This window comes from Mesorhizobium mediterraneum, from assembly GCF_002284565.1.
In the GTDB taxonomy this organism is placed as follows: domain Bacteria; phylum Pseudomonadota; class Alphaproteobacteria; order Rhizobiales; family Rhizobiaceae; genus Mesorhizobium; species Mesorhizobium mediterraneum.
Genome location: NZ_NPKI01000002.1, coordinates 1 through 223442 on the forward strand (window position 1 = coordinate 1; position 223442 = coordinate 223442).

The window sequence follows — 223442 nt, forward strand, 5'->3', positions numbered from 1 at the left end:
CCGAATCTCCCTGCTCCAACCTTCACCACAGAATCACCGTTCGGCTTCTGTGCAAAGGTCTCCTTGTGGGAGAAGGTGGCCTCGCGAAGCGAGGTCGGATGATGGATGTTCCAGCTTGGCAATAGCAAAGATCCACCGCCTCATTTCTTCCAACACCCCTCATCCGTCTCGACACTAACGCGCCGATCCACCTTCTCCCACAAGGGGAGAAGGGGCGCTAAGCTATCGCTCAATCTGAAAATCCGCTGCTATAGCTTATCGCAGGCACCTGGCGTGCGCAGGTGCCTTGACGCGGACACTAAGCCCGCCGCACTATCCCCATTGCAGGCGAAGGGAGGCCAGTCGCCTGCGGGAGGATATACCCATGACGGAAGCGATCAGGCTCTACTGGGGCCGGTTCGGACATGTTTCTGTCCTGAACGTCGCCAGCGACTTCGTCACCCATGCCCATGTCGAGGCGCACATCATCATCTGGCTGGAAGGCACGGCCGGCGAGATGACCATCGGCCGCGAGACGGTGCGACTTGGACCGGGCACCGCCGCCGGCATCAATTCCTTCCAGCCGCACAGCCACGCTCTGTCCCGCGACGGCCGGCCCGGCCTGTTCCTCGCCTTCTACATCGATCCGGACTGGGCGCGACGACGCCGCGATCTGCCGTCCGCCGCGCCGCTGTTCTCGACGCCGGCGATCGTGCTGGAGCCATGGCTGCACAAGGCGGCGGCCAACCTTCTCGACCATCTCAGCGACAATGAGAGCATCGACGACATCGCCAATTACGAGATCGAGCGTTTTATCGACAGCCTGCTCGATGCTGCTGACGCTTCGGCCCCGCCGGTGACGCGCGCCCGCGTCCATACCATGCAGGACTTCCGCGTTCGCAAGGCGATCCAGCTGATGAAGGCCAATGTCTGCGAGCGCATCTGCTTCGATGACGTTGCGCGCAGCGTCGGCCTGTCGCGGCCGCATTTCTTCGCGCTGTTCAAGGAGCAGACCAATCTGACGCCCAACGTCTATTGGAACACGCTGCGCATGGAAGAAGCGGTGCGGCAGTTGCAGTGGTCGCAGGAGCCGCTGATCTCAGTGGCCTGCAATCTCGGCTTCACCACGCAGGGCAATTTCTCGCGCTTCTTCCGCGACCATGTCGGCGTTCCGCCGACACTCTATCGCGAGGCGGCGCGGGCCATTTCCTGAACCATTTTCAGACTATTTGATAGGTGTTCAAGACGCATTGATAAGCGCCGCCGGGCTCGCCGCCCTACCCTCGCGACACACATATTTGCAAGGGAACGATCATATGGCGAAAGTCACCATCTCCAGCGTCATCGACGCACCGGTCGAAAAGGTCTGGGCGCGCATACGCGACTTCAACGGCCTGCCGAGCTGGCACCCGCGCATGGTCGAGAGCCATATCGAGGACGGCAAGGATGCCGGCACGATCGGCTGCGTGCGCAATTTCGAGCTCGCCAGCGGCGCCCGTATCCGCGAAAAGCTGCTCGACTTCTCCGACGACAATTTCCTTGTCAGCTATTCCATCCTGGAGACGCCGCAGCCGCTCACCAATCACAAGGCGACACTGCGATTGCGGCGGGTGACCGACGGCGACCGCACCTATGCCGAATGGACCGCCAGCTTCGACGCTGCTCCGGAAGAGGCCGACAAATTGGCCGAGGGCATGGGCGCCAACGTTTTCCAGGGCGGCTTCAACGCCCTGAAGAATCATTTCGCCGGTCAAGGTTGAACTGAATTGGGCTGACAAACAGGAGCGTTCCATGGCGCTTGCATTGCAGACTTTTTCGACGGTGAAGGACGCGAATGCGGCATTGAAAGCTGCCGGCACCCGCTATCTCGGCGGCGGCACGCTGGTCGTGCGCGCCGCCAATGAAGGCGATGTCTCGGTCTCCAGCCTTATCAGGTCGACCGAACCGGTGCTGTCGGCCATCACCGTTTCCGGCAGCGAGGTCCACATCGGCGCTTCGGTGACCATGGCGGCGATCGCCCGTCACCCGGATCTCGCTGCGCTTAGCGGCGCGGCGCGCGCCGTCGGCGGCCCGGCGATCCGCAACATGGCGACAGTCGGCGGGAATCTCTTCGCCCCGGCGCCCTATGGCGATTTCACCGTCGCGCTGCTGGCGTTGGATGCCAGCGTCAGCACCGATGGCGGTGACCTGCCGATCGAAACCTTCCTGGCAAAACGCGAAAGCCACCACGCCATCGTCACCGCGGTCGGCTTCAGCTTGCCAGTAGATGGCGGCTTTCGCTTCCTGAAAGTGTCGAGGGTCAAGCCGAAGGGCGTCTCGGTGCTCAGCATCGCCGCCGTGCTGGAGCAGGCGCCGGACGGCACCGTGTCTTCGGCGCGGATCGCGCTTGGCTGCATGGCTGACCGTTCGATGCGCGCCAAGGCGGCAGAAAAGGCGCTGCTCGGCAGGAAACTCACCAGCGATGGCATCGCGCCAGCACTTGCCGCAGCCAGCGACGGGACCTCGCCCGTCACCGATCCGATCGCCAGTGCCTGGTATCGCAACGAAGTCCTATCGGTCCATCTCGGCCGGCTGCTGCTCGGCTGAAATTGCTCATTGGGGCGCGCGCTTGCTTGGCTGCGCGCAAGGAGGAAAACATGGCAAAGGTCCCGGTTCAGTTCACGCTCAACGGCGCGGAGAAGGCCGAATTCATCGACAGCGGCACGACGCTGCTTCATGCACTGCGCGACAAGATCGGCGACACCTCGCCGAAAGGCGGCTGCCATCAAGGCACATGCGGCGCCTGCTCGGTCATCATCGACGGTGAGCTCCGGCTTTCCTGCCTGACGCTGGCCGAGACCTGCAACGGCGCGACCATCACCACGACGTCAGGGCTTTCGGAAGGCGGCGTGCTGCATCCTTTGCAGCGCGCCTTCCTCGACGCCTTCGCCACGCAATGCGGCTTCTGCACGCCGGGCATGATCATGGCGGCCAAGGTTCTGCTCGACCACACGCCGAACCCCAGCCGCGAGGATGTTGTCGAGGCGCTGTCGGGCAATATCTGCCGCTGCACGGGCTACGAGCCGATCATCCAGGCGGTGCTGACCGCCGCACGGTCCAATTCGCAGCATGCGGCTTGAGGGGAGTAAAAAAAGATGGAACTCCGCAAGAGCTATTTCGCCGACCAGCGCAAGGACGATCTGCACGAGATCGGCCAGCCCCGGCCGCGCTCCGATTCACCCGGTCATGTCACCGGCAAGACCGCCTATTTCGCCGACCGCAACTTTCCCGGCATGGTGCACCTGAAAATGGTGCGCAGCCCGCACCATCACGCCCGCATCCGCAGCATCGACATATCAGAGGCGGAAAAACATCCAGGCGTCGTCAAGGTGCTGACGGCTAAGGATGTGCCGCACAATGTCTACACCATCCTGATCCTGATCCAGATCGGGCCGGAGGACGAGACGGTGCTGGCCGACGGCAAGGTGCGCTGGAAGGGCGAGGCGGTGGTGGCGGTGCTGGCAGAGACCGAGCGTGCCGCCCAGGAAGCGGCGGCCAAGGTCAAGGTCGACTACGAGGTGCTGCCGGCCGTCTTCGACATGGAGGAGGCGCTAAAACCCGGCGCGCCGATCGTGAACGAATATCACGGCCAGAACTATTACCTCTATGACAGCGGCGAATGCCGAAAGGTGCGCTTCGGCGATGTCGAGGCAGGCTTCGCCGGCGCCGACCATGTCCTGGAACAGACCTACCAATCCTCGCCGATCGAGCACGCGCCGACCGAGACGACCGGCTGCGTCGTGGCGCCGGAGGGCAATGACCGCTTCACCTGCTATACCAACACGCAGGCGATGTTCTTCACGCTCGACAACACTTCGATCATCCTGCAGATGCCCGGCAACAAGCTGCATTTCGTCGGCGGCACCGTCGGTGGCGGTTTCGGCGGCAAGGTCGACGTCATCGTCGAGCCAATCGCCATCCTCGGCGCCAAGCTGACCGGGCATCCGGTCTCCTTCATCTACAGCCGCGAGGAGGAGATGCAGATCTCCTCGCCGCGCGCGGCGGAAAAGGTCGTCATCAAGGACGGCGTCATGAAGGACGGCCGAATCGTCGCCCGCAAGGTCACCGGCTACACCGATGCCGGCGCCTATTCGCGCCATTCGCCCTATGGCGCGCAGAAGGGCGCTGGCCACTATCCCGGCCCCTATACGATCCCGAATGTGTGGATCGACACCTATTGCGTCTACACCAACCGCACGCCCTCCTCCGCCATGCGCGGCTTCGGCGTCACCATTGGCGATTTCGCGCTGGAGGTGCAGATGGACAAGCTTGCCCGGCTGATCGGGATGGACCCGCTCGAATTTCGCTTCATCAATGCCTACCGCGACGGCGACATGAAAGCGCATCGCCAACCGACGGAAGGGGCCGCGCTGATCGAGTGCATGCAGGAAGCGTCGCGCGCCGCCAACTGGCCGGTGGCGGAAAAATATCTGGCCATGTCCTCCTACGCGAAGGGAGCTTGAGATGGCGATCAGGCGCGGACGCGGCGTGGCCGCGATCAACTACCCGACCGGCATGAATCTCGGCGGCGACCCAACCCAGGCCCTGGTGCATTCGACCCCGACCGGCAATTTCATGGTCACGCTTTCCAGCGTCGATCTCGGCCAGGGCATGAAGCAGATCATGGCGCAGATCTGCGCCGAGACGATCGGCGTGCCGACCGACCGCGTCGTCGTCGACACCGCCGACACCGACACCGGTCCGCACTGCATGGGCACCTTCGCCTCGCGCGGCACGCATCGGGCCGGCAACGCCGTCATCCAGGCGGCCAGGGAAGCCCGCCAGGTGATGCTGGAAGTGGCGGCCGAGGAGCTGGAAGTGAATGCCTCGGACCTCGAGACCGACGGCTTGGGCAACATCCTGGTCAAGGGTGCGCCGCAGAAATCGATCTCGATCTTCGATGTCGCGCTGTCGGCGCATTTCAAGCGCGGCCGCTCGATTTCCGGCCGCGGCATGTTTTTGATCCCCCGCTCCTACCCGGAGAAAGAAACCGGCGCGATGAAGCCGTCGACCTGCTATGCGCATGCCTGCACGGTGGCGGAAGTCGAGGTCGATGACGAGACCGGCGAAGTCACCGTGCTGACGGTCAAGAACGTCTTCGAGATCGGCCGCGCGCTCAACCCGAAAATGGTCGAGCAGCAGCTTGTCGGCGGCTCGTGGATGGGCATCAGCCATGCGCTCTATGAGACGACCGAACCCTATTACCCAAGTCGCGATCATGGCGGCACCGATTTCAACCAGTACCTGATGCCGGGCCCGGGTGATCTCGCGCAAACCGAGATCATCGTGCTGGAACGGCCCTCGGCCGATGGGCCGTACGGCGCCAAGGGGCCAGGCGAAATGTGCGCCAACCCGCAAATCCCGGCGGTCGCCAATGCCGTCTTCGACGCCGTCGGCGTGCGCATCGACACGCTGCCAATCACGCCGGAGCGCATCCTGCGGGCGCTGAAGGCGCAAGCCGGCGCGCCAAACTGAGTGTTGGAAATGCCCAAGAGAAGCGCCGAAACTGTCGCGACCTCGCCGGAGGCGGTGGCGTCGCGCCTCGCCGCCTCGCGCTATCTGGCTGATGAAAGCCTGGCCACCGCCATCTTCCTGGCGATCCGGCTGGGCAAGCCGTTGCTGCTCGAAGGCGCGCCCGGCGTCGGCAAGACGGAAGCGGCGAAGGCGATAGCCGAGCTGCTCGGACGCGATCTGGTGCGGCTGCAGTGCTATGAGGGCATCGACGCCGCGCACGCGCTCTACGAATGGAATTACCAGCGCCAGCTGCTTGCCATCCGCCATGCCGGCGAGCATGAGGTCGACATCTATGACGACCGCTTCCTGATCGCGCGGCCGCTGCTGCAGGTGCTGAAGGCGCCGGAAAAGCGCGTGCTGCTGGTCGACGAGATCGATCGCTCGGACCACGAGTTCGAAGCGCTGCTCCTGGAATTCCTTTCCGATTTCCAGATCAGCATCCCCGAGCGCGGCACCATCCGCGCCACGGCGCAGCCGATCGTCATCCTGACCTCGAACCGCACCCGCGAACTGGCGGAAGCGCTGCGGCGGCGCTGCGTCTACCACTGGATCACCTATCCCGGCGCCGAGCGCGAGGCCGAGATCATCATGCTGCGCGCCGGTGAAGTCGCCGAGGCGACCGCACGTGCCGTGGCTTCTGCCGTGCGCGACATCCGCGCCCGCCCGCTGGCCAAGCCGCCGGGCATCGCCGAAGCGGTCGAATGGGCGAACGCCGCGACGATCCTCGAAAAAGGCGGCAGCCCGTGGCCGGAAGCGTTCCGCCGCGCCATCGGCGTGCTGATCAAGGACGAGGAGGATCTGTCCTACATCGCGCCTGAGCTTGGCCGGATCGTCGAGGAGGCACTGGCGTGAGCGCCACAGCCTTGCCCCGGGCGGCTGCGCCCTTGCTCGGCTTCGGACGGCTGCTGCGCCGCTATGGCTTTCCGGTGGCGCCCGAGCAGGTGTCCGGCTTCATGCAGGCGGTGACGCTGCTTGGCCCGCGCTCTATGGCCGATATCCGCGAAGCAGCCCTTGCCACGCTTGCGCCGCCGCCCGACCGCCGCGATGAATTCGAGGCTCATTTCCAAAGCCATTTCTATGGCAACACCGCGGCTGTGGTCGAAGGCGAGGCCGACGAGGAAACCCGTATCAAGGACGACGGCGGCACCAGAGACGAAGAGAGCGAGGTGGCGCGCCAGGAGGAAGGTGGCGAGCTATCGTCTGGCGCCGAACAGTTGAGCGCCCGCGACTTTCAGCGCGACGGCAACGGGCTTGCTGCCTTCCGCCGCAAGCTTTCCGCCGCCCTGCCCGCTCGCCGCTCCTTCCGCACCGTGCGCACGCACGCGCGCGGCAAGCTCGATCTGCGCCGGTCGCTGCGAGAAATCGTCAGCGCCGATGGCGATGTGCCATCGCCGCTGCTGCGCCGCAGGCAGACCGTGCCGCGCAAGCTGCTGATCCTGATCGACGTGTCGGGCTCGATGAAGCTGCATACATCGGACTATCTCAAACTGGCGCATGCGGCGGTGCAGGGCGCAGACCGGGCTGAAATTTTCACCTTCGGCACGCGGCTGACCCGCATCACCGGGGCGTTGCGCATCCGCGACCGCGACCAGGCGCTGGCCCGCGTGGCAGCGCTGGTCGACGACTGGGACGGCGGCACCCGGATGGGACCGACGCTGCTCGCCTTCCTGTCGGTGCCGCGCTTTTCCGCTTTCGCGCGCGGGGCAGCGATTGTCATCCTGTCGGACGCGCTGGAGCGCGGCGATCATGCCGAGCTGGAAATGGCGATGCGCCGGCTGAGCGCCCGCGCCTTCCGGCTTTCGCTGGCGACGCCGCTGGCCGGCGACCCGCGTTTCCAGCCGGCCACGGCAGCTCTGCGCGCCATCCTGCCGGTGCTCGACGATCTGGTCGATGGCTCGTCTATCTCGTGTCTTACCGATTTCATCCTGTCGCTCGCCCGCCCTGCCCCGGCGGCCGCAGCAATCTGGAAAAGGGCTTCATGATGCAAAAGGCGGTCGACGCGCATTTCCACATTTGGCGCCAAGAGGATCAGCCCTGGCTGCGCGGGCCGATGGTGCCGCGCATCTTCGGATCTTATGAACCGATCCGCCGCGACTATCCGATCGAGGAATTCCTGGCCGATCAGAAAGGCTCCGGCGTCGAGAAGGCGGTCTATGTCCAGACCAACTGGGCGAAGGAGGATTTCGAGACCGAAGTCGCCTTCCTGCAGAAGACAGCTGACGAAACCGGCTGGCCGCATGCCATCGTCGGCTATGCCGACATGACGGTGGACGATGTCCGCCCCCAGATCGATCGCTTAAAAAAATATCCGCTGCTGCGCGGCGTGCGCATGCAACTGCATTGGCACGAAACGCCGGCCTTCCGCTTCGCCGCCTCAGCAGATCAGGTCATCGACCCGAAGGTGCGGGCCAATGTGGCGCGGCTAAAAGACTACGGCCTGTCCTTCGACCTGCAGCTTTTCCCGGCCCAGATGAAGGACGGGCTGACGCTTGTCGCAGAGAACCCGGAAACGAATTTCATCCTCACCCATGCCGGCATGCTGATCGGCATGGACCCGGAGACCACGGAGGCCTGGAAAGCCGGTCTGCGCACGCTTTCAGCCGCACCCAACCTCTACGCCAAGCTCTCCGGCCTCGGCACCTTCGTCCACCGCAACGACCCGGCGCTGATCGCTTACATCGTCGACAACGCGATCGACATCCTCGGCAGCGATCATCTGATGTTCGGCTCGAACTTCCCGATCGAGAAACTTTGGACCAGCCATGCGGAATTGATCAAGGCGCACCGGAAGGCGGTTGCGAAGCATGGCGCGGCGGCAGAGGCGGACATTTTTTGGAACACGGCGGAGAAGGTATATCGGCCGGTGTAGCGCGGCGCCCTTTCCTTCTCCCCTTGTGGGAGAAGGTGGCCGAGCGAAGCTCGGTCGGATGAGGGGTGCTGGAAGGATCGCTACCTCGAAGACGTAAGCACTTTAAATTCCCCGATATTTGCGCGTCGCATTTCTTCCAACACCCCTCATCCGTCTCGGCGCTACGCGCCGATCCACCTTCTCCCACAAGGGGAGAAGGAAAAGCTCCCCGCCTCCGCCGACACAGGACGGACAACTGCCACCGGTCTCAATTCCGCGGAATATGACCCGAGACCTCGGCGCCCGCGGCCGGTGGCAGCGCCAGGAAGCGGAACGAGGCCGCGAGCCCGATAGCGCCGATCGCCAGGAAGGCGAGGCGGAAGTCTATGAGGTCGAGCGCCGGCCCGCCCCTCGCGATCTGCGACAGGTTGAGCAGCGCCGCGGCGATCGCCACGCCGAACAGCATCGCCACCTGCTGCAGCATGCTGGACAGCGTCGCCGCCGAGCTGCGCTGCGGCGGGGCCACATCAGCGAAGGCCAGCGTGTTGAGCGCAGTGAACTGCATCGAACGCGACAGTCCGGCGATCAGCATCAGCGCCACCACCAGCTCTTGCGGGGTCTGCGGCGAGATCGCCGCGCAGGCCATGATCGACAGCGATGCGATCACGCCGTTGATGACCAGCACAGAACGGAAGCCGAAGCGCTTCAGCGTCGGTGTCGTCACCGCCTTCATGCCGAGATTACCTAGGAAATAGGCGAGGATCAGCATGCCGGCATCCACCGGGCTCAGCCCGAAGCCGACCTGGAACAAAAGCGGCAGCAGGAACGGCGTGGCGTTGATGGCGATCCGGAAAATGGTCCCAGCCGACAGCGTCGATAGGGCGAAAGTCTGCACCTTGAACGCTGTGAGATCGAGCAGCGGATTTTTTGTGCGCGCGAGATGCCGCACCGCCAGCCAGCCGACCAAGGTGCCGGCCACAAGCAGCGCCACGGTCGGCAAGGTGCCGTCTTCCGCATGCGCGATGCGCTCGAGACCGTAAAGCAGACAAGCAAGCCCGACCGAGGTCAAAAAGAAACCTGGCCAATCGAGCGGTTTGGTCTCGGACTCGCGGTCGCCGGGGATGAAGCGGGCGACCAGCGCCAGGCCGGCCACGCCGAGCGGAATGTTGATGAAGAAATTCCAGTGCCAGGACAGATAGGTGGTGATGAAGCCGCCGAGCACCGGCCCGATCACCGGCGCGAACAGCGCCGGCCAGGTGATCAGCGCCGTGGCATTGAGCAGCTCGGACTTCGGTGCGTTGCGCAGCACCAGGATTCGCCCGACCGGCGTCATCAACGCACTGCCCAGGCCTTGCACCGCACGCGCGGCGACGAACTGGGTCAGGTTCTGCGAGATGCCGCAGGCGATCGAGGCCAGCGCGAACAGCGCGATCGCCACGAGGAAGATGTTGCGCGCGCCGAAGCGGTCGGCGAGCCAGCCCGACAGCGGCACGAACACCGCCATGGTCAGCATATAGACGGTGATGCCGATGCTCATCGCCACCGCCGGCACGCCGAAAGATTCTCCCATCTGCGGCAGCGATGTCGAGATGATCGTCGAATCCAGAAGCTGCATGAAGAAGGCAACGGCGACGATCAGCGCCACGCGACGCGCCTGTGTCGCGCTTTCGGGCAAGGCTTCGTTTTCGGGAATGGCGGTCATGCGCAGAACTGTACGAGAGTTTTTCCCGTGCCACTGGGAACCAGGCAATTGTCCGGCAAATCGATGACGCACCGGTTTGAACAGCATTTGGGCGGCGCCGTCCAGACATGGCCCAACAAACTTTCGTGTCGTATCGCGACCTGTTATGCGATGACTGAACCTCGCCATCGAACCTCTTCTGACTTAGGAATTGTGTGCGCATGAAGCCCATCTACATCGATTATCTCAACGCCCTCGATATCGAAGCGCTTGATATGACCGATGCAGAAATCATCGGAGCGGTCGAGGCCGGGCTGGTGGCGCAGGGCAACGGCCAGACGGTGATCGAGCCGCGCGTCCATCTCGAGCCGGACCCGTCCTTCAACGGCCATTTCAACGTCCTGCGCGGCTACGTCGCTCCGCTCGATGCGGCCGGCGTCAAGATCGTCGGCGACTATGTCGACAATTACCTGCACGGCCTGCCGTCGGAATTCGGCATCCTCAACCTGTTCGATCCGCGCACCGGCACGCCGCGTGCCATCCTCGATGCCACCGTGATCACCGATATGCGCACCGGCGCCGTCACCGCCATCGGCGCAAAACATCTGGCGAAAAAGACATCGAAGATCCTCGGCCATGTCGGCGCGCGCGGCACCGCGTACTGGAACGTGCGCCTGCTCGACCATCTCTTCGATTTCGACGAGATCCGCGTTCATTCGCGCCGGCCCGAAAGCCGCGACGGCTTTGCCGCAAAGCTATCCGCCGATCTCGGCAAGAAGGTCACGGCGGTCACCGACTGGCGCGCTTGCGTCGAAGGAGCCGACATCGTCGTCGAGGCCTCGCGGCTGCTGGAACCGCAGCCGTTGCTGAGGACGCAATGGATAAAGCCCGGCGCGCTGGTGATGCCCTACGGCACGATGAGCGCGGTGGAATTGTCGCTGACCGACATCATGGCCAAGATCGTCGTCGACGACTGGGGCCAGTGCAAGGACGGCAAATTCGGCTCGCTGCGCGCCCACGTCGAGACCGGACGTCTGAGCGAACAGACGCTGTACGCCGAGCTTGGCCAGATCGCCGCCGGCCTCAAGCCGGGGCGTGAGAGCGACGACGAGACGATCCTGTTCTGGCATCGCGGCCTGTCGCTCTCCGACATCGCGCTGGGCAAGGCGATGCTGGCCAAGGCGCAGGCACAAGGCATCGGCCAGCGGCTGCGCTTCGCATGAGTGCGCTCATCCTCACCGGGGCCGACATCAGGGTCGAGGATGTCGCGGCGGTTGCCCGCGACGGACGCAAGGTCGAGGTGGCGTCTGTCGTCCGCGAGAGGCTGGACAGAGCGCGAAAAGTGCTCGACCGCGCCGCCGCCTCCGGCCAGCAGATCTACGGGCTCAACACCGGGCTCGGCGCCAATCTCGGCACGTCGGTCAGCGGCGACGCCAGCGCCTTCCAGCGCCAGTTGCTGGAAGGGCGCAGCGGCGCCGTGGGGGACGCGCTGCCGCAAGACATCGTGCGGGCGACGATGCTTGCCCGGGCGGGCATGTTTTCGGCCGGCGGTTCGGGCATTTCGTCAGAGGTTTTCAACGCACTCATCGACGCGCTCAATGCCGGCGTGCATCCGGTGATGCCGTCGCTGGGCTCGATCGGCGACAGCGACCTGGTGCTGATGGCAACGCTCGGCCGCATGCTGACCGGCGACGGCGAAGCCGACTTCCAGGGCCGGCGCATGCCGGCGGCCAAGGCGCTGGCGATGGCGCGCCTCGCCCCCGTCAGCCTCGCCCCCAAGGACGGGCTGTCGCTGATAAGCGCCTCGGCGGTGTCCGCCGGCAGCGGCGCGCTGGCGGTGGCCGACGCACTGTCCGCTTTCGCGCAACAACAGCAGGCGGGCGCGTTGACCATGGAAGGCATCGGCGCCAACCAGACGATCCTTGATCCGCGCTTGCATGCGGCACGACCGGCCGCTGGCCAGCAGCGGGCCGCGCAAGGCTTGCGCGATCTGCTGGCCCGCGACAAGGCGCCGGCGCCGGCCACCTTGCAGGACCCACTATCGATCCGCTGCATGCCGTCGATCCATGGCGCGCTGTTGCAGGCAATCGATCAGGCCAGGCAAGCCGTCGAGATCGAGCTCAACGCCGCTGCCGACAACCCGCTCGTGCTGGGCGACGACGCCATTGTGCTGTCGACCGGCAATTTCCACACCCCGTCGCTGTCGCTTGCCTTCGAGACGCTTGGCCTCGCCATAGCTCAATGCGCGGCCGCCTCTGCCGCTCGTTTCATCCAGCTTACCGGCTCAGGCCGCAACGGCCTGCCCAGATATCTATCGCCGGTCGGCGGTGCTTCGGCCGGTTTCGTGCCGCTGCAAAAGACGGTGAGCGCGATCCTCGCTGCCATCCGCCACAAGGCCAACCCGGTGACGCTCGACTTCCTACCGGTCTCGGAGGGCGTCGAGGACCATGCGACGCAAGCACCGCTGGCCGTCTCCAAATGCGCCGACATGATCGTGCTGTGGCAGCGGCTGATCGCCTTCGAGCTGATGGCGGCCGCACAGGCCGTAGACCTGCGCAACGGGCTGACGTTGGCGCCGGCAACCGCCGCGATTCATGCGGCGGTGCGCGCGCTTGTCCTGCCGCTCAAGGAGGACAGGCCACAGGGCATCGATGCCGAGGCGATTTACGCAGCGCTCGCCAGCGGATCGTGGCAGGCGTAGCGCCGAGCGACCGCTCGTCAAAAGACGATTGTCTTGTGGCCGTTGAGCATGACGCGAGCTTCAAGATGCAGCTTGACGGCCCGCGCCAGCACGCGGCTTTCAATGTCGCGGCCGACGGCCACGAAATCCTCCGCGCTCATCGCATGGGTGACGCGCTCGGTCTCCTGTTCGATGATCGGGCCTTCGTCGAGATCGGATGTCACGTAATGCGCTGTCGCGCCGATCAGCTTGACGCCGCGGTCGAAGGCCTGGTGATAGGGCTTTGCGCCCTTGAAGCTCGGCAGGAAGGAATGGTGGATGTTGATCGCCCGCCCGTAAAGCCGATCCGAAAGGCCCTTCGAAAACACCTGCATGTAGCGCGCCAGGACGACGAGCTCGGACCCCGTCTCCTGCACGAGATCCAGCAGCTTCTGCTCCTGTTCGGCCTTGTTTTCCCTGGTCGTCGGCCAATGGTGGTAGGGGATATCCTCCATCTCGGCGAAGCGCCGGGCGTCTTCATGATTGGAGACGACGGCGGCGACCTCAGCATTCAGCCAGCCGACCCTGATCTGGTAAAGCAGGTGGAGAAGCGCATGGTCGAATTTCGAGACCATGGCGATGATCTTCGGGCGGCGCGCCTGATCGACCAGCGCGGTCTCCATCCCGAACCGGTCGACGGACGATTCCAGGGCTCGCTCCAGATCGTCCTTCGTCGAGCCTGCCGGGCTGGTGAACGCGATCCGCATGAAAAAGCGATTGCTCTGCCGGTCCCAGAACTGACTGCTTTCGGCAATGTTGGCGCCGTTCGCGGCAAGCTCAGTGGTGACCGCGGCGACGACCCCCGGCCGGTCTTCACACGATAGAGTGAGAATATGAACCGGCTTCACATTGCCAGTTGCAGCATTGCCGTCAGGTTTCACGCGCCGTCGACCCTTTTCATGAACAGACCGAGTTGGTCCGGGTCCATATGCACCACATGTTTGTCTTCGGGATAGGCCAAGCTGTTCACGTCGGCGACATATTCGGAAAAAGCGGCGATGCGTTCCGCCTGCAGGCGGTCATATTCAGCGGCGAAATTGCGGTAGACCTTGGAATGGCGGGGCATGTGGCCGCGGTTCTGGCCAAGGATGTCGTCGGCGAACAGATACTGCGCGTCGCAGCCGGTGCCCGCTCCCATCGACAGCATGATCAGCGACGTCCGTTCCGAAATCGCCTTGGCCACCTCGACCGGCACCACTTCGATCTCGGCGCCGACAGCACCTGCGGCCTCATACTGCTTGACTGCCTCGAAAATCTGCATGGCGCTGTCGGCGGTCTTGCCGACGGCCTTGAAGCCACCGGTCCAGGTCGCGCGGGATGGAATGAGTCCGACATGGCCGATCACCGGTATATTGTCATCGGCCAGCCGTTTGACGGTGGCATAACCAGCGCTGCAATAGACCGCGTCGGCGCTCGCCTTGTAGAGCCGGAACGCCCAGCGCACGAAATCGTCGGCTGTGCCGATCTCGTAGAAATTGTCGCCCGGCATGGTGAACAGGCTGGGTGCGGCATCGCGGTATTGCGGGTTGAGCACCAGCTCCGGCGGCACCGAGACGATATCGATCCCAGCCCTTTCGGCGGCCTCGGCCTCATCCATCGTCAACACGCGCAGCATGGTCAGTTGCCGCTTGCCCTTCATGGCGCGCAGATCGGCGATCGTGGGTCTTTTACGGCTCATCGAGTTTGGTCCCTTTGTTGCGTGAATGGAAGGCCGGTCAGGCGATCTGGATCATCACCTTACCGGCCTCGACCTTGACCGGGTAGGTCACAAGATTGACGCAGACGGGAGCCCCCTTGGCCTGGCCGGTCTTGTAATTGAAGCGGCCATTGTGCTTGGGGCATTCGATGATGTCGTCCATGACAAGCCCGTCGGCCAGATGGGCCTTCTCATGCGTGCAAAACCCGTCGGTGGCGAAGAATTCGTCGTCAGGGGAACGGTAGATCGCGAAGGTGCGGCCGCCATGGTCGAAGCGGATGACATCCTCTTCTTCGACATCGTCCACGGCGCACGCTTCGACCCAATCGGCCATCTCTACTTCTCCTGAATTTTCTGTAATGCGGCGGGTGTGCAGTGCCTATTCCGCCGCCGCTGACATGTTCACCTCGTGGAACTCGCCACGATAGGGCCGCGCCGTCGGCGGCAGCTCACGCTTGAGGAAATAATCCTCATATCTGAGCTGCCTGAGGAGGACCGGCCAAACCTCGCGATAGGCATGCCACATCGACGGGTTCGGCTCCGGCAAATCGTGCTTGATCAACTCATGCAGCCTGGGCAGCGCATGATAGGGCACCATCGGGAACATGTGATGCTCCACATGGTAGTTCATGTTCCAGTAGATGAAGCGGCTAATCGGATTCATGTATACGGTGCGGGTGTTGAGCCGGTGGTCGATCACGTTGTCGGCCAGGCCGATGTGCTGCAGCAGGCCGGTCAGCACCATGTGCCAGGTGCCGTAGAGGCGCGGCACGCCGATGAGCACCAGCGGCACCCACGACCGCATGGTGAGGGCGAGCGCAATCGTGGCGACATAGATGGCGACATGCCAGCGCGCGGCGATGACGGCCTTGTGCTGTTCCATCTCGGGAACGTAGCTTTTCTCGTCGGGCGTGAGCTTGCCGAACGCTTGGCGTACCAGCGCCGGAAGCGAATAGCGAAAATCAAGGATACCGGTGAAAGCGAGCGCTGCGCGCAAAAGGTCCGGCGGGCGCATCACGGCGATCTCGGCATCGCGTCCGACGATGATGGTATCGGTGTGGTGTCTGGCATGGCTCCAGCGCCAGGTCACGGGATTGCGCATCAGCATGAAGCTGGCGATCTGGTAGACCACATCATTCATCCAGCGCGTGCGGAAGGCAGTGCCATGGCCGCATTCATGCCAGCGTGAGTCGCTGGAGGAGCCGTAGAGCACGCCGTAGACGAAGAAGAACGGCACACACCACCAGGTGCCCCAGAAATAGACGCCACCGGCCGCCGAGCCCAGAATGGCGACGATCCAGATGATCGTGTCGCGGATCGCCGGGCCATCCGACCGTTGCATCAGCTCCTTGATTGCCTTGCGGGAGACGTCGGTGTGATACCATTCGGCCGAAGCCAGCCCTGTCTCGATCGCCCTGCGTGTGCTCTCGCCGACCAGGCTGTAGTCGCGCTTCACTGTGCCAGCCATTGTGACCTCCAAATCCTGATGGGCCGCGAGCCCTCCCCGCTCCGACCGGACCCAGCCTCCCAACTGGTGCTTCGCATCGTCCTCGCCATCATCACGACCTGTCTCCGAGCACCGGAAAATTGCCTGACGGCTGCGGATAATCTTGCTGCGGCTGCCTGGCGATGTCAGTGATCCGGCTTTCGGCCGCCGCAATCTCGTCGGCACCGTCAAGGACCCGGAACACCGCATTGTAGGAGCGGCTCTCGCCATGCTCCAGCCAGATCATCTCGCCGCGTTCGCGCGCGGCCAGATTGCCGAGCACATGATGCGTCGACGGTTCTATGCCCAGCGCATACTGCCCTGCCTGGAAATTCTGCCACTCGTAGGCGCAAGGCAACTGGTCCTTGCGGGTGACGACTTCAAGGCCCAGGCCAAGACGGTCGTTGACCACCGCCACCGGCACCTCGCCCTTGGCGTCGGCGGCGAGCTCGTGCTGCCAAACCTGTTCCTGGAAACCCAATTGCGGCGCCGGCACCGTGCGATAGCCGACCTTCTGCGCCTCGTAGCGCTCGCCGGCATGGCCGGCCCAGACGACGTCGCGGATCGGCGCCAGATAGCGAGAGCCCTCGTCGAGCACCGGATGGCTGACATTGATGTGGTAGAAATACATATGCGGCGTGCGGTTGAAGCCGTGATTGACGACCCGGTCCGAAAGCCGGATCTCGTTGCCGCCGACATCGGCCTCGATCCGCCGCAGCAGATGCAGGTCCTCGCCGAACACCGTCGACTGCTGGACGATAGCCTCGGCCCACAGCACGCAGCGGTCGCCGTCCCATGTCTCGCCATAACCGGTCAGCCGCGCCGGAATGGTGCTGACGCGGCCATGCAGCGAATGGCGCACCGTCTTCTTCGCCGGATAATTGTAGCTGTCGGCCGGCACTTCATCCATGAACAGAATATGATCTAGACCGCAAGTGAGCAGCAGTCCGGAAAATGACCGCGCCCAGGCGAGCCCCTCCTCGCCTTCGTACTCGTGCAGGCCGGGATGGCGAAAGCCGCTCGGCGAATGCCAGCCGATCGCCTGTCCCCTAAAGTCGCAGTCGGCGATATCGAGCGCCCGGTCGACGAGCGCGGTGAAGCGCAATCCCGAGCCGGTGCGAAATTCGAGCATGCGGATGCCTCGCTCCACGCCGTCGCCGAGCGTCATCAGCCGCACGCCGGCGAATTGCGACAGCATGCCGGAGCGTTCCGAGACCTGCCGGCGCGAAAGCGTCTTGCCGTAAAGCTCTACCATGTGACGGCCAATTCCTTCACTTCGCTCTCGTCTCTTTGAGCAGGGCCGACATGTCGGCGCCGGTGATGATGCTCTCCACCGTCAACAGGTCGGTATCGGCGACCGTCTGCTCAGCGACAATCTCGCCGCGGCGCATGACGATGATGCGGTCGGCGACCTGGAAGACATGGTGGATATTGTGGGTGATCAAAAGCACCGAATGACCGGCTGCGCGGACCTCCTTGACGAAGCGCAGCACGCCATGTGTTTCCTCGACACCGAGATTATTGGTCGGCTCGTCGAGGATGATGACCTTGGCGGCGAACTGCATGGCCCGCGAAATGGCGATCGACTGGCGCTCGCCACCCGACAGCGTGCTGACCAGCGCATCGGCGTCGAGCTTTTTCGAGATGCCGACGCGCTTCAAAAGTGCCGAGGCGGCGTCGCGCAACTTGGCGAGGTCGAGCGGCGCGAACACGCCCAACCATTTGAGATTGACCGGCTCGCGACCGAGAAACAGATTGCGCGCGATGCTGAGATCCGGCGCCAGCGACGTATCCTGGTGGATGGTCTCGATGCCGAGATCCATCGCGTCGCGCGTCGAGCGGATGGAGACCTTCTGGCTGCGCACATAGATCTCGCCGCGGTCAACAGGGAACACGCCGGAGATCGCCTTGATCAGGGTGGATTTGCCGGCGCCATTGTCGCCGAGCAGAGCCACCACCTCGCCCTCGTTGAGTGTGAAGGAGGCGCTCTTCAGGGCGCGGACGCTACCGAAGGACTTTTGCAGGTTCTGCAGCCGAAGCACTTCCATGATCAGCTCCTGGCGGCGTTCTTCTGCAGCAAAGCGTGCAGGATGAGCATGGCGAGGATGATGACGCCGACGAAGATGTTGTAGGCGAGCCCCGGCACGCCGATCAGCACGATGCCGTTGCGGATGCTGCGCAGCATCAGCGCGCCGACGATCGTGCCCAGGATCGTGCCGCGCCCGCCGGTCAGCGCCGTGCCGCCGACCACCACCATGGCGATCACTTCGAGTTCGTAGCCGGTGCCGGCCACCGGCGAGGCAGCCGAGATGCGGAAGGCGCTGATCATGCCGGCCAGACCCGCCAGCACCGAGGTCAGGATGAACAGCCAGATCTTGACCGCATCGGCCGGCACGCCGCGCGCCACCGCCGCATTCCGATTGGAGCCGACGGCGCTGATCCAGTTGCCGAGCTTGGCGTAGTGCAGCACGTAGATCGCCAGCAGCGACAGGCCGACGAACCACCACAACGAGGTGTAGAACCGGAATGAGCCGATGTTGAAGCTCCCAGCCAGCAGCGTCACGAAAAAGCCGGGCTGGTCCCAGGATTTCAGCGGGAAGCCTTGTGTGATGTAGAGCGCCGCCCCTCGCACCACAAGCAGCATCGACAGCGTCACCAGGAAGGAGGAGATACCGATCTTGGTGACGATCAATCCGTTGATGGCCCCGATCGCCACGCATAACAACAGCCCGGCAAGCAGCGCCACACCGATATCAACCTGGCCGCTCTGCACCAGAAGCATGACCACGACCGGCGCGAGCCCGAACACGGCACCGACCGAAAGGTCGAATTCGCCCCCCGTCAGAAGCAGCGTCATGCCGAGGGCGATGATGCCGAGCTCGGGCAGGAACGCCATCATGTTGGAGATGTTGAGCGGCGACAGGAAGTTGGCGTCGGCGATAGCGAACGCCGCCAACAGCACGACGAGGATGACGAGCGAGGAGAATTGCGGCGAGCGGATCAGGCTCGACCTGCGCTTGACGCCCGGCATTTCCTCTTCTGCGGCAATTGTCATAACGGTTTGAACCATATCGTGGAGCGACGTCCGCCGCCTGCGCGGCGGACGTCAATTTCCATCACTTGTTGTAGAGTTTCAGGATCGGCTCGACGCTTGTCGCGTCGTAGAGGCTAAAGGTGTGGATGTCGTAGCCGATCGGTTCGCCCGAGGCGGCGAGACCGAGCAGCGCGACCGGCATAAAGCCTTGCGCCGACGGGAACTGCCAGGCGGCCGCGTTGACGAAGCCGGCCTTGACGGCTTCAGCGGTTTCCTTGGAATTGCCCCAGCCGACGACCGGGATCTTGCCGGCCGGCACGCCAGCGCCGTCGAACACCCGCTTGATGCTGGCCGCCACGGAATCGCCGAGTGCGATGATCGCCGGCGGATTGTTGGCCACCATATAGTCGGTCATCTTGGCGATGATGCCGGCTGGATCGGTGCCGCAATCGACCACGTCATATTTGATGCCAAGCGGATCGAAGACGCTGGCGATGCCTTCGGTCTCGAGCTGCTGATAGCTGGCACCCGGCACCTCCACCGGCAGGAACACCTTGTCGCCCTGCTTCACCATCTTGTTGTCGACCAGATACTTGGCCCAGATGACGCCGGCCTCCTTGAGGTCGGCGCCGACATACGCCTGCCGCCCGGTTGCCGGATCATCGGTGTTGAAGAACACGATCGGGATGCCCGCAGCCTTCGCCGCCTTGACCTCCTCGGTCCACAGGCCGGGCTGCGCCGATGTGGTGCCGATACCGTCGGGCTTGGCGGCCAGTGCCGAGTTGAAGGCCTCCTTCTGCGCCGCCATGTCGCCGCCGCTGAAGGAGATCTTGCAGGTCACCTTGAGCTGGTCGCAGGCCTTGGTGGCGCCGGCATTCCAGTCGAGCCAGAATGCATCCGATGGGCCGCCATGCGACAGGAGATAGAACGTCTTCTGGCCGTCCTGTGCGAATGCCGGCGAGCCCAACCCTATCCCTGCCAACAAAGTCGCGGCCGTCGCCAGTTTCAATCCGAATTTCAACATTTCGCTTCCTCCATTATATTTCCTCCCGGTGGAAAGCGCCGCCGCATAGCGGCGACGCAGGACTCCTATCAGAGGCCGTTGGCGCGGAACTTGCCGTCGAGGAATTTCTTGGCGCGCGGCACGTCGTCTTCCGAGAGATGCTCGATGATGACCGGAATGTTCGGGTGCTTTTCGGCAAGCCGCTTGAGATAGAGGTCGTAGTTGAGCGAACCGAGGCCGGGCGCCGGCAGCTCGATCTCGCCGACACCACGGAAAGTGTGGCTCTCCAGCGCGTCCTCGTCGCCGATATCGGCGTGCTTCTCCGACTTGTCGCCGCCCGATCGCTTGACGTCCTTGGCGTGCGCGATCTTGATCTTGTCGGTCAGCGTGTCGAACACTTGGTTCAGGATCTGGTCCATCCTGTCGATGTTATGGGTCTCGAAATAGTTGGTCGGATCCATCAGAAGGCCGAGGCCGGGATGGTCGACCTGCGCGAACATCTTCACCGTCTCCTCGACCGAGCCGACGACATTGTTGACATAGGTTTCGAGCAGGAAGACCGCCCCGTGGTCGTAGGCCGTCTGGGCAAGGTCGGCGATGACCTTACGGCATTCCTCGAAACCTTCCTCGGTCTTGTTCTTGGGATGATGGACCCAGTCGGACTCGGTGTTGTAAGTGCCGGTTTCCGAGATCACGTAGGGCGAGCCGAAATCACGGGCACTGCGGATGATCTCCTTGAGATAGCCGACGCGCTTCTCGCGCTCCGCTCTGTCCGGATGGATGATGTTGGTGTAGCCCGACACGCAGCACACCGGCAGATTGTGGTCGCGGAAGACGTCGCGAACAGCCCGGGCCTTGTCCTTGGTGATCTGCCCGGCCGACAGGTCGACATCCCTGAAATGCAGGTCGAGCTGCACCGTGTTGAAATCGAGCGCGCGGATCTTCTGCGCGGTTTCCTTGAGGCTGTACGGGAAATAGCCCGTGAAAATACCTGCCTGCATCATGATATGAAGTCCTCCCTGTAAGTGATTCAGCTGATTGGGTTTGTCGAGATTTCGGAAAGCTTGACCGTGCGGCCCTCGTCGATCGAGCGGTAGCCGGCTTCGATCAGCGCCATGGTCTTGACGTTGTCGGCGACGGAAAGCGCCGGCGGCTCACCCGTCTTCACCGCGTGCTGGAGCTGCTCCATCACGCCGATGAAGGCATGCGGGAACCACATCGTGCCCCAGCTGGGTGTCACCCATTCGCCGCCAGTGGTTTCGGTCGAAGCATAGGTGAGCGTCGAGGCGGAACCAGTCGGCCAGCCAATCGTGCCCTTGGCGACGCCCTTGGTGCCGTCGACGCGCCAGTTGATGTGCTGGTCGTCCTTGTAGCCCTCCTGGCGCGGGCCGGACCAAACATCCTCCAGCGACACGGCGAGCACGCCGGACGGGAACCGCAGCGTCGAAACGGTGATGCCGTCCGAATGATCGAAGCGGGTGCGCGGATCCTTGCGGGTCAGCGTGGTGATCTCCAGGGGATCACCGAACAGGAAGCGCAGCACGTCGAGGTGGTGGACGCTCATATTGGCGAGCGTCAGCCGATCGTAGTCCTCGAGGAAGCTCTGCCAGTGCGGGATCGCGTGCATGTCGATCTGCGCGAAGACGATGTCGCCGAGCGCGCCGCTGTCCATGATCTGCTTCAGCACGCGCATCGACTGGTCATAGCGCATGTTCTGGTTGACCGAGAGGATCTTGCCGGCCTTGGCCGCCTCGTCGCGCAGCTCGATTGCATCCTTGAGCGACAACGCCAGCGGCTTCTGCGCCAGGATCGCCTTGATGTGCTTCTGCTTCAGCGCATGCCGGATTAGCGCCGGCTGCTGGTCCGGCGGAAAGGCAAGGTCGATGATCTCGACATTTTCGTCCTCGATCAGTTGTTCAGGCATGCCGTGGACGGTCGGGATCTCCCAGCGCCTTGCGACCTTCTCGGCGCTGGCTTTGGTCCGCGAGGCGATCGCCACCACCGGAAAGCCGGCATCGTGATAGGCAGCAAGATGGCATTCGGCCATGATCATGCCGGCGCCGACGCAGCCGATTCTATACTCTTTCGTGCGGACCTTCACGTCCGGCTCGAACCCGTTGTTTGCCATCTGATCCTCCCGAAGCTCGTTTCTTGCAGCCGCCGTCATCGTGCCAGCGCTCCGCCGCTTTGCCCGAAATAATGCACTCTGGCCGGCTCACAGGATATCGCCACCATGGCGTCCGGCCTTATGTCCGGCTGGCCACGCAGCAGCGCCCTCAGGCGCGCCTGCCCGGCAGCGAGCGTCACCACGGTGTAGCCGCCAAGCGGCTCGACCTCGAACACCCGCGCCGGGCGGCCCGCGCGCCCATCCGATATTTCCCCATCCAGCCATGGCCGGACCTTGATATCTTCCGGCCTGAGCCCGATCTCGACGGCATCGGCCGGAGCAGCCTTGTCCGCGATACGGATCGCGCCTTCCGCCGCCTCGACGCCGCCCTCGCCGCGCACCGATTTCAAGATATTCATCATCGGCGAGCCGAGCAGCCGCGCCACATAGGTGCTGGCCGGGCGATCATAGATCTCGGCCGGCGCGCCGATCTGCCTGATCTTGCCATCCTCCAGGATGGCAATGCGGTCGGCGACCGACATCGCCTCTTCCTGGTCGTGGGTGACATAGATCAGCGTCTTGCCGAGCTCGCGCTGGATGCGCTTCAGCTCGACGCGCGTCTCCTCGCGCAGCCTGGCATCGAGCGCCGAGATTGGATCGTCCATCAGATAGGCATTGGGATCGCGCACCAGCGCGCGGGCGATCGCCACGCGCTGCCGCTCGCCGCCCGACAGCTGCGCCGGCGGCTTGTGCAGGATGTGGCCGATATGCAGCTTGGCCGCGACATCGGCGACACGCCTTTCTATATCGGCCTCGTCGACCCGGCGTTCGACCAGGGGAAAACGGACATTGTCGCGCGCGCTCATATGCGGAAACAGCGCCAGGTTCTGGAACACCATGGCGATGTTGCGCTCGGCCGGCGACACGGTGCTGACTGGCCTGCCGCCGATCAGGATTTCACCCGCGTCAGGCGTTTCAAGCCCGAGCACCAAGCGCAGCACCGTCGACTTGCCCGACAGCGGCGGGCCGAAGAAGCAGAAGAACTCATTGTCGTCGACAGTGAACGAGGCGTCGTCGACGGCGAGCGTGTTGCCGTAGCGTTTCGTCACATTGCGGAAGACGATATCGGCCATGGTCTCAGCCCGCTATCATCGCAAGGCCGGTCGCGGCGTCGAAGACGCGCACCGACTGCACGGCCGGCGCGACGACTGCCGTTTGTCCGATGGCCAGCCCAACATCGTTGTCGAACACCGCCTTCACCGCGCTCTCGCCCTGGCCGAGATGGACGATGGTGCGCGCGCCGATGCGCTCGACGAAGGTTACCGGCAAGGAGAGACCTTGGCCGCCTTCAACCAGCGTCGCCTGTTCCGGTCGGAAGCCGTAAAGCACATCGCCCCGCGCGCCCCGCACGGCGGCTGCGATTTCTGCCGGCAGCGGCGGCGTCGCGCCGAGCGGCCCGAGATCGATGACCAGGCCACGGTCGCTTTCCGCCGGCCTGCCCCTGAGCAGGTTCATGCCCGGCGCACCGATGAAGCGGGCGACGAAGACATTGGCCGGATTGTTGTAGACCTCGAGCGGCGTGCCGACCTGCTGCAGCACGCCATGGTCCATCACCGCGATACGGTCGGCCATGGACATGGCTTCGAGCTGATCGTGCGTGACATAGACCATGGTTTGCTTGAACTGGCGCTGCAACTGCTTCAGCTCGGTGCGCATGACCGCCCGGAAGGCTGCGTCGACGTTGGACAGCGGCTCGTCGAGCAGGAAGATCGCCGGCTCCATGATCGCCGAACGGCCGATCGCCACACGCTGCAAGATATTGACCGACAGCCGGTCGGCCTTGCGGTCGAGCAGCGGCGTCAGTTGCAGCATCTCGGCAATGGCGCCGACGCGGCGATCGATCTCGGCCTTTGGCGCGCCGCGCATTTTTGGGCCGTAGGCGAGGTTCTGCCGCACCGTCATATGGGTGAAGATCGCATAGTTCTGGAAGACGAAGCCGACGCCCCGCCGCCCCATCGGCACGCCGGCCATGTCGCGCTCGCCAAACAGGATCTTGCCACCCGTCGGCTCTTCCATGCCGGCGATCATGTTCATCGTTGTCGACTTGCCGCAGCCGGACGGCCCGAGCAGCGCCATGAACTCGCCATCAGCGATGGCCAAATCCATCGTCTTCAGCGCGGTGAAGTCGCCGAATTTCTTGACCAGGTTCTGCAGATGGATGGCGCTCATGCCGTCACCTCGCGTGCCCGGGCCATGCGCTTCATGGTAAAGACCGCGGCGATGGACAGCACGATCAGGATCGCCAGCGCGATCGCCGCGACATAGCCCCAGATCAGGTCCTGCGTGGTGAGCTTGTAGATGTAGACGGAGATCGTCTCGGTGGCGACACCGGGGCCGCCGCCGGTCATGATGTAGAGCGTGTCGAATATCTTGAAGTTCTCGATCATCCTGATCGCCAGCGCGATGATTATGATAGTCTTCATCTTCGGCAGCACGATGGTGACGAAGCGCTGCCAGGGATTGGCGCCGAGCAGCGTCGCCGCCTTGATCTGGTCCTCGGGCACGCCGACGAGGCCGGCAAGCAGGATGAGGAACATCAGCGGCGTCCACTGCCAGATATCGGCGACCATTACGGCGATGAGCGCCAGCGTCGGGTCCGAAAGCCAGGCGATGGTGACGGGGAAGCCTGATATCGATGACAGGATGTCGTTGACCGGTCCACCGGACTGGAACAGCATGAAGAACATGTAGCCGGCCACAGCCGGCACCACCATCATCGGCATCAGAAGGATCGAGTAGAAGATCCGCTTGCCGGGAAACTCGTCGGCAAACAGCGTGGCGAGCGCGAGACCCAGCAGGAATTCCGCCGGCACGCAGACGATCATGACGATGGCCGTGCGCTTCAGCGCGCTCCAGAAGCGCGCGTCGACAGCAAGGTCGGTGTAATTGGCGAAATTGTTCCATAGCGACCAGGCGCTCCACCAGCCGAGGCCCGAAAGCGGCGACCAGTCGGTCAGGCTGATGTAGAGCTGCATCAACAGCGGGAAGACCGCGATGAACAGCACCAGGATCTGCGCCGGCAATGTCAGCCGGAAGCCGAGCTTTGCGCCCTCGTCCCGCAAGGCTGGCTTTGCCTGGACGGTCTTCATCACGTCCTCCGAAATCGTCGCAGTCACCGCGCTCATTGCTTGAGCGCCCCGAACGTCAGCCCGCGCACCAGATGACGCTGGATGGCGATGCCCATGATGACCGGCGGCACCGCGGCGATCAGACCGAGCGCGGCCTTGGCGCCATAGAGCTGTCCGGTCATCGAGGAGGAGAGCGACGCCATGTAGACGGGAACCGTCACCCATTCGCGCGTCGTCAGAAGCAGCGCGATCAGATAGTCCGACCAGTTAAGGATGAAGACAAACAGCGCGGCGCTGGCCAGCGGCGCGCGCATCATCGGTAGTGTGATGCGGGTGAAGACTCGCAACCGCGAACAGCCCTCGACCAGTGCTGCCTCCTCGATCTCGCGCGGCATGTCGTCGAAGAAGGTCTTCATCAGCCAGAAGGCAAAAGGCAGCGTGACGATGCCGTAGATCAGCGACAGCCCCCACCAGCTGTCGGTGAAGTTGAGGAAGGCCCACATGATCATCACCGGGGTCATGACCGCCATGGGCGGAAACAGGCGAAGCTGGATCAGTGCCAGCGGCAGGTTCTGGCCCGAGCCGAAGCGCGATAGCCCGTAGGCCGCTGCAGTGCCCGCTGACATGGCGATCGCCGTCCCGAATACCGCCGACAGCAGCGACGACAGGATCGGCTTCAGGGCGGTGCGGTCGAGCGCGACGATCAAATTGTTGGTCGATTCACCGAAGACGAAGCGGAAATTGCTGAGTGTCGGGTTCTTCGGCCACCAGGTCAGGTCAGCGCCGGTCGCCGACCATTCGGCGATCGGCTTGAAGGCCATCGACACCATCCACAGGATCGGAACCAGCGTCACCGCCATTGCCGCTGATATTGCGGCATAGCGGAATATCTCGAAGGGAATTGAACGCTTCATCTTGCAGCTTTGCTGGTACCATCGTTTGCGGAGGGGAAGAGCAACTCTTCCCCTCCCTTGGCGCGATCCTGGGAGGATCAGCTGATCGGATCGAGAACGGTGGGCCATGCCTCCTTGTTGGTCTTGATGGCTTCGAGAAGCTTCTCCTCGCCGGTCCGGCGCGCGATCTTCTTCCACTCGGCCTCGGTGTCGGCCATCGCCTGCTCGGCGGTCTTTGCCTTGGTCAACGCGGCGACGAGGTTCTCGTCCAGCGCATTGTGGAAGGCGGTGGCACCGGGGTAGTTGATGGTCGGCACGGTGCGGGCGACCGTCTCGCGCACCACATCCATGTGGTAGGCGTGGTAGGTCTGGCGGACCAGCGGGTCGGAGAAATCCGACAGGCGGAACGGATCGAAATAGCCACCCGGATTGGCGGTCATCCAGGCGTAGATGCGGCTCGATCCGAGCCATTGCAGGAACAGGTAGCAGGCCTCCGGATTCTTGGCCTGCGAGGAGACCGAAGCCGACAGATTGAGCCAAAGCACCGAACGGCTGATCAGCTTGCCGTCGATCTCGCGGCCCGGCGGCAGCATCGAGCCGATCTTGCCGGTTACAGCTGAATCCTTGTTGCCGGCATTGTCGAGGAATTTCGGCAGGTTGGAGAAGGCGCAGGTCATGGCGGCACCGCCCTTGGCAAAATTGCCGTACTGTTCCGGCCAGCCCCACGAGATCGCATCCGGGGAATGGTGGACCAGCGATGCAATGTACTCGTTGGTCGCCGCGATACCTTGCTCGGAATTGATCAGCGCCTTGCCGGTGTCGTCGAACAGGAACTGATTTGGCGAAGCCATTGAGACATAACGCTGGTACCAGTTGGTGTAGCCCCAACCCTGGTTGCGCAGATCGGTCGAGCCGAACAGGCCCTTGTCCGGGCGCTGGAAGAAGGCCGCGATCTCGTCATGCTGCTTCCAGGTCTTCGGCGGCGCCAACTCGTAGCCATGCTTGTCGGAGAAGGCTTTCTTCTCGGCCGCGTCGCCGAACAGATCGGTGCGGTAGACCCAGGTCTGGAAATCGCCATCCAGCGAAACGCCATAGGTCGAGCCGCGATACTGGTTGAGCAGCGACACGCCCTTGGCGCCGTTGACATAGCCGCGCTCGGGGTCGTCCCATTCCGGCTTATGCTGGGCGACGAAGTCGTCGAGCTTCAGGATGCCGCCGGTTTCGGCTAGGTCACCGAGGCGGTTCCATTCGACCGCGTAGATATCATAGGCCCCACCCTTGGTGGAGATGTCCTGCATCGTCTTGGTGAATTCCTGGCCATTCGGCACGCCGACGATCTCGAGCGGAATGCCGGTTTCCTTTTCCCACAGATCCTTGATCGAAGGCGCGCCGGCGGGAAACGGCTGCGTCAGCTGGCCGATCGAGCCGTCGGACAGGCCGAGCACAATCTTGGCCGGCGCCTTGCCGGCACCCTTCATCGCCTTGGCCGCCTCGATGGCGCGGCCTTCCGGCGTATCTGGGCCATACTGATAGCGCTCCGAGCCGTCGAAGCCCGTGGGGCCGCCGATCATGCCCGGCGCGAGTGCGTCGGCGGCGTAGGCGCGGCTGGGACGGATGAATTTTGGCGCGATACCTGCTGCGGCAACAAGCACTGCCGCCTTTCCACCGGACGCCAGCAAACGGCGCCGCGACATGCGGATTAAATTCGACATTGGAAATCCTCCCTCGGGCCTTGTTCCTCCATGGCCCTCGTGATGGATATTGACGGCACTGGGATAAGGCTGTCAACATCATAAATAATCAAAACACGTCATAACATCGCAATCGAGGAGGAAAAATGCATTCTGCTGAGATCACCATACAGCATCCGATGCTTGCATTTGAGGGAATCATGCACCACGCCAGCAAGTTGTGGTCCGCCCAGGCGATTTGGTGTAGCGCGCCGGCTTGCGCATCGGCTAAGGCCGGATACATCATTTCCCATCAGAATCGCGGATGGCAATGAAATCATCGTCCGGCATCCGTCCGTTAAAATCCGTGATTTTGATGCGCCCGTAGCGCCCTAGCATGAGGTGATCGACTGTGCGGTCCACGCTGACAGACATAGCCCGGGAAGCCGGTGTTTCAGCCGCCACGGTCGACCGTGTGCTCAACAACCGCGCCGGCGTCAGGGCGCGCACCCGCGAAGTCGTGCTCGAAACGGCGCAGCGGTTAGGCTACATCGCCGAAAATTCGAACAGCCCGAACTCACGTACGGCGCTGCCCGGCGATGTCATGCGGCTCGACTTCGCGCTGCCCGCCGGCACCAATTCCTTCATCAAGATGCTGCACCGGCATATCGAAGCGCAGGCGCAGGCGCGGCCCGATCTCGACGTGCGCGTCGCCACGATTGAAGGCTTCAATCCCGACCGGCTCGCCCGCCTGCTGCAGGACTTGCATGGCCAGACGCAAGGCGTCGGCGTCATTGCGCTCGACCATCCGACCGTCCGCGAAGCGATCCGCTCGCTGTCGGCCAGCGGCGTCAAGGTCGTCACCATCGCGTCCGACATCCTGCACGTGCCGAGGGTTGCCTATATCGGCATCGACAATCGTGCCGCCGGCCGCCTCGCCGGCTATCTGCTCAACCGCTTCATGGGCACTGATCGTCCGGGCAAGGTCGCGTTGTTCGCCGGCTCGCTCTCCTATCGCGGCCACGAGGAGCGCGAGATGGGCTTCCGCCACATCCTGACGGAGGAATCGCCCAATTTGCAGATCGTCGAGATGCGCGAAATGCTCGACGACCGGGAAAAGGCCTATTCAGAGGCCTCCGCGCTGCTGGACCGGCATCCGGATCTGGCCGCGATCTACAATGTCGGCGCCGGCAACACCGGCATCGCCAGGGCGCTGAAGGAGCGCGGGCGCGCGCTATCGACCGTGTTTCTCGGCCACGAGGTGACGGAAGGCACCAAAGAGCTTCTACTCGACGGAACGCTCGACGCGGTCATCGACCAGAACCCGCGCGTCGAGGCCCGCGAAGCACTGAACACTTTGAGCCACGCGGTCAGGGGCTTGCCTTACGAACTGCACCAGCCGCGCTTGCAGGTGATCTTCAGGGAAAGCATCCCGGAGATCTGAACGGAACCTCAGGGATGAGAGAGAGGCCGCGCGGGCTGGCGCAGCCCCGCAGCATTTTCAACTAAGTCTACTGGACGGCGGCGACTTCCGTATAAGCACCATCGACAAAGCTCTTGTCGACCCATTTGCTATAATCGATCGAGCCTTTCAAAAGCCCGGCGCCGGCCATGAACTTCTCCTCGCCCTTGAGCGCCGCGATCGCATCGTCGGTGAGCTTCGGATCCTGGTAGAACAGGCCCTGGCTGTAGGTCTTGCGGACGGATTTTTCCGACGATTTGGTCGCCTCGACGAAGGTCTTGATCGTCTCGTCGGGATGCGCGTCGGCCCAGCGCGAAATCTCGATATCGACCTTCAGCAGCCGCTTGACGAGATCGGGGTATTTCGCCGCGAAGGCGCCGTTGACGGAGATGACGTTCGGCACGTTCCATTCCGGACGCGTGCTGGTGTCGTAGAGCACGCGGGCCTCGCCGGTGTCGACCAGCTTGGCCGCCGTCGAGTCAGTCTCGACAATGGCATCGATGTCATCGCGCAGCAGTGCGGGCCCTGACGCCTCGAAGGGTAGGTTCAGCCCTTCGATGTCGCTGGTCGTCAGGCCGACGCTGTTCAGCGCCTTGCTGAAATTCGAATGCCGTACCGTGCCGGTGAGATAAGCGACCTTCTTGCCCTTCAGATCCTGCAGCGTCTTTAGCGGCGAGTCGGTCTTGACGATGATGGAGGAGCCGCCTGCCTTCACATAGCTCGACACGCCGATGAGCTTGACGTCGGCGCCGGACGCGGCGACGCGCAGCGCTGGATTGTTCCCGGTATAGGTGACCTCGATCGCTCCGGTCGCCAATGCGGTGGTCGCCTCCGAGCCGCCGTTGAAGGTAACCAGTTCGACCTTGATGCCGTCCTTGGCGAATTCCTTTTCCCACCAGCCATGCTGCTGGGCGAGGATGAATTTGAGATGCCCCGGTGCGGTGCTGCCGATGCGGATGACTTCAGGCTTGTCCTGCGCGAAGGCGGGAGCGACAACGACAGAGCCGCCGACGGCCGCGGCTATGGCGCCCTGCAAGAGCAATCGGCGTAATGCACTGAAAGATATCCTGGGCATCTGAAATTCCTTCCTGATTGGCATGAACTGCTTGGTTGGTTCAAATCATTGAGGCTTCCGACTGGCCTTTCCAGGCGGTTGCCCAGCGTTCGAACCAGACGAGCAGGTAGTTGACGACGAGGCCGATGACGGTGAGCGTCAGGATGCCGGCATACATGTCGGCCGTTTCCATCATCAGTTGCGAGTTCTGGATGAGAAAGCCGAGACCGGATTTGGCGGCCAGCATCTCGGCGCCGATCACCGCGAACAGCGAGGATTTCACGCCGAGCCGCGCGCCGGCGACGATCGAGGGAATGCTGGCCGGCAGGATGATTTTCCTGAACATGTCGAAGTCGGACGTGCCCATCGAGCGCGCCGCCTTGATCAGCAGCGGATCGACCGACTTGACGCCGCTGATCGTGTTGACGAGGAGGAAGAACACCGATGAGTAGAAGGTGATCGCCACCTTCGATTCCTCGCCGATACCGAGCAGAAGGATGAACACCGGCAGCAGCGCGAACTGCGAAGTGTTGCGCAGCGTCTGCACCAGCAGATCGGAGACCTTCTCGAACAGCGAATAGCGCCCCATCAGCAGGCCGAGCGGGATGGCAACGACCACGCCCAGCGCGAAACCAATGGCCGCGCGTTGCAGGCTGATACCGATATGCTCGACCAGCACGCCCGAGGCGAGCAGATCCCACCACGCGACCAGCACCTCACTCAGCGGCGGGAAGAAGATGCGGTTCAGCCAGCCGAGCCGTGGCGCGATCTCCCAGGTGAGAAAGAACAGGCCAAGCAGCGGCAGGCCGTAGATGAACGTGCCGAAGCCGGCTCCTCTCCTGCGCCTGACGGCCGGGGTAGCGCTGCGGGCCTTGATTGCCGGGACCCTGGCGGCGGCCACCGCTTCACCGGCTCCGGCAAACGGATGAAAGCCGCCGGCAGGGCCGAACTTTTCGGTCAGATAGGCCATGCCAAACTCCTCAGTGGCTGAACGCCGGCGACAGCGTCCAGTCCTTTTGCGCCTTGTTGACTTCGTCGCGCAGCACTTCCCAGACGCGGGCGCGGTGATTGTTGAAGGCCGCACTTGCGCGGATATCGCCGTCGCGCGGCCGCGGCAGGTCGATGTCGATGATCTCCTTCACCGTGCCCGGGCGTGCTGTCATGACGACGACCCGATCGGCCAGGAAAATCGCCTCGTCGATCGAATGGGTGACGAAGATCACGGTGGTCTTGATCTTGCCCCAGATCCTGAGCAGCTCGCCTTGCAATATCTCGCGCGTCTGCTGATCGAGGGCGGCGAACGGCTCGTCCATCAACAGCACTTCCGGATTGCTGGCGAGTGCCCGGGCGATCGCCACGCGCTGCTGCATGCCGCCGGAAAGCTGGTTGGGGAAGCGGTCCTCGAAACCGGCAAGGCCGAACAGCGACAGAAGATGGCGGGCCGTGGCGGTGCGCTCCGATTTGGGCACGCCGCGCACTTCCAGCGCATATTCGATATTGGACAGCGCCGTGCGCCACGGAAACAGCGCATATTGCTGGAACACATAGCCGGTCTTCGGGTCCGGCCTGGTGATCCGCCTGCCATCGAGCTGGACACCGCCACTGGTCGCCGACGTAAGCCCGCCGATGATATCGAGCAGCACCGATTTGCCCGAGCCGCTCGGCCCGACCAGCGTGATGAACTCGCCCTTGCGTATGGCGAGATCGATGCCGTCGAGCACGGTGACGCGGTCGGTCGTCTCGCCATCGACGGTGATGGATTGTCCCGGCTTGAGCCGAAAAGTCTTCTTGATGTCACTGACGACGATGCGGTCCATGTCTGTCTCCGATCGTTTCACTGCGCCACGCGGATGCGGTGCGTCGGGTCGAATTGCGAGCCGCCAGCCTTGCCCCGCCTCCAGCCGAGCGCGCGGGCATAGCCGCCGAACAAATGACGTGCCTCGACCTCCGCCTCGCTGATGCCGGTCGGACCTTCGGCGACCTCGGCCACGTAGAGCGCATCGGTCGGGCAGTAGATCTCGCAGAGAAAGCAGGTCTGGCAGTCTTCCTGCCGCGCGACCACCGGCACGCCGCCCGTCGCGTCGAAGACATTGGCCGGGCAGACCTTGACGCAGATGTCGCATTCGACGCACCGCGTGGCCGAGACGATCTCGATCATGACGCCAGCTCCGCCAACCGTTCGGGCGCCCCAGCGATACGGAAATCATCAACGCCGGTGATCACCAGCCGGTGCGCGAAGGCGGGGTTCTTGCCCGGCAGATCGGTGCGGCGATGCATGCCGCGGCTCTCGTTGCGATAACGTGCGGCAGCGATCGACCAGCGCCCGGCGGCAGCAATCGACGCGGCTTCGCGCGTGCGGATCCGCTCCAGTCCCTCGCCTTGCAGGTGATCGCGCACGTCGCGCCACAGCGTCTCAAGCCGCTCGCCGCTCTTTTCCAGGCCGGTGTCGCTGCGGAAGAAATTCTTGTCGAGCGGTGTGACCTCATTGCGCACGGCTTCTATCACCTCGCCTGCGGAAACATCGGCACGCGGCGAAGCCGCCGGCCGCAGACCGGCCTGGCCGAGCGGCTGCACCTCGCTGCGGAACGCCTTGCCGCCGCGGCGCCTGGCGTGGGTCGAGGCACCCTTGCCCGCCCACCAGCCGCTGGCCAGCGCCCAAGACGAGTTGACGGCACCGCCGCCCGACACCGCACCGGTCATGATCTCGCGGCTGGCCGCATCGCCGGCAGCGTACAGGCCGGGCACGCCGGTGGCGCAGTCGTCGGAGACGATGTCGATGCCGCCGGTGCCGCGCACCGTGCCTTCGGCGCGCAGCGTGATGCGGAACAGATCGTTGAAGGGGTCGATGCCGGCGCGGTCATAGGGCACGAAGCAATTCGGCTGTCCCTGGCGCAGCCAACCCTGCAGCGCGGGTTCGGCCTGATCGAGCCGTGCATAGACCGGCCCCTCGATCAGCGCACGCGCCACTTCCTCCTCACGGTCGCCGATGCCGTTGCGGAGCGGCTCGCCGGTCGGGCCGAGGATGGGCGAACCGTCCTCGCGGTGGAACGAGGCCCAGCGGAACGGCAGGCCCTTGTTCAGCGACGAGCCATGCGGCGCCAGCGTGTATTTGCCGGTGAACTCCATGCCCGACAGGCTGGCGCCGGCTTCCGCAGCCATCAGATAGCCGTCACCGGTCAGCCCGGTCGAGCCGAGGATGCGTTCGCGGAAGGCGCAGCCGCCGGTTGCCAGCACGACCGCCCTGGCATCGACGCGCCAGTCGCGCTCGACCTGGCGGCCGACCCCAGCCGCACCGACGATCGCATCGCCGTCGGACAGGAGTTCGAGCGCCGGATGATGATCGAGCACGGTGACGCCGGCCAGAAGCACCCGGCGGCGCATGAAGCGCATATAGTCCGGCCCGCGCAGATTGGCGATGTAGAGCCGCCCGTCATCCTCGCTCGGAAACGGATAGCCCCACTCAGAAAGTTGCAGCAGGTTGCGGTAGGCGGTGTCGACGCAGCGCAGCATCCAGCGCTGGTCGGCGAGTTCGCCGGTGCGCTGCCAGCGCCGCTCGACCACCGCATGCCTGTTGTCGCCCGGCGGCACGCACCAGGTGCCGGTGTTCGACGGCGCCGTGGCGCCGCTGGTGCCGAGATAACCCTTGTCGGCCAACACCACGGTCGCACCGTTCTCAGCCGCGGCGACCGCCGCCCAGGCGGCCGACGGACCACCGCCCAGCACCAGCACATCGGCTGCGAGGTGCAGCCTTTCGGGAGCGGATCGGACGGCTCTGGCAGTCTTCGGCATGATCACTCACGGAAAGGGGAATTGGTGGCCGGCCGAGGGCGGCAGGTCGGGCTTTCAGGCCACCCTGGAGAACCAGACCGGCTCGTTGCCGGCGCTCCACTTGATGTTGCAGCCGATCGACGGCACCTGGTCGGCGGCCGGCGTTTCGCCCTTCAGCACCGCGTCGACGGCGGTGCGCAGATCAGCACCCGTCACCGGCCTGCCATTGCCCGGCCGCGCATCGTCGAACTGGCCGTGATAGGCGAGCCGCCGGTCGGCCGCGAACAGGAAGAAATCGGGCGTGCAAGCCGCTCCATAGGCTTTCGCCGTCTGCTGTGAAGCGTCCTTGAGATAGGGGAAGCCATAGCCGAATTTCTCCGCCTCCTCGCCGATCCGGGCCAGCGTCTCCTCGGGATGCGCCTCATGGTCGTTGGCGTTGATCGCCACCACCTGCAGCCCCTTGTCGGCATAGTCGTTGGCGAACGCCGCGAGAGCCTCGCGGATCAGCACGACGAACGGGCAGCGGTTGGAGATGAAGGCAACGAGCAGCGCCGGCTTGGCGTCGAAATCGGCGAGCCGATGCAGCGCGCCGTTGGCATCCGGCAGCAGGAAATCGGCGGCACTGGTGCCGAGATCGATAGGATTGGAGTTGGTTTTCGGCATCGATGCTCTCCCTTTGGGCGTCTGGCATTGCGGCATTCTCACCTTGTTAGGCTTGGTCGCGAATGCCACGGCGTCTAAATTCACTTAATCTATGAATTTAGTAGAATTATAGGCTGGAGAGGCCGTTCGCGGTCAAGCGGGCGGACTAGAATATCATGCCAATGTTTGTGCCGGCCCGGCAACTTTGTTCGGCCGGCAAGCGCCTCTGAGAAAACAGTGCGCCGGCCGAGAAGTGGCAGTGAATCAGAGGTCCGGCTGGATTAAGCGGCCATGTGGAGACTCAGATCAGGCCGGCATCATCAAATTAGCGGCGTTCCTCAATCCGCGTCCGCGACCTCTGGATACAGCGCCTGCGCCAGGTCGCGGATCGCGTCGGCGGTGCGTGGGCCGAAGCCGATCATGTAGGCGCCGTCCAGCACGATCAGCGTCTTTGTCTTCGCCGCCGGCGTGGCGCTCAGCGCGCGTGTGCCGAACACCTGCTCGGCGGTCGGGCCGCCCTTGCCGTCGCTCATCATCAGGATGACATCGGGCGCCATTTCGACCAGCTTCTCCTCCGACGCCGGCTTGTAGCCCTTCACGACAGCCATCGGATTGATGCCGCCGGCATAACGGATGATCGCATCGGCCGCCGTGCCGGCGCCGGCCGCGCTGAGCCGCACGAGGCCGTGGAAGAACACCACCTTCTTGCGGCGCTCGGCCGGTATTTTTGCGGTGAGATCGGCGGCTGCCCGCAAGGCATGGAGCACGCGCCTTGAAACCTCCCTGCCCTTGTCCTCAAGGCGAAGCGCTGCGGCGATCAGGGTAATCTTGCGCTCGATGCCTTGTGGACTGTTGTCTTCCGGCACGAAGACGACGGGGATCGCCAGCGACTTCAGCACCTCGACGGCCTCCGGCGGCCCGCTGTCTTCGGCCGCCAGGATCAGATCGGGACGAAGCCCGACCAGACCCTCAACCGAGAGCTGGCGCCGATAGCCGACATTGGGCTTTTGCGCGACGGAAGCGGGATATTTGCTGCCGCGATCGACCGCAATGATCCGCTCGCCGGCGCCCAGCGCATCGACGATTTCGGTAACGTCGGAACCGAGCGTCAGGATCCTGGTTGCCGGACCGGTCGCGACTGTCCGCCCTGATGCATCGACGACCGTCTCGGCGGCCAGCGCCTTGAACCCACAAGACGGCGCAAGAACAGAAAACGCCAACAGCAGCACCGCCATACTGCCCGGCCGAAACCAGCGCATTTGCCCGCACCCGCTATCACTGCCGACCATGCCATTTCGCTCCTGTGGTTAAAAATCCTGGAAGATGGTCGTGGCCTATAAAATTAAAGTTGACTAATGTCATCATGTTTCAATAAGTAGCCCTGCCCGACCGCCGGTCGAGGCATCTCCATCATGCCAGCCAGGGCCGACGGCCGCCGCCAGCAATCTTGCTTTTTCCGGGGGCGGCATCGCTATGAGACTGACAAGCAACAAGACCTTGATGGCGAGCACCGCGCTCGCCTTCGGACTCGGCCTGTGTGCCGCGCCGCCCGCCGCCGCGCAGGAGGAGCAGAAGCAAGGCGCCGCCGCCAAGGCCGACCGTCCGCCCAAGCCCTCCCAGGCCGAAGCGAACGAGCCGACCGTGCTCGATCTGATCACCATTTCGGCGACGATGATCAAGACGGCTGTCATCGACTCGATGGCAGCAATCAGTGCCGTCGATCAGGAAGAGCTCGAGCGCATCCAGCCCGACACCGCCGCCGACATCTTTCGCACCACCCCCGGCGTTGCCGCCTCGATGAACGGCGACGATCCGGCGACCGCCATAAACATTCGCGGACTGCAGCAGTATGGCCGCGTGGTGGTGACGCTCGACGGCGCCCGCCAGGACTACTGGCGCGTCGGCCACGGCTCGGGCTCGTTCTATGTCGAGCCCGAATTGATCAAGGATGCGACAGTCATTCGCGGCCCGGTCTCGAATGCCTATGGCTCGGGCGGCATCGGCGGCGTCGTCTCCTTCGAAACCAAGGATGCCGGCGATTTCCTCAAGCAGGAGGAACGCTGGGCGCTGAGCGAGAAGCTCGGTTATGAGAGCAATGGCGACGGCTTCACCACCAGCACCACCGGTGCCTACCGCTTCAGCGACGACGCCGACATCATCGGCAATCTCATCTATCGCGACCGCGACAGCTACACCGACGGCAATGGCGACACGGTGCCGTGGACCGGCGAGCGCATCACCAGTGGCTATATGAAGGCAACGCTGCGGCCGGCCGACGGTCACGAGCTGAAGCTTGGCGCCATCCTGCAGCGCTACAGCGACCAGATCACCGGATCGAGCGGCTCGACCTCGCCGACGCTCAGCCGTTACGACACCGACACAACCAATCAGACCTACACGGCCGCCTACACCTGGAAGCCGGACGACAACGAGCTGATCGACTTCAGTGCCAATGCCTACCACAACCGCACGCGCGCCGAGCAGACACAGGTCTGGCCGACTTCCGCGATCGGCAACTTCCGCTACTATGACGTCGCCACGACGGGCTTCAACGTGAAGAACTCCTCGCGCTTCGACGCCTGGGAGATGGCACATACGCTCACCTACGGGCTCGACTACTACTATCTGGAAGCCTCGTCGGAAGCCGCACATTTCGGCGCCGGCGAACAACAGGGCTATGGCGGCTTCCTGCAATGGCAGGGCGACTATGATAACTGGCTGCAGCTCATCGCCGCCATGCGCTATGACGGCTACCAGCTCGACGGTGAGACAAAGACCGTGCCGCCGGAGGAAGCCTCGATGTCGGGCGACCGCTGGTCGCCGCGCCTCACCGTAGGCGTCACGCCGCTCGAAGGCTTCCAGCTCTATGGCACCTATTCCGAAGGCTACCGGGCACCGGGCCTGCAGGACGTCTATCGCGGCGGCGGTGCGCACGGCTCTGGCGACACCTACGTGCCCAATTTGCTTCTTCAGCCCGAAACGGCGAGGAACTGGGAAGCCGGCGTCAATTTGAAATATGACGACATACTGGCCGCTGGCGACCTGTTTCGTGCCAAGGTCAACGTCTTCCACACCGATGTCGAGGATTACATCGAAGTCGACCTGCGCCCCGACGTAACGCGCACGGCGATCAATATCGGCGACGCCCGGCTGAAAGGCATCGAGGCTGAGGCGGTCTATGACTATGGCTGGGGTTTCGTGAACCTTGCCGGCGCCCTCATCGACGCCAAGGTCGTCAGCGGCGTTTACTCCGGCCAGGCGCTGACCAACACGCCGCTCGACCGCTTCTCGGCAACACTCGGCTTCAGGATGCTCGAAGACCAGCTCACCGTCGGCGCGCAATATCTCAGCGTCGGCAAGATCACGCGCACCAACCGCACCCAGCCGAACGAGCCGACAATCGTCGATGACGGCTTCGATCTGATCAACGTCTTTGCCAACTGGCGGATCAACGACCACGCCAAGCTCGATTTCGCTGTCGATAACGTCTTTGACACCGCCTACACCGACCCGCAAAGCGCATGGTCGACGTCGGCGGCGACGGAACAGGGCAAGGGCCGCACCTTCAAGGTGGCGCTGACCGGCAGGATCGGAGGTTGAGCGTGAGCGAAGCATCGGCAAGCGGACTGGCCTGCGAAGCGCGTCTGAACCTGCGCAACCTGCCGCTTTACATCGACCGTATCAGCGACCGGCTGCAGAGTTTCGATGCCGATGCCTCGCAAGAGGGGCAGCGGCTTGACTTCCGCTTCGCCTTCGGCGGCGCTTCCTTCGACATGGAGCGGCTGGTGATGCGGGCCAATGCCGCCGACCGCGACGGCCTTGCCCGCATCAAGGACCTGCTGGCCACCGCGGTCCAGGTCTATGCTAGGGAAGAAAACCCGGAGATCGTCTGGACCGGCGATCTCGCCGGGGAAACCCGTCTCGCCCAGTTCCGCGAGATGGTGGTCACCCATGTCGGCGATCTCACACCGCACATGCGCCGCATCCGCTTCGCTGGCGAGGATCTTTCTCGTTTTGCGAAATTCGGCGGCATGCATATTCGCATGCTGTTCCCGACCAGCGAAGTGCCCGATCCGCTCTGGCCCATGCTCGGCAGCAATGGCCTGCCGGTCTGGCCTTCGGACGACAGGCGTCCAGCGGCGCGCGTCTACACCATCCGCACGCTCGATATGGCCAACGGCGTCATCGACGTCGACTTCCTCGTCCATCCCGGCGAAAGCATCGGCGCTGCGTGGGCCATACAAGCGGCACCCGGCATGAAGGTTGGCATCATGGGGCCGGTCGGCCGCCCGGTGCGGCCGGCATCATGGTATCTCATGGGCGCCGACGAAACCGGCCTGCCGGCGTTGGCGCGACTTCTGGAGACGCTCCCCACCGAGACCAAGGGCGTGGCCTTCGTCGAGATCGCCGACGATGGCGAACGACAGGAGATCGACAACGCCACAGGCATTGAGCTGCACTGGCTGACACGGGACGGCGTTGCGGCCGGGCTCAGTGACAGGTTGGCGGATGCTGTCCAGTCGGTTGAATGGCCGCAGACCGGCTCGGCCTTCGGCTGGTTCGCGGCGGAAGCCGCCGCCGCCAAGATCGTTCGTGAACATTGGCGCGGTCAGCTTTCACTCGGCCGCGACCAGACGTTGGCCGCGGCCTATTGGCGCCGAGGTGCCGCCGGATTGATGGCCGGCTAGGTCAGGCTCACTATCGCTTGCCCATCCTCGTCGATGTCGATGGCGATCCGGTCGCCGGATACAATGCCCGACGTGTCGCAAACGACCAGCGGCATGCGGATGTCGTAGAGGAATTCGGCGACGATGGCGCCGACGGCAAGGATTGGGTCCGGCCGCTCCAGGATGATGCCGGCCGGCGCCGTACCCTTGCGGATCGCCTCGGCAAGTACCGACGAGGTGGACGACGAGCCTCGCCCACTCGCCATGACCAGGATCCGGTCGGCGACATTGCCGCCCAGAGCCGGGTGCGAATGGTCAATGATATCGCCCGTCTCGGCATCGACGCCGCCCCAGAAGCTGAGCGCTTGCGACAGCACCAGCGCTGAGCCTTGCGCCCTGCCGGCAAGCTGGAAAATGCCAGTTCTGTCCAGCGCTCGCCTGTCCTGCTCGCTCATCGCGTGCCCCGTACGACATGGCCGCCCGCGGCCGAGCGGATGCAGTCTTCCATGTCCCCGAACGCCACCGACACGCCGATATTGCCCGGTGCGTAATGCGCCCATTTACCGGAATTGGTCATCACCGCGCCATCGAGGCGCTCAAGGATCGACGTGACATAAGTGCAGGTGTCGGCGACCGGAATCAGGCCGAACGCGCCCATGCCAGCCAGAGCGCCCTCGTCCTGAAGCCGCGTCAGCGTCGCGCGCCCGGTGTTGACATAGATCGGGATGCCCCTGCCCGGCGCCACCTCGCGCAGCATCGGCAGCAGGCGCATCCACTCGTCGTGCGAGAAATGCGGCGTGCCTAACGAGACGGCCGCAAGCGGCGCGCCGTCGGGGACGCTCGACAGCTTGGCCAGCGCATTGTCGATGTCGGCGCGAGAGATCCGGATCGTCTCCTCCGGCGCCAGGCCATGCAGTGCCTCGTCGAGCGTCTGCGCCTCCGGCGTGATGCCGACGGCATGGAACAACGCCACGGCTCCGGTCGTTGCCGCCGCCGCGCCAAGCGCCTTCAACTGATCCTCGTCGCGGGGCTGCGGCAGGCCCGATATGACCGGGATGCGATCGCCGCTCCTTTGCCCGACAAGTAGTCCCACACCCACGAACAGCGCGTCGCTCGGCTCGATACTGCCAGTCAGCTCGAACAGGATCTGGCCGCGTCGATTATCGCTCAGATGCAGTCCCCAGGCCGGCGCGCGCCCGGTCATCGCGCAGCACAAGTCGATGAAATCGCCATAGCGGTTGGTCCGCGCTCCAATCACCGAATTGGCAAAGACGATGGCGTTGGACTCGCCCCAGGCGATCTGCTCGCCAAGGGCCGGCCGGAACCGCGTCTGATAGGGCGCGCAGGTGAAGGTCGCCTGGCAACCGAGTTCCAGATGCGCCTTCATCAAACGGCGTGCCGGCGCCTCTTGTGACGGCGGCATCTTCACCAGTCCGGGATGGATGAGGTCGAACGAGCCGACATTCAGCGTCGTCGGGACCCGAACGTGGCCGCCGCCCTCGATCAGCCTTTCGACGAAATCGAGGCTGGCCTGGCCGTGATACAGGCAGCCATCGATATGAGCACCGGCAATGTCTAACAGCTCGCGCGCACCGACCGCCTTCGAAAAGGCGACTAGGATCTTCATCGCGGCGGCCACGGCCGGGCCCTGCTCGCCCTGCAGCATCGACTGGTCGCCCGCATTCAGCTCAAGCATCATCAGGTATTTCGCTTTTCCGCATTGTGCCCGACCATGCTCTCACTGATTGCGGTCCGCCTGGCAAGATCAGTTCGCGGCGATCAGCACCGTACTCTCCGGCGACCAGCGCAGCACCACCTCTTGTCCTTCCGCCAACCTTTCAATGCCTGTGTTCTGCACGATGACCTTGAGCGTTTGCCCGTCGCGTTCGACGAAATAGGTGCTGTTGTTGCCGGCGAAGATGCGTTTGGAGATTTGGCCACGGAGCACATTGGCGTTCGGATCAGACGTTCCGGAATCGGTGGCAATGCGGATGCGTTCGGGCCGAACCGCGCAGCTAGCTTTGGCGCCGGCGGCAAGCGTCGCGCCTGCCCCGGCGGCAATCGCGGTGCCATCGACCAAGCGGATACCGGTACCGGTGGTGTCGCCGCGCAAGATGTTGGCGTCGCCTAGGAAGGTGGCGGCGAACTCGCTCTTCGGCCTGTCGTAGATCTCCTCGGGCGGTCCCTCCTGTACCAACCGGCCGTCGCGCAAGATGCCGATACGGTCGCTCATCGTCAGCGCCTCCTCCTGGTCGTGGGTGACGAAGATGGTGGTGATGCCGATCTCGCGCTGGATACGCTTCAGTTCTATCTGCATATCGACCCGCAGCGCCTTGTCGAGCGCGCCGAGCGGCTCGTCGAGCAAAAGCACACGCGGCTTGGTGACGATGGCGCGGGCCAGCGCGACCCGCTGGCGCTGGCCGCCGGACAGCTGATGCGGCCGGCGGCCACCGAGCTTGCCGAGCTGCACCAGGTCGAGCGCGCGCTGCACCTCGCTGGCGATAATTGCCTTGGCCTCGCCACGCACCGACAGGCCGAAGGCGACATTGTCGGCAACGCTCATATTGGGAAACAGCGCATAGTTCTGGAACACCATGCCGATGCGCCGCTTCTCGACCGGCACCCGCTCGACGCTCTCGCCGCCAATGGCGATGCGGCCGGAGTCGGGAAAATCGAAGCCGGCGATCTGGCGCAAGAGCGTGGTCTTGCCGCTGCCCGACGGCCCGAGCAGCGCATAGAAGCCACCGTCGGCGAAGTCGATGGAGACGTCGTCCAGCGCCTTGTGCGCGCCGAAACTGCGCGACAAATTCGATACCTGCACGCCGGCCATTATTTTTCTCCGCCGAATTTGAAGAACCGTGCCGTGAGCAGCATCAGCGCCATCGAGACGACGATGATGATCGTCGAGACCGCGTTGATCTCGGGCGTGAAACCCTTGCGGATCGCGGCGTAGATTTCGACCGGCAGCGTCGTCTGGCCCGGCGTCGACAGGAAGTAGGACACCACGAACTGGTCGAACGACACAGCGAAGGCGAACAGCCCGCCGGCGATGACCCCCGGCATGATCCACGGCAGCGTCACGCGCGAAGTTACCTGCCATTGGTTGGCGCCGAGCGACCGCGCCGCCTCTTCGAGTTCCGGTGCAAACGTCTGCAGCCGGGCCGAGACGACGACGATCACATAGGGCAGCGCCAGCGCCACATGGCCGAGCAGGATTGCAAACAGACCCCGCCCGATACCAACGCCGAAGAAGAAGATCAGCATCGCCGTGCCGGTGATCAGCCACGGAATGGCGATCGGCGGAAACAGCAGCGCTTGCAGGAATTTCTTGCCGCGAAATTCGTAGCGGAAAAGCGCTAGCGACGCCGCCGAGCCGAGCACGACGCAGATGATGGTGGTGATGATCGCAATTTCGAGGCTGTTCCAGGTGGCCGAGATCAACTGATCATTCTGCCACAACGAGGCGTACCACTCTTTCGTCCATTCGAACGGCAGTTGATAGAAGGGCGAGACGTTGAACGACATCAGCGCCATGATGATGATCGGGAGGTAGAGGAAGGCGAGCAGCACCCAGATGTAGAGCCGGCCGAGCCATTCCAGGATACGGGTCGTTGCCATCACGCAGCCCTCCGCAGCACCGGCGACGCCAATGCCAGGATGACCAGCACGACGGCCAACAGGATGAAGGAGAGTGCTGCACCCAGCGGCCAGTTGAAGACGGCAACGAACTGGTCCTCGATGACCGTGCCGTAGAAGGTGCCGGTGCGCCCGCCTAGGATACGCGGCTCCATGAACGAGCCGACGACGGGCACGAAGATCAGCGCCGCTCCGGCGACCAGCCCCGGCATGGACAGCGGGATGATCACCCATCTCAGCATTTGCAGCCGCGAGGCGCCGAGCGAGCGCCCTGCCTCGATCAGCGAGTCATCGATGGCCTGCAGCGTGAGGTAACAGGTCAGCACCATGTAGGGCACGTAGGAGTGCACCAGGCCGATGATGACGGCCGGATAGGAATACATCAGGTCGATGTTGATCTTGAACGGCAGCACGGCGTTGAGCGCGGTGTCGAGAATGCCGCCTTCGCGCAGCACCATCGCCCATGAGAAGATGCGCACCAGCCCGTTCGACCAGAACGGCAGGATGACAAGCAGGAAGATCGCCTCGCGGCTGCGTCCCTTCAGCACCTTGGCCAGCACATAGGCCGCGGGATAGCCGATGAAGACGCACCACAGCGTCACCTCGAGCCCGAGCCGGAGCGAGGCCAGCAGCAGCGTCCAGTAGAGCCCTTGCGAGAAGAAGGTGGTGTAGTTCTCCAGCGTGAACGCCCACGCCTTGCCCGACAGCGGCAGCTCGGTCATGAAGGAAAAGAAGACCATGGCCGACAGCGGCAGGAAAATCGCCACCGTCAGCCAGAGATAGGCAGGCAGGAGCAGGGGCAAAGCCGATCGCAATCCGCTCCTCGAACCGCTCGCGACCTGTCCAGCCATATGCCCTCCTCCCCGAAAAGCCGGCCGCTACTTCACATTCACCTTCAGTTCCTGCCATAGCGCCAGATAGGCTTCGCGCTGCGCATCGGTGATCGGCGCCTGGAACTGGATGCGCTTGGCCACATCGGGATCCCCCATCACCTTGCGGTTGAAGGCATCTTCCGGAAGCGCCGCGACCGCTTTGGTGTTGGCCGACACCGGCGCGCCAACCTTGGTGACCCATTCGACATAGAAGGACGGGTCGATCATGTAGTTGATGAAGGCCTCGGCGCCGGCGACATTCTTGGAGCCGACCGGAATGGAAAAGGCGTCGAGCCAGGCGACGGCGCCTTCCTGCGGGATGACCAGCGCGACCGGCAGCTTGAAATGCGTCTTGGCGCGGTCGGCCGAGCCGCTCCAATAGGTGCCGATGTCGATTTGGTTGGAGGCGACCATCTGGTTCCAGTCGTTCTCAGAACTCCAGAATGTCTTGATCTGCGGCATCAGCGAGGTCAGCTTCGTCTTGACCGCTTCCATGTCCTTGATGTCGTTGATGTCCTGGCCGGTGGCGATGGCGCCGAATTGGACCGCTTCGACAGCGTCGTCGCGAATGACCACGCGACCCTTATGGGCCTCGTTCCACATTTCGGTAATGCTGGTCGGCGGCGTCTCGAAGGCCTTTTCGTTGATGGCGAGCGCGGTCAAGCCCCACACCCATGGCACGCCATAGACCTTGCCGTCGCGGGCGAGCATGGGCGAGCCTGCCTTGTCCGGGCTGATGTCGGCATAGTTGGGGATCTTCGAAACATCGATCGGCTGGATCAGTTTTTCCGCCATGGCCTGGTCGTTGAAGGCGGCGTTGATCATGACGACGTCGTAGAGGCCGGGATTGGTCCTGAGCTTGGTCAGCATTTCCTGTTCGGAATTGAAGAAGTCGTTGACGACCTTGTTGCCGGTCGCCTTCTCGAAGGCCGCGATGGCCCAGGGCTCATCGGCCCCGTAGCCCTTCCAGTTGAGCACATGCACTTCGGCGGCAGTGGCGGCCAGCGTGAATACGGAGGTGACGACGGCAGTCGCCGTCAGGAAAGCAGTCAGTTTGGGCATGCGCATGTTCGTTCCTCTCATTGTTTGCCCGGTTGGCGGGGCTTGTTACGTCTTTAGGCTGTCAGGCCTCTTGCTCCCGGCCGTGCACGGTCGTCATTCGATCGTCATGGCTGAGGAATGTCTGGATCTCCTGGTCGGTCGGCGCGGACGACCCGCCATGGCGGGTGACCGAGAGCGCCGCCGCCGCATTGGCGTAACTTGCCGCCTCGAAGGGCGGCACGCCGCGCGACAGTGCGCTGACGAAGGCGCCGATATGCGTGTCGCCGGCGCCATTGGTGTCGACGGCGGCGACCTTGAAGCTGGGCACGGCCTGCCTGCTACCGTCTGCCAGCCGCACGAAGCAGCCTTTTGCCCCGGCGCGGATGATGACCCCGTCGGCGCTCGGGCAATGATTAGAAAGAAGCCCGGCGGCAATGGCCTCGACATCGCCGGCACCGGCGATCTGGACCGCTTCGGCGGTGTTGCAGCTCAGCCAGCTCGTGCGCGCAAGCACCCGATCGAGAATGGCGCGCGGAATGTCTGATATGACCGGCGTCGGATCGAAGACAAAGGGAATTTCCGCCGGCAGCGCCTCGATCCAGTCGGCCAGCGCATCGCGGCTGCCGGGATAGCTCAGCGTGTAGCCGGAGGCGAACACCCAGTCCCCCGGCGCAACCCGGACAGACGCCATCATGTCGAGATTGAGCATGCTCTCGGCGCCAGGCCACGACACGAAGGTGCGCTCGGCGTCGCCGCTGATCATGGCGACGCAATTGCCGCTATCTATCACTGGCGATGGTGGCGTCAGCGTTGCGATGTCTTCGGCGGCGAAGGCGGCCCGCAGGAAATCGCCATTCGGCCCGCTGCCGAGCTGGCCGCCGAAGGCGACCTTCATCCCGGTGCGGCTGGCCGCGACCATCATGTTGAAGCCGCCGCCGGCGACCTGGGCATAGCTCGATGCGGTCTTTTCGGTGCCGGGCGCCGGCAAGGCGTCGATGCGGTAGACATAGTCCACCACCGCGCTGCCGACATGGAGGAGACGGCCGCTCATGCCGCCGCATCCTTGCCGGAGCTGCTTTTCGCCATCCGCATAGCGACCAAGTCGGCGGCAAGAGCGCGCACCTGAGCAATATCGAGGCCTTTCAGCCGGGCGATGTTTTCCTGTGGCAATCGGGAAAAACCGGCGCAGGCGCCCGCCATGCCGGCGGCGATGGCCCCGATCGTGTCGGTGTCGCCGCCGAGATTGGCGCTGATGACGGCCGCCTGCCAGGGATCGCCGCCGGCGATTTCCAGCACCGCGAAGGCCGCAGGAACCGATTCCTGGCTGGCGACGCCGGTGCCGACCAGATCGACGATCAGCCGGATTCCGTCAGCGACAGCCTTGCCGCGGACGAGGTCCCTCCCCCAGTCGATGCGTGCGGCAATATCACCGCCGGTGACCCAGTGTCCGAGCACTGCGCCGCGCCTAGCCGCCGCGATAGCTCGGTCCGAAGCTGCGCGCCAGCCGCCGCCGGCAACGCCGCAACTGACAGCGGCGGCGACGGCAGCGGCCGAGGCGATGGCGATCGAGGTGTTGTGCGTGGCGCGGCAGGTTTCGGCGACCTTGGCGACCAGCGCGTCGAGCGGCTCGGCTGGCATCATGATGCCGACCGGCGCGATGCGCATGGCCGCGCCATTGGTGTCACCGCCGCTTCCGGCCTCCTCAGCCGGCACGCCGTCATTGATGGCATCGATGGCGCGCTTGGTCGAAGGTCCGAGCAGATCGTAGCTGCCGCGCGCCTTCACGTCGCGCTCCCAGTCGAGCAGTGCGTTGACCCAGCGCGTATGGTCGAAGCTATCGCCTGAAACAACTAGGATACGGCCGAGCAGCAGCGCCTGTTCGGTGTCGTCGGTGACAGTGCCGGCGACCAAGCCTTTCGATACCGGATGGTCGACGACGGGCGCAACGAAATCCTCGACATTGCCGTAGAGCTCGGCGATGCGGGCCGGCGACAGCAGCTGCGTCGGCATGCCGAGCGCATCGCCCAGCGCACCGCCGATAAGCGCCCCCATCGCTCGGTCGATCGCCTCGGCGGCGTCCATGCTCAGAACTCCAGGTGAAGGGCGAAATGCGCCGGATTGAGCAGGCTGGTGACATATTCGATGGCGCGGCCATCGGCGGCGCGCGTCAACCGCCGCGTGCGCAGGAACGGCGCGCCGGGCGCGCAGTCGAGAATGGCCGCGTCCTCGGCGCTCAGCATCTCGATATCGACCCATTCCTCGCCATGGTCGGGGACAAGCCCCGCCCCGCGCAGTGTCTGGTGCAGCGAGCCTTCGCGCAGGCCGCGCAACGGCACGTCCTCCAGTTCGGGTGACAGCGGCAGGCGGCTGCGTTCGATCGAGATGGCGTGGCCGTCATCGGCGTTGGAGCGCACCCGGTCGACGGCGATGAAGAACGGGCTTTCGACGCCCAGCCTGGCGGCGAGCTCGGCATCCTGCATGACTTCGAGCCTGAGCGTGCGCGTCTCGGCATTGGCGCCGGCATTGGCCAGCGCGCGCGACCAGCCAACGGCGTCGTCGACCGGCATGCCGTCGAAGGTGACGAACGAGCCGATGCCGACCTTGGTGGTGATCAGCCCACGGCTCGACAACTCCTCAAGACCTTTGCGGATGGTGTTGCGGCTGACGGAGAAGCGCTGGACGAGTTCGTTCTCGCTCTGCAGGCGGTCGCCGAAACCGAGCACGCCGGAGCGGATCTCGTGCTCGAGGACGGTGGCGATCCGTTCGGGCTTGCCCGTTCCGGGAGATGACAGAGCCGTGCGACGCGCCATGGAATACCTGTTCAGTGGACCTGTATAGTCCTGTTCAATACTGTGACGTGGCCGTCATGTCAACGGCTCATGGCCAGCACGCTTGTTGAGTTCCCTGGCGTCCTCCATGCCGGGCAAGATCGCCCTGCTGATCACGAACGGTTCGTCGCAGGCCGGAATTTTATGGGAACCTTCACCACCCCCGAGCGGTTTTTTCTATAGTCGCAAATGCGGCGACAATCGAAAAAATGGAGACAAATGGAGACAAGCTATGCTTACGAAAATTCTCGCAGCGTCCTTACTCGCCGCTGGTCTGGCGACCTCTGCGATGGCCCAGAATGCCAGCGACCCAGACGCTGACATGGGTACCGGCAGCGACAGAAGCGTCGTCACCGACCCGGCCCCGATTGATCCGAACCTGGCCGAACCGAATACTGTCGATCCCGGGATTACTGGTAGCATTATTGCGGGCCCTGACGGTTTGAATTCCAATGCCGATCAGAACTGCCCTATAGGCCCGCAGGGCGCGATGCCCGATGCAACGAACAAGGCTCCCGGCACGGTTTCACCGACCGTCAACGACAATCACTGCGGCAAGTAACCGAGATCGATTTCGGGAACTCACGCTTTTCGGCCGCGGCACGGACAGAGCTTCGTCCCGCGGCCGAAGCGCTATATGTTCTAGCTCGCTGAAGCCTTGCGCGGCCGGGCAGCCTTTGGCTTAGTGCCCTTGGGCTTGCTATCCTTGGCCGTGCTATCCTTGGGCTCGGCGGCCGCCGGCCCCTTCGGCCGAGCCGCCTTCGCTTTCGGCTTGCTGTCCTCACCGTCGATCTCGGCTGTGGCCTGGTCCCAGTGCTGCTGATGCGCACCGTCGGGCCGGCCGGCTTGTTCCCAGATCGCGTGGGCCCGCTGACGAATGCGTTCTTGCCTGTCGTCCGTCACTGTTGCCTCCATCGGCTCGAATCCGTGAGCGGCAACTGTTTTAGCTGAAATTTCGATCGGCGTCTTGAGCGGCTTCAGCCCTAGTCGGATAGAACCGCGACACCGAGGAGTGCTGCCTTCTTGGTGATCAGCCCCGCCAGATCCGCGTCCGAGCGCTCCGTTCCAGTTCGCTCACGCACCGCTGCAATCAACTCCTTCATCGACAACAGGGCAGTGCCCCGTTCAGCAAGCAATTTGTCGACAGATGCGGCCACATTGACATTGGAAGACTCGACATGCGGCAACATGGAAATGGCTCCTTCCCGCGACAAGACGATCAACAGCCGGCTGCCTGCCGGCGAGCCGCCGCTCCCTCTTGCGTCTTCCCGAGAGAGCGGCGGGTGAAGGTCAGTCGATGACCTGCACGATCCTGCGGGTGCCGGGATCGACCAGCACGGTGCGATCGTCGACGACCACGTATCTGTATTCCATGTCGGGAACGTCGATCGGATGAAGCTCAACCGTGTCGGGCAAGGTGGAACCGACATTGAGCTCCACTCCCAGAAGGCTGATCGACGCCAGCGGGTGCCTCTGCACGTATTCGCGGACGACTGTCTGCTGCTCGGGCGTGATAATCACCTGGTCTGCGGTGGCCACGCCGACACCGGCGAGCAGAACCAGCCCGGCGGCGGCAGGAACAAGGTGGATTTTCATCGTCTTCTCCTGTCTGGTTTGCGGACTCCGCCTTCCACAGTCAGGAACGGCAAGCCCAGATTGCAAAACGCCCACGCAACCTTCTTGTTCCGTGAGCGGCCGCTAATCGATCGCCGCATTGGCGCAGCCTTGATGCGTTGCTGCGAGAAATCGCAGTGGCCCGCGTTCCTGTCCGCAGGCACGCGGGCCGATCGGATCTCCCGATCAGCAGCGATACCGGAGGGGGGTGATATCGACTGCTTCGACAAGAACAATTAGCAAGAACTAATGTTCCGGGCCGCAAGCGAAAAAGCCTGCGAACCGCCGCGAGACGGCGAGCGCGGCCTATTGTTTCGGCGGCTGCGCCGGCACCTCGCCGGGCTTGATCACCGGCGTCCTGCCTTCGTCCGGCGGCGGTGCGGCCATGCCCTGATCGCCCGTCGGCGGCGGCTGCAGCACGCCGTTGCAGGGATCAAGCATCTCAGTCAGGCTGTTGTTGATGGCCGGCGGCTTCTGCTGCTGGCCGTTCTGCGGTTCGGCCTGGCAAGGGCCGGCGGGCGCCTGGTCGGGTGTCTGGTTATCCGTCTGGGCGGCAACCGGCGCCGCCAACGCCAGTGCGCCCAGCATCAACATGCTCGGCAAGAGTGCGAAAGGTTTCATATCGAACTCCTTTCCTGCGAAGGACCATCTCCTAGCCAAAGCAGTGGGCGGCGATTGGTTCCCGCATGCGGCAACGCGCCCAGCCCCATGCTGGTTCAGGAAACGCCCGCAAATTCATGAGCTCCGTTGCTATTCGACCGACACGATAGTTTTGAGCGGCAATGCGGATGACATCCGTTGAAGACGCAAAAAAACCGCCCCGTTTCCGGGGCGGGCGCGGCATGTTGAGGAATCGTTAATCAGCGATTGCTACTATAGCGAGATCATGACCAAGAACCTCGGAAACGCCGTCAGGAACGCCCCAAAGGAACCGGCAAGGAACTCCGTGCTCAGCCGGCTGGCGCCGGCCTTGTTTCCCCTGGCGGTCGTCGCGCTGGGGTATCTGCTCGGCCGGCAATTCTTCGGCTTCTAGGGCATCCGGTCCCGCGGCTTCACACGAAAAACCTTGGATCGAGCGCCGGCTGCTTCTCAGTCCGGGAAATCGAAGACCGGTTCCTCGCATCGATGGACACGACATTGACCGTCACGCGTCCGGATATAGGAGGTGACAGGCACTTCGGGCCAGTCGCATTCATTGCCGAATTGGCGGACATATCGATCATAGGTGTTGCGGCCGGTGGTCAGGACGACTGCACGCCGACTCTGGATCAGAAGTTGCGTCTGTTCGCATGTCATGGTGCGCGCATCCGGCCGGGCGTAAGCCATGCTTGTGGCGGCGAGCAGGATCGCTGCGGCTGTCGAGACGATTGGGCGAGCTGGCATGGGTACATCCTCACAAGGGTCGTGCCTAACGCGCACCTTCGCCCGTGGTTCCGCAATCTTCACCCCGAGCGGTATCTCCCGCGGGAGACTGTTTACCGCGGCGCAATAAGACAGGCGCAATCACTCCTCCTTCCCCGGCTTGAACCGCCTCACCACCACCTCGAAGACGATGTCCGAGATCCACATCGCCGAGACGCCGATGAGGAACGCCGCGGCCAGCGTCGTGGTGTCGTCGTCAGGCGACGGAATCGGCAGGCCGGTGGCGCGGAAGTAGTGCACCACTGGCAATGTCAGGTAGGCCGCCGCCAGCGCGCCGCAGATCGGCGACGCCACCATCTCGCGAACCTTGTAGCGGTGGCGTGACAAGGCTCGCAAGATGCCGCCGGAAAGGCCGGCGACCACCACCGGCGCCTTGATGCCGAGAGCATCGAGAAGCTCCTGTATCATGGCTTCCACCCGCACCATCTGGCGCCCTTCCCGTTGTAGGCATTCACCTCGTCGAGCTCGGGTCGCGTCATGGCTGCGACGACCGCCACCGACGGACGGCGCTGCTGGTTGTGTCGCACCAGACCTGACGCGCCGGCGAAACCGGCGTTGTGCATCCGGCGAGCAACAGGCAGAGGATCAGTGCTTTGCCCATCGCATCGCCTCCCGCCGTGCCGCTTCGTCCGGCAGGTCGCGCGCCGCGCGTTCGGCATCGGTCGCCTCGCGGCCCATTTCGAGGCGATCCTGCGCGGCGGCGAGTTCTTCCGCCGCTCGCCTGGCCGCGTCCTTCTTGGCCCGGCTGATGCCTCCGGCGACATAGAGCCCGACGCCGCCAACCAGCGCGGCGAAGATCGACATGACCGTCTTGTTGCCGGCGAGCGCGCTCAGCATGGAAAGCACCCACATCTCAATTGCCCTCCACGGCGGGCTGCTTTTTGACGAGGCCGGCGACGCCGTCGGGGACGACATTCATCAGGATCTTGAGCAGGGTCAGCACCCCGGCGATCTTGAGCGCCAGGGCGGCGTCGATGCCGAACATCGTCCAGTCGAAGCCGACCAAGCTGGTGAGCAGCAGGATCAGCACATTGATCAGATTGTGTGCGGCATTCGTATTGAACCACTTCATGGTTTTGCCTTTCGAAACAAAGAGGGGACCTTTCGAAACAAGGGAAGGATTGCGGCGACCAAGGAGGCCACGACTACGGCCCAGGGCCGGACTCCAGCCTTGCCCGGCTCTGCCTTCGGAGCCGAAGGCGTGGGACCTTCCGGTTGTGGAGCCTGTGGGATCGGGACAGGCGCTGGAGGCTGCGCTGGGGCAGCGGGCGGCCACGGCGTGTCCTTGATCCCAGACCATTTGCGGAACGCGTCGGCAAGCCGGGTGTCATAGGCGTTCTTCCTGTAGGACGCGCCGTTGTAGCCCTTGGCAAAGCCGGCCGAATCATGCTTGCGCAATTTGTCGTCGAGCCGGTTCGCGGCGATGAAATTGACCGCCGCCGCCAGCTGCAGCGCCTCGTCCTCCATCATGGCTTCGACCATGGCCTGCACGGTGAGGAAGCCGGCCGCCTCGAAATTCTCGCCGAGAACCTGGCCGAGGCCCCATGACGCCGATCTGAGCGCCGCCGTCTCGTCGATCGCGCAGGCGGCTTTCAGGCGCGGATAGCTGTCCCGGGGATAAGGCTTTTCGCCCCACCTGACATAAGCAAGGCCAGCCGCGACAGCTTGTGCCCGCGCCGTCCCCGACAGGTTGCGAAAAAAGACATGCGGCTCGAACAGGATGATCGGCCGGCCCTGGGCGTCGAAGCCATGCCCGCTGGTCTCGACATCGAGGAAGGCATGGATCTCATCCTCGCCGACGCCGATCCTGGCGCCAAGCCTCGGCAGATCGAGATCGGTGAGGCGCCTGGCGGCGCCCTTGAACGTGGTGTCCATGGGTTTCCTTTCCGCCCTCGCGGGCAGGTTGATGTTTGCAAGCGATTGTGTGAAATGAGCCCAAAGGGGAGGATGGGCCCATGTCGCAAGATGACGGAACGGCCGCGGCGCGCTGGACGGTGAAGGCCGAACTATGCGCGGTCGGCCGCGATAAGCCGTTGCTTGTGGCTCTGGCAGCGATCTTCTGCCTCTATTGTGGGGTGGTCGCCGGGCCGATCCTCTATGCGTTCCTGGCCATCCGGGGCATGGCGGATTTCTTCAAGTGACGGTGTCGACCATTTGAGAACAGCTCGATCCGTCTTGCCAACTCAAGCGAAATTGCTTAGCCGGGATGAAACTGCTCCCATGAACCGTTCGTACCTTGTGGGACACAGGGTGCGGGAGGGCACGTGACAATAAGGATCAGGCTTCCGGGCGGGACGTTGAAGATCAAGAAAAGGGACGAGCTTCGCCGCCGCGAGCAGAAGCGCGAAGTCCCGGTCTGGCAGGTCGGAAAGTACTTCATCGTCTGGTGGCCGAGCAGCATGTCGCCGTCCGGGCGCCCACCAAAACAATGATCCCGAGCCTGCGACCCGAACCCTTCTGGAACCAGTTGCAGAAATAGCCCCAGAAATAGTCAACGACCGGCCATTGACTATTCCGCTGCGGAAGCTCTCTAATTGCTGCACTGCACAATGGGGATTGGGCTGATGACGGTTCGTATCAAGCTGCCGGGCGGCACCTTGAAGATGAAGGTGTATCGGGAATTGCGCGAGCGCGAGCGCGCCCGCCGCGTACCGGTTCTGAAGATGGGTTCGCTGTATTTCACCTGGTGGTCGAACCGCCAGCGTCCTTTGAACGGCCAGCCGGGTGCACCGGACGATCCTGACCGGCCCCAGGCAATGCGTTGACACCCTGGACCGTCATCGGGCGCCTGCGCTCAAATCCTTCCGGAATAGTCAAAGAACTTGCCTATCGGCTGTTGACTCTTCCCTGGGGGAAGTTCTCTAATTGCTGCATTGCACATCATCGTTGCGTTGCACGGCGGGAGTTGAACCGATGGCAGTGCGTATCAAATTGCCAGGCGGCACCCTGAAGATGAAAGTTTATCGCGAATTGCGGGTGCGCGAACGCGAGCGCCGCGTGCCGGTCATGAAGATAGGTTCGCTGTATTTTATCTGGTGGTCGAACAGCCAGCCTCACAATAAGCCGCAAGACAACCATCAATAGCTGTTGCGCAGAAAAATCATCGACCGACAAGACGCAGCCGCTCTCTACCTGCGATGGCGAAGTGTCTGCGCAGCCTCCTTGCCAGAGACCCTGTCGAGCCAACGAATTAGAGCGTGAATGCCTCACGATCACGCTTGCAAAGCGGAGGTGCTTGCCGCAAATGATGGGCAGGTGGGCAGGTGGGCAGACGGTCGAGGAGTCGATCTATGAGCATCCGATCCCGTATGCACACCTTACTTCGCGCGAGTCCTCTCCGCTACTATTATCACCTCATCAAGGGGCAGATCGGCGGAGCCCCTCAGTCCGATGAAAGCGTAATTTTGTCCCGGATTGCCGGACAATGCCCCCGCACCTTCTTGGAATTTGGGTTCCATCCCACAGAATACAATTGCATCGGGCTTCGAGACTTTCAGGGCCTTCTGGTGGATGGGGACGCACAAACTGTTCGATTGGCTCGTTCCCTCCTTCCGAAACATATCGAAGCACGCCAGAGTTTCATCACTCTCGACAACATCAACAACCTGGGGACGCACTTTCCGACGCTTGGGGTGTTATCGATAGATGTTGATGGAAACGACTACTGGTTTCTCAATGCTCTGTTGCCGGTGCGACCGACTGTCATCGCCGTCGAGTACAATGCCAGCTTTGGTCTTCACCCGATCACCGTGCCCTATGATCCGTCGTTCGATCGGAAGCAGAAGCACGACAGCGGCTGGTATCACGGCGCTTCGATCACCGCCCTGACGAAGCTCTGCAAGGATCAGGGATATAAGCCGGTCGCCGTTTCGGCCGCTGGCGGCAACGTCTTCTTCCTACCTCAATCATCAGACCTACCCGAATTAGAGCCTGCGCAAGCCTATCGCGAAAGCACTCTGCGCAATCGCTGGTCCGGCACGACGGCGAAGGACCAGTGGGAGCGCGTTAAGCACATGCCTTTTGTCGATGTGCCCTGAGATCGAGACGAACAATGAACGGTGGCCCACCCCCTTCGCTTCACAATCCACGCGATTGATCAGCAGCGACAAATTTCCATGCCGATCGCCATGAGCGTGGATGAGGGAGAGATGCGCGAGCATTTCAAAGAGGTTTGCAGCGAAATGCCGCACATGCATGTAGCGCTCTACGATGGCGCAGTGCTCATTGATGAGCGACAGCCAAACGCATCATTTCACCAGTCGCGGCTCAGGCCGGACCAAAGCGTCGGCCGGGACGTCCGAACGCACGATCGAGCCGGCAGAAATTACCGCCCGGTCGCCTATCGTCACCCCTTTCATGATCATGGCGCTGTTACCGATCCAGACATCATCTCCAATCGTGATCGGTGCTGAGCGGATGCCTGGGTCGACGCGCGGATGGCCTTCGCGAAAGATGGCCTGCATCTGCGCGAAACGCTTCTGCGGGTCCATCGGATGCGAGTTGGTATCGTGGATCGCTACCCCCCATGAGACGTGGACATGCTTGCCGATCTTGATTCCCACTGGGTCAGACGACCAAATCGTCGAGCCTGGGCCAAGATAGAACCAATCATCGATCTTGATCCGACCCTCGTGGGCGAAGACCTGCAAATGCCCGTCCAAATGGCTGTCGGACCCGATTGAGACCCGAGACCGGTCGCCGTGGATGTTGAAGATTTCCGCCCCGGCGCCAAACTTCGTGCGCGACCCGATGATGGCATTTTCCCTTGCAGCGCCGGTAGCGATCCATGACCAAAAGCGGCGGCGAAGAGCGAGGATGGCGGAGAAGATGCGCATTCGCGAACATCTGCCACACACCACCGTTTCAGTCTAGGCACCGAAAAGGCCCCGCCGCGCCATCTGACGCAGGCACTCGGCGTCGTAGGTGGCGTGGCGCAGGGAGCCAGCGGCGTTCGGGTGCAGCTCGTCAGCCATGTAGAGTGTCGACGTGAGGTAGCCCATGCCGCTCTGGGAGATGTCGATGAACGGAATGCCAAGCGCGTGAGCTACCTCGCGCTCAGCCTTGAAGAACTGATCCATCGTGTTGCCCTGGCCGTTGACGCGACCGACACGGTGGGTCGCGTGACCGGGACCGCCGCTGTAAGTTCCGATCATGACGATCTTGGCGTTCGGTGCCTGTGCCCGAATGGCGACGCATGCCGCCCACAGCGACCCGTAGTGGGTGGCGTAGGTCGTGTCGCCAAAGGCACCGAGAGGCGTCTCCTGCGCACCAAAGGCGTTCGGACCAGGCTCCAGGGTGACGAACTCCGTGTCGGCCGGAATGTCGACGATCTTGTTCGACATTCCGTAGCTAGGGTAGGCGGTAGTGCTCAGTCCCAGTGCCGAGCCACTGGCGCCGAGGTTGGTCAGGACCATGCCCGTCTGGCCTGCGAGCAGCGTCGCATAATAGGCGCCGATCGTGATGCTTGATCCCAAAGCTGCCCATTTAAGGCCAACCAGGGCTTCGCTGCCATCGTCGTAGGGATCGCCACCAATGTTGGACGGGTCTGCTAGGAGGCCGAGATACAAGGCGGCATTCGGGGTGACCGTGAGACCTGCGCTTTTCGACCAAGAAGAGGTGGACAGGTCCTCCGAGGAGAAGAAGGCATCCGTCCCGCCATTGATGCGGAATTCCGACCGCTGGATGTAGAGGCCGGACACACCATCGCCTACGTAAGGGTGCGTCCCAGTATCTTTGAAGATGCGGTGCTGCCAATTAGAGGAAGCCAATGCCGTTGCTGTCGCCTCGACCGTGCATTCAAACCAACCGTTGCCAAGAGCCAGAACGCTCGCCGCAGTGACCGCCGCGCCTCCCTGTGAGACAGTTCCGAGTTCCAGATCGAAGGTGCAGTCGATGGCCGCCGCGCTATTGGAAAACAGGTTGAGGCGTTTTCTCTCGGCCCTCTTGGCGATCACCTTCCAGACAATGAGGTCCCCGACGGCAACAGATTTCGCCTGCCAAGTCGAGGGACTTCCCGACACAGCCGGCTCAACGACCCTCGATGCCGTCATGCGGCCTCTGACGATCACGTCTAGGTCATCAACAATCGGAGACAGAGGGATTAGGACCGGTTCATACGGACTGGTCGTGGTAGTCACAGTCACGCTCTGCTTGGTGAAGGCAGCATTGGCTGGGTCGCTGCTCGGGAACAGGTTGGCCGTCAGGCCCTGTTTGCGCAGCACGATGCTTCGGATGTACATGCCGCTCACACCGTCAGCCGCGTATGGCAAGGCGCCGGCGGCGGACATGCGGGCCTGCACATTGTTCGTGACGTTGGCGGCGACAAGAACGACGGCCTTGCACTCATACCAACCTCCGCCGAGATCTGCCATGGCTGTGCTGACCAAATTCGCTCCCGAACTACTGGAGACGAGACCTTCTTCGAGGTTGAAGTTGGCTGTGTAGGATGCTCCAGCCGCAGCGTGGATAAGCTGCAGGGCGCTTCGCTCTCCAGCCTTGGCAACGACAACGTGCTCGATCGTCTCGCCCGACACAAAAGAGTAGGATCGATAGACGGACGGGCTGACCGACCCGGCCGCCTCTACGAGCTTGGCGGTCGGAACGCTTAGGCCTTCGATCATCGCCAAGCTATCGATGTTCGAAAGCAGCGCGGACGTTGCCGCCCTGACGCCGGTGTCGGTCGCTGCCGGGCCGGCCGTCACATTGTAGAGGCCAAGAACGCCGGTCGAAACTTCGGTCCAGAAATATTCGCCAACTGCCGCATTTGTGCCGAGCACGACAGCGGCGGCCGCGCCTGCCAACCCCGCCGATGCCGCGAAATTGAAGCTCGGCGCCACTGTGTAGAAGCCCGGCGCTGTGACCAGGATCTGCGTCAGGGCGCCGCCGGCGACCACGAACCGCCCGGCGGCACCCGAACCGGCGCCGCCGGTAAACGCCAGGTCGAAGGCACCATCAGTGCCGCCGGAGCCCGCCGCGATCGCACCGCTGCCGACGACGCCAAGGCCGATCGCCGCCGCGATCGTCGGAAAGATACCCTTGCCATACAAAGATGCGTCGCGCGCCGCCTGGGCGCTGGCCAGATTGGCCGCGGTAGTGACGACATCGGCGGCGGTTTGTCCGGCATTGGCGGCGGAGGTGGACGCGCTGGCGGCTGCCTGGCCGGCACTGGCCTCAGTGGCATCCTTCAGCACCTGCGTTTCATCGCGCAGCGCTTCGACCTCATCGACAACGTCAGAAATGTCGGGCGGCACAAACGGGATAATCGCAATGGCATCGGTGCCCACGACCGGCTCGTCCGCCGTAAACTGGAACACCCGGTCGGAATTGGCTGACCCGACCTGCGTGTGAACCGTCGTTCCCTTCTGCAGGGTGCGGGCGGTGCGGGCGTCGGCGGCGCGGAACCATCCGCCTTCGCTCACCGTGTAGATGCCGTTCTGCGTCGGGTCGGCCTGGTCCTTGACCAGCACCCGGTCGCCGACCGCCGCCGGCACATCGTCGATGGTCTGCAGGCCGTAGAGGATGACATTGACCGTGGTCGCCAGACGCACGGGTTCGCGTTCGCCGGTCAGAAGTCGAACGGCGGCAGTTGCAGGTCGGGCCATCAGGCTTGCTCCATGAAAAAAGCCCCGCGAAAGCGAGGCTGGAAAGTGTTCTGAGATTTCGCCCACGGGACGTGCGGTCCATGGCGTATCGGGGGAAGGTTCCGGCCCTTGGGGCGCGGAAGAAACGCAGCTGGCCTAGCCGGGGTGTCCGCTGCGGCCTATGTCAATCCGCCAACGCGCCTCTTTGTCCAGCCTGCGATTGTCAGCCCGCACGCCATGCCGGCGCAGTCGGCAACCCAGTCGAGCACATCCATATCGCGCCCTATCAGTTGCGCGCCCTGAAGAACCTCGATCGCCGCGCCGGTCAAAGCGAGGAGAACAATCAGCCTTGTCTTGTGTTCCGGCCAGCCGAGGCTTCCCAAGGCCGCCAGCACGACGAAGGCGATGGCGTGGTTGAGCTTGTCGTCATGAAACGTGACCGCCATGCCGAGATCCGGCAGGAACCGCACCGGCAGAAGAGCAAGCAGGAGAACGCCGGTCAACGTGACCAGAAAAACGATCCTTGCCATGATCGGAAAAGAGTCTACGCGTAACAAGATAGGTCAGTCCTTCATCTGAAAAGTCTGGCTCGCCTGACATGGTCCCGACAGGGAACTACCAGCTCGCGCAACATCCGAGCCTGCGGCACGCCATAGGCTACCATCATGACCATAATCAGACCACCGGCCGGTGCGCGCACGATTGGCCGCGCTTGTCGGCGAGCCCAGTACATCACTCTCGAACTTCCGGCAGAACCTTTTCGTCGAGGAATTTGAGACGGCTGCCCAACATTTCAGCGTAGCGGGATTCGCCGGCACATTGACAGGGGTCAACTTCGCCACCGACTTCCCCTGCCGCGCGGCCTCAACCCATTCTTCCATGGCGCCGATATATCCGTCCAGCGCCTCATAGGGATTCTTGGCGTCGTCACAAGGTATATATGTTGGAGGCACATCGCCAACGATCACCCATATCCACTGAGCCACATCGGGTCTGCCGGGCACGATCTCGAACAAAAAAATGTAGATTATGCCATCGGCGCCGTATCCGAAGGATTCACCTTTGATGGCTGAAACCCAATCATAGAATTCAAGATATTTCCGGGCTTCCCGACGTGCAGCATCAAGCTCTTCATCGCCTGTGCTTTTGTCGGTCGACGGCAGGCGGGTGACGCTGCTTAGGTCTGGGATGGCAGTGTTCATGTTATTTCCTAGGATTTCCCAACGTTGCAAAGGTTCAGCTACGGTCAATGCAATGGACGCCCGAACAAGATTGCACCTTAGAGCCCACAGAATTTTCGGGGCAACATCTCAAACAACTCGGTGATCATCTGCCACCCGGACCTTGTCGTTATCTAAGGTTGATACGAACGGGTGTTCCCGGTGGCAGGTCTTTAACTTGAACTATCAGTTGGCCCATGAAGTGCCAATAGATCTCCAAGTCCGATAGTTCCAGATTTTCGATTTCGTCCTTGCCGTTCAGAAATAGTGGTTCTTTATAGCCTATGCATTGGTTATACGCAGGCTCGGCGCCGCCCGCGCCCCGCCAATCTGCGTACATGTTGGCGGCCAGCGCTGCCTCTTCGTCCTCCATAAGTTCGACTTCGTGGAAGGTCCGGATATTGGCAGGTATCTGAAGGGCCTGTCCCGTGCCCGGTTCGAACATCACGACACCTGGTTCCCCCTGCTCTAGCCGCCACGTATCGGTGGCGAATGCGGTCCCCTGCCAATCGTAACCAAAGCAGGTGATCCGCCCAGTGAATTTAGGGAAACCCAGGCAGACACGTTCATTCCAATCCGCCACCTCTGACGCACGAATGATGCGGTACAGACCATGCTTGAACGAAGCACCGCCGAAACTGGAGAGCAACTCGCTCAATCCGTGGATTTTCGAATCCAACGGGAAATTGCCACTGTCGGTCGGTAACCTGCCGTCCATTGGAAAGTTTCGAATGAACCTCTCAAACACTAGCGATCTCCAATCGTCACTTTGTTGATTCTCGTCCCGTAGGGGAGATTCTTGATTTGGTTCTTTATCTGGGCGCCAATACTCCGATTCACGCTCAGATCTAGGCCGCTAAAGTTAGATAGTGTTTCTTGCCCATTTAATTGCAAATCAACTATATGATCGACGTCCTCGTTAGGCGCGACCTCGTTGCCAGCCTCAATATACCTGCGGCGAGCCGGTTTCGAATCCCGAACCGAGTGATGGTTTACAGAGGTCTCACGATCAGTCAGCCGCTGGGCTTTGAGGCTTGCTGCTTCTCGTTGCGCATCATTCCATTTTCGCATGTAGCGCATGCGCAAGTCATCACCAACGGCGATGTGGCTGCCGCCGCCGGCGACGCCCTCGCCCTCCATTGTGAGCGGCTCTGGAACAGCCTCCGAAACCAGAGAATTTGTAGGTTCCGGGCTTGCGGCAGGATCAACATCGGCGGGCCGACCGGTGAGCCTTGCCACCACCTGGCTGCCAATTGCACCGAGCCCCTCGGCAAGGAGATTGCCGCCAGCGCCCCAAAGCGCGCCGTTGGCAATCCCCCACGGAACGTTCTCGCCTGTGTTGAAGGCGTATGCCCCGCCATAAGCGCCACCCGCCACGCCCCCTACGCCGGTTCGGGCGGCAATGCCGGTCAAGCCGGTCTCCGCCGCCGCGCCGATGCCTGCCGGCCTAGCAAACCGATTGCGCCCTTTACCAGGCCATATCCGCTCAAGCCGGCGCCGAAGGCCTCGGCTGCCCAACCGGCCGAGCCGGCCCGGTCCTCGGCGTCCTCGGTCTCGGCCCGCTCATTTTTGAGAAGGTCCTCGTAATTCCCACCCGACAAAGCGGAGTCCAGCTTGGCGGAGATCGCATCCGCACCTCCGGCGGCCGCGCCCTTAGCCGTGAGGCGACCGACATCCGAGAACGCCAAGCCGAATTGCTGTAGCCACGGCATGGTGCTGTACTGAGCCTGCGCCGGATGTTCCCCGATCCACGCCAGCCCATTCTTGAGCACCGCAACCTGGGCTTCCAACAACTCTGACGTGACGTTCGGATCTTGGGCAGCCTTGGCTCGCCATTGGGCTTCCGCCGCCAAGGAAATCTGTTCGGCCATCGCCTTGCGTGCATCCGGGTCACGAACCGCCAGGACAATCGAACTCAACTCGGCAAGACGCGTTTCGAACGGCACGCTTTGGTCGATATATTTCGCGGCCTGTTGGTCAGCTGCGGCCCAGGGCAGCGGCAGCATCCCGTCGAAGCCCATCTCTTGTTGGGCAGCGACGGCCCAGGTTACGGCAGTCTTGTAGTCGTCCGGAGTTGAGACCTTCCTCCAGTCGGGAGCCTTGTCTTGGAATAGTTGGCTGATATAGCCGACGGGGTCGGCGCGTCTGGCACCCAGTACCAATTGCGCGGCGCCGGCCTTTATCTCGTATTGCTCGCGCTCTTCTGGCGAACCGTTTGGGCCGGGTTCAAAATCCCGAAGCTCAGCATGTATTGCTTGGTTCGGCGCCGAGCGCATGTCGAAGACCGCACCGGCAATGCCAGCCGTAATGTTGAATTTCTGGAAATGCCTGATGCCCTCTTCGGCACCGTAAATGTTGACGAAATCCTGCTCGGTCGGCTTCTTCTCGGGATATTTGCCCGTGGTGGCGATGACGGCCGGGGCATTCTGCTCTGCGAGTTGCACCTCGGCGCGGGCATCGACGAGTTGCGCGGCATTCGCCGTGTTGGCCTGATTGCGTAGCGCTTCAACTTCGCCGGGCGCCAGGTAGGTGATGGCGTCGATGGGTGCGGTGCCAGTCCCGTCGCCCTTCAGAGCCACCGCGCTGGAGCTACCGCTCGATGCATTGGCGGCACCGGCGACTTGGGTGATGTCGCTGCCAGAGGAATTCGCTGGCTGCACCACGCCGAACATTTCGAGGGCCCGCGTGGGATCCTTGGCAATCAACGCCTGGAACCGGGCCTTTGCCGTGGTGCTGAACCAGTCTTTCACGATCTGCTGCCTGATCTGCGGGTCGAGCCCCATCTTGTCGATCAGGTTGAGCCCGTCCTGCCGGGCCGCTTCGAATGTGATGGTATCGTCCGGGTCGCTCTGCGCGATGGCGGTAGCGTTGGTTTCCAGCACCGTGCTGAGCTCGGTTTGCTCATAGTCCTGGCGGCGCTGAACCTGTTTCGCCGCGATGCGCGCCGAACCGGCCGCGCGCAGGATTTCCTTCTGCTTGATAAAATTCGCGCGCTGGCTCTCGGGTATCTTCGGCAGGATGCCGTCGAACAGCGTGTCAAACAGGCCTGGCTTGACTACCTGGCCAGTGCGTGGATCGACCTGGCCATACATGCTGTCATGCAGGCCGCTGCCGTCTGCCGGCGCGTTCTGGGTCGCGTCATTCTCGGCCTGCGCGATCTGCCCGTCGAACTGCCGGCGGACGATCTCGGCATCGAACGCTTCCTGCTGCTCTTTCTGCTGCCGATACCGCTCGGCGACGGCCGAGAGCTCGTCGCCAAAGCCTTGCATGGCGGCGCCGAGCGGCGAGCCGCCGGGATAGGAAACCACGTTGCCGGTATCGAGCCGGCGCTGGGCGAGCTGGAGGGGAATGGTCGCCATTTATCGCATCCCCGCCCACGGATCGTTGAGTGCCGAACTGCCAAAGATCACGGCCCGGTTCGGCGCCGATGCTGTCGGGGTCGAACCCTCGCTCGGGTCCTGGATTTTGGAGAGGCCATCGACGAGATTGCCGCCGGCCTTGAAGATTGAGGCGGTCACCGCCTGCTTGCCGGAAAAGCGCGAGATCGCAGCCTGGGTGGTGAGGCTGTTCTGGCGCAGCTGCGAGCCGTATTGGATCGCCTTGATGTCGAGCTGGCCCTGCCTTGCATTGGCGGCCAGCACCTCAGTCGGCGAGCCTGCGATGCCGACGCCCGAGGCACCCGCCTGGGCGCGCGCCTGCGACAGCAAGAGGTCCTGCTTGTGGCGCTCCTGGCCCTGTTCGAAGGCCGCGCTTTGAGCCTCGGCCTGCGCCTGCTGCTCATAGGCCTTGGCCTGGTAGTCGGCCATCTGCCTCGACTGCTGGCCTTCGACCAGCGCGCCGCCCACCGAAAGAGCCGTGCCGATAAGGGCAAGTGTGCACATGGTCAGCCTCGTTCGCTGGCGGGAATGAATTTGCTTTTGACACCTTCGACCGGCGCGCCGAGCGCCGGGCGCGGGTCGAGCGCGCCGCCGGGGCTGAGGAAGGACAGAAGCATCCTGTCGGCCTGAACCGCTGGCCGACCGAGACGGGCAGGCACGGCCGCGTGCGGTCCGGCCATGGCAGCGCGCCGGGTGGTGGTCAGATTGATTTTGAGGTCAGCAACGCCGGCGGCGTTGAACAGGCCGTTGGCAGTGGCGATCGCGCGGACGAGCGCGTCGGCCTCGAACAGTTCCTGGCGCAGTTGCTCGATCAGCCGGTGGACGGTGCGCCAGCGCTCGCCGAGCGAAGCGGCCTTGGACTTGATCTCGTCGCCCAGGGCGACGATGTCGGCCCGCGCTTCCCTTTCGGCGGCTTCGGCGCGGCGCTTGTTCGCTGCCTCGATGGTTTTCTCCAGCAGCGCGATTGCCGCATTGCAGTCGGTGAGCGCGGCGCGCAGCTCGCCCAAGTCGCCGTCGCCGAAGATCGCGCGATCCTGGGCCTGTTCCAGTTCCTGTTTGCGGGCGGCAGCATTGTTGAGGTCGGTGTCGAGCAAGGCGATGACGGCAGCGAAATCGGCAGCCGTCCGCGCCCTGCCGAGATCTTCGGCATGGGGGAATGGGGTCACGGGAGGAGGGTCCTTTTTGGGGGCGGGATGGTTATCTCCCCCCTCGAGGGGGAGATGGCCGGCAGGCCAGAGGGGGTTGTCTCGCGTGAAGCGTCAGCCTCTTACGTCCGTTATGGGAGTCGCGTCAGGACGCGCCGACCCCCTCTGTCGCCTTCGGCGACATCTCCCCCTCAAGGGGGGGAGATCAGCAGTTCCTAAGGCTCGGCATCGAACACCGGCGTGAACGCCCGAATGGTGCAGGGCGTCGGGTTGACGTGGCGGATCTTCACTCTGCCCTGCCCTTCCCAGCTGTCGTCGATCGGCACCTCGACATTGCCGGTGAACAGGCTCGCCTTGCCGTCTGGCGCGACAATGCTTGGCATGCGCACCTTCTCCCAGCGGCCGCGCAGGAAGGACTGCACTTCGAGCCCCGACGTGTCGGTCTCGAGCAGCGACATCATCACCTTGGCGATCTTCTTGCGGCGGCCGACAATGGAGCCGTCGCGGCCGCCGACATCGAGTTCCAGCGTGTTGGCCTCGGACTGGTAGCCGAGCCCGACCTGCCATTTGCTGGCCACGGCGCCGCCCGGCAGCGTCACCTGGCCGGCAGCGACGGGCAGGCCCTTATAGACTTTGCCGCCGGCCAGCACGTCGACGCTCGCGCCGTCGAGATGATCGAGCCCGGAGATGGCGTTGACGGCGGCCCCCAAATAGGTCAGGCCGCAATCGACCTGAAAGGCGTCGTCGAGGCCGCCATATTCGAACGGCGCCGTCATGATCTCGATGGTGCGCTTCGTCACGCCACTGAGCGTGCGCTTGACGAACAGCCAGACATCGTCGGCGCCGTTCTGGCCTGGCGTCACAACTGCACTTTCAACGATCGCCCATTCCGAACCGGCAAAGCCGCCACCGAGGCGATGCCGGTGCATGCCGCGCACATCCTGCGACGGCTGGTGCGTGTAGCCGCCGAGCTCGCCATTTTCGAGCGGGAACCACAGCACCGGATCGGGGTCGGTCTGGAACGCCAGCTCGACGACGCCTTGCTTGGGAATATGCTCGGAGATCTGGCCGATATCGTCGGAGGTGAATTTGCTGACCGAGGTCTGCACCAGCTCGGCGATCGACTTGCGGCTGCGGGTGACATAGAGGAACGACTGCCCGGCGGCGACCGGGCGGATGCGGGCGCAGCCGAAGGTGCGCGAATTGCGGTTCTTGAACGACGACGGTGTCAGCGCCTCGTCGATGCCGGAGCCCGACAGCGCCCGGACACCGCCTGATGTGCCGATCAAAAGCGCGCCGTCGGAATCGGCGATCCAGACGATGTCGTTGGCCTGGCCGCCGCCGGCTTGCACGAATTCCAGTGCGGCGTCGTCCTTTTCACCGAGCGCAAAATTGTCGAAGTCGCCGGTCGCCGAGGCATAGACCGAGAATCTACGGCTGAAGGCCAGCCGTTCCTCGTAGAGCGAGCCGGTCTCGACATATTTGCCCGGCACGAAGGTGCCGAGCCGCCAGCGGGTGATCGGGCTCAGGTTCGGCAGAGCATGGTTGTGGAGCACGATCTTGACGACCGTGGTGCTGGTTCGACTGGTGATTCTGGCCCAGCGCCAGCGACCGTCCGAACCCAGCAGCCGGATGGCGCGGCCGACATCGCCTGACTGGAAGCCGGCGTCGCCATTGATGCCGACGATCGAGGAAGCAGTCAGGTTGAATGGCGTCTGGTCCGAAGCCTTGATGTGGAAGGCGATTTCGGCGCAGCGCGTGTGCGTCGCGTCGTCGCCGCCGCCGCCGCTGAAGACGATCTGGTGGTATTCATAGGCTGTCGAATTGGCGAACTCGTAGAACCTTGTCTCGCTGTTCGACCAACCAGTCTCCGCCGTCCTGGTGTCGAGGGTGACCCAGTTCGCTCCATCGTTGGAACCCTGGATTTCCCAGGCCGTGAAGAAGTCGAAATTGGTCGTCGCCTTGCTGGCCGCGGTGATCCAGTAGGCATCGACGACGCGCTGCGCGGCGGACGCGTTGCGGTAGCGGATATAGCCGATCGAGTCGCCGGCGATCAGTATGTTCTGGACCCTGTCGCGGTCGAACATCTGGTAGGCGTCGGGATCGCCGCCCGCATTCGAGACCGTTCCACCTGGCGTCGTATTGCCGGTCATGGCCGGCGTCAGATGACCGGTCTCGGCTGGTGTCAGCGTCGTGCCGGTCTCGTTGATGTCGTCATAGGGACCGTCGAGGAATTCGAAATCCTCCAGCGTCCATGTCGCATGCGCGGTGCGCGTCAGCACCTTCGGTGGATAGTCCTTGTGGCTGATCCACATCTGGTCGGCAGACTGCACATAGGCGAGATCGAAGAGGTCGGCTTCCGCATAGGGCGAAGCGATCTCGACCGTGCCGACGCGGGCGCCATAGGCATAGACGCGGATATAGAAATCGCCGAACTCCAGGCAGTAGGCCTGCTCGGATGAGAAGATGAACGGGATGCCGCGCGTTGTCTTGGCCGCGCTCTTTACCTCGCCGACGAAGATGGTGCCGCCGCGCTTCCTGATGCCGCCATGCGGCAAGGTGACGAAATTCTCGCATTTGGAAAGCGCTGCCCGATAAAGATCGAGCGAGGCGCGCGCATGCAATCGCGGACTTATCTCGCCACGAACGAATGCGTCCTGGACCGGATAGAGCGTCGTCATCAGCGCACAAACCGGTTGTCGCCGCGCTGGATCGCCCAGGACGACGTCGAAAGCCTGCCGCCACGCTGGATGGCGTTGGTGTGGAACGCCGCATCGAGCGCCCGGTCATAGGTACCGCGGGCGATGTCGATCATGCCCGCCTTGTGGGTCAGCGGATGCGCGATCTTGATGGCGAGCGCTGCAACCAGCACCTCCGTGAACAGCGCGTCCCAGTCGTTCGGATCGGTGAGATTGGCGACGTAGCGGATGAGGCGCGGCCCGGACTGGTCGGAATAGATCAGCCCGGCCTCCTGGCGCCACGAGATCGGCATGCCGTCCGGCTCGCCACTGTGGGTCAGCGGCAACGGCCGCAGGCAGTCCAGCGGCAATTCATAGGCAAAGTTCAGCGTGCCCGCGCCGCTACCAGTGTCGGCTCCGGCGACTGCGGCCGCGAGGATGGCGAAGACCCAGGCGTGTTTCGTCAGCTCGGCTTCGCGGGTCAGGTCGAAATGCATGTTGAGCAAGCGCGCGGCTTTCACATCCTGATCAAGGCTGTCGATCGGCGCCTCGTCGAGGACGCCAAGCGCCATGTTGGCGATGTCGAGCGGGGTGATGGCCATGGTTTAGGCCTCCGTGAGTATGGATCGGGAAAAGCAGGGCATGGCGGCCCCACGGCAAAAAGCCGCATCGTAGCGGCTGGGGATCTGGTGATTTTGGGCTTGGGCAAAACGTTCGCACGTCTTGTGCGTGGAACCCGTCACGATACCAACCACCCGTCAGGAAACGGGTGGCGTGGGATGTGTTTTCAGTCCCTTGTGCTCGTTCGAGCAACGAAAAGACGACAATATTGTCGCTATTGCAGTTTCACGATGTCGCCGCGCAACGCGGCGATGATTTGCGGCCTGAATTCCTGCGGCATCAGCCGAGGCGTGCGCTCGTCGAGATCCGCCGCCCTGCTTCGGCTGACTTGGCAAAGGCGCTTGCTTGCAGCCTTCCGGTACCTCTTCCCATCGCCAAACCCTTGTCCAGGGCATCTTGAAGACTTGTCGTGTAGTAGGCGGTGTTTTCCAGACCGCTGAAGAAGTTTATACGGTGAACTTCCCCCTTTTTGCTTATGACAATACCCGCTTTTCGGAGCACTTCCTGAACCGCCTTATATGTCATACTCATGGTTACCCTCCTTTGCCAAGACAAGGCAGCATCGCCCTTTTGTGTAACCGTTTGGTGACGGCGATTGATTAAAGTGCAACATGAATATGTTGCGAGCCCCCAAGACTTGTTTCACTCTGGAGCAGCGCAGCGCGTGAATCTGGAATTCGCTACATGGCCGACCTGGCGTCCCGAAGTGGCGGGAGGTCTGATACTCCCGCCCTTCCGGTCCGATCACGCCTCGGTCGTCTTCAGCGCGATGAACGTCATGTTCTTGACGTTCGACGCAGTACGGTCCCAGTTCGCCGCCAGCGCAAGCTCGGCGTCAGTGGCGAATTCGCCGGCCGAGGAGGCGTCGAGGAAGCGCGTGCCCGGAACGTGCGGGACGAAGTGCCGGCGGCCGACCATTTCGGTGACGCCGCCGCCATGGCCCTGGCGCGGCTTGCGGTCGAACTCCAGCGGCCCGCCTTCGGTGTTGACCGGCAGCTCGTTCCACAGGATCGCCTTGTCCTTGAACATGAAGGCAGTGTAGACGCCCGCCGCGACCGGGATGTCGTCGTCGACGACGGCCCGCAAGCCCATGTAGTATGGGATCAGCGGCCCGCCCTGCTCGGAGGGCGGCACATAGTCGATGAGGTCGGCGAGCTTCAGCGCCTTCATCTGCTTGGAATGCATCCAGATCGTCTTGAACTTGTCGGCGCGGTCGCCCATCAGATAGGCGGCCTCGATGATGTCGGTGTCGACGATGGAGGCGCCGGTGACGCGGACGAGGTCGCCCGCATCATTGGCGAGGTTGTCGGCCAGCACGCCTTTCAGGATGCCGAGCAGCGTCAGCTTGTTGGCACGCTGCCAGTAGTCGGTCTGGCGACGCACGATCAGCTTCTGCGGATCGTCGCCAGCCAGGATCGAGGTCAGGTCCGGAATGCCCCACGCCTGGGCGCGGACATTGCGGGCAGCCACCTCGCGGCGCGCGCCGATCTTCTTCATCTCGATCGAGTCGGCCGGATCGTCATTGACCGGTTCGGATGGATCGTTGCCGAGATCCTTCCAGCCGGGCATGTCGACGGAACGCCCGCCCATGGAAAGCTTCGAGGCGATGGCCGGGTCGGAAAACAGGATCCCGGCCTGGTAGATCTCGAGCGACTGGACATGCTCCTCGAACGAGTATTGTGCATAAACGGACGGAACGATCGCGTCCGCGATACGGGTGTAGGCGTCTGCCATTTTTGTCTTCCTTCAGGTTTGGTGGGGCGGCTAGACTATGATCCCGAAAAGTGGGAACCGGTTTTCGCTGGAGATCACGGTCCAGCTTTAGAGGGGGTTGTTGGGCATCCACAGATCGGGGTTTTCGCCGGCCTCGCGTGCCAGCCGCCGGGCGCGGGCGGGATCGCTTTTGACGAGGGCTGAGATATCAGTCAGGTTGCGTTCGCCGGCGGCGTTGCGCTTGAAGGGGTTGCCTCCACTCAAAGCCGCGCCGCCGTCGATCGTGTCTTCCCTGAACATCGCCTCGCCGATGGCGTGGAACGCCTTGGCGATCTGCGGATCGGTCAGCGCCCCGTCCGGCAGAAGGATGCCTTTCGCCTTGTAGGCATCGACCAGGCCGAGCTTCTTCATCGCCCGGTTGGCGACCTCCAGCCTCTGGCGAAAGCCATCGCTGTCGGTCGGTCCCCAGTCCCTTACCAAGTCGTCGTGGGTGGTCTCGACCGAACGCGCCAGGGTTTCTTGCTGCATCTTGGCCTGCTCGGCCATGTAGCCCACGAACTTGTCGTGATAGGCCTGCGCGACTTTTGGGGTCGCGCCTGCCTCGACCGCCCACGCCTTGGAGGCGTTGGCAAGCTCGTCCGAATAGGCGAAGTTTTCGGGGAGCCCGTCGGGGCGCCTGTACTCGACCTTGTCGGGTGATGTCAGCGGGCGCATCGCCAGGGGAAGCCGGGCATGAAACCTGTCCCAGTCCTCCCCAGGCGCATCCGCTGCGGGAACGCGCAGGCTTTCGCCCTGCTGCCGCTCCAGCTCCGCATAGGATGTGAAAACCCGATCGAGGCTTTCAGGCTTGGTCCAGCCCTTGGTTTCAGCGAGCTTGCGGTTGCCTTCGGAAAGACCGTCAAACCAACTTTTTGCAGCCGGCGGGGCGGACCCGTTGTCCCCGTTGGCCGGTGGCCGTGCAAGGTTGCCCGCCGGCTGCGTCTGCGCAGCCACGGACCCGGCGTCTGCCAGATCTGTCATGAGATGTTCCTTTTTGTGAGGTTAAAGGCCGATGATAGGAGCTGGCGGCGGAGCCCAGTATCTCCCCCCTCGAGGGGGAGATGGCCGGCAGGCCAGAGGGGGTACCAACGCGTGGAGCGCCAACCTCCATCTGTCGCTGAGGTCGCGCCCGGTCGCACCGACCCCCTCTGTCGCCTTCGGCGACATCTCCCCCTCAAGGGGGGAGATTAACGCTACGCGTTATCGCCCCAGTTCTCCCACAGCAGCGTGATCGTGCCGGTGATGGCGAGCGTGCCATCGGCGTCGATGTCGGTGCCGGTGGCGAATGCCAGGTTGAGGTAGAGGTCGACCGGCGTCACCGTGCCGTCGAGCGTCGCTGCTGCGGCCACGTCGGCGACCGATGCGGTCGATAGCGCGGCACCGGCGCCGTCCAGCGTGCGGCCGGCCGCGGCCAGCACATTGACCATGGAACCGGCCAGTGTCGCGCTCGACGCCGCCGCCGACCCGAGCGACCAGGTGAGTGCCGCATTGTCGTTGATGGTCGAGGCGCGTGTGGTCAGCACGGCGAATTGCAGCCTTGCGGTGCCGCCCTTGATGCGCACCTTGCCGTCGAGGAAATCGAAAAGCTTCTGGCTGGCATAGGCAAGCGCATCGGTGACCGGCACTTGCATGGCGTTGAACGAAAAGACGGTGCGATATGCGCCGCCCTGCCCGCTCGTCCTGGCGGCAAGCCCGGCTTTGGGCGGGGCAAAGCCGGCCTCACGGGCCGCGGCACGGGAAAGCGTCCGGGAAAGACCTCGGGTCATGGCATTCTCCATTCTTGGGGATTTGGGATTGGCTAGACCCGCCGCAGGCGGGGTTCGTCACGGCCGGAGCCTGATTCATTTCGATAGAGCCCGGCTCTATCGCCTTGTTAAACCATGATCTTTATGATCTTTTTGTTTGACCATGATTTTTCCCAGCCGGAGGCTTGGGCCGTCAAGACGAAAGAAACCATGTCTTATTTCGTGAGGCATGGTGCCCCTGTTCCGCCGCAATGCGACCGCACTTGGCAAAGCATTGACCCAAGGCTTTAAAGGAGGACTCCAAATGACCATGCAGAAAGCCATTGCCGCCGCGCTTCTGACTGCCGTGCTGGCAGGGTGTGCGCAGACCGAAGGGCAGCAGAGAGCCGGAACCGGCGCGCTGATCGGCGGGGCCGGCGGCGCGCTCGTCGGTCAGGCGATCGGCGGCAACACCAAGAGCACCGTCATCGGTGCAGCCAGCGGCGCCCTGCTCGGTGCGGTGGTGGGCAGTGCGACCACGCCGCAACGGCGCGGCGAACAGCTTTGCCGCTATCAGGATCGCAACAGCGGCCGCATCTACACGGCCCCTTGCGACGACCGCTACTACGACGGCAATTATTGAGCGTAGCGCCGGCGCTGGTCTTCCCTTCTCCCCTTGTGGGAGAAGGCGAAGGGGCCGGATGAGGGGTGTTCCAGCTTGGCGCACACCTCGTCCAGATCGGTGACTCGGTAGCCAGCCTCTCATTTCTTCCAACACCCCTCATCCGTCTCGGCGCTAAAGCGCCGATCCACCTTCTCCCACAAGGGGAGAAGGGATCACTTGCTTTCCAGCCGCGCCGCCTTCTCCAGCGCCGCCAGCTGCGCCTCGTCCAGCATCAGGAACCCCATAATATGCTGCACCACTTCGGCGCGCGCGTTGCTTAGCGCGCTGTGCAGTTCGAAGCCGTTCGGCGCCTTGGTCCTGGCCAGCCACTCGCCATAGGACGGGCGGCGGTAATAGCCGGTGGCGGCCGCGAGGTCGGCCAGCACCATCTCGCCGTCTTGCCCGGAGAAAACCCTGAGATAAGCCCTGGTCAGCGCATCATGCGCTTTCGCCGGACCACCGGCCTGACCGGAATGGGCGAAACGTTTGCGGCTCATGCGCCGGCACCCGGCGCAGCCGGGCCGCCCGGCATGTCAGGCTGACCACCCCGCAGCATGCCTTGCAAGCCATCGAGCAGGCCGCTGTCGCGGGCCTGAATCGCCGCCGGCACCCCATCCTTGGCCACTTTGCCGGCAGTGGCGATCGCCGCCATGCCGGCCTGCGCAGTTTGAGCCTTGGCTCTGGCATCGCGGATACCGGCGACCTCGTCCTGGCGGCGAAAGATGCGCTGCGGGCTGCGGCCGGCGCTCTGGACGATCTTGAGCGCCTCGTCGCCGTCGATATTGTCCATCACGCCGGGGTCGAACTGAGCCATCTGCATGGCCGTGGTGACAACCTGAATGGTGTCGCGGGCTTCCGCCGAGCGGCGCAGCACGTCGAGCGGGCCGGTGAAGGTCGGCCGTACCGCCTTGCCGGCAAGGCTTGCCGGCGGCAGGAAGCGGCTGTCTTCTTCATACAGTCCTTTGTCTTCCAGGATGCCCAGTTCGCGGTCGAGATTGCTGGCGAATCCAGCCTGGATGATCGAGCCGGACGGTCCGAGCAGCGCGCCCTTCTCTTCCTGCCTGATCAAGGCTTCGGTTGCCGTCATCTGCGGGTTCTGCACCAGCGTCTGGAACAGATTGACAAACATCATGTCGCGGATCTCCTCGGCCCGGCTGTCGGCATAATTGAACGCATAGGTCGGGTTCTGGCCGGTGGCGATCGGCGCGATCAGCGGCCGTCCCTGGTCGTCGATCAGGCCAGGATAGTTCTCGCCGGGATTGAGCACCGGCACATAGTCGAGCCTGGCCTTGGAGGCGGTGGCCGGATCGGTGATCTGCTGCAGCGCCCTGAGGCCCGAGCGACGCACGGCGTTTTCCTCGCGCACCGTCGTCAGCGCCTCGATGGTCGGCGAGATGCCATAGGGGTCGCCTTCGTAACGGCGCCAGTTGAAACACGACACTGGGAAGGAGCGGAAACCGCTTTCCCTGACGATGATCTCCTCGTCCTCGATGACGTGATAGGAGGCGAATGCCGTGTCGAGATACTGGTAGGAGCCGCTGAGCCGGTACATCTTGCGCTCGTCGCGCGGCTGGATGCACTGAATCAGCGAAATCTTCGTCTCGCATTTGGCCGGGTCGTCGACCAGCATCTTGATCCGTGCCGGCAGCTTCTCATAGCCGAGCAGCTGCGCCGCCTGCCGCGCTGTGCGCTCGTAGCGGCGGTGGAATGTGTCGACCTGGCCCCAGCGGTTGCGCGAGAGAAAGCCCTCGACCACCGGGATCGAGGCATAGCGGATCAGCGTGCCGCCAAAACCCTCCTCGGCATAGAGATAGGCCGGGCCGTAGCGCACGACATTGCGCAGGCAGGCCTGCGTCGCGGGCACGAAATTCGAATTGGCGGAATAGCGCAGAGAGAACAGGAAATCGCGCAGCGCTTCCGCCCATTCCTTTTCCTCGTCGCTCTCCTCGTCATTCATGGCGGCGGTCGACAGCCCGTGCCATTTTTCCGACTGCGGAATGATCAGACTTTCCAGCCCGGCGGCCAGCCGGTTGGCGGCCGAGTTGATGGTGTTGGCGTAGACACGGGCACCGCGCCGCTCCTGCCGCTCGGCCTGCGAGTCCGGTCCGGACTGCCGGCGACCGCTCCAGATGTCGGGGGCATCGGGATCGCAGAATTCCGACACCGCCTCCCAGACAGCCTCATACTGGCTGCGCTCGCTCTCCAGTTCCGCCTGTCGCGACAGGATATCGTGGGCACGGGAATCGCTCGTCATGGCAATCTTTCTTCGGTGATCTCAGCTTATTTTAGCGCGGTCGAATTTTGTCCGCTTTTGCGATATTCAAGGGAGGCGCGGCGGGCCTTTAAGGAGGTCGATGTGACAATGACGGAGAGCCTACCCGGTGCCCTGACGAGGCGAAGCAAGCAGGTTGCAAAGCGGCTGATCGGCTACGATTCCCGCAACTGGCTGCGCATCAGGCAGATCGAGGCGTTCACCGCGTTTCTTGAGGCGGACGGCCGCAAATCATCTGACGTGATCGAGGTCTCACCCGGCTGGAACCGCTACTGGAAGACGATGTGCTCCAACTATACCTCGGTCGATTTCCCCGATTTCGACATCTGCAAGGACCGCACTGACCGGCAATATTCCGTCGTCATTGCCGACCAGGTGCTGGAGCATGTGCAACGCCCGCTCGCCGCGGCACAGAATATCCATGCCATGACCAGACCGGGCGGCTGGGCGATGGTAGCGACACCGTTCCTGTTCAGAGTGCATGCCAGGCCGCACGACTACAACCGCTGGACCCCCGCCGGCCTGAAGCAGGTGATGGTCGAAGGCGGCTTTCCCGAAGCCGACATAGAAGTGTTCGGCTGGGGCAACAAAGCCTGCGCAAAAGCCCATATCGGCGGCCCAGTGCGCGCCTACGGCCTATGGCGCGACCTCAGCAATGACGAGGAATATCCGCTGATGGTCTGGGCGTTTGCGCATAAGCCGGAGTGAGCCCTCAAGGTGGCTTCAGCGCCGGCGCTTGAACACCCCCCTCTGTCCTGCCGGACATCTCCCCCTCAAGGGGGGAGATTGGCAGCTTCGCCGATAGCTCACTTCTTCAACGCTGGAGATTGGCGAAAGCCGCCATGCTAGCCAATCTCCCCCCTTGAGGGGGAGATGTCCGGCAGGACAGAGGGGGGCCTGCTTGGCGCTACCCCTGCCGCCTCTTCACCAACCTTGCCAGCCGCCGCCAGGTGCACCAGGGCCAGTCGCCCCGGCTCCTGAACACCCGTTTCATCGCGCCCATGTCACACCCCCAGAAGCACGCGGCGCTGGCCGGTGAGATCACCGGGCGACAGATCGGTCTTGACAGTGCTCAGCGTTCCCTGGCGCTGCTCGAGCTCAGCCCGGAGCGCGGCTTCGCGCGCCTCCACGTCCTTGTCGGCAATGGTCGGTGTTGGTGGCAGCGGCTTCAGCGCCGGCGGCTTTTGAAAAAGGCACATGGTTCCAGCTTTCTCTTGTCCAGTCATAGAGGATGAAGGTTTCGCCGTTGCGGCCGTAGCCCGGCAGACGACAACGTTCAGTGGCGCCCAGCCGGGCAAGCCAGCGCAGCGCCAATTCATTGGCAGCCAGTGCCCGCGCCTCGACCCGCCAGGCGCCGCGCGCAGCGACCTGCGGCCCGAGCACGGCGTGAAAGAACTCAGTAATCCCAGGTACGCAGCGCCTCATGCGGCGCGTGCCCCAGCTCCAAGCGATCCATAAGCCGCCGCGCTGCTCGGCGGCGCCAAAACCGGCTTCCGGATTACCGTCGAGCTCGGCGACATAGGCAAAACCCTGCAGTGCGGTGAGCGCCAGCAGCGCCGGCGACCACTGGTCAAGCTGGCAGTCGATCTCGGCCCGGTCCTCGGGGCGCAGATTGGCGGCGATGTAGGAGAGATCGCGCAAGGTTGCGGGGATGATACGGAGCGTTATGCATATCCTTCGTCATCCCGGTGCGAGGGCGAAATTTCCGAAGCTCGTGCACTGTGCCGTGCCAATGCTGTCCAAGCTTTGGGCCGTCAAGCTTATATATCCAGACAAGATTACTCTCATCCGAAACCTTGGGATTTGCATAATTCAGATATCACCGACCACAGACGGCGCACCGCCTTTACTTAAAGGCGTTGAAAATCAGAATGGGCTGTCATGCATCAGAATGGCAACTACGAATAAAAAATAAATAGTAAAAAATCCGGGAACGCTAAGTGCTGCAGCTCCAAAAAGGACAAAAGCGCGCTGAAGCGGCGTCAATGATTTGGACCTGACGCCTTTTACTGCCAAGTATATCGCCAACACAAGGCTCACAAATCCCCAAAAAAATAATGACATCTATTGTCTCCTGCGGAATCGGGAACACACAGCTTAACCCCACCAAAAAAACCAAATCTCTTTATAGAAAGCAAAATCCCAAATAACTATATATCCTGGAACACTGATAATTGCCGCAACAAAAATAACAGAAACACGCCGATTGGAATCGATACTTTTTGATATAACACCAAACACTGCCAATATTATTGCCAATACAAATGAGACAGACCCGAAAATATAAAATTCCATCGGTTATCCCCTAAAAAATTATCACAATATATGACGATGGGTGCTGAGCTTATCCAGATCGTTACCAATTGCCAAATGACATCCTACTTCCAAATTGCGCCTGTCCAACGGCTGATTGTGCGTAATCGTAAGCCCTTTGCGCATCATCGCGAGCCGAAATCTCTATGGCGCTCGGTATATGGAGCGCCATCTCTCCAGCAATTTTACCTTGGAAAAGTTTCATTGCGCGCGAAGCATATGTTGACGCCTCGTTGCGCTCTTCGTCGGTCTTTAAGGCCGGATCTTTCATGTAATCCTCATTGTCGAGGTATGTTTTCAAAGACGCTACAAGTTTCCTATCGGCCGCGATTACATCGCCCGGCGTTTTCGCGTCGCGATAGTCCCCGTCATGTTGCTTATAGAATCCGTCCTGAATATCAAAAGGTGGTAGGTCAAAACCACCACCCCGAGTACCGCCAGTCCAGCCAGGCCCGCCGTAAATGCCATAGGTAGGAATCTTCCTGTTGAACCAATCGGACCAGCTTAGGGCCTGGTCGCCATCCTGATCATGGCTTATCGGGTGGTCGGATTCCCAATGCTGTTCCGAGTGGCCATCTCCCAAGGGAGTATTGGCGAGGTCGAGCAGACCCATGGGATCAACCACTGCCGCCCGAAGCGACCTGTCGGCCGTATTGTCGGCAACCTTGGATACGCTGGTTCGAAGCAAATGATCGAGCACTGCCCGGCGTTGCTCACGAGGCGTCGCGATGAGCACATTGCGCAAAACCGCGTCCTGGTCCTGTGGAGGTCGATTCTGATCTCGGAGCGTGTCGACAACCCGTTCCGCCACGGAATTCGGCAGCGGTTGTATGGTCTTAAAGCCCATCTGCTGCTGGGCTGCGATGGAGCCGACGATTGCCACTTGATAGTCTTCCAGCTTCGACAGATTGTTCCAGGCAGCATCGAGCTTCGCGAAAGCCCTGCGAACATATCCGCCCGGATCGCCTTGCCTTGCTTTGAACGTCAGATCGGCGGCCGCGGCGATGGCGTCGTGTCGCGCTTTGCCCTCCTCCGGCGTTGCGCTGGCCGCCTTAGTGTTGGCGTCGTTGACCATAGCGTCTATTGCGTTGTTGGGCACATCACGCATGTCGTGGAATTGACGGCTGACATTGACCGCCCGGTTGAATAGCTGAAAGCGCCTGTCGCCTTCCGTCGCGCCATGAACATTGACGAACTGCTCGGGAGTGGGAAGCGGACCGTCATAGGCTCCGGTATCCTTGATGGCTTCAGGTGCATTCTGTTCGGCAAGACTGATATTGGCGCGTGTATCTACCTGTCGTGCCGCATCGACGGCGAGGGCCAGCCGGACCAAGGCCGGCCGGTCTTCGGGCGCAATGTCGTCTTGAAACGCCTGCGCTGTTCGCTCTTCCGGGGTTAGCTGTCCGACGCGGTCGCCCTTCGAGCCCGATGGGCTTGCAGTGTCTTGCCTCGGCTCGCCACCAACCGCGGCGGTATCGTCCTTGGTCCTATCGCCGGCTTGTGTCGCACCGAGCATTTCGGCGGCGCGTTTCGGGTCCAGGCCGATCGTCGCCAGCATCAACGCCTTGGCCGTGTTGCTCCGCCAGGCAACTTCCGCCGCTTGCCTGGCAAGCGGGTTGCCGATCTTGGCGATCAGGTCGAGGCCGTGCTGTCGGATCTCCTCGAAGTTCGCGGTATCGTTAGGGTCGCTCCGTGCGATGGAGTTGGTGGAGATATTCTCGACCTTGGTCCACTGGTCCTGCTCGTACTCGTCGCGGCGCGCCTGCTGCCGCGCCGCCATGCGCTCGGAACCCATCGCGCGGATTGTCTCCTTTTGCCTGGCGAAATTGGCACGTTGGCTTTCGGGTATTTTCGGCAGGGCATCGTCGAACAGCGTGTCGAACAGGCCGGGCTTCACCACTTGGCTGCTGCGCGGATCGACTTGGCCGTACATGGCGTCATGCAGGCCGGCACCATCGGGCGCTGCATTGCCCGCCACATCGGCCTCGGCTTGGGCGATCTGGTCCATCATCTTGCGGCGGGCAATTTCGGCGTCGAACGCCTCCTGCTGCTCTTTGCGCTGTTGAAAGCGCTCGGAGACGGCCGAAAGCTCGCCGCCCAGGTCTTGCATGGCGCCGCCGATTGGCGATCCCTGCGGATATCGCACCACGTTGCCGGTATCGAGCCGGCGCTGCGCCAGTTGGAGAGGTATGGTCGCCATCTAATTGTTTCCTGCCCAACTGGCTCTGAACAAAAGGGGGTCGCTCTGCGGGAGATCACGGCATGGCTGATCGCATTGCATGCCGGCCGCCGCATTCGCGGGCTTTGTCGGATCGACGATTATTGGAGAGACGGCGGAGTTGCCGGCGTTGCGGATCCCCGCCGCCAGAAGCCCCGTGAATTCCGTCGAAACAATGCAGCGTCGTCCGCCCCGCCTCACAGGTTTCGGAGTTTTGCGGCATCATGGATATCGGTGCGGCCAGCACCGGGGAGACAGGCGGAACCCGATGCCGTCGGCGACCAGGAGCCCAGCGCGATATGGCGCACGAACCATCAGCCGTCGACGCTCCAGACAAACGCACCCCCGGTCGAAGTCGGGTGGGTCTAGAGTGGGGCGGCACGCCAATCTAGATGAAAGTTATTTCAAACTTTACACATTAATTAAACCGCTAGTTAATCAGCACATTCACGATCACGTATGCTAACGGCCCCCCTGCTTTGGGGGACTTGTTGACGTGTTAGAAAAGGATGTGTTGGAGAAGATCACCGATAATCTTCCAGCGGGTCGGAAATCTTACCGCTTTTCCGCAACGTCCTGAACTCCGCCGGGTCGACCACCGCTTCCCTCAGCATCATCACGCCGTAGCGGGTCGCCGCCATCAAATCGTCGCGTAGCTTCACCACTTGCCCGTCCTTGCGGTGATAGAGCCGAAACTCCTCGAACCAGGGCAGAAGCGTCGAGAACACCTTGAAGCGGCCCGATTGCATGCGGTCGAGCATTTCCATCAGCCCGGCCTCCACCGAGACGGAGCCGTCGGCGAACTGCGCATGGCGGGTCAGCATGTTCAGCCCATGCGCGGCATATTGCCGGGCCAGCGCAACGCCCGCCCCTTCCAGCGTCTCGCGGCGGCCGTCGCGCGGCCAGGCCCAAGGCAGCCATTCGCCCCAGGGTTTGAGCGTCAGCGCCTGCATGGCGGGCGTCTGCTGCGACGCGCGGCAGGCTTTCGAGACATAGACGACATTGGCCTCCGTATCCCAGGCGAGCTCGACAGCGGCCGAGGGATGGTCCCAGCCGAAATCCAGCGCGCCGAGCCGCGGCCAATAACGCGGCAGCCGGAACGGCTCGCAGACGATCAGTTCTTCCGCCACCGGAAAGATACGGCCGGAGCCCAGCACCGGAATGCCCTTGGCCCGCGCCTCGCGCTCATGAGCTGGATAGGCTGATATGATCTCGGCGCGTTGCTGCGGCGTGTAATGCTCGGCATCGTCGATGGTCATGAAGGTGACGTGGCGGGTCATTTGTACGGCTTTCCGGCTTGAATCGTTTTGGCAGTCGTCGGACGTATGGTGTTGTTTGGGCGAGATCTTTTTCGCGCTGGCGGGACAGCGCCCCCCTCTGTCCTGCCGGACATTTCCCCACTTGGGGGGAGATTGGCAGTTTCCGCGTCCCGCTTGCCTGCAACCGTTGGAGATTGGCGAAAGCCAGGGTGACATCCAATCTCCCCCCTCGTGGGGGAGATGTCCGGCAGGACAGAGGGGGGCGCGCAGGAACGCAACGGGTGAGCGGAAGCGAAAGCTCCGTCTCAAAACCACCTCACCTCCCCATTCCCTCCACTTCCTCCGCCGACAAAAACAACAACACCACATCCGACATGCCGAGCAGCGGCGTGAACGTGACGATGGTGATGCCGCCCGTCGCGTTGGTGCGGGTCAGCCCTTCGGAATAGATGTCGAGCGGCGGTTCCTCGTCGAACCAGACGCCGTGCAGTGTTTCGCCCTGCCACTTCTCGCGGCCCTTCTCAAAACTCTTGAACGACAGTACCGATTCATCGGCCTGCACATCGCCGCCACCGCCGTGGCGGACCACGACGCTGTCGAGCCCATGCGGCGCGCCGCGCCCCATGATGGTGCTGAGAATGGCGTCGGCCGGGATCATGCCGGTGCCCCACGCGGCCGGCTGCTGCGGCGGGCCGATCAGGATGCGTTGCGGGTTGTCGCGCGTGCCCTCGGCGGTGACGCCGGCCGCCCACAGCCGCACCGGCGTGTCGAAAACCTTGCCTTGCCACCACTCGGGATAACGGCCGGTGAGGTGCATCGCCCATTCGGCACCGCCGGCCCTTGTCTTGCCGATCTGGTTGCCGGCCATGAACAGCCGCTCGCGGCTGGTCGCGCCCGCTGCATGGAACTCGGCCTGTTTTGGATAGGGCCGGTACGCGGCAAGCTGATTAGCGCGGCGTCTGCGGTCCAATTCCCTCAGCAGGCTCAGATACTCGGTCTTTGCCGTCGAGGCCCGGCTTTGCGAGACCAGGCTTGGCGAGGCCAGGCTTTGCAAGGCCCGGTTTTGCGAGAAATGGCCGGAGGACGGCTTCGAGGCCGCGGATGCGCTGCCTGATTTCGTCATCGCTCAATGCTTCCAGACTGTTGATGTTGAGATGCAGATCCTTGGGCAGCACCGACAGCACGATCTTTAGATACTGGTCGGGCTTTTCGGTGCGAACCTCGGCGATGACGCCGGCGCCATGCGCCCGGAAATCGGCACGGATCGCTTCCAGAAAACCATCGGCCAGCGTCTTTTTCGTCCGCTTTGGCCGGCTGGAGGACCTGGGTTCCGTCACGCCAGGCGGTTCGTCGTCGAGAGAATCCTCGGCCATGCCCTACCCCGCAGCCCCGGCGAGCGCCACGATCTCGGGCTTCGCCGTTTTCTTGACTGCCGGCGTGGGTCGCTTGCGGGATTTCGCCCGCTTGCCGGCGCGCTTTGCCTTTGGTTTCCGCGGCCGGCTTGCCGCTTCGGGCTTCGCCTTGCCGGAGCCTGTCTGGGCTTTGAGCGCCGCCCTGACGACACTCACGGCATTGTCGCTGACGCCCGCCAAGGGAAAGCCAAAGCCGCCGGCCGCGTCGACGGCACCGCCCCGGACCATGCCGATCTGCACACCGGCCGGAACGTGCTCGACCCGGCCGTGGCGCACAGGTGCGGCGCCCTCGAACTGGCCAATGGCGCTGACGACCTCGCGGCCGTCATCGTCGGTGATGATGGTGGCGTAACGGCTGGACATGGGGGTTCTCTGGCGAGCGACAGGCGTGTTGCGGAAGGGATATATTGATGGGATGGTGAGACGACAGAACGGAGATTTAAGGGGGTGACCCTTTCGGAAATTCGGCATCAGGTGGAAATGGAGATCGACACCTACGTGATCGAGTATCCAGCGGGCATGGTGGGAACGCCGCTGCCGGACACGTTCTTTGTCGAGGCCTTCAGTCGATGAGGCAGGCTTTGGTCGAGCCGTACTGGATTGACGCCATTCCGTTCAACGATGCAGCGGAAACTGTCCGGCCATATGCCGTCATCTCTGACGACCGAGATGGTTATTTCCCGGCCTTTGACCCTGAGACACAGGCATTCGTCCTCATATTCAAAGACGGTAACGCAAGACACCGTGCCTCTCATATCGTGGGCGACACTGTCGGCTGTTTCCTCGCACAATAGTCAATCGCCCGAACTCTATGGAAAGCGAGCCCGCTTTGCCTCGATACCATCCGATAAACGTGCATCCCGAGATAGATTGCAATCAAAGCGACCTGCTCGAATTGCGCTGGACGAACGACGAGGTCGTCGCTGATTTTGTCATTCCCGATGACGCGCAGCATGCGCTCCGCGTGCAGTTCCACAACGAAGTGATTATCCGTATCCTCGATGAAATGCCGCTCAGCACCGAACACGAGATAACGACCAAGGAGGGCTTGGTCGCAAACCATTTCGCTTACCGGGTGGAAGGCGCGATGTTCGAGAAGTCCCAGTCCGAGACGTGGCGGTCGACCCACCAACCCGCGACGCACTACCGCTTCGTAACCGGCTGGGCATGCCTCGACGTTCTGTCGGCCAAGGAGCCGGACTTTCAGATCGTCAAGCGAGGCAGTTAAAACAAAAAACCCGCCTCGGCGGCGGGTCGTTGGCGCAAATCAGCACCATGCCTAAATCAATAGCATAACTGCCGGCACGAAGTCAATGGTGGAGCGATCGATTCAAGGAGAAAATTCCTGCATCGAGCGACACGCGCGCACGAATGTCTCGAAGCGCTCGATCCCCGTACCGCCATGCCGGGATCGGAACCGGCGTTCGCGCGTTTGGAGCTTAGCCAATGGGAGCGAAGCCATGAATGTCGCCAACCTGCAACTCGAAGGCCTGCTGATGGCCGTCGCATCGATCAATCAGGTTCTTGTCCGCAAGGGCGTGCTCACGGTCGAGGAGATAGACATCGCCTTGCGCAGGGCCGAAGCCAGCGAGACCAGCGAGGAACGGTCCGAAGGCATGTCGGCGTCGAGCCGCGATGCCGTCAACTTCCCGATCCGGCTGCTGGAACTGGCCAACCAGTGTCAGCCGGAGACGGACATGCCGTCGTTCTCGAAACTGGCGCGCATGGTCGGCCAGATGAAGGAACCCTACAACGACCAGATGTGACGCCCTCCCCACATCAAAGATGGCAGGTCGAACGAAGGTTCGCGATCAGCTCGCAGACCCAAGCTTCAGCGCCAGCACGCGGCCCGGCCCATGGACGGCAGCAAACAGCAGCCCGGCCAGGAAGGTGAAATGGTCGACGAAGAAGCCGAACTCGGCTTGGTTGCCGGCCCAGTGCGACGGCCCGTGGAAGGCAAAGCCGAGGAACAGCACATAGGCGGCGGCGACAAGAGCGGCCTGTGAAAAGAAGGCACCGGTCAGGAAGCACAGCACGAGGACGACTTCGAGCAGGGCCGCGCACCAGGCCAGAAACAGCGGGAACGGAAATCCGGCAGCGGCGATGTAGCCCGCTGTGCCGCCCATGTCGGCGAATTTGAAAGTCACCGCCATGAGGAAGACGGCCGCGAAGATCAGCCGGCCGATGAGAATTGCCGCGGTTTGCCACGCTGATTGACCGGGTGAATGAGCGGTTTCCAACGACATGATGTCCTCCAGGGTTGCGACGGTTCCGCCCCAAGGACGATACACCAGCCGCAAACCCGACATCGTCCCCTGAGAACCCTTGGCTGGGACAGCGCAAGTGGCCAGGCCGCCGCGAGACTGGGTTCCTGGATCTACTCGGCCGCGTGGTGGCTGATCGAGTCCCGCACAGTCCCATACTGGCTGCCCCAGCGGTCGGTCATGTCGCAGCGTATGTCCCACAGCTCCGGGAAGAAGCGGTGGCGGGCGCCGGCCTCAAGCAGTTCGACCGGCCGGCCCTTCAGCGATTTCGCGCCCAGCCCGATCGAGCGGTGGATGAGGTAGAGATGGTTGGCGCGGAATTTCTGGAACAGCTCATCGAATTCGATCAGCGCCTCGGCGACGACATAGCTGTCGCCGTGATCGTATCTCGCGTCATAGACATCCTCGACCGAGAGCCCGCGGCCATCGAGATAGGACGCCTTGAAGGCCCGCCACAGGTCCGGCGGCATGCGCAGCAGGAGCTTGAAGCCCGGTGATTCCTGGCCGCTGCCATTGCCGAGCTGCAGCCGAATCTCTTGGTATTCCTTGGGCGACATGGTTTCGAGCAGGTCGAGCTGCGCCGTCATCATGCGCATCAGCCGATGCACGCGCCCCATCAGCGTGACGATGCGGTGGGTGTTCTGCTGCTCGAGGAAGTCGACGACATCGACCAGCGTGTAGGTGATGAGCTTCATCCACAGCTCCTCGACCTGGTGCACGATCTGGAACTGCAGCTCGTCGGCATTGACCATCTCGGCCAGCGGCTTCTGGCAGGCGAGAAGCTTGTCGCACCTGAGGTAGACGCCGTAATCGCGCATTTCGGGCGCTTCGATGCGGGCATAATAGTCCGGCTTGTGCATGGCAGCTGCTCCTTTGCCCGGCCCATAGGCTCAGGGCATCTGTTCGGTCCGAGCTTGAAGGATAAGCGCTTTTGGCTTGAACATTGTTCCTTTTTGTTATCCAAATGCAGGAAATGAAGGACGAACGTCCGTTAATGAAGAGATTTTGGAGAACGATATATGCTGGATGCCCTCGATCGGAAGATCGTCGCGGCGCTGGAACGCGACGCGCGAATCTCCTTCGCGGCGCTTGCCGACGAGGTCGGCTTGAGCAAGACGCCGTGCTGGAAGCGGGTCAAGGCGCTGGAGGACGCCGGCATCATCCGCGGTTACTCGACGCGGATCGATCCGGCCAAGCTCGGCTTCGGCATCGAAGCCTTCATCCAGGTGTCGATCGATTTCGAGCTTTCCGAAGCCTTCGAGGCCGCAGTCCAGGCACATCCGCTGATCCGGCGCTGTCACGCCACGACAGGCGAAGCCGACTATCTCCTGCAGATCGTGACGGTCGACATGATGGCGCTGGACAGGATGCTGCGCGTCGAGCTCAGCCGCCTGCCCGGCGTGCGCCGGACGATCACCTCGATGGCCATGCGCGAGATCAAGGGTGGCATTTCTTTCGCCAATGCCGTTGGGCATACGCAGAAGCGATAGTGGGCCGACAGAGGCTGGGGTTTCACGCGATTTGGATGGTTCAGGCTGCGGTTTTGTCGGGCTTGTCCATTCGCCGTGCCGGGCTTGGGGCTGGATCGACGTCCGGCTCCTTCTGCTGTTCGGCGTCGGCTTTCCGCTTCGGGCAGTCCTCGTAGCCATGGTCGCGCCCGCCGCAATATGCGCAGCATTTTGCCGGGATATCGGGGCGAAACATCGTCGTCATGCATTGAAATGCACGTGGCGACCGTCTGGTTGCGTCGCACCGTTACTTTTCGCTTACATTAGGGATTTGGGCGCCGAATCCGAGACTTTAAGGCGTGTAGCCCAGCGCGGCCAGGACCGACAGCCCTGCGACCAGGCCAATTGCAATAACAATGCCGAAATGCCGTTCCAGGAATCTGGGCGGCCCCTGCCAGTCGTATCGCATATCTGAAACTCCGCCGGGTAATCTGGGGCAAAGTGTTCAGGCGTCAAGGCCGGCGGTCCTGACAGGCGATAGACTTGACACCCGGTAGACTTGATGGGCGGTAGACAGGCAGCTGCCATTGTTCATATCGTTGTTCATATCGGAACGCGGGACGGCACTCATGCCCGAGCATCCTTCATCAGCGGGAGAAAGCCATTCCCAGCCCGCTGCGGCACCTGACCCTCGTCTGGCCTTTGTTTATGCGGAGGCGGTGCGTGGGCTCCAACACCAGCAGAACGTGGTGGAGAGCCTCAATACGCGCGCTGGCAATCTGATCTTTGCAACCGCGTTCGTGAGTTCTCTCCTCGGCGGCAGAGCTCTCTTGGATGGGCTCGGGCCGTGGGACTGGCTGGCGCTGGCGCTGCTTTTTCTGATCGGGCTGCTGGTCGTCATCATGTTGTGGCCCTACTACGCCTATACGTTCCGCTTCGATCCAGAGCAGTTGCTCCAGGACTTTGTCGATCAAAACCCTTCCGGATCCATGGATGTGATGCACCGCGCGCTTGCGCTCCGCATTAAAACCGACATGGCCAACAATTGGCGGATCATTCAACGCCTGCGCATGTCGCTACAGCTTGCCCTGTTTCTATTGTTGCTGGAACTTTTGGCATGGCTGTTCGCGATAACCCGCGTCTAGGCTCAGGGCCATTAATCCAGCAAGGTTAAGACTGCCTTGAGACTATACACGCGATAACCTCTCGCGCTAAAGCTGAGCTTCGATGGCCGCCTTGTCTATGACAGACCATACTTGTACGATCTTTTCGTCGCGAAGTTCATAGATCACGTTCTCGGCGAAGGAAACTCTCCTCCCACCTACAGGGAGACCAAGGAACGTTCCTTTCGGCGTGCAGTCGAAACCTAGTCGGCTCGCTATATAAGGCGGATCGGAAATCAGCATCTGGACATTGAAATAAAGGTCCGGAATTTCATCAAAGTCTCTCTCCAGCATTTCGCGATAACCTGACAAGCCGAGCCGCCGGCCGTTGTGGATCACCTCATCATCGACGAACTGTCCCAGCTTCGGCCAGTCCTGCTTATTCAGGCAGGCAATGTAGTCTCGGTAGACGTCGCGGAGGTCGGTTTTAATCACGGCGATTGCTCCTATCTCTACAAGGCCCTGCTGAAAAGGCAGTGTCTCACATGCTCAAGCAGATGACTGCATGAAGCGGCTTCATGCGCGGATGAGAAAGTGCTAGACAGCGTCCACTTCCTCTATTCCCGCTTCGTCTAATGGTAGGACAGCGCCCTTTGAAGGCGTGAATCGTGGTTCGAGCCCATGAGCGGGAACCAGCATCGGACCGCCCGTGCCGGGCAGCCGATCAGTCTTGATCCGATCAGATCGCTGCAACGCGCCAACAATGCCAGGACGAGGCCGGCGTGCCGTCCTTTTCCCAACGGACAAGGATGGTCGGTCGGACCAAGGAGCCCTATAAAGACCACATGTGACGGAGGACGACATGGCCGACGACAAATCCAAGACCAAGCAGGATCGCAAGCTGGCTTCCAGCGAGCAGCCTTACGAAGTCGCCGCCTTTGCCAAGAAATACGGCATACCGCCGAGCGAGGCCGCGACGATCATCAAACGGTACGGGCCTTCGAGGAAGAAGCTCGATGCGCATATGGCGAGCCGCAATGCCTGATCTGTACCCGGCGGCGTCGACCTGGATCATCACCGCGGCTTGACCATGCCGCTTGTTTCCGGCCTGCCGGCGCTATCGACCGGATTCAACGCCAGGTTTCAATAACTCGTTTACTTTGACGCGGTACCACCCAGCGGGGAATCGTTGGGAGGGTCGGATGTCAAACCGTGCATTGCGCTTTGAATGCGTCATGGAGCCAAACGGCCGATGGATGGTGTGGGATGCCATGCTCAATCTGCCGGCCCAGTTTTCGGCGCTTGCGCTGATCGGCCTGTGTCACGATGAGGCGGTTTCGCTCTGCCGCCTCTTGAACGAGACAGCCTCCGAGACAGACGCCATCTATGCCCGGCAGAGCCAGGCCTCCTGATGGTTGCGCCGCACAGCAGGATAAACCTCCCTCCCCGTGGAACGCTGCCTTTGGCTACGGATGGCGTATTGGCACGGCAGGCGAATCTCGCCCACTTGCCCGCTCGCCATTTGCCCGGGATTTTGCCTTGACAAACAAAGGTGCTATATTAGCTGACTAATCGATTCACAGTCGGCGAACCGGCATGGCCAAGAAGAAGTCAAAACTGGAACCGTCCAGCATTTCCGCGGTCTCTTCGGCGGAAGCCTATGAGGCGACCTATTTTGCCAGGAGATGCGGCCTGACGCGGGATGAAGCGCTGAAGATCATGCGCGAGGCTCAAGGCTGGGTGAGCACGACGATGCCATCCACCGCCAAGCGGAAGAATTAGTCCCACGAGGCGGTGCAGTAGGCGGCAAGGCATCGGCCAGGAAGGCAGCCGCTCCTCAAGCGCCACGATGAACACGCCCAGCATTGACGAGAACGAATTGGCTGCGTCCTTGAACGCTGCCGGACAGCTAAACCTGTTCGGCAACCTGAACGGCCTATCAGCCTAGCTAGGCTTGCCGTCCCACCGGCAAAGCCGCTTGCGCGCTCGCCCGTGCCACGATCGCTTGCAGCGGCTCCGGCCGGTGCAGCAGAAATCCCTGGCCGAAGGCAACGCCCATATCCCTGAGGATGTCGAGCGCGTCCTGCTCTTCGATCTTCTCCGCCACCACGGAGCAGCCGAGGCTTTTGGCGATGCCCGATATGGCCGAGACGATTTCGCGGTCGAAGCGGCTCTCCGCAATATGCTCGATGAAGGACCCGTCGATCTTGATCGCATCGACGGGAAAGCGCCGGAGATATTCGAACGAGCTCATGCCCGCCCCGAAATCGTCGAGGCTGACGCGGCAGCGCCGCTCGCGCGCCTTGCGGACGAACTGTTCGGCAGCAGTGAAATTGGTGACCGCGGCGGTCTCCGTGATCTCGAAGCCGATGCCGGAATGCGGCGCCCCGGTCTCATCGATGACGGCGTCGACGAAATCCCAAAGCTGCGGGTCGCTCAGCGTCTGCGCCGACAGGTTGAAGCCGAGCGTCAGCGCCCCTGACTTCAGCGCCGGACCATGAAGCGAGAGCGCCGTCCTGATGATCCAGCGGTCGAGCCGCGAGGCGATGCCGAACCGCTCCGCCGCCGGGATGAACTCGTCCGGTGGAATCAGCCGCCCGTTGCGCCCGACGAGCCGCGCAAGGACCTCGACATGGCGGTTCTCATCCCAGGGTTTTCCGAGCTGATGGATTTCCTGGCCGAACAGTTTCAGCCTTCCGTCCTCCATGGCATCGACGGTGTCGGCCGCCAGCCGTGCCGCATTGAGGCCGCCGGAACCGGATGTTGTCTCAGGGGAGAACACCGCGAAGCGATTGCGCCCGGCAGCTTTGGCCGCATAGCAGGCGTCGTCGGCGCAGGCGAGCGCGTCGGCCACCGCGGTATTCGCATCGGCGATAAAGGCGATGCCGATGCTGGCCGCGAGCTTGCGCGACGTCGCCGTCGAGCCGAGATCGGCGTCGCGAATCGCAGCGAGAACGGCGCCGGCGATACGCTCGGCTTGGGCTGCGTCGCAATCAGGCACCAGCAGCGCGAACTCGTCGCCGCCGAGGCGCGCGGCATGCACCGACGGCGGCAGGCAGCCCAGAATGCCCTCGGCGACGCTCTTCAGCGCGAGGTCGCCGGCGGCGTGGCCGGCGAAGTCGTTCAAGGCCTTGAAGTAGTCGAGATCGACGTAGAAGACCGCGAGCGGGCGCGCCGTTGCGATATGCTGGGCCAGCAGCCGGTCGAATGCGGCGCGGTTCAAAAGGCCGGTCAGCGCGTCGTGATCGGCCGCGTGGGCAAGCTCCTGCTCGCGTTGCTTGGCCTCGGTGATGTCGCGCACCGTGCCCAGGATCTGACCCGACGATTGAGCGTCGGCGATGAACCGTATCAGCGATTCTATATGTCGGACCTCGCCGTCCCGCTTGATGATGCGGTATTGCACGGCAACGACCTTCTGGGTTTGCAGCGGCACCTTATGCGCCCGCTCGGCGTAGTCCCTGTCGTCCGGATGCAGATAGCTGTGCCAGAGGTCGCTCGACACCTCGTCGGTGTCGGCGACAAGCCCGAAGATTTCCCTGGTGCGCTCGTCCCAGTAGCTTTTGCGTGCGGCGAGGTCGTGATGCCAGATGCCGGTGCCGCTGGCGGCCAATGCCAGCCGAAAGCGCACATTCACCTGTTCAAGCTCGTGTTCCGCTTGCTTCTGCTTGGTGATGTCGGTCTGGACGCCCATCAGCCGGACCGGCCGGCCTCCGGCATCGCGCTCGACCACCCCGCCGCGATCGAGTACCCATACCCAGTGGCCGGATTTGTGCTTCAGCCTGAGCTCGGTCTCGATGGAATCGGTCTGGCCGGCAATGTGGCGTTCACCGCTGGCCACCGCCCGCTCGCGATCGTCGGGATGCGTCAGCTGCAACCAGAGATCGCTTGTCTCGACAAGCTCACCCTCGCCATAGCCAAGCATCTGCAACCACATTGCCGAATAGAAACAGTCGCCGCTCGCGAGATCCCAGTCCCAGACGCCAAGATGCGCGCGTTCGAGCGCCAGCTCCCAGAACTCTCCGTTGCGATTCTTCCTGTCGGCCATGCCCTGGACTTCGCCCGCTCCGTCGCGGCCAATGTGCAGCGAAATCAGAGAAGAAACCGTTACTGTGCAAAGAGCGGGCGAAGGGGCCCCTCGGAGACATCACGGCTGGCAGTTTCTTTGGCCCCGCCGGTCGATGCAACGAGGGATGCGGAGGCCATCCGGCCCATCGCCTACACGATACCCGCGAACTGCCGCATTCGACCCCTGCGGAGACCTGATCCCGCCTGGATCAGGCCCTGTTGGCTCACGCCTTGGCCTTGAAGCGCGCCGCCTCTTCCGAACCGCTTGTGGCGTCGCCCGCGCTATAGGAATGCGCGCCGGCACCGGCCAGCTTGCCGCCATCGACGATCAGGTAGTCCTCGCGGATCGGCCGGCTTTCGAACCAGCATTCCAGGATTTCGCGCGTGCCTGCGGCATAGCGCGCCTGCGCCGAGAGCGACGATCCCGAAATATGCGGCGTCATGCCGTGATACGGCATCGATCGCCATGGATGGTCCTTGGGGGCCGGCTGCGGGAACCAGACATCGCCGGCGTAGCCCGCGAGCTGGCCGCTCTCCAGCGCACGGGCGACGGCGTTGCGATTGCAGATCTTGCCGCGTGCGGTGTTCACCAGATAGGCGCCGCGTTTCATCCTGGCGATCATCGCCTCGTCGAACAGGTTCTCCGTCTCCGGATGCAGGGGGGCATTGATCGTCACCACGTCGCAGAGGCCGACCATGGCTGCGGCGTCCGGGTGGAAGGTGACGCCAAGGTCCTTCTCGACCGCCTCGGGCAGGCGGTGGCGGTCGGTGTAGTGCAGCTTGACGTCGAACGGCCGCAGCCGGCGCAGCACCGCGCTGCCGATCCGGCCGGCGCCGACGGTTCCGATCTGCATCCCCTCGACATCGTAGGAGCGCGCCACACAGTCGGCGATATTCCAGCCGCCCTGGATGACCCACTGGTAGGACGGGATATAGTTTCGCACCAGCGCCAGGATCATCATCACCACATGCTCGGACACGCTGATCGAGTTGCAGTAGGTCACCTCGGCGACGGTGATGCCGCGGTCCATCGCGGCCTGCAGATCGACATGGTCGGATCCGATGCCCGCGGTAATCGCAAGCTTCAGTTGATTTGCCTTGGCTATTCGTTCCTTGGTCAGATAGGCCGGCCAGAACGGCTGCGAGATGACGATTTCGGCATCACCGAGCTCGCGTTCGAACACGCTGTCGGAACCGTCCTTGTCCGAGGTCACGACCAGGCTGTGCCCGGCGCTTTCGAGAAATGGCCTCAGGCCGAGCTCGCCCGACACGCTGCCGAGCAGGACGCCCGGTTCGAAGTCGATGGCCTTCGGCGTGGGAAGCGTCTGGCCGCCGGGATAGCGGTCGAGCTTCGGCAGCCCATCCCGCGCATAGTTTGACGGATAACCGTCGACGGGATCGTCATAGAGGACGCAAACGACCTTTGCCATTTTGATCTCCCTTCGTCCGACAACGAGGAAGACGCTCGATTGTTAAGGCTGCCCGCCAAAAACCAACGGGCGGCCACTCTGGTTTGTCGGAGGCCAGCAACTCCTGGCGCTTCCTCGGAAAGTTGCGCGCTATTGCGAACTAGATGGAGGAGCCTGACATGGTTTCAAGGCCAGCCGCAGGCATCAGTGCCGCGTTCATCGGACGTTGAGCGTACGGACGATCCGCCATCGCAGCCAGCCGCGACGGCTCGGCCACCAGGCGTCACTTCTTCCCTTGCGGATAAATCGTTTCGCCGCGCTTCAGCATCTCGACAAACGCCGCGATCTTCTTTTTGCGCCCGGCTTCGGTCTTCATGTTGTGGATGCGGAAGGCGAGCGCGAAACGATTCTGCGCGCTGAGCGTTGCCAGCATCGCCTTGGCTTTGGGCTCGGAGTCTATTGCCGCGTACAAATCGTCGGGGATTTTCATGTCCTTGCCGCTTCCATAGGCGCGCGCCCAGCGCCCGTCGGCCTTCGCCGCCTCGACCTGCCTCAGCCCATGCTCGGTCATCCGCCCCTCCTCAATCAGCCGGGCGATGTTGTCGACGTTGATCTGGCTCCAGGTGCTCTTCCTGCCGCGCGGCGTGTAGCGCTGCAAATAGCTCTTGTCGTCGAGCCCCTTGCGCACGGCGTCGATCCAGCCCCAGCACAGCACGACATCGATGGCCTCCTTGGGCGTGATCGAGGCCAGCCTCGAACCGACCTTGTGGATCTTGATCCAGACTTCTGTCTCGGTCTCGTGGTGTTGGCCGAGCCAGGCATAGAAGCTGGCGGCATCGCTGAATTCGTGCACCTTGGCGGGATCGACCTTGACCGGCGCCATCAGAGGGTCCGCTTTTTAGAGGTCGTCATCAATTCCTCCTTGCTGCCCCGCCTTCATCTGATGAAGCAGCCACCGTTGCAAGGCTGGCGGGACAGCGAAGCTGCCAATCTCCCCCCGTGTGGGGGAGATGTCCGGCAGGACAGAGGGGGGCGCTGTCCTGCCCACCTTCAACTCTTTGCAACTGCCCCATGTTAATTCTCGGGTGGACATGAGGAAACGGGACGCTGGCGATCCGTCGCGCCCCCTCTGCCCTGCCGGGCATCTCCCCCACGAGGGGGGAGATCGGCAGCGTCACCGACAGCTCAAGATACCGCCCGCTAATCCCCAGGAATCGTGAACACCTCGTCGGCGCGGCCGTAGCCGCCATCGGCGACCTCCTCGATCAGCACCATCGTGTAGGGGCGCACGCCTTCGCCGAACAGCTCGACGAACAAAGCGGTGGTCTTGTGAACGAGGTCTTCCTTCTGCCCGGCGGACAGAGCGCGCTCAGGCACCTTGAAATTCGCGAACGGCATGATGTCGGTTCCTTTGTAGTGATTGGAGGGAGTCAAATCGTGCCGCCGTTGGCGCGCAGCACCTGGCCGTTGACCCAGCCGCCGTCCGGACCGGCAAGGAACGACACGACGCCGGCGATGTCGGCGGGCTGGCCGAGCCGACCGAGCGGGATCATCTTGGTGATCGTCTCGACCAGCGCCTCGGACTTGCCGTCGAGGAACAGCTCGGTCGCCACCGGCCCCGGCGCCACGACATTGACGGTGATGCCGCGCGTCCCAAGCTCCCTAGCCAGCACATGCGTCATCGCCTCGACGCCGGCCTTGGTCGCGGCATAGACGCCGTAGCTCGGCTGGTAGAGCCCGACGACGCTGGACGAGAGGCTGATGATGCGGCCGCCGTCGCGAAGCCGCCTGGCGCCTTCGCGCATGCCGCGAAACACGCCGCCGAGGTTCACCGCGATCTGCCGGTCGAAATCCGCGTCGTCCATCCCAGCGAGCGGCGCAAGTTTCATGATCCCGGCATTGTTGACCAGCACGTCGAGCCCGCCGAAGGCCTGCTCGCCAGCGTCGAACAAACGCACCACGCCCTTGGGATCGCCGACATCGGCCTGGACGGCGATTGCCACGCCGCCCGCCGCCTCGATCTCGCGCACCACGCTGTCGGCGGCTTCAGCGCCTCTGGCGTAATTGACGACGACCGAAAAGCCGTCGAGCGCCAGCCGCCTGGCGATTTCGGCACCGATTCCCTTCGAGGCGCCGGTCACCAGCGCCGCTCTTCCATTTTGTGTAGCCATGTCAGATCTCCAATTCTTGTGGACTGAAGGTAGGTGATAAATTTGCCGGGATAATTGCTCGGGTCTTGCCAACACCATTCGGATGTGGCGAACAATAGCGATGGACAGTCTCGACCGGATGCGCCTTCTATCTCGTGTGATCGAGCGCGGCAGCTTCACCGCGGCGGCGGCCGATCTCTCGATGTCGCGATCGACCGCCACCGAGGCGATCAAGGAGCTGGAGGCGCGGCTAGGCGTCAGGCTTCTCGAGCGCACCACACGCCACGTCGCCCCTACCCTCGACGGCCAGGCCTATTACCAGCGCTGCCTCGCCATCCTGGCCGATATTGAGGATGCCGAGGCCGGCTTCCAGGCGGCGCAGCCGCAAGGGTTGCTCAGGATCGACGTGCACGGCTTCATGGCCCGTCATTTCATCCTGCCGCGGCTCGCCGAATTCCTCGATCGTTATCCCCGGATCGACCTGCATATCGGCGACGGCGACCGGCTGGTCGACCTGGTGCGCGAAGGCGTCGATTGCGTGCTGCGCTCCGGCGAACAGGCCGACAGCGGCATGATCGTGCGGAGAGTGGCGACGCTGCGCGAAGTCACCTGCGCCAGTCCGGCCTACCTGGAGAGGCACGGCGTGCCGGCCACACCCGACGATCTCGGAGGCCATGCGATGGTCGGCTTCCGCTCGTCGCGAACCGGCGAGGTGATGCCGCTTGAATTCACGGTTGCGGGCGAGCGGCGCACCATCACGCTGCCGAGCCGGGTGACGGTCAACGGCTCCGACACGATGGCGGAACTCGCCCGCCTCGGCTTCGGCCTTGTGCAGGCGCCGCACTACCGCTTCGCCGGCGATTTCGCGCGCGGCACGCTGGTCGAGGTGCTGCCGGACTATCCGCCGTCGCCGACGCCGCTGTCGGCGCTGTATCCGCAAAACCGCCAGCTTGCGCCGCGCGTGCGGGTGTTTATCGACTGGGTGATCGGGATTTTTGGCGAGGATGGGAAATCGGGCCGGGTGTGACGAGCCGGGGCCGCCGGCTACTTTTGCGCAGGGGCCGCGTTCCTTCGCGCCCCCCTCTGTCCTGCCGGACATCTCCCCCACTTGGGGGGAGATTGGCAGCCTCACCGTCCCGCCCGCCTTCCAGCGCTGGTGATTGGCGAAAGCCGAAGTGACAGCCAATCTCCCTCCTTGTGGGGGAGATGTCCGGCAGGACAGAGGGGGGCGCTGTCCCGCCGACGTCGCTGACGCCCGTCTCCCCACGCATCACGCGTCCATCGGCGCCCATGGCGGTTCTTCCCATCGTGATGTAGTAATCTTGTGTCCAGAACCGGCCATGGCCCGGCTCTGGAAACGGCGGGCTTCAACTGGGGGATATATTGCCATGCGAGCGATGCTGTTCGGCCTGATGCTGCTGGTGCCAACCATGGCCATGGCGGAACCGATCGAAACCCAGAAGATCATCACCGCGCTGACCGGCGACTGGAACGGCGACGGCGCCGTCGATCTGGTGATGATCGTCGAGACCAAGCCCGGCGACCCGATGGACATGTATTTCTTCCTTAGGGACCGCGAGGCCAATTTTCTCAAACCTGCCGGTATCGTGCGTGAGCAGATCTACGGGGAGTGGAACGGTTACGACCGGCCGGGCTACGGGGCTTCCGACACCGAGCCGGAGCTGACCGCACTGCCGAACGGCTCGATCAAACTATACCTGCCGGCAATGCCGGTCGGCAGCAAACGGACCAACACGACGCTGACGCTCGCCTACCGCAATGATGCCTTCATCGTCGCCGGCTTTGCCTATGACTATCACGACTATCTTGAGGACAACGTCGCAAGCGACTGCGTCTACAATGTTTTGACCGGCAACGGCAAAAGCAGCAAGATGCAGCCCGATGGCACCACAATGCAGAAGACCGTGGCGGTGGAAGGCAAGGTCATTGCCTTTTCGGAGTGGAGCCCCGGAATAGGCTTCAGCGCCTGCGGCGAGTGAGGCACGCCGCACCATCGGATTTTCCGATAGCACTATCGTTTTCTTCCGTTTCCGCTTCGAGCCCAGACCTGCGACTTCCCTGACCAAGTGATCGTCTGTGGAAGCAAAGGATGGCGGATATGGCAAACAGGAAAGTTCTGGTCGTCGGCGGCAGTTCGGGGATGGGTCTGGCGCTGGCAAGGCAGTGTCTCGAGGCTGGCGCCGAGGTCATAATTGCCGGGCGCAACGAGGACAGGCTGAAGCGCGGCCGCGAGCAACTGGGCAACCCCGCCGCGCTGGACACGGTCGCGGTCGACATCACCCGGGAGGATCAGGTCGCCGTTTTGTTCAGGCGGATCGGCCGGCTCGACCATATCGTCAGCACAGCAGCCGATATCGAAGGCGCCTATGAGCTGTTGCCTGCGCTCGAGCTGAAGGCGGCGCAAAGGGTGGTGGAAAGCAAATTCTATGGGCCGCTACTGCTGGCCAAACATGGCGCGCCGATGCTTTCGGCCACGGGCTCCATCACCTTCACATCAGGCATCGCGGCCTATCGGCCGGCGGCGCGGGGCTCGGTCGTCGCCGCGGTCAATGCGGCGCTGGAGGGGCTCGTGCGGGCGCTCGCCATCGAGCTGGCGCCCATCCGCGTCAACGCGGTCTCGCCGGGCTGGGTCGACACGCCGATCTGGACCTTCGTTGCCGGCGCCAAGAAGGACGACACGCTGAACGCGATGGCAGAGCGGCTGCCGGTCGGGCGGGTCGGACAACCCGACGACATCGCCGACGCTATTTGCTTCTTGATGGGCAACGCTTTCACGACAGGGACGACACTGCATGTCGAGGGCGGGCATCGGCTGGTCTGACCGGCGCGAAATTGTCGCCAGCGGCCGCCAGCAGCAGTTTCAAGGCTGGCGGCTGCACCCGCCTGCGGCGCCAGATCATGGCAATCGACGCCGTGCGGACCGGGCCCGGCCAAGGCATTTCGATGACCTCGCCACGATCGAGCGCCTCGACCACGGCCAGGCGCGGCACAAGACCAAGGCCGGCCCCAGCCGCCACCAGGCGCGCGATCGTGCCGATGCTACCGACTTCGGCGGCAAGCCTCGGCGATGCAATGCCTGCCTCGGCAAATGCCTTGTCGAACAGGTGGCGATAGATGCATCCGGCTTCGGTGACGACGAAGCGCATGCTGGCAAGCGCCGTGAGATCGCCTCTCATCGCTGCCTCCTCAGGAGGAACGATAAGGATCAGCGGTTCCGCCGAAATAGTCCGCCTGGCGAGGCGTTCGTCGACCTTCTCGAAACCGTCCCTGTCGAAGCAGAAGGCGACGTCGATCTCGCCATCTTCCAGCTTGCGCACGAGATCACCGCTGCCCGCGACCTTCAGCCGAAGATCGACGTCGGGATGGGCGGCCTGGAAATCCGGGAGCCATTGCGCCAGCTTCGCCGACGCGATCGTCTCCAGTGCGCCGATCGTCACCGATCCGGCGGCGTGTCCGGCAGTCGCCTCCACGGCCACCCGTGCCTGTTCGACGAGCATCAGAATGTCCTCGGCATAGGGCTTCAGCGTGTCGCCCGCAGGTGTCAGCTGCAGGCCCTGCTTCGACCGCGTGAACAGCACCGTGCCGAGCTCGGTCTCAAGCGTCTGGATCTGATCGCTCACGCTCGATTGCGCGAGGTGGATCTCCTCTGCGGCGCGGGTGATGTTTCGACACCGCGCAACCGCGAGGAACGTCTTGAGCAGTCTTGGATGCATCAGTGACCCGTATTGACTGCTTCACTGCAGCTGCGGTTTTTTGAGAAAGCTGTTGCGGTCGGCCGACTTGACGCGCAGCCAGGTTTCGCGGCCGTCGCGCACCACCCGCAGCGGGATCTCCGCGCCTGCCGGATTCTGCCACAGCTTGCGATAGAAATCGGCGAGCCCGTCGACTTCGCCGTCGCGCACATCTGAGATGATGTCGCCCTGGCGCAGGCCGGCTTCGGCGGCCGGGCTGCCTTCGGCGACGCTCATCACCACCACCTCGCCATTGCTTTCGGCGGAGAAGGCGCCGAGCCAGGGACGCGGTGGCTTGGAAACCTGGCCGCGTGTCAGGAGATCGTCGAGGATGGGCGGCAGAAGGTCGATCGGCACCACCATGTTGATATCGGCGATCTCGCCGGCGCGGCTCATCTGCAGGCGCAGCGAACCGATGCCGAGCAGTCTGCCGTCCTGCCCGATGAGTGCCGCACCTCCCCATGACGGATGGGCGGGCGCGGTGAAGATCGCCTCGTCCAGAAGATATTCCCAATAGCCGGCGAATTCCTGCTTGGTGATGATGTGCGCGCTGACCGACTGGCCGATGCCGTCGGCGAGCACCACGGGATCGCCGGCCATCGCCTTGGCCGCGTCGCCGAATGCCACCGCGGGCAGGCCGAGCGGGGCCAGCGCCTGCACCAGGCCGAAGCCCGATTCCTGGTCGTAGGCGAGCGCGTCCGCGGGAACCACGCGCCCGTTATGATCGGTCAGCCAGACTTCTTCCGCCTCGGTGATGAGATAGCCGATGGTGAGCACCAGACCGTCCTCGCGTATCACCACGCCGCTGCCCTCCCGGCTCGTGCCCAGCGCATTCGCGGTGAAGGCGTCGTCGGGGATCGAGGCGCGCACCGCCACGATGGACCGCAAAATCGTATCGATGGTCATGCTCTCAATCCCGGCAATATTCATGGCGGCCGCCAAAGGCCCGATATCCTCTATAGGTATGGCGCACGTGACGAGGCGCAAGGGCATCCGTGATCCCTTCCCAAGGGGGAGAACGTGGGCCGGCACCCGGAACCGACAATAGTTCAACACAAGTTGAACTTCCTGCTGCCAGCACTACCTTTATCTATGTGCGGATGAATCTGCCCATCCTCGCTCCCTTTCTCATTGCGCAAGCTGATCCTCCCCAAGACCCTCCCCGCTCCCAACAAAGGCCTCCCGAGATGAACGACTACACACCGCCGAAAGTATGGACCTGGAACAAGGAAAATGGCGGCGCCTTCGCCAGCATCAACCGGCCGATCGCGGGCCCGACGCATGACAAGGAGCTGCCGGTCGGCAAGCATCCGCTGCAGCTCTATTCGCTGGCGACGCCGAACGGCGTCAAGGTGACGATCATGCTGGAGGAACTCTTGGCGCTCGGCCACAAAGGCGCCGAATATGATGCCTGGCTGATCAGGATCAATGACGGTGATCAGTTCGGCAGCGGCTTCGTCGAGGTCAACCCTAACTCCAAGATCCCGGCGCTGATGGATCGCAGCGGGCCAAAGCCGATCCGCGTCTTCGAATCCGGCTCGATCCTGGTGCATCTGGCCGAAAAATTCGGCGAATTCCTGCCGACCGAGCAGCCGGCGCGCGCCGAAACCCTGTCATGGTTGTTCTGGCAGATGGGCTCGGCGCCCTATCTCGGCGGCGGCTTCGGCCATTTCTACGCCTATGCGCCGGAAAAGATCGAATATGCCATCGACCGCTTCGCCATGGAGACCAAGCGCCAGATGGACGTGCTCGACCGGCGCCTCGCTGAAAGCGAATATCTCGGCGGCGATGACTACACGATTGCCGATATAGCCGTGTGGCCCTGGTATGGCGGGCTGGCCAAGGGCCGCATGTACAATGACGCCGGCGAGTTCCTGTCGGTCGCGGACTACAGACACGTGCAGCGCTGGGCCGACGCGATCGACGCGCGCCCCGCGGTGCAGCGCGGGCGCATGGTCAATCGCGCCTTCGGCGAGCCGGCGATGCAGTTGCACGAGCGTCACGACGCCAGCGATTTCGACACCAAGACGCAGGACAAGCTGGCGGCGGAGTGAGCGGCGACGGAGCTGAGCGGATGACGCGGCTGATCTCTCCCGGGGAGATCAGCTTCAACCTGCCACGTCTCGACGGCGGATCAGGCTTGCACAAGCCGCACGCAGGCTCCCGCGCCGCCCAAACCCAGGCATATGTATTCGGAAATATATACTGGTTGACTAAAGTAACGGAACGTCCAATGCACATTCCCAGAACCGAACAAGTCCGCTTTCAAAAGGCTTAGACCATAATGTCTATTTCGGGAACATCATGATCTAAGCATATAGATATTCAGCCGGATTGGCGTCGAATCTCGACACGTCGTAAAACCGGATACCGTCTCGATGGTCCAGCACTCACGGGTCGCGGATCACCTGTGTGTCTTTCGCCCGGTTCTATAGATCAGCCGGACGACGAACACAAAATATCCAACCTGCAAAACGATCAGGGTCAGGACTGTCCAGCCTAGCGCCTTCCAGATTGAACCGGTTGCCAAAAAAGTCGAGAGCGCCACGACGAGTGACGCGGTGGTCATCCCCACCAGGAACTGTGGAAAATTCATTGCTTTTCAAGGCCGTCCCGGGCTTGCAACAGCCGCGACGACCCCCCTTCCCCATTTACCCCAGACCAACGTTTTCACCCTTTCAATGGTTGCGCAAGTGGCAAATGGAACAGAAGTGTGCACATATTTAACGCAATCTTTGGTTGAGGCTCTACCTTGGCTATCGCTGGTCCATTCAAAAAGAGACGACCTGTAACGGGAGGACATGATGGAAATTTGTTGCGCGCCGGACACTCCGGGCGCAACGTAGGCCCTACGGACTGACATAAAATAAGAATATCAGTCCATGGGAGGGATGGGGAACATGGCGCTCAAGGTAATCGGCGCGGGATTCGGACGCACGGGCACATGGTCGACCTTTGCCGCGCTGAACAGGCTCGGCTTTCCCTGCTATCACATGCAGGAAGTGATCCTCAACAAGGCCAACAAGGGCCACCTCAACTTCTGGCGCAAGGTGGCGAACAGCAAGCCCGGCACGCCGCACGACTGGGACCGAGCGTTTGCCAACTACACGGCGACGGTCGACAATCCCGGCTGCTGCGTGTGGCGGGAATTGTTGGCCGCCTATCCCGATGCCAAGGTGCTGCTGACGCTTCACCCGCGCGGCGCCGAAGGCTGGTACGACAGCACGATCGATACGATCTACTTCACCGAAAATCTCTGGCAGTTCAAGATTTTGGAGTGGCTGACGCCGTTCGGCCGGAAATTCGGCGACATGTCGCGCAAGCTGATCTGGGGTCGTGTGCTGGCCGGCGTGATGGACGACCGCGAGCGGGCAATCGCGCGCTACAACGCTTACACCGAGGAGGTGAAGGCCGCAGTGTCGCCGGAAAAACTTCTGGTGTTCACGGTGACCGAAGGCTGGGGGCCGCTGTGCCGCTTTCTCGGCGTGGCGGAACCGCGGGAGCCGTTCCCGAACCTCAATGACCGCGAAAGCGTCAAGAAGGTGATCCGCGACGTCATCAAGGGATCGTACATGATGCTCGGTCTGTCGATCGCGGGCGGCGTGGCGGTGCTGGCTGCGCTTTGGTGGTGGCTGGGGTAGCCGGCCTCAGCCAAGGTGCCGCCAGCGAACCCTATCCGGGCGAAGGCACAGGCGGCTTGTTCGTCATGGTGGCGCCGAAGGCAGCGGCTATGACGGCGGCTACCCCCAGGCATTGCAGTCCGGTCAGGATCTCGTGCAGGAACAGGAACCCCGCCAGCGCGCCCAGCGCCGGCTCCAGGCAGGTCAGCGTGCCGTAGAGCCTGGCGGGCATCCTGGTCAGCGCCACCATCTCCAGCCAGAACGGCAGGGCGCTGGAAAACAGCCCGACCAGCAGGGCGCCGGCCAGGATCGACGGCGCGACCAGCGCCGGCCCCGCCTCGGCCACGCCGAACGGCAGCGCAAGCACTGCGGCGATTGCCAGGCCGTAAGCCGTGGTCTGGCCGCCGAGTTCGGCGCCCGCCTTCTGCGCGAACACGATGTAGAGCGCCCAGAAGCCGCCGGCCGCCAGCGCCAGCATCACGCCGGTCGGATCGAGCGCCTGGCGCGAATGCACGAGGGGCGACAACAGCACGATGCCGGCGACGGCAAGCGCCACCCAGGCGAAGTCGCTGCCGCGCCGCGACGACAGCGTCGCGACCAGAAGCGGACCGGTAAATTCGAGCGCCACCGCGATGCCGAGCGGGATCGTCTCGAGCGCCGCATAGAACAAAAGATTGAGCGCGGCGAGCGTCACCCCATAGGCGATCAGCCACGGCCAGACGGCTTTGGACGGCCGCACCCGCCAGGGCCGCAGCACCGCCGCCAGCATCAGCGCGCCGACGACCAGCCGCAGCGCCGTCGTGCCCTGCGCGCCGACCAGCGGAAACAGGCCCTTGGCGAAGGCCGCGCCGATCTGGATCGACACCATGGCGCCGAGCAGCGCGGCGATGGGCAGGGGTGCAGAAACAGGTTTGATAACCGGCATCGACGTCACGGTGGTTGGTCCTCCCCTGCCGCCGGGCTATGCGCGACGGCATGCGGCGGAGATAGGACCAATGGGCTTGCCTGTCGTGAGGCAGCGAGGGGTGGTTGGGTGGGGCAAGCGCGCTGACGGCGGCTGCAGCTCAGTCGACAGATGCAGGCGGGACAGCGCCCCCCGATGGCCGGCAGGCCAGAGGGGGGCGCGAAGGATCGCGGCGGGGCCGAACTTTGCGAGTTCAGGCCGACATCGCCAATGGCCTTGCGCTCTTGTTGGGGATCTGGATGTCGATATCCAGCGTCGACATCGTCTCGCCGCGCTCCATCGAGACCTGCAGATAATCCTGGTCGATCTGCACATGCCTGGCGATGACGGCCATGATCTCCTCGCGCAAGATGGAGACGAGATCGGGCTGGCTGCGGCTGCGGCGCTCATAGGCGAGCAGCACCTGCAGCCGCTCGCGCGCCACCGGCGCGCTGCCGCGCCGCTTGAAAAGGTCCAACAGGTTCATGCTGCCCTCCTTCCAAAAAGCCGGTCGAGAAAGCCCTTGCGCTCGAACGGCACGACGACCGGCAGCTCCTCGCCTTCGAGCCGTTTGGCCGCCTCGATATAGGCGCGGGCGGCAGAATTGGTGGGATCGCTGAGCGTCACCGGCGAACCAAGGTTGGAGGCCCTGAGCACGTCCTGGCTCTCGGGAATGATGCCCAGGAGCGGCGTCGACAGGATCTCCAGAACGTCGTCGATCGAGAGCATTTCGCCGCGCGCCGCGCGGGCGGCATCATACCGCGTCACCAGCACATGCTTGGCGATCTGCTCGCCCCGCTCGGCCTTGACGGTTCTGGCATCGAGCAGGCCGATGATGCGATCGGAATCGCGCACCGAGCTGACTTCCGGGTTGGTGACGATGACCGCCTCGTCGGCAAAGCGCATGGCAAGCTGCGCGCCGCGCTCGATGCCGGCCGGGCTGTCGCAGAAGACGTAATCGAACACCGAGCGCAGCTTGTCGATCACCTCGCCGACGCCCTCCTCGGTCAGCGCATCCTTGTCGCGCGTCTGCGAGGCCGGCAGCAGGAACAGCGTCTCGACCCGCTTGTCGCGGATCAGCGCCTGCGAGAGCTTGGCCGTTCCCTGGATGACGTTGACCAAGTCGAACACGACCCGCCGCTCGGCACCCATGATCAGGTCGAGATTCCTTAGGCCGACATCGAAGTCGACCAGGGCGACCTTCTTGCCGGTTCTCGCGACCGCGGCACCAAGGGCGGCCGTCGAGGTCGTCTTGCCGACGCCCCCCTTGCCTGAGGTGACCACCACTACCTTGCCCATATATGCCTCCATTATTGTTGTTGGGATCGTCAGTTGAACGGCGCGATGCGCAGCGTGTCTTTTTCGAGAAATGCCTGGACCGCTTTTCCGCGCAAGGACGGCTCCATCTCCTCGGCGGTGCAATACCAGCCGTCGACCGACAGCAGCTCGGCCTCGTTTTTACGGCAGAAGATGCGCGCCGCCGAATGGCCGAGCACACCGGCCGACGCGCGCCCGCGCAGCGTGCCGTAGACATGGATGGAGCCGGCGGCGACGATCTCGGACCCGGAGGCGACGGAGCCCAGCACGATGACATCGCCATGCGCATGGAAGACCGACTGGCCCGAGCGGATCGGCGTCTTCACCATAAGCGTGGCCGGCGCTTCCGGCTGCCTGTCTTGTGGCTGCTTGCCCTGTTCCGCCCTGCCCGCTTCTTCCGGCCTGTCCGTCTCTTCCGGCCTGCCCTTGCTGTCGGCCTGCATGAGCAGCCCGGCGGTGGCCTCCTTGGCGCCGATCAGCACAGGCGGCAGATTGGACTCAAGTGCGGTGTTGCCGTCGAGCTCGATGGCGTAGATGCGGATGCCGCGCAGGCCAAGCTCGGCGACCAGCGCTTCGATCTGACCGACCTCCGGCTTCAATGTGTTGAGATTGAGCACCACCGGGCGGCCGGCAAAGTAGCCGGGAGAATTGCCGATCCAGCGATCGAGGCTTTCCAGCCACTCCGAAAGCGGCGCCTCCGGCGTCAGCGTGAAGGCGACGAACGAGCGGGCGCGAAAGCGAATGGATTTGGTCTCGACGGGGGCGGCGAAGGTCACGGACAGCGATTCCTTACTGATAGGTAAACGCTAGCCAGCCATGGTTAACGAAAGGTTAACGGAGGGGGTGTTTTGCGGCATCTGGAAAGCTGTTACTGACAGACTTGGCGGTGTCAGCAGCCTTGCGGACAGCGCTGGAAATTGCCTGCCCTTTCCTCGGCACCTTGCTGGCTAAGTGCCCTTCGCTGCCTCCTCGATCAGTTCCGCTAGCAAGCTGGAGAACCGCTCGTCAGACCTATCCCCTATGTTTCCCACTTCTCTCGCCACGATCCCGGGCGAAGAGACTGACACTTCCCCACTCAGATGAACGTCGACCGTGAACGTCCTTCTGACCACCTCCTTCTCCATGCCCCGCTTTCTGTAGACTTGAAACCGAATAGACGGTGTTGACGCTTTGGCTTGGCGGCCTGGCGCGGTGTCTATGTCGACAGTCACCTCGCCCGTCACGTCGGCTTGGGCCGCTTGCAACGAGGCAACCACGACGTCGTTTAGCCAGGCCCTGGCTTGCGCGCCGAAGTCCACCACACCTTCCTCGGCCTTCTCATTGCCGACCTTCCCCTCTTGCTCACGGCGAGCTTCCTTCCCGCGATCAAGGGCTTCTTTGAATTTTGACATCATGGTTTGCCTCCGATTGTGAGCGCATGAGACCGGCCGTCACATCCGCCATGCTCCTCTAATGGGTAAACGCGCGGAATCGGCGTGCGTTGCGTGAGCGGAGCCCGTGGTTCGCCGCTGCGCACGGCAGTCTTCTTCCGGCGCGGTCGATCGCCGGTGTGGCGGCGGTGATCGCGGCGCTGTCGTGGTGGCTGGGATAGCGTGTCAGCAGCCGAGCGACAGCGCTGGAAATTGCCTGCCCTTTCCCACAAGATGCCTGGACATCCCTGAGGGTTCGACATGTGCAACCTCTACAACATCACCACCAGCCAGGAGGCGATCCGCCAGTGGACCCGCGCCCTGCGCGACATTCTTGGCAATCTCGAACCCTCCATCGACATCTACCCCAACCAGCCCGGCGCGGTGGTGCGCAACGCGCCGGACGGGACGCGCGAGCTGGCCAACCTGCTGTGGGGCATGCCGACGCCGATTGAGCGGGTGAAGGGCAAGGCCGACTACGGCACCACCAACATCCGCAACCCGCAATACGGCCACTGGCAGCAATATCTCGGTGTCGAGAACCGCTGCGTGGTGCCGCTCACCAGCTTCGCCGAACCGAGCCCAACGCCGGGCGACAAGGACCCGGATACCGGTATCCAGAGGAACTACTGGTTCGCGCTGACCGAGGAGCGGCCGCTGTTCTTCTTCGCCGGCCTGTGGACGCGTTGGCAAGGCGTGCGCAAGGTCAAGGACGGCCCCGGCGACTTCGAGCTCTACGGTTTTCTGACCACCAGACCGAACGCCCTGATCGCGCCGATTCACGAGAAGGCCATGCCTGTCATCCTGACCACGCAGGAGGAAACCGAGACTTGGCTGACCGCGCCGTGGTCGGAGGCCAAGCACCTGCAGCGCACGGCACCCGACGACGCGCTGGTGATCGTCGACAAGCCGGCGACGCAGATCAAGTTTCCGCCGCAGGCGCCACAGGCGCCGGTACAGGGTTCGCTGTTCTAAAGCTTGAACTTCTGCAACGTCCAGATGTAGCCCTTCGGCGGATGGTCCTGGTCGATGAACTGGGTGCGCACGGTGGTGTCTTTCCGTCTGCACCGTTTGCACCTGAACTTGATGGCTTCCAGCGGCTTGTTCCAGCCCACCACCTGCGCGACGTCATTCGCCCTGAAGCGCCCGACATGGTAGCAGTGGCCGCACTCCACGATCAGCAGCATGTTGGCCTTCGCGGCACGTCCAACGCTGTCCATCGGCCCGGCCATGGCTCATTTCCGAGTCAGGTAATCCTCGGGAAGCGGGAGCAGCCCAAGATTCGGCATCCGGAAATCGGGCTCCTTCTCCGCTAGGCTGGCCATCACCTCATGCAATTTTTCGACAAGCCCGCAAAGCTGCCAATACAGCTCGCCATGCGCCTTCAGATTCAATTGCGACGAAAGTACCGTCTTGCGCAGGCTCAGGGCGTCCCTGATGATCGCCTCCGCATCCCTCGTCGACAGCCTGTCAAACCGGCTTTTTCGTCTACCCATCGCGGCTCTCCTGAATTTGTGAGCAACCGCCCCACCTACTGACAAATAGGAAGGCATTCCTCGCGGAGTCAATTCGCCCTTGACATTTTTGTTCCCGTTTTGTTCAATTTGAACAGAAACTGTTGGAGGCATCGCCATGGACCACATCGTGACGCTGGACAGCCGCCAGGCGGCCGCCCTTCAGGCCATCGCCGACAAGTTCATCGCCCAGCACAAGGGCGATGCGGTGAAGGCGCTCAAGGAGATGATCGTGCTGAATGGGCATCTGCAGGAACGGCTTGATGCGATGGAGGGAGCGCGCCGGGCGACGCGTTAAGCGCTCAGAGATGACGGTAGCAGGGCGCGTGTTCAATCGTGCCGTTCGAAGGTCGGCTTAACGCCATGTTCAGACATTCGCGGTGCTTCTCCAGAGCGGACGTTAGCTCATCGGTAGGAGTCGACCTGCGGACCATGCCTGATGGTAGGTGCAAGGGAACGGCGTGACCCCCATGCGATGAAGCGGCGGTAGGCCGCCGCTCCGAATTTGAGCGGCCCGTCCGGCAACGCTATAATTGACCGGCCGGGGACGTTATCGATGACGCAAATCAGAGCCATGACTGAGCAGGACGTGCCGTCGGTATCGCGGCTCATTGGAGAGTCTTGGCGCAGGACGTACTCGCCAATCATGGGTGCCGAGACCGCGGCCCGGATTTCGGATGAAGATCACACGCTGCAGCGGATTGCGGCGGAACTGACAGACACCAACAAAATGTCGTTCGTGGCAGAACGGCCAGACGGCTCGATCGCCGGCTACGCGATGGCTAAGATGAATGAAGCCGGCGACGTCATGCCGCCCATTCCGGCATCCCCAGCATCGCACTCGAAGTGCTCGAGGGAAACGACCGGGCAATGGCCTTTTACCGCAAACATGGTTCGAAGTGGTCGATCGCAGGACCGCGTCGCACGGTACAGAAGGCCATGCATCGTTGATTATGCGCAAACTGCTATCGCGCGCCTAGTCGGAACTCGCGCATCGAACAGTACATCACGTCTTCCGTCCCCAGCGCACCGGCGGCCTCCCCGTTCGCAATCCAAATAGACGTCATTCAGCTGTTTGATTGGCATGTCAGCGTGAGCGAACGCGAGGTCCTGAGCGTCAGAAGCCGACAATGAAGCCGGACTGATTGCGATCAGCACGGTGCCGAGCGTCCTTGGGGTCGCAGGTGTAGTGCCGTTCGAAGGTTCCGTCCGCGCGCCGCTGCTTGTCGAAGCCGCGATGTAAGGCTCGATCGCGCGTGGACCAGCCAAAGGGGATCTCGGCCGAGGCGTAGCCACTGCCGGCGGCCAACCGTTTCGGGATCGAGGCCGAAGCGATCCTAGTGCGCTCGATCGTCGTGCCGGCCGCGCCTGCCTCCGCATGCGCGGCTTCGCAAAGCGCACATGATTTCGTCACGTGAGATGCGGATGTCGCCAAGAACATCATCGGGTAAACGGCTCAACTGGTCCGTTGCCGACAAGAGAGCTTTTCGCTCGGCGCGGAGGCGTAACCACCTGCGAAATGGACCAATGGCGGCAGCATGAATTATAACCATGATCAGATCGTCCCTTCATTGATCTGAATTGACCGGTACGGAACGGCGCGAACGGCACTCCGGGCGAGAGCGTCAGCCGTCCGCGAGGCAAGTTAGGCGTAGTGGTCGATGGATTGGTTTTGCCGCGGCGTGCCCATACGGCGCGCGGTGGCTGGCCCCGGGCCACGCATGTAATAAAGCTCCGGGCGGTAGCGCGGCGCGACGAATTTGCGAAACCCCGCAGCAAATTTTGTGACGGGAGCCAAGAATTTCATGACTGTTCCCTTTCCCTTCGCCGGCTTGCACACGAGCCGGCGGGCCTGACGTTGCAACAAGGATATGACAGTCGAACCAGGCTCGGCTGTGGGAATTCCCACACCGGGAAAACATTGGCGAAATCCGCTCCCAGTTTGCATCCCGGAAAGCGGGGCCTGCGGCCATCAAATTTCCTTGGATAGGGAGTAAGGTGAAGTACACTTGATTGAACAAGAGACCGTTGTGACAGGCTCTCTGGCCTTCATCTCAAGACTTTGCGATGCCGACCTCGCCGCGCTGACCAAACGGTGGCACGAGCGCAGCTATCGACACAACGAGCTAATCATTTCCCACGGCGACACTGGTCGCGATGTCTTCTTCCTGCTCGAAGGACGGGCTCGCGTGACACTGGTTTCAGCGGACGGCAGGGAGATAGCGTATCGCGATGTCGAACCGGGTGACATTTTCGGGGAGCTCGGAGGCATTGACGGGATTGCACGCTCTGCCAGCGTAGTCGCACTGGAGGCAACCCGCGCTGCACGGCTGTCCGGCACAGCATTCCGGGATATCGTGATGACCCACCCGACTTTTGCCTGGGTGCTGCTTGAGCATCTGTCTGCCCAGCTCCGGCGCATGACCGAGCGGGTATTCGAATACAGCACTCTGGTCGTGCGAAAACGGCTGATCGTCGAGCTCCTGCATCGGGCGGAGAAAGCCGCACTCGTGGACGGCGAGGTGTCCATAAGCCCGGCACCGACGCATTCCGAGCTGGCGGCAACGATGAGCACGCACAGGGAAGCGGTCTCGCGCGAAATGAGCGACCTCGCCAAGAGAGGCCTGATCGAAAAGCGCGGCAGCAGGTTATTGCTGCATGACGTCTCGGCACTACGGGCGCTGGTCGACAAGAAGGAATAGCGAAGGCTGTCGCTGCGGCGGGGGGCACCGCACGTTTCATACTCCTCGGCCGCAAGTGATTACGGCATGCGGAAGGCTGCAACGCCGAATCGTGCCTGGGTCCTGCGTTCAAGAGTCCGCTTCGCCAAGGAGCCTAAAGGTCCGTTTCTGACAATCCGAGCCTCGAAGCTGCCGAGCTTGACCGCCATGCCTAATGTCACTTGTCCTGCCAGAAATCGAGCGGCATTTCGTACATAAGCTCGCGCATGAGGCGCGATACTTCCCGCTCCGTCCGGCGGTCCGACACGGTCTGGTCCTCCATTGCCATGTGCCTGCCTGCCACGCCGACGATCGCCCTCGCCTTTTTTCGAGCCTGCGCGATGACGACGTTCTCGATGTCATCGGGTGGCTCGAAGGCATAGACGAAGCGGCAGCCCATGGCTTCGGCGGTGGCCTGCATGGACTTCAGCGTGATGCCGCCATTGAGCTCGGCCCGTTCCGCCTGCGCGATGCGGGCGCGCGTCACCCCCATCCGCCGCGCAAGCTGCGCGCCAGACATGCCGAGCGCCTTGCGCACCGTACGGATCCAACCTTCCGGGGGTATATGAATATTGCCGCCCTGGGCGAGATTCACCGTCGCCTGGTACTGCTCCCGAACAGCCTGTTTAACGCTCATTGCAAACTCGTATATTGACGCAATAATCAAATCGTCAAGGTATATATATACAGAGAGGCCTGATCTGTCAATACTTATATTGACACTGCTCAGAGCCGAGGAACCCAGGCTTTCAAGAATCCCGAACAATCTCCGTATATGCCCGACCATCAAACCCCGAAAGCGCCAGCTCTCCCCCTCCTGCATCTCGACATGGGACGGACCGGAGCGGCACCTTCCCTCCGCCTTCCGGAAGGTCCAGCACGTGTTTGAAGACGCGCGAGGCGCCGCTCAGCTCACACTCGCACTGCCTGCGCGGGCCGCCGGAATAGGCTGGTAGGAATTGTCTTCCGGCCGATAGGAGCGGTAGCGGCTGAAGCAATATTGCACGTGGTCGGGCGGAAGCCAGGGCCAGGCGGCGCCGGCTTCCTGCGACGGAACGTAGCCATCCATTGGCAACGTGTCGCTCGCCTCGACATAGCTGGCGCCATCGTCGGGAGGCTGTGCGGTGCGCTCGGCGGCCCCCGCATCGAGATAAAGCGAGATGCAGGGGCGCTGCTCTCCGTTATAGGACGTGTAGTTGTCCTCGCTTAGCCTGTAGGAGCGGTAGTGGCTTCGCGACGGCTTGTGCGGGCTGAAATTCAGGTTCGCCAGGCATCCCGCGCGGCTGCCTGGCAAGCGACGGCACGCCGCCTCAATGCCTCTTGAAATACTGCACCTCGCGTTCGTGCTTCTCGGCAGCCTCGCGGGTATCGAAGGTGCCGAGATTGCGGCGCTTGCCGGTCTTTTCGTCCTTCTTGCGCGAATAGAGGCGGTATTTTCCGTCTTTGAGTTTTCTGATCATCTGTCACTCCCCGAGCCGCTGCTTCCCCTTGAGGTTGCGCGCGGCTTGCTCGATCGCCGCCCGGTCGTTGCCCAGCCTGTCGATCAGCTCCTGCGCCTGTTCGCCCGATATGCCGGTGCGTATCGCGAGGGCCTCCACCGTCAACACGTCGGAGCTCGCGACCTCGCGGGTTTCCGGCAGGGCATCGCCTGCCGTCAGCGGCAGGGCTGCCTCCCTGTCGATCTCGGCCTCGGCCCGGTGCCAGTGCCGCTCGGGATCGCCATGGATCCGGCCTTCACGTTCCCAGATCTGGTACGCGCGCTCACGAATCTTGTCTTCCCGGTCGTCGCCCATGTTGATTCCTCCTTTGGGTATCGGATGAACGCCGCGCCAACCCGAACGATCCAAGAAATCTGCGTGATCGTTGGGTGGGGTCGCACAAGGCGCCATGCACTGCGGCCGCCAGCCCGCCCTGCCTACTCGCACTGCCTGCGCGGGCCGCCGGAGTAAGGCTGATAGCTGTTGTCTTCCGGCCGATAGGAGCGATAGCGGCTGAAGCAATATTGCACGTGGTCGGGCGGAAGCCAGGCGGCGCCGGCTTCCTGCGACGGAACGTAACCATCCATTGGCAACGTGTCGCTCGCTTCGACATAGCTGGCGCCATCGTCGGGAGGCTGTGCGGTGCGGTCGGCAGCGCCCGCATCGAGATAGGGCGAGATGCAGGGGCGCTGCTCTCCGCTGTAGGACGTGTAGTGGTCGTCGCTTGGCCTGTAGGAGCGGTAGCGGCTTGCGCACCATTCTGCATGGCCGGCAGGCACCGCCTGCTGCTCGCCCGTCTGCTGCTCGTCCGCTTGCGGCTGGATAGAGCCGGTAACGATGGGCGCCGAAGCCGCGGCATCGGCAGGTTTCGAGCTGTGATCAACTGGGCGGGCGGGAAGACGCTCAAGACGCTGCGAAGCAGGGTCTACCTTCCGCGGTTCCTTCGGCCACAGTTCGGCGACGCTCGAGGTCGGGGCGGCTTGCCGCACCGGCTCGGCGGCAAGAATCCAGACAGCGAAGGCCAACCCGCTGGCGAAAACCGCAAGCGTCAGTACGAAGCCACCAAGTACCGCCGATAGAGCTTTCACCCTGCGCTCCTTTGCCCCTCATCTCTAAAATGCGAGGGCATTGGATCCGGTTCCAACCAGGCGCAACGGCAGGAGCTTCCGCGCTCAGGGGAAACCCTCTCCGTCTCGGCTTCGCCGAGACACCTCTCCCCGCTTTACGGGGCGAGGAACCCAAGCTTTCAAAGATCGCCGACAATCTCCATGTACGCCCTCACCTCCCCATCCTGCCCGCGAATCCGCCAGCTCTCACCGTCCTGCGCCTCGACATAGGACGGGCCAAGCGGCACCTTGCCTCCGCCATCCGGCAGGTCCAGCACATAGACGGGGTTGCAGATGCCCGACAGGCGCGCGCGCAAGGCGCTGGCCAGCGCCTGGCCCTCGGCGATCGTCGTGCGCCGATGCGCCATGCCGCGCGCGAGATCGCCGTGGTGCAGGTAATAGGGCTTGACGCCGAGGCGGTACATCAGCTCCCGGCACAGCTCCTCCAGCACCTCGACCGTGTCATTGACGCCTTTCAGCAGAACGCTCTGGTTGAGCAGCACGAAGCCAGCCTGCCGGAACGTGCGGCAGGCCTGCTCGGCGGCATCAGTGATTTCACGCGCGTGGTTGAAATGGGTGACGACCGTGACCATCAGCCGGCCCTGCAGAGAGCGAACCAGCCCTGGTGTGACACGCGAGGGCAGAGCGACGGGCACGCGCGTGTGGATGCGTAAGAGCCGCACATGCGGAACCGCCTCGATGCGGGCGTGAATTTCGGCCAGCGCCTTGTCCGGCAGCGACAGCGGGTCGCCGCCGGTCAGGATCACCTCGCGGATTTCGGGATGGGCCTCGATATAGGCGAAGGCCGGCTCCATCGCCTCGCGCGAAAAACCCCGGCCGATCGAGGTCAGCGACTCCTTACGAAAACAGAACCGGCAATAGACCGCGCATTGATAGGTCGCAAACAAGAGAACCCGGTCGGCATGGCGATGCGTCAATCGCGGCACCGGACTGAAGGCATGGTCGGCGATCGGATCGTCGAGCTCGCCTTCCTGCTCGGCCAGTTCTTCGGGCGACGGGATGACCTGCGCCCGGATGGGATCGGCGGGGTCGCTCCAGTCGATCAGGTCGAGATAGGCTTTTGGGATGCGTACCTTGTGGCGCGTGGCCGCGGCTTGGGCCGCCGCGCGCTCGGCTGGCGACAGTGGCAGCGAATCCAGATCGCGCACATGCCGCACGCCCGCGCGAACATCGTCCTGCCACGCGGCGTCGTCATCGGCCGGCATGCCGGCTGCATCGACAACCATGCTGGCGTCGGCGAGATGTGAGGTCATCGAGGGGCTCCTTGAATTCGGGGCTGGATACAGCATTGGAGCCGAGGCTTGAAGGGAATAAGCGGCGTTGCGATGGCACGGACGAAAAGGCCGCTCTCAGCTTCGGCGCCGCGACCCTGCTGCACCCTGCCCCATCAGCGCCCGCGTGATGTCCCAACGCGCCCGTCCGGCTTCATGATGATCTCGCGATGCGGATAGGGGATGTCTATGCCGTTTTCCCTAAAGGTGTCCCACAGCGCCAGCAGCACCCTTCCGCGCACGTTGGTCAGGCCTTGTTGAGGATCGTGGATCCAGAAGCGCAGGACGAAATTGAGCGAGGAGTCGCCGAAGTCCGTGAGCCAGCAGACCGGCCGCCGGCCCGCTTCGACCCGGCCGACGCTCGTGGCGGCCGCTATCGCCAGTTCACTGACCTTATGCGGGTCGGCGTCGTAAGAGACCCCGAAATTGACGTCGAGCCGCACAAGGTTATCGCTGAACGACCAGTTGATGACCCTTTGGGTGATGAAGTCTTCGTTCGGGATCAGGTATTCGCGGCCGTCGCGCGTCACCACCGAGACAAATCGCGCCCGCAGTTCGCGTACCCAGCCGAAGGTGCCTTCGAGCGAAATGGTGTCGCCCGGCTTGATCGACTTGTCGAGAAGGATGATCATGCCGGAGACGAAATTTGAAACGACCTTTTGCAGCCCGAAAGCCAGGCCGACGCCGACGGCGCCGGAGAATATCGTCAGAGCCGTCAGGTCGAGACCGACGGAAGACAGGGCGATGACACTCGCGACCAGCACAAGGCCGACCTTTGCGACCTTGCCGACGAGGACGCGGATCGAGGGTGTCAGCTCTTCGGAGATCCGGACGCGCTCATCGATATATTTGCCGACGACCACCGCAAGCCAAACCGTGGCGATCAGCAACAGCGCCGCTTTCAGCACCATGAGCGCCGAAAGGCGAACCGCGCCCAAAGGTATTGCGAGGCTGTCCAGGAAAGCCGCGGTGTCGTCATCGATGCCCAGGATGACGAGGGCCGCATAGATCCAGGTGAGCCAGGCGAGAGCCCGCGCGACAAAGCGGTTGCGGATGATGCGCGACAGCACCGACGCGAACAGCCACGCGAGGGATAGCGAGAGCGCGATAGTGATGAAATGGCTCCGGCTTGGCCAGGTGACGGCGCGCATGAGAAAGAGCGCGGCAAGCAGGAAGACCGTGAACAGGATCCAGTCGGTGCGCCGCAACAGGGCAACCACGACCCTCAACAGTCCGGGATGGCCCTTTATCTGGCGTGCCCGGTTCTCCACGAGCGGTTCGATGCGCTGCGCCGCAAGCTTCGCGACGAGGAAGAGCACGACGATGATGGCAGCCTGATAGAAGAACCACGGCGTGACGGCGTAGTCGAACCATCGGCTGGCCCAGGCCAGCGATTCATCGATGGCGTTGCGAAAATCCATTCCCACACGACCGTTATGGACTGGCGAACAGCAACTCGCCATCCACAATGTCGCCGGCCTCCTGAATGGTCAAGCCGACCACCAAGACGCCTCCAGCGCCTCCGCTCTGCGCATCAGTCCTGCAAGTCCGGCGGCTCCTGCCAAAGCGTTCGGGACAGGGGCTGTCATAGGTGTGGATGTCCCGGGCGTCAGTTCAGCACCCGGTTCGAGCGCACGGCCGATCAGAAACAACCGCTGGAAATCGCTAACTCATAACATTAGCTTGCGCTTACATTAGCTTGAGCGTATGTATCTAAATTGGCCGGTCATCTACCCCCCAACCGGTTAGGCTCGGCGCCAGTCCCCCCCTCAGGCCAACGACGCCGGGCCGCTCCGGGCTTGGTCCGGGAAGCCCTGCTTTAAGTGCCCCCCACTGTTCCTGTCGCGGCAGTTGAGAAAGTCGACCGATCGTCGGCCTTTTCGATATCGATCAAGGGGCCTCGCCCACCGGCGGTGAACACATCGACGATGTCCCCTCAGGTGACGGCCTTCCCGTCGCCAGCCATGGTCGCTAATCTCGGCTCAGGGAAAGGCTGGAGAAGAGGAATGGCGAACGACTTGTCGCCAAGGCTTTTGGCGATCGTCGATGCGCTGCCTTTGCGGCAGGGCATGCGGGTGCTCGAGATCGGCTGCGGACCGGGTGCTGCGGCGCGCGAGATCGCACGCCGGATTGGCGACGGCCACGTGCTGGCGATCGACCGCTCGGCCAAGGCCATCGCGCAGGCCAGGGCCGCCTCGCGTGCCGAGATTGCAGCGGGCCGGCTGAGCCTTCGTCAGGTCGCTATCGAGGACTTCAACCTAGAGGCGGACGAGAAGCCCTTCGACATTGCCGTTGCGGTGCGCGTCGGCGCACTGGACGGGCGTCATCCCGAGGCAGGAAAAATCGCCCTGCAACGGCTTGAGGCCGCGTTGACGGCGCAAGGCCGGCTGTTCATCGACGGCGGCGATCCGCTGCGCGAAATTGTGATACGCGGCTGAGCAGCCGGTGGCTTTCTCTCCGGAATCGAGGGTTTGAGTGACGGTGAGCGGCAGCGTCGGGCCTGCGCCTCAGCTCCTCAGCCCCGGCGCTTCCTGCCCGGTGCGCTCGACATACTCCGTATAGCCGCCGCCATAGGTATGAATGCCGTCGGGCGTCAGTTCCAGCACCCGGTTCGACAGCGCGGCGAGGAAATGGCGGTCGTGCGAGACGAACAGCATCGTGCCCTCATACTGCGACAGCGCCGTGATCAGCATCTCCTTGGTGGCGATGTCGAGGTGGTTGGTTGGCTCGTCCAGCACCAGAAGGTTGGGCGGGTCGAACAGCATCAGCGCCATCACCAGCCGCGCCTTCTCGCCGCCCGACAGCACCCGGCATTTCTTCTCGATCTCGTCACCGGAAAAGCCGAAGCAGCCGGCCAGCGCGCGTAGCGGCGCCTGGCCTGCCTGCGGAAACGCGTCCTCCAGCGTCTGGAACACGGTGCGTTCGCCCTCCAGCACTTCCATGGCGTGCTGGGCGAAATAGCCCATCTTGACGCTCGGGCCGCGCGCCACCGTGCCATTGTCCGGCTCGGAAGCGCCGGCCACCAGCTTCAGCAGCGTCGACTTGCCGGCGCCATTGATGCCCATCACGCACCAGCGCTCGCGGCGGCGCACCTGGAAATCCAGCCCCTCATAGATCGAGCGGCTGCCATAGCCCTTGTGGACGTTCTTCAACGTCACCACGTCCTCGCCGCAGCGCGGCGCCGGCTGGAAATCGAACGACACCTTCTGGCGGCGCTTTGGCGGCTCGACGCGGTCGATCTTTTCCAGCTTCTTCACCCGGCTCTGCACCTGGGCGGCATGTGACGCGCGCGCCTTGAAGCGCTCGATGAAGGCGATCTCCTTGGCCAGCATCGCCTGCTGGCGCTCGAACTGCGCCTGCTGTTGCCGGTCGGCGATCGCCCGCTGCTGCTGGTAGAATTCGTAATTGCCGGAGTAAGCGGTCAGCGAGCCGCCATCGATCTCCACCACCTTGTTGACGATGCGGTTCATGAACTCGCGGTCGTGCGAGGTCATCAGCAGCGCGCCGTCGTAACCTTTCAAAAACTGCTCCAGCCAGATCAGGCTTTCCAGGTCGAGATGGTTGCTCGGTTCGTCGAGTAGCATGGCGTCGGGCCGCATCAGCAGGATCCTGGCCAGCGCCACGCGCATCTTCCAGCCGCCGGAAAGTTTTCCGACGTCACCGTCCATCATCTCCTGGCTGAAGCCGAGGCCATCCAGCACCTCGCGGGCGCGGCCATCCAGCGCGTAGCCGTCGAGCTCCTCGAAGCGCGCCTGCAGGTCGCCATAGCGGGCGATGATCTTGTCCATCTCGTCGGCCCGCTCCGGGTCGCCCATGGCGGCTTCGAGCTCGCGCATCTCGGCTGCCACTTCGCTCACCGGCCCGGCGCCGTCCATCACTTCGGCGACAGCGCTACGGCCTTCCATGTCGCCGACATCCTGGCTGAAATAGCCGATGGTGACGCCGCGATCGACCGATACCTGGCCCTCGTCGGGCTGCTCCTCGCCGTTGATCATGCGAAACAGCGTCGTCTTGCCGGCGCCGTTGGGGCCGACCAGGCCGACCTTCTCGCCCTTCTGCAGGGAGGCAGAGGCTTCAATGAAGACGATCTGCCTTCCGTTCTGTTTGCTGATGCTTTCCAGTCGAATCATGCTTCCACGCGCGCTCAAGGGATTTTCCCGCGCCAATACGCGATAGGCCGCGCCTGCGGAAGCCCGCAAATCAATGGGAATACGACGCCAGAGAGATGCCGGCCAGATAGATGCCGGAATGATCCGCTGAGCGTTCAGATCGAGGTTCGAAGTGAATTAGCGGAACCTTGGATACCGCCGGCAGTTTAGAAAGACAGGCTCAAACACCGAAAGGAGGATGAGATGAAGACGCTAACCGCTATTTTGCTCGCCACCTCTATGGTCGGCCTGACCGCCGGCACGGCAAGCGCCACTTGCCATGAGACGACCGCATCGATCGAAGCTCAATCAGGCATCGCAAAAGACGCAACGCGTGCGCCCCTCGAAACCGACGCGAATACCGGCAACAGGGTAGAGGGCGGCCCGGCCAATAAGGACGCCAACACCATGCCGCTTGCCAACCAGGAAGCCGGTGGGGATAAAAACCTTGCCACTTCGCAGCAGGATGTCGAGGCGCAGCAGGAGGGCGAAAAGACGGCAGCGGCCAAAGCCGACCCCTGCAAGCCGGATTGACGCGGATTGAAAGACTGGCCGCAGACGCTGCGCTGGATGCCGTGGCACCAGCCGAAGCGCGATGTTACCCAATCCCTCCCGTCACCGCATAGGCGCCGGCGACGCGTCCGTCCTCAACACGCACGACGGCGGTGACGATCGAGCCGTATGAGCCGCGCCAGACGCTGTGGATCGCCTGGTGCGTGGCAGCCGGTACGACCGCACGCCCGGTGAAGCGCGCGCCGGTCCGCTGCATGGCGACAGGCTCGCCGTTGACATGGATTTTCACGCTGGTCTCGGCTCCGGCCTCGCCATGCACATCAAGCGTGATTGTTATCTCGTCCTGGCCACCCGCATGCCGCGCCTCGGCGGCAAGCGTGATAGTCAGCGGCACATCATTGGTCGTGATGTCGCCATGCCGGGCGGCAAAGACATCGTCGGCCAATTCCGGCGTGCGCGGCGGGCGGGTGCGGCGCAGGCCGAAACGCTCGAAGTCGCCGGCCAGCCGAAGCAGCTTCGTATCCTCATACGCCTTGCCGGCGAAGGTCAGCCCGACCGGCATGCCGATATCGGCCATCGTGCCCATCGGCACGGTGACGGTCGGAATGCCGAGATGGCGCCACACCAGATTGCCGTTGGCGACCCAGGTGCCGTTGCGCCAGGCAAGTGCTGCGGACGCCTCGTTGACATCCGCATCGGCCGGCCCGACATCGGCGACGGCGGGAAATACCACGGCGTCGAGCCCTTGCGCGTCGAGCCAGTCCTCGAAATCGATCCGCCGCGTCGCCTCGAGGCCTTTTAGGCCGCGCTCCAACTCGGGAATGGCCTGGAACGGCGTGACGCCGCGCATGGCCCGCTCGGCATATTCCGCCAGATCGAAACTGTCGTCATAGCGGTCCGGCAGCGTGCCCGGCGGCTGAGGAAAGATTTTTGCGCCGTCGACCGAGGCGAGATCGGGGATGGCAGGGTCGGCATTGGCGCGCAGGAAATCGTCCCAAGCCGAAATGCATAGGTCCCATATCTCGCGCTCGGCGAATTCTTCCGGAACCAGCCCGCGATCGACCATGTTTTTTGTGCCCGGCCGGTCACGCTCGTAGTTGGCGACGACGGGGAAATCGACCTCGACCACATCTGCGCCGAGCCTTCGCAAATCCGCTGCCGCCTGCTCCCACAGGTCGAGCGCCGACGCGCGGGTCTGGATCGGAACGTCAGCCTCCGTGTCGCGGCCGATATACGTGCGGGGCACACCGAGCCGCACGCCTTGCAGCGCTCCCTCCAGCTCGAGCCCGACATAGCATGGCGGCCGCACATCCGAGTTCTTCGGCAGCGCCACCCAGGGCTGTGCGCGCCAGAAATCGCCCCTGGTGTTCGGGTCGTCGGCGACGATCACGTCGAGCAGTTCGAGCATATCGGCAACGCTGCGCGTATGCGGCACCACCACGTCCATCGTCGGCACCAGCGGCCAGTTGCCACGCACGGAAATGACGCCACGCGACGGCGTGTAGGCGACCAGCGCGTTGTTCGACGCCGGCGCCCGGCCGGAGGACCATGTCTCCTCGCCCAGCCCGAAGGCGGCGAAGCTGGCGGCGGTCGCGGTGCCGGAGCCGTTCGACGATCCAGAGGCGAAGGCGGCGGTCAGCCAGTCGGCATTGTAGGGGCTTTCCGCCCGGCCATAGACGCCGCGCTGCATGCCGCCATTGGCCATCGGCGGCATGTTGGTCAGCCCGATCAGCACCGCGCCGCCGGCCCTCAGTCTTCCGATGGTAAAGGCGTCCTCGTTGGCGGTGAGGTGCTCGAAAGCGGGCGAGCCGGCGGCCACCGACAAGCCCGCCACCTTATAGCTGTCCTTGGCGGTGTAGGGGATGCCGTCCAGCGGCCCGAGCGTCGCGCCGTCCCGGCGGCGCCGGTCGGACGCGGCCGCCTCTTCAAACATCTTAGGATTGAGCACGGGAACGGCATTGAGAGTGATCCCATGCCGGTCGTAACGCGCAATCCTGCGCAGGCAGGCCCCGACCAGCTCGACGCTGGTGACGGTGCCGGCCTCCAGCGCCCGCCGCAACTGTTCGATCGACGCCTCGACGAAGTGGAGATTCGTCATGTTCGGTCCCTGCACCCTGCGCGACGATGGGGCCTCGCGCCGATTTTGTACAGGTCGCGTTTGCCCTCGAAACTAATCCGCGCGGAGGAGCTTACGGCGATCACTCCGGCGCGCCCGGAAACAGCGCTACCGCGTCACCGCCGCCTGCCGGCCAGTCCCGGATGGTGCGGTCGTAGCCGCCGGTCAGCACCGTGCCGTCGGCGGCGAATGCCACCGCGTAGACCGGGCCGGACCGGCTGTCGAACAGGGCGGTCTCGTTGCCCGTTTCCACGTCCCACAGCCGTGCCGTGCCGTCGAGCGAACCGGAGAGCAGCCGCTTGCCGTCGGTCGACAGCGCCAGCGCATAGACCGTACCCGAATGACCATCGAGGCGGCGGACTTCGCGACCGACGTCGAGATCCCAGAGCTTGATCGTATAGTCGCCGCTGCCGGTGATCAGATGGCGCCCGTCGGCCATGAACACCACGCCGTAGGGGCCACGCTCGTGCCCGTGCCAGCTGCGCAGCTGCTTGCCCGTGTCGATGTCCCATAGCTTCAGCGTGCCCTCGATACTGCCGCTGATCGCGCGTGTGCCATCGGGCGAGACGGCGATCCCGCTGATCGACCAGTCGTGCCCCGGCATCACATGCAGCACCGAGCCTTTCTCGATATCCCAGACGATGACCCTGCCGGTGTCGTGCCCGCTGACCGCACGTTTGCCGTCGGGACTGATCGCGAGCTTGTTGACGCCACCGTTCTGGCCTGACGAGAATACATGCAGCACAGCGCCATCGGAGAGCTGGCGCAGCACGATCTCGCCATCGTCGCCGGCCGTCAGCGCCCGCGCCCCATCGGGCAGGAAAAGCGCTGTCCGCGCCATGTCCTTGTGGACGCCGAGAGTGCGGATCAGGCGCTTGCCGTCGATATCCCAGAGCTTGATCGTGCGGTCGGTGCTGGCGCTCAGGATCGAGTGCCCGTCAGGCGCAACTGCCAGCCAGACGACGGGCTCGCGGTGGCCATCCGCCTGCGTCGGCTGCGGCGGCGGAGCCTGGGGCAGCGGCGCAACAGTCTGCGGTGGCGGGGCTGGAGCAGCCTCCGGCGGTGAGGCGGGTGGGGCAAGCGCGACCTCGGATGGCGAGGCAGGAGCCGGCGGCTGTACCGGTTCCGCGCTGGCGACGTCTTCGCCCTTCGGCGTGCTCGGCGCGGGTTGCTCGGCGGTCAGGCTTTTGCCGGCGTCCTGTGGCTGTCGCAACCAGGGGCCGAGTTGGTCGGCCACCAAAGCGAGTACGGCAAGGAACGGAATGACGACGAAGATCTTCCGCAGGCGTGATCGTCCGGCGGGTTGCGTTTCGGCACCCCTGCCGAACAGCGGCACCTTCGGATCTTGCGTCGATCGGCCCGGCAACAGGCCGGCCCAGAACAGCAGGGCTGCAAGGGCTGAGCAAACGCCCGCCGCCCCGACCAAAGCCAGGCGCACGGACGCGAAGCCTTCGCCGGCGCCCTCGCCGCCCAGCGCGAAATACACACGTGTGAAACAGAGCAAGCCGATCGCCAGCAGCAGCACCGCAAGCAGCCTGTCGACAAACCTGTTCATCGGGCTCCCCTCGGGCCGCTATCCGCTTCGCCCGCAATGATGCCGGTCAGCGCCGGGCTTGTCGATGTCCTTCTGATAGTAGCCAATCTCCCCCACAGGGAGATTGGCTCTCCCCCCTCACCGCAACTCCACCCACACCGGCGCGTGGTCGCTGGCGCCGGTCTCGCCGCGCACGTCGCGGTCGATCTCTGCCCCGGTCAGCCGACGCGCCAGCTTCTTCGACAGCAGGATGTGGTCGAGGCGCAGGCCGGCGTCGCGCGGCCAGCGGTTGCGGCGATAATCCCAGAATGTGTAGAGCGTGTCCTTCGGGTGCTTCTTGCGCAGCGCGTCGGTCCAGCCCTGGTCTAGCAGCACTGCGAAGGCGGCGCGGCTTTCCGGCTGCACCAGCGCGTTATCGTCATAGGAGCGGGTCGGGTAGATGTCGCGCGGCTCGGGCACGATGTTGTAGTCGCCGGCCAGCACCACCGGCAGGCCGGTGTCGAACAGTTCTGCCGCATGCGCGTTCAGGCGCTCGTGCCAAGCCAACTTATAGGTGAACTTCGGACCGGGCTGCGGGTTGCCGTTCGGCGCATAGAGGCAGGCGACGACGATGCCGTTGACCGCCGCCTCGATGTAGCGGGCCTGCTGGTCGCTCTCGTCGCCGGGCAGCGCCTCGCGGGTCAGCACCGGCTCTGAACCCCGCGCGAGTATGGCGACGCCGTTCCAGGTCGGCTGCCCCACCCACACCGCGCCATAGCCGGCATCCGCGAGCGCGGTGCGCGGAAACTGCGTCTGCCTCGCCTTGAGCTCCTGCAGGCAGACGATGTCCGGTTCGGCGACAGCCAGCCAGGCCAGCAGGTTTTGCAGCCGGCTGTTGATGTTGTTGATGTTGAACGTGGCGATCTTCATCAGCCTGCTTCAGCGCACGATGCGCTCGGTCCACGCCTTCACCGCATCGGCCACGGTCCTCAGATGATCGGCAGTGGAGAAGCCGGAGATGCTCTTGCGCGGCTTGAGATCGTGGTCGCCGTCTTCCAGCCACAGCATCTCGATGCGGTCGGAAAGATCGTAGGTCGCGACCTCGTCCGGCGTTCCGAACTCGTCGCGTGTGCCTTGGCAGATTAGTGTTGGCGTCTTCAGCCCTGCGAGATGTTTTGTCCGCAACTGCGTCGGCTTGGCCGGCGGATGGAAAGGGTAGCCCAGGCAGAGCAGCCCGGCGATCTTGCCTTCGGCGAACGTTTCGTCGGCGATCATCGAGGCGACGCGTCCGCCCATCGACTTGCCGCCGATGATGAGCGGCCCCTTCACGCCCTTCGCCCTGAGGTCGGCGATCGCCTTAATGTATTCCGGGTTCACCGTCTCGGCGCGCGGCGGCGGCTTGCGGTGGCCGTAGCGGCGGGCCGCCATGTAGTGGAATTCAAAGCGCGCGACGCGGAAGCCGGCCTCGGCCAGCGCTTTTGCCGTGGCGGTCATCGAGGCCGAATCCATCGGCGCCCCGGCGCCATGGGCGAGCAGGATGGTGACGGGGGCGGTGTCGGGGCCGTCGAAGAGGAAGGTGGTCATTGGAACTCCAACGTTGACGACCCCTTCTCCCCTTGTGGGAGAAGGTGGCCGAGCGAAGCTCGGTCGGATGAGGGGTGTTGGACGGAATACCAACGTCTCATTTCTTCCAGCACCCCTCATCCGTCTCGGCGCCAATGCGCCGATCCACCTTCTCCCACAAGGGGAGAAGGGAGCGCCATCGCCTCACCCCGCCGATTTCTGCGCCAGCTGCAAATCGACGAACTGTATCCCCTTGGCCGCCATGCGTGCCCATTCGGAGCTGGCGTCGAGCTCGAGGTAGCGCGACCAGTTCCGCCGTGCCTCGGCAAGGTTGCCGGCGTCGAACTCCAGCCGGGCAAGATTAAACACCGCATCGGCATAATTGGCATCGAGCGCGATCGCCTTTTGCAGATGCCGGCGCGCGGAGGCCTCGCGGCTTTGGTCGCTCATCAGCCCGGCCAAATTGAACCATGCCTCGACAAAACCGGGATCACATTTGATGGCGCGGGCATAGTCATGCGCCGCCTCGGCTGCGCGTCCAACGGCGCGCAGGCAGTTGGCGCGGTTGAAGGCGGCAATCGCATCGCTCGGGTCGATGGCTAGGCAGCGCTGGTAGAGTGCCGCCGCCTGCTCGTGGTGTTCAGCCTCTTCCGCCGCTTCGGCGTCGGCGAACAATTCTTCCAGCGTGTCGTCATCCGGCGACCCCAGATCGAACAGCAATTGGCCGTCCAGTTCACTCTGGCCGCCCTCGAGATAGATCGCGTCTGCGCGCCCATGCTGCGAGCCGACATTGAGTGACTTGGCGGTGAGCGAGGCGACCGGGCCGGAGCGGTGCACGGAGCGCGCGATCGCCCCCCACGAAGCGCCGCCAGCAACCAGCCCGGCATATTTGCGGGCGAGGATCAGGTCGCGAAACGAATAGGGTTCGCCATCATGCTCGAAGGCGTCGAAAAGCGACAACAGGTCAAGGTCGGATGCGGCCAGCCGTGACTGGTCGAGAAGCGACTGCCGCGACAGGGCCGAGGCCTCCGGCGCCTTCATCAGCCCGAGCAGGCGCAAAAAGCCGTTCTCGCTGATCAGCTTACGGCCGGTCGCGCGCTCGGCCGCGACGCGGCGCTCGATCTCGGCGTCCCCGGCCTTGGCGAGATAAATGCGGCCGAACACAACATGGCTGGTGCGCCTGGTGACGCCGCGCCGCAACTGGCCCTGCTGACGCTCGACCTCACGCGCCGCCAGCCGAAGCGGAAACGCCGCCAGCGCGCCGACGACGCCGAAGATGCCGCCGGCGGGGACCGTCACGCCTTGCTCTTGCCGACGGCCTTCAGCAGATTGGCCTTTAGCGGATTTTCCTTGGCAGCACCGCCTGCTGCCGCCTTCTTGGCCGCGGGCTTCGCCGCCTCATCGGCCTTGCTCTTCGACTTGGCGGGCGGCTTGGCCGATTGCGACAGGCTCGCCTTCAGCGCATCCATCAGATTGATGACATTGCCCCGTTCGGGCGCAGCCGCGATGATCGGCTTGTGGCCCTTGAGCTTCTCGCGGATCATCGCCATCAGCGCGATCTCGTAGCGGTCCTCGTAATTCTTCGGATCGAAGGTGGTTTCCTTCTGCTTGATCAGCGCTTCGGCGAGCTGCAGCATTTCCGGGTCGGGCTTGCCGGCCGGGATGTTGCCAAAATATTCAGCCGTGCCGCGCACTTCATTCGGGTTCCTCAAGGTGCAGACGAACATGCCATTCTCGCGTGCGCCGATCATCACCACGCGCTCGCGGCTGGACAGCACCAGGCGGGCGATCGCCAGCTTGCCGGATTGGCGCATGGCCTCGCGCAGCACCGCGAAGGTTTCCTCGGCCATCGCGCCATCGGGTGCCAGGTAATAGGGCGCGTCCTGATAGATCACGTCGACTTCGCCCTCGTCGACAAAGGCCTCGATGTTCATCGTATGATTGGATTCGATGCGCACCGCGTCGAGATCGGTATCATCGATGATGATGTACTGCTTGTCCTCGTACTCGTAGCCCTTGACCAGGTCCGAGCGCTCGACCAGCCCGAGCTCGGGATCGACCGGCTTCATGTTGATGCGGTTGTGCGTCTTCTTGTGCAACTGGTTGAAGCTGATGCGCTCGCTGGCACTGGTGGCCGGATAGAGCCGGACCGGACAGCTGACGAGGCTGAGCTTGAGGTAACCTTTCCAACTTGCCCTGGGCGCCATGAATTCTCTCCTACGCGGCCGTGCACTGTCGAACTGTTTGCAGCGCTTCGTCCGGAGGACGAACGGTGCTGCGGAAATCCTACATCCCACCTACAATACCGGCAAATCCCTAGCGAAATCTTCCATGTCGGCCCAGGGATCGCCGGAGGTGGCCAGAAGGCCCGGCAGGGAAGAATAATTCAAATCCTGCGGAGCGTCGATGGATTCCAGATCGGACCAGCTCACCGGCGTCGAAGCCGGCAGGTTGGTGCGGGCGCGCAGCGAGTAAGGTGCCGCCGAAGTATGGCCGCGCGCATTGCGGTGATAGTCGATGAATATGCGCCGCTTGCGGTTGTCCTTGCCCATGGTGGTGGTGAAGGTGTCGGGCGCGGAGACGGCCAATGCCGAGGAAATGGCGCTGGTCGCCTGGTGCAGCTTCTTCCAGTTCTGTTTTTGCGTCACCGGCACGGTGATATGGATGCCCTTGCCGCCCGAGGTTTTCGCGAACGGCACTAGCCCCATCGCCTCCAGCTCGCCCTTGATATGCACTGCCGCCTCGACCACCTCGCGCCAGGCGATGCCCTCGCCCGGATCGAGGTCGAAAACGATCAGGTCGGGCTTGTCGAGCCGCGTGCGGTGGGTGCCCCAGGTGTGGAACTCGACGACGCCGAACTGCGCCAGCGCCAGATAGCCCTTGGCGCCCTCGACCGACAGATAGGACTTGGTCTCGCCCTCGGAATTGGTCGCCTCGAATGTGACGACCGAAGGCGGCATGCCGGTGAAGGCATGGCGCTGGAAGAAACAGTCCTGCGGCTTGCCGGTCGGGCAGCGCACCAGCGACACCGGGCGGCCGAGAATATGCGGCAGCATGAAGTCGCCGACCAGCGCGTAGTAGACGGCGATATCGAGCTTGGTCGGTCCGGTCTTGCCGAATAGCCGCCGCGTCGGGTTGGTCACCCAGATCGTTGCAAGGTCGGCCTCGGCGATCAGCCGCTTGCGCTTGGCCGACACCGGCGTCGACAGGCCGACATCCCTGAGCCCGCGGAACACGGCATGGCGCAGCGCATTGTCTGCCGTGCGGTTGGCATAGTGGATGCGGGCCGACAGCAGCGGCCGCACCCATTTCATCTCGCGCATGATCTCGCGCGGAACCCCTTCGGGCGCCGACGCACCGGTGCGCAGCGGCTCCAGCCGGGCCAACAATTCGCCTGCTGTCGCGGCATCGAAGCCGGTGCCGACCTTGCCGCGATAATGCAATTCGCCGTCCTCGAATTCGGCCATGCCGAGCGCCGCCAGCCCCTCGGCCGCGTCGGAGGTGGTGTAGCCGGCGATGACGAAGTCGCCGGTTTTGAGCGCCTTGGTCTTGGTCCAGGTCTTGGTGCGGCCGCTCTGGTAGGTTGCCGTGGCGCGTTTCGAGACGACGCCTTCCAGCCCCAGTTCGGAGGCCTGGTCATAGAGCCCCTGCCCGTCGCCTTCGACATGATCGCTGAACTGGATGGCGGAGTTGGCACCGAGGCCGGACAGCAACTGCGACAGCAACGCCTTGCGCCGGCCGAGCGGCGCTTTTCTCAGGTCCCATCCGTCGAGGTACAAAAGGTCGAAGGCATAGAAGTGGAGCTTGTTGCCGGCGCCTTCGGCCAGCGCGTCCTGCAAAAGGGCAAAGCGGCTGATGCCCTTGGCGTCGACCACGACGATCTCACCGTCGATAACAGCCTCGCGACAGGGCAGCCTGGCGAAGGCATGCGGCAGGTCGCCATAGCGCTTGGTCCAATCGATGCCGGCGCGGGTGATCAGCCGCACCTCACCCTTAGCCAGATGCGCCATGGTGCGGTAGCCGTCGAACTTGATCTCGTGCAGCCAGACTTCGCGCGTTTTTTCCGCGGGGTGTTCACTGCCCGGAGGCTTCGGAACCTGCGTCGCCAGCTGTGGCTCGATGCGGGCGGGCGCCGGCGCCTTGACGGCGCCCGGCAAAGCGCCGGGCTTCAGCACGACCGGTTTCGCAGGCCTTGCGGCAGGCTTCGGCGTTGCCACCAGCTCCTCGATGCGCCGTCCCGATTTGACGCTTTCCGGCCGGGCTTCCAGTATGTCGAGCTTGGCGTCGGCGGCGAGGTCGCGCTCCTTGAACAGCAGCCAGTTCTTTTTGCCCTCATCCTCACTAGGCTTCGGTTTCAGCCGCGCTAGCATCCAACCGCCATTCAGCTTCTCGCCGGCCAGTCGGAACTTGAAGGAACCGGTGCGCAAACTCTTTTCGACGTCGTCCATCGGCGCCCAGACGCCGGTGTCCCAGACGATCATCGGCCCGCCGCCATATTCGCCCTCGGGAATGACGCCTTCGAAGTCGATATATTCGAGCGGATGGTCCTCGGTCTCGACCGCCAACCGCTTGTCGGCGGGATTGAGCGACGGGCCGCGAGGCACCGCCCAGCTCTTCAGCACATCGCCGACTTGCAAACGCAAATCATAGTGGTCGGCGGTGGCGTGATGCTTGTGCACGACGAAGCGGTTGCCTTCTCCGGCAACCAGCCCGCCAACGGGCTCCGGCGTCTTGCTGAATTCGCGCTTGGCGCGATAGGCCTTGAGCTTCGACGTCATATGCGCATGCCAAGCGGGATGCGTCGGCCGCGTAAAAACAACGGCTTGACCCACATCACATGAATCATTTTGTCAGCATGTGGCGGGCCGATGTCGTGCCTCACACAGCTCAATCGTCAGTGGCCGGCGTCAATTCGAGCTCGGCCGGCGACAGACCCTGCTGAAGCTGGCTCAGCCGGAATTCGTCGACCCAGTAGGCCTCGCCGTCAACGAGGACACGCGCCTTGTAGGCGCCGGCGGAAAAGCTCTGTGCGGTGATGTAGACCTTGTGGCGGTCGAGAGCCTTGCGCACCGCGGCGCGCTTGGATTTCTGGCTGGTGACGGAACTGGCCATAACTCGCTCACACACGCTGCCGCAGGAAAAACACGGCTGGTATAAGGATGGCCGAGACCGGCTGTCGTGTCAATTTGGGATGATCAGGCCACCTTTTTCGCCCAGCCAGCCTGGGAGCGTCAGCTTTCGAAGCCGCTGCCGCATGACATTGGGCAAGCTGCGCCGGGGCGAGAGCCACCCGGCACTACTCACATCCACTATCCGATACCGCCCACCAATTCCTCCGCCCTGGCTATGACGGCCGCCTGATGCGGCTGCAGGGGCTGGCCGGCGTAGCCTTCGAAGACCGGCAGGAAAGGATCATCGATATCAGTCCTGATGCCGGACAATTGCTCCATCACCGCCAGGCCGCAATAGGGCACGTAGGAAGCCGAATAGCCGCCTTCATGCGACATCATCAGCCGCCCGCCGCAGAGATCGTCGGCCGCCTGCATCAGCAGCCGCGTCATTTCGCGGTAGCTGCCGCTGTGCAGCATCATGCGCCCCAGCGGATCGGCCGCCGAGGCATCGAAGCCCGATGGCACGACGATGAGATCGGGCTTATAGCGAGTGAGCGCCGGCAGCACGATGCGGTCGAATACCGACATGTAAGCGCCGTGGCCGCATCCGGCCGGCAGCGGCACGTTGATGTTGTAGCCTTCGCCCCTGCCCTCGCCGCGTTCCCTATGAAAGCCGCTATCAGGCGGATAGAGCCCGTCCTGGTGGATCGAGATCGTCAGCACCGACGGATCCGAATAGAAGGCCGACTGGGTGCCGTTGCCGTGATGGACGTCCCAGTCGACGGTGGCTACCCGCTCAAAGCCGTGTTTGGCCCGGTTCTTCAGGATGGCGACTGGAACATTGCCGAACAGGCAAAAGCCCAGGCCTTGCGCGCGCTCGGCATGATGACCGGGCGGGCGCACCAGCGCGTAGCCATTGTCGATATCGCCGCTCAGCACCGCATCCATCACCGCAGCGGTGCCGCCAGCCGCCAGGCAGGCGATCTCGTAACTGCCGTGACCGAAGGGGGTGAGATAGCTCGCATCGCCGCCGCGCTCGTCGCTGAGCGTCTTGATGCGGCGGATGTAGTCACGATCGTGAAACAGGGCGAGATCGTCCTCGCTCACCGCGACCGAGGCGATCTTCGACAGCTTTTCGGTGAGGCCTGAAACCTCCATGAGGTTGCGGAACCGGCGTTTGGTCGCGGCATTCTCGGCATGCTCGCCCGGTTCGATGGTCAGGCTCGGCTGAAAGAACTGCGCGGCGTTCCCAGTCTCGTGCCAGAGATAGAGTTCATGGAAGTTCCAACCCGTCGCCATGTTGTTTCTTATCCTCCCAGGATCATCGATGCGGCGCGTTCGGCGATCATGATCGTCGGCGCATTGGTGTTGCCGGAAACCATCTTTGGAAAGACCGAGGCGTCGGCGATGCAAAGCCCGTCCAGCCCATGCACCTTCATCGACGCGGGATCGACGACGGCCATCGCGTCGGTGCCCATGCGGCAGGTGCTGGTCGGGTGGTAGAGCGTCGTGCAGTGACCACGAATGTACTCGGCGATCTCGGCATCGCTTTCGCATTCGGCGCTTGGCGTGATTTCGCCGACCAGCATTTCTTTGAGTGGCGACTCCGCCGCGATCCGGCGGCTGATGCGAATGCCCTCTACCAGCGTGGCGATATCCGATCCGTCCTCGTCGCTGGCGAAGTAACGCGGGTCGATCGCCGGATATTCGATGGGATTGGCCGAGCGCAGGCGGATCTCGCCGCGGCTGTCAGGCCGCTGCAGCGTGGTGTGCAGCGTGATGCCGGGCTTCGACGACAGGAACCGCACATAGTCGCGATGCGGGCTGATGGCGCCGTAAAGCTGAAGGTCCGGTTCGACATCCGGTCGGCTCCTGACGAAGCCGCCGGCCGCCACCCAGGGTGAGGAGCGCGGGCCGCTGCGCGATGTCTGCCACTCCGCAAAATCCCGCTGCAGCGTCTCGTCGGTCCAGGCGCCGACGCCGATCTTGTCCTTGGTGTAGAAGGTGATCGGAATGTTGATATGGTCCTGCAGATCCTTGCCGACGCCCGGCAGATCGTGGACGGGATCGACGCCGACGCTCCTGAGTTCGTCGGCCGGGCCGATGCCGGAAAGCAGCATCAGCTGGCAGCTGCCGATCGAGCCCGACGACAGCACCACCTCGCTCTCGGCAAAGGCAGTCTCCGGCACGCCGTTGACCAGATAGCGGATGCCTTTGGCCCGGCCCTTCTCGACGATCAGGCCCGTCGCCAGCACCCCGGTTTTCACCGTGAGGTTGGGACGTTGCCGCGCCGGGCGCAGATAAGCCTTGCCTGTGCCCCAGCGTTCGCCGTTCTTGATGGTGAACTGGAAGAGGCCGACGCCTTCCTGCTCGACGCCGTTGAAATCGCGGTTGTGCTGGTAGCCGGCGGCCTTGCAGGCCTCGATCCAGGCGAGCTCGTTGGGATCGACATGCCCGACATTGCCGATATGCAGCGGCCCATTGGCGCCGTGCAGCGGATCGTTGCCAAGCTCGGCATTGCTTTCGCAGGCCTTGAACACCGGCAGCACGTCGCTCCAGGCCCAGCCCGGGCAGCCCATGGCGGCCCAGCCATCGTAGTCGGACGGCAGGCCGCGAATATAGATCATCGCGTTCAGCGCGCCGGAACCGCCGATCATCTTGCCGCGCGGCCAGAACACCCGCCTGCCGCGGCAGCCGACCTGCGGCTCGGTGTAATAGCCCCAATCGACGGCGGTATTGAACATGGTCGGCCAGTCCGACGGCACGTCCGAGGCGAGCGGCGCTTCGCGTCCCGCCTCCAGCAGTAGCACCTTGCGGGCAGGATCGGCGCTGAGCCGGTTTGCCAGCACGCAGCCGGCCGAGCCGGCACCCACTATGATCGTGTCGAACATCGTCGGTCTCTCATTTTCCGGCCGCAGCCGGGCTTTGCACAATGTTGCTCATTACTGGCTTGCTGTTCGTTGGGCCGCTGCGCTTGCGCGTCAGCCAGCGGACAAGATCGCCAAAGCGGCCGACCAGCCCCTTCGGCATCAGCACCACCGACAGGGCGATGATCAGGCCGAGGCCGAGCGTGCGGAACTCGCCGCTCTCGCGCATCAGCTCGTCGGCCAGGACCAGCACCACGGTGCCGACAAGCGGTCCCCAGAACGTGCCGACACCGCCGACCACGACGATGGCGATGATGAACATCAGCTGCGACATCGACAGCACACCGGGGCCGATCGCCTGGAAATGCGCGGCATAGAAGCCGCCGGCCAGCCCGGTGAAGAAAGCGGAAATCCCGAAGACCAGAAGCTGCGCCTGGAAGCGGTTGACGCCGCGCGCCACCGCATAGCCGGGATTGTCCTTCAGCGCCCGGAAGGCGAGGCCGATCGGGCTTTTAACGATCGCGTAGGTGAAGACCATGGTGATGCCGAACAGCACCGCAATGATCGCATAGTTGCCGACCAGCCACTGCGCTCTCAGCAAGGCCCTGGTGCCAAGATCGCCGAACCGGGCAAAGCCGACGGCGCCGCCGGTGAACTGGCGGCAGACCGAGCCAACCATGACGAAGCACTCGGTGTCGGTGACGATCAGCAGATACATCGTCTGGGCAATCGCTAGGGTCAGCAGCGCCACATAGACGCCAGTCAGCCGCAGGCAGGCCAGGCCAACGACGAGCGAGAACAGCACGGCGCCGAGCGCGCCGGGCACAAGGGCCGCCCAGACGTTCCAGCCGAAATAGAAGCAGAGCATCGCCGTCGCGTAGCCGCCGAAGGCGAAGATCGCCATTTGCGCCAGCGAGAAGATGCCGGAGAAGCCGAACAAAAGGTTCCACTGCGATGCGATCGTTGCATAAAACAGCGCCAGCACGATCTGGCCGAGAATGTAGCGGCTGTCGATCATGAAGGGCAGCGCAACCGCCGCAGCGATCAGCACCAGGCTGATGGCAAGATCGGTTTTGGCTGACCGCGACATGGATCTGGTATCTGTCATGATGCCCTCACATGCGCCGGATTTCGGCGCGGCCGAAGAGGCCGGACGGTCGCCAGATCAGCACGGCAATGACCACGAACAGCAGCGACGGAAAGCCCCAGCGGGCGCCAAGCGCGTACTGGACGAAGGATTCGAGCAGCGCCAGGCCAAGCGCGGCGGCGACGGCGCCCGGCAGATTGCCGAGGCCGGCGACGACGCACATGATGAAGGCTTTCAGCATCGGATCGTTGCCGAGCGGCGGTGACAATTGCGTCATCGACGATACCATCACGCCGCAGATGCCGGCGAGCGCGCCGGACAGCATCAGCACCTGCAGATAGACGCGGTTGACGGCGACGCCCATGAGCTGGGCCGCATCGCGGTTCTGCGCCGTCGCCCGGATCGCCCGGCCCATCCGCGTGCGGCCGAGCGCCAGCGAGACCACCACCATCATGACGACGACGACCGCGATGATCAAAAGGTTTTGCCACGGCAGCGTCAGCGGCCCGAGGCGGAAGGCGCCGGTAATCGAGACCGGCTGCTTCAGCGGCTGTCCGCCATACGTCAGCAGGATGGCATTCTCCAGCGCAATACCGATGCCGACCGTGGCGATCATGACGTTGGCTTCGAATGTCGACTTGTCGTTCTTCAGGAGATTGCGAACGATCGCAAAATAAAGGATCGCACCGGCCGCGGCGCCCACGAGAATGGCGCCGGCAAAGCCGATAGCGATCGGCAGGCCGAGCGAGGTGATCACCGTGAAGGCGACATAGCCGCCAAGCGTCAGCATCGCCGCATGGGCCATGTTGAGCATGCCCATCGAGCCCCAGACCAGCGACAGCCCGACCGTCGCCAGGGCATAGAGCGCGCCGGACGTGAAGCCGGCGACAAGAATGGCCATGAGAACGTCGGTCATGGCGTCAGCCTCCAAGATAGGTTGCGAGGAGCTCGTCTCGCGCCATCAGTTCGGCGGGCTTGCCCGACCAGACAATAGCGCCGTCGTCGAGCAGATGCAGGCGGTCGGCGAGGTCCTCGACCCGCGCCGGGTTCTCCTCGACGAGGAGGATCGTCCGGCCGGCTTTGCTCAGTTCGGCAATGACGCCGTAGACCTGATCGATGATCAGCGGCGCCAGGCCGAGCGACGGCTCGTCGATCAACAGGATGCGCCCGCCCATCATCAGGCCGCGGCCGATGCCGGCCATGCGCCGTTCGCCGCCGGACAGGCTCGAGGCGACCTGGTCGCGGCGGTCGGCGAGCTTCGGCAAAAGCGTGTAGACCTCGTCCAGCCGGCGCTTGATCTCGGCCTTGTCCGGCGCCAGATAGGCGCCCATCAGCAGGTTTTCGAGCACGCTCATCTGCGCAAACAGCATGTCGCCCTGCGGCACGTGGGCGACGCCCAGCATCGCCGTTTCGTGTGGCTTTCCGGACAGGCGCTGGCCGTCGATGCTGATCTGCCCGCCGCGTAGCGGCACGAGGCCGGAGATCGTCTTGAGAAGCGTCGATTTGCCATGGCCGTTCGGGCCGACGACGGTGACGAATTCTCCGGCACGGACGGTCAGCGAAATGCCCTTGAGCACCTCAAGGCCGTCATAGCCGGAGACGATGGCGTCGAGCTGCAGGACGGGCGGTTTGGCGGCTGCGCTCGTCATTGCGCCCCCTCGACCGGGCTCGTTGCGGCCTGGTCGTCGAAGAATTTCTTCAGCCGCTTCTGCGTGCCTTGTCCCAGATAGGTTTCGACGACGGTCTGGTCCTCGGCCACCTTGTCCGGCCTGCCCTCGAAGATCACCTTGCCGTGGTGCATGATGATGACGCGGCTGGACAGCGCCAGGAGAAAGCGCATGACATGCTCGATCAGCACGATAGTCAGTCCCTGATCGCGCAATTTCAGCACCATCGCCATGATCTGGTCGATCTCGGCGACGTTGAGCCCGCCGACCGGCTCGTCGAGGAACAGCATCTTCGGCTTGGTGGCGATGGCACCGGCGATCATCAGGAGCTTGCGGTCGAGCACCGGCAGCCGCGCCACGGTCTCTTCAGCCTTGCCCGCAAGTCCGACGAAATCCAGCGCCTCTATTGTTGCCTGCCGGACATCCTCGCCGAGGCGGAAGCCAGCCAGCCTGCGCCGCTGGCGGCCGAAATAGGCGGCGATCTCGATGTTTTCGCGAACCGTCAAGCTATCGAAGGCGGCATTGAGCTGGAAGGTCCGGGCCATGCCGAGCTGGCAGATGCGGTCGGCTCCCAAAGTTGAAATGTCGGTGTCGCCGAAATGCACGCGGCCGGCGCTGGCCGGCGTGATCCCGGTCACGACATCAAAAAAAGTCGTCTTGCCGGCGCCGTTCGGCCCGCCAATGCCGACGATCTCGCCCGGATTGACTACCATCGACACGCCGTCGACGGCGGCCAGCGAGCCGAACCGTTTGACGACGCCGTCACAAACCAGCATCGGGCCTGCGGCCTCAGTCATCTCGTTTGCCTGGCATCTCTTCTTTCACCTCATGGAGACCGGTCGGACGCACGAGCCGGCCGGTCTTGTCCGCTGCGTCCCTTCATCCGTTCATTTGATCCATGGCGGCAGGATAAAGCCGTCCGTCGCATAGAGCACCGGCGCGATCAGTTTCGGATCGGTCTTGTAATCCTGATGTTGCAGGAACTGGTGCGGCATGCCGAGCGACGGATCCGCCACCTGCGTCGGGTAGCAGAACGCCGACTGACCCGCCGGATCGGCCCGGTAGGTGCCGTTGACCCCGCGATAGACCAGGCGTTTCATGGCATTGGCTACCTTGGTGGTCTGCTCCTTGTTGAACGGCTCGCCCGGACCGCCGGCGATTGCCGCCGCAAGCGCCCACATCCATAGGCCGTCATAGGTCTGCGATCCGGTGATGTAAGCGGAGTTCGGACCGAATTTCGCCCGGTAACTCTCGCGGAACGATTTGGAGAAATCGTCCGGCAGGCAGCCGATCACTGTCGAATAGACAACGCCGTTGACCGCCTCGCCCCCGATCTCGCGGAACGCGGGCAACGACGGCCCGTACTGCATATAGATCAGGCTGTTGATCGGCTCGGCGAGGAACTGGACCATGAACTGCGCCAGGTCCTGCGGCAAGAAATGCGTGACCAGGATCGCCGCCGGCGGATCCTGCCGGAGCTTCGCCAGTGTCGGACCCCACTGGTTGGTCGGGAACGGAACCGTCTCGAACAGGCTAACCTCGAATCCATATTCGGCGGCCTTGTCGCGGATCGCATTGGCGATGACGATCGAATATTCATTGGCCGACGGGATGATGGCGATCTTCTTGTTCGGCGCCTTCCATTTGCCGTCCGCGGCTAGCGTCTTGAGAAAATTCAGGCAGCCGGGACCATACCAGAATTCCGGCGGATCGCCCTGGAAGGAACTGTAGTAGCGGGCCGGGTCGGTCTTGAACTTCTCATTGTGCGAAATCAGCGTGTTGTAGTGCATCATGATGACGTCATTGTCGGCGGCGACGTCCATCTCGATCATGTTGGTGCCGAGATTGTAGCCGTTGATGATGACCGGGGCGGTGAAACGATCGATCAGGCGCTGCATCGACTGGCTGACCAGATCGGCGCCCATTTCCTTGGTGTCTTCGATGTGGATCTCGACAGGCCGGCCGAGAATGCCGCCCGCCGCATTGATCTCCTCGGCGGCGAGGTCGAGGCCGTTCTTGAACTCGATGCCGTCGGCGGCGGCGATACCGGACATCGGCAGGGCCGAGCCGACCGGAATGGGGGTGGCGTCTTGGGCGATCGCGGCATTGTTCATGTCGGCAAGAAGAGCAGCGCCAGCTCCCGCGCCGACTACCCCTTGCAGCATTGCACGTCTGTTGATCATGGCAAAATTCCCCTTTTTTGTCGTCGGTTACGGTCTGTTCTTTATGCGAATAGGTCAGGCGAAATCCTTCAGGCGAAACGCTTGCGTCAGCGGCCGAAAGGCGGCTTCCAGGTCGGCCGCCGCGGAAAGCACTTGGGCATCGTCGCCACGCGCACCGATGATCTGGAAGCCGACCGGCAGGCCCGCCGCCGTCATGCCGCAAGGGATGACGCAGGCCGGTTGCTGGCTGAGATTGATTGGATAGCTGAATGCCGCCCATTCGGTCCAGCGCGACAGGCCGCTGCCCGAAGGCACTTCAAGCCCGACGTCGAAGGCCGGGATCGATGTTCCCGGCGAAACGATGAAGTCATAGGTGTCGAGCAGCCGATCCATGGCGGCGCCGAATTCGCCGCGCTGTAACTGTGCGGCGACCAGTGCCTTGGCGTCGAACGCCGCCCCGGCCCGGGCGATCTCCAGGAAGCCCGGATCGATCCCTGCCCGTTCGTTCTCAGGGATCAGCGCCAGACGCGCAGCGGCACCGGTGAACCAATGGGACTGGAACAGATCGAGCAGATCGCCGCCGGGGAGATCAATGGGTTCGACCGTCGCGCCAAACGCGCTGAAATACGTCAGCGCGTGGGACACGGCGGCGGCAATCTCTTCATCCAGCACGCCGGATGGCGGCTTCGACCAGTAGCCGACCCGGGCTCCTTGCAGCGTCGCATCGATCCGGCCAAGCGGCGCCAGCGTTCCCGCGCCTTGCTGCCAGTCGCTGAGATCGCGACCGGACATCGCCTGCGTCATGACGGAAAGGTCCTGCGCGGTCCGCGCCATCGGCCCGATATGGGCGACGGTTCCGAATGCGCTCGACGGATAGGCCGGCACGCGGCCGAAGGTCGGCTTCAGTCCGGCGATGCCGGTGAAGGAGGCCGGGATACGGATCGATCCGCCGCCATCGGTGCCGAGGTGGAAGACGCCGGCTCCGGTGGCAGCCGCCACCGCCGCGCCGCCGGAAGAGCCGCCGGGCGTCTTTTCGGCATTCCAGGGATTGCGCGTGATGCCGCAAAGCCCGCTGTCGGTGATCGCCTTCCAGCCGAATTCGGGCGTCGTCGTCTGTCCAATGAAGACAGCGCCCGCTCGGCGCAGCAGGGCAACGGCGGGCGCATCCCTGTCGCAGGGCGCAGCCGGCGTGGTCCTGCTGCCATAGCGAACGCTCCAGCCCTCGACCCAGACGATGTCCTTGAGCGTCGTGGGTATGCCGTCGGCGGCGGACAGCGGCTCGCCTGCCCGCCAGCGTTTTTCGGAGGCGCCGGCGGCCTCGATCGCAGCCTTGCGGTCGATCATGGTGAAGGCGTTGAAAAGCGGATTGATCGCTTCGGCGCGAGCAAGCGCCGCCATCGTCACCTCGACGGGCGATAGCGATCCAGCGCGATAGGCAACGTTAAGCTCCGCGGCGCTCAGGCGGCACAGATCATCGGCGTCGGCAATGGGAGATATCCCATTCGGCATGCAGTTCGAACCCCTCGTTCCATGGCCACTCTTTCGGCAGCCTTGTCAGCAGAGGCAGTCTGGCGGGTTTCTGCACTTCCACAAAATGTATTATTGCGAGTAACATGCGCTATTAAATGCAACAATTGGATTTTCTATGAACCTGACCGTCCGGCAGTTGCGCTATGTCTGCGAAGTCGCTCGCCTCGGCAGCGTGCTGGCGGCCTCCAAATCGCTCTACATCTCGCAATCATCCATCCTGGCGGCGATCACGCTAGCCGAGGCCGAGATGGAGGCGCGTATTTTCGACAGGCGGCCGGCGCGCGGCGTCTCCATCACGCCGGCCGGCCAACGCTTCGTCGCAGCAGCCCGCGTCATGCTGGCGGCGGAAACCGAGTTCAACCGGTCGATCGGCGATCTCAGCGGCCGCGTGCCGAAAGTCCTGCGCATCGGCTGTTTCGAGCCGTTCGGAGCGCTATTCATGCCGGAAATGCTGCGCAGCTATATCGACAGCGTCGGCGATGTCGAGATCGACCTGGTCGAGGCCGACCAGGTCCAGCTTCAGGAACGGCTTGTCGCCGGCCAGATCGACCTGGCCATTCTCTACGACATCGGGCCGATCGGCATCGACAGCGTCACCCGGATCTGCAAGGTGCCGGCGCACGCCGTGCTCAATGCCGATGATCCCCTCGCCGCGCGCCACGGCATCTGGTTGGCGGAACTGGCGGAGCGGCCGCTGGTCCTGCTCGATCTGCCGCACACCGCAACCTATCTCCTGACCTTGTTTGACGTGCTGGCCAAACGACCGGAGGTGCGCTTTCGCACGCGCTCCTACGAGACGGTCCGCTCGGCGGTCGCCTCGGGCTTCGGCATGGCCATCCTCAACATGCGGCCGATCGGCCGGGCCACCGCCGATGGCGACGAGATCGTTCGAAAACCGATCTTCGACGAATTGCCGCCACCGACACTGATCGTCGCCGACATGTACGGTTCGGCAAAGCCGCTCTTCGTGCGGGTCTTCATCGAGATATTCCACCGCTTCTTCGACACGGTCGGCCCGTCCGGCTTTTCGGTGACGACGCCGGAGCGCGAGCCTTTGCTGCTGGTTGCCAGGAAAGGCTGACGGTGATCCTCTTCGGCTCACGCGATCGTGCGATTAGCCCTCAGCCGAGCGACTGTGGAAACTAAGCGAACGCTCTATATCGTCCTGACGCATACGAACCCTGACGCTTTTCCGGAGATCTCTTCCATGACCTTGAGCACACGCAAGCTGGGCAGCCAGGGGCTGCAGGTATCGGTGATCGGCCTCGGCTGCATGGGCATGAGCCAGTCCTACGGCCCGGCCGACGAGGCGGAATCGATCGCCACGCTGCATCGCGCCATCGAGCTCGGCTGCACCTTCCTCGACACGGCAGAAGTCTATGGCCCGCACACCAATGAGGAACTGCTCGGCCGCGCCCTGAAGGGCCGGCGCGACGAGGTGACGATCGCCACCAAATTCGGCTTTCGTATCGAAAACGGCAAGCAAATCGGCACCGACCGCAACAGCCGGCCCGAGCATATCCGCGAGGCGGTCGAAGGCTCGCTCAGCCGGCTCGCCACCGACCATATCGACCTGCTCTACCAGCACCGCGTCGACCCGGCGGTGCCAATCGAGGATGTGGCGGGTGCTGTTGGCAAACTGATCGCTGAAGGCAAGGTGCGTTACTTCGGCCTGTCGGAGGCCAGCGCCGCCAACATCCGCCGCGCGCATGCCGTGCATCCGGTGTCGGCTGTGCAGAGCGAATATTCGCTGTGGGAACGCAATCTGGAACCGGAGATCATCCCGCTGCTCAGTGAGCTCGGCATCGGCCTGGTGCCGTTCGCGCCGCTTGGCCGCGGCTTCCTCACCGGCGACGTCAAGCGCGCCGAAGACTACCCGGAGGGCGACTTCCGGCGCGGCGACCCGCGCTACCAGGGCGCCAACTACGACGCCAACGTGCAGGCGGCCGGGATTGTCCGCGACATCGCCACGTCCAAGGGCGTCAAGCCGGGCCAGATCGCGCTGGCCTGGCTGCTGCACAAGGGCACTGACCTCGGGCTGGACATCGTGCCGATCCCCGGCACCAAGCGCAGAAAGTACCTCGAGGAGAACGTCGCCGCCGCAGCGATCAAGCTCGACGCCGCCGCAATGCAGGCGCTCGACGACGCGCTGGCGCCGGGCAAGGTCTCGGGCGAGCGCTACAACGAACGCGTCATGGTGACGATCGACCGGTAGGGGTCTACGGCAGCTTCGCCAGTCCGGCAGCGTGGCGGATGGCAAGCAACGCGTCCCGGTTGGTCACGGGATAGCCTGCGATGAAGCGTTCGACCGAAAAGCCTGGAAATTCGGCTCTCAAGCGGGCCGCGGCGCGCACTGCCTCGCCGGCCTCGCCCATGGCCGCATGCGAAAGCGCCAGGAACATCAGCACGTCCGGCGACTCCGGCGAACTCCTGCGGAGCGCCGCAATGGCTTGCTCGTGTCTGCCGGCGACGAACAGGATGCGGCCTTGCATGCCGAAATACCAGGGCGGGGCCAATGGATTGAGGCGCATGGCACGCTCGATGATCGGGATCGCCTCGGCCGGATCACCGACGACAAGCGCCTTGCTGCCGGCCAGCAGCAGCAGTATGCCGGCGTGGTTGGAGCCATATTCGAGAGCGCGCCGGTGCGCGCGCTCCGCCCCTTCGAGATCGCCAAGGCATGCCCTGACATTGCCAAGGCATGCGTGAGCGCAGCTGTCCGTCGGGTCGAGGCGCAAGGCGTTTTCGGCCGCCGTCCGCCAGTTCTCGATCGACGTCAGCACATCGTCGCCAAAGCCGTTGCAGGCCTCGACCGAATAGGCATAGGCGAGTTCGGCCCAGCAGTTGGCGAAGGTAGGGTCAAGCTCCAGCGCGCGTGAAAACAGGCGGATCGCCTCGGCATTGCCGGCGCGGCTGAACGTGGTGTGCTGTTCGAGGGCAAGCAGATAACAGTCATAGGCCCGCAAGCTGGCCGGCGGCTTGCGGCGAACCGCATTGCGGCCGACGGTGGCAAGCGTTCCGTAACTGCCGGCGAACACATTGATGATGCTTTCGGTCAGGCTGTCCTGCAGCGCGAAAATGTCCTCGACAGGGCGGTCGTAGCGCTCCCTCCACAGGCTGACACCGCTACGGGCATCGGCAAGCTCTATCGTCAAGCGAATCCTCTGGTCGTCGGCGCGCAACTGGCCCGATACGATATAGGTGACGCCGAGCGCCTTGCCGTCCGCCGCGAAATCGGCCGGCTTGCTGCCCAGCGATTTCATCGTGTGGAAGGCGATGACAGGCAAGCCCGCGTAACGTGCCAGGTCGATGGTGATGTCCGACGACAGGCCGTCGGCAAAGCGGCGCCAACGCTCTTCGGAATTGAGGCATTCGATCGGGAATATGGCGAGCACTGGCGGAGCGTCCGACGGGAGTGATAGCCCGTCCGGCCGAGCGCTGGAAGCGCCACCAAAATACGCCGCGAGCCCGATCTTGGTGCGCACCCCAAGTTTTTCGTAGATGGCCGCAAGGTGGGTGCGAACAGTGGTCGGGGCAATAAAAAGAGCTTTGCCGATTTCGCGATAGGTCATGCCGGCTGCGAATTTTTCCGCGACCGCGCGCTCGCGGCCCGACAAGGCATCGAGCGTCTGCGCTTTCGAAGCGTCATTGACCGTCATGATGGAAACCGCCCCAGGACAGAATACTACAAATGCAGGAGGTCGAATACTGCATCTGCCCGATCCCGCCGCAGGCGCACAAATTGCACGATCCCTTGCAGCAACAAGCTGCAATCAGGGGAGGTTTCCATGCGTCCTGTTTCCATAGTGCTGGCATGCACGATCTTGAGTCTTTCCGCCGCCCAGTCGCCGTCGTTCGCAAGAGGATGCAGGCAGGTGCTGGAATCGGATGTGAAAATCACGAGCATGCGCCTCTATGCCGACATCCTGGCCAATGCCGCCCGCAACGGCTGGGACTACACGCCTGAATCGATCGTCAGCGGCTCAAAGCGGCATTTCGAGGAGATGAAGCTCCAGTTGAACGACGCCGGCTATGAGATCGTCCCCGTCGGCGCCCGCCCGTATTGCAAACGGTTGGATAAGCTCGCCGCCCGCTAGCAACCAGCGATCCGCCCTTTGCGGCGCAAGCTTTCGGCAATGTTGAGCAGAAGACCGTGCCGGATATATTTCGATCCGCTCAGCGCCGTGGGCTGTCAACGAGCGTCCATAAACCTTCCCGATGCTGCCGCCAGACAGCCGGGCGACACCTCAGGCAAACGCGCCGGGCGGGCAGCAAACCATCCCACTACCCACTGGGACGTCGTAACTCATGAGGGGGATTTGATGGGGCTCGAAGACGACCATGCGCCACTCCGCCTGGATCACGCGCTGTACCATTTGGACGGCACGCCAGCCGGCCGGCGCAACGCCTCGGCGCTGGCCGATGTCCAGTCCTTCGAACCGTCGATGCTCGACGAAAAACCGTTACCGAGGCTGCGGCCGAAAAGCGCTATCCCCGATTGGTATCGGGTGGTGCGGGCGCTGTCGCGGTTTACCGCTGCAATCCGCTCGCGCATGGTCGGTCCCGGCGGATATTACAATCTCGGCAATGCGCTCGGGCTGGTGACGGGTGTCACGGTCCAGATCGTCGCCGTGCCGCGAGGTCCCGGCCTGAGTGGTTCTGCCGCGCTCCTCGATTATTTCGCCGGCAGCATCGCCGCCATGGCACTGACACTGGCCACGCTGGTCTTCTTCTACAGCGGCGAAATCTACTGCCGCGCCTGGGCTAGAAAGCCGAGCCCCGACGCGTCCCTGAACCGCCTTGGCGACATACTGTCGGGGGTCGGGGCGATTGGGCTTGGCATCGCCCTGTTCCTGTTCGGTGAGCCTGTGCTTGCGGCGACCTCGGGCCTGCTGCATGCACTCGGCAAGTTTGGCAGCGCTTTCGCGGCCGGCAGGCCGTTGCCCGGCTGGCAAGCCACCTGGCCCGACCCGTTCCGCAGCGCCGTGCTGGCCAGCCGCCTTCCGGCGATGGTAGCGGCGGCGGCGGCGATCGGCGGTGCCTTGCCGCCGGTGTGGTCGGGCGCTTCGTCGACGCTCGTTGCTGCGCCGCTGACATTGCTCGTCTGCTACCTGCTATGGGCAAAGGCCGACCTGCTGCTGCTCCAGGACGGGCGAGCCGAGCGCGCGCTGGCTTCGCACGCCGGAAACCGCCGAGATGCAGTGTGACGCCCGCATCGAAAATCCAAATCGGCAAGCCGGCGGTGGCAGACTGAGAGATTATCGGGGCAATGCGTAGTCGCGGACTCCTCGGCAAGGCCTCAACCGAGCCTTGCCAGCTTTGCGGCGTCGCGTATGGCTTGCACGGCATGCGGGTTTGTCACGGGATAGGCTGCGATGAAGCGTTCGACCGAAAAGTCCGGGAATTCAGCTTTCAAGCGGGCTGCAATCCTGGCCGCCTCGCCGGTCTCGCTCACGGCTGCGTGCGCCAGCGCCAAAAACATCAGCACGTTCGGAGAATCCGGCGAACTCCTGCGGAGCGCTGCGATGGCTTCGCGATGCCTGCCGGCGACGAACAGGATGCGGCCTTGCATACCGAAATACCAGGGCGGGGCCAGTGGATTGAGGCGCATGGCGCGCTCGATGAGCGGGATCGCCTCGGCCGGATCGCCGGCGACCAGGGCCTTGCTGCCGGCCAGCAGCGCCAGCGTGTCGGCATGATTGGAGCCGTATTCGAAGCCACGCTGATACGCGCGCTCTGCCCCCTCAAAGTCGCCGAGACATCCCTTGAGATCGCCAAGGCAGGTGTGGGCGGCGCTGTCCGTCGGGTCGAGCCGCAAGGCGTTTTCGACCGCCGCCCGCCAGTTCTCGATTGAGCCCGGCACATCGTCGCCAAAGCCGTTGCAGGCCTCGATGGAATAGGCATAGGCAAGCTCGGTCCAGGCCCTGACCAGAGTTGGGTCAAGCTCCAGCGCTCGTGAAAGCAGGCGGATTGCCTCGACATTGCCGGCGCGGCTGAACATGTTGTGCTGTTCGACGCCAAGCAGATAAAAGTCGTAGGCCCGCAGGCTGGCCGGCGGCTTGCGGCGGACCGCATTGCGGCCCACCGTGGCGATCGCCCCAAAACAGCCAGCAAGGACATTGATGACGCCTTCCGTCAGGCTGTCCTGCAGCTTGAAAACGTCCTCGACCGGACGGTCGTAGCGCTCGCTCCAAAGGCTGACGCCGTTCTCCGCATCGGCAAGCTCTATCGTCAACCGAACCCGCCGCTCTTCGGCGCGCAACTGGCCCGACACGAGATAGGTGGCGCCCAGCGCCTTGCCGTCCGCCGCGAAGTCGGCCGGCTTGCTGCCCAGCGATTTCATCGTGTGGAAAGCGATGACCGGCAAGCCCGCGTATCGCGCCAGGTCGATGGTGATGTCCGACGACAGACCGTCGGCAAAGCGCTGCCAGCGCTCTTCGGAATTCAGACATTCGATCGGGAATATGGCGAGCACCGGCGAGGCGTCGGACAAGGACGGAGCCGGCTGCGCGCTGGTGGCGCCGGCAAAATACGATGCGAGAGCAACTTTGTTGCGGACGCCAAGTTTTTCATAGATCGAGGCGAGATGGGTGCGGACGGTCGAGGGGGCGATGAACAGCGCCTCGCCGATCTCGCGATAGGTCAGGCCGGCGGCAAACTTCTCCGCGACCGCGCGCTCGCGGTCGGATAGAGCCGGCGAAGACGTCGCGATGCGGTTCATGGCAAATTTCCTGCCACCGGACGGAGAGACGGGTTCAACTGCTGCCGACGCAGGATACTACAAATGGAGAACCCTAAACACCGCATCTGGCCGATTGTGATGTCGCGCTTCGAAGCCGAAAGCTTCTCGCACGCCGCTCCGACCAGCCGCTGCGCTCCATTCGATTTCAGCACAATATCAGCATCCGTTCAGGACGCGGAGGCCATGTCGCGGCGATGCTCTCTCGGGAGACAAACCCGATGAGCGGCCATGACAATCGCCCTGACAGAAGACCTCCTCGCCAGGATCGATCGCAAGATCGAAGACGCCGGCTCGGCGCCCGGACTGCGCAATCTGGAGGATCGCGACTATGCCGACATTCGCACGCAGCTGCTTGCGGGACGCCCGCGTGACGTTTGGGTGTTCGCCTATGGCTCGCTGCTGTGGAACCCATGCTTCGAATTCGTCGAGGAGCGACCGGCGACCGTGCATGGCTGGCATCGGCGATTTTCGCTGTGGCTGACCCGCTGGCGCGGCACGCGCGAGCGGCCCGGGCTGATGCTTGCGCTCGACCGTGGCGGCAGCTGCCGCGGTGTCGTCTACCGTCTCCCCGACCTTGATATCGACGCGGCAATCGACCGGCTGCTGCGCCGTGAGATGAGCGCCAACCCGCCGACCAACATTCCGCGCTGGATCTCGGTTCGAGGCGCGGCTGGGAATTTTCGGGCCATCGCCTTCGTCGCCGACCGGAATGGCCCCGCCTATGCCGCAGGCCTTAACGAGCAGACCACGGTGGAAATCCTGTCGCTCGCCGCCGGCCACATCGGAAGCTGCGCCGACTATCTGCGCCGCACCGTCGTTCAGCTCGAAGCCCGCAACATCCGCGACGCCACGCTATGGCGGCTGCAGGGCAAGGTCGCCGCCTACCTCGGATCACTGCAATCCGGCACGCCCTTGCCGGCACCAACCCTGGAGATCGAACATGCATGCGAAGGTTGAGGAACCATTCCTCCCGTCGGCTCTGGCACGGGAAGCGGTGCACCGGATCCTGTCGACGGGCAACGTTGAATTCTGTGGCGGCGAAACGGCTCAGATGCTGCACTATCTCGACCTGCTGACGCCGAGTGAGACAGCCATGATCCCTGCCAAAACGATTCCAGCAGAAACGAGGCCGCGCCTGTGGCAGCGCCTTTCCGGCATCTTTCGGGCTTGACCTTTACAGGCTTATGCGGCTCCGATGATCGCTGCGCAATCAGGCGCAGCGGTGGTGCAGGAGCTTGGCACACCAGGTCGGCAGCTCGGTTCTCGATCTCGACCGCGGCACATTGCGGCGTGACGGCGAGATCGTGCCGGTGCGGCCAAAGACCTTCGACCTGCTGGCCTTCCTGGTGCGTAATCCCGGCCGAGTGCTGAGCAAGGACGAACTGTTACAGGCGGTCTGGCCCAGCACCATCGTGACAGAAGATTCGCTCACGCAATGCATTCGCGATGTGCGCAAATGCATAGGCGACGAGACGCAGTCGCTGGTTCGCACCGTGCCCCGGCGCGGCTACATGTTCCAGGCTGCCGACGACGGCCTGTCCGCTTCGCTGCCGCCGGCCACGGCTGTGGTTCAGATTGAACGCGCGCCCGAGCCGATGGTCGCCATCCTGCCGTTTCGCGTCAACCTTGACGATGCGACGGCAAAGCCGCTCTTCGACGGCGCGGTCGAGGAGATCATCAACGCGCTTTCCTACTTCAAGACCATCGCGGTGCTGGCACGCCATTCGGCCTTCGCGCTTGCCGAACATTCCGACCAGGACATCTGGGCGACCGCCGAGCGCCTCGGCGCCGACTATGTTGCGGAAGGCAGCGTCGAGAGCGCCGACGGCGGCTACAGCACGCACGTCGTCCTGTCCGAGACAGCGTCCGGCCGGCGCATATGGGCGCAGACGTTTTCATTCAGGACGAGCGAGATTTTCGCTTTTCAGAGAACAGTGGCGCAACGGATTGCGACCGCGCTGGTCGCCAACATCGAGAGCGCTGCCATGCGGCGCACATCCCCGGCGCCCGCCGCCAACGTCGAAGCCTATGTCCACATCTTGCGCGGCATGGCGCTTCTGCGCAGCTATGGCGAGGGCGTCAACCAGCAGGCCCGCGAACATTTGCTGAAGGCGCTCGAACGCGATCCGGATTCGGGGCTCGCTCACGCCTATCTCGCCTTAGCGGACATGATCATAGGCGGCTATGGCGGCGCGCCTCGCGCCTTGCTTGATCAGGCGCGGGACCGTGCCCTGCACGCCACGGCACTCAACCCGGACGAGGCCCGTTGCCACCGCATCCTGGCCTTGATCCTTATCTACCTGGCCGAATTCGACGCCGCCGCACGCCATTTCGCGCGCGCATTGGATCTTAATCCCTACGACGCCGACACGTTGGCCCAGACGGGCTTTTTCGAGGTCATACGCGGTCATGGCGAGACCGGCCTGATGCTGCTGGACCAGGCGATCCAACTCAATCCGATGCATCCCGCCTGGTATTATTACGACCGGGGTGAGGCCCTGCTTGTCCTTGGTCGCTACCCGGAAGCGGCGGCGTCTTTTTCCTGCCTTCCGCGAAAGAGTGCCTGGCAATGGGCGCGGCTGGCTGCCTGTCACGCGCTTGACGGCAATATCGACAAGGCAAGGGCCTGCGCGAGGGAAGGCCGCCGCCTAAATCCCGGCCTGACCGAACAGGCAATCATGGCGGACCTTCAGATGATGCGCTCGGAAGATCGGGAGCGGATACGGTCCGGTCTCGAGTTGGCTGGATGGGATGAAGTGCAAATGCCGACAACATCATGAGCAGCACCGGCGGCGCTGGGCACATGACGCGGCCCCGAGTCGAATCCGCCCGTTCTTGCGCAAACCTCCGGCCTTGGCTAGCATCCGCCCGCAGGCACCGAGCGGAGGAGAACGTCGCGGTGGACCGGCTGGAGCACCGTTGCGTCCCCTTGGGCGCTCAAAGGACACTCCATTTCTAGATCGACGCATGAACCTGCCGGAGACCCATTCCGGTTTTCGGGGTCGTGCGCTCATGTGGAGGAGACTAAATTGATGAACAGACGTGAATTCCTACTGTCGTCCGTGGCGATGGGCACATTGGCGCTGGCCGCTCCGCAACTTGCCGTCGCCCAGGACAAACTGACCATCCTGGGTTCGGTGCCGAGCCTCGGCTTTCCGTTCTTCGTTCACATGCTGAACCAGATCAAGGCGGAGGCGCAGGCGCAAGGCGTCAACCTGACCGAGAGCGACGGCCAGAATTCGGCACCCAAGCAGACCGCCGATATCGAGGCGGCGCTTGTGCAGAAGGTCGACGCTATCGTCATCTCGCCGCTCGACGTCAACGCGCTGGCGCCGGCCATCGAGCAAGCCGTCCAGGCCGGCATTCCCGTCGTCACCATCGACCGCCGCGTCGACGGCGTCGAAGGCATCCTCGCCCATGTCGGCGCCGACAACGTCAAGGGCGGCGAGGCTGAGGCGCAGGCCATGGTGGCGGCGTTCCCGAACGGCGCCAAAATCTTCCATCTGCAGGGCCAGCCAGGTGCTGGGCCCGCGATCGACCGCAACAAGGGCGTGCACAATGTTCTCGATCCGCTGAAGGACAAATACCAGATCATCTTCGAGCAGACCGCGAACTTCGCCCGCGCCGAGGCGCTGTCCGTCACCGAAGCCGGCCTTGCCGCCAACGGCAAGCCCGACGCGATCATCTGCGCCAACGACGACATGGCGCTTGGCGCGGTTGAAGCCTGTGCGGCGCGCAACTTCACCGACGTCAAGATCTACGGCTTCGATGCGCTCCCCGAAGCGCTGGTCGCCGTGCGCGACGGCAAGCTGGCCGGCACGGTCGAACAGTTCCCCGGCGAGCAGTCGCGCACCGCGGTGCAGATCGCCGTCGCCTATGCCAAGGACAAGACCGAGCCCAAGGAAAAGCTCGTGCTGCTGACGCCGATCGTCATCGGCAAGGACAATCTCGATAAGGCTGAAAGGCTTGGCGAGACGAAGTAGGAGCACAAAAGGGGCGCACAGCAGCAAAAGTAGCGTTCTGTCGCGCCCCCCTCTGCCCTGCCGGGCATCTCCCCCACTTGGGGGGAGATCGGCAGCTTCGCCGATAGCGCCTTTTTTGCAACGCAGGAGATTGGCGAAAGCCAAGGCGACATCCAATCTCCCCCCTCGTGGGGGAGATGTCCGGCAGGACAGAGGGGGGCGCTGTCCCGCCAGCCTGCGTGGGAATCGGAATTCAAGGAGGATCGCTTGTCTCCAGCAGAAGCCGCAGCGCCGTCGCTATCCCCGGCCCTCCTCGCCGTCGAGGGCGTGACCAAGCGCTTTGCCGGCGTGACCGCGCTCAGCGATGTCTCGCCCGAAGTTCGGCCCGGCGAAATCCTCGGCCTGCTCGGCGAGAACGGCGCCGGCAAGTCGACGCTGCTCAAGATCCTGTCCGGCGTGATGCCGCCCACCAGCGGCCGCATCGTCTTCGACGGCGTCGAATTCGCTCCGCACAATCCGCAGGACGCCAAGCGCCTCGGCATCGTCACCATCTACCAGGAACTGAGCCTGATCCCGACGCTGACGGTGGCGGAGAACATCTTCATCGGGCGCGCGCCGCTCGGGCCGCTCGGCCTGGTGAGCTGGCGGAAGATGGAGGAAGCCTCCCGCGGCATCATAGCCCGCGTCGGTCTGGATCTCGACCCGGCGACGCCGGTGTCGGCACTGTCGGTGGCCGAGCAGCAGCTGGTCGAGATCGCCCGGGCGCTGTCGCTGAAGAGCCGCCTCATCATCATGGACGAGCCGACCTCGGCGCTGACCGAAACCGAAGTGCAGAAACTGATGTCGATCATGGGCCGGCTGCGCAAGGACGGCGTCGCCATCATGTTCGTCACCCACCGGCTGGAAGAGGCCTCTGCCATCTGCGATCGCATGACAGTGCTGCGCGACGGCAGGTTGGCCGGCCATCTCGATCGCGAGGGCGGGCCAATCAAGCTGCCGAAAATCATCGAGAAGATGGTCGGCCGCGCCGCATCCGAGCTTTATGCCAGGCCGACACTGCGCGACGTCGCCGGCGACGTCAGGCTCTCGGTGCGCGGCCTGCGCACCGTGCGCGATCCGCAGGCGCCGCACGCGATCGTGCTCGAAGGCGTCGACCTCGATCTCAAGGCGGGCGAGATCCTCGGTGTCGCCGGCCTCGTCGGCTCCGGCCGCACCGAGCTTGCCCGCGCCATCTTCGGCGCCGACCGCATTGCCGCCGGCACCATCACGCTCGACGGCAAGCCGATCGCGCCTGAAACACCTGCCGACGCCATCGCGCTCGGCATCGGCCTGGTGCCGGAAGACCGCAAGCATCAGGCGATCTTCGCCGCGCTCGGCATCCTGACCAACTTTTCCATCGCCGCACTCGGCCGCTACTCCAACGCCGCCGGCTTCATGACCGAGCGGCGCGAGCGCGAAGCGCTGGCAAGCTACCGTAAGACGCTGTCGATCCGCATGGCCTCGCCCGAGCAGCCCATCGAGGGGCTGTCCGGCGGCAATCAGCAGAAGGTCATCCTCGCTCGCTGGCTGGCGCGCGATCCCAAGGTGCTGATCGTGGACGAACCAACGCGCGGCGTCGACGTCGGCGCCAAGGCCGAGGTGCATCAGATCCTGGTGCAGCTCGCGGCGCGCGGCATCGCCATCATGATGATCTCGTCCGAATTGCCCGAAGTGCTTGCGGTGTCGGACAGGATCGTCACCATGCGGCGCGGACGCATCACCGGCGAGATGCCCGGCATCGAGGCGACAGAGGAAAAACTGATGGAACTGATGGCGCTCGATCAAAAGCAGGAAGCGACGCAATGACCAGCACGACCGAACAGAGCCAGCGCGGCGGCATCAATGTCGCGCGCCTGCTGATGAGCTTCGGCCCGCTGATGTTCCTGGCGCTGCTGATCGTCGTCTTCACCGTGCTGAAGCCGAGCTTCATCGACCCCATCAACATCTTCAACATCATGCGGCAGATCTCGATCACCGGGCTGATCGCGCTCGGCATGACCTTCGTCATCCTCACCGCCGGCATCGACCTTTCGGTCGGCTCGCTGCTGGCCTTCTGCGGCATGGTCGCGGCGGTGGTGGCCAAGGGCGGCACCGCCAACACGCTGTCGCTGGCCACCTCTGGCACGCAAGGCTATGGCTGGTTCGCCGCCCTTCTGGCCGCCGTCGTCGTCGGCGCCCTGGCCGGCGGCGTCCAGGGCTTTGCCATCACCAGGCTGAAGGTGCCGCCCTTCGTCGTCACGCTCGGCGGTCTCACCGTGTTTCGCGGCCTGACGCTGACGATCTCCAACGGCGGCCCGATCTCCGGCTTCGATGCCTCGATGCGCTGGTTCGGCACCGGCCTGATCGGACCGGTTCCGGTGCCGGCGATCATTTTCGCGATTGCCGCGATCCTGTGCCACATTGTGCTGCGCTACACGCGCTACGGCCGCGCCGTCTACGCCGTCGGCGGCAATGCCGAGGCAGCAAGGCTGTCCGGCCTGCGCGTCGACCGCATCCTGATCTCGGTCTATGTCATCGTCGGCTTCTTCGCCGGCCTTGCCGCCTTCGTGCTGTCGGCGAGGCTCAATTCCTCGGAAGCCGTCGCCGGCATCGGCTACGAGCTGACAGTGATCTCAGCGGTCGTCATCGGCGGCACCTCGCTGTTCGGCGGCATCGGCTCGGTCGGCGGCACGGTGGTGGGCGCGGCGCTGATCGGCGTGCTGCAGAACGGGCTGCAGTTCAACAACGTCTCGTCCTACACCCAAAGCATCGTCATCGGCCTTATCCTCATCCTCGCGGTAGCCTTCGACCGCTGGCTGAAATCGCGAGTGAGGCGGTGATCCGAGGAGCGAAGGCTGCGATGCAATAAACTGCCGGGGAGGTAGCGATGACCCAGATCAGAACCATGACCGAACAGGACGTGCCGTCGGTATCGCAGCTCCTTGGCGAGTCCTGGCGCCGCACCTATTCGCCGATCATCGGCGCCGAGACCACGGCACGCATCTCGGACGGCCGTCACGCGCCGCAAAAGATCGCGGCGGAACTGGCCGACGACAACAAGATGTCGTTCGTCGCGGAACGGCCGGACGGCTCGATTGCCGGCTACGCGATGGCCGAAATGGACGAAACCGGCGACGTCATGCTCGACCGGCTCCACATCGACAAGAGCGAGTTCGGCACGGGGCTGGCCGCCGATATGCTGCATGCCGTCCTTGCCGCCCATTCGGGCATCCCCAGCATCGCCCTCGAAGTGATCGAAGGGAATGACCGGGCGATCGCATTCTACCGCAAGCACGGGTTCGAAGTGGTCGAGCGCAGGCCTGCGTCGCACGGCGTGGAAGGCCATGCGTCATTCATCATGCGCAGGCTGCTGCCACGGGCTTAGCACAGGTTTCCCCGCTCTCGCGATTTTTCGTCCGTCAAGCGGGTGCGTTCACACGCGGCGAACGCGTCGCCCAATCGGCAATCGTCCCACCCGCGACCGGTGAGCTCGTCTGCGGCGCGAGGAGATTGTTGCGGCGGGCAACCGCCACGAATGTCGCCCGCGCCGTCTCGGCGTCGATCTCGCCGTCCATCGCGGCCCGGCAAGCCTTGGCGGCGATGTCATGCGCGGCCGTCCGGCTCGCCGCCGGCCAGTCGGCAAGCAGCGCATAGGCTTCAGCGCCGCTTTCTATCTTCGACGGCGTGCCTAGGCCGGTAAGGATGGTGACCGGCTTTTCAAAAGAAGAACGATCCATGACACTCTCCTTTCGGAGTTCAACTGTCTCCATTCCGGGTTCAAGAATCTGGCCGGGTTCAAGAATCTGGCCGGTTCCGCGCGAATTTCGGACGCAGCTGACATCAGGATAGAAGACGTGGCGCCGGCGAGCCGGCGAGCCGGCACGGCCGGCGTGCTCGGCCGTGGTAGCGACCGATGCGCCTTGACCAGCGCCTCCAGCCAGGCCACCACGCCGAGAGGCGGATGCTCGCGCCCGCAGAGCCAGTTCCTTGCTCTGGAGACCGCATAGCCCGCCTCTTCGGCGAAATCGGTTTCCGACCATCTCAGCAGGCGCAGGCACTCACGCATCCGCGCCGCAATCATCTCCTCCCCCTTTGCCGGCTCCCAATCGCTGAGCCGACAGGAACATCAGCGTAAAGGCCGCCTTGCGGCGATCCCAACCGGCCGACTCGACTGCGTCAAGCAATCCGTCGACAAGCGGCGCCAGCGCCGTCTTGCACTCCGTTTCATAGTTGAAATCGGTCCTGGGTAGGGTCGGCGCGGCGATCTTTCCAAAACTGTTCATCATGTCCATGGCAACACCTGCATATGGTCCGGGCACGACCGTGCGCGCCTTCGCATCGGCGGGCACGGTCGTTTGTCCTCAGAGGCCTGGCGTCAGTAATCCATGCCGGCACCGGCAGGCATCGCCGGCGTGGCCCCTTCCTTCTTCGGCTTCTCGGCCACCATCGCCTCGGTGGTGACGAGTAGGCCGGCGACAGAGGCGGCGCCCTGCAGCGCAGTGCGCACGACCTTGGCCGGATCGATGACGCCCTGTGCGTAGAGGTCGCCGAACTCGTTGGTCTGCGCGTTCCAGCCATAGCCGAAGTCGGTCGTCTCGCGCAGCTTGCCGACGATGATCGAACCTTCCGCACCGGCGTTCTCGGCGATCTGGCGCACCGGCGCTTCGATGGCGCGACGCACGATGTCGACACCGGTCTTCTGGTCGGGATTGTCGACGGCGACGTTGTCGAGCGCCTTCGCCGCCCTGAGCAGCGCCACGCCGCCGCCGGGCAGGATGCCTTCCTCGACCGCCGCGCGTGTGGCGTGCATGGCATCGTCGACGCGATCCTTGCGCTCCCTGACCTCGATCTCTGTCGAGCCGCCGACGCGGATGACGGCGACACCGCCGGCGAGCTTGGCCAGCCGCTCCTGCAGCTTCTCGCGGTCGTAGTCGGAGGTGGTTTCCTCGATCTGCGCCTTGATCTGGCTGATGCGCGCCTGGATTTCATCCTTGCGGCCGGCACCGTCGACGATGGTGGTGTTCTCCTTCTCGATCAGCACCTTCTTGGCGCGGCCAAGCATCTCCAGCGTGACGTTCTCAAGCTTGATGCCGAGGTCTTCCGAGATCGCCGTGCCGCCGGTCAGGATGGCGATGTCTTCCAGCATGGCCTTGCGGCGGTCACCGAAGCCCGGCGCCTTGACGGCTGCAACCTTCAGGCCGCCGCGCAACTTGTTGACGACCAGCGTCGCCAGCGCCTCGCCCTCGACGTCCTCGGCGATGATCAGCAGCGGCTTGCCGGATTGCACGGCGGCCTCGAGCACGGGAAGCATGGCCTGCAGGTTGGAGAGCTTCTTCTCGTGGATCAGCACATAGGGTTCTTCAAGTTCGACCCGCATCTTGTCCTGGTTGGTGATGAAATAGGGCGAGAGGTAGCCACGGTCGAACTGCATGCCTTCGACCACTTCCAACTCGGTCTCAGCGGTCTTGGCCTCCTCGACAGTGATGACGCCCTCATTGCCGACCCTTTCCATCGCCTCTGCGAGGAAACGGCCGATCTCGGCATCGCCATTGGCAGAGATGGCGCCGACCTGGGCGATTTCGTCGTTCCTGGTCACCTTGCGGGCATTGGATTTCAGGTCGGCGACGACGGCGTCGACCGCCTTGTCGATGCCGCGCTTCAGGTCCATCGGGTTCATGCCGGCAGCGACCGCCTTGGCCCCTTCCCTGACAATGGCCTGAGCAAGAATCGTCGCGGTCGTGGTGCCATCGCCGGCGGTGTCGCTGGTCTTCGAGGCGACCTCGCGCACCATCTGCGCGCCCATGTTCTCGAACTTGTCCTCAAGCTCGATCTCTTTCGCCACCGTCACGCCGTCCTTGGTGATGCGCGGGGCGCCGAACGACTTGTCGAAGACAACGTTGCGGCCCTTGGGACCGAGCGTCACCTTCACCGCATTGGCGAGAATATCGACGCCGCGCAACATCTTCTCGCGGGCTTCGGTATGGAATTTCACATCCTTGGCAGCCATTGGATAACTCCTTCAAATAGGCAGCTTTTCGTTGACTGATTGCTTGTTGCGGCCCCGCTCAGGCGGCCTTCTTCACTTCGCCGGTCAATTCGATCACCCCCAACACGTCGCTCTCCTTCATGATGAGCAGGTCTTCGCCATTGAGCTTGATCTCGGTGCCGGACCACTTGCCGAACAGGATGCGATCGCCGACCTTGACGTCCAGCGGCTGCAGCTGGCCGCTATCGTCACGCGCCCCGGGACCGGCGGCAATCACTTCGCCTTCCTGCGGCTTTTCCTTGGCGGTGTCGGGAATGATGATGCCGCCCGCGGTCTTCTCGTCGACCTCGATGCGGCGGACCAGGATACGGTCATGCAATGGACGGAACGCCATGTCGTTCTCCTCATAGGACAAACAGATTTTCTTGGACCTCCCTTCGCAGCCGGCCGGTACAACGGCCGATGCGACGGTGCGCGACCCTTGCTCAGGCATCGCGCATATCGAATTAGTCTGCCGATTCAGGCTTTCAAGAGGACGCCGAAAAAATTTTAGCACTCGCCATGGTCGAGTGCCAACACACTGTAATTGTGGCGCTATTCCAGAATTTGAACTGACGGATGCGGCTTGAAATCGCGGCGCAGCCTTTCCGACATCCTTGTCGGTCCCGGCACGCCTGCCGGCGGCCGGAACCGATGAGTAAGCGGAGGCGTTTTTCCATGCGGAGGACGGTAACGATTTCTGGCTCCAGATGCAGGGTTTTGGCCCGATAACGGCAGAGATCCATTATCGTCTTCCCGACTATCAGGACCTGCTGCAGCTCTTAATTTGGCAGGAATACGACATCACCCCGGATTTCCCGACGCTGAAGCATTTCCTCGACTATTGGGAACGTGAGATCGAAGGCCCGCTGCATTCCGTGCGCGTCGCCCACCCTGATCCAGCCCTCCGAGTGGCGAGCGGTGGGCGGCGTCATCACCCTGCAATGACACAGCAAGAGGCGGCGCCTTCATGAAAGTCGCCGCTTTTGCAACACAGCGCGTCGACGCTGCCGGTGGCGTCGCACATCGTCCCACGTCGCGACCGACGCCTACGGGCCTGTAGAGCGGCCGGCGACAAGGTCAACCTGAGCCGTCCCTTGGCCAACTACTCGGACACCAAGATCATGAGCCGCTAGGGAGATCAGAACTTGTAGGCCGCTCCGATGCGGAAATCGTGTGTGTGGATATCGACGGAAAGGTCCTCGTCTACCGGTTGGGAAACGAAATCCTTCTTGTCGAATTCCGTGTAGCGGTACTCGCCACGCAGGAGCCAGTTGTCGGTCAGCGCATATTCGCCGCCCGCGCCCAAGGTCCACCCGACAAGGTTGTCGTCGGCGGAGCCGTAGGGAGCGCCCGCGGCGAATTCCTCGAAACCGAAGCGACCAAAGGCGACGCCGCCCGTCACATAGGGCAGGAAGCGGTCAATGGCATAACCCAGGCGCATCCGAACCGAGCCGGTCCAGTCGATCTCGGTCGTGCTCGAGAAAATGTCGTCGCCCGGCGCTACATCCGAACCTCCGACATCGCCCCAGGCGATGTCGGCTTCGGCGCCCAACACGATACCGTTGGTGAATTGATAATTGTAGCCGACGTAGACCCCGCCGATGAACCCGTCGAGGTCATGGCGGTAGTTGTAGGCGGGGTTGATATAGATATAGTCGGCGCGGCCTTCGAAGACATAGCCGACCTGGCCGCCGACATAGAGCCCTGACCAGCTGTAGGCCGACTCGGCGACACGGACCTCCTCGACGACCGCGTCGGCAGCGAAAGCGGTCGACGCGAGGAACGATAGCGATAGACCGAGAAACAGCTTCTTCATTGGTGGCTTCCCCCTCATTGATGTGTGCTGTCGTTAACACAACCTGACGGCCGGCACTGTGGCATAAGCGCAACGGGTAGTAGTATACGCGCAACAGAGGGGCGCGCATGAGTTCGATCGCAGGATACTTGGCACATGGAGCCGAAGAAAGGCTCTGAAGTGGCCGTGGAACGGCCGGAGATCAGCAACTGCGAGGGTGAAGAGAACGCACCCATCGCGACCATCCGTCGAGCCATCAATGAGTGAACCACCCATGGCGTGGGATCGAGCGATCTCGATCCTCGGCATCAACAGAACCCGCGACAACGATCTAGGCCCATGGTGAAAGCCCTGGGCCTTCTTCCTTGGAGCAACCCCCAAAAGGACTGTGACCCGGCGCAGCCGCCCGGACGTCCTCCTGCGCTGGAAGGAATGTTGCGCCGAATGCAAGCGAAGGAGAGACCTGAAATGACGCTCCCGAGCTACATAAACCGGCCGGGCAGAAGATCGTCGGAGCCCTGACGTTCAGGTAGTTGACTTCAGGTAGTTGACGTTCAGGTAGTTGACGTTCAGGTGGATTTACGTCCCGTGACAAGCAGTCCGGCCGTGCGAGCCGCCTTGACGAAGGCCGTGCGAGCCTCGCGGGCGGTGCGCCAACCGTCGAGCGCGTCGCGGCAGGCGCGATAGGCTGCGCGCCAGCTCCGGCCCCGCGCCCGGTCCGGCCACTGCTGCATGCATTCGATGGCTTCCCAACTGCTGGCGACCTTGCGCTCTCCGACGGATTGGAGCTTGAGTGTGATCGGCTCGGAAAACGGGACGTCCTTCATCACTTTCTCCTTCTTTCTGTTTTTAGAGCAAGTAGCATCCTCGAGTAAGCAGGAAGGCGGCCCGATCGGCGCCGGTGAACGAGATGGTTCGTCTGCCTGCGCGCTTCAAGACCTCCCTGCCCAAACCCCTATCCCCTGCCCGACGCAACGGCCGGTTATAAGTCGTCGTCCGGCGGCTCGAGAAGCCCGATCAGCGTCGCCACCCTTGCCGACGGCAGAGGGCGGCCCTCGTTCACCAGCGCCTCATCGGCGCCGACCCAGGCAAAGGCCTCGCGCAACTCCTCGATCGTCGCGCCGGTCGAGGCGATGTCGGCGATGACGGCGTCGTCCACCGGGCCCAGCACCGATATGATGTCGTCGCGTTTCATGGTCATGATATCCTCCATGCGGCGTGCCGGCGCGACCCACAAATGAAGGTTGAAACCGGCATTGCCAGCCACAATCTGGCAACAAAAAATCTGGCAGCGGGACAGAATCTGGGTCTTGATTTCGGGCTGACAATAACCAAATCAAAATTGCCGGTTGCTGAATGGGGCCGGCAGAACCCAGGGAGCGCCAGCTCTTTGGCGTTCCTCGTACTATATTGCTCTATGGAGGATGTAGCTATGAGAACCGCATCCGATTTTTCCCCGCTCTATCGGTCGAGCATCGGTTTCGACCGCATCTTCGACCTTCTGGAAAACGCGCCTCAGACTGACAGCTGGCCGCCTTATGACATCGAGCGAAGCGACGAAAACAGCTATCGCGTGACGATCGCGGTCGCCGGCTTTTCCGAAGACGATCTCGACATCAGCCACGAGCCCAACCTTCTGATCGTCTCTGGCGAGCGCAAGGAACAGGACAAGGTTGAATATCTGCATCGCGGCCTGCCGGTGCGACCGTTCACACGGCGCTTCGAGCTTGCCGATCACATGACGGTCACCGGCGCCTCGCTCAACAACGGCCTGCTGACGATCGACCTCGTGCGCGAAGTGCCCGAGGAGATGAAGCCGCGTCGCATCACGATCACTAGGGAAGACGGCGCGCCGAAGGCCGGGCAGGTTGAGAAGCCGAAGCAGGCCGCCTGAGCGAGGGTGAACTCTGGCGCCGCCTGGCACAACCAGTCGAGAAAGGAGAACACCAATGGCTATTCGTGATCTCATTCCCTGGGGCCGGGAGAATAGTCCGGTTCCCAGCTTCTATCGTGACGATGACCGGGATCCGTTCATGGCGTTGCATCGCGAGATGAACCGCATGATCGACGACGCATTCCGCGGTTTCGAAACGCGCATGCCCTCGTTCAGCGGATTTTCGTCGGCGCGCGCCAACTGGCCGAGCGTTGAGATCTCCGACGGCGAGAAGGAGGTCCGCGTGACCGCCGAAATCCCCGGCATGGACGAGAAGGACATCGAGGTGCTGCTCGACGACGGCGTGCTGACGCTGCGCGGCGAGAAGCGCTCCGAGACCGAGGACAAGGACAGGCACTTCTCCGAGCGGTTCTACGGCCGCTTCGAGCGCCGCATCCCGCTCGGCTACGAGGTCGAGGAGGACAAGGTGAATGCTGCCTTCCATAACGGCGTGCTCAGCGTGACGCTGCCCAAGACCCAGCGCGCGCAGACGAAGGCCAGGCGCATCGCCATCAGCGGCAGTGCCGTCAGTCCCGGCAAGAGCAAGCACTGACAACATCGGCAGCCGGACGCGCACGCGCCCGGCTGCGCTCAGTCGGTGCATACGCCACCCGACTCCCGCGCTTGCGATCGAGCTTCGTGAACATGCGCTCGCGCGCCGCAAGCATCTCATCCCTGGAAATCGCGCCGTCGCCATTGGTGTCGAGCCGTTGCAGGATGCGCTTTCCCGGCGTGTCGTTTCCCTGGCCGTGCGCTGCGGAAAGCGGCACGAGCCCCATAAGCAGGGCCGCAATGAGTGCTGAACGTTGCATGGTGATGGTCCTTTCGCTGTCATTGGTCGCGCCGTCGTGGGTTTTGGCGGCGACTGCTGACCGATACGCAGGAAGGACCCTGCCCCTACGCTCGCCGGCGAAAAATTCTCGCCAAGCAACCGGCCCGCGCTGACAGACGATCAAGCAATATCATGCGGGCCGTGATCGATATCTAGTCAAGCAAACTCACTATTTGCAGGACCAGGACCAACAGCACAAAGCCAAGGACGGATGCAAAGAGAGCGATCCAAAAAACGGAGCGTTGCTTTCTGCTCACGGCTTTCCCCCCAGCGCACATCCCCTGCCCACCATACGAACGTTGGTCTCATAAAGTTTGCTTGAGGCCGGCGGAGAGGAGCAACCATGACTGCTTCAGGCAAAAAGAATCTCTTGCCAGGGTGCTCGTTCACGAGGGCGGTTACATCCTTCATCCAGACTATGCGGAACATTAGCATCTTCTAATAGTTGTATTTGAGCAGTGGAGCCTTCGGGCTCCCACTGCAGATCGGGCTGCAACCTGATCGGCCCGCGCTCTCCGCCAGAGGCGCGGGCTTTCATTTGTTCGGCCGATGCGCCAGGCCACACGCTGGCCGCACATTGGAAGTCTGCGGGAGCATTAGTAGCAGAGGTCGCTACCGTGGCGTTCCTGGCGCCCAGGCAACGGAGTCCGTCGTCCGACAGGGCGGCGGGCTTTCGTTTCAATTGTCGAACTTTATCGGCTTGTCGGAGCTGAGCGAACAGCCTCGCCATCCGCTCGCATCCGGTACGATGCAGAAACGCTAGCCCACATGAGCAATCCTGGCATGGACGCTGCTGGAGCAAGTCTACAGAACAGGAGCCAATTCCAGCATCACGAAAGCGGTGACACCCAGCACGACAAGGGCATAGGCCGCATAAAGAACAAGCAGCAACACTTCAAAATCGCGGAACAAGGCTGTGGTAGCCTTGATCTGTTGCGGCTCTCTTTTCTCGATGAGGTCGGCTTCGGGGTGCCCCGCTCTGACGACGACATAGCCAATCCTGTCGTTCTCGGCTGCCTGCAATATCCGTTCCGCGATATCGAGAGCGATCACCGGATCATCGGCCAGCTGATTGCCCGCTATCCGGTATTCAGTAACAGTCTGGATTTCATGCTCTCTCATGCACGCTTAACCGCGTCATTTAAATTAGGTTCCACTAAAATACCGATGTCTGCGACCGAGCCGGTCGTCACATAACCGGGCGTCAACAATCCTAGGCCGCGAACCCCTGCCCCGCGTCCTCCAATTAAATGGCTCCCTATGGGCTGTTACGCATCTGCCGCGTGCCCGACAAGGCACCGCAAAAGAGTTCCCCGGCGATGTCGAAGTCACCGGGGCCAGGCGGGAGGCGCGCGCCCCCTTCTCAGCGCCCTTGCCTCAGATCGCCTCGCGCTCCCGTTCCGGCGTAGCGACCAGCAAGGCCGCGGCGGCATTGGCGGCGGCGATGGCGGCCTCGACCTGATGCCCGCGGGCAAGGCCTGCCGCGAACGCGCCAACGAACTCGTCGCCGGCTCCATGGGTGCTGACGACCTCCACCGGGATGGCGGGCAGCGCGAACGCGTGACCGTCACGGTCGCAATAGGCAACGCCCTCCCCGCCGGCCGTGACGATCGCGGCCGGGCAGAAATCGATCAGCATGCGTGCCGCCTCGGCAGCACCCTCGAGCGCATCGACGACCGGAACGCCGGCCAGAAATTCCGCCTCGATGGCGTTGACGATCACGACATCAACCAACGCGACCAATTCGTCCGACAGTTTCCGGGCGGGTGCGGCATTGAGCACGACGCGGCCGCCATGCGCCTTCACCGCCCGCGCTGCGGCGATGTTGGCGGGTTCCGGGACCTCGTTCTGCAGCAGCAGCACCGCAGTTTGCGCAACCATTTCGGTCGCGGCCGCGATGTCCTTCTCCCCCAAGGTGAGATTACTGCCTGAGACGATCACCGCGCCATAGTCGCCGCCGTCGTCGAAGATCGCCACGCTCATGCCCGAGCCGGCGCCAGGCGCGACCCGCACGAAGCGGCTGTCGACGCGGCAGCGACCGAGATTGTCGAGAAGCGCCCGGCCGAAATCGTCATCGCCGACCGCGCCGATCATCGCTGCGCGCACGCCGGCCCGTGCCGCCGAGACAGCCTGGTTCCCGCCCTTGCCGCCGCATTTCGGCTGCCAGGCATGGCCGGTCACGGTTTCACCCCTGCGCGGGCGGTCAGGCGCTTCGACCATGATGTCGTAATGCAGGCTGCCGAACACGGTGACCAGCGGACTCGGTGGCGTCATGTGCCCCTGTCCCGGCGCTTCGACGTCACCGCCGACATCGTGCGGCCGAGATTGCGCTCCGCCGCCTGGTAATCGCCCTGGGCCACCGCCACGAACAGCGCGTCGAGAATGTTGAGCTGAGCGATACGCGCCGCCGCGTTCTCGCCCATCAGCGGCGAGCCTTGCGCGGTCGAGCACAGCACGATGTCGGCGATATCAGCCAGCGGCGAGTTGTCGTAGTTGGTGATCGCCAGCGTCCGCGCGCCGCTCTTGCGGGCGAGCTGGATGGCATCGATGACAGCGCTGGTGTTGCCGGAATGCGAGAAGCCGACGGCGATGTCGTCGGCGCCGAGCAGCGAGGCCGACATCAGCATCATGTGCGAATCGTCGTAGACGGACGCGCGGATGCCGATGCGCAGGAATTTATGCGAGACGTCGCGCGCGATCTGCGCCGAGCCGCCGACGCCGTAGAAATCCCGGTTCTTGGCGCGATAGAGAAGATCGGCGGCGCGGTCGAAATCGTCCATGTCGAGGATGGCCAGCGTCTCCTCCAGTGCCTGGATGGAGGTGCGGAACACTTTTTGGACGATCTCGGCCGAGCTGTCGTCGACCGACAGCTCCTGGTGCATTTCGGCGGTCGGCAGACGACTGTATTCGTAGACGGCGGTGCGGAAGTCGCGATAGCCGGAAAAGCCCAGCTTCTTGGCGATCTTGACGACCATCGCCTCCGACACGCCGGCTTCTTCGGCGATCTGCTTGAGCGGAATGGTCTCGTCGAAGCCGCGCCTCCCGAAGACGGTTTCCACCACCTTGGCCTCGAGCGGCGTCAGATGCGGCATCATCATGCGGATCCGCGGTCCTACTGCTTTCAGATCCAGGCTGGTCAAGGTCATCCACGTCCCCTCGTCACGCGATCGATAAGCATCGCGGCGAGGATTATAAGGCCAGTTGCCAGCAGCTGATAGAAGGACTGGACATTCATCAATGTCAGGCCGTTGCGCATGGTGCCGAGGATGACGGCGCCCAGGATGGTGCCGACCACGCTGCCCTTGCCGCCCATCAGCGAGGCGCCGCCGATGGCCGCCGCGGCAATCGCATCGAGCTCCCAGAGGTTGCCAAGAATGGGCTCGGCAGCACCCAGCCGGCCGATCAGGATCTGCGCAGCAAGGGCGGCAAGCAGGCCCGAGATCATATACGCGGCGATCTTGGTGCGGGCGATCGGCACGCCGGCTATGTAGGCGGCCTCCTCATTGCCGCCGACGGCGAGCAGATATTCGCCGAACGGCGTCTTCTTGAGGATGATCCAGGCGATCAGCGCGACCACGGCCACGATGATGACCGCCAATGGCAGCCCGAACAGCGAGCCGTTGAAGATGGCGCGGAAGCCGGCAGGCAGGCCGAGCACCGGATTGCCGCCGGTATAGATCAGCGCCAGCGCCCGGTAGGTGCTCAGCGTTCCCAGCGTGACGATGAAAGGCTGCAGCCCGACATAAGCGACCAGCACGCCGTTGAGCAGGCCGCAGACGAGGCCGACGGCGAAACCGGCGGCGATGGCCAGCGGAAACGGCACGCCGGCGACCAGCATCGAGGCAGAGATGACGGCCGAAAGGGCTGCCGTCGGCCCGACGGACAGATCGATGCCGCCCGAGATGATCACCAGCGTCATGCCCAGCGCCAGGCAGGCGTTGATGCTCGATTGCTGCAGGATGTTGATCAGGTTGCGCTCGGCAAAGAAGCCCGGGACCAGCGCACCGAAGACGGCGAGGATCACCACCAGGCCGATCAGCGTGCCGGCGTCGCGCACGGAAAACCGGTGCAGGAAATCCGCCCGTGAGCGCGCTGCTGTGTGTTCGGTTATATCAGTCATCCGCTGGTCCTGTCCGTTATGCACCGGCCCGATGGCCTTGCGCCGTGCCGGCCTTCCCTTCCGTTTGCGGTATCGCGTGGGCCGCGATCGCCTGTTCGCTGAGATCAGCCCGACCGAGTTCGGCGGCGACCATGCCGTCGCGCATGACCAGCACGCGGTCGGCGAGCCGGATCACCTCGGGAAGCTCGGACGACACGACGATTACCGAATGGCCTTCGGCGGCGAGCTCCTCGATCAAGTGATAGATCTCCGCCTTGGCGCCGACATCGATGCCGCGCGTCGGCTCGTCGAACAAAAGGATGCGCGTTCCCGCCGCCAGCCAGCGGCCGATGATCGCCTTCTGCTGGTTGCCGCCGCTGAACAGCCGGATCGGCCGGTCGAGCAGGAACGGCCTGAGATTGACCCGCTTCATCTTCTCGGCCGCGACCCGTTTCAGCCTGGTGTGATCGATGACGCCGCGCGGCGCGAACACGCCCATCGATGCCAGCGCCATATTGCTGGAGATCGAGCGCAGCGGCACGATGCCTTCGCGCTTGCGCTCCTCCGGCACCAGGCCGATACCGGCGGCGATGGCATCGCGCGGACTGGAAAGTTTTACCGCCTTGCCGTCGATCTCGACCGCGCCTGATGAGGCGCGGTCGGCACCGGCCAGCAGCCGCAGCAGTTCGGTGCGGCCCGAGCCGACCAGGCCGGCAATGCCCAGCACCTCGCCGCGATGCAGGTCGAACGAGACGTCATGGACCTTGGTGGGCGAGGCGAGGCCGCGAACGCTCAACCTGACCTCGCTGGAGGTGTGCGAGCGGTGCTGTTCCTGGGCAAGCTCGCGGCCGACCATCATCGAAACGACGGCCTTTTCCAACACCTGCGCAAGATCGACGGACCCGACCACGACGCCGTCGCGCATGATGGTGGCGCGCTGGCAGGTGCCGAACACCTCGTCCAATTTGTGCGAGACATAGACGACCGCGACACCGTCGCGGGCGAGGCCGGCAATGACTTCGGCCAGGCGCTCGAATTCTTTCGGCGTCAGGCTCGATGTCGGCTCGTCCATCGCCACGATGCGCGCGCGATCGAGTAGCGCCCGGGCGATCTCGACGATCTGCCGCTGCGCGACCTTCAGGCTGCCGAGCGGCGCTGCCGGATCGATCGTTGGGTCGATGGCCGCAAGGGCTTCCGCAGCGCGGCGTTCCTGCTCGCGCCGTGCGACGAAGATGCCGCCACGCGTCAGCGGATGGCCGAGGAACATGTTCTGGGCGACGCTGAGGTGCGGCACCTGCTGCAATTCCTGATGGATCATGGCGACGCCCGCGGCGCGTGCGGCGACCGGATTGCTCAGCGTCACCGGCTTGCCGTCGATCAGCACGCTTCCCGCCGTCGGCCTGTAGACCCCCGAAAGGATGCGCAGCAGCGTCGATTTGCCGGCGCCGTTCTCACCGAGCAGGCCATGAATTTCGCCGCCGCCGACCGAAAAGGACACATCGCTCAGCGCCCGCACGGCCGGAAACGTCTTGGAAATGCCCTCGAATTGCAGCCGGGGTGACATTGGTTCGTTCTCCGGGCAAGGGTGCCAGCCGTGAGCGAGATGCTCTTGCCGGCACCCGCCCTTGTGCCCTTAGTTGCCCGCTGCCGCGTCCTCGAGCAGCGCCTTGCGCACGGCGTCGCCGGCGCCGGAGTAACGGTCGGCATTGTCCTTGGTGATCAGCGCCTGCGGCGTGGCGACGACGCGCGGCAGCTTCTGCCCGGCCACCAGTCGCAACGCCGATTCCAGCGCCACCTCGCCGGTCAGCACCGGGAAACTGTCGACGGTGCCGGTCAGCTCGCCGGCGCGGATCGAGGCATAGGCGTCGGAGATGCCGTCGGTGCCGAAGACGGCAACCTTGTCTTGCAGGCCGGCGGCCTTGACCGCTTCGACGATGCCCAGCGCCATGCCGTCATTGTTGGCATAGAAGCCGATCAGGTCGGGGTGCTGCTGCAGGATGTTGGTGGCCGCGTCGTAGGAGGTCTGGCGATCCCAGTTGCCGGGGACGCTGGCGACGACCTCGAACTTGCCGGCCTCGGTGATCGTGGTCTTGAAGCCGTCGGTGCGCTGGACGGCCGCATAGACGCCGGCCTGGCCTTCGACGATGGCGACCTTGCCGCCGTCCGGCCGGTTCTTGATGAACCATTTGGCGACGCGCACGCCATTGTCGCGCTGGACATTGCCGACATAATGCTCGGCCTGCGGGATGACGGCGTCGTTGACGTTGACCACGGGCACGTTAGCGGCTTTGGCCTGTTCCATGATCGGCTGCAGGTTGGAGTCGGTCTGCGGCGAGACGAGCAGCACGTTGTAGCCTTGCGTGACCAGGCCTTCGGCGATGGTGAGCTGGCCGAGCTGGTCGCCCTCGCTCTGCGCCGCCTGATAGACGACCGGGACAGCGACGCGGTCGCCGAACGACTTGTAGCCCTCACCCAGCGAGCGCCAGTATTCGTTGGTCAGCGTCTTGGAGACGGCGCCCGCCTTGGTGCCGTCGGGCAGCTTGGGGAACGCACCGAACTTGGCCTCGAGCTGCGACCAGTCGATGCGATCCTTCTCGGTGTCGGAATTGAGCGGCGCGAGGTCCGCGGAAAAAGCCGAGCCGATGGACAGCGCCATCAGTGCAGCGGTGGCGGTGGCAAGCAGAAATTTCATGGTCTTTCCTCCCTTGTTGAAAAACGGTCTATGCCGCCGGAGCCTCAGCTGTCCGGTCCGAGCATGGCTTCCTGGATGATGGCCTGCGACGCGACCGCGTCCTGACGGTCGACGGCGGCGGACAGGCGGTTGTCCTTTTCCAGCCGATCGACGACGCGCAGCATGCGCTTGACGGTGGCGATGTTGACTTCGCATTCGTGGACCGGATCGAGCCCGGTCATGTCGGGGAACGTGTCGAAGTAGATGGCGCCGGCGTAGCCGTCGCGGCGGATCTGCCTGAGCAGCTCGATCGTCTGCAGCGTGTGCACCGCGCCGACCATCAGGCCGTCGTCGCGCTTGGCGTAGCCATCGTTGAGATGCACGCCGAGCAGCTTGCTATGGCGCGTCACGAGTGCTGCGGCAAAGGCCGGCTGCTCGTCGGCGTAGAGCACATGGGCGAAATCGAGCGTCACGCCGAGATTGGGCAGGCCGATCTCGCGGATCGCCAGCAATGTCGTCGCCGCGTCGGGCATCAGGCTGTAGGAGCGCGGCTCGTTGGGCTTGTATTCGAGGCTGATCTGGCAATCGGGATCATGCACCGCAACTTCACGGATTCCATCGATTTCGTGTTGCCACAGCGTCGCGTAATCGGCCTGGAAAGCATAGTCGAAGCCATCCTGCCCTAGCCACAGCGTCATCAGACTGGCGCCCGCTTCGCGCGCTGCGTCAATGCCGGCCTTGGTCAGGTCGATGGCTTCGCGGCGAACCGCGGGATCAGGATTGGTGAAGGCGCCGAGCTTGAAGGCCGGGTTGGAATAATAACGCATGGCGAAGCCATTGATCGAAAGCCCGACATCGCCGAGCTTTCGCGCCATTTCTGCAGGCTTTTCGCCGACATGATCGGGAAAATTCAAGTCGAGGTCGGTCAACCCCGCAACCTTCGCCGCACGCGCCGCCATCTGCAGCATCGACGGCTTGCCGACAAGGTCCGGCCATTCGGCCTGCGGCCGCGAGGCAAAGGAATTCAGGCGCGTGGCGAAACGATTGGTTGTCATGGGTGACCCTTCGACTGACATAACTTCACATATTTTAGGATATTTGTAAAGTTATATTCGAGAAATGAGCCATCCGCTGCGACCAAGCGGCGGACGCTGTTTCGATCCGGCATGATAGCGGCCGCAGACGAGCTCGGCCTCGAAGTGGTTGCCGCGCCGGAACCTTAGGGCTTAGCTCTCAAATGATCTGTCCGGCGCTACCAATCGTAACCATGTACAACCGCTCGCAGCCCTTGCGTCTTGGGCGCCAATTGATCATCGTCGTTGGCACTATGTTGTGGCCGGGGGGTTCCGCACATGCCGACGCTCTATGCGCTGAAACCGGCCTTCCAGGCCAAGCTGCGGCCGATCGCCGACCGGCTGGCCGTGGCCGGCGTCACCGCCAACCAGATCACGCTGCTGGCCGCCGCCCTGTCGGTCGCCACCGGCATTCTGGTCGCGGCCCTTGCCGGCCATCGCGCGGTCTTCCTGCTGATGCCGGTTGTGCTGTTCGCGCGCATGGCGTTGAACGCCATCGACGGCATGCTGGCGCGTGAGCATGGTCAGGCCTCGAAGCTTGGCATGTACCTCAACGAGCTCTGCGACGTCGTTTCGGACCTCGCGCTGATCCTGGCCTTTGCCGTCATCTTCCCAGCCTGGGGCGTCGTCGCTTTCGCCATCGCGGCGATCGTCGTGGAGTTCACCGGCGTGCTCGGCATAGCGGCGGGCACGGGGCGCAACTATGCCGGGCCGTTCGGCAAGAGCGACCGAGCGCTGGCGCTCGGCATCATCGCCTTCCTCATCGCCTGTGGCCTGTGGATCGCGGCGATCGCGCCGTTTGTGTTTCCGGCAATGGCTACACTCTCGCTGGTGACCGCCATCAACCGGATACGCAGCGGCCTTAACGGGAGCGACGATTGAAATTCCGGTCGCGTCCGCCAGGGGGAAAACATGCTTCACGAACAGACGATTGCCGCCGCCGCGGCTTTGGCAAGCCTCAAGCGGGTCGCGCAGGAGCGCGTCTTCGGGAGCCATGACGGCACCGAGATCTTCTACCGCTACTGGCCGGCTGTCGGCCAACCTGCCAAGGGCGCGGTTCTGCTGTTTCACCGCGGCCACGAGCATGGCGGCCGCATGGCGCATCTGGTCGACGAACTCGACATGCCCGACCATGCCTTCTACGCCTGGGACGCGCGCGGCAATGGCCGCTCGGCCGGCGAGCGCGGCTACGCGCCGTCCTTTGCCGCGTTGGTGCGCGACATCGATTGTTTCGTGCGTGAGATCGGCAGCGACGGTTTTGGCCAGCGTGACATCGCGCTGATCGCGCAATCCTTCGGCGCCGTGCTCGCCGCCGCCTGGGTGCATGATTATGCGCCGCAGATTCGCGCTTTGGTGCTGGCCTCGCCGGCCTTTTCGGTCAAGCTCTACGTGCCTTTCGCCAAGCAAGGCATTGCGCTGTGGCAAAAGATCAAGGGGCGCTTCTTCGTCAATTCCTACGTCAAGGCCAAGTTCCTGACGCATGATGCCGAGCGCATCGCCTCCTTCGAGGCCGATCCGCTGATCACGCGGCCGATCGCTTCCAACATCCTGGTCGAGCTCTACGACCACGCCGCGCGTATCGTCTCGGATGCCCGCGCCATCACCGTGCCGACGCAATTGCTGATCTCGGGCAGCGACTGGGTGGTGCGGCACGCACCGCAGCACGAGTTCTTCGTCAATCTCGCCAGCCCGGCCAAGGAACGGCATGTGCTGCCCGGCTTCTTCCACGACACGCTGGGCGAACGCGACCGCAGCCAAGCGCTCGACCTGATCAAGCCGTTCCTCGAAAGACAGTTCGCGACGTCAGCGAAGCCGGTCGACCTGACCGCGGCCGACCGCGCCGGCTACACGCGCGACGAGGCCGACCGGCTCGCCTCGCCGCTGCCGCTGCTATCGCCCAAGGGCCTCTATTGGGCAATGAGCCGTGCCTCGATCCGCATGGGCGCATGGCTGTCATCAGGCCTGCAGACAGGCATTGCCACCGGCTTCGATTCCGGCTCGACGCTCGACTATGTCTACGAGAACGAGGCGCGGGGCAGCAGCCCGCTCGGCCGCATGATCGACCGCACCTTTCTCGACGCCATCGGCTGGCGCGGCATCCGGCAGCGCAAGCTCAATCTGGAAGAGCTGATCGGCAGCGCCACCGAGACGCTGCAGGCCGCGGGCCGCCCGGTCCATATCGTCGATATCGCCGCCGGCCACGGCCGCTACGTGCTCGACGCCGTCGCCAAATGCGCTGTGCCGCCGGCCAGCGTGCGGCTACAGGATTTCTCCGACCTCAACGTTTCGCGCGGCTGCAAGCTGATCGCCGAGCGGCACCTGCCGACCAGCGTCTCGTTTCATCAGGCCGACGCCTTCGACCCCAAAATGCTTGCCGGGCTGAAGCCGGCGCCGGACCTCGCCATCGTCTCCGGACTCTACGAGTTGTTTTCCGACAACACCATGATTGCCCGCTCGCTGGACGGGCTGGCCAAGGCGATGCAGCCCGGCAGCCTGCTTCTCTACACCAACCAGCCCTGGCATCCGCAGCTCGAAATGATCGCGCGCAGCCTTACCTCGCATCGCGGCGGCCAGGCCTGGGTGATGCGCCGGCGCACGCAAGGCGAGATGGACCAGTTGGTGGCGGCGGCCGGCTTCGAGAAACTCGACCAGCGCATCGACCAGTGGGGCATCTTCACCGTTTCCGTCGCGCGGCGCGTCTGAGTATGGTCGTGCCTATCCTTGGCGCTGACCCTGCCCTTTCTGCTCCTGCGCGCGAGCCGTACGCCGGGATCGTGCTGCGGGCGGCATTGTGGCTGGCGTTTCTGGCGCCGTTCTTCTACGCGACCTACGGTTTCGCCAACTGGCTGGCGTCGCAGCGCAACGATGTCGGCAGCATCGTCTTCGCCTGGGAGCGCGCCGTCCCGTTCATCGCCTGGACGATCGTGCCCTACTGGTCGATCAACCTGTTCTACGGCCTGTCGCTGCTGTTGAACGATACCAAGAGCGGCGTCGACCGTCTCGCCGGCCGCTATCTCACCGCCCAGATCGTCGCCGTCGCCTGCTTCATCGTCTTCCCGCTGACCGCGACCTTCATGCGGCCGCAAACATCCGGCCTGCCGGGCTTCATGTTCGCTGTGCTCGGCGGCTTCGACAAGCCGTTCAACCAGGCGCCGTCGCTGCACATCGCGCTGCTGGTCATCATCTGGGATCACTGGCGTTATCGGCTCAAAGGCACGACCAGCATCGTCTGGCATGCCTGGTGTCTGCTGATCGGCGCCTCGGTGCTGACGACATGGCAGCACCATGTCATCGATATCCCGACAGGCGCGCTGCTCGGCTTCTTTGCCCTGTGGCTGTTCCCGCGCGAGGGCGAATTGCCGTTCGCCGGCTTCCACCTAGCCGCCGATGCCAAGGCCCGGCGGTTGGCTCGGTTCTATGCGCTTGGCGCAGCGCTGGCGCTGGCCGGCACCGTTGCCGGCGCCTTTGTCTCGGCGCTGTGGCTCATCCTTTTGTGGCCCGCGCTGGCGCTGGCCATCGTCGCCTTCGCCTATGCCGGGGCCGGCGCCAAGGTGTTCCAGAAAGCGGCCGACGGCAGCGCCTCGCTGGCCAGCCGTATTTTGCTGCTGCCTTACCGGCTTGGCGCAAGGACCAATGTCTGGGCGTGGACGCGCACGCTGCCGGCGCAGATCGCGGTCGCCGACGGCGTCTTCCTCGGCCGCTTTCCGACAGCTGCTGAGGCCGACACTTTCGGCACGGTGATCGACTTTGCCGGCGAGCTGGAAAGGCCGCGCGGCGTGACCTGTCGCTGGACAGGTATCGCCATGCTCGATCTTTTGCCGCCGTCGCCAGAGGCGCGAGCGCAAGCGGTGGCGGCGATCGAAGCGGCTCGCAGCCACGGCACCGTGCTGGTCTGCTGCGCGCTCGGTTTCCAGCGCAGCGCCGGCGTCGTTGCTGAATGGCTGGTTGCCACTGGCCGCTCGCCGACGCCGGCGCAGGCGCACAAGCGGCTCGCAGCATCGGGCCGGCCGGTGCATCTTCAGATCAGGGTGGACGAGCCGGCATGAAAAGCGACGCCTATCAGGACAGGGCCGAGGCGTTCGCAGCCGGGCTGATGGTGCAGGCGGCGTGGCCGATTCTGCTGCTGGCGGCCGCCTTGATGGCCGCGCCGATCATTGGCGCGGTGGCCGGGCCGCAGGCAACGCCCATATCGGCCGCGGCCTGGCTGATCGCGGCAGCAAGCGCGGCGGCCACCCTCGCCTACTCTGCTTTGCTTGTCTTCGACGCGCTGCTGTTCCGGCTGATGGCCAGCCACGCCAGCGAGGCCGCAGCTGGTGCCGCGGTCGACGAGGTGCTGGCGCGCATGCGGCTGAAACCTCCCTCTGCCGGCGGCCGCTCGCTCGACCGGCGCATGGCGGGCACGCACCGCCTGCTGGCCAGGCAGCGCATCGCGATCGGCCTGTTCGGGGCGGCGTCCCTCGTCGCGGCCTTTGTCTGAGCCAGCCGATGAGCAAGCTCGGCACTCGCACCTTCACCATGCTGCAGACCGTGACCTCGGTCGGCCTGTCGGCGCTGGCCTGGGCGGTGACCGGCGTGCGGCCGATCTGGAACGGCAGCCAGCCGTCTGACCGGCAGCGCATCTACTTCGCCAACCATGCCAGCCACGGCGACTTCATCCTGCTGTCGGCCTGCCTCAGCGAGAAGGAGCGCGCCCGCACCCATGCGGTCGCTGCCGCCGACTATTGGGGAAAATCGCGGCTGCGCCGGTTCATCGCGCAGGACATGCTGTCCTCCGTGCTCATTCACCGGCAATGGACCGATGAGGCGCAGAATCCGATTTCGATCATGCTGTCGGTGCTCGACGAGGGCCATTCGCTGATCGTCTTTCCCGAAGGCACGCGCAACATGACCGACCAGCCGCTGCTGCCGTTCCGTTCCGGCCTTTACAATCTGTCGATGGCGCGGCCCGACGTCGAGCTCATCCCGTGCTGGATCGAGAACATGTCGCGGGTGCTGCCCAAGGGCCAGTTCGTGCCCGTGCCGCTGCTTTGCCGCGTCGTCTTCGGCGCGCCGATCGCGATTGCGCCTGGCGAGGAACGCCGCGCCTTTCTCGACCGCGCCCGCGAGACGCTGCTTGCGCTGAACCCCCGCCCGCCAGCGCATGATGCGGAAAAGTGGAATCCGGTTTTCCGAAAAACATCATGCGACCCCTAAGAGACGCCCAGACAACATGCCAATGCGCGAAATCCTCATTCTGATTGTCGGACTCACTGCGGTGCTGATAACGGCGAGCCTGGTCGCCGGCATTCTGTCGTGGCGCGCGCCGAAGCCGCTGCCCTCGACGCTGATCAACCTCAACCAGCGCATCAATGCCTGGTGGGTGATGGTCCTGGCGATCACCGTCGCCTTCTTCTTCGGTCGCCACGGCATGACCATCCTGTTCGCGCTGATCTCGTTTGCGGCGCTGCGCGAATTCGTGACTTTGACGCACACCCGCCGCAGCGACCACTGGGTGCTGCTCGGCATGTTCGGCATCATCATCCCGTTCCAGTATTGGCTGGTGTGGACCGCCTGGTACGGCCTCTTCACCATATTCATCCCGGTCTACTGCTTTCTGCTTATGCCGGCGATCACCGCGCTCCACGGCGATACCGAACGATTTCTCGAGCGCGTCTCGGCGCAGCAATGGGCCGTCATGATCTCGGTCTACTGCGTCAGCCACGTGCCGGCGCTGCTGACGCTCGAGGTGCCCGGCTTCGAAGGTCGCAATTTGCTGCTGATCGCTTTCCTGATCATCGCCGTGCAAGGCAGCGACGTGCTGCAATATATCTTCGGCAAGCTGTTCGGCAGGCATCTGATGTCGCCCAAGGTATCGCCGTCGAAGACTTGGGAGGGCCTGATCGGCGGGCTGGTGGCATCGAGCCTGCTCGGCGCGCTGCTGTCGTTCCTGACGCCGTTCTCGCCGCTCCAGGCAGCGGGTGTCGCCTTCATCGCCTGCCTGATGGGATTTCTCGGCGGACTGGTCGCCTCCGCCATCAAGCGCGATCAGGGGGTGAAGGACTGGGGCCATCTGATCGAGGGCCATGGCGGCATGATGGACCGCGCCGACAGCCTGGTCTTCGCCGCCCCGGTTTTCTTCCACACGGTTCGCTATTTCTGGACGTGACAGCGCACTGCAGCCTTATTTTGCAGCCGCAAGCGGCGCTTTCTTGGCGGCCGGCGGCCGACGGCGAATGCGGCGCCTGGCAGCGGCCTTCAGCGCGACGGGCGGATCGCTCGACAACGCGCCCAATACGGCATCGACCATGCCATGGGCCACAAAATCGGCATTGATGTCGTTGGCCAATTTGGCGGCTGTCTCCTTGTTGTCGCCGTCGGTCGCTGACCAGAACACGATGCCCACCCGTAGCGCCCTTTTGATACGTTTCAGCCGACGAACCAGGAAACGGGCGTGCTTGACTGAGTCACGGTTCAGAAAGCCGACCACAACGGCGTCGACAGCGTCGAGCTCAAGCCGGCGAATGCTCGCCGGATCCATTTCGGCAAAGCTCGCCTTCGATATCGTTGCGCCCTGGACTTCGAGCACCTGCGCCAGCATGGCGGCGGCGGCATCGTCGAGTTCGCCGCGTCCGCCGGCGCACACCACCGCCATGTCCGTGCCATCAGGCAACTCGACGTCGTCCTCGCCTTCCCCCTGAGTCTCCTTGTCCTTGCGCGAGCCGGTTTCCTCGGCGGCGGCTGGGTCTTCCTCCTCTGCTTCTTCCTGTGCGCTGTCGTCGAGGTTCGCCACCAGCGTCTGCGCACTGGCCGCCACCTGCCGTCTTTGCTCATCGCCCATGACGCCCCGCACGCGATCCTGTTCGCCGAGCAGAAGTGCGGGAATGGCGACCTTATCGTAGAATTCGAACAGATATTTTTCCTCCAGGATCTCCTCGGCGTGATCTGTGGCTTCCTCTGGATCACCGGCCAACAGCCGTTGGTAGAGCCGAGCATGCGGTTCGAGCACGGGTTCGTTGCCGAACAGGACGTCGAGGAATTCGAACTGCGGCACGTGCCTGCCGAGCACGACGAGACAGACAGTGAGCGGCGTCGACAGAACCAGGCCCAGCGGCCCCCAGAGCCAGGTCCAGAAGATAGCCGCAACGATGATGGCCAATGGTGAAAGCCCCGTTCGTGAACCGTAGAGCCACGGTTCGACCACGTTGCCGGTTATCATTTCCATGGCCACGAACAGCCCGGCGGTCCACAGCACGAGCGACCAGCCGGGAGCCACGGCAAGCGCCAGAAACAGAGGCAGCAGCGCACCAACGATCGGGCCGATATAGGGAACAAAGCGCAGCGCCAACGCCAGCAGGCCCCACAGCATCGCATTCGGTATGCCCAGAACCCAAAGCCCGAATGCAATCGGCACGGCATAGACGATGTTCACCACTAATTGCATGAGTAGATATCGGCCGACCCGCTTGCCCGCTTCCTGGAGCGCCTCGGTGGTCCGATGAAGATCACCGTACCCGACGAGGCGTATGAAACGATCGCGCAGGTCCTCGCGCTCGAGCAGCATGAAGATGACGACGACGATGATCAGGCCGGCCGACGCTAGCGGGCTGATCAGCGGGCCGATCAGGTTCTGAAGAACCTGGAGCGGCCTTTCGCGCGCGATGATCTCGACAGGCACCGGCTCGCGCTCTGGCTCATCTGCGGTAAGCGGTGAGGCTTCCTGCCTGTCGAGTTCCTGGCCAACGCGTTCGATCACCCCGCCCAGCCTGGCGATGATGCCGCCGCCGACGCCGGTTTCCTTCAGGGACCTGACCTTGGTCAGGATATTCGACTGGTAAAGCGGGATGTTCTGCGCCAGTTCGCTGACCTGAGTGACGACAATGAAGGAGAATAGCGCAAGGACCGTGAATGCACTCAGCACGCTGGCGATGACGGCCGGGAGACGGGGAAGGCCGACTCGTTTGAGTGCCGAAACCATGGGCGCAAGCGCAAATGTAAGCAGCAGAGCGATTGCGATCGGCAGGAAAACCTCGCGCCCGAAATACAGGGCCGCAACCGCCGCGACGACAGTCGCGACGGTGGGCAGTGACATGCGCGGGAGGGTTCTGGCAGAGGAAACAACGCCCATCACCCCAAGCTCGGCGGAGTGCATGCCGTTTCGACGATTGGCCGCCACTTGATACCTCCGCCCTGCCATAGCCATGATCGGGCATGTTGAGCCGGCGTGCAACTTCCGCTTCTTCGCGCCGGCGAGTTCGAAGACGCGAGCGGCAAGGGCGGGCGCTTGGCGGTCCGACTGGACATCAGGACGGGCGCTTTAATCGCCGGACACAACAACTGACGTAGTGATCGGTTCCGCAGAGGCAGAAGACGAGCTCCGGCCTAGCCCGAATGGCTCAGCCAATGACGGTCGAACACGTCGAGAACGGCGCGGAATTCGGCCGGCGGGATCTGGCTGGCGCTACCGTCGCTGTCTCCGGCGAGGAATTGCGCCAGCTGCCGGTCGACCGCTTCCGGCTGCTCGACGGTCACGCCTAGCGATGCCAAATCCCTGGCGATCGACCCGTCGGGCGGCAGATATCCGCCCCATGCCTCGGGCACCGGGTCGCGCAAGCGGACGATCAGGATTCTGGTCAAGGATGGCTGCGGCTCCGGGCCGATGATTGTGGTGCCGCACATATAGCCGCCAAGCACGCTTCCCGGCCGCGACTGTGGGAACAGGCAGAGGAAGAAATGGGCATCGCCGCCGGTTTCCTTCAGAAACGCATAAAGGCCGCGTTTTGCCGGGCTCACCGGACCGCCGACCAGCAGTTGTCCGGTCGGCAACACCTCTCGATAGGCGGCAGTCAGGCCGCGCGCACCCGGCCCAGTCTCAATCGACAGGCTGCCCCTGATCAACTGGCCGCGATAATAGGGCGACAAAGCATGCGAATAGCACGCATAGGTTCCGGCAAGGGCCAATCCGAGGCTTCGCTCCTCATGCCCAGACGATGCCTCGAACTGCGCGCCGACGCGGCGTTCCAGTTCGGCCCTCTCGATGCCGTGGCGGGCGCAGATCGCCGCGGTGAAGCCTGGCAGGTCGCTCTCGGCGATCCAGGCGCCTGGCTGCTCCAGCTTGAGAACCTTCGACCAATCGTCGTAGACGCTGAGCTGGCGTGGCTGGGCGCGGCCCTGCAGCCATTTGTCGGCGCGGCCGAGATCGAACGCCGTGTTCGGGTTGACGTTCCGGAACGCCGCCGCAAGGTCCTTGCGGCTGATGGTTCCCAGCAGGGCCACAGTCAGCCGTAACTTCTGCGCGATATGCTGTGCCATCCCACCTGCCCCTTTATGCCACCGCAAGGCTTAACATGTGCCAGCACTTGCTCCCACCGCATTCATCGCGGGCCGGGCCTCTCCTAAAGTCGATATTCCAGGAAATCCGCAGAAATCCATGCCGTTCCACGCACCTGCCCTTTTCGCCCCGGCAGGCGGCGCTAAGGTCGCGGAGGGCAAGGGCAAAACCGTATAGAACTCACGCTAATGTAGGCTTGAATACCAACACCCTTCCTCAGTCATTTGAACGACGGCGAAGCCGAGTTCTCGCAACCAGCGCAAGATGCCGCCTCAACAAGGAAGGAATAATTCGATGTCCTGGACTGCATCTCCCAAAATCTCCTTCACCGCGATTGCGGCTGGATCCGCCGCACTGCTGCTGCTGACCTTCGGGCCGGACGGACCGTCGCGAGCCGCTGCCGGCTCGCGCGCTGCAGCGACATATGGCAAGCAGGCTAAGCCGGCCATCGAGCCGACGCGCATCGAAGTCGACGGTGGCGCGCACGTGATACGCTTTTACATCGACGGCAAGCAGGTCGCCCTGCTCGACTCCACCGGCTTCAAGGATTGATCTCACACCGGCGCTGGCCGCGACATCGGCGGCCAAGCGCGACTGGATGTCCGTGTTCGGCCGCGCCGTTCCGGGCTTCGGCCGCCTGATGCGGCTGCGAGCCTAATACGCGCCGGCACCTGCTCCGTTCCCCACGGGCCGCACTTTTCCACAAGCCGATATTCCAGGAATTCCACAGAATTCCACGCCCTTCCACACAGCGGCCGTGTTCGGGCCGGCGGCCGGGGTTAACCTTACGTTAACCATAGAGGGATCCGTCATGAAACTTGCCCTATCTGCACTGCTCGCCGTGCTCGCATTGTCGCAAACCGTGGAGGCTAAGACGAAAGTCGTTGCCGCCGATGCGAAAGCAGCCACAGCCGAGAAAAGCCGGCCGGTGCTCGACAATAAGGCTACCGGTGGGATTACCGCGTCGTCCGGTGCGATGGCGGCGCCGGCCGGCAAGGATGTGCCCAGTCCGTATCCGCCGGCGATCTATTTCAATTTCTAGAGTCTCATGCATCCCTAATGGACGGGACTCTATCTTTTTATTCGACCGTGCCACTTGCGGCGCCCGACAGGCCCCGGGGATCAACACACCCGGGATCGACAGGTTTGGCGGCGGCGTGTCGGGCCATGACAGGATTGCCAGGCTCGCCTCCTGCCTCAGCCGATCCTGACGACGAAATGCTTCGTGACCGGCTCGATGATCTTCCACGTTCCCTTGAAATCGGCCTCGACCACGAAGGCATCGCCGGGACCGACTTCGACGGGCGCGCCGCCATCGGGGGTGATGACGATGCGGCCTGATATCATGTGCACGAATTCATAGTCGCTGTAGGTCGCGTGGTAGGTGCCGGGGGTAGCCTGCCATGTTCCCGACATGACCTTGCCGTCCTCGGTAGTGTGCTGGACGGCAGTCTTCATGGTCGGGTTGCCGTCGACAACGATCCAGCCCGCGAGATCGCCCGCCTCCCCGTTTTTGACCGCGCCGAATTTGAGGATGGTCTTCTCTGTCATGGTCGGGCTCCGTTTGACCTGTGCCGGCATTGGCTGTCGGTCAATAGCCGAAGCACCTGATATGGGCAACGTGGGTGCCCGGCATGCTTGACCTGGCCGCCATCCGCCGGATAGTCCGTGGACCGGCCCCATGAAAGAACCGACATGACAGACGCGATCGTAAAAGACAGCAACGGCGCCCAGCTGAACGAGGGCGATTCCGTGACCCTGATCAAGGATTTGAAGGTCAAGGGCACGTCGGAAACGATCAAGCGCGGCACGCTGGTGAAGAACATTCGCCTCACCGGCAATCCGGGCGAGATCGAGTGCAATACCAAGCAGGTGAAGGGCCTGGTGCTGAAAACCGAGTTCCTGAAGAAGGCGTGATCGGCTGAGAACGCCGCCTGCTCCATGATCTGCGCGGGCTCCTCGACCTTGCAAGCGGAAGCCTCTGGGAATCGGCGCTTCTGAACCGCGCAGGCAGATGGCAGACACGGCATCGCTGCGGTGCGAAATGACGACGCCATGGCCGCGCAGGGCCGCTCCTTGAAGGCCGTCGAAAGCGCAATATATCAATGACTAAGCGTGCGTTGCACGCGACGTGGTGCTTTGGTCAAACTTCATCTGTGGAGGTTGTCATGGCAAACAATGTGATGGAAGGAAAGAAGGCCCAGGACTGGATCAACCTGATCCTTGCGGTCTGCCTGTTCGTCTCACCCTGGGTACTCGGCTTCGCTGCTGAAACCAATCCTGCGTGGAACGCCTGGATCGCCGGCGTTGTGCTCGGTGCTTTGGCTATCACGGCGCTTTCGGTATTCGCCGAGTGGGAAGAGTGGGTAAATCTTGTTGTCGGGCTCTGGCTGATCGTTTCGCCCTGGCTGCTCGGCTTCATGGCGAACGCCAACGCGATGGCGACCCATATTGTCCTCGGCGTGCTGGTGGTTGCGGCATCGGCCTGGGCGGTCTGGGACTCGCGTCATCATCCGCCGGCGCATGCGTGATCGGTGACGACCAAGGGGAGGAGCCCGCCGCTCGCGCGCCGGGCTCCTCTAAAGCCTGAGATCGGTACGCAGGCCCGCTAGCCGGGCCAGTTATTCTACTTGTGCTCAAAAATCGGCCGCCGCGGCGGATGCAGACGGCGGCGCTGATGTGCACGCCGACGAGCACGCCGCGAACCTCCACTTATGTTGCACTGCGTTAGATTTGTTGCATTGCAATATCCGCGCATCGCGTCGAGTCTTCGCAACGGGTGGGCTTTTCAACGACCTACGCGAGGTATCGCCGTGTCAGCATCGTTTCGGCCTGATATCGAAGGGCTGCGTGCGCTGGCGGTGTCGGGCGTCGTCGCGTTCCATTTCGGTCTGTCGGACCTGCCGGGCGGCTTCACCGGCGTCGACATCTTCTTCGTCATCTCCGGCTATCTGATCACCGGCCAATTGCTGCGGGAAATCGCCGAGGACGGCCGGCTGAACCTGTGGCGCTTCTATGCAAGGCGCGCCCGGCGCCTGCTGCCGGCCTCGCTGTTCGTCATCCTCGTCACGCTGGTCGCAGGTTACTTCATCCTGTCGCCGGACGAACAGGCACTCTATTCGAAAGGCGCCATGTTCGCCTCGGCCTATGCGATCAATTTCTGGCTGATCCGCTGGGCGTTCGACTATTTCGCCCCCGATGCGGCGAACAACCCCTTCATCCACTTCTGGTCGCTCTCGGTCGAGGAGCAGTTCTACCTCGTATGGCCGGGGCTGCTTCTGCTGGCCGCATGGCTGCGCCCGGGCAAGCGCGCCGCGATCCTGGTGATCGGCGTCGCCGGCGTGGTGTCGTTCGCCGTCTGCGCCTGGCTCACCACCGTGGCGCAGCCCTGGGCCTTCTATTTCTCGCCGCTCAGGGCCTGGGAATTTGCCGCCGGCGGCCTGGCGACGATGGCGCCGGCAAAATTCTGGCGGGAGCGCCCACAACTGGGCGCAGCATTGGCATGGTTTGGCCTGGCCCTGATCGCCGGTGCCTATCTGACCTTCAGCGAGCAGGACACCCCCTTCCCCGGCGTCGCGGCGGTGGTGCCGGTGGCCGGCACCGTGCTCCTGCTGCTCAGCGGTTCCGGCAATGCTCAAAGCGGACCCAGCGCCGTGCTGGCGCTGCCGCCGTTGCAATGGGTGGGGAAACTTTCCTACTCGCTCTATCTCTGGCATTGGCCGGTCATCGTCTATGCGACGATGATGGTTCCCGATCTTTCCTGGCCCGGGCGGCTTGCCTGCGCAGCATTGACGCTGGCGCTCTCGATCTTCACCTATAATTTTATCGAGAACCCGATCCGCCGCAACGGCTGGCTGATGGCGAATGCGGCGCGCGCGCTTGTCCCCGCCGCAATGCTGACCGGTGCCAGCGTGGTGGCGACCTATGCCAATGCGCGCCTTGCCGTGCACGATCTCGACCCCTCACAGCGCATCATTGCCGAAACTGCCGCACAACCCTCCACTGCCCGCGCCAAGGTGGGCTGCGTTCTCGACTACGAGACCGTCACGCCGAAGCCTTGCGTGTTCGGCGCCAAGAACGCCGAGCACTCGATCGCGCTGTTCGGCGATTCGCACGCCGACCACTGGTCGACGCCGCTGATCGAGGCGGCGAAGAAGAACAATTACAAGGTCGTCACCTGGCTCAAATCCGCGTGCCGGGCCTCACGGCTGACGGTCTGGAGCTCGAAGCTGAAGCGCGACTACACCGAGTGCGATCAATGGCGCGAGCAATCGATCAAGGAGATCATCGCCCTGCGCCCGAGCCTGGTGGTGATCTCGGAGATATCGCTGACCAGCTCGCGCAAACTGTCACCCGACGTGAAGGTGCCCGACACCCAGGATCAGGACTGGCAGGCCGGTCTGCGCGCGACGCTGCAGGCCTTCAGCCAAGCCGGGCTGAAGGTCGCCTTCATCCGCGATGTGCCGTTCAACGGCATGTTCGCCGACACCTGCGTGGCCCGCGCGCTGTGGCGCGGACAGGCGCCGTCGGTATGTGACGCACCGCGAAGCGACGCCGCCAACGATGCCGTGGCCGCGGTGGAGCGCGATATCGTGCGCGCCATTCCCAACGCGACCTATATCGATATGACCAACCGGTTCTGCGACGCCAAGACCTGCCATGTCTTCATCGACGGCAAGCTGGCCTACCGCGATCGCCACCACATGGCGACGCCCTTTGCGCAAACGCTGGAGCCGCCGGTCGAGCGCGCGCTGTTCTCGAAGGTGGCGGCGGAGAAATAAGGGCGGCGCAAGACGCGCCTTTCACCCCTCGTCTCAGTGCAGGCCAAACTCACGCAGCAGTTCTTCGCGATAGCGCACGAACCGGCTTTCGCTGCGATCGCGGGGGCGCGGCAGCTCAACCTCGACCAGCCGTGCCGTGCCGCCTTTCTCCCTGGGCAGGATCAGCACCCTGTCCGCAAGATAGATCGCTTCCTCCAGATCATGAGTGACCATGACCATGGTGACGTTCTCCTCGCTCCAGATGCGCGCCAGCTCCTCTTGCATGCCGATCTTGGTCATGGCGTCGAGCGCGCCTAGCGGCTCGTCGAGCAGCAGGATTTCAGGCTGCACGGTCAAGGCCCGGGCGATGCCGACGCGCTGCGCCATGCCGCCCGAAAGCTGCCGGGGATAGGCATCGCTGAATTCGGCCAGGCCGACGAGCGCGGTATAGAAGCGGGCCTTGTCCTCGGCCTCCGCCTTGGGCACGCCCCGCACTTCGAGGCCAAAGGCGACGTTGCCGAGCACTGTCAGCCAGGGCAGCAGGCGCGGTTCCTGGAAGATGACCGCGCGCTCGGCGCCGACGCCATGGACCGGCTTGCCGTCGATCGCGACCCCGCCGCTGTCTGCTGCCTCCAGCCCGGCAAGAATGCGCAGCAGCGTGGTCTTGCCCGATCCGCTGGCGCCGACGATGACAAGACATTCGCCGGAGCGGATATCAAGGTTGAGCGCCCTCAGCACGGCAAGAGGGCGCCCACTGAGGGTGAAGGATTTGGAGAGGTCGCGTATGGTGACCTCGCCGCCGCTTGTGGTGGCCATGGCGCCCGTCTCCCGGTCAGTTGGTCTTCGTTTCGCCGCGCCGGTAAAGGATGTCAGCGGCTTTCAGCTTGCCCTTGGGCAAGCGGCCGTCGCGCTCGAGCACGCTGACCCAGAAGTCGATGTCACGATCGTCAGCCTTCGCCCCTTCGCGCAGGCCGAAGCCGGTCCAGTAGCGTGCCAGCGCGCCATTTTCGCCGCGCTTGTCGAGGATGTCCGCAAGCACCTTGCGCGCCTCGTCCGGGTTCTGGCGCGACCAGTCGGCGGCGCGCGCCGACTGCTCGACGAAATTGCGGGCCCCCTCCGGATGCGCCGTGATGAAGTCGCGCCGCAGGACGATGAAGCCGCCGGCCAGTTCGCCCAGCACATCGGTGTCGTTGAACACGCCGCGCACGCCGCCATTGTCGACAAGGGCGCCGGCAAACGTCGCCTGCCAATAGCCGAGTGCCGCGATATCGACCTGGCGCGACCGCAAGGTCTGTTCAAGCTGTGGCCCGGGCACCACGACGAGGTTGGCGGCATCCGGCGGCAGGCCGGCGCCGTGCAGCGCCTCGCGCACGGTATAGTCGAGATGGGCGCCGAGCGTGTTGACCGCAATGGTCTTGCCGGTGATGTCGGCAATCGATTTGATCGGACTGTCTTCCAGCACGTAGAAGACGCTGCGCACTTGGCTGTTGATGCCGTTGCTTGGATAGGCGGCGACGAAGTCGTTGCCACCGGAGATCGAATTGATCACCGCAGCGGTTGCGGCCGAGCCGAGATCGACGCTGCCGGAGGCGAGCGCGAACAGCGATTCCGGGCCGCCGCCGGAGTAGCCGACATTCTCCAGCTTGACGCCGAAATCCTTGAAATAGCCGAGCTCGTCCGCCAGCTCATGCGGCGAGATGCTGCCGCGGCTGGCAAGGTAGCGCAACGTGACCGGCGCGGCTTGCGCAGCGGCAAAGCGAGGCAGGCCGGCGGCGATGATGCCGGCGGCAAAGGGAGCGCCGGCAAGCAGGGAACGGCGAGTGATTGGCATGGTCCGGTCTTTCTTGTTGGAGAGGTTGGCCTGTTGGAGAGGATGGCCTGTTGGAGAGATGGTGAGAGCTGGTCAGTCGATGGGATCGCTCCAGCGGCAGAGCCGCCGCTGCAGGCTGACCAGGGCCTGGTTGGCGATCAGGCCGAGCCCGGCGAGGATGACGATCGCCGCAAACATCAGCGGGATCTGGAAGTTGTACTGCGCGTTCATCACCTGGAAGCCGATACCCTTGTTGGCGCCGATCATTTCGGAGGCGATCAGCAACAAGAGCGCCGTGGTCGCACTCAGCCTTAAGCCCACGAAGATCGACGGGACGGCCCCTGGAAGCACGACACGGCGAAACACGGTGAGCCGCGCGGCGCCGTAGACCCGGGCCATCTCGAGCAGTTTCGGATCGACTTGCTTGACGCCGCTGATGGTGTTGAGCAGCAGCGGAAACAGCGTCGCCCAGAAGATGACGAAGACCTTTGATGCCTCCCCCAGCCCGAGCAGCAGGATGAACACCGGGTAGAGCGCCAGCGCCGAGGTCTGCCGGAAAACCTGCAGGATCGGATCAAGCGCGGTTTCGACGGCGCGCACCTGGCCCATGAACAGACCGAGCGGGATAGCAACCGCCACGGCCGCCGCGAAGGCGAGGCCGGCGCGCTGCAGGCTGATGGCGATGTCGCCAAGCAAGGTGCCGCCGGCCAGACCGTTCCACAATGCGATGACGATCGTGTCGATCGGCGGCAATACCGCGGCGTTGACCCATCCCGCGCGGCTCGAGACCTGCCAGATCGCGAGGAAGGCGATCAGGATGCCGTAGCGGGACAGGAAGCGGACGACAGTCCGATTGGCCAGGCGAGGGAAATCGGCGCCAAGGCTGGTTCTGTCGGCATGTGCAGGGATCGTGACCCGCTGCTCGATGTGTTGCAAACTCATCGTCTTGCCCTTCGCTTTAAGAGAATCTATTCGGCGGCCAGCACCTTCGAGCGGGCGGCGGTCCAGGGGTTTTCCGGTCGCCTGAGGCCGAGATTCTCGCGCAGCGTCCTGCCTTCGTAGGCGGTGCGGAACAGGCCGCGGCGCTGCAGCTCGGGGATCACCAGGTCGACAAAGTCATCAAGCGCGCCAGGCAGCCATGGCGGCAGGATATTGAAGCCGTCGGCGGCCTCGTTGCCGAACCATTCCTCCAGCTGATCGGCGACCTGCACCGCGCTGCCGATGACGGTGTAGTGGCCGCGGGCCGTTGCCACCCACTGGTAGAGCTGGCGGATGGTGAAGTTGTGCTCGTCGGCGATCTGGCGGATCAGCGCCTGGCGGCTCTTCATGCCTTCGGTTTCTTTGCTCGGCGGCAGCGGTCCGTCGAGCGGATAACCGGTGATGTCGAGCGTCTGGCCGGCCAGCCCGTTGAGCAGGGCGACGCCATCCTCGGGCAGGATCAGCTCGTTCAGCTGCTGGTACTTGGCGCGGGCTTCCTCTTCGGTGCGGCCGACGAAGGGCGCCACGCCCGGCATGATCAGCACCTGTCCGGGATCGCGGCCGGCAGCCTTCACACGAGCCTTGATGTCACGATAGAATTCTTGCGCCGAGGCCAGGTTCTGATGGGCGGTGAAGATGACCTCAGCCGATTGGGCGGCGAGCTTGCGGCCGTCCTCCGACTGCCCGGCCTGCACCACCACCGGGTGCCCTTGCACCGGGCGCGGCACATTGAGCGGGCCTTTGACGCTGAAATGCTGGCCCTTGTGGTCGATGTCGTGAAGCTTGTCCTTGTCGTAGAAGCGGCCCGACTTCTTGTCGCGGATGAAGGCGTCGTCTTCCCAGCTGTCCCACAGCGCCTTGACCGTCTCGACATGCTCATGCGCGCGGGCATAGCGCTCGGCGTGGTTCGGCTGGACGTCGCGGTTGAAATTGCGCGCGGTGTCGTCACCCGCCGAGGTCACGACGTTCCAGCCGGCCCGGCCATTCGACAGAAGGTCGAGCGACGCGAATTTGCGGGCGAGCGTATAAGGCTCCTCATAGGTGGTGGAGGCGGTGGCGATGAAGCCCAGATTGGTGGTGAGCGGCGCCAATGCGGCAAACAGCGTCACCGGCTCGAACCCGGCGATCTTGGCATTGCCGCCTTCGCGGGCGCCGAGGCCAACGGTCAGATTGTCGGCGAGGAAATAGGCGTCGAACAGGCCGCGCTCGGCGGTCAGCGCGAGCTGCCTGTGGAACTCGAAATTCGTCGCGCCGTCGGCCGGCGCCTCAGGATGGCGCCAGGCTGCGATATGCTGTCCGCCACCGGGCAGGAAGGCACCAAGCTTGATCTGTCTGGACTTGCTGGGTCTGGTCATTGCGGGTTCCTTCTGTGCTGTGCGGAAAGGGAATCGGCTGACCGGTGTTCAGGCGGCAAGACCGACGCTGCGTGGCGTTCCGGCCACCCGGCATGCTTCGGCGACCGCTTGCCTGACGCGAGAATGGATGGCTTCGGAGACCAGCACGCCGTCGGCGAAGTCCTTGTCGGAGGCGTAGATCGCGGTCGGCAGGGTCAGTGCCTCGAAGAAACCGAACAGCGGCCGCAGCTGATGTTCGACAACCAGCGAATGACGATCGCCACCGCCAGTTGCAGCGAGGATGACCGGTTTTCCCCTCAGGGACGACGGGTCGAGCAGGTCGAAGAAATGCTTGAAAAGCCCGGTGTAGCTGCCTTTGAAAGTCGGCGAGCCAACCACCAGGACATCGGCACCCAGCAATCGCTCGACGATGCTCCTGGCCAGCGGATCCAGATCGCCGATGCGCCTTGCCAGCGGGAAGGATTGGCCGAGATCCTCGATGTCGAAAACGGTCGAGGCTGCACCGGTGCTGCTCGACACTTCCGCGACGATGTGGCTGATGAATGCCTTGGTCTTCGACGGACGGGTCAGGTTGCCCGACAGCCCCACCACCAGTTTATTCGGCATTTCGGTCTCCTCGCAAAACGGCTTGTGTGTAGTAACTCTACTGAGTTTATAGAATTAAATGAGCGAGAAGATTTCAAAACGAGCCCGCCAAGCGGATTGAGTTTGCGGCACATCGCCGTTGATTGGTTCATTCGACGCGCAATGCCGACGCCGAGGTTTAGGGCAAGGGCGCCTTGACCGCATTCCGGCCACGCGTTGATGATCAAGCGCACCAAAGGCATCGCCCCGGGGGATTCGCATGAAAACAGCTGTTCTGACGTCTCTGCTCCTGGCCTGTTTGTTGGCATCGCCGGCGCAGGCGGGATGGAAGCCGATTGAGACGGTCGAGACCTACGCCGTTTCAGGACAGACCGGTCCCCAGCTCCATGCCTCGATGGGCGAGCGGGGGCCGATGATCGGCAAAGGCAAGGTCCGTGCCATGGCCTACACCAATTTCAAGCTGACCTGGGTCAGGGATTATCAGCGACAAGGCAATGCCTGCGTGCTGGTATCGGCGCGGCCGAAGCTCATCATAACCTACACCTTGCCCAAAACGTCCGGGCCGGTGCCGACCGCCGTGCAGAAGAGCTGGGACGTTTTTGCCACTGGCCTCGCCGCCCACGAAAAGGTGCATGGCGACATCATCGTCGACATGGTCCGCAAGATCGAGACGGCCACCATCGGCCTGTCCGTCCCCGACGATCCCGGTTGCAAAAAGATCAGGACCGAAATGACCAGGCGGCTTGCCGAACTCTCCCAGGCGCAGCGACAGGCAAGCCGCGATTTCGACCGGGTAGAATTCGCCCCACGCGGCAATCTGCAGCAGCTCATCGTGAATTTGCTGATGGGGCGGTAGTAGAGGATGGAGCGAAGCACCCCCCTCTGCCCTGCCGGGCATCTCCCCCTCAAGGGGGGAGATCGGCTGACCGCAACGCCGCACCTCGTCCTTCAACATCCGCGATTGAGGCCGGAGCGATGCGAAGGCGTAATCTCCCCCCTTGAGGGGGAGATGCCCGGCAGGGCAGAGGGGGGTCGGCGGCGATGAGCCACTATCCTGTGCCGCCAATCAACCGCCGCAATGCGCGCAAGATGCGTAAAGTCATGACGGATGCCGAACTGAAACTCTGGAACGAGATCAGAGCGCATCGCCTCATGGGACTGGCGTTTCGGCGCCAAATGCCCATCGCTGGCTACATCGTCGATTTTGCTTGCCCGGACAGAAAGCTGATCGTCGAACCAGATGGTTCCCAGCATGCCCGGGCCGAGGCCTCGGCGTCGGATGCCGCGAGAACGGCAAAGCTTGAAGCGCTGGGCTGGGCCATCCTGCGCTTCTGGAACGACGACGTCATTCGTGACCTCGATAATGTCTGCCAGCACATAGTCATCGAGGCCGGCGCGGACAGGCGCTGACTTTCACTCCGCCACCGGCGTCCACATCACATCCTCGACCCGCAGCGCCCCAGTTGCCAGCATCACCAGCCGGTCGAAGCCGAGCGCGGAGCCACTTGCCTGCGGCATGATGCTCAGCGCCGCGAGGAAATCCTCGTCGATCGGATAGCGTTCGCCATAGACACGCTGCTTCTCGTCCATCTCTAGGATGAAGCGCCGGCGCTGCTCGGCGGCGTCGGTAAGCTCGCCGAACGCGTTGGCCAGCTCGACGCCGCAGCAATAGAGCTCGAAGCGCTCGGCGGTCCTCGCATCATCCGCGCTCGGCCGGGCGAGTGCCGCCTCCGAAATCGGATAGCCGTAAAGGATGGTGGCGCGCCCCTTCCCCAGCGTCGGCTCGATCTTTTCCACCATCACCCGGCTGAACAGATCGGCCCAATTGTCGTCGGACGCGGTGCGCAAGCCCGCCTGGACCAGAGCCGCGTGCAGCGCTTCGCGATCGGTGCTGCCGTCGGCGGCGACCGTGGCTAGCAGGTCGATGCCGGCATGGCGCGAAAAAGCCTCGGCGACGCTTAACCGTTCCGGCTCGGCGAACGGATCGGCCTCGCGGCCGCGAAAGGAGAAGCGTTTTGCGCCGGCGCGCTCGGCGGCCAGCGCGACAAGCCCGGCACAATCCTCCATCAGGCTCTCATAGGTCTCATCAACCCGGTACCATTCGAGCATGGTGAAGGACGGATGGTGTAGCGGGCCGCGCTCGCGGTTGCGATAGACGGCACTCAGGCTGAAGATGCGCTTCTCGCCGGCGGCGAGCAGCTTCTTGCAGGCGAATTCCGGCGATGTGTGCAAATAGAGCGGCTGGCGCTGCCCGTTCGGGCCGATCGCCTCGGTGGCGAAGGCCGACAGATGCGCCTCGTTGCCTGGCGAGACCTGCAGCGCCGCTGTCTCGACCTCGATGAAATCGCGACGGGCAAACCAGTCGCGCAGGGCCGCAGTGATGGCATTGCGCAGGAGCAGCCGCGGCCGGCGGTCGGAGTGGACATCGGGCGTCCACCAGGGCGACGCGGCGGTCATGACAGGCGGATTTGCATCGAGGACTGGCGATTGCAGCCAAGATGCGCTAGTCCGCACCGGACGGCTCCCGCAGCCGATTTGCGCCGGTCGGCGCTTCCAGGCCAGTCAACGCTCTTAGGAATAAAGCCCGTGAAGGTCATCGCCAGTTCCCTACGCAAAGGCAATGTCGTCGAAAAGGACGGCAAGCTCTATGTGATCCTCTTTGCTGAAAACATCCATCCCGGCAAGGGCACGCCGGTGACCCAGCTCGACATGCGCCGCATCTCCGATGGGGTGAAAGTCTCGGAGCGCTACCGCACCACCGAGCAGGTCGAGCGCGCCTATGTCGAGGAGCGCGAGCACACCTTCCTCTATCGCGACGGGGAAGGCTTCCACTTCATGAACCCGGAAAGCTACGATCAGGTCGCGGTGTCGGAAAGCGTGGTTGGCGAGATGGCGCCCTATCTCACGGAAGGCATGGCGGTGCAGGTCTCGCAGTATAATGGCATCGCCATCTCGCTGGTGCTGCCGCAGCGCGCCACTTTCGAGGTGGTCGAGACCGAGCCGGTGACCAAGGGTCAGACGGCATCCTCGTCCTACAAGCCGGCAACGCTCTCCAACGGCGTGCGCACGCTGGTGCCGCCGCACATCAGCGCCGGCACCCGCGTGGTGGTGATGACGGCGGATGGCGCTTATGTGGAGCGGGCGAAGGATTAGGGGCACCCAGCACCCCACATCGGCTTCAACAATTGAAGGATGGATCGTGCTCGACGCGCTCGGTCAGCGCCGTCGGCCTGGCGCCGGCCTGCTGCGAGACGCGGAAATCCTCGCGTTAGCAGTGCCCAATCCGTCGCGCGGCCATAGCGCACTTGCGAAATGCCCTCTCTTGAGCAATGCTCCTCCCCTTAGCAGGGGCTTGAGGAATGACATTTAAGGCAGTCGCGCGGATCGATACGGTGGTGTCGATTGCCGGCTCACCGAATCCAGGCGGTAAACCGGGATGGCTTTCAAGAAACTGCGGATTTGGCTGGGACTGAAAGATGATCCCGCAGCGATCCCGCGCCACGCTAAAATCGGACGCGAAACCTATGGTGTCCACGGCAGGGCATTCCTCAATTGCACGGCGGAATCGCCAGTCGAGATAGGCGCATTTTGTTCAATCGGACCAGGGACACTCTTTCTGTGCCAGACTGATCACCGAACGGATACGGCTTCAACGTTTCCTTTTCAGTCGCGGATTTTCCGGCAGAAAAAGAACCTGGAGTACCTAGTTTCGAAAGGCCCGATCCTCGTCGGCAATGACGTCTGGATCGGAGCCCGCGCGATCATCCTTTCAGGCGTGACCATCGGCGACGGAGCCGTTATTGCCGCCGGCAGCGTCGTGACCAGGGACGTTGCGCCATATACGCTTGTCGGCGGCAATCCAGCCAAGGTGATCAAGCGCCGGTTCTCCGACGAGACGATTGCTGCACTGCTTGAAATCCAGTGGTGGAAGTGGCCCATGGCGCGGCTCAAAAAGGAGCGCGCCGCCTTCGACCTGTCTGCAGAGGTTTTCACCAAGCACTATGCGGCCCACCAAAATTCAAAGCGGGTGTAAACTTGACTGCGAAGGCTCGACGCTCGGCCGAAGCCAGAGGTTGTGGGGTGCTGCGTATGGTTTGGAAGCCAGCTGGATGCGCGGCATTCAGCCAAGGATGAGACCCGCCACCAGAACCGTGAGGATAAGCGACACCGGAACAGCAAGCAGGCAGCACGCCTCTAAAGTGTTGATTTGCCAAGAGTTCATCGAGCGCTTTCCCATGTTGATTTCCTATCTAAACGGGCAGACCGGGACGGCAGTTCCATGGAAAATGTCAGGGCGTCATTCGCGCCGCTATCGTGCTGATTGGCGCGAAGCCGCATTCCGAGTTATCCAGCGGGCACGCGCCAGATGCGTCGCCCAAGCCCGGAATGCCCTCTCTGGCTCCTGCTCGGGGTCAATGTGCAGAACGATGCGGGCGACCTCACGCCAATCGGCCCCGTCCGCCGAAGCATCGAGCAACCGGATATAAGTAAGCATATGGTCCTCGTCATAGCCGGTCAGCACCGAAGACGTCGGCGCGACGTCTGCGAAATGAGGGTCTAGCAGCGGCTTTAACATTGCGATCTACCAGCAATGGCGCACCGTAACAGGCCATGGGGAAGCCTGCGCCCTTCAATTGGAGGACGCGGGCCGATCGAGGTTCGCTGCGTCGCCGCCCTCCGCACTCCGCGCCCTCTCGGGCGGCGAAGTTCAGGCCGCTCCCCGGTGATCAACGGCGCCTTGGTCGACCGACGCGGGCATCACGCCAGTTGCCTGCTACCCACGCGGCCTCCGCATCAGCATCATCCCGTAATGCACCGCCAGCAAATCCAGCCCGACCTTGAGCAGCTTCGCCACAACGTCCCGCGGCTCGGCGTTCTGTTCGGCCAGGCTCTTCACCGTTTCGCCATGGCAGCAGACTTTTTGCACCACGCCCGAAACCTCCCAATGCGAAAGCGCCCTGGTGGCGTCGGCATAGGCGCGGCCGGCGGACAGGATGCGGTCGGCAACGCCGCCGCCGATGCGCCCGCCATCGACGCGCTCGGTCAGCGCCGTCGGCTTGACGCCGTCCTGTGCCGAGACGCGAAAATCCTCGCGGTAGCGCATGCCCGCCTCGCGCTGCTGGCGCGACAGCGAGGTGATGCCGGTCAGCGGATCGACATTGCGCACGCGCACAATGCCGCCGGGCGGGCCGTCGTTGGAAACCTCATAGACACGCCTCGCCTCCAGCGTGCCGACTGCGAGCCGTTTGCGGCCGAAGGCGTCGTCCTTCAGCGCGAAATCATGGCCGACCTCCTTGCGAATGCGCACCTGCTCGGCCTCGCCCTTGGCTAGTTTGGGCGGCTTGGGTTTAGCCTTCTGGGCGGTCTTCCTGCTCATCGGTGGCTCCTCGTTTCATTTGCTGTCTTCGCAGAACCTGGTTCCTCTCCTCACCTCGTAGGGCGAGGAACTCAGATTGCCGTCCGTTCGGCGATCAGCTCACGCCGCATCCGCCAGAACCGTGCGGCGGTGGTCGCAGAAGCGCGCCGCGTGATAGGCGCAGTAGCTTTTCAGCGGCCGCGTGCGCAGGCCGCAGCACAGCATGTCCAGTCCCGGCCGGCTGCCCGGCGCGACGTTTTCGGGGTCTTCCTCCAGCGTCAGATCGAGCGGCGCGCGGCAGCGGTTGAACAGGCAGTCGATGAAGCGCATGGCCGCGACATGCGGCTGGCGCCCTACGGCAGTGGGGTGCGGCGCCGGCACCTTGACGGCCTCGCTATCGGGCCCGTGGATCTCGTGCACGAACTGGCGCTGCGGCAGCCAGACCGGCGGCGCCAGCCTGGCCGGCGTCACATGCCTCGCAGGCCCGCTCTGCTTAACCAGCTTTGCTTGCCCAGGCAGCTTTGCTTGCCCAGGCAGCTCCGCTTGCCCAGGCAGCTTTGCTTGCCCAGGCGATCCGGCCGGCTTTGCGGATTTGTCCGGCCTGACAAGCTTTGCCGGGTTTTTTCTAGGCCGGCCGCCGGACCTGCCCTGGGGATTGGCAAAGCCGATGGCGCGCAAGTCGGCGTTGCGGTGGACGACGCCGATGATCGCGTTGCGCGACGCCGGGCCGCCGCGCAGCGCGCTCAGCCGGTCGGCGATCCTGGCGGCGGACAATCCGTCCTTCAGCCAGCGGGCGATGCTTTGCAATTCTGTGTCGGTATAGGCGGGCATGGTGTTCTTCCGTCTCAAGAGATTGCGTGAATGCCGAAGCTCGTCCCTCTCCCCGTTCACGGGGAGAGGATGCCGGCAGGCAGGTGAGGGGCAGCGCGGCGTGGCCGATTGTCTTTGCCCCAGGTCATTGCCGGCACTGCCCGAGCAGCCCAGCGATGGTGCCGCCCCTCATCCGCCTGCCGGCACCTTCTCCCCGTGAACGGGGAGAAGCGCGATCACCTCCGGCGGCCGAGCTTCGCCTCGGCCGCCTCGCGGGTGGCAGCGGAAACCGCCCTGCCCGTCTGCCGGTCGAAGACGATGACCGTGCCGTCCTCGGTGCGGATGCACGAAAGGCCGCATGACACGCGCCGAAATTCGTGGCCGGAGCCGTGAGGGGAACGGCTCCGGCCGTTCCGGTCGCCACCGGTGACGGCAGGGCGACCGGATCCGAGGCGCGAGCCTCGGGCTTCGTCCCGGCCGGGGAGGAGGACAGCCGGGACGGATGGGAAAGCGAGATGAGGCATGGCTTGCGCATGGGTCGTATATAAGCATAACTCAAAAAATTATGCAAGCCATTCTTTCATGGACGAAATCGATTCTTATGTTTCAGATGGCGCCATGGCGAAAACCTCATTGTCGATCAAGGTCGGGGCGGCGATCCGCAAGGCGCGCAAGCAGCGTGGCCTGGTGATGCGCCACATTGCCGAGCACAACGACACCGACGTCGCCGCCGTCGGCAATTGGGAAACCGGCCGCAACCTGCCCAAGACCGAGAACCTCTTGAAGACCGCCGCCTTCCTGCGCGTCGACCCAGTGGCGCTCGGCAAGGGCGAGGTCGTCTTCCTCGACGACGCCGACAATGTCTCCGACGCAGAGATCGTCACCGACGCCGCTCCCCTGCCCGCCGGCCCGATGGACATCGAGCTTCTGGGCGCTGCGGTCGGCGGCGACGACGGCGACTTCACCTTTAACGGCGAGGTCGCCGGCTATGTCCAGCGCCCGCCCGGCATCGCCCATTTGCGCAAAGTGTTCGCGCTGCATGTGCTCTCCGACTCGATGGTGCCGCGCTACGAGCCCGGCGAGATGCTCTATTGCGGCGGCCGCGACGCCGTGCCCGGCGACCATGTGGTGATCGAGATGTTCCCCGAGGAGAACGAGCGCAACGGCAAGGCCTTCATCAAGAAGCTGGTCAAGCGCACCGCCGCCGAGCTGGTCGTCGAGCAGTACAATCCGCCGAAGACGCTGACCTTCAACCGCTACGCGATCAAGGCCGTCTTCCGCGTCATCCCGCTCAAGGAGCTGCTGGGGTATTAGGGCGGCGGGGCGCGCTCCCTTCTCCCCCTGTGGGAGAAGGTGGATCGGCGCGCCACTCAAGCCCGCCTGGATCTCTCCAGCGGAACCTCGCGATCGCTGAGCATCCGCGCCTCGGCGCGGCGCTGCTGCTGCTCGTCGATGAATGCCGCCTGGATCGAGACCGCCGCACCCGGCAGGCCATCGGCGCGGCAGGCCGAGCAAATGAGGCGCCCCGAAAGGGACGCCAGCGGCGTCTGCCCGGTTATCCCGAAGCGCTTCAGCTCAGCCGGCTTCCACCATCTGCTGCGGCCGCAATCGATACACTCGACCGCAATCGAGACGACCTCGGCGATCGTCGCTTCCTTGCCCGGCAATGCCATCGCCCCTAGTGCCTCCGTTCCTGTTTTGTTCACAACAGTATGGGTTTTTCCCGAAGAGTCGAGTCGGTTCCGCTCGAACCCACGCAAAAGTTTAACTTGTGCCAATTTTCGAGTTATGCTTATATCGCTCGTGCCGACGGATAATAGCGCCGCGGACGACACGGATGGGCAGCAGGTCCGGGCATCCGTCGCGGCCGCCGCCAGCTGAGGAAACCAGGATGGACGCCCTCTCCGCTCAATTCGCCCGCGATTGCGGCTATACCGGCGACAGCCCGGCCATGCTGGCGGCCTTGGCGGCCATCCGCCTCGACGGCATAGGCAAGGCCCGCCTAGGCCATGACCAGCGCAAGGCGACGGTCGACCGGCTGAAGCACGGCGAGGCACTGTTCCTGGCGGCGATCCGGCCGGCGCAGTCGGCCGAGGAGGCGCTCGAGGATGCCGCCCGTTTCATTGCTTGTTATCGCAACATGCCGCGCTGGCGCCAGGAAAGACGCGGCGCCGATCTCGCCCGCGCCAGGCAGCAGCGGCTCCTGGCACGCTTCTTCCGCCGTTTTGGCCACCGCCTCTGGGCACAGCAGGCGGCGTATGCCGGATGTCGCCGAGGCCGTCCGCCACCAATGGCTGGACCGCTCTTGCCGTCGTCAAGCCCGCGCCGTATGTCACCCCCCCGATGAGCGAGATTGAGTTCCGTCGCGCGCAAGCGCCCGACCTGCCGGCGATTGTCGCATTGCTTGCCGACGATGCGCTCGGCGCGGGCCGGGAAGACCCATCGACGCCGCTCGCGCCGTCCTATGCAGATGCCTTCAGGGCAATCGATGCCGATCCCAACCAGCTGCTGGCGGTGGTTGTCGAAGCCGGGCAAGTCGTCGGAACGCTGCAGCTCAGCTTCATTCCGGGCATTTCGAGGAAAGGCGCCTGGCGTGGCCAGATCGAAGGCGTTCGCGTCGCCCGGCACCGGCGGTCCGGCGGCATCGGCAAGCTGATGATCGAATGGGCGGTCGAAATGTGCCGTTCGCGCAATTGCAGCTTCGTCCAGCTCACGACGGACAAGAGCCGACGGAAGGCGCACGCTTTCTACGAGCGCCTCGGCTTCACCGCCAGCCATCTCGGCTACAAGATGGCGCTGTAGGGCGCTGCACCCGTTATCGGGGCAATCGCTTCAGCAAAAGCTAGCGCTCGGCCCGCCAATTGTCGAAGTTTGCCCTGCCCTGCCTGCTGGGCACCTCAAAGATTCCGGAGTAGGCGCCGTCGGCGAAGCTGCCGATCTCCCCCCTTGCGGGGGAGATTGGATGTCGCTTCGGCTTTCGCCAACCACCAACGCTGGAACGCAGGCAGACAAGCGGCAGCGCAAACCTGAAGCGATTGCCTTCCGCGCTCCTTGACAATCCGCCCTATTTGTTCTCTTTATGTTCCACATAAACCACCCTCAAGACGATGCGGCGTTCGAACCGCCGCGGGCGAACGGGCCGGATGGAAGCCAACATCCTCCACGCGGATCTGGACGCCTTCTATGCCTCGGTCGAGCAGTTGCTCGATCCGGCCCTGCGCGGCAAGCCGATCGCCGTCGGCGGCGGGGTCGTGCTGGCCGCCTCCTACGAGGCCAAGGCTTTCGGCGTGCGTGGCGGCATGCCGGGGCGGCGCGCGCGGGAACTCTGCCCCGGGCTGATTTTCGTCGGCGGCCATTTCAAGGACTACCAGCGGCTGGGCGATGCGGCTATTCAAGTGCTCGGCGATTTCACGCCTGTGGTCGAGCGGATTTCCATCGACGAGGCCTTTGCCGACGTCACCGGCTGCACCCATCTGTTCGGCCCGCCGGCCGAGATCGCCGGCACGATCCGCCGCCGCGTGCGCGCCGAGCTCGGCCTGTCGATCTCGGTCGGCGTGGCGCGCACCAAGCATCTGGCCAAGATCGCCTCGCAAGTGGCCAAGCCCGACGGGCTGGTGGTGGTCGATCCTCACCACGAGCTGGAGTTCCTGCACGATCTGCCGGTCGAGCTGATGTGGGGCGTCGGGCCGGTGACCAGGGAGCGGCTGGCCGGCATCGGCGTCAACACCATCGGCGAGCTGGCGAAAATCAACGGTGGGTCGCTGGAGCGCCTGCTCGGTCCGGCAGCAGGCGAAAAGCTCAACGCGCTGGCTTGGAACCGCGATCCGCGCAAGCTTGAGACGCAGCGCCGGGCGCGATCGGCCGGCGCGCAATCGGCGCTCGGCAGAAAACCGGCCGAGGCAGAAATCTTCGTGCCCGCGTTGCTGCACCTGGCCGACAGGGTCGCCACTAGGCTGCGGGCAAAATCGCGGCCCGGCCGCACGGTGACGGTCCGCGTCCGCTTCGCCGATCTGCGCTCGGTGACGCGGTCGATCACGCTCGACCAGCCGATTTCGGCAACCGCCATGCTGGCCGAGATCGCCGAGGCGCTGGTGCGCAAGGTGCTTGTCGATCATCCGCACGAAAAGACCATCTCGCTGCTGGCGATCGCGGTCTCGCATCTAGAGAAGCAGCCGGGCTTGCAGCTGGAACTGCCGCTCGGCCTCGACGACGACCGCCGCCGCCCCGGCACCACGAAAGGTGCCGCGCGCTGGACCGCCGACCGCGCCATCGACAAAATCCGCGACCGCTTCGGCTGGGAAGCGGTCGGCTATGCCTCGGTCGCGCTCGGCCCGCAGCGGTCGGTTCCCGACGCGTTTCGCGAGCTGGCCGAAAAGGAATTGTGAGCCGGCTTGAAGAGGCTAGCCCAGCCGAGCCAACGGCGACACCGCAGGTCCATTCAAAGCCGTGCCGTCGATAGCGAAATGCGAACCATGGCAAGGGCAGTCCCAGCAGCGCTCGAGGGAGTTCCAGTGGACATGGCAGCCGACATGCGTGCATGCGGCCGAGCGCTTGTAGAGCGTGCCGTCGTCATCGCGAAACGCGGCGATTTTGCTGAGCCCTTCGCGAACGATGGCACCTTCTCCCGGTCGCAGCTTGTCGGCGGAATCAATTTCGCCAGGCGCGACATACTCGGCAAAACTCTTGATCGCAGTCGCATTCTCCGCCAGGTAATCGCCGATCGCGCCTGCCGTCTTGCGAGACGGCTCGTAAAGTTCGCGCCAGGGGCTTTCCCCCTTCAGAATCAGGTCGGAGATCAACAGGCCGGCGACGACGCCATGGGTGATGCCCTGGCCGGAATCCCCAGTCGCCACAAAGACACGCTGGTTGCCAGGATTGCGGCCGATGAACCCCGCATAATCGACGGTCTCCATCACCTGCCCGGACCACCGGTTCGTTTCCACGCCGATATCGGGCACCAGCCTTCTAGTCCAGGCTATCAGGGCCGCGAAGCGGTCGCCGGCATCGTCGGCCTGCCCTGTTTTGTGGTCTTCACCTCCGACGATCAGGAAGTCGGTACGGCCTTCGCCAGGCTGAAGCCGAACGTAGTGATAAGGGTCCTCAGTATCCCAATACAGCGCATCCGGTAGGGTATCGCGCGCGATCTCGAACGACATCGCGTAGGTCCGATAGGGCGCCTGCTTGGTATGGAGGGCGACCCGGTCGTTGATCGGCGAGTTGGTGGCGACAACGGCCGATTTGGCAGACACGGTTAAGCCCGAAACCGTGGATACGCGCACGCCGCCGTCAGTCTCTTCGACGTTTTCCACAATGGTATCGGCATAAAGCGCGCTGCCGCGCGCGCGGATGCCTGCGGCCAGCCCGCAGAGATATTTGAGCGGGTGGAAGGTCGCCTGATTGGCGTATCGAAGGGCCTGCGTATCCGAAAAGCCCGCAAACGGCACGCCCCTGATCTTCTCGACGTCGACCCCGATTTTCAGAGCGGCGTCCAGCTCGCGCTCGATATCGGATTCTCGGCCGCCGGAAGCCGGAAAGAGAAAGCCGTAGAGGCGTCGGAAATCGCACGCGATACTCTCCGTCTCCTGGATTGATTGGATGCGGTCGATAGCGGCCGATTGGCTTTGATAAAAAATCCGCGCCAGGTCCTCACCGCGCAATTTGATCAGTTCCGAAAAATAGTCGTCGCAGACGGATGACAGGTGCGCAGTGGTGCGAGCCGTCATGCCACTGCCAATCCGGCCGCGATCGACGACAGCTACCTTTTGCCCGGCGGCGGCCAGTTCGTACGCGACCGACAGGCCGGCAATTCCAGACCCGACGACGACGACATCGACCTGTTCGCTCTGCCCGAGCGGGACCGCATCGGGCGCTACTTCGGTCGCCGCCCAGAGGGCTACGGTCCTTTCGTCGCTCACATTCATCGGCGGAACCTCCCATCCATGACATTCGGTAAACGGGCGCGAGGATTCAAAGTTCCTCCGCAGCTTTGAATGCCGGCATAATGCTCAGTTTCGTCAGACCGCAGATGGAAAGCTCGCTCCACCACCTCTGCGGGGTTGAACCTTGCACGTGCCGGATGGGCCGGTCGCCGCGAATCGGGATAGGCGGGGCAGTGCTCCCAACCTGGCCTAGTGGTAGCTATGCGGTTCGGCCGGGTGGTGCGACGCACTTTGCATCAGAAGCGATTGGTCGTCGCTTCCTTCATTCGATGCGGCCCTGGTCGTCAGACCAAAAGCGTTGCGCTGCCCCAGGCGATCAGGGCGATGCCGGCCACCCGGCCGACCCATTGGCCGGCAGGAAACACCTTTTCGACCAGCACCAGAATGGCGAGCCCGGCAACCCACACCAGGTTCATTACGCCACCCACGAACAACAACGCCATCAGCATCCAGCAGCATCCGACACAGAACGCCCCGTGCAGGGCGCCCAAACGCAGCGCGCCAAGCGTGTGGGGGCGCCAGTGGCGGGAAAGGAACGCCGTCGGCGTCCGGCAATGCGACAGGCAGGCGTTCTTGAGCGCCGAGAGCTGATACAGGCCCGCGGCGATCAGGACGATGCCTGAAAGCCAGCGGCTCTGCGAACTCATCATCGTCGCTGAAACGAATGCCTCGCGTTCGAGCAGCCAGTGCAGCGCGGCTGCCGCGACGGAGAACCCCAGCCAGACCATGAGGTAGCCTGCCATGAATACGCCGGTGGGCGCGAGCTTGTCCTGGATCTGGCCCTGTGCGAGCGCATGGCGATGCACGCGCGCATAGAGCAGGATCGTCGGCGCCGCACTCGGAGACATCATGGCGACCATCATGACCCACCACATGGCGATCATCAGCGCCCAGATCGCGGCCCCCCAGACCCGCGGTTCCGTCGCCATGTCCATGCCGGACATATCCATGCCGGGCATGTCCATGCCGGGCATGTCCATGCCAGACATATCCATGCCAGACATATCGGAGGTCATGTCGGGGGTTTTCTGGTGGGGGAAAAGCGCGAGCCTCGTCATCTCCCACGCATTCATGCCGAGCCCTGCCCCGGCGACGATATAAAGCCAGGCCAGCAGGCACAGCGCCACCACTCCCGCAATCGTGATGACGCGGTCGCGTCTGAGCAGGCGTTCCAGTGGCGACGCGCCGTCCATGCGGCGCGTCAGGCTCGCACCACCCCGTGATTGTTGAGATGCAGCCGCGCGAACTGGCCGTAACTGTCCTTCGTGCTCACCTGAACCGGTCCGCTGGTTGTGCTCGAGGCACTGCCGATCTCGGCGACCGCATATTCGAAGCCGTTCGGCAACACGATCTGAGCCCGCGAGTCCGCGCCCGTCACCTTGTTGCGGATCGGTTCGCCGACGGTTTCGATATAATCCTTGACGAAGATGCGGCCCCTGCGACCGTCGATATCGAGGTCGAGATCGATCTTGGTGAAAACCGGCTCATTCATTTTTGTCACGGTTGAGGCGTAGACGGCGAACATCGTCGCGAACGGATCGGTGTCCTGGCCGGTCATGATGCGCAGCAGCGCGTTACGCTGCCGGTCGGTTGCGCTCTCGTCGACGAAAGCGATGGCTTCGCCATTGCCTTCGTGGATGGCGCCAGGCCATTTGAAGATCGCAGCGATCCGGAGGCCGTCGAGAGCGGTCTCGCCATGATGGCCTTCATCGATCTGGATGCCCGCCACCGCATGGCAATGGCCCTTATCGGGCAGCGCATTGAATTGACAGTTGCAGCCATATTCGCAGGTGCAACTGACGAGTTCACGTCCCTTGATTTCCCAAGACGTCATGCTGTCCTCCCTCATCTCGAAATATTAGACCATCATCATACACCTGCGCCGGCCGCGCCGCCATCCTGTCGCGCCAAGAGTGATCGCGACAAGAGACGGCAGCCCAACGCGGTTTCTCGCCGAAACTGGGTGAACATCCGTCCTGGAGATGGCGCGGCCGGTATCGGAACGGCAGAAATCGGGTCGGAACGGGCCTTTCCGACCGCACCCGCGAAGGTCCGGAAATGACCCGGAAGCGGGCGTTCGGTTGCGATCCGAGCAGCAACGATTTTGGCAGGAAATCGGTCTCGAATGCTGCAATCATCATCATGTCCCGTCCAGGTTGTGGACACGTCCTTCTCAAAGGCGCACTCTTAGCGTGCGAAACGCGAGCTAGTGTTTCGTCCAATGCTTCACATGCTTGACTTGCGTCGGTGATTGTCTGACCTGTCCGCATACTTCCGGGTGGGCAGACCTCACATTGTGTCGCCTATCCGTGATCAGGCTACGGCCTAAGGCACGTTGCAGCCCGTTCCGGATCAACTGGGAGGTAAACAACATGCCTGATTTTCAGCGCAGAGAACTTCTTGTTCAAGGAAGCGCGGCTCTTGCCGCAATTGCCGCTCTCTATACCTCGCGTCGGGCTTACGCTTTTCCAACACGGCCGAGCGAGGAAGTTATCCCGTGGCTGGATCAGCCGACCGAAAATCCCGATCCGGTAGGTATCCAGAAGCAGCTTGTCTGGGAGGATTTGAATAGCTGGATAACTCCAAACGACAAGTTCTTCAGCATCTCGCATTTCAACCGACCAACGATCGACGAGAAGACATGGTCGATGGAGATCGGCGGCCTGGTCAAGAAGCCCTTGAAATTGACACTCGCCGACGTCAAGGCGCGGCCGCGGCAGGAGGTCGTTTTCACCGTGGAATGCTCGGGCAATCACGGTTTTCCCTTTTTCACCGGCGGCATCGGCAATGCCCGCTGGGCTGGGACGCCGCTCGCCCCGATCCTCGAGGAAGCCGGCGTTCTGGAGAAGGGCATCGAGGTCGTCTTTTTCGGTACTGACACAGGCGAGGTCGCAATACGCGACGTCAAGATGCAGCAGAACTTCGCGCGCAGCATGTCGCTCGCCGACGCGATGAACCCCGACAATCTCCTCTGCTATGAAATGAACGGAGCTGCCTTGCCGGCGCCCAATGGCTTCCCGGTGCGGCTGATTGCTCCGGGCTGGTACGGGATCGCCAACGTCAAGTGGCTGGAGCGCATCGAGGTTCGCGACACCCGCTTCATGAGCCTTCTGATGGCCCGTGACTATGTCACCATCCGGGAGGAAGACCACAACGGCGAGACCGTATGGGTCGAGACTTCGGTCGGGCGAGCGCTGATAAAGTCCGCGCCTGCGAAGGTTACCCGGAAAGACTCGGATTACTCCATCATTGGAGCGGCCTGGGGGGCGCCGATCGACCGGGTCGAAGTGCAAATCGATCAAGGGCCCTGGGCACCAGCGACCATTGACCACAGTGAGGAGGCCGAGCACGCCTGGAAGATCTGGTCCCTGGCTTGGGCAAATCCCGCTCCTGGAGAACACACGGTGACCTCGCGCGCGGTCAGCACCACGGGACAAATTCAACCGGCAATGGACGATCCCTTGATTGCCAAGAAACACACATACTGGGAAAGCAATGGCCAGGTGACGCGCCGCGTGCGTGTCGACTAAGAGCATTTTGCAGCCAAATGGAATCATTTGGCGTCCGCATAAATGCGGCAAAACAGATAGTTGGAGCGAGTTGCCGGTTCCATGAGAACCGGCACCGCTCTAAGAATTTGCTGCCATGTGGCAATTGCGCTTGGGTCACTGACGGGGTGTGGGCCGTAGATCCTCTTCGCGACGATACCGCTCCCCGAAATCGGCAGCGGAGCCCTTCAGCTTGGCCGCGGACGAACAACGAGGCGACTAGCTTCAAGGGGAAGCGTCACGATGGCCAAGTGAAGGATGAGCGCGAGCATTTCACGATCTGCCCGGTGTGTGGACAAGAGATCGACATGCGCGACCTTGGCGAGGCGCTTCACCACGCCATGCCAAGCCATAAGCCTTTGAAGTATCCCGACTAGAGGACGGCGGGGCCGTCAGAATTGGCTTTCCTTCCAGTCCGGGAAACGGTGTTGGCAGAGCTTATAGGCAGCGAGCATGCCAGGGCGCGACTGCCCGCGACCCTCATGAACAAGGCACTCTTGATACGTACTGTCGCGGCTCCATAGGAACATAGCGACAGCACCGGCGACGAACGCCAATGCCAACACAGCCGAAGTTTTGAGATTGAACGCCATCCGAGCTGCCCCTCATCCATTGCGGCGTGAGATCACGAAGTTAATAACAGCAAGCCACACCAGCCCTCCAATAGCGGATGCCTGCCAGAGGGGAAGACTGACGTTGCCGATAGACAGCCGTATTAAGCCCAGCGCTGGGACCAGGACGCCAAAGAAAAATCCTACGAAAAATACGATGCCGACGGCGATTAGGACAAAGTCAGTGGGAGACCTTCGCCAATCAGCGTTGAAATCCCGTCGATATTGAAAATTGGTCAGATAACGGTAGGCCACAAACAGCAACGCACCCGTTATCAGAAAACCTATGAGGAACACCATCGATCAATGCCCCGCTCAAAGCTAGTAAGTCGCTTTTTTAGGACGAACACGGCCTGTTGGACGAATTTGATTGATTTGGGCAAGCGTCTTGGGACCTAGCCCAGAGTACCGTCGTGCCCGCTCTGCAAGTGCGCCGGGAGAGATGCATAATAGTATTCGGACTAAAGCATACTTACTCACACGAGTGTCCTTCAAGTCAGAGAACAGCGCGGCAAACAGAGAATCTGCATGCGGTTCCAGCTGAACCAGCAATTTGTGCAGATCATCTAGTCCACTCAGTTGCATACCAAGAACCATTTTCAACAAGAGAGAAGCCGAGTCTTCTTTGTTGGATTGGCTGGAAAACATTACCAATCTTGCCCCACGTTCCTGTGCTTTTGGAACCAGTGCCGATACGGTCACAGAATTGTCGACAAACGCTATCAGCGAATCGCGATCAATTTGCTCAACGTACTTCCCCTCCGAAGCTTTCTGTTCGTAGGATGCGCGCAAAGCTTTGATCTTCAATTCAACGTCCGATAAATCCTCGTCGGCTCCCTCGAGTTGCGCCCCAATCCTAAATAGCTTGCGCTTTATTGGGAGAGGTATCTCTGCCGAACTGTTATATCGAAATCGTCTGTCAAGAACTGCCCACGCGTGCTGCAACACGGTTCGCACTTGAATCTCGGCCTTCAGACCAGAAAACTGCCTATTTTCAGGCAATCGACGACGCACCTTATCGTAGGAAATAATGTAGTGGATTGACAGGTAGCCAAACCTGTCCGGAGCGTTCGCGGCGCGTTTGTTGACGCTATTCTTTCTATCTAGAGAAAAATTATTCTCCAGTATTTTGCAAATCTGAGACACGTCATTCTCATAATATCCTATAATCCTAATGCCGGACAAGTCGGTAATATTCGAAAGCCGTTTGTACTTATTCTGCTTATCTTCGCGCGTTATCTTATCCATAAAGCTCTCTTTTGTTTTGGTTCGAGCTTCAATTCTGAGATATTCGATGTTGGCTGCATCAAGAAGCGTTCGGAGAACATTCTCTATATTTAAAGTAAAGGATTCATATAGCGAAAACCGGTCGGCGTATTCAGCTTCGAGATCCGTACTCGTCGATTCCATTTTTCTAATGCCCCCACAGCGCCATCGCCGCGACAATATACGAGACGGCGAGCATTGCGTAGGCGATTTGCAGGAGGGTCATGGGTCATCCTCTATGTTGCGAATGACCTCTCATTTATCCCAGGAGGGCGGGGCAAGTCCGACCCGATGCGGGTCGAATCCGACCTGAAATGGTGCGAATCTGTACCGGACATCAGTGCCCTCCCATACCGAAGAACGCGATGAGGTAGCCAACGAAGGCAATGAACGCGCCAGCAGCGAGGCAGAGATAAGCAATTTGGAGGATGGTCATCGATGCGAATCCTTTCGCAGATTTCAGATGACCAACTACATATGCCCATCGTTCCGAGAACAAATCAGGAAACGCCTTCGTCCCCGAGAAATCGACTTTGGTACCCGCAATTCACAGCTAGGATTCTTCTTGTGAAATGTGCCTGTTGACTAGTTCAGCTTCCCTGCGCGCATCATAGCGCGGGCGATCGCGATCTGCGCCTCGACCTTGGCGTTTTCCTTTTGGGTGATGTTGTCAGCAGCGATCAGGCGCCGTAACGAGCGCATGATCTCACCACGCGTCCAGCCAGCCTCTAGCATGCAATCGACGATCGCCTGAAAGCCTGGCTCCATTGCCTCCTGGCAATCGATCTCGCGGTCGGCATAAGTCGCCCTGTCGTCTTGGCGGGGTAATCATTAGTTGGCTTGCACGGCGTATTTGGGCATTGCCACCAGCACGGCCTCGACCTGGCCGCGCACGTGCTTGGTCAGCTCGATTGCAGCCTGCCTGTTCTCGATGAAGGCGCCGATCAACTGTGCGCTCATCATCGTGTTTGCCCCAGACGGCGGCCGACGGCGATAGGGTGTTGAGCTGCTTCGCCATCTTCTTCATCGCACGTTCGATCTGCGGCATCTGCTGTTAGATTTCCGCGTCGCCGTGTCGCCTTCGCGCGCCATCTCCGCACCATTTCCAGCCCTGCCCTCACCCCTCCACCGCGCTGATCTCCGCATCGACCAGACACCAGGACGCGTAGCGGAAATCGCGGATCTGGACGACCTGCTCGTCCCGCCATTCGACCAGCATGAAGCCGCGCACGGCGCCGTCCGGCTCCCCAGGATTGCGGATCAGGATCGCCGGCCTTCCGTCGACGAAGCCCAGCGACAGCGCCCAATCGGTCACGCGGTCGTAATTGCCGAAATAGGTCGATACCTCCGCCTTGCCGCGCATGCGGGTGCAGTTGACGAGGGGCGCCGTCCCGCAGCCTTCGCAACAAAAAAATTCCGATTTTCGAACTGACCGAAAAGGAACCGAAATCGTGAGCCGGCTTGGCCGGGCGGTGCAATGCCGAAGCCCACTTTGCGCCAGAAGCGGACCTTGCCAGCGACGCCGGGACGGTCAAGTCACGGCCCCAAAAGAGGCGCTGGCGAAGGAGCCATCCCTGCATTGGTCGACAAGGTGAGCGCTGTAGAAGGCGACGATCCGGGTGCGGGCGCGAAGCCTGCTACCCGGGCTTGTGACAAAGTCGATCGAGCACGTCGCGAAGCGCAGTCGCGGCTTCCTCTCGCTCCCCAGCAGACATCAACTCGGGTTCAGCTTCTAGTCTGAGATGCGGCAGCTCGGTTCGAACGGCGCTGCCGGCGGCGACCAGATTGGCCTTCAGATCGAGGACGCGATAGGTGGCGACGGGATAGGCGATGCCCCTGACCTGGACGTGTCCTAGTTCCACGCAGTCGATCGTGTCCTTCACCTGCGCAAACGTCTCATAGGAAATGAGCACGGCACCCGGTGGCGCCTCCTGCTCGAGGCGTGAGGCGAGATTCACGGCGCCGCCGATGATCGTGTAGTCCATCCGGTCTTCGCTGCCAAAGTTGCCGACGGTGCAGTAGTCGGTATGGATGCCGATGCGGCAGCGCAGCGGCGTTTCGATGCCGATGTCACGCCAGATTTCGGCAAGGTCGGTCATCCGCTTCTGCATGGCGAGGGCCATCTCGACGCAGGCGAGCGCGTCCTCCTTGACACCGCGAGTCTCCGGATCGCCGAAAAACATCAAGATCGCGTCACCGACATACTTATCGATCGTCGCGCCGTGATCCGAAGCAATTTTCGACATTTCCGTCAGATAGTGGTTGAGGAGCTGGGTGAGGTCCTCCGACTCCATCTTGTCGGTGGTCTCGGTAAAGCCGGCGATATCCGAGAAGCATATTGTCAGCTTCTTCCGCTGGCTGGCGATCCTGACATCCTGACGGCCGGTGAATATCGAGTTGTACACTTGCGGCGCCAGATACTTGGCCAGCTTGGCTGAGAGCGCCTCGAGCGCTGCGGATTTCTCGGCGAGGTTCTCCTCGCGTTTTTTCAGCTCCGTGATGTCCGAGTAGACGGCGACCGTGCCGCCGCCCGTGATGCGCCGCTCGCCTATCATGATCCATCGTCCATCGGCGCGCCGCTGCACCCAGGGCTCGCCAGGGTTGCGGTGCCGGGAGAGCCGCTCGGCGACCCATTCCTCGAACCGCCCCTCGGCATCCTTGATGTAGCCGCGCTCGGCGGATCGGCGGATGATCTGCTCGAACGTCGTGCCGGGCGCCAGTTCGATCGCAAGGTCGCTGTAGAGCAGCTCGCGATAGCGGCTGTTGCTGAGGACAAGCCGGTCCTCCCCGTCGTAGAGAGCGAACCCTTCGGAGATGCTCTCAATGGCATCGACGAGCCGCTGGCGCGCCTCGGCGACCTCGCGCAGGTTCTTTTCCTCGATCTCGACCGCGGTGTCCCGGAACAGCCTGAGCGCGTCGGCCATGCGCCCGATTTCGTCGCGGCCGGCGGCAGGCAGCGGCGCACGAAGATTGCCGCCGGCGATCGCGAGCATGCCCTGGCTCACGCTTCCCAGACGGGCAAGGAGGCTGCGGTCGACATAGAGCCAGACAATCAGAACCGAGCTCAGGAGGCTGAGAAAGGCGGAGCCGAGGACAACTCCGGTGCCGTAGCGCTGGACGAGCGCGGCCTCGAGACCGGACGCTGTGATCTCGCTGTCTGCCGCTGAGACAAGGCGATCGACGGCAGCGGTGAGACTGCGCGACAGCCTGCTATTCTCGGCCAGAAGCTTTTCGCCATCGGCCAGGACAGCAAACTCGTCCTCCCGCGCCTTCGGGATGCTGTTCTCACCATCGACAAGCGCCTTCAACTCGTCCACCCGCTGCCGGAAGCGGACCCGCAGCCTCTCGTCGATCTCGGTAGAAATCGTCTCGAGAACGGCGAGCGACCGGCGCAGCGGGAACAGGATCAACGTCAGATCGCCCGGTGTCGGCGCGTCTGCCGTCTTGACCAGCGCGTCATTGACAGCCGAGATCTCCTGATGCGCCTTCTGCTGCGGGAGGTAGGCCGCAATCGCCTGGACCACGTCGGCCGCCGTCGCCGCGCCTGGATCCGCCGCGCGCGACGTGTCGGCCGTGACCGCCTGCCATTGCGGGAGCTTGGAGTTCAGAACAAGGATGCCGGGCGCCACAAGACGCTGACCTGCATTTGTGGTGGCGGACAAGCGGCGCAACAGGTCCTCCTTGCGCGCGACCACGCTGAGGCGGGCGGCGACAAGATCGTCGAGAGCGTCGAGATTGCGCCTGAGACCAAGCACTGCCGCCTCGATCTCGGCCACGGCCGCGACGTCGAGCGCCGCACCTTTGAGCGCAGCAAGCAGTTCCTCGAGGCGCGTCATCTCTGCCCCGATCGCAGCCGAGACCTCGTTGTGCCGAGCCTCGCTGGTCGAGGTAAGTATGGCGGGCGCAGTGGCGGCGACCCGCTCGGCCTGGCGCGACAGCTGGAGGGACGCCAGCGCCGACGGCACCCGATCCCTGGTGATGCTGTCGACGACCTCTCCCACCTGGAGGAAGGCGTAAAGAGCGGCCGCCGTGGCGAACACCGCGAAGGTGCTGATACCGAAAAAGGCCAGCAACAGGCGGCCACGTATGCCGAGGCGTTCAACCATCACAGCGACGCATTGATCTGAACGATCGCTCTAACTTGCCCTGCATCAGATGCCTCGACCAGCGCGCCGGCGATTGGCGGATTCTTATTCTGCCGGCACGTACGCTCCACTCCGCCAGACGTACCAAACCCAGCTCTGGGTCGTAAGATCGCCCTTGTCGTCAAAGTCGATACGGCCCAACACAGTCTCGAATTGATTGTTCCGCAGCGACGCAACCACGGCCTGGGGCTCCAGCGAGCCCGCCTTCTCGACCGCCCGCGCCCATACCTGGACGGCGCCATAGCTCAGCAGGGTATAGCCTTCGGGCTCGAAGTTCTCGGAGCGGAACTGCTCGACGACTAGCGCCGCTTCTGGATTTCGACGCGGGTCGGGGACAAAGGTGAAGAGCGTGCCCTCGGCCGCGGGGCCGGCGATGAGGCCGAACTCCTCGGTCGACATGGCATCGCCCGAGACGAGTTGAAGTGCGTATCCGCGATCATGTGCCGCGCGGAGCATGAGGGCGGCTGCGTCATAACGGCCGCCGAGGTACAACACCGCAATATCTGTTGCCTCGAGAGCAGCGATTTCAGACGAATAGTCGGTCTTCCCGGGGTCGTAGGCTTCATAGATCGCTTCGGTCACGCCCCGCTGGTTCAACTGCTTTCTTGTCTCATCGGCAAGACCCTTCCCATAGGTCGTACGGTCGTGAAGTATTGCGATCTTCTTGTCGGCCCAATGATCGGCCAGGTAGTTGCCGGCCACGGTGCCCTGCGCGTCGTCGCGGCCAATGACTCGAAACACATTGGCACGGCCCTGCTCGGTCAGCATCGGGTTGGTGGACGACGGCGAAATCTGCAAGATTCCCGCAGCCTCATAGACCTTCGATGCCGGGATCGACGACTCGGAGCACATGTGCCCGACGACGAACACGACGCCGTCAGCCACCAGCTTTTGGGCGGCCGCCATAGCTTGCTCGGGATCGCAGAAGTCGTCGACTGTGATGAGCCGCACCTGCTGCCCGAGTACGCCGCCCGCTTCATTGACTTCGGCCACGGCCATTTCGGCACCGCGCTCCATCTGCCCGCCGACCCAGGCGAGCTGCCCCGTGACCGGGCCCGCCGCCCCGATCAGGACCTCGGCCCCCGCGGGGAGGCTGAACGCGGCTGCAAGCGCGACGATAGCTACGGTGATGATGCGGTGGGTGGATGCACCCCCAAACCGCCGCTTACGCCAATCCGGTCGGCGCGACAGCCCTTTCCGCAGGCGCAGCGTCCTTGGGGGCCGCGATCCCGCCAGCGGCAGACGCAAGAGGCAGCCGCGTATACGGAGGCGCCCAAACATCGCGCCGATGCTTGATCCGAACGATCGTGCTAACCCGGTCTGCATCATTTGTTTCAGCGTGCGCCGGACCCTTACTCGACCGGCACGTACTCTCCACTCCGCCAGACGTACCATACCCAGCTTTGGGTCGTGAGATCGCCCTTGTCGTCAAAGTCGATACGGCCCAACACCGTGTCGAATTGATTGTTGTGCAGCGACGCAATCACGGCCTTCGGCTCCAGCGAGCCTGCCTTCTCGACCGCCTGCGCCCAGGTCTGGGCGGCGCCGTAGCTGTGCAGCGTCCAGGAATCGGGTTCGAAGTTCTCGGCGCGGAACCGCTCAACGACATCAGCCGCTTCCGGATTTCGACGCGGGTCGGGGACAAAGGTGAAGAGCGTGCCCTCGGCGGCAGGGCCGGCAATGAGCGCAAACGCCTCGGTCGCCGTATCGTCACCCGAGATCACCTGAACCGGGTAGCCCCGGTCGCGCGCCGCGCGGACCATGAGCGCGGCCTCGGTATGGTACCCGCCCACATAGAGCACCGCGATATCCGCCGCCTGCAGCGCGACGATCTCAGCGGAGTAGTCGTCTTTCCCGGGAACGTAGGCCTGGTAGATCGCTTCGGTCACGCCCCGCCTGTTCAATTGCTTCCGGGTCTCGTCGGCGAGGCCTTTCCCGTAGGTCGTGTTGTCGTGGAGGATCGCGATCTTCCTGTCGCCCCATTGATCAGCCAGGAAGTCGCCGGCCTCGAGGCCCTGCGCATCGTCGCGACTACAGACGCGGAAGACGGTGGCGCGGCCGTGCTCGGTCAGCATCGGGTTGGTCGAGGATGGCGATATCTGCACAACGCGCGCCGCCTCGTAGACCTTCGAGGCCGGGATCGAGGCTCCGGAGCAGTAGTGCCCGACCACAAATACCACGCCGTCGGCGACCAGCTTCTGGGCTGCCGCTACCGCCTGCTCGGGATCGCAGAAGTCGTCGACCGTGATGAGCCGCAACTGCTGGCCGAGCACCCCACCCGTCGCATTGATGTCGGCCACGGCCGCCTCGGCGCCGCGTTTCAATTGTGTGCCGGTCCACTCGAGCTTTCCCGTCATCGGGCCGGCGACACCGATCAACACCTCCGCCCCCGCAGGGCAGATGAACAACGCCGCGAGCGCGGCGACAGCAATGGTGACCGCGTGGTGCATGACTGCACCCCCAAACTTTAGCTTACGCTAATCCAGCCGGCGCCGACAGTCCTTTCCGCAAGCGCGGATACCTCGGCTGGTTCTGCGGCGCATCCGGCTCTTTTCTGAACGAGCGACCAGGGACCAGGATCGCCATGTGGCCTTGTGCGGTACCTGATGACTGGCTGAAGCGCTGGATTGCTGAGCTCTCAACAAAATCGGTGACTGAGCGGTAGTTCCGGCCTCTCGCGACGAACCGAATTGCCCCGTTTGCAGACCTTCCGGTCTGACCTATGGAGGTCGCCAACGGGTCACAAGCAGAACAGCAGCCCCCTACGGCTCGTCCCTCTCATCGCGCAAATTAGACACAACGCGGCGGTTCTGCGACCTGCAGGCGGTGTCGGGGCAGTCGCGGACGAGCCTGTCCTTACCGTAGCCCTTGGCCCACATACGGTTGCGGTCTATGCCGCCGGCGGCGAGGTAGTCCATCACCGCATCCGCGCGCTGCTGCGACAGCGCCGTTTCACTTGCGCCGGGATCGTCGGCGAAACCCTGCAGCTTGAGCAGCCAGCGCGGATGCTTTGCTAACCAGGCGATCTGGGTGTCGAGGGTGGCCTTGGCGACAGAATCGAGCGCGGCCGAACCTTGCGTGAAATAGGTGCGGCGGCCGACATTGAGGATAAAATCCTCCTCGCTGCCCGGCTGCACGTTCTGGAAGCCGGCAACCTCGGTGTTGGTGATGTCGGGCGTGGAAGGGGCCAGCGTGTTGCTGGTCGAGCAGGATGCGGCCAGCACCATCAGGCCGGCGGCGAGCAGCCGGCGCGTGTTTTCAATCATGCGGTTCATGAGGCGCCAATCATTCGACAGTGGTGGAAGCGGGCGCCTGGTCGGCGATGTGCGGCAGGACCTGCACCGCGGTGCCGATCGGGCAGCGCTGGTAAAGGTCGATGATGTCTTCCGGGAACATGCGGATGCAGCCGCTGGAAGCGTCGGTGCCGATGCTCCATGGCTCCAGCGTGCCATGCAGGCGGTAGCCGGTGTCGGCGCCGTTGCGGTGCAGATAGAGCGCGCGCGGCCCGAGCGGATTGTTGGACGCGCCGCCTGCGACCATGTGCGGTAGGTCCGGCTTGCGCTTACGCATTTCGGGGGGTGGGACCCATTGCGGCCACAGCGCGCGGCGGTCGATCGTCGCGCGGCCGTACCATTTGAAGCCGTCCTTGCCGACGCCGACGCCGTAGCGGATGGCGGTCTTGTTTTCCATGATGACGTAGAGGAAATGGTGGCGGGTATCGACCACGACGGTGCCGACCGGCTCACTGCTGAAATACTTGACGATCTGGCGATGCCATCTCTTGTCGATCTTGGCGAAGTTGGTCTTGCGATAGACAAAATTGTTGTCGCTGGCGGTACCGGCGAAAAAGGATTTTGCCGCCGCGGCTTGAGCAATATTGCTGGTTGCACCCACCGCGACCAGCGCCAGGCCGCCGAGCACGACACCCCTGCGTGATAAAACCATCGGCAATATCCCCCCATGCCAAAAGCCTGGCGGACCATAGTTGAGAATTACTTCGCCTCAAAGTGGAAAATGCTGCGTTGCTTCAGTCTGCCGTGCCGGAAGCGGAACGTCCGCTTTCGGGATGATGGGGCTGGAAAAGCCGACCTTTTCATCCAGGGTGGTGCCGACCGCATTGCGCCAGAAGCAGCGGGATGGGTCGGACGCGCGTCAGTGGCCCTGCGGCAGGAGAGCTGGGGCGTCGCGCGAGCCATAGTCTCAAGAGGCGTGATCTGTGGTATCATAGGTCGGTAAGACCGGAGGCGCCGGTCCTGCCTGCCTCTGGCCTGCGGCTTGCGAGTCGTGAATCTTTACTGAGGCTCAACATGGAGCGGAAGCTCGCTGCCATCCTTGCCATCGATGTTGTCGGGTACTCGGCGCTCATGGAGGCGGATGAAGCGGGCACCTTCGACCGGCTGAAACGTGGCCGCAAAGAGCTGTTCGAGCCGGAAATCGCGACGCGACACGGGCGAATCTTCAAGCTGATGGGAGACGGCCTGCTGGCGGAGTTCGGCAGCGTGGTGGATGCGGTCGAATGCGCGGTCACGCTTCAGCGCGGCATGGCGGAGCGTAACGCGAGCGTCGCCGAAGACCAGCGCTTCGAAGTCCGGATCGGAATCAACCTTGGAGAAGTGATCGTCGAAGGGGACGATCGCTATGGCGAGGGCGTGAACGTGGCGTCGCGTCTCCAACAACTCGCCGAGCCCGGTGGCATCTGCGTTTCGGAGAAGGTGTCCAAGGAGGTCAGGCAGAAGCTGGCGTTTGCGTTCGAGCCCATGGGCGAGCAGCGGGTGAAGAATATAGCCGAGCCGATATACTGCTATCGCGTGAACCTGCACGTTCCGAGAGCCGCTCCGGTCGGCCGACTGGCATCGCTCGAATTGCCCGACAAGCCCTCGATCGCGGTCTTGCCTTTCACCAACATGAGCAACGATCCGGAGCAGGAAACCTTTGTCGACGGCTTGACCGAAGACCTGATCACCGACCTGTCTCGCTCAGCCGGCCTCTTCGTCATCGCGCGCAACTCAACCTTTGCTTACAAGGGGCGGTCGGTCGATGTGCGTTTGACCGCGCGTGATCTTGGGGTGCGCTATGTGGTTGAAGGCAGCGCCCGGCGCGCCGCGGCGCGCGTGCGCATCAATGCGCAGCTGATCGACGCGATCGGCGGCGATCATATCTGGGCCGAGCGCTACGACAGCAGCCTCGAGGACATCTTTGCAGTGCAGGACGAGGTCACGGCCAAGATCGTCGAAGCCCTTGTCGGCCGATTGGCCGGACAGCCGGCGCGTAAACGGCCGACGAGTCTCGAAGCCTATGATCTTTGCGTGCGAGCCCGCGGCGTCAGTTTTCAGACCGGGTTAGGCGCGCGGGAAGCGCGCATGCTCCTGGAAAAGGCGATCGGACTCGATCCCGACTATGCCGAGGCACATAGCTTGCTGGCCCTCAATCTTTGGCTCGGCTGGCTGTTCTGGAACGAGCCGAAGCAAACCAACCAGCCTCGCGCGCTGGCGGAAGCGCAGCGGGCTGTGGCGCTCGACCCTAACGATGCGGGAAACCGCTGGGGGCTGGGCATCATACTTGGTCACGAACGGCGCTTCCCGGAATCGGATGCCGAGTTCGAGGCGACCTTCAAGCTCGATCCCAATCATGCCGATGCCTGGGCGATGCGCTCGGATCTCATCACCTTAAGGGGCGACGCGGTCAAGGGCATCGAATTCGTGACGCGGGCGTTGCGGCTCAATCCGCACCCTCCAGGGTGGTACTATTGGATGGCGGGCCAAGCCTATTATGCGCTCGGCGACTATCAATCTGCGGTCGATGCCTTACGCAAGCCGGAAACCTACCGCACCACGTCGCGGCGCATCCTAGCGGCAGCCCTCGCGCAGCTCGGGCGCCTTGACGAAGCCCGTCAAGAGGCGGAATTCTTCCTGCTGAGCGATCCCTATTTCAGCATCAGGCACTGGGCAACATCGCAGCCATTCGACGACGAAGAAGTGCTCCAGCGCTTCGTCGAAGGTTACCGCAAGGCTGGCCTTCCCGACTAAGGAGCGCATCGCTTTGGATCGCCGACTTGCTCTCGTCAGGACATACGCTCGTCTTTTGGCTGTGAGGGCAATGCCCGTGGGTTCCATCGATCAATGTCCGTTGATGGCGCGCGAGTACGACGTTGGTGATGGATCCTGCAATGTCCGCTTTCGAAAAGCCGGAAAAGCAGTTTTTGTGACCGACTTGGGGCGCAGAGCTGCCGTTCAGAATCTGAAATGTGAACATCGCCTTCGAGTCGTGGCCTGCCGTTGGGCGGCCGCGAAGGAAAGAGTAGTGAAAGGTTCAGACGTTGTGATGAGGCGACCCGTCACAGGCTCGCCGTTGAGTTCCGCCCTGCACTCTTATGCGACTTTTCGAGCACAGACCGAGAACATCTGGCCGTTTTTCGGGTCCACCCGACCCTGAAGTCGCGCTGCCGAGCGTCCCGCATACGCGGACCTTGCCGCCAACCTCGGCCTGTCGGGGTGGCATCACCGTTGCCTTCGCGTGGACAACGTCGACGAGGCGTTGCCGAGTTGAAACGCCGTATCGTGACATTTGTGCATGTGTTCCGGCGATCAGCAGCCGCATCGCGTTCTTCTCCGATCCTTGGGGCCATCTTCGAACGGATGCAGCCAACAATTGGTCAATCTCAAAAGGGTCCTTTCCGCCTATCGCACGGAGGGTAGACGCCCACACAGTTCGGAGGCACGAACAAATTTCGGCGTATGGACCTGTCTTCCGGAACCAAGAAAAACTATCGTTTAAATCAATTGAAGCTGACATTGTTTTTCGATCGGTCGATTCCTTATTCTTGATCCTCGGATGGCTGTCGATCATGGCGCAGCCTTCCCCGGGAGGTCAGGATGAGGCATGATTTCGAGACGCACCGCCGTCAGGCGATGAGCATTTTCCGCGCCTGGGGCATGCCTGCGGAGAAGGCGGAGAAATCGGCGGACGTGCTGGCCTGGGCCGATCTCCATGGCCTCGAAAGCCACGGCATCGCGCTGTTGGTCGAATACAACGAACGACGGCAGACGCGGCCGATCAACTTTCAGTCGAAGCCCGCAATCGTGCAGGAGACGGCGGTCAGCGCCCTGCTCGACGGGGACGGCGGCCTCGGCCACGATCCCGCCATACGAGCGATGGAAACCGCGATCGCCAAGGCAAGGGCAGCCGGCGTCGGCGTGGTGTCGGTCCGCAATTCCGGTCATTTCGGCGCGCTGGGCTACTTCACCACCAAGGCCACCGATCACGATCTGATTGGCATCGCCGCCACCAGCGTATTCGGCATTCGGGTTCCGCCGACCGGCGGCGCGGCGGCGCGCTTCGGCACCGACCCGTGGTCCTTCGCCGCCCCCGCCGAGCCCGGCCGGCCCTTCGTGCTCGACATGGCCACGACGACGGTGGCGTCCGGCAAGGTCCGGAACAAGATCGTCGAAGGCCAACTCATGCCGTCGGGCTGGGGCATGGACGGGAAGGGCGTGCCGACGCTCGACCCGAAAGCGGTGATGGAGGGAGGCTTCCTGTCGCCGCTGGGCGGCGCGGCGGAGAGCGCCGGCTACAAGGGTTACGGGCTGGCTGCGATGGTCAATATCCTCGCCTCGTGCCTGTCCGGCTCCACACTGATCACCGATCCCAACCATTCGAAACAGCCATGGGGCCTCGATGTCGGTCACTTCTTCATGGCCATCAACCCCGCCTTGTTCCGTCCGATTGCAGACTTCCGCGCCGACGTTGCCCGCTTCTGCGACGATCTGCGCGCAACACCCCCCGTGGACCCGCTAAAACCTGTCCAGGTGGCCGGCGACCCGGAGCGCAAGGTCCGCGCCGAGCGTGAGAAGACAGGCATTCCCATCGGGCCCGGCCTGCATCGCCGTCTCCATCGGATAGCCCAGGAATCCGGCGCCGACTGGGTGCTTGCGCCTGCTTCTGTCGACAGTTTACAGTTGGCTGGCGACAGTGAACCGAGGGCGAAGACGTGACATTTGCAGCAAGACCGATCGAACGATCCGAAAGCCTGAGCGCTCGCGTCTACAGCGAAATAGAACGGATGATCCTCACGGGGGACATACAGCCCGGCAGCAGGATCAACGAGGCGGTGCTTGCCGGGCAGATGGCCGTGAGCCGAGCGCCGGTGCGCGAAGCGACGCGGGCACTTGTCGAGGCGGGCCTTCTCATCGCTATTCCGGCGCGCGGCGTCTTCGTCCGTGAAATGTCCCACCGCGAGATTGCCGAAAACTACGACGTGCGCTCGTTGCTCACCGGGCTGATGTGCGCGCGGGCAGCGGAACGGCGTACCGAAGCCGAAGCGGCAAAGCTCAAGCGCCTGATAGCCGACATGGATACGGCGATCGCCGCCGGCCGGATCGTGCGCTACTACGAGATCAACCTTGCGTTCCACGAACTGATCGGCCGTATCGCCGATCATTCCTGTGCGCGCCGCGTCTACAACGACCTGATCCGGGAAACCCATGTCCTGCGGCGCTCGCTATCATCGCCGGAGCAGACCAATCTGGAGCATCGCAGCATCGCCGAAGCGATCGAGCGCGGCGACGTCGAGCTCGCTCGGCAGCGTGGGCTCGAGCACGTCCTCAACGGCAAGGCACGCTGGAAGGCATCCATCGAAAATGCGGCGGCCGCCGTGGCCGCCATATGACCCATTTGTCCCAAGGAGATCTCACTTGAAAATTGCAAACATCACCGCCAGCCTGCATCGCCACGAGATCGATTTGCCTGGCATCGGCGAATCCATCGAATCTCGCATGTTCGTCTTTGTCGAGGTCGAGACCGACACGGGCCTCAAGGGGCTCGGCTGCACCGGCCAGTTCCTGCCTTGGTCGACCATGCCCTGCATCGAGGATCATATATTTCCGTTGATCAAGGGCATGGATGTCTTCCACACCGAGGCTATCCACTCCAAAGTATGGAAGCAGCTCAACAACCGCGCCTATACCGGTGTCATTTCCAACGCTCTCTCGGCGATCGACATCGCGCTGTGGGACCTCAAGGGCAAGATTGTCGGCAAGTCGGTCTCGGAGCTTCTGGGCGGCTATTCCCGCGAGGCCTACACCTATGCGACGTTTGGCTACCCGTTCTTCGACGAGCAGCAGATCGCCGACTACGCCAAGAAGTTTCTGGCCGACGGGCACACCATGCTGAAGATGGTCGTCGGCGGCGAGCCGACGCGTACCTGGAAGGACGACGTGCGTCGCGTCTATGCCGCACGCGAGGCAATCGGCCCCGACGTCGACCTCATGATCGACGCCAACTGCTACTTCAACCCGCATGACGCCTTCATGCTGGCGAAGGCCGTGGAAGACGCGAACCTGAAATGGTTCGAGGAACCGATCCAGCAGAACGACGCGCGTGCGCTTGCCGACCTGCGCAGCCGCGTCAAGATTCCAATCGCCGCCGGCCAGATGGAAGGCAACCGCTGGCGCTTCCGCGAACTCGTCGTCCACCACGCGGTGGACGTGCTGCAGCCGAACGTCCTCTACAATGGCGGCTACACCGAGGCGCTCAAAGTGGCGCACCTCGCCCAGGCCTTCAATCTGCCGATGGCCAATGGCGGCGGCTGGCCGATCTTCAACATGCACATTCTGGCGGGCGTAATGAATGGCGGCCCGGTCGAATTCCACTACGGCATGTGGATGACCGGAAAACATTTCTTCAACGGCACGCCCGACCCCGTGAACGGCAAGATGACAATCCCGGACGCGCCGGGCCTTGGCTTCACGCCGAATTACGAAGCGCTGAAGGATGGCCGAGTCAAGGATCCCAAAGGTAGCCAGTTCACCGGTCGTGATGCGCACGGCTACCTGCTGCGTGAAACCATCGAAAAGAAGAACGCCTGACAATCGCAGCCCCGGGACCGCCAAAAATGGTTCGATCGGTTCCGGTGCTGTTCCAAGTTCTAACTGGGAGGAAATGACTATGACCTACGGACTCTCGAACTTCGTCAACCATGGCCGCGTTGTCGGCCTCGGTTTGCTCACAGCTGCGGCCATCGCGGTCAGCGCCGCGGCAGCGGAGTATCCGGACAAGGACATCAAAATGATAATCCCGTTCGGCGCCGGCGGCGGCAGCGATACGCTCGCCCGCACCATCGCCGGCGTGATCGAGGAGATGAAGCTGATCCCTGTGAAGATCCTGCCTGAGAACCGTACAGGCGGCTCGGGCGCGGTCGGCTACAGTGTAGTCGCCAAGGAAAAGGGTGATCCCTATCATCTGGCGACCGTCAGCGTCAGCTTTTTCACAACGCCACTCCTGGGTGGCTCGCCGGTGAGCTACAAGGACTTCACTCCACTCGCTGCGATCGCGCAGTCGCCCTACATCATGGTTGTTCCTACCTCTAGCGAATACCAGAAGCTTGACGACCTGAAGAAGACGCCGCGCTTCACCACCGGTACGACGGGCGTCGTCTCCGACGCGGCACTGCTGGCCAAGATGACGTCCAACGCGCTCGGCATCCAGATTGACTCAGTGCCGTTCGACGGTGAGGGCGAGGTGATGGCGGCGCTGCTCGGCGGACATGTAAACGTCGGCTTTCTCAACCCATCCGAGGCGATGGCGCAGATGAAGGCCGGCAAGCTGCGGCCACTCGCGATCACGTCGGCCGAGCGTTCGCCGGCCTTCCCCGACATCCCGACCTTCAAGGAACTCGGATATGGCGAGATTCTGCACACCCAGCTTCGCGGACTGGTCATGCCCGCGGACGTTCCGCCGGAAGTCGTAACCTACTGGGAGGGCATCCTGCAAAAGGTTGCGACCAGCGAGCAGTGGAAGAAGCAGTATATCGACCGCTTCCACGACATCCCGGACTATGTTGACGCGGAAGGCTTCAAGCAAGTGCTCGAGCGCACCAACGCGCGCTACGAGACGATGATGAAGGAACTCGGCATCATCAAATAGTGACGTTGCTCGGAGCCACCCGAAATGGTGGCTCCCATCCGTCGCGAGGAGGAAAGCGATGAGCGTTCAACGGCTCGACCTACTGGTCGCCGCACTGCTGATAATCTTCGGTCTCTGGCTGATCTACACAGGCATCGGTTATGGCCTGATGCAGGGCACCACGCCCGGGGCCGGTCTCTTCCCCATCATCATCGGTTCGTCGATCGCTTTGCTCAGCGCAATAAATCTGTACCGGGCGCTTGGCGGGGTTGAGAAGCTTGGCCCGGGCATATCGGGCCGCGAGGCGGCAAAAGCCGGGGTCGTGATCGCGGCGCTGCTGATCGCCGTCTGGCTGACCCCGTATCTCGGCATGATGATCGCCACCATGCTGGCTATGGCGGCGATCGGCCTGGCTCTGCGGACCGAACCGGGCCCGGTTTTCTTTGTCAAGCTTGCGGCGGTGTCTGTGATCACGCCGATCATCCTTCTGCTGCTGTTCCAAAATCTCCTGGGCGTGCCGACCCCCAGGGGACTGCTCGGCTTCTAATCGGCCACCCAAGAGAGGTACCGCGATGGAAACGCTTGCGCTGTTGTGGGACGGAATTCTCGCCGCCACCGATCCGGCAATCTTCGCCTGCACCATACTGGGCGCTGTGGTCGGCTTGCTGATCGGTGCGCTCCCTGGCCTCGGACCGACCGCCGGCGTTGCGATCATGCTGCCGGTGGCGGCAGGCTTCGGCGGCGTCGCGGCAATCGCGTGCCTCGGTGGTGTCTACTATGGCTCGATGTTCGGCGGCGCCATCACGTCGATCCTGCTCGGCATTCCCGGCGACGCGCCTTCCGTGATGACGGTCATCGATGGCTATCCGATGGCCCAGAAAGGCGAGGCCGGGCGGGCGCTGGGGACGAGCGTCTTCGCCTCCTTCGTCGGGGGTCTTCTCGGCATAGCCGGGCTGGTGGCTCTTTCGGTTCCGGTATCGCGCTATGCACTCGCCTTTGGCCCGACCGAGATGACGGCGATGATGTGTTTTGCGCTTTCGCTGCTCAGCGTGTTGGGCGGCCGCAACGCCTTCAAGGGTTTCGTCGCGTTGGCGCTGGGCTTGTGGCTGGGCATGGTGGGACTCGATCCCATTTCCGCCTTGCCGCGCTATACCGGCGGGTCGATGAACCTGTTCGATGGGCTCGACTTCTCCATCGTCGCTGTCGGCCTGTTCGGGCTTACCGCGATCTTCACCTCCCTTGAGGCGAACGTGGACAAACCGGTTGCCAAATACACTTTCGCCTCGCTGTTGCCGAGGATGAGCGATGCCGTTCAGACACGCTGGCAACTGCTGCAAGGGTCGGTGCTCGGCTTCTTCGTGGGCGTCCTCCCCGGCGTCGGCGCCTCGGCAGCGACCATGCTCTCTTACGCACTCGCCAAGCGCCTGTCGCCGACGCCCGAAAAATATGGCACCGGCATCGTCGAGGGCGTGGCAGCGCCGGAGGCGGCCAACAATTCAGCGTCCTACGGCGCGATGATCCCGCTGTTCACGCTTGGCATCCCGGGCTCGGCGACCACGGCGGTGATGATGGGCGGGTTGATCATGATCGGCCTGCAGCCGGGCCCGCTGCTGTTCACCGAGAATCCGCAGTTTGTCTGGTCGGTGTTTGGCTCTTTCGCCATCGGCAACCTGGCACTTGTGTTCTTGACGCTGTTGCTGACTCCGCTGCTGGCGGCGGCGCTTTTCGTTCCGACAGCCTATCTCTATCCAATCGTCATTGCGATCGTCGTTTACGGTGTCTTCGCCATCGACAATTCGACGTTCAATGTGATGCTGACCATCTTGGCAGGCGGTGCCGGGATCATCCTTGCCAGGCTCGATTATCCAGCCGTGCCGCTGATCCTCGGCCTGGTGTTGGGACCGCTGCTGGAGCGCAACATCCGCCGCACGCTGATCCAATCGCAGGGCGACTTGCTCGTCTTCATCGAGCGGCCCATTGCCCTGGGGCTGTTCATCGCCACGGTTCTCGTGCTCTCGATCCCACTCTTCCTCAAGCTGACCGGGCGCAAGAAGATCGCCGCGGACGAGGCTGAGGTCTGACAGGACTGCGGTATATGACATTTCAATATTGCATCGTTGGCGGCGGCATCGTCGGGCTTGCCACCGCCTCCGATATCCTGGCCCGCGATCCGGCGGCTCGCATCCTGGTCATCGAAAAGGAGGCCGGTTTCGGCGAGCACCAGACCGGCCACAACAGCGGTGTTATCCATGCCGGCATCTACTACGCCCCCGGCTCCTTGAAGGCGAAGCTCTGCCGCGAGGGAGCGAAGGCCACGAAAGCCTTTGCGCGAGACAACAACATTCCGTTCGAGGTGTGCGGGAAGCTGCTTGTCGGCACCAGCCCGGTCGAGATGGAGCGCATGGAAGCGCTAAAGCATCGCGCTTTGGAGAATGGCATTGGCTTCGAGGAGGTAAGCGCGGCGCGTCTGCATGAGATCGAGCCAAACATCGCTGGCCTAGGCGCGTTGCTCGTGCCGTCGACCGGCATTATCAACTATAAGCTGATCTGCGACGCTCTGGCCGAGGGTCTCAAGGCGAATGGTGCCAAACTGATGACCGGCACCCGCGTCAAAGGCATCTCGGAAGACGACACCGGCGTGGTGGTGACCACCGATCATGGCGAAGCGATCCGCGCCGAGCAGCTTGTTGCCTGCGCCGGGCTGCAGTCGGATCGCCTGGCGAGGCTTGCCGGGCTCAATCCCACCCACCAGATCGTGCCGTTCCGTGGCGAATATTACACATTGCCCGACGCGAAATCGACGATCGTCAAGCACTTGATCTACCCGATCCCTGATCCGGATCTGCCGTTCCTCGGCATCCACCTGACACGCATGATCGACGGACGGGTGACAGTTGGGCCCAACGCCGTGCTGGGCTTCCATCGCGAAGGCTACAAGAAGGGCAGCATCGACCTGGGCGATGTCACCCAGATGCTCACCTTCGGCGGCTTCTGGAAAATGGCCCGCAAGAATCTGATGTCAGGCATCGACGAGTTCCGCAACTCGATTTTCCGCCGCGGCTACCTGGAGCAGTGTCGCAAATACTGCCCTTCGCTCGAACTCCCGGACCTCGGCCAACCAGGCGCCGGCATTCGTGCGCAGGCGGTTCTGGCCGATGGCACGCTGGTGCACGATTTCCTCTTCCTCGACAGCCCGCGCCAGTTGCATGTCTGCAACGCGCCGTCGCCTGCGGCGACGTCCGCTATGCCGATCGCGAAGATGATCGTCGATCGGATCGAAGAGCGGTCACAATGATCCGGACCGGATACAATCCATCGTATCCCGCGGCGGGCGCTCGGCATGCATCGTCACCGCCTTGCTCGCGGGTCCTTTCGAGGCAACCGTTCCAGTAGGTAGTCGACTTCGGATCGACCGGTCGGCGTCAGCGACGAGCGCGGGCTGCGCTGCACGTCCGATGTTATGGCGCCGCGCCGCATCAGCACGTATTTGCGCACCGCGAGGCCAATCCCCTGTTGCTGCTCGAAACGGATCAACGGCAGGTGGGCATCGAAAAGATCGTGCGCTGCGTCGCGCTCGCCTTCGCGGTGCAGCCGATCGAGTTCGACCAGCATGTCCGGAAAGGCATAGCCCGTCATCGCGCCATCCGAACCGCGTTCCGGCTCGAAGTCGAGGAAAAGCCCACCATTGGCGGTCAGGATCGAGAATTTCCGCAGGTCGCCCGCGGCTTGGAGCTTGCGGATCGCCGAGATTTTCTCAAGTCCCGGCCAGTCCTCTGCCTTCAGCATGACGCAGGACGGATGTTCCTTCATAATGCGCGAGATCATCGGCACCGACAGGATCACCGACAGCGTTAGCGGAAAATCCTGCAGGGCCCAGGGCACGTCCGGACCAATTGCTTCCACGCAGTGATGGAAATAGGCGGCGATCTGCTCGTCGCTGCGCAGGTGCGAGGCTGGAGCCAGCATCACGCCGGCTGCGCCGGCATCCGTCACCTCGTGCGCCAGCCTGCGCATGGCGGCAAAGCTCGGATTGGATATTCCAACCACGACAGGCACACGCGAGCGCGCGATCACGCGTCTTGCGATAGTCAGCGACTCCTCTGGCTCCAGTTTCTGGGCTTCACCCAGAATGCCGAGGATCGTCATGCCGGTGGCGCCGGCATCCTGGTAGAATTCCGTCAGCCGGTCGACGGAGTCGTAGTCGACCGACATGTCAGCATTGAACGGCGTCGCCGCGATCGGATAGATGCCCTTGGCATCGACGCCGAAGGTCACGTCTTCTTCGCGAAAGCGGCATAGCGCGCCTTCGTCTCTTCGTTCATCGGATAGAGACCGGGCAGCGGCACGCCGCGATCGACCTCGGTCATGATCCAGGCTTCCATCGCCTCCTGCTCCGGCGCTTCGGCCAGCACCTGGTCGAGAAATGCCGCCGGGATCAACACCGCGCCGTCATCGTCCACCACCACGATATCGTCAGGAAAGATCGCCACGCCGCCGCATGCGATCGGCTCCTGCCAGCCGACGAAGGTGAGACCGGCCACTGAAGGCGGCGCGGAAATGCCGTTGCACCATACGTTGAGGCCGGTACCGAGCACGCCCGCGGCGTCGCGCATCGCGCCGTCGGTGACCAATGCGGCGACATTGCGTTTGGCCATGCGCGCGCAGAGGATATCACCGAAAATACCGGCGTCGAGCGCGCCCATTGCGTCAGCCACCGCCACGCAACCTTCGGGCATCGCTTCGATCGCCGCACGGGTCGAAATAGGCGAGGCCCAGCTAGCCGGGGTGGCGAGGTCCTCACGCGCCGGCACGAAGCGCAAAGTGAAGGCCGGCCCTACCACGCGCGGCTGGCCTGGACGGATAGGCTTGGTGCCGCGCATCCAGACATTGCGCAGGCCCTTCTTCAGAAGGACCGTGGTGAGGGTCGCGGTGGAGACGCCCTGCAGGGTCTCTACGACTTTCGGGTCGAGGGTCATCGGAGTCTCCTTAGATGCTGGGGATCAAGCCGCCGTCGATGCGAATGACGGAGCCGGTGATATAGGATGCGCGCGGGCTCGCCAGGAAGGTGACCATGTCGCCATATTCCTGCGGCCGGCCATAGCGCCCGACCGGAATGGACGCAGTGCTTTGAGCGGCTACTTCCTCGACCGAGCGCCCCTCGCGCTTGGCTTTCTGTTCGTCGAGAAAGGTGATGCGTCCCGTGGCGATGCGCCCGGGCAGCACGATGTTGGCGGTGATGCCGTCGCGGCCGACTTCGGCCGCCAGCGTCTTGGACCACCCGACCAATGCCATTCTGAGCGCGTTCGACATGCCGAGATTAGGGATCGGCGCGACCACGCCGGAGGACGTCGAGGTGATGATGCGGCCCCATTTGCGCTGGAGCATGCCGGGCAGCACCGCGTCGGAAACGGCGATCACCGAGCGCACCATGCTGTCGAAGAATTTCGACCAGTCCTGCGAAGACTGGCCGGCTGCCGGCGTCGGCGGCGGGCCGCCCGTATTGTTCACCAGAATGTCGACCGAGCCGAAGGCCTTCTCGATAGAGGCCAAGCGTCCCTCGATCGACGACAGGTCGCCGATATCCCAGCCCATTGTCAGCGCCTCGTTGCCGGCGCCCTTGATGGCCGAGGTGGTGTTCTCCGCAGCCGCTTCGTCGATGTCGGCGACGACCACACGCACGCCTTCGCCGGCCAGCGACCGCGCGATCGCCCCGCCCAATCCGCCGCCGGCTCCAAAGACGAGCGCGACCTTACCCTTCAGTTCGAGATCCACAGAAAACCCTCCAATTCAAGGCGGATTATCATCAACGGTGCACAGAAGAAAACATGGCTTGCCGTATAATTTGATGATAGTTTTTCTATCGATGGAATCACGCTTTCTCGAAACCTTCCTGCTCGTGGCCGAACTCGGTTCGCTGGCCGAGGCGGCCCGCCGTCTGGCAATCACGCCGGCCGCCGTGGCCCAGCGCATGCAGGCGCTGGAGGACGAATTCGGCAAACGGCTGCTGGTACGCGC

At 63.3% G+C, this 223442-nt stretch carries 241 protein-coding genes and 1 tRNA gene (1 of these 242 running past the window's edge); 85 read left to right on the forward strand and 157 right to left on the reverse strand.

Annotated elements, in window-relative coordinates; genetic code table 11:
- Positions 1-364: 364 nt before the first annotated feature.
- From CIT25_RS00460 to CIT25_RS00500, 9 genes are all read left to right on the forward strand, one after another.
- A complete protein-coding gene (locus CIT25_RS00460; protein ID WP_095482623.1) occupies positions 365-1192 on the forward strand; it encodes an AraC family transcriptional regulator in 828 nt (275 codons plus the stop codon).
- A gap of 103 nt (positions 1193-1295) precedes the next feature.
- Complete coding sequence (locus tag CIT25_RS00465; RefSeq protein ID WP_095482624.1) at positions 1296-1739, forward strand: SRPBCC family protein; 444 nt, start codon at positions 1296-1298, stop codon at positions 1737-1739.
- Positions 1740-1770: 31 nt separating this feature from the next.
- A complete protein-coding gene (locus tag CIT25_RS00470; protein ID WP_095482625.1) occupies positions 1771-2565 on the forward strand; it encodes an FAD binding domain-containing protein in 795 nt (264 codons plus the stop codon).
- A gap of 50 nt (positions 2566-2615) precedes the next feature.
- Complete coding sequence (locus tag CIT25_RS00475) at positions 2616-3098, forward strand: (2Fe-2S)-binding protein (RefSeq protein ID WP_095482845.1); 483 nt, start codon at positions 2616-2618, stop codon at positions 3096-3098.
- 15 nt (positions 3099-3113) lie between these two features.
- Positions 3114-4481, forward strand: a complete 1368-nt coding sequence (locus tag CIT25_RS38015) for a xanthine dehydrogenase family protein molybdopterin-binding subunit (RefSeq protein WP_095482626.1) — start codon at positions 3114-3116, stop codon at positions 4479-4481.
- A 1-nt stretch (position 4482) separates the two neighbouring features.
- A complete protein-coding gene (locus tag CIT25_RS38020) occupies positions 4483-5493 on the forward strand; it encodes a xanthine dehydrogenase family protein molybdopterin-binding subunit (RefSeq protein ID WP_095482627.1) in 1011 nt (336 codons plus the stop codon).
- Positions 5494-5502: 9 nt separating this feature from the next.
- Positions 5503-6384 carry an AAA family ATPase gene (locus CIT25_RS00490; protein WP_095482628.1) on the forward strand — a complete coding sequence of 294 codons (882 nt, stop codon included), beginning with the start codon at positions 5503-5505 and terminating at the stop codon, positions 6382-6384.
- Positions 6385-6437: 53 nt separating this feature from the next.
- The gene (locus CIT25_RS00495) at positions 6438-7514 is read left to right on the forward strand and encodes a VWA domain-containing protein (protein ID WP_206072907.1); all 1077 of its coding nucleotides are present in this window, start codon (positions 6438-6440) and stop codon (positions 7512-7514) included.
- Positions 7514-8401 (forward strand): amidohydrolase family protein, encoded by an 888-nt coding sequence (locus CIT25_RS00500; protein WP_164759148.1) that lies wholly within the window; start codon positions 7514-7516, stop codon positions 8399-8401. The genes CIT25_RS00495 and CIT25_RS00500 overlap by 1 nt, the downstream gene beginning before the upstream one ends.
- A gap of 247 nt (positions 8402-8648) precedes the next feature.
- On the opposite strand, the gene CIT25_RS00505 is transcribed toward CIT25_RS00500, so the two are convergent.
- On the reverse strand, positions 8649-10082 hold the full coding sequence (locus tag CIT25_RS00505) for a DHA2 family efflux MFS transporter permease subunit (RefSeq protein WP_095482631.1): 1434 nt from the start codon (positions 10080-10082) through the stop codon (positions 8649-8651).
- A 200-nt stretch (positions 10083-10282) separates the two neighbouring features.
- On the opposite strand from CIT25_RS00505, the gene CIT25_RS00510 reads away from it, so the two are divergent.
- Positions 10283-11284, forward strand: coding sequence for an ornithine cyclodeaminase family protein (locus CIT25_RS00510; protein ID WP_095482632.1), 1002 nt, complete (start codon positions 10283-10285; stop codon positions 11282-11284).
- The gene (locus CIT25_RS00515) at positions 11281-12762 is read left to right on the forward strand and encodes an HAL/PAL/TAL family ammonia-lyase (protein WP_095482633.1); all 1482 of its coding nucleotides are present in this window, start codon (positions 11281-11283) and stop codon (positions 12760-12762) included. The genes CIT25_RS00510 and CIT25_RS00515 overlap by 4 nt, the downstream gene beginning before the upstream one ends.
- Before the next feature lie 17 nt (positions 12763-12779).
- Here CIT25_RS00515 and purU read toward each other — a convergent pair whose 3' ends face one another.
- The 15 genes from purU to CIT25_RS00590 all read right to left on the reverse strand — a co-directional run bounded on the left by purU (position 12780) and on the right by CIT25_RS00590 (position 27839).
- The gene (gene purU / locus CIT25_RS00520; protein ID WP_095482634.1) at positions 12780-13661 is read right to left on the reverse strand and encodes a formyltetrahydrofolate deformylase; all 882 of its coding nucleotides are present in this window, start codon (positions 13659-13661) and stop codon (positions 12780-12782) included.
- The gene (locus tag CIT25_RS00525) at positions 13658-14458 is read right to left on the reverse strand and encodes a 3-methyl-2-oxobutanoate hydroxymethyltransferase (protein WP_095482635.1); all 801 of its coding nucleotides are present in this window, start codon (positions 14456-14458) and stop codon (positions 13658-13660) included. The genes purU and CIT25_RS00525 overlap by 4 nt, the downstream gene beginning before the upstream one ends.
- A gap of 37 nt (positions 14459-14495) precedes the next feature.
- Entirely contained in the window at positions 14496-14810 is a 315-nt protein-coding gene (locus CIT25_RS00530; RefSeq protein WP_095482636.1) for a MocE family 2Fe-2S type ferredoxin, read from the reverse strand.
- A gap of 45 nt (positions 14811-14855) precedes the next feature.
- Entirely contained in the window at positions 14856-15944 is a 1089-nt protein-coding gene (locus CIT25_RS00535) for a fatty acid desaturase family protein (RefSeq protein ID WP_095482637.1), read from the reverse strand.
- 91 nt (positions 15945-16035) lie between these two features.
- Positions 16036-17217 carry an aldose 1-epimerase family protein gene (locus CIT25_RS00540; protein WP_095482638.1) on the reverse strand — a complete coding sequence of 394 codons (1182 nt, stop codon included), beginning with the start codon at positions 17215-17217 and terminating at the stop codon, positions 16036-16038.
- Between the two features lie 16 nt (positions 17218-17233).
- Positions 17234-18016 (reverse strand): ATP-binding cassette domain-containing protein, encoded by a 783-nt coding sequence (locus tag CIT25_RS00545; protein ID WP_164547311.1) that lies wholly within the window; start codon positions 18014-18016, stop codon positions 17234-17236.
- Entirely contained in the window at positions 18013-19017 is a 1005-nt protein-coding gene (locus CIT25_RS00550; protein WP_245329717.1) for an ABC transporter permease, read from the reverse strand. Before CIT25_RS00550 ends, CIT25_RS00545 begins: the two co-directional genes overlap by 4 nt.
- Before the next feature lie 61 nt (positions 19018-19078).
- The gene (locus CIT25_RS00555; protein WP_095482641.1) at positions 19079-20020 is read right to left on the reverse strand and encodes a sugar ABC transporter substrate-binding protein; all 942 of its coding nucleotides are present in this window, start codon (positions 20018-20020) and stop codon (positions 19079-19081) included.
- Between the two features lie 68 nt (positions 20021-20088).
- Positions 20089-21003, reverse strand: a complete 915-nt coding sequence (locus CIT25_RS00560) for a sugar phosphate isomerase/epimerase family protein (RefSeq protein ID WP_095482642.1) — start codon at positions 21001-21003, stop codon at positions 20089-20091.
- Between the two features lie 26 nt (positions 21004-21029).
- On the reverse strand, positions 21030-22127 hold the full coding sequence (locus tag CIT25_RS00565) for a Gfo/Idh/MocA family protein (RefSeq protein ID WP_095482846.1): 1098 nt from the start codon (positions 22125-22127) through the stop codon (positions 21030-21032).
- 35 nt (positions 22128-22162) lie between these two features.
- Positions 22163-23239, reverse strand: coding sequence for an ABC transporter ATP-binding protein (locus CIT25_RS00570; protein ID WP_095482643.1), 1077 nt, complete (start codon positions 23237-23239; stop codon positions 22163-22165).
- A 4-nt stretch (positions 23240-23243) separates the two neighbouring features.
- The gene (locus tag CIT25_RS00575) at positions 23244-24335 is read right to left on the reverse strand and encodes an ABC transporter ATP-binding protein (RefSeq protein ID WP_095482644.1); all 1092 of its coding nucleotides are present in this window, start codon (positions 24333-24335) and stop codon (positions 23244-23246) included.
- Positions 24332-25291 carry a carbohydrate ABC transporter permease gene (locus CIT25_RS00580; protein ID WP_095482645.1) on the reverse strand — a complete coding sequence of 320 codons (960 nt, stop codon included), beginning with the start codon at positions 25289-25291 and terminating at the stop codon, positions 24332-24334. The genes CIT25_RS00575 and CIT25_RS00580 overlap by 4 nt, the downstream gene beginning before the upstream one ends.
- Positions 25288-26148: a carbohydrate ABC transporter permease gene (locus CIT25_RS00585; protein ID WP_095482646.1), complete on the reverse strand. Its 861-nt coding sequence runs from the start codon at positions 26146-26148 to the stop codon at positions 25288-25290. The genes CIT25_RS00580 and CIT25_RS00585 overlap by 4 nt, the downstream gene beginning before the upstream one ends.
- A 77-nt stretch (positions 26149-26225) precedes the next feature.
- Positions 26226-27839 carry an extracellular solute-binding protein gene (locus tag CIT25_RS00590; protein WP_095482647.1) on the reverse strand — a complete coding sequence of 538 codons (1614 nt, stop codon included), beginning with the start codon at positions 27837-27839 and terminating at the stop codon, positions 26226-26228.
- A gap of 370 nt (positions 27840-28209) precedes the next feature.
- Here CIT25_RS00590 and CIT25_RS00595 point away from each other — a divergent pair, with 370 nt between their 5' ends.
- A complete protein-coding gene (locus tag CIT25_RS00595; protein WP_095482648.1) occupies positions 28210-29241 on the forward strand; it encodes a LacI family DNA-binding transcriptional regulator in 1032 nt (343 codons plus the stop codon).
- 67 nt (positions 29242-29308) lie between these two features.
- Here the strand turns inward: CIT25_RS00595 and CIT25_RS00600 are convergent, their stop codons facing one another.
- The 7 genes from CIT25_RS00600 to CIT25_RS00630 form a co-directional block, all read right to left on the reverse strand.
- The gene (locus CIT25_RS00600) at positions 29309-30334 is read right to left on the reverse strand and encodes an aliphatic sulfonate ABC transporter substrate-binding protein (RefSeq protein ID WP_095482847.1); all 1026 of its coding nucleotides are present in this window, start codon (positions 30332-30334) and stop codon (positions 29309-29311) included.
- Positions 30335-30374: 40 nt separating this feature from the next.
- Positions 30375-31283 carry an ABC transporter permease gene (locus CIT25_RS00605; RefSeq protein ID WP_095482649.1) on the reverse strand — a complete coding sequence of 303 codons (909 nt, stop codon included), beginning with the start codon at positions 31281-31283 and terminating at the stop codon, positions 30375-30377.
- A 10-nt stretch (positions 31284-31293) separates the two neighbouring features.
- Positions 31294-32130 (reverse strand): ABC transporter ATP-binding protein, encoded by an 837-nt coding sequence (locus tag CIT25_RS00610; RefSeq protein WP_095482650.1) that lies wholly within the window; start codon positions 32128-32130, stop codon positions 31294-31296.
- Between the two features lie 17 nt (positions 32131-32147).
- Positions 32148-32471 (reverse strand): 4Fe-4S dicluster domain-containing protein, encoded by a 324-nt coding sequence (locus CIT25_RS00615; RefSeq protein WP_095482651.1) that lies wholly within the window; start codon positions 32469-32471, stop codon positions 32148-32150.
- Positions 32468-34102 (reverse strand): FAD-dependent oxidoreductase, encoded by a 1635-nt coding sequence (locus CIT25_RS00620; protein WP_095482652.1) that lies wholly within the window; start codon positions 34100-34102, stop codon positions 32468-32470. The genes CIT25_RS00615 and CIT25_RS00620 overlap by 4 nt, the downstream gene beginning before the upstream one ends.
- A gap of 54 nt (positions 34103-34156) precedes the next feature.
- A complete protein-coding gene (locus CIT25_RS00625; protein ID WP_095482653.1) occupies positions 34157-34744 on the reverse strand; it encodes a thioredoxin family protein in 588 nt (195 codons plus the stop codon).
- Positions 34745-35061: 317 nt separating this feature from the next.
- Positions 35062-36012, reverse strand: coding sequence for a heme/hemin ABC transporter substrate-binding protein (locus tag CIT25_RS00630; protein WP_095482654.1), 951 nt, complete (start codon positions 36010-36012; stop codon positions 35062-35064).
- Between the two features lie 184 nt (positions 36013-36196).
- Here CIT25_RS00630 and CIT25_RS00635 point away from each other — a divergent pair, with 184 nt between their 5' ends.
- Together CIT25_RS00635 and CIT25_RS00640 are read left to right on the forward strand one after the other, a co-directional pair.
- Complete coding sequence (locus CIT25_RS00635) at positions 36197-38323, forward strand: TonB-dependent hemoglobin/transferrin/lactoferrin family receptor (protein ID WP_095482655.1); 2127 nt, start codon at positions 36197-36199, stop codon at positions 38321-38323.
- A 2-nt stretch (positions 38324-38325) separates the two neighbouring features.
- Complete coding sequence (locus CIT25_RS00640; protein ID WP_095482656.1) at positions 38326-39411, forward strand: siderophore-interacting protein; 1086 nt, start codon at positions 38326-38328, stop codon at positions 39409-39411.
- Here the strand turns inward: CIT25_RS00640 and CIT25_RS00645 are convergent.
- The 9 genes from CIT25_RS00645 to CIT25_RS00685 all read right to left on the reverse strand — a co-directional run bounded on the left by CIT25_RS00645 (position 39408) and on the right by CIT25_RS00685 (position 47749).
- Positions 39408-39845 carry an aconitase X swivel domain-containing protein gene (locus CIT25_RS00645; RefSeq protein ID WP_095482657.1) on the reverse strand — a complete coding sequence of 146 codons (438 nt, stop codon included), beginning with the start codon at positions 39843-39845 and terminating at the stop codon, positions 39408-39410. The genes CIT25_RS00640 and CIT25_RS00645 overlap by 4 nt on opposite strands.
- Positions 39842-41089, reverse strand: a complete 1248-nt coding sequence (locus CIT25_RS00650; RefSeq protein ID WP_095482658.1) for an aconitase X — start codon at positions 41087-41089, stop codon at positions 39842-39844. Before CIT25_RS00650 ends, CIT25_RS00645 begins: the two co-directional genes overlap by 4 nt.
- A 66-nt stretch (positions 41090-41155) precedes the next feature.
- The gene (locus tag CIT25_RS00655; protein ID WP_095482659.1) at positions 41156-42220 is read right to left on the reverse strand and encodes an ABC transporter ATP-binding protein; all 1065 of its coding nucleotides are present in this window, start codon (positions 42218-42220) and stop codon (positions 41156-41158) included.
- Positions 42220-43008, reverse strand: a complete 789-nt coding sequence (locus CIT25_RS00660; protein WP_095482660.1) for an ABC transporter permease — start codon at positions 43006-43008, stop codon at positions 42220-42222. Before CIT25_RS00660 ends, CIT25_RS00655 begins: the two co-directional genes overlap by 1 nt.
- Positions 43008-43877 carry an ABC transporter permease gene (locus CIT25_RS00665; protein ID WP_095482661.1) on the reverse strand — a complete coding sequence of 290 codons (870 nt, stop codon included), beginning with the start codon at positions 43875-43877 and terminating at the stop codon, positions 43008-43010. Before CIT25_RS00665 ends, CIT25_RS00660 begins: the two co-directional genes overlap by 1 nt.
- 27 nt (positions 43878-43904) lie before the next feature.
- Positions 43905-44966 carry an ABC transporter substrate-binding protein gene (locus tag CIT25_RS00670; protein ID WP_095482662.1) on the reverse strand — a complete coding sequence of 354 codons (1062 nt, stop codon included), beginning with the start codon at positions 44964-44966 and terminating at the stop codon, positions 43905-43907.
- Positions 44967-45021: 55 nt separating this feature from the next.
- Positions 45022-45990 (reverse strand): PfkB family carbohydrate kinase, encoded by a 969-nt coding sequence (locus CIT25_RS00675; protein WP_095482663.1) that lies wholly within the window; start codon positions 45988-45990, stop codon positions 45022-45024.
- The gene (locus tag CIT25_RS00680) at positions 45987-47021 is read right to left on the reverse strand and encodes an ADP-ribosylglycohydrolase family protein (protein WP_164547167.1); all 1035 of its coding nucleotides are present in this window, start codon (positions 47019-47021) and stop codon (positions 45987-45989) included. The genes CIT25_RS00675 and CIT25_RS00680 overlap by 4 nt, the downstream gene beginning before the upstream one ends.
- A 2-nt stretch (positions 47022-47023) precedes the next feature.
- Positions 47024-47749 carry a GntR family transcriptional regulator gene (locus CIT25_RS00685; protein WP_095482664.1) on the reverse strand — a complete coding sequence of 242 codons (726 nt, stop codon included), beginning with the start codon at positions 47747-47749 and terminating at the stop codon, positions 47024-47026.
- A gap of 106 nt (positions 47750-47855) precedes the next feature.
- Between CIT25_RS00685 and CIT25_RS00690 the strand changes: the two genes are divergently transcribed.
- On the forward strand, positions 47856-48329 hold the full coding sequence (locus tag CIT25_RS00690; RefSeq protein WP_245329719.1) for a hypothetical protein: 474 nt from the start codon (positions 47856-47858) through the stop codon (positions 48327-48329).
- An 80-nt stretch (positions 48330-48409) separates the two neighbouring features.
- Here CIT25_RS00690 and CIT25_RS00695 read toward each other — a convergent pair whose 3' ends face one another.
- The 4 genes from CIT25_RS00695 to CIT25_RS00710 form a co-directional block, all read right to left on the reverse strand.
- Entirely contained in the window at positions 48410-48670 is a 261-nt protein-coding gene (locus CIT25_RS00695) for a DUF2934 domain-containing protein (protein ID WP_095482849.1), read from the reverse strand.
- Positions 48671-48750: 80 nt separating this feature from the next.
- A complete protein-coding gene (locus CIT25_RS00700) occupies positions 48751-48957 on the reverse strand; it encodes a hypothetical protein (protein WP_095482666.1) in 207 nt (68 codons plus the stop codon).
- Between the two features lie 100 nt (positions 48958-49057).
- Positions 49058-49363 (reverse strand): DUF1236 domain-containing protein, encoded by a 306-nt coding sequence (locus CIT25_RS00705; RefSeq protein ID WP_095482667.1) that lies wholly within the window; start codon positions 49361-49363, stop codon positions 49058-49060.
- 324 nt (positions 49364-49687) lie between these two features.
- Complete coding sequence (locus CIT25_RS00710; RefSeq protein ID WP_095482668.1) at positions 49688-50002, reverse strand: hypothetical protein; 315 nt, start codon at positions 50000-50002, stop codon at positions 49688-49690.
- Between the two features lie 265 nt (positions 50003-50267).
- On the opposite strand from CIT25_RS00710, the gene CIT25_RS36740 reads away from it, so the two are divergent.
- On the forward strand, positions 50268-50414 hold the full coding sequence (locus CIT25_RS36740) for a hypothetical protein (protein ID WP_095482669.1): 147 nt from the start codon (positions 50268-50270) through the stop codon (positions 50412-50414).
- 56 nt (positions 50415-50470) lie between these two features.
- Here the strand turns inward: CIT25_RS36740 and CIT25_RS00720 are convergent, their stop codons facing one another.
- The 5 genes from CIT25_RS00720 to CIT25_RS00745 form a co-directional block, all read right to left on the reverse strand.
- Positions 50471-50764, reverse strand: a complete 294-nt coding sequence (locus CIT25_RS00720) for a hypothetical protein (RefSeq protein WP_095482670.1) — start codon at positions 50762-50764, stop codon at positions 50471-50473.
- A gap of 120 nt (positions 50765-50884) precedes the next feature.
- On the reverse strand, positions 50885-51229 hold the full coding sequence (locus CIT25_RS00725; RefSeq protein ID WP_164547165.1) for a hypothetical protein: 345 nt from the start codon (positions 51227-51229) through the stop codon (positions 50885-50887).
- Between the two features lie 159 nt (positions 51230-51388).
- On the reverse strand, positions 51389-51655 hold the full coding sequence (locus CIT25_RS00735) for a hypothetical protein (protein WP_095482671.1): 267 nt from the start codon (positions 51653-51655) through the stop codon (positions 51389-51391).
- A gap of 1 nt (position 51656) precedes the next feature.
- Positions 51657-51875 (reverse strand): hypothetical protein, encoded by a 219-nt coding sequence (locus CIT25_RS00740; RefSeq protein ID WP_095482672.1) that lies wholly within the window; start codon positions 51873-51875, stop codon positions 51657-51659.
- Positions 51872-52678 carry an N-acetylmuramidase family protein gene (locus CIT25_RS00745; protein ID WP_095482673.1) on the reverse strand — a complete coding sequence of 269 codons (807 nt, stop codon included), beginning with the start codon at positions 52676-52678 and terminating at the stop codon, positions 51872-51874. The genes CIT25_RS00740 and CIT25_RS00745 overlap by 4 nt, the downstream gene beginning before the upstream one ends.
- An 80-nt stretch (positions 52679-52758) precedes the next feature.
- On the opposite strand from CIT25_RS00745, the gene CIT25_RS00750 reads away from it, so the two are divergent.
- The 5 genes from CIT25_RS00750 to CIT25_RS00760 all read left to right on the forward strand — a co-directional run bounded on the left by CIT25_RS00750 (position 52759) and on the right by CIT25_RS00760 (position 54840).
- Complete coding sequence (locus tag CIT25_RS00750) at positions 52759-52944, forward strand: hypothetical protein (protein ID WP_095482674.1); 186 nt, start codon at positions 52759-52761, stop codon at positions 52942-52944.
- Positions 52945-53067: 123 nt separating this feature from the next.
- On the forward strand, positions 53068-53235 hold the full coding sequence (locus CIT25_RS36745) for a hypothetical protein (RefSeq protein WP_167391021.1): 168 nt from the start codon (positions 53068-53070) through the stop codon (positions 53233-53235).
- A 132-nt stretch (positions 53236-53367) separates the two neighbouring features.
- Complete coding sequence (locus tag CIT25_RS00755; RefSeq protein WP_095482675.1) at positions 53368-53568, forward strand: hypothetical protein; 201 nt, start codon at positions 53368-53370, stop codon at positions 53566-53568.
- Positions 53569-53716: 148 nt separating this feature from the next.
- On the forward strand, positions 53717-53887 hold the full coding sequence (locus CIT25_RS36750) for a hypothetical protein (protein WP_164759374.1): 171 nt from the start codon (positions 53717-53719) through the stop codon (positions 53885-53887).
- 206 nt (positions 53888-54093) lie between these two features.
- Positions 54094-54840 (forward strand): hypothetical protein, encoded by a 747-nt coding sequence (locus tag CIT25_RS00760; RefSeq protein WP_095482676.1) that lies wholly within the window; start codon positions 54094-54096, stop codon positions 54838-54840.
- Positions 54841-55050: 210 nt separating this feature from the next.
- Here the strand turns inward: CIT25_RS00760 and CIT25_RS38025 are convergent, their stop codons facing one another.
- The 15 genes from CIT25_RS38025 to CIT25_RS00835 all read right to left on the reverse strand — a co-directional run bounded on the left by CIT25_RS38025 (position 55051) and on the right by CIT25_RS00835 (position 70942).
- A complete protein-coding gene (locus CIT25_RS38025) occupies positions 55051-55638 on the reverse strand; it encodes an acyltransferase (RefSeq protein ID WP_095482677.1) in 588 nt (195 codons plus the stop codon).
- Between the two features lie 33 nt (positions 55639-55671).
- Positions 55672-58404 carry an SGNH/GDSL hydrolase family protein gene (locus CIT25_RS00770; RefSeq protein ID WP_095482678.1) on the reverse strand — a complete coding sequence of 911 codons (2733 nt, stop codon included), beginning with the start codon at positions 58402-58404 and terminating at the stop codon, positions 55672-55674.
- 158 nt (positions 58405-58562) lie between these two features.
- Complete coding sequence (locus tag CIT25_RS00775) at positions 58563-58913, reverse strand: VanZ family protein (RefSeq protein WP_095482679.1); 351 nt, start codon at positions 58911-58913, stop codon at positions 58563-58565.
- 33 nt (positions 58914-58946) lie between these two features.
- Positions 58947-59585 carry a hypothetical protein gene (locus CIT25_RS00780; RefSeq protein WP_206072905.1) on the reverse strand — a complete coding sequence of 213 codons (639 nt, stop codon included), beginning with the start codon at positions 59583-59585 and terminating at the stop codon, positions 58947-58949.
- Positions 59586-59733: 148 nt separating this feature from the next.
- Positions 59734-60321, reverse strand: a complete 588-nt coding sequence (locus CIT25_RS00785; protein ID WP_095482851.1) for a T6SS immunity protein Tdi1 domain-containing protein — start codon at positions 60319-60321, stop codon at positions 59734-59736.
- A gap of 29 nt (positions 60322-60350) precedes the next feature.
- Positions 60351-61016, reverse strand: a complete 666-nt coding sequence (locus CIT25_RS00790) for a hypothetical protein (protein ID WP_095482680.1) — start codon at positions 61014-61016, stop codon at positions 60351-60353.
- Complete coding sequence (locus CIT25_RS37315) at positions 61013-62962, reverse strand: hypothetical protein (protein ID WP_245329721.1); 1950 nt, start codon at positions 62960-62962, stop codon at positions 61013-61015. Before CIT25_RS37315 ends, CIT25_RS00790 begins: the two co-directional genes overlap by 4 nt.
- The gene (locus CIT25_RS00800) at positions 62963-63484 is read right to left on the reverse strand and encodes a hypothetical protein (protein ID WP_095482681.1); all 522 of its coding nucleotides are present in this window, start codon (positions 63482-63484) and stop codon (positions 62963-62965) included.
- A gap of 2 nt (positions 63485-63486) precedes the next feature.
- On the reverse strand, positions 63487-64074 hold the full coding sequence (locus CIT25_RS00805) for a hypothetical protein (protein WP_245329722.1): 588 nt from the start codon (positions 64072-64074) through the stop codon (positions 63487-63489).
- A 266-nt stretch (positions 64075-64340) separates the two neighbouring features.
- Positions 64341-66806, reverse strand: a complete 2466-nt coding sequence (locus CIT25_RS00810) for a phage tail protein (protein WP_095482683.1) — start codon at positions 66804-66806, stop codon at positions 64341-64343.
- Positions 66806-67405, reverse strand: a complete 600-nt coding sequence (locus tag CIT25_RS00815) for a phage connector family protein (RefSeq protein ID WP_095482684.1) — start codon at positions 67403-67405, stop codon at positions 66806-66808. Before CIT25_RS00815 ends, CIT25_RS00810 begins: the two co-directional genes overlap by 1 nt.
- 298 nt (positions 67406-67703) lie before the next feature.
- Positions 67704-67955 (reverse strand): hypothetical protein, encoded by a 252-nt coding sequence (locus CIT25_RS00820; RefSeq protein ID WP_095482685.1) that lies wholly within the window; start codon positions 67953-67955, stop codon positions 67704-67706.
- A 213-nt stretch (positions 67956-68168) separates the two neighbouring features.
- Entirely contained in the window at positions 68169-69158 is a 990-nt protein-coding gene (locus CIT25_RS00825) for a Coat protein (protein WP_095482686.1), read from the reverse strand.
- An 87-nt stretch (positions 69159-69245) separates the two neighbouring features.
- Positions 69246-70157 (reverse strand): hypothetical protein, encoded by a 912-nt coding sequence (locus tag CIT25_RS00830; protein WP_095482687.1) that lies wholly within the window; start codon positions 70155-70157, stop codon positions 69246-69248.
- A gap of 212 nt (positions 70158-70369) precedes the next feature.
- On the reverse strand, positions 70370-70942 hold the full coding sequence (locus tag CIT25_RS00835; protein ID WP_095482852.1) for a hypothetical protein: 573 nt from the start codon (positions 70940-70942) through the stop codon (positions 70370-70372).
- A gap of 283 nt (positions 70943-71225) precedes the next feature.
- Between CIT25_RS00835 and CIT25_RS00840 the strand changes: the two genes are divergently transcribed.
- Entirely contained in the window at positions 71226-71543 is a 318-nt protein-coding gene (locus CIT25_RS00840) for a YMGG-like glycine zipper-containing protein (protein ID WP_095482688.1), read from the forward strand.
- 194 nt (positions 71544-71737) lie between these two features.
- Here the strand turns inward: CIT25_RS00840 and CIT25_RS00845 are convergent, their stop codons facing one another.
- Together CIT25_RS00845 and CIT25_RS00850 are read right to left on the reverse strand one after the other, a co-directional pair.
- Entirely contained in the window at positions 71738-72061 is a 324-nt protein-coding gene (locus CIT25_RS00845; protein ID WP_095482689.1) for a Bbp19 family protein, read from the reverse strand.
- Positions 72058-73818, reverse strand: a complete 1761-nt coding sequence (locus CIT25_RS00850; RefSeq protein WP_095482690.1) for a portal protein — start codon at positions 73816-73818, stop codon at positions 72058-72060. Before CIT25_RS00850 ends, CIT25_RS00845 begins: the two co-directional genes overlap by 4 nt.
- Positions 73819-73926: 108 nt before the next feature.
- On the opposite strand from CIT25_RS00850, the gene CIT25_RS00855 reads away from it, so the two are divergent.
- Complete coding sequence (locus CIT25_RS00855) at positions 73927-74544, forward strand: methyltransferase domain-containing protein (protein WP_095482691.1); 618 nt, start codon at positions 73927-73929, stop codon at positions 74542-74544.
- Positions 74545-74934: 390 nt separating this feature from the next.
- Here CIT25_RS00855 and CIT25_RS00865 read toward each other — a convergent pair whose 3' ends face one another.
- From CIT25_RS00865 to CIT25_RS00895, 8 genes are all read right to left on the reverse strand, one after another.
- A complete protein-coding gene (locus CIT25_RS00865) occupies positions 74935-75477 on the reverse strand; it encodes a hypothetical protein (RefSeq protein WP_245329723.1) in 543 nt (180 codons plus the stop codon).
- A gap of 225 nt (positions 75478-75702) precedes the next feature.
- Positions 75703-75900, reverse strand: a complete 198-nt coding sequence (locus CIT25_RS36110; RefSeq protein ID WP_158302493.1) for a hypothetical protein — start codon at positions 75898-75900, stop codon at positions 75703-75705.
- Between the two features lie 33 nt (positions 75901-75933).
- The gene (locus tag CIT25_RS36115; RefSeq protein ID WP_127205320.1) at positions 75934-76131 is read right to left on the reverse strand and encodes a hypothetical protein; all 198 of its coding nucleotides are present in this window, start codon (positions 76129-76131) and stop codon (positions 75934-75936) included.
- 61 nt (positions 76132-76192) lie between these two features.
- Complete coding sequence (locus CIT25_RS37320; protein ID WP_245329724.1) at positions 76193-78349, reverse strand: hypothetical protein; 2157 nt, start codon at positions 78347-78349, stop codon at positions 76193-76195.
- A gap of 542 nt (positions 78350-78891) precedes the next feature.
- Positions 78892-79647 carry a phage terminase large subunit family protein gene (locus tag CIT25_RS00875; RefSeq protein WP_095482693.1) on the reverse strand — a complete coding sequence of 252 codons (756 nt, stop codon included), beginning with the start codon at positions 79645-79647 and terminating at the stop codon, positions 78892-78894.
- Positions 79648-79942: 295 nt separating this feature from the next.
- Positions 79943-80596, reverse strand: coding sequence for a terminase large subunit domain-containing protein (locus CIT25_RS00885; protein WP_245329725.1), 654 nt, complete (start codon positions 80594-80596; stop codon positions 79943-79945).
- Positions 80574-80999: a hypothetical protein gene (locus CIT25_RS37325; RefSeq protein ID WP_245329726.1), complete on the reverse strand. Its 426-nt coding sequence runs from the start codon at positions 80997-80999 to the stop codon at positions 80574-80576. Before CIT25_RS37325 ends, CIT25_RS00885 begins: the two co-directional genes overlap by 23 nt.
- A gap of 3 nt (positions 81000-81002) precedes the next feature.
- Positions 81003-81401 carry a hypothetical protein gene (locus tag CIT25_RS00895; protein ID WP_095482695.1) on the reverse strand — a complete coding sequence of 133 codons (399 nt, stop codon included), beginning with the start codon at positions 81399-81401 and terminating at the stop codon, positions 81003-81005.
- Between the two features lie 84 nt (positions 81402-81485).
- Between CIT25_RS00895 and CIT25_RS38030 the strand changes: the two genes are divergently transcribed.
- From CIT25_RS38030 to CIT25_RS00910, 3 genes are all read left to right on the forward strand, one after another.
- Positions 81486-81611 carry a hypothetical protein gene (locus CIT25_RS38030; protein WP_280953335.1) on the forward strand — a complete coding sequence of 42 codons (126 nt, stop codon included), beginning with the start codon at positions 81486-81488 and terminating at the stop codon, positions 81609-81611.
- Positions 81612-81849: 238 nt separating this feature from the next.
- A complete protein-coding gene (locus CIT25_RS00905) occupies positions 81850-82266 on the forward strand; it encodes a hypothetical protein (RefSeq protein ID WP_095482697.1) in 417 nt (138 codons plus the stop codon).
- A 232-nt stretch (positions 82267-82498) separates the two neighbouring features.
- Positions 82499-82804, forward strand: coding sequence for a hypothetical protein (locus CIT25_RS00910; RefSeq protein ID WP_095482698.1), 306 nt, complete (start codon positions 82499-82501; stop codon positions 82802-82804).
- A 45-nt stretch (positions 82805-82849) separates the two neighbouring features.
- On the opposite strand, the gene CIT25_RS00915 is transcribed toward CIT25_RS00910, so the two are convergent.
- Both CIT25_RS00915 and CIT25_RS00920 read right to left on the reverse strand, forming a co-directional pair.
- A complete protein-coding gene (locus CIT25_RS00915; protein ID WP_095482853.1) occupies positions 82850-83284 on the reverse strand; it encodes a DoxX family protein in 435 nt (144 codons plus the stop codon).
- A gap of 131 nt (positions 83285-83415) precedes the next feature.
- Positions 83416-84162: a tryptophan 2,3-dioxygenase family protein gene (locus CIT25_RS00920; protein ID WP_095482699.1), complete on the reverse strand. Its 747-nt coding sequence runs from the start codon at positions 84160-84162 to the stop codon at positions 83416-83418.
- 159 nt (positions 84163-84321) lie between these two features.
- Here CIT25_RS00920 and CIT25_RS00925 point away from each other — a divergent pair, with 159 nt between their 5' ends.
- Positions 84322-84792: an Lrp/AsnC family transcriptional regulator gene (locus CIT25_RS00925; protein WP_095482700.1), complete on the forward strand. Its 471-nt coding sequence runs from the start codon at positions 84322-84324 to the stop codon at positions 84790-84792.
- Between the two features lie 40 nt (positions 84793-84832).
- On the opposite strand, the gene CIT25_RS00930 is transcribed toward CIT25_RS00925, so the two are convergent.
- Entirely contained in the window at positions 84833-85015 is a 183-nt protein-coding gene (locus CIT25_RS00930; protein ID WP_095482701.1) for a hypothetical protein, read from the reverse strand.
- A 364-nt stretch (positions 85016-85379) separates the two neighbouring features.
- Between CIT25_RS00930 and CIT25_RS00935 the strand changes: the two genes are divergently transcribed.
- Complete coding sequence (locus CIT25_RS00935) at positions 85380-85895, forward strand: hypothetical protein (protein ID WP_095482702.1); 516 nt, start codon at positions 85380-85382, stop codon at positions 85893-85895.
- A gap of 66 nt (positions 85896-85961) precedes the next feature.
- On the opposite strand, the gene CIT25_RS00940 is transcribed toward CIT25_RS00935, so the two are convergent.
- Positions 85962-86348 (reverse strand): ester cyclase, encoded by a 387-nt coding sequence (locus CIT25_RS00940; protein WP_095482703.1) that lies wholly within the window; start codon positions 86346-86348, stop codon positions 85962-85964.
- A 126-nt stretch (positions 86349-86474) separates the two neighbouring features.
- Between CIT25_RS00940 and CIT25_RS00945 the strand changes: the two genes are divergently transcribed.
- The 4 genes from CIT25_RS00945 to CIT25_RS00960 all read left to right on the forward strand — a co-directional run bounded on the left by CIT25_RS00945 (position 86475) and on the right by CIT25_RS00960 (position 87635).
- Positions 86475-86548 (forward strand) — tRNA-Gln (locus tag CIT25_RS00945).
- A 167-nt stretch (positions 86549-86715) separates the two neighbouring features.
- A complete protein-coding gene (locus tag CIT25_RS00950; protein WP_095482704.1) occupies positions 86716-86898 on the forward strand; it encodes a DUF3606 domain-containing protein in 183 nt (60 codons plus the stop codon).
- Positions 86899-87055: 157 nt separating this feature from the next.
- Complete coding sequence (locus CIT25_RS00955) at positions 87056-87265, forward strand: hypothetical protein (protein WP_095482705.1); 210 nt, start codon at positions 87056-87058, stop codon at positions 87263-87265.
- Positions 87266-87449: 184 nt separating this feature from the next.
- Positions 87450-87635 carry a hypothetical protein gene (locus CIT25_RS00960; RefSeq protein WP_095482706.1) on the forward strand — a complete coding sequence of 62 codons (186 nt, stop codon included), beginning with the start codon at positions 87450-87452 and terminating at the stop codon, positions 87633-87635.
- A gap of 166 nt (positions 87636-87801) precedes the next feature.
- On the opposite strand, the gene CIT25_RS00965 is transcribed toward CIT25_RS00960, so the two are convergent.
- The 5 genes from CIT25_RS00965 to CIT25_RS00985 form a co-directional block, all read right to left on the reverse strand.
- Positions 87802-89898 carry an EAL domain-containing protein gene (locus CIT25_RS00965; protein WP_095482707.1) on the reverse strand — a complete coding sequence of 699 codons (2097 nt, stop codon included), beginning with the start codon at positions 89896-89898 and terminating at the stop codon, positions 87802-87804.
- Positions 89899-90142: 244 nt separating this feature from the next.
- Positions 90143-91348 (reverse strand): NAD-dependent formate dehydrogenase, encoded by a 1206-nt coding sequence (locus CIT25_RS00970; RefSeq protein WP_167391022.1) that lies wholly within the window; start codon positions 91346-91348, stop codon positions 90143-90145.
- A gap of 262 nt (positions 91349-91610) precedes the next feature.
- Complete coding sequence (locus CIT25_RS00975; protein WP_095482709.1) at positions 91611-92210, reverse strand: YdeI/OmpD-associated family protein; 600 nt, start codon at positions 92208-92210, stop codon at positions 91611-91613.
- Positions 92211-92527: 317 nt separating this feature from the next.
- Complete coding sequence (locus CIT25_RS00980) at positions 92528-92725, reverse strand: tautomerase family protein (protein ID WP_095482710.1); 198 nt, start codon at positions 92723-92725, stop codon at positions 92528-92530.
- 32 nt (positions 92726-92757) lie between these two features.
- Positions 92758-93498, reverse strand: coding sequence for an SDR family oxidoreductase (locus tag CIT25_RS00985; protein WP_095482711.1), 741 nt, complete (start codon positions 93496-93498; stop codon positions 92758-92760).
- 100 nt (positions 93499-93598) lie between these two features.
- On the opposite strand from CIT25_RS00985, the gene CIT25_RS00990 reads away from it, so the two are divergent.
- From CIT25_RS00990 to CIT25_RS01005, 3 genes are all read left to right on the forward strand, one after another.
- The gene (locus tag CIT25_RS00990) at positions 93599-94504 is read left to right on the forward strand and encodes a LysR family transcriptional regulator (RefSeq protein WP_095482712.1); all 906 of its coding nucleotides are present in this window, start codon (positions 93599-93601) and stop codon (positions 94502-94504) included.
- A 361-nt stretch (positions 94505-94865) separates the two neighbouring features.
- Positions 94866-95477, forward strand: a complete 612-nt coding sequence (locus CIT25_RS01000; protein WP_095482713.1) for a hypothetical protein — start codon at positions 94866-94868, stop codon at positions 95475-95477.
- Positions 95478-95596: 119 nt separating this feature from the next.
- Entirely contained in the window at positions 95597-96319 is a 723-nt protein-coding gene (locus CIT25_RS01005; RefSeq protein ID WP_425351721.1) for an SDR family oxidoreductase, read from the forward strand.
- On the opposite strand, the gene CIT25_RS01010 is transcribed toward CIT25_RS01005, so the two are convergent.
- Positions 96270-97211, reverse strand: coding sequence for a LysR family transcriptional regulator (locus CIT25_RS01010; protein WP_095482715.1), 942 nt, complete (start codon positions 97209-97211; stop codon positions 96270-96272). The genes CIT25_RS01005 and CIT25_RS01010 overlap by 50 nt on opposite strands.
- A gap of 21 nt (positions 97212-97232) precedes the next feature.
- Positions 97233-98135, reverse strand: coding sequence for a S1C family serine protease (locus CIT25_RS01015; protein WP_095482854.1), 903 nt, complete (start codon positions 98133-98135; stop codon positions 97233-97235).
- 281 nt (positions 98136-98416) lie between these two features.
- On the opposite strand from CIT25_RS01015, the gene yghU reads away from it, so the two are divergent.
- Entirely contained in the window at positions 98417-99283 is an 867-nt protein-coding gene (gene yghU, locus CIT25_RS01020; protein ID WP_095482716.1) for a glutathione-dependent disulfide-bond oxidoreductase, read from the forward strand.
- 846 nt (positions 99284-100129) lie between these two features.
- Positions 100130-100870 (forward strand): sulfotransferase family protein, encoded by a 741-nt coding sequence (locus tag CIT25_RS01030; protein ID WP_095482855.1) that lies wholly within the window; start codon positions 100130-100132, stop codon positions 100868-100870.
- A gap of 31 nt (positions 100871-100901) precedes the next feature.
- On the opposite strand, the gene CIT25_RS01035 is transcribed toward CIT25_RS01030, so the two are convergent.
- The 5 genes from CIT25_RS01035 to CIT25_RS01055 form a co-directional block, all read right to left on the reverse strand.
- The gene (locus CIT25_RS01035) at positions 100902-101774 is read right to left on the reverse strand and encodes an EamA family transporter (protein WP_425351724.1); all 873 of its coding nucleotides are present in this window, start codon (positions 101772-101774) and stop codon (positions 100902-100904) included.
- Between the two features lie 232 nt (positions 101775-102006).
- Positions 102007-102279 carry a cell division topological specificity factor MinE gene (gene minE / locus CIT25_RS01040; protein WP_095482719.1) on the reverse strand — a complete coding sequence of 91 codons (273 nt, stop codon included), beginning with the start codon at positions 102277-102279 and terminating at the stop codon, positions 102007-102009.
- Complete coding sequence (gene minD / locus CIT25_RS01045) at positions 102276-103091, reverse strand: septum site-determining protein MinD (RefSeq protein WP_095482856.1); 816 nt, start codon at positions 103089-103091, stop codon at positions 102276-102278. Before minD ends, minE begins: the two co-directional genes overlap by 4 nt.
- 29 nt (positions 103092-103120) lie before the next feature.
- Positions 103121-103885, reverse strand: coding sequence for a septum site-determining protein MinC (gene minC, locus CIT25_RS01050; protein ID WP_095482720.1), 765 nt, complete (start codon positions 103883-103885; stop codon positions 103121-103123).
- Positions 103886-104056: 171 nt separating this feature from the next.
- Entirely contained in the window at positions 104057-104503 is a 447-nt protein-coding gene (locus CIT25_RS01055; RefSeq protein ID WP_095482721.1) for a hypothetical protein, read from the reverse strand.
- 276 nt (positions 104504-104779) lie between these two features.
- Here CIT25_RS01055 and CIT25_RS01060 point away from each other — a divergent pair, with 276 nt between their 5' ends.
- Complete coding sequence (locus CIT25_RS01060; protein WP_095482722.1) at positions 104780-105493, forward strand: SOS response-associated peptidase; 714 nt, start codon at positions 104780-104782, stop codon at positions 105491-105493.
- Here the strand turns inward: CIT25_RS01060 and CIT25_RS01065 are convergent.
- The gene (locus CIT25_RS01065) at positions 105490-105750 is read right to left on the reverse strand and encodes a hypothetical protein (RefSeq protein WP_095482723.1); all 261 of its coding nucleotides are present in this window, start codon (positions 105748-105750) and stop codon (positions 105490-105492) included. The two genes, CIT25_RS01060 and CIT25_RS01065, sit on opposite strands and share 4 nt — an antisense overlap.
- A 3-nt stretch (positions 105751-105753) precedes the next feature.
- Positions 105754-106152: a hypothetical protein gene (locus CIT25_RS01070; RefSeq protein WP_128243050.1), complete on the reverse strand. Its 399-nt coding sequence runs from the start codon at positions 106150-106152 to the stop codon at positions 105754-105756.
- Between CIT25_RS01070 and CIT25_RS01075 the strand changes: the two genes are divergently transcribed.
- Complete coding sequence (locus CIT25_RS01075) at positions 106151-106330, forward strand: hypothetical protein (protein ID WP_095482725.1); 180 nt, start codon at positions 106151-106153, stop codon at positions 106328-106330. The genes CIT25_RS01070 and CIT25_RS01075 overlap by 2 nt on opposite strands.
- A gap of 819 nt (positions 106331-107149) precedes the next feature.
- On the opposite strand, the gene CIT25_RS01085 is transcribed toward CIT25_RS01075, so the two are convergent.
- Complete coding sequence (locus CIT25_RS01085) at positions 107150-107446, reverse strand: hypothetical protein (protein ID WP_095482726.1); 297 nt, start codon at positions 107444-107446, stop codon at positions 107150-107152.
- A gap of 231 nt (positions 107447-107677) precedes the next feature.
- Positions 107678-107839 (reverse strand): hypothetical protein, encoded by a 162-nt coding sequence (locus CIT25_RS36760; protein WP_164547162.1) that lies wholly within the window; start codon positions 107837-107839, stop codon positions 107678-107680.
- 223 nt (positions 107840-108062) lie between these two features.
- Between CIT25_RS36760 and CIT25_RS01095 the strand changes: the two genes are divergently transcribed.
- A complete protein-coding gene (locus tag CIT25_RS01095; protein WP_095482857.1) occupies positions 108063-108734 on the forward strand; it encodes a Crp/Fnr family transcriptional regulator in 672 nt (223 codons plus the stop codon).
- Positions 108735-108930: 196 nt separating this feature from the next.
- On the opposite strand, the gene CIT25_RS01100 is transcribed toward CIT25_RS01095, so the two are convergent.
- The 7 genes from CIT25_RS01100 to CIT25_RS01125 form a co-directional block, all read right to left on the reverse strand.
- Positions 108931-109389, reverse strand: coding sequence for a mobile mystery protein A (locus CIT25_RS01100; protein WP_095482728.1), 459 nt, complete (start codon positions 109387-109389; stop codon positions 108931-108933).
- Between the two features lie 270 nt (positions 109390-109659).
- Positions 109660-110046 (reverse strand): BA14K family protein, encoded by a 387-nt coding sequence (locus CIT25_RS01105; protein WP_167391019.1) that lies wholly within the window; start codon positions 110044-110046, stop codon positions 109660-109662.
- 16 nt (positions 110047-110062) lie between these two features.
- Entirely contained in the window at positions 110063-110212 is a 150-nt protein-coding gene (locus tag CIT25_RS36765) for a hypothetical protein (protein WP_023677295.1), read from the reverse strand.
- A 3-nt stretch (positions 110213-110215) separates the two neighbouring features.
- The gene (locus CIT25_RS01110; protein ID WP_095482729.1) at positions 110216-110545 is read right to left on the reverse strand and encodes a DUF2934 domain-containing protein; all 330 of its coding nucleotides are present in this window, start codon (positions 110543-110545) and stop codon (positions 110216-110218) included.
- Between the two features lie 122 nt (positions 110546-110667).
- Positions 110668-111318 (reverse strand): BA14K family protein, encoded by a 651-nt coding sequence (locus CIT25_RS01115; RefSeq protein ID WP_095482730.1) that lies wholly within the window; start codon positions 111316-111318, stop codon positions 110668-110670.
- Positions 111319-111476: 158 nt separating this feature from the next.
- Positions 111477-112562 (reverse strand): KamA family radical SAM protein, encoded by a 1086-nt coding sequence (locus tag CIT25_RS01120; protein WP_425351725.1) that lies wholly within the window; start codon positions 112560-112562, stop codon positions 111477-111479.
- 182 nt (positions 112563-112744) lie between these two features.
- Positions 112745-114049: a mechanosensitive ion channel family protein gene (locus CIT25_RS01125; RefSeq protein ID WP_095482731.1), complete on the reverse strand. Its 1305-nt coding sequence runs from the start codon at positions 114047-114049 to the stop codon at positions 112745-112747.
- Positions 114050-114634: 585 nt separating this feature from the next.
- On the opposite strand from CIT25_RS01125, the gene CIT25_RS01130 reads away from it, so the two are divergent.
- Positions 114635-115066 (forward strand): SAM-dependent methyltransferase, encoded by a 432-nt coding sequence (locus tag CIT25_RS01130; protein ID WP_095482732.1) that lies wholly within the window; start codon positions 114635-114637, stop codon positions 115064-115066.
- A gap of 69 nt (positions 115067-115135) precedes the next feature.
- Here the strand turns inward: CIT25_RS01130 and CIT25_RS01135 are convergent, their stop codons facing one another.
- Entirely contained in the window at positions 115136-116758 is a 1623-nt protein-coding gene (locus tag CIT25_RS01135; protein WP_095482733.1) for an ABC-F family ATP-binding cassette domain-containing protein, read from the reverse strand.
- 222 nt (positions 116759-116980) lie between these two features.
- On the opposite strand from CIT25_RS01135, the gene CIT25_RS01140 reads away from it, so the two are divergent.
- Positions 116981-117310: a hypothetical protein gene (locus CIT25_RS01140; RefSeq protein ID WP_095482734.1), complete on the forward strand. Its 330-nt coding sequence runs from the start codon at positions 116981-116983 to the stop codon at positions 117308-117310.
- 64 nt (positions 117311-117374) lie between these two features.
- On the opposite strand, the gene CIT25_RS01145 is transcribed toward CIT25_RS01140, so the two are convergent.
- The 16 genes from CIT25_RS01145 to CIT25_RS01220 form a co-directional block, all read right to left on the reverse strand.
- The gene (locus tag CIT25_RS01145; RefSeq protein WP_095482735.1) at positions 117375-119387 is read right to left on the reverse strand and encodes an amidase; all 2013 of its coding nucleotides are present in this window, start codon (positions 119385-119387) and stop codon (positions 117375-117377) included.
- Positions 119388-119487: 100 nt separating this feature from the next.
- Positions 119488-120960, reverse strand: a complete 1473-nt coding sequence (locus CIT25_RS01150; protein WP_095482736.1) for a WD40 repeat domain-containing protein — start codon at positions 120958-120960, stop codon at positions 119488-119490.
- Positions 120961-121077: 117 nt separating this feature from the next.
- The gene (locus CIT25_RS01155; protein WP_095482737.1) at positions 121078-121848 is read right to left on the reverse strand and encodes an exodeoxyribonuclease III; all 771 of its coding nucleotides are present in this window, start codon (positions 121846-121848) and stop codon (positions 121078-121080) included.
- 9 nt (positions 121849-121857) lie between these two features.
- Positions 121858-122502 carry an alpha/beta hydrolase family protein gene (locus CIT25_RS01160; protein ID WP_095482738.1) on the reverse strand — a complete coding sequence of 215 codons (645 nt, stop codon included), beginning with the start codon at positions 122500-122502 and terminating at the stop codon, positions 121858-121860.
- Between the two features lie 183 nt (positions 122503-122685).
- Entirely contained in the window at positions 122686-123780 is a 1095-nt protein-coding gene (locus CIT25_RS01165) for a tetratricopeptide repeat protein (protein ID WP_095482739.1), read from the reverse strand.
- A complete protein-coding gene (ku, locus tag CIT25_RS01170; protein ID WP_095482740.1) occupies positions 123777-124688 on the reverse strand; it encodes a non-homologous end joining protein Ku in 912 nt (303 codons plus the stop codon). Before ku ends, CIT25_RS01165 begins: the two co-directional genes overlap by 4 nt.
- Positions 124689-124778: 90 nt before the next feature.
- Positions 124779-127259: a DNA ligase D gene (gene ligD / locus CIT25_RS01175; RefSeq protein ID WP_095482741.1), complete on the reverse strand. Its 2481-nt coding sequence runs from the start codon at positions 127257-127259 to the stop codon at positions 124779-124781.
- A 109-nt stretch (positions 127260-127368) separates the two neighbouring features.
- Positions 127369-127593, reverse strand: coding sequence for a hypothetical protein (locus tag CIT25_RS01180; protein ID WP_095482742.1), 225 nt, complete (start codon positions 127591-127593; stop codon positions 127369-127371).
- A 197-nt stretch (positions 127594-127790) separates the two neighbouring features.
- On the reverse strand, positions 127791-128891 hold the full coding sequence (locus tag CIT25_RS01185; RefSeq protein WP_095482743.1) for a class II histone deacetylase: 1101 nt from the start codon (positions 128889-128891) through the stop codon (positions 127791-127793).
- Positions 128892-128899: 8 nt separating this feature from the next.
- Positions 128900-130483 carry a GMC family oxidoreductase gene (locus tag CIT25_RS01190; protein ID WP_095482744.1) on the reverse strand — a complete coding sequence of 528 codons (1584 nt, stop codon included), beginning with the start codon at positions 130481-130483 and terminating at the stop codon, positions 128900-128902.
- A 10-nt stretch (positions 130484-130493) separates the two neighbouring features.
- Positions 130494-131567: a branched-chain amino acid ABC transporter permease gene (locus tag CIT25_RS01195; RefSeq protein ID WP_095482745.1), complete on the reverse strand. Its 1074-nt coding sequence runs from the start codon at positions 131565-131567 to the stop codon at positions 130494-130496.
- A gap of 7 nt (positions 131568-131574) precedes the next feature.
- On the reverse strand, positions 131575-132462 hold the full coding sequence (locus CIT25_RS01200) for a branched-chain amino acid ABC transporter permease (RefSeq protein ID WP_095482746.1): 888 nt from the start codon (positions 132460-132462) through the stop codon (positions 131575-131577).
- A 4-nt stretch (positions 132463-132466) separates the two neighbouring features.
- Positions 132467-133195: an ABC transporter ATP-binding protein gene (locus tag CIT25_RS01205; RefSeq protein WP_095482747.1), complete on the reverse strand. Its 729-nt coding sequence runs from the start codon at positions 133193-133195 to the stop codon at positions 132467-132469.
- Positions 133192-134010: an ABC transporter ATP-binding protein gene (locus CIT25_RS01210; RefSeq protein ID WP_095482748.1), complete on the reverse strand. Its 819-nt coding sequence runs from the start codon at positions 134008-134010 to the stop codon at positions 133192-133194. Before CIT25_RS01210 ends, CIT25_RS01205 begins: the two co-directional genes overlap by 4 nt.
- Before the next feature lie 90 nt (positions 134011-134100).
- Positions 134101-135396 carry an ABC transporter substrate-binding protein gene (locus CIT25_RS01215; RefSeq protein WP_095482749.1) on the reverse strand — a complete coding sequence of 432 codons (1296 nt, stop codon included), beginning with the start codon at positions 135394-135396 and terminating at the stop codon, positions 134101-134103.
- Positions 135397-135450: 54 nt separating this feature from the next.
- Entirely contained in the window at positions 135451-136884 is a 1434-nt protein-coding gene (locus CIT25_RS01220; protein ID WP_095482750.1) for an amidase, read from the reverse strand.
- Positions 136885-137020: 136 nt separating this feature from the next.
- Here CIT25_RS01220 and CIT25_RS01225 point away from each other — a divergent pair, with 136 nt between their 5' ends.
- Both CIT25_RS01225 and CIT25_RS01230 read left to right on the forward strand, forming a co-directional pair.
- Positions 137021-137986 (forward strand): LysR family transcriptional regulator, encoded by a 966-nt coding sequence (locus CIT25_RS01225; protein ID WP_095482751.1) that lies wholly within the window; start codon positions 137021-137023, stop codon positions 137984-137986.
- A gap of 126 nt (positions 137987-138112) precedes the next feature.
- Complete coding sequence (locus tag CIT25_RS01230; protein WP_095482752.1) at positions 138113-139120, forward strand: aldo/keto reductase; 1008 nt, start codon at positions 138113-138115, stop codon at positions 139118-139120.
- A 4-nt stretch (positions 139121-139124) separates the two neighbouring features.
- Here CIT25_RS01230 and CIT25_RS01235 read toward each other — a convergent pair whose 3' ends face one another.
- Positions 139125-140564, reverse strand: coding sequence for a LuxR C-terminal-related transcriptional regulator (locus tag CIT25_RS01235; RefSeq protein WP_095482753.1), 1440 nt, complete (start codon positions 140562-140564; stop codon positions 139125-139127).
- 129 nt (positions 140565-140693) lie between these two features.
- Here CIT25_RS01235 and CIT25_RS36120 point away from each other — a divergent pair, with 129 nt between their 5' ends.
- Both CIT25_RS36120 and CIT25_RS01250 read left to right on the forward strand, forming a co-directional pair.
- A complete protein-coding gene (locus CIT25_RS36120; RefSeq protein WP_158302494.1) occupies positions 140694-141002 on the forward strand; it encodes a hypothetical protein in 309 nt (102 codons plus the stop codon).
- Between the two features lie 225 nt (positions 141003-141227).
- Positions 141228-142112 (forward strand): hypothetical protein, encoded by an 885-nt coding sequence (locus CIT25_RS01250; RefSeq protein ID WP_206072906.1) that lies wholly within the window; start codon positions 141228-141230, stop codon positions 142110-142112.
- 92 nt (positions 142113-142204) lie between these two features.
- Here CIT25_RS01250 and CIT25_RS01255 read toward each other — a convergent pair whose 3' ends face one another.
- Positions 142205-143626: a LuxR C-terminal-related transcriptional regulator gene (locus CIT25_RS01255; protein ID WP_095482756.1), complete on the reverse strand. Its 1422-nt coding sequence runs from the start codon at positions 143624-143626 to the stop codon at positions 142205-142207.
- A gap of 249 nt (positions 143627-143875) precedes the next feature.
- On the opposite strand from CIT25_RS01255, the gene CIT25_RS01260 reads away from it, so the two are divergent.
- The 7 genes from CIT25_RS01260 (at position 143876) to CIT25_RS01295 (ending at position 151012) form a co-directional block, all read left to right on the forward strand.
- Positions 143876-144604 (forward strand): gamma-glutamylcyclotransferase, encoded by a 729-nt coding sequence (locus tag CIT25_RS01260; protein WP_095482757.1) that lies wholly within the window; start codon positions 143876-143878, stop codon positions 144602-144604.
- Entirely contained in the window at positions 144588-144818 is a 231-nt protein-coding gene (locus CIT25_RS01265) for a hypothetical protein (RefSeq protein ID WP_095482758.1), read from the forward strand. The genes CIT25_RS01260 and CIT25_RS01265 overlap by 17 nt, the downstream gene beginning before the upstream one ends.
- A 64-nt stretch (positions 144819-144882) precedes the next feature.
- Positions 144883-146427, forward strand: coding sequence for a winged helix-turn-helix domain-containing tetratricopeptide repeat protein (locus tag CIT25_RS01270; RefSeq protein ID WP_158302495.1), 1545 nt, complete (start codon positions 144883-144885; stop codon positions 146425-146427).
- A gap of 252 nt (positions 146428-146679) precedes the next feature.
- Positions 146680-147630 carry a substrate-binding domain-containing protein gene (locus CIT25_RS01275; protein ID WP_095482760.1) on the forward strand — a complete coding sequence of 317 codons (951 nt, stop codon included), beginning with the start codon at positions 146680-146682 and terminating at the stop codon, positions 147628-147630.
- Positions 147631-147876: 246 nt separating this feature from the next.
- The gene (locus CIT25_RS01285) at positions 147877-149454 is read left to right on the forward strand and encodes a sugar ABC transporter ATP-binding protein (RefSeq protein ID WP_095482761.1); all 1578 of its coding nucleotides are present in this window, start codon (positions 147877-147879) and stop codon (positions 149452-149454) included.
- The gene (locus CIT25_RS01290; RefSeq protein ID WP_095482762.1) at positions 149451-150467 is read left to right on the forward strand and encodes an ABC transporter permease; all 1017 of its coding nucleotides are present in this window, start codon (positions 149451-149453) and stop codon (positions 150465-150467) included. The genes CIT25_RS01285 and CIT25_RS01290 overlap by 4 nt, the downstream gene beginning before the upstream one ends.
- A 47-nt stretch (positions 150468-150514) precedes the next feature.
- The gene (locus CIT25_RS01295; protein ID WP_095482763.1) at positions 150515-151012 is read left to right on the forward strand and encodes a GNAT family N-acetyltransferase; all 498 of its coding nucleotides are present in this window, start codon (positions 150515-150517) and stop codon (positions 151010-151012) included.
- A 34-nt stretch (positions 151013-151046) separates the two neighbouring features.
- On the opposite strand, the gene CIT25_RS01300 is transcribed toward CIT25_RS01295, so the two are convergent.
- The 4 genes from CIT25_RS01300 to CIT25_RS01315 all read right to left on the reverse strand — a co-directional run bounded on the left by CIT25_RS01300 (position 151047) and on the right by CIT25_RS01315 (position 154007).
- Entirely contained in the window at positions 151047-151364 is a 318-nt protein-coding gene (locus CIT25_RS01300) for a DUF982 domain-containing protein (RefSeq protein ID WP_095482764.1), read from the reverse strand.
- A 321-nt stretch (positions 151365-151685) separates the two neighbouring features.
- Complete coding sequence (locus CIT25_RS01305; RefSeq protein ID WP_095482765.1) at positions 151686-151976, reverse strand: hypothetical protein; 291 nt, start codon at positions 151974-151976, stop codon at positions 151686-151688.
- A 26-nt stretch (positions 151977-152002) separates the two neighbouring features.
- Positions 152003-153634 carry a chaperonin GroEL gene (gene groL / locus CIT25_RS01310; protein WP_095482766.1) on the reverse strand — a complete coding sequence of 544 codons (1632 nt, stop codon included), beginning with the start codon at positions 153632-153634 and terminating at the stop codon, positions 152003-152005.
- A gap of 58 nt (positions 153635-153692) precedes the next feature.
- The gene (locus tag CIT25_RS01315; RefSeq protein WP_095482859.1) at positions 153693-154007 is read right to left on the reverse strand and encodes a co-chaperone GroES; all 315 of its coding nucleotides are present in this window, start codon (positions 154005-154007) and stop codon (positions 153693-153695) included.
- 355 nt (positions 154008-154362) lie between these two features.
- Between CIT25_RS01315 and CIT25_RS01320 the strand changes: the two genes are divergently transcribed.
- Positions 154363-154626: a hypothetical protein gene (locus tag CIT25_RS01320; RefSeq protein ID WP_425351722.1), complete on the forward strand. Its 264-nt coding sequence runs from the start codon at positions 154363-154365 to the stop codon at positions 154624-154626.
- A gap of 167 nt (positions 154627-154793) precedes the next feature.
- Here CIT25_RS01320 and CIT25_RS01325 read toward each other — a convergent pair whose 3' ends face one another.
- From CIT25_RS01325 to CIT25_RS01335, 3 genes are all read right to left on the reverse strand, one after another.
- Complete coding sequence (locus tag CIT25_RS01325) at positions 154794-155471, reverse strand: outer membrane protein (RefSeq protein WP_158302496.1); 678 nt, start codon at positions 155469-155471, stop codon at positions 154794-154796.
- A gap of 548 nt (positions 155472-156019) precedes the next feature.
- A complete protein-coding gene (locus CIT25_RS01330; protein WP_095482768.1) occupies positions 156020-156277 on the reverse strand; it encodes a DUF982 domain-containing protein in 258 nt (85 codons plus the stop codon).
- A 155-nt stretch (positions 156278-156432) separates the two neighbouring features.
- The gene (locus tag CIT25_RS01335; protein ID WP_370453334.1) at positions 156433-156651 is read right to left on the reverse strand and encodes a hypothetical protein; all 219 of its coding nucleotides are present in this window, start codon (positions 156649-156651) and stop codon (positions 156433-156435) included.
- Positions 156652-156882: 231 nt separating this feature from the next.
- Here CIT25_RS01335 and CIT25_RS01340 point away from each other — a divergent pair, with 231 nt between their 5' ends.
- Both CIT25_RS01340 and CIT25_RS01345 read left to right on the forward strand, forming a co-directional pair.
- Entirely contained in the window at positions 156883-157344 is a 462-nt protein-coding gene (locus CIT25_RS01340; protein WP_095482769.1) for an Hsp20 family protein, read from the forward strand.
- Between the two features lie 55 nt (positions 157345-157399).
- Positions 157400-157936, forward strand: coding sequence for an Hsp20/alpha crystallin family protein (locus tag CIT25_RS01345; RefSeq protein ID WP_095482770.1), 537 nt, complete (start codon positions 157400-157402; stop codon positions 157934-157936).
- On the opposite strand, the gene CIT25_RS01350 is transcribed toward CIT25_RS01345, so the two are convergent.
- The 8 genes from CIT25_RS01350 to CIT25_RS01385 form a co-directional block, all read right to left on the reverse strand.
- Positions 157911-158195, reverse strand: coding sequence for an EF-hand domain-containing protein (locus tag CIT25_RS01350; RefSeq protein ID WP_245329727.1), 285 nt, complete (start codon positions 158193-158195; stop codon positions 157911-157913). The genes CIT25_RS01345 and CIT25_RS01350 overlap by 26 nt on opposite strands.
- Before the next feature lie 824 nt (positions 158196-159019).
- Positions 159020-159337 carry a hypothetical protein gene (locus CIT25_RS01355; protein WP_095482771.1) on the reverse strand — a complete coding sequence of 106 codons (318 nt, stop codon included), beginning with the start codon at positions 159335-159337 and terminating at the stop codon, positions 159020-159022.
- 255 nt (positions 159338-159592) lie between these two features.
- Entirely contained in the window at positions 159593-160489 is an 897-nt protein-coding gene (locus CIT25_RS01360; protein ID WP_095482772.1) for a ribokinase, read from the reverse strand.
- The gene (locus CIT25_RS01365) at positions 160486-161361 is read right to left on the reverse strand and encodes a MurR/RpiR family transcriptional regulator (RefSeq protein WP_095482773.1); all 876 of its coding nucleotides are present in this window, start codon (positions 161359-161361) and stop codon (positions 160486-160488) included. The genes CIT25_RS01360 and CIT25_RS01365 overlap by 4 nt, the downstream gene beginning before the upstream one ends.
- Positions 161358-162335: an ABC transporter permease gene (locus tag CIT25_RS01370; protein ID WP_167391024.1), complete on the reverse strand. Its 978-nt coding sequence runs from the start codon at positions 162333-162335 to the stop codon at positions 161358-161360. The genes CIT25_RS01365 and CIT25_RS01370 overlap by 4 nt, the downstream gene beginning before the upstream one ends.
- Before the next feature lie 16 nt (positions 162336-162351).
- A complete protein-coding gene (locus CIT25_RS01375; RefSeq protein ID WP_095482774.1) occupies positions 162352-163878 on the reverse strand; it encodes a sugar ABC transporter ATP-binding protein in 1527 nt (508 codons plus the stop codon).
- A 69-nt stretch (positions 163879-163947) separates the two neighbouring features.
- Complete coding sequence (locus CIT25_RS01380) at positions 163948-165006, reverse strand: sugar ABC transporter substrate-binding protein (RefSeq protein ID WP_095482775.1); 1059 nt, start codon at positions 165004-165006, stop codon at positions 163948-163950.
- 44 nt (positions 165007-165050) lie between these two features.
- Positions 165051-166040, reverse strand: coding sequence for a TIM barrel protein (locus CIT25_RS01385; RefSeq protein ID WP_095482776.1), 990 nt, complete (start codon positions 166038-166040; stop codon positions 165051-165053).
- Between the two features lie 297 nt (positions 166041-166337).
- Here CIT25_RS01385 and CIT25_RS01390 point away from each other — a divergent pair, with 297 nt between their 5' ends.
- From CIT25_RS01390 to CIT25_RS01415, 6 genes are read left to right on the forward strand one after another with little or no spacing between them, the layout of a single operon-like run.
- Complete coding sequence (locus tag CIT25_RS01390) at positions 166338-166940, forward strand: CDP-alcohol phosphatidyltransferase family protein (RefSeq protein ID WP_095482777.1); 603 nt, start codon at positions 166338-166340, stop codon at positions 166938-166940.
- Between the two features lie 30 nt (positions 166941-166970).
- Positions 166971-168761 (forward strand): bifunctional alpha/beta hydrolase/class I SAM-dependent methyltransferase, encoded by a 1791-nt coding sequence (locus tag CIT25_RS01395; RefSeq protein ID WP_095482778.1) that lies wholly within the window; start codon positions 166971-166973, stop codon positions 168759-168761.
- A 2-nt stretch (positions 168762-168763) separates the two neighbouring features.
- On the forward strand, positions 168764-170104 hold the full coding sequence (locus CIT25_RS01400; protein WP_095482779.1) for a phosphatase PAP2/dual specificity phosphatase family protein: 1341 nt from the start codon (positions 168764-168766) through the stop codon (positions 170102-170104).
- Entirely contained in the window at positions 170101-170535 is a 435-nt protein-coding gene (locus tag CIT25_RS01405) for a hypothetical protein (protein ID WP_095482780.1), read from the forward strand. Before CIT25_RS01400 ends, CIT25_RS01405 begins: the two co-directional genes overlap by 4 nt.
- Positions 170536-170543: 8 nt before the next feature.
- Entirely contained in the window at positions 170544-171251 is a 708-nt protein-coding gene (locus CIT25_RS01410; RefSeq protein WP_095482781.1) for a lysophospholipid acyltransferase family protein, read from the forward strand.
- Between the two features lie 22 nt (positions 171252-171273).
- Positions 171274-172203, forward strand: coding sequence for a phosphatidate cytidylyltransferase (locus CIT25_RS01415; protein WP_095482782.1), 930 nt, complete (start codon positions 171274-171276; stop codon positions 172201-172203).
- A gap of 15 nt (positions 172204-172218) precedes the next feature.
- On the opposite strand, the gene CIT25_RS01420 is transcribed toward CIT25_RS01415, so the two are convergent.
- A complete protein-coding gene (locus CIT25_RS01420; protein ID WP_245329728.1) occupies positions 172219-174210 on the reverse strand; it encodes an AI-2E family transporter in 1992 nt (663 codons plus the stop codon).
- Between the two features lie 206 nt (positions 174211-174416).
- A complete protein-coding gene (locus CIT25_RS01425) occupies positions 174417-175346 on the reverse strand; it encodes a hypothetical protein (RefSeq protein ID WP_095482784.1) in 930 nt (309 codons plus the stop codon).
- A gap of 313 nt (positions 175347-175659) precedes the next feature.
- Here CIT25_RS01425 and CIT25_RS01430 point away from each other — a divergent pair, with 313 nt between their 5' ends.
- Positions 175660-175917 (forward strand): hypothetical protein, encoded by a 258-nt coding sequence (locus CIT25_RS01430; protein ID WP_095482785.1) that lies wholly within the window; start codon positions 175660-175662, stop codon positions 175915-175917.
- Positions 175918-176176: 259 nt separating this feature from the next.
- On the forward strand, positions 176177-176407 hold the full coding sequence (locus tag CIT25_RS01435; protein WP_095482786.1) for a hypothetical protein: 231 nt from the start codon (positions 176177-176179) through the stop codon (positions 176405-176407).
- A 155-nt stretch (positions 176408-176562) separates the two neighbouring features.
- On the opposite strand, the gene CIT25_RS01440 is transcribed toward CIT25_RS01435, so the two are convergent.
- Entirely contained in the window at positions 176563-176916 is a 354-nt protein-coding gene (locus CIT25_RS01440) for a cupin domain-containing protein (protein WP_095482862.1), read from the reverse strand.
- Positions 176917-177060: 144 nt separating this feature from the next.
- Between CIT25_RS01440 and CIT25_RS01445 the strand changes: the two genes are divergently transcribed.
- The 3 genes from CIT25_RS01445 to CIT25_RS01455 all read left to right on the forward strand — a co-directional run bounded on the left by CIT25_RS01445 (position 177061) and on the right by CIT25_RS01455 (position 180146).
- Positions 177061-177282 carry an alkylphosphonate utilization protein gene (locus CIT25_RS01445; RefSeq protein WP_095482787.1) on the forward strand — a complete coding sequence of 74 codons (222 nt, stop codon included), beginning with the start codon at positions 177061-177063 and terminating at the stop codon, positions 177280-177282.
- A 251-nt stretch (positions 177283-177533) separates the two neighbouring features.
- Entirely contained in the window at positions 177534-177896 is a 363-nt protein-coding gene (locus tag CIT25_RS01450) for an SPW repeat protein (RefSeq protein ID WP_095482788.1), read from the forward strand.
- Positions 177897-178178: 282 nt separating this feature from the next.
- Positions 178179-180146: an acyltransferase family protein gene (locus CIT25_RS01455; RefSeq protein ID WP_095482789.1), complete on the forward strand. Its 1968-nt coding sequence runs from the start codon at positions 178179-178181 to the stop codon at positions 180144-180146.
- 33 nt (positions 180147-180179) lie between these two features.
- On the opposite strand, the gene CIT25_RS01460 is transcribed toward CIT25_RS01455, so the two are convergent.
- The 5 genes from CIT25_RS01460 to msuE all read right to left on the reverse strand — a co-directional run bounded on the left by CIT25_RS01460 (position 180180) and on the right by msuE (position 184874).
- On the reverse strand, positions 180180-180941 hold the full coding sequence (locus tag CIT25_RS01460; protein ID WP_095482790.1) for an ABC transporter ATP-binding protein: 762 nt from the start codon (positions 180939-180941) through the stop codon (positions 180180-180182).
- 16 nt (positions 180942-180957) lie between these two features.
- A complete protein-coding gene (locus CIT25_RS01465) occupies positions 180958-181956 on the reverse strand; it encodes an ABC transporter substrate-binding protein (protein ID WP_095482791.1) in 999 nt (332 codons plus the stop codon).
- 72 nt (positions 181957-182028) lie between these two features.
- A complete protein-coding gene (locus CIT25_RS01470) occupies positions 182029-182877 on the reverse strand; it encodes an ABC transporter permease (protein ID WP_095482792.1) in 849 nt (282 codons plus the stop codon).
- A gap of 26 nt (positions 182878-182903) precedes the next feature.
- Positions 182904-184268 (reverse strand): LLM class flavin-dependent oxidoreductase, encoded by a 1365-nt coding sequence (locus CIT25_RS01475; protein ID WP_095482793.1) that lies wholly within the window; start codon positions 184266-184268, stop codon positions 182904-182906.
- Between the two features lie 48 nt (positions 184269-184316).
- The gene (gene msuE, locus CIT25_RS01480) at positions 184317-184874 is read right to left on the reverse strand and encodes an FMN reductase (protein WP_095482794.1); all 558 of its coding nucleotides are present in this window, start codon (positions 184872-184874) and stop codon (positions 184317-184319) included.
- A gap of 238 nt (positions 184875-185112) precedes the next feature.
- Between msuE and CIT25_RS01485 the strand changes: the two genes are divergently transcribed.
- Together CIT25_RS01485 and CIT25_RS01495 are read left to right on the forward strand one after the other, a co-directional pair.
- Entirely contained in the window at positions 185113-185709 is a 597-nt protein-coding gene (locus CIT25_RS01485) for a DUF922 domain-containing Zn-dependent protease (protein ID WP_095482795.1), read from the forward strand.
- Between the two features lie 185 nt (positions 185710-185894).
- Positions 185895-186263, forward strand: coding sequence for an endonuclease domain-containing protein (locus CIT25_RS01495; RefSeq protein WP_095482797.1), 369 nt, complete (start codon positions 185895-185897; stop codon positions 186261-186263).
- A 3-nt stretch (positions 186264-186266) separates the two neighbouring features.
- On the opposite strand, the gene epmA is transcribed toward CIT25_RS01495, so the two are convergent.
- The gene (epmA, locus tag CIT25_RS01500; RefSeq protein WP_095482798.1) at positions 186267-187310 is read right to left on the reverse strand and encodes an EF-P lysine aminoacylase EpmA; all 1044 of its coding nucleotides are present in this window, start codon (positions 187308-187310) and stop codon (positions 186267-186269) included.
- Positions 187311-187439: 129 nt separating this feature from the next.
- Between epmA and efp the strand changes: the two genes are divergently transcribed.
- Both efp and CIT25_RS38035 read left to right on the forward strand, forming a co-directional pair.
- Positions 187440-188006, forward strand: a complete 567-nt coding sequence (gene efp, locus CIT25_RS01505) for an elongation factor P (RefSeq protein WP_095482799.1) — start codon at positions 187440-187442, stop codon at positions 188004-188006.
- 283 nt (positions 188007-188289) lie between these two features.
- Positions 188290-188886, forward strand: coding sequence for a CatB-related O-acetyltransferase (locus tag CIT25_RS38035; RefSeq protein WP_095482800.1), 597 nt, complete (start codon positions 188290-188292; stop codon positions 188884-188886).
- Positions 188887-189162: 276 nt separating this feature from the next.
- On the opposite strand, the gene CIT25_RS37335 is transcribed toward CIT25_RS38035, so the two are convergent.
- The 4 genes from CIT25_RS37335 to CIT25_RS38040 form a co-directional block, all read right to left on the reverse strand.
- Entirely contained in the window at positions 189163-189429 is a 267-nt protein-coding gene (locus CIT25_RS37335; protein ID WP_095482801.1) for a DUF2285 domain-containing protein, read from the reverse strand.
- A gap of 198 nt (positions 189430-189627) precedes the next feature.
- The gene (locus tag CIT25_RS01520; protein WP_095482802.1) at positions 189628-190230 is read right to left on the reverse strand and encodes a DUF6456 domain-containing protein; all 603 of its coding nucleotides are present in this window, start codon (positions 190228-190230) and stop codon (positions 189628-189630) included.
- 99 nt (positions 190231-190329) lie between these two features.
- Positions 190330-191040: a GcrA cell cycle regulator gene (locus tag CIT25_RS01525; RefSeq protein WP_095482803.1), complete on the reverse strand. Its 711-nt coding sequence runs from the start codon at positions 191038-191040 to the stop codon at positions 190330-190332.
- Between the two features lie 215 nt (positions 191041-191255).
- Entirely contained in the window at positions 191256-191384 is a 129-nt protein-coding gene (locus tag CIT25_RS38040; protein WP_280953338.1) for a hypothetical protein, read from the reverse strand.
- Between the two features lie 253 nt (positions 191385-191637).
- On the opposite strand from CIT25_RS38040, the gene CIT25_RS01535 reads away from it, so the two are divergent.
- Positions 191638-192333: an XRE family transcriptional regulator gene (locus CIT25_RS01535; protein WP_164547156.1), complete on the forward strand. Its 696-nt coding sequence runs from the start codon at positions 191638-191640 to the stop codon at positions 192331-192333.
- Between the two features lie 56 nt (positions 192334-192389).
- Here the strand turns inward: CIT25_RS01535 and CIT25_RS01540 are convergent, their stop codons facing one another.
- Positions 192390-192692, reverse strand: a complete 303-nt coding sequence (locus tag CIT25_RS01540) for a hypothetical protein (RefSeq protein ID WP_095482805.1) — start codon at positions 192690-192692, stop codon at positions 192390-192392.
- Between the two features lie 218 nt (positions 192693-192910).
- Between CIT25_RS01540 and CIT25_RS01545 the strand changes: the two genes are divergently transcribed.
- From CIT25_RS01545 to dinB, 3 genes are all read left to right on the forward strand, one after another.
- The gene (locus tag CIT25_RS01545; RefSeq protein ID WP_245329729.1) at positions 192911-193366 is read left to right on the forward strand and encodes a hypothetical protein; all 456 of its coding nucleotides are present in this window, start codon (positions 192911-192913) and stop codon (positions 193364-193366) included.
- Entirely contained in the window at positions 193363-193821 is a 459-nt protein-coding gene (locus CIT25_RS01550; RefSeq protein ID WP_095482806.1) for a GNAT family N-acetyltransferase, read from the forward strand. Before CIT25_RS01545 ends, CIT25_RS01550 begins: the two co-directional genes overlap by 4 nt.
- Positions 193822-194162: 341 nt before the next feature.
- Complete coding sequence (gene dinB, locus CIT25_RS01555; protein ID WP_095482807.1) at positions 194163-195404, forward strand: DNA polymerase IV; 1242 nt, start codon at positions 194163-194165, stop codon at positions 195402-195404.
- Positions 195405-195419: 15 nt separating this feature from the next.
- On the opposite strand, the gene CIT25_RS01560 is transcribed toward dinB, so the two are convergent.
- The 3 genes from CIT25_RS01560 to CIT25_RS01570 form a co-directional block, all read right to left on the reverse strand.
- The gene (locus CIT25_RS01560; RefSeq protein WP_095482808.1) at positions 195420-196940 is read right to left on the reverse strand and encodes an FAD-dependent oxidoreductase; all 1521 of its coding nucleotides are present in this window, start codon (positions 196938-196940) and stop codon (positions 195420-195422) included.
- A 302-nt stretch (positions 196941-197242) separates the two neighbouring features.
- Entirely contained in the window at positions 197243-198151 is a 909-nt protein-coding gene (locus CIT25_RS01565; protein WP_095482809.1) for a DUF2182 domain-containing protein, read from the reverse strand.
- Positions 198152-198159: 8 nt separating this feature from the next.
- The gene (locus tag CIT25_RS01570) at positions 198160-198792 is read right to left on the reverse strand and encodes a DUF1326 domain-containing protein (protein WP_095482863.1); all 633 of its coding nucleotides are present in this window, start codon (positions 198790-198792) and stop codon (positions 198160-198162) included.
- Between the two features lie 538 nt (positions 198793-199330).
- Here CIT25_RS01570 and CIT25_RS01575 point away from each other — a divergent pair.
- Entirely contained in the window at positions 199331-200488 is a 1158-nt protein-coding gene (locus CIT25_RS01575; protein WP_095482810.1) for a sulfite oxidase, read from the forward strand.
- 623 nt (positions 200489-201111) lie between these two features.
- Here CIT25_RS01575 and CIT25_RS01590 read toward each other — a convergent pair.
- From CIT25_RS01590 to CIT25_RS01630, 10 genes are all read right to left on the reverse strand, one after another.
- On the reverse strand, positions 201112-201417 hold the full coding sequence (locus CIT25_RS01590) for a hypothetical protein (RefSeq protein ID WP_095482813.1): 306 nt from the start codon (positions 201415-201417) through the stop codon (positions 201112-201114).
- Positions 201418-201438: 21 nt separating this feature from the next.
- Entirely contained in the window at positions 201439-202527 is a 1089-nt protein-coding gene (locus CIT25_RS01595) for a GTP pyrophosphokinase (protein ID WP_095482814.1), read from the reverse strand.
- Between the two features lie 441 nt (positions 202528-202968).
- On the reverse strand, positions 202969-203151 hold the full coding sequence (locus CIT25_RS01600) for a hypothetical protein (protein WP_245329731.1): 183 nt from the start codon (positions 203149-203151) through the stop codon (positions 202969-202971).
- Between the two features lie 63 nt (positions 203152-203214).
- Positions 203215-203343 (reverse strand): hypothetical protein, encoded by a 129-nt coding sequence (locus CIT25_RS38045; protein ID WP_280953339.1) that lies wholly within the window; start codon positions 203341-203343, stop codon positions 203215-203217.
- A gap of 157 nt (positions 203344-203500) precedes the next feature.
- On the reverse strand, positions 203501-203746 hold the full coding sequence (locus tag CIT25_RS01605) for a hypothetical protein (protein ID WP_245329732.1): 246 nt from the start codon (positions 203744-203746) through the stop codon (positions 203501-203503).
- Positions 203747-204020: 274 nt separating this feature from the next.
- Positions 204021-206489 carry a PAS-domain containing protein gene (locus CIT25_RS01610; RefSeq protein ID WP_095482815.1) on the reverse strand — a complete coding sequence of 823 codons (2469 nt, stop codon included), beginning with the start codon at positions 206487-206489 and terminating at the stop codon, positions 204021-204023.
- A gap of 84 nt (positions 206490-206573) precedes the next feature.
- Positions 206574-207662: a branched-chain amino acid ABC transporter substrate-binding protein gene (locus tag CIT25_RS01615; RefSeq protein ID WP_245329736.1), complete on the reverse strand. Its 1089-nt coding sequence runs from the start codon at positions 207660-207662 to the stop codon at positions 206574-206576.
- A 218-nt stretch (positions 207663-207880) separates the two neighbouring features.
- Positions 207881-208978 (reverse strand): branched-chain amino acid ABC transporter substrate-binding protein, encoded by a 1098-nt coding sequence (locus CIT25_RS01620; RefSeq protein WP_095482817.1) that lies wholly within the window; start codon positions 208976-208978, stop codon positions 207881-207883.
- A gap of 312 nt (positions 208979-209290) precedes the next feature.
- Positions 209291-209803 carry an OmpA family protein gene (locus CIT25_RS01625; RefSeq protein WP_095482818.1) on the reverse strand — a complete coding sequence of 171 codons (513 nt, stop codon included), beginning with the start codon at positions 209801-209803 and terminating at the stop codon, positions 209291-209293.
- Positions 209804-209813: 10 nt separating this feature from the next.
- Positions 209814-210473, reverse strand: coding sequence for a L,D-transpeptidase (locus tag CIT25_RS01630; protein ID WP_077380658.1), 660 nt, complete (start codon positions 210471-210473; stop codon positions 209814-209816).
- A 362-nt stretch (positions 210474-210835) separates the two neighbouring features.
- Here CIT25_RS01630 and CIT25_RS01640 point away from each other — a divergent pair, with 362 nt between their 5' ends.
- The 8 genes from CIT25_RS01640 to lhgO all read left to right on the forward strand — a co-directional run bounded on the left by CIT25_RS01640 (position 210836) and on the right by lhgO (position 220722).
- Positions 210836-212554 carry an adenylate/guanylate cyclase domain-containing protein gene (locus CIT25_RS01640; RefSeq protein ID WP_095482820.1) on the forward strand — a complete coding sequence of 573 codons (1719 nt, stop codon included), beginning with the start codon at positions 210836-210838 and terminating at the stop codon, positions 212552-212554.
- 846 nt (positions 212555-213400) lie between these two features.
- On the forward strand, positions 213401-214519 hold the full coding sequence (locus tag CIT25_RS01645) for an Ldh family oxidoreductase (protein ID WP_095482821.1): 1119 nt from the start codon (positions 213401-213403) through the stop codon (positions 214517-214519).
- Entirely contained in the window at positions 214516-215193 is a 678-nt protein-coding gene (locus CIT25_RS01650) for a GntR family transcriptional regulator (RefSeq protein ID WP_095482822.1), read from the forward strand. The genes CIT25_RS01645 and CIT25_RS01650 overlap by 4 nt, the downstream gene beginning before the upstream one ends.
- 25 nt (positions 215194-215218) lie before the next feature.
- Positions 215219-216391 (forward strand): mandelate racemase/muconate lactonizing enzyme family protein, encoded by a 1173-nt coding sequence (locus CIT25_RS01655; protein WP_095482823.1) that lies wholly within the window; start codon positions 215219-215221, stop codon positions 216389-216391.
- Between the two features lie 79 nt (positions 216392-216470).
- A complete protein-coding gene (locus tag CIT25_RS01660) occupies positions 216471-217448 on the forward strand; it encodes a tripartite tricarboxylate transporter substrate binding protein (protein WP_095482824.1) in 978 nt (325 codons plus the stop codon).
- 58 nt (positions 217449-217506) lie between these two features.
- Entirely contained in the window at positions 217507-217974 is a 468-nt protein-coding gene (locus CIT25_RS01665; RefSeq protein WP_095482825.1) for a tripartite tricarboxylate transporter TctB family protein, read from the forward strand.
- Between the two features lie 25 nt (positions 217975-217999).
- Positions 218000-219508 carry a tripartite tricarboxylate transporter permease gene (locus tag CIT25_RS01670; RefSeq protein WP_095482826.1) on the forward strand — a complete coding sequence of 503 codons (1509 nt, stop codon included), beginning with the start codon at positions 218000-218002 and terminating at the stop codon, positions 219506-219508.
- A gap of 14 nt (positions 219509-219522) precedes the next feature.
- The gene (gene lhgO / locus CIT25_RS01675; RefSeq protein ID WP_095482827.1) at positions 219523-220722 is read left to right on the forward strand and encodes an L-2-hydroxyglutarate oxidase; all 1200 of its coding nucleotides are present in this window, start codon (positions 219523-219525) and stop codon (positions 220720-220722) included.
- A gap of 53 nt (positions 220723-220775) precedes the next feature.
- On the opposite strand, the gene CIT25_RS01680 is transcribed toward lhgO, so the two are convergent.
- Genes CIT25_RS01680 through CIT25_RS01690 form a run of 3 tightly spaced genes read right to left on the reverse strand, consistent with a single transcriptional unit; the run spans position 220776 to position 223199 of the window.
- A complete protein-coding gene (locus CIT25_RS01680; RefSeq protein ID WP_095482828.1) occupies positions 220776-221702 on the reverse strand; it encodes a dihydrodipicolinate synthase family protein in 927 nt (308 codons plus the stop codon).
- Positions 221699-222403, reverse strand: coding sequence for a ribonuclease activity regulator RraA (locus tag CIT25_RS01685; RefSeq protein WP_095482829.1), 705 nt, complete (start codon positions 222401-222403; stop codon positions 221699-221701). The genes CIT25_RS01680 and CIT25_RS01685 overlap by 4 nt, the downstream gene beginning before the upstream one ends.
- A gap of 10 nt (positions 222404-222413) precedes the next feature.
- Positions 222414-223199 carry an SDR family oxidoreductase gene (locus CIT25_RS01690; protein WP_095482830.1) on the reverse strand — a complete coding sequence of 262 codons (786 nt, stop codon included), beginning with the start codon at positions 223197-223199 and terminating at the stop codon, positions 222414-222416.
- A 91-nt stretch (positions 223200-223290) separates the two neighbouring features.
- Between CIT25_RS01690 and CIT25_RS01695 the strand changes: the two genes are divergently transcribed.
- A protein-coding gene (locus CIT25_RS01695) for a LysR family transcriptional regulator (protein ID WP_095482831.1) crosses the window boundary here: on the forward strand, positions 223291-223442 show its 5' end (the start). It continues 742 nt past the right edge of the window; 152 of the gene's 894 nt are visible here — the first part of the coding sequence; it begins with the start codon at positions 223291-223293; its stop codon lies off the right edge, out of view.

Coding starts and splice junctions, on each gene's coding strand:
- CIT25_RS00460 (WP_095482623.1), top strand. CDS start 365: ATGACGGAAGCGATCAGGCTCTACTGGGGCCGGTTCGGACATGTTTCT.
- CIT25_RS00465 (WP_095482624.1), top strand. CDS start 1,296: ATGGCGAAAGTCACCATCTCCAGCGTCATCGACGCACCGGTCGAAAAG.
- CIT25_RS00470 (WP_095482625.1), top strand. CDS start 1,771: ATGGCGCTTGCATTGCAGACTTTTTCGACGGTGAAGGACGCGAATGCG.
- CIT25_RS00475 (WP_095482845.1), top strand. CDS start 2,616: ATGGCAAAGGTCCCGGTTCAGTTCACGCTCAACGGCGCGGAGAAGGCC.
- CIT25_RS38015 (WP_095482626.1), top strand. CDS start 3,114: ATGGAACTCCGCAAGAGCTATTTCGCCGACCAGCGCAAGGACGATCTG.
- CIT25_RS38020 (WP_095482627.1), top strand. CDS start 4,483: ATGGCGATCAGGCGCGGACGCGGCGTGGCCGCGATCAACTACCCGACC.
- CIT25_RS00490 (WP_095482628.1), top strand. CDS start 5,503: ATGCCCAAGAGAAGCGCCGAAACTGTCGCGACCTCGCCGGAGGCGGTG.
- CIT25_RS00500 (WP_164759148.1), top strand. CDS start 7,514: ATGCAAAAGGCGGTCGACGCGCATTTCCACATTTGGCGCCAAGAGGAT.
- CIT25_RS00505 (WP_095482631.1), bottom strand. CDS start 10,082: ATGACCGCCATTCCCGAAAACGAAGCCTTGCCCGAAAGCGCGACACAG.
- CIT25_RS00510 (WP_095482632.1), top strand. CDS start 10,283: ATGAAGCCCATCTACATCGATTATCTCAACGCCCTCGATATCGAAGCG.
- CIT25_RS00515 (WP_095482633.1), top strand. CDS start 11,281: ATGAGTGCGCTCATCCTCACCGGGGCCGACATCAGGGTCGAGGATGTC.
- CIT25_RS00525 (WP_095482635.1), bottom strand. CDS start 14,458: ATGAGCCGTAAAAGACCCACGATCGCCGATCTGCGCGCCATGAAGGGC.
- CIT25_RS00530 (WP_095482636.1), bottom strand. CDS start 14,810: ATGGCCGATTGGGTCGAAGCGTGCGCCGTGGACGATGTCGAAGAAGAG.
- CIT25_RS00535 (WP_095482637.1), bottom strand. CDS start 15,944: ATGGCTGGCACAGTGAAGCGCGACTACAGCCTGGTCGGCGAGAGCACA.
- CIT25_RS00540 (WP_095482638.1), bottom strand. CDS start 17,217: ATGGTAGAGCTTTACGGCAAGACGCTTTCGCGCCGGCAGGTCTCGGAA.
- CIT25_RS00550 (WP_245329717.1), bottom strand. CDS start 19,017: ATGACAATTGCCGCAGAAGAGGAAATGCCGGGCGTCAAGCGCAGGTCG.
- CIT25_RS00555 (WP_095482641.1), bottom strand. CDS start 20,020: ATGTTGAAATTCGGATTGAAACTGGCGACGGCCGCGACTTTGTTGGCA.
- CIT25_RS00560 (WP_095482642.1), bottom strand. CDS start 21,003: ATGATGCAGGCAGGTATTTTCACGGGCTATTTCCCGTACAGCCTCAAG.
- CIT25_RS00565 (WP_095482846.1), bottom strand. CDS start 22,127: ATGGCAAACAACGGGTTCGAGCCGGACGTGAAGGTCCGCACGAAAGAG.
- CIT25_RS00570 (WP_095482643.1), bottom strand. CDS start 23,239: ATGGCCGATATCGTCTTCCGCAATGTGACGAAACGCTACGGCAACACG.
- CIT25_RS00575 (WP_095482644.1), bottom strand. CDS start 24,335: ATGAGCGCCATCCATCTGCAGAACCTGGTCAAGAAATTCGGCGACTTC.
- CIT25_RS00580 (WP_095482645.1), bottom strand. CDS start 25,291: ATGAGCGCGGTGACTGCGACGATTTCGGAGGACGTGATGAAGACCGTC.
- CIT25_RS00585 (WP_095482646.1), bottom strand. CDS start 26,148: ATGAAGCGTTCAATTCCCTTCGAGATATTCCGCTATGCCGCAATATCA.
- CIT25_RS00590 (WP_095482647.1), bottom strand. CDS start 27,839: ATGTCGAATTTAATCCGCATGTCGCGGCGCCGTTTGCTGGCGTCCGGT.
- CIT25_RS00600 (WP_095482847.1), bottom strand. CDS start 30,334: ATGCCCAGGATATCTTTCAGTGCATTACGCCGATTGCTCTTGCAGGGC.
- CIT25_RS00605 (WP_095482649.1), bottom strand. CDS start 31,283: ATGGCCTATCTGACCGAAAAGTTCGGCCCTGCCGGCGGCTTTCATCCG.
- CIT25_RS00610 (WP_095482650.1), bottom strand. CDS start 32,130: ATGGACCGCATCGTCGTCAGTGACATCAAGAAGACTTTTCGGCTCAAG.
- CIT25_RS00615 (WP_095482651.1), bottom strand. CDS start 32,471: ATGATCGAGATCGTCTCGGCCACGCGGTGCGTCGAATGCGACATCTGC.
- CIT25_RS00620 (WP_095482652.1), bottom strand. CDS start 34,102: ATGCCGAAGACTGCCAGAGCCGTCCGATCCGCTCCCGAAAGGCTGCAC.
- CIT25_RS00625 (WP_095482653.1), bottom strand. CDS start 34,744: ATGCCGAAAACCAACTCCAATCCTATCGATCTCGGCACCAGTGCCGCC.
- CIT25_RS00630 (WP_095482654.1), bottom strand. CDS start 36,012: ATGGTCGGCAGTGATAGCGGGTGCGGGCAAATGCGCTGGTTTCGGCCG.
- CIT25_RS00635 (WP_095482655.1), top strand. CDS start 36,197: ATGAGACTGACAAGCAACAAGACCTTGATGGCGAGCACCGCGCTCGCC.
- CIT25_RS00645 (WP_095482657.1), bottom strand. CDS start 39,845: ATGAGCGAGCAGGACAGGCGAGCGCTGGACAGAACTGGCATTTTCCAG.
- CIT25_RS00650 (WP_095482658.1), bottom strand. CDS start 41,089: ATGATGCTTGAGCTGAATGCGGGCGACCAGTCGATGCTGCAGGGCGAG.
- CIT25_RS00655 (WP_095482659.1), bottom strand. CDS start 42,220: ATGGCCGGCGTGCAGGTATCGAATTTGTCGCGCAGTTTCGGCGCGCAC.
- CIT25_RS00660 (WP_095482660.1), bottom strand. CDS start 43,008: ATGGCAACGACCCGTATCCTGGAATGGCTCGGCCGGCTCTACATCTGG.
- CIT25_RS00665 (WP_095482661.1), bottom strand. CDS start 43,877: ATGGCTGGACAGGTCGCGAGCGGTTCGAGGAGCGGATTGCGATCGGCT.
- CIT25_RS00670 (WP_095482662.1), bottom strand. CDS start 44,966: ATGCGCATGCCCAAACTGACTGCTTTCCTGACGGCGACTGCCGTCGTC.
- CIT25_RS00675 (WP_095482663.1), bottom strand. CDS start 45,990: ATGAGCGGCCGTCTCCTCCATGTCGGCAGCGCGGTGGTGGACTATGTC.
- CIT25_RS00680 (WP_164547167.1), bottom strand. CDS start 47,021: ATGGACGCCGCCGAGGCGATCGACCGAGCGATGGGGGCGCTTATCGGC.
- CIT25_RS00685 (WP_095482664.1), bottom strand. CDS start 47,749: ATGGCGCGTCGCACGGCTCTGTCATCTCCCGGAACGGGCAAGCCCGAA.
- CIT25_RS00690 (WP_245329719.1), top strand. CDS start 47,856: ATGCCGGGCAAGATCGCCCTGCTGATCACGAACGGTTCGTCGCAGGCC.
- CIT25_RS00700 (WP_095482666.1), bottom strand. CDS start 48,957: ATGTTGCCGCATGTCGAGTCTTCCAATGTCAATGTGGCCGCATCTGTC.
- CIT25_RS00705 (WP_095482667.1), bottom strand. CDS start 49,363: ATGAAAATCCACCTTGTTCCTGCCGCCGCCGGGCTGGTTCTGCTCGCC.
- CIT25_RS00710 (WP_095482668.1), bottom strand. CDS start 50,002: ATGAAACCTTTCGCACTCTTGCCGAGCATGTTGATGCTGGGCGCACTG.
- CIT25_RS36740 (WP_095482669.1), top strand. CDS start 50,268: ATGACCAAGAACCTCGGAAACGCCGTCAGGAACGCCCCAAAGGAACCG.
- CIT25_RS00720 (WP_095482670.1), bottom strand. CDS start 50,764: ATGCCAGCTCGCCCAATCGTCTCGACAGCCGCAGCGATCCTGCTCGCC.
- CIT25_RS00725 (WP_164547165.1), bottom strand. CDS start 51,229: ATGGTGCGGGTGGAAGCCATGATACAGGAGCTTCTCGATGCTCTCGGC.
- CIT25_RS00735 (WP_095482671.1), bottom strand. CDS start 51,655: ATGTGGGTGCTTTCCATGCTGAGCGCGCTCGCCGGCAACAAGACGGTC.
- CIT25_RS00740 (WP_095482672.1), bottom strand. CDS start 51,875: ATGAAGTGGTTCAATACGAATGCCGCACACAATCTGATCAATGTGCTG.
- CIT25_RS00745 (WP_095482673.1), bottom strand. CDS start 52,678: ATGGACACCACGTTCAAGGGCGCCGCCAGGCGCCTCACCGATCTCGAT.
- CIT25_RS00750 (WP_095482674.1), top strand. CDS start 52,759: ATGTCGCAAGATGACGGAACGGCCGCGGCGCGCTGGACGGTGAAGGCC.
- CIT25_RS00755 (WP_095482675.1), top strand. CDS start 53,368: ATGACGGTTCGTATCAAGCTGCCGGGCGGCACCTTGAAGATGAAGGTG.
- CIT25_RS36750 (WP_164759374.1), top strand. CDS start 53,717: ATGGCAGTGCGTATCAAATTGCCAGGCGGCACCCTGAAGATGAAAGTT.
- CIT25_RS00760 (WP_095482676.1), top strand. CDS start 54,094: ATGAGCATCCGATCCCGTATGCACACCTTACTTCGCGCGAGTCCTCTC.
- CIT25_RS38025 (WP_095482677.1), bottom strand. CDS start 55,638: ATGCGCATCTTCTCCGCCATCCTCGCTCTTCGCCGCCGCTTTTGGTCA.
- CIT25_RS00770 (WP_095482678.1), bottom strand. CDS start 58,404: ATGGCCCGACCTGCAACTGCCGCCGTTCGACTTCTGACCGGCGAACGC.
- CIT25_RS00775 (WP_095482679.1), bottom strand. CDS start 58,913: ATGGCAAGGATCGTTTTTCTGGTCACGTTGACCGGCGTTCTCCTGCTT.
- CIT25_RS00780 (WP_206072905.1), bottom strand. CDS start 59,585: ATGAACACTGCCATCCCAGACCTAAGCAGCGTCACCCGCCTGCCGTCG.
- CIT25_RS00785 (WP_095482851.1), bottom strand. CDS start 60,321: ATGGACGGCAGGTTACCGACCGACAGTGGCAATTTCCCGTTGGATTCG.
- CIT25_RS37315 (WP_245329721.1), bottom strand. CDS start 62,962: ATGGCGACCATTCCCCTCCAGCTCGCCCAGCGCCGGCTCGATACCGGC.
- CIT25_RS00800 (WP_095482681.1), bottom strand. CDS start 63,484: ATGTGCACACTTGCCCTTATCGGCACGGCTCTTTCGGTGGGCGGCGCG.
- CIT25_RS00810 (WP_095482683.1), bottom strand. CDS start 66,806: ATGACGACGCTCTATCCGGTCCAGGACGCATTCGTTCGTGGCGAGATA.
- CIT25_RS00815 (WP_095482684.1), bottom strand. CDS start 67,405: ATGGCCATCACCCCGCTCGACATCGCCAACATGGCGCTTGGCGTCCTC.
- CIT25_RS00820 (WP_095482685.1), bottom strand. CDS start 67,955: ATGAGTATGACATATAAGGCGGTTCAGGAAGTGCTCCGAAAAGCGGGT.
- CIT25_RS00825 (WP_095482686.1), bottom strand. CDS start 69,158: ATGGCAGACGCCTACACCCGTATCGCGGACGCGATCGTTCCGTCCGTT.
- CIT25_RS00830 (WP_095482687.1), bottom strand. CDS start 70,157: ATGACAGATCTGGCAGACGCCGGGTCCGTGGCTGCGCAGACGCAGCCG.
- CIT25_RS00835 (WP_095482852.1), bottom strand. CDS start 70,942: ATGACCCGAGGTCTTTCCCGGACGCTTTCCCGTGCCGCGGCCCGTGAG.
- CIT25_RS00840 (WP_095482688.1), top strand. CDS start 71,226: ATGACCATGCAGAAAGCCATTGCCGCCGCGCTTCTGACTGCCGTGCTG.
- CIT25_RS00845 (WP_095482689.1), bottom strand. CDS start 72,061: ATGAGCCGCAAACGTTTCGCCCATTCCGGTCAGGCCGGTGGTCCGGCG.
- CIT25_RS00850 (WP_095482690.1), bottom strand. CDS start 73,818: ATGACGAGCGATTCCCGTGCCCACGATATCCTGTCGCGACAGGCGGAA.
- CIT25_RS00855 (WP_095482691.1), top strand. CDS start 73,927: ATGACGGAGAGCCTACCCGGTGCCCTGACGAGGCGAAGCAAGCAGGTT.
- CIT25_RS36110 (WP_158302493.1), bottom strand. CDS start 75,900: ATGTCATTATTTTTTTGGGGATTTGTGAGCCTTGTGTTGGCGATATAC.
- CIT25_RS36115 (WP_127205320.1), bottom strand. CDS start 76,131: ATGGAATTTTATATTTTCGGGTCTGTCTCATTTGTATTGGCAATAATA.
- CIT25_RS37320 (WP_245329724.1), bottom strand. CDS start 78,349: ATGGCGACCATACCTCTCCAACTGGCGCAGCGCCGGCTCGATACCGGC.
- CIT25_RS00875 (WP_095482693.1), bottom strand. CDS start 79,647: ATGACCCGCCACGTCACCTTCATGACCATCGACGATGCCGAGCATTAC.
- CIT25_RS37325 (WP_245329726.1), bottom strand. CDS start 80,999: ATGGCCGAGGATTCTCTCGACGACGAACCGCCTGGCGTGACGGAACCC.
- CIT25_RS00895 (WP_095482695.1), bottom strand. CDS start 81,401: ATGTCCAGCCGTTACGCCACCATCATCACCGACGATGACGGCCGCGAG.
- CIT25_RS00905 (WP_095482697.1), top strand. CDS start 81,850: ATGGAAAGCGAGCCCGCTTTGCCTCGATACCATCCGATAAACGTGCAT.
- CIT25_RS00910 (WP_095482698.1), top strand. CDS start 82,499: ATGAATGTCGCCAACCTGCAACTCGAAGGCCTGCTGATGGCCGTCGCA.
- CIT25_RS00915 (WP_095482853.1), bottom strand. CDS start 83,284: ATGTCGTTGGAAACCGCTCATTCACCCGGTCAATCAGCGTGGCAAACC.
- CIT25_RS00920 (WP_095482699.1), bottom strand. CDS start 84,162: ATGCACAAGCCGGACTATTATGCCCGCATCGAAGCGCCCGAAATGCGC.
- CIT25_RS00925 (WP_095482700.1), top strand. CDS start 84,322: ATGCTGGATGCCCTCGATCGGAAGATCGTCGCGGCGCTGGAACGCGAC.
- CIT25_RS00930 (WP_095482701.1), bottom strand. CDS start 85,015: ATGACGACGATGTTTCGCCCCGATATCCCGGCAAAATGCTGCGCATAT.
- CIT25_RS00935 (WP_095482702.1), top strand. CDS start 85,380: ATGCCCGAGCATCCTTCATCAGCGGGAGAAAGCCATTCCCAGCCCGCT.
- CIT25_RS00950 (WP_095482704.1), top strand. CDS start 86,716: ATGGCCGACGACAAATCCAAGACCAAGCAGGATCGCAAGCTGGCTTCC.
- CIT25_RS00955 (WP_095482705.1), top strand. CDS start 87,056: ATGTCAAACCGTGCATTGCGCTTTGAATGCGTCATGGAGCCAAACGGC.
- CIT25_RS00960 (WP_095482706.1), top strand. CDS start 87,450: ATGGCCAAGAAGAAGTCAAAACTGGAACCGTCCAGCATTTCCGCGGTC.
- CIT25_RS00965 (WP_095482707.1), bottom strand. CDS start 89,898: ATGGCCGACAGGAAGAATCGCAACGGAGAGTTCTGGGAGCTGGCGCTC.
- CIT25_RS00970 (WP_167391022.1), bottom strand. CDS start 91,348: ATGGCAAAGGTCGTTTGCGTCCTCTATGACGATCCCGTCGACGGTTAT.
- CIT25_RS00975 (WP_095482709.1), bottom strand. CDS start 92,210: ATGGCGCCGGTCAAGGTCGATCCCGCCAAGGTGCACGAATTCAGCGAT.
- CIT25_RS00980 (WP_095482710.1), bottom strand. CDS start 92,725: ATGCCGTTCGCGAATTTCAAGGTGCCTGAGCGCGCTCTGTCCGCCGGG.
- CIT25_RS00985 (WP_095482711.1), bottom strand. CDS start 93,498: ATGGCTACACAAAATGGAAGAGCGGCGCTGGTGACCGGCGCCTCGAAG.
- CIT25_RS00990 (WP_095482712.1), top strand. CDS start 93,599: ATGGACAGTCTCGACCGGATGCGCCTTCTATCTCGTGTGATCGAGCGC.
- CIT25_RS01000 (WP_095482713.1), top strand. CDS start 94,866: ATGCGAGCGATGCTGTTCGGCCTGATGCTGCTGGTGCCAACCATGGCC.
- CIT25_RS01005 (WP_425351721.1), top strand. CDS start 95,597: ATGGCAAACAGGAAAGTTCTGGTCGTCGGCGGCAGTTCGGGGATGGGT.
- CIT25_RS01010 (WP_095482715.1), bottom strand. CDS start 97,211: ATGCATCCAAGACTGCTCAAGACGTTCCTCGCGGTTGCGCGGTGTCGA.
- CIT25_RS01015 (WP_095482854.1), bottom strand. CDS start 98,135: ATGACCATCGATACGATTTTGCGGTCCATCGTGGCGGTGCGCGCCTCG.
- yghU (WP_095482716.1), top strand. CDS start 98,417: ATGAACGACTACACACCGCCGAAAGTATGGACCTGGAACAAGGAAAAT.
- CIT25_RS01030 (WP_095482855.1), top strand. CDS start 100,130: ATGGCGCTCAAGGTAATCGGCGCGGGATTCGGACGCACGGGCACATGG.
- CIT25_RS01035 (WP_425351724.1), bottom strand. CDS start 101,774: ATGCCGGTTATCAAACCTGTTTCTGCACCCCTGCCCATCGCCGCGCTG.
- minE (WP_095482719.1), bottom strand. CDS start 102,279: ATGAACCTGTTGGACCTTTTCAAGCGGCGCGGCAGCGCGCCGGTGGCG.
- minD (WP_095482856.1), bottom strand. CDS start 103,091: ATGGGCAAGGTAGTGGTGGTCACCTCAGGCAAGGGGGGCGTCGGCAAG.
- CIT25_RS01055 (WP_095482721.1), bottom strand. CDS start 104,503: ATGATGTCAAAATTCAAAGAAGCCCTTGATCGCGGGAAGGAAGCTCGC.
- CIT25_RS01060 (WP_095482722.1), top strand. CDS start 104,780: ATGTGCAACCTCTACAACATCACCACCAGCCAGGAGGCGATCCGCCAG.
- CIT25_RS01065 (WP_095482723.1), bottom strand. CDS start 105,750: ATGGCCGGGCCGATGGACAGCGTTGGACGTGCCGCGAAGGCCAACATG.
- CIT25_RS01075 (WP_095482725.1), top strand. CDS start 106,151: ATGGACCACATCGTGACGCTGGACAGCCGCCAGGCGGCCGCCCTTCAG.
- CIT25_RS01070 (WP_128243050.1), bottom strand. CDS start 106,152: ATGGCGATGCCTCCAACAGTTTCTGTTCAAATTGAACAAAACGGGAAC.
- CIT25_RS36760 (WP_164547162.1), bottom strand. CDS start 107,839: ATGAAATTCTTGGCTCCCGTCACAAAATTTGCTGCGGGGTTTCGCAAA.
- CIT25_RS01100 (WP_095482728.1), bottom strand. CDS start 109,389: ATGAGCGTTAAACAGGCTGTTCGGGAGCAGTACCAGGCGACGGTGAAT.
- CIT25_RS36765 (WP_023677295.1), bottom strand. CDS start 110,212: ATGATCAGAAAACTCAAAGACGGAAAATACCGCCTCTATTCGCGCAAG.
- CIT25_RS01110 (WP_095482729.1), bottom strand. CDS start 110,545: ATGGGCGACGACCGGGAAGACAAGATTCGTGAGCGCGCGTACCAGATC.
- CIT25_RS01120 (WP_425351725.1), bottom strand. CDS start 112,562: ATGCCGGCCGATGACGACGCCGCGTGGCAGGACGATGTTCGCGCGGGC.
- CIT25_RS01125 (WP_095482731.1), bottom strand. CDS start 114,049: ATGGATTTTCGCAACGCCATCGATGAATCGCTGGCCTGGGCCAGCCGA.
- CIT25_RS01130 (WP_095482732.1), top strand. CDS start 114,635: ATGGCGAACGACTTGTCGCCAAGGCTTTTGGCGATCGTCGATGCGCTG.
- CIT25_RS01135 (WP_095482733.1), bottom strand. CDS start 116,758: ATGATTCGACTGGAAAGCATCAGCAAACAGAACGGAAGGCAGATCGTC.
- CIT25_RS01140 (WP_095482734.1), top strand. CDS start 116,981: ATGAAGACGCTAACCGCTATTTTGCTCGCCACCTCTATGGTCGGCCTG.
- CIT25_RS01145 (WP_095482735.1), bottom strand. CDS start 119,387: ATGACGAATCTCCACTTCGTCGAGGCGTCGATCGAACAGTTGCGGCGG.
- CIT25_RS01150 (WP_095482736.1), bottom strand. CDS start 120,960: ATGAACAGGTTTGTCGACAGGCTGCTTGCGGTGCTGCTGCTGGCGATC.
- CIT25_RS01155 (WP_095482737.1), bottom strand. CDS start 121,848: ATGAAGATCGCCACGTTCAACATCAACAACATCAACAGCCGGCTGCAA.
- CIT25_RS01160 (WP_095482738.1), bottom strand. CDS start 122,502: ATGACCACCTTCCTCTTCGACGGCCCCGACACCGCCCCCGTCACCATC.
- ku (WP_095482740.1), bottom strand. CDS start 124,688: ATGGCGCCCAGGGCAAGTTGGAAAGGTTACCTCAAGCTCAGCCTCGTC.
- ligD (WP_095482741.1), bottom strand. CDS start 127,259: ATGACGTCGAAGCTCAAGGCCTATCGCGCCAAGCGCGAATTCAGCAAG.
- CIT25_RS01180 (WP_095482742.1), bottom strand. CDS start 127,593: ATGGCCAGTTCCGTCACCAGCCAGAAATCCAAGCGCGCCGCGGTGCGC.
- CIT25_RS01185 (WP_095482743.1), bottom strand. CDS start 128,891: ATGGCGACGGGTTGGAACTTCCATGAACTCTATCTCTGGCACGAGACT.
- CIT25_RS01190 (WP_095482744.1), bottom strand. CDS start 130,483: ATGTTCGACACGATCATAGTGGGTGCCGGCTCGGCCGGCTGCGTGCTG.
- CIT25_RS01195 (WP_095482745.1), bottom strand. CDS start 131,567: ATGACAGATACCAGATCCATGTCGCGGTCAGCCAAAACCGATCTTGCC.
- CIT25_RS01200 (WP_095482746.1), bottom strand. CDS start 132,462: ATGACCGACGTTCTCATGGCCATTCTTGTCGCCGGCTTCACGTCCGGC.
- CIT25_RS01205 (WP_095482747.1), bottom strand. CDS start 133,195: ATGACGAGCGCAGCCGCCAAACCGCCCGTCCTGCAGCTCGACGCCATC.
- CIT25_RS01210 (WP_095482748.1), bottom strand. CDS start 134,010: ATGACTGAGGCCGCAGGCCCGATGCTGGTTTGTGACGGCGTCGTCAAA.
- CIT25_RS01215 (WP_095482749.1), bottom strand. CDS start 135,396: ATGATCAACAGACGTGCAATGCTGCAAGGGGTAGTCGGCGCGGGAGCT.
- CIT25_RS01220 (WP_095482750.1), bottom strand. CDS start 136,884: ATGCCGAATGGGATATCTCCCATTGCCGACGCCGATGATCTGTGCCGC.
- CIT25_RS01225 (WP_095482751.1), top strand. CDS start 137,021: ATGAACCTGACCGTCCGGCAGTTGCGCTATGTCTGCGAAGTCGCTCGC.
- CIT25_RS01230 (WP_095482752.1), top strand. CDS start 138,113: ATGACCTTGAGCACACGCAAGCTGGGCAGCCAGGGGCTGCAGGTATCG.
- CIT25_RS01235 (WP_095482753.1), bottom strand. CDS start 140,564: ATGACGGTCAATGACGCTTCGAAAGCGCAGACGCTCGATGCCTTGTCG.
- CIT25_RS36120 (WP_158302494.1), top strand. CDS start 140,694: ATGCGTCCTGTTTCCATAGTGCTGGCATGCACGATCTTGAGTCTTTCC.
- CIT25_RS01250 (WP_206072906.1), top strand. CDS start 141,228: ATGGGGCTCGAAGACGACCATGCGCCACTCCGCCTGGATCACGCGCTG.
- CIT25_RS01255 (WP_095482756.1), bottom strand. CDS start 143,626: ATGAACCGCATCGCGACGTCTTCGCCGGCTCTATCCGACCGCGAGCGC.
- CIT25_RS01260 (WP_095482757.1), top strand. CDS start 143,876: ATGACAATCGCCCTGACAGAAGACCTCCTCGCCAGGATCGATCGCAAG.
- CIT25_RS01265 (WP_095482758.1), top strand. CDS start 144,588: ATGCATGCGAAGGTTGAGGAACCATTCCTCCCGTCGGCTCTGGCACGG.
- CIT25_RS01275 (WP_095482760.1), top strand. CDS start 146,680: ATGAACAGACGTGAATTCCTACTGTCGTCCGTGGCGATGGGCACATTG.
- CIT25_RS01290 (WP_095482762.1), top strand. CDS start 149,451: ATGACCAGCACGACCGAACAGAGCCAGCGCGGCGGCATCAATGTCGCG.
- CIT25_RS01295 (WP_095482763.1), top strand. CDS start 150,515: ATGACCCAGATCAGAACCATGACCGAACAGGACGTGCCGTCGGTATCG.
- CIT25_RS01300 (WP_095482764.1), bottom strand. CDS start 151,364: ATGGATCGTTCTTCTTTTGAAAAGCCGGTCACCATCCTTACCGGCCTA.
- groL (WP_095482766.1), bottom strand. CDS start 153,634: ATGGCTGCCAAGGATGTGAAATTCCATACCGAAGCCCGCGAGAAGATG.
- CIT25_RS01315 (WP_095482859.1), bottom strand. CDS start 154,007: ATGGCGTTCCGTCCATTGCATGACCGTATCCTGGTCCGCCGCATCGAG.
- CIT25_RS01320 (WP_425351722.1), top strand. CDS start 154,363: ATGCAGGGTTTTGGCCCGATAACGGCAGAGATCCATTATCGTCTTCCC.
- CIT25_RS01325 (WP_158302496.1), bottom strand. CDS start 155,471: ATGAAGAAGCTGTTTCTCGGTCTATCGCTATCGTTCCTCGCGTCGACC.
- CIT25_RS01330 (WP_095482768.1), bottom strand. CDS start 156,277: ATGAAGGACGTCCCGTTTTCCGAGCCGATCACACTCAAGCTCCAATCC.
- CIT25_RS01335 (WP_370453334.1), bottom strand. CDS start 156,651: ATGACCATGAAACGCGACGACATCATATCGGTGCTGGGCCCGGTGGAC.
- CIT25_RS01340 (WP_095482769.1), top strand. CDS start 156,883: ATGAGAACCGCATCCGATTTTTCCCCGCTCTATCGGTCGAGCATCGGT.
- CIT25_RS01345 (WP_095482770.1), top strand. CDS start 157,400: ATGGCTATTCGTGATCTCATTCCCTGGGGCCGGGAGAATAGTCCGGTT.
- CIT25_RS01350 (WP_245329727.1), bottom strand. CDS start 158,195: ATGCAACGTTCAGCACTCATTGCGGCCCTGCTTATGGGGCTCGTGCCG.
- CIT25_RS01355 (WP_095482771.1), bottom strand. CDS start 159,337: ATGAGAGAGCATGAAATCCAGACTGTTACTGAATACCGGATAGCGGGC.
- CIT25_RS01360 (WP_095482772.1), bottom strand. CDS start 160,489: ATGACGCCACCGAGTCCGCTGGTCACCGTGTTCGGCAGCCTGCATTAC.
- CIT25_RS01365 (WP_095482773.1), bottom strand. CDS start 161,361: ATGACCTTGACCAGCCTGGATCTGAAAGCAGTAGGACCGCGGATCCGC.
- CIT25_RS01370 (WP_167391024.1), bottom strand. CDS start 162,335: ATGACTGATATAACCGAACACACAGCAGCGCGCTCACGGGCGGATTTC.
- CIT25_RS01375 (WP_095482774.1), bottom strand. CDS start 163,878: ATGTCACCCCGGCTGCAATTCGAGGGCATTTCCAAGACGTTTCCGGCC.
- CIT25_RS01380 (WP_095482775.1), bottom strand. CDS start 165,006: ATGAAATTTCTGCTTGCCACCGCCACCGCTGCACTGATGGCGCTGTCC.
- CIT25_RS01385 (WP_095482776.1), bottom strand. CDS start 166,040: ATGACAACCAATCGTTTCGCCACGCGCCTGAATTCCTTTGCCTCGCGG.
- CIT25_RS01390 (WP_095482777.1), top strand. CDS start 166,338: ATGCCGACGCTCTATGCGCTGAAACCGGCCTTCCAGGCCAAGCTGCGG.
- CIT25_RS01395 (WP_095482778.1), top strand. CDS start 166,971: ATGCTTCACGAACAGACGATTGCCGCCGCCGCGGCTTTGGCAAGCCTC.
- CIT25_RS01400 (WP_095482779.1), top strand. CDS start 168,764: ATGGTCGTGCCTATCCTTGGCGCTGACCCTGCCCTTTCTGCTCCTGCG.
- CIT25_RS01405 (WP_095482780.1), top strand. CDS start 170,101: ATGAAAAGCGACGCCTATCAGGACAGGGCCGAGGCGTTCGCAGCCGGG.
- CIT25_RS01410 (WP_095482781.1), top strand. CDS start 170,544: ATGAGCAAGCTCGGCACTCGCACCTTCACCATGCTGCAGACCGTGACC.
- CIT25_RS01415 (WP_095482782.1), top strand. CDS start 171,274: ATGCGCGAAATCCTCATTCTGATTGTCGGACTCACTGCGGTGCTGATA.
- CIT25_RS01425 (WP_095482784.1), bottom strand. CDS start 175,346: ATGGCACAGCATATCGCGCAGAAGTTACGGCTGACTGTGGCCCTGCTG.
- CIT25_RS01430 (WP_095482785.1), top strand. CDS start 175,660: ATGTCCTGGACTGCATCTCCCAAAATCTCCTTCACCGCGATTGCGGCT.
- CIT25_RS01435 (WP_095482786.1), top strand. CDS start 176,177: ATGAAACTTGCCCTATCTGCACTGCTCGCCGTGCTCGCATTGTCGCAA.
- CIT25_RS01440 (WP_095482862.1), bottom strand. CDS start 176,916: ATGACAGAGAAGACCATCCTCAAATTCGGCGCGGTCAAAAACGGGGAG.
- CIT25_RS01445 (WP_095482787.1), top strand. CDS start 177,061: ATGACAGACGCGATCGTAAAAGACAGCAACGGCGCCCAGCTGAACGAG.
- CIT25_RS01450 (WP_095482788.1), top strand. CDS start 177,534: ATGGCAAACAATGTGATGGAAGGAAAGAAGGCCCAGGACTGGATCAAC.
- CIT25_RS01460 (WP_095482790.1), bottom strand. CDS start 180,941: ATGGCCACCACAAGCGGCGGCGAGGTCACCATACGCGACCTCTCCAAA.
- CIT25_RS01465 (WP_095482791.1), bottom strand. CDS start 181,956: ATGCCAATCACTCGCCGTTCCCTGCTTGCCGGCGCTCCCTTTGCCGCC.
- CIT25_RS01470 (WP_095482792.1), bottom strand. CDS start 182,877: ATGAGTTTGCAACACATCGAGCAGCGGGTCACGATCCCTGCACATGCC.
- CIT25_RS01475 (WP_095482793.1), bottom strand. CDS start 184,268: ATGACCAGACCCAGCAAGTCCAGACAGATCAAGCTTGGTGCCTTCCTG.
- msuE (WP_095482794.1), bottom strand. CDS start 184,874: ATGCCGAATAAACTGGTGGTGGGGCTGTCGGGCAACCTGACCCGTCCG.
- CIT25_RS01485 (WP_095482795.1), top strand. CDS start 185,113: ATGAAAACAGCTGTTCTGACGTCTCTGCTCCTGGCCTGTTTGTTGGCA.
- CIT25_RS01495 (WP_095482797.1), top strand. CDS start 185,895: ATGAGCCACTATCCTGTGCCGCCAATCAACCGCCGCAATGCGCGCAAG.
- epmA (WP_095482798.1), bottom strand. CDS start 187,310: ATGACCGCCGCGTCGCCCTGGTGGACGCCCGATGTCCACTCCGACCGC.
- CIT25_RS38035 (WP_095482800.1), top strand. CDS start 188,290: ATGGCTTTCAAGAAACTGCGGATTTGGCTGGGACTGAAAGATGATCCC.
- CIT25_RS37335 (WP_095482801.1), bottom strand. CDS start 189,429: ATGTTAAAGCCGCTGCTAGACCCTCATTTCGCAGACGTCGCGCCGACG.
- CIT25_RS01520 (WP_095482802.1), bottom strand. CDS start 190,230: ATGAGCAGGAAGACCGCCCAGAAGGCTAAACCCAAGCCGCCCAAACTA.
- CIT25_RS01525 (WP_095482803.1), bottom strand. CDS start 191,040: ATGCCCGCCTATACCGACACAGAATTGCAAAGCATCGCCCGCTGGCTG.
- CIT25_RS01535 (WP_164547156.1), top strand. CDS start 191,638: ATGGCGAAAACCTCATTGTCGATCAAGGTCGGGGCGGCGATCCGCAAG.
- CIT25_RS01540 (WP_095482805.1), bottom strand. CDS start 192,692: ATGGCATTGCCGGGCAAGGAAGCGACGATCGCCGAGGTCGTCTCGATT.
- CIT25_RS01545 (WP_245329729.1), top strand. CDS start 192,911: ATGGACGCCCTCTCCGCTCAATTCGCCCGCGATTGCGGCTATACCGGC.
- CIT25_RS01550 (WP_095482806.1), top strand. CDS start 193,363: ATGAGCGAGATTGAGTTCCGTCGCGCGCAAGCGCCCGACCTGCCGGCG.
- dinB (WP_095482807.1), top strand. CDS start 194,163: ATGGAAGCCAACATCCTCCACGCGGATCTGGACGCCTTCTATGCCTCG.
- CIT25_RS01560 (WP_095482808.1), bottom strand. CDS start 196,940: ATGAATGTGAGCGACGAAAGGACCGTAGCCCTCTGGGCGGCGACCGAA.
- CIT25_RS01565 (WP_095482809.1), bottom strand. CDS start 198,151: ATGGACGGCGCGTCGCCACTGGAACGCCTGCTCAGACGCGACCGCGTC.
- CIT25_RS01570 (WP_095482863.1), bottom strand. CDS start 198,792: ATGACGTCTTGGGAAATCAAGGGACGTGAACTCGTCAGTTGCACCTGC.
- CIT25_RS01575 (WP_095482810.1), top strand. CDS start 199,331: ATGCCTGATTTTCAGCGCAGAGAACTTCTTGTTCAAGGAAGCGCGGCT.
- CIT25_RS01590 (WP_095482813.1), bottom strand. CDS start 201,417: ATGGTGTTCCTCATAGGTTTTCTGATAACGGGTGCGTTGCTGTTTGTG.
- CIT25_RS01595 (WP_095482814.1), bottom strand. CDS start 202,527: ATGGAATCGACGAGTACGGATCTCGAAGCTGAATACGCCGACCGGTTT.
- CIT25_RS01600 (WP_245329731.1), bottom strand. CDS start 203,151: ATGGAGCCAGGCTTTCAGGCGATCGTCGATTGCATGCTAGAGGCTGGC.
- CIT25_RS38045 (WP_280953339.1), bottom strand. CDS start 203,343: ATGAGCGCACAGTTGATCGGCGCCTTCATCGAGAACAGGCAGGCTGCA.
- CIT25_RS01605 (WP_245329732.1), bottom strand. CDS start 203,746: ATGCGCGGCAAGGCGGAGGTATCGACCTATTTCGGCAATTACGACCGC.
- CIT25_RS01610 (WP_095482815.1), bottom strand. CDS start 206,489: ATGGTTGAACGCCTCGGCATACGTGGCCGCCTGTTGCTGGCCTTTTTC.
- CIT25_RS01620 (WP_095482817.1), bottom strand. CDS start 208,978: ATGCACCACGCGGTCACCATTGCTGTCGCCGCGCTCGCGGCGTTGTTC.
- CIT25_RS01625 (WP_095482818.1), bottom strand. CDS start 209,803: ATGAACCGCATGATTGAAAACACGCGCCGGCTGCTCGCCGCCGGCCTG.
- CIT25_RS01630 (WP_077380658.1), bottom strand. CDS start 210,473: ATGGTTTTATCACGCAGGGGTGTCGTGCTCGGCGGCCTGGCGCTGGTC.
- CIT25_RS01640 (WP_095482820.1), top strand. CDS start 210,836: ATGGAGCGGAAGCTCGCTGCCATCCTTGCCATCGATGTTGTCGGGTAC.
- CIT25_RS01645 (WP_095482821.1), top strand. CDS start 213,401: ATGAGGCATGATTTCGAGACGCACCGCCGTCAGGCGATGAGCATTTTC.
- CIT25_RS01660 (WP_095482824.1), top strand. CDS start 216,471: ATGACCTACGGACTCTCGAACTTCGTCAACCATGGCCGCGTTGTCGGC.
- CIT25_RS01665 (WP_095482825.1), top strand. CDS start 217,507: ATGAGCGTTCAACGGCTCGACCTACTGGTCGCCGCACTGCTGATAATC.
- CIT25_RS01670 (WP_095482826.1), top strand. CDS start 218,000: ATGGAAACGCTTGCGCTGTTGTGGGACGGAATTCTCGCCGCCACCGAT.
- lhgO (WP_095482827.1), top strand. CDS start 219,523: ATGACATTTCAATATTGCATCGTTGGCGGCGGCATCGTCGGGCTTGCC.
- CIT25_RS01685 (WP_095482829.1), bottom strand. CDS start 222,403: ATGACCCTCGACCCGAAAGTCGTAGAGACCCTGCAGGGCGTCTCCACC.